Origin of the sequence: Psychrobium sp. MM17-31, from assembly GCF_022347785.1 — a bacterium.
Lineage (GTDB): Bacteria > Pseudomonadota > Gammaproteobacteria > Enterobacterales > Psychrobiaceae > Psychrobium.
In genome coordinates, this window is the sequence record NZ_JAKRGA010000001.1 from 519,042 (window position 1) to 749,727 (window position 230,686).

The 230,686-nt window shown below is 43.1% G+C and carries 195 protein-coding genes and 11 tRNA genes (2 of these 206 only partly in view); 65 read left to right on the forward strand and 141 right to left on the reverse strand.

All coding sequences use genetic code 11. From position 1 onward, the window contains the following. On the reverse strand, window positions 1-400 hold the 5' end (the start) of the coding sequence (gene thrS / locus MHM98_RS02265; RefSeq protein ID WP_239437608.1) for a threonine--tRNA ligase. The gene continues 1,535 nt to the left of window position 1, outside the view; 400 of the gene's 1,935 nt are visible here — the first part of the coding sequence; its start codon is at window positions 398-400; the stop codon falls past the left edge of the window. A gap of 236 nt (window positions 401-636) precedes the next feature. Next, complete coding sequence (locus MHM98_RS02270; RefSeq protein WP_239437609.1) at window positions 637-2,496, reverse strand: DEAD/DEAH box helicase; 1,860 nt, start codon at window positions 2,494-2,496, stop codon at window positions 637-639. Between the two features lie 312 nt (window positions 2,497-2,808). Between MHM98_RS02270 and MHM98_RS02275 the strand changes: the two genes are divergently transcribed. Then, window positions 2,809-4,464 carry a FapA family protein gene (locus MHM98_RS02275; RefSeq protein WP_239437610.1) on the forward strand — a complete coding sequence of 552 codons (1,656 nt, stop codon included), beginning with the start codon at window positions 2,809-2,811 and terminating at the stop codon, window positions 4,462-4,464. 17 nt (window positions 4,465-4,481) lie between these two features. Here MHM98_RS02275 and MHM98_RS02280 read toward each other — a convergent pair whose 3' ends face one another. The 11 genes from MHM98_RS02280 to gltX form a co-directional block, all read right to left on the reverse strand. Beyond that, window positions 4,482-6,440: a TonB-dependent receptor gene (locus MHM98_RS02280; RefSeq protein ID WP_239437611.1), complete on the reverse strand. Its 1,959-nt coding sequence runs from the start codon at window positions 6,438-6,440 to the stop codon at window positions 4,482-4,484. Between the two features lie 9 nt (window positions 6,441-6,449). Then, window positions 6,450-7,691, reverse strand: a complete 1,242-nt coding sequence (locus tag MHM98_RS02285) for a sensor domain-containing diguanylate cyclase (protein ID WP_239437612.1) — start codon at window positions 7,689-7,691, stop codon at window positions 6,450-6,452. Then, the gene (locus MHM98_RS02290) at window positions 7,688-8,224 is read right to left on the reverse strand and encodes a YfiR family protein (RefSeq protein WP_239437613.1); all 537 of its coding nucleotides are present in this window, start codon (window positions 8,222-8,224) and stop codon (window positions 7,688-7,690) included. The genes MHM98_RS02285 and MHM98_RS02290 overlap by 4 nt, the downstream gene beginning before the upstream one ends. A gap of 353 nt (window positions 8,225-8,577) precedes the next feature. Next, a tRNA-Glu gene (locus tag MHM98_RS02295) sits at window positions 8,578-8,653 on the reverse strand. Window positions 8,654-8,683: 30 nt separating this feature from the next. Continuing rightward, window positions 8,684-8,759, reverse strand: a tRNA-Glu gene (locus MHM98_RS02300). A 40-nt stretch (window positions 8,760-8,799) separates the two neighbouring features. Further along, window positions 8,800-8,875, reverse strand: a tRNA-Glu gene (locus MHM98_RS02305). A 44-nt stretch (window positions 8,876-8,919) separates the two neighbouring features. Continuing rightward, window positions 8,920-8,995, reverse strand: a tRNA-Glu gene (locus MHM98_RS02310). Window positions 8,996-9,046: 51 nt separating this feature from the next. Beyond that, a tRNA-Glu gene (locus tag MHM98_RS02315) sits at window positions 9,047-9,122 on the reverse strand. A gap of 30 nt (window positions 9,123-9,152) precedes the next feature. After that, window positions 9,153-9,228, reverse strand: a tRNA-Glu gene (locus MHM98_RS02320). Between the two features lie 20 nt (window positions 9,229-9,248). Further along, window positions 9,249-9,324 (reverse strand) — tRNA-Ala (locus tag MHM98_RS02325). A 238-nt stretch (window positions 9,325-9,562) separates the two neighbouring features. Next, complete coding sequence (gene gltX / locus MHM98_RS02330; protein ID WP_239437614.1) at window positions 9,563-10,972, reverse strand: glutamate--tRNA ligase; 1,410 nt, start codon at window positions 10,970-10,972, stop codon at window positions 9,563-9,565. Window positions 10,973-11,321: 349 nt separating this feature from the next. On the opposite strand from gltX, the gene MHM98_RS02335 reads away from it, so the two are divergent. From MHM98_RS02335 to MHM98_RS02355, 5 genes are all read left to right on the forward strand, one after another. After that, a tRNA-Val gene (locus MHM98_RS02335) sits at window positions 11,322-11,397 on the forward strand. A 40-nt stretch (window positions 11,398-11,437) separates the two neighbouring features. After that, window positions 11,438-11,513, forward strand: a tRNA-Val gene (locus tag MHM98_RS02340). A 58-nt stretch (window positions 11,514-11,571) separates the two neighbouring features. Continuing rightward, window positions 11,572-11,647: transfer RNA gene (locus tag MHM98_RS02345), tRNA-Val, on the forward strand. A gap of 120 nt (window positions 11,648-11,767) precedes the next feature. After that, window positions 11,768-11,843 (forward strand) — tRNA-Val (locus MHM98_RS02350). 776 nt (window positions 11,844-12,619) lie between these two features. Beyond that, on the forward strand, window positions 12,620-13,117 hold the full coding sequence (locus MHM98_RS02355; RefSeq protein ID WP_239437615.1) for a hypothetical protein: 498 nt from the start codon (window positions 12,620-12,622) through the stop codon (window positions 13,115-13,117). A 131-nt stretch (window positions 13,118-13,248) separates the two neighbouring features. On the opposite strand, the gene MHM98_RS02360 is transcribed toward MHM98_RS02355, so the two are convergent. Next, window positions 13,249-13,863, reverse strand: coding sequence for a DUF3365 domain-containing protein (locus MHM98_RS02360; RefSeq protein ID WP_239437616.1), 615 nt, complete (start codon window positions 13,861-13,863; stop codon window positions 13,249-13,251). An 85-nt stretch (window positions 13,864-13,948) separates the two neighbouring features. After that, entirely contained in the window at window positions 13,949-14,410 is a 462-nt protein-coding gene (locus MHM98_RS02365; RefSeq protein ID WP_239437617.1) for a hotdog fold domain-containing protein, read from the reverse strand. 98 nt (window positions 14,411-14,508) lie between these two features. Here MHM98_RS02365 and MHM98_RS02370 point away from each other — a divergent pair, with 98 nt between their 5' ends. Next, the gene (locus tag MHM98_RS02370; RefSeq protein WP_239437618.1) at window positions 14,509-15,705 is read left to right on the forward strand and encodes a hypothetical protein; all 1,197 of its coding nucleotides are present in this window, start codon (window positions 14,509-14,511) and stop codon (window positions 15,703-15,705) included. Window positions 15,706-15,769: 64 nt separating this feature from the next. Here the strand turns inward: MHM98_RS02370 and MHM98_RS02375 are convergent, their stop codons facing one another. Genes MHM98_RS02375 through MHM98_RS02390 form a run of 4 tightly spaced genes read right to left on the reverse strand, consistent with a single transcriptional unit; the run spans window position 15,770 to window position 17,249 of the window. Then, window positions 15,770-16,057 carry a S24/S26 family peptidase gene (locus tag MHM98_RS02375; RefSeq protein WP_275441370.1) on the reverse strand — a complete coding sequence of 96 codons (288 nt, stop codon included), beginning with the start codon at window positions 16,055-16,057 and terminating at the stop codon, window positions 15,770-15,772. Between the two features lie 6 nt (window positions 16,058-16,063). Further along, window positions 16,064-16,564: a superoxide dismutase, Ni gene (gene sodN, locus MHM98_RS02380; RefSeq protein WP_239437620.1), complete on the reverse strand. Its 501-nt coding sequence runs from the start codon at window positions 16,562-16,564 to the stop codon at window positions 16,064-16,066. 8 nt (window positions 16,565-16,572) lie between these two features. Then, entirely contained in the window at window positions 16,573-16,782 is a 210-nt protein-coding gene (locus tag MHM98_RS02385; protein WP_239437621.1) for a hypothetical protein, read from the reverse strand. 38 nt (window positions 16,783-16,820) lie between these two features. Continuing rightward, window positions 16,821-17,249: a hypothetical protein gene (locus tag MHM98_RS02390; protein ID WP_239437622.1), complete on the reverse strand. Its 429-nt coding sequence runs from the start codon at window positions 17,247-17,249 to the stop codon at window positions 16,821-16,823. A 183-nt stretch (window positions 17,250-17,432) separates the two neighbouring features. On the opposite strand from MHM98_RS02390, the gene MHM98_RS02395 reads away from it, so the two are divergent. After that, window positions 17,433-18,200: a hypothetical protein gene (locus MHM98_RS02395; protein ID WP_239437623.1), complete on the forward strand. Its 768-nt coding sequence runs from the start codon at window positions 17,433-17,435 to the stop codon at window positions 18,198-18,200. 78 nt (window positions 18,201-18,278) lie between these two features. On the opposite strand, the gene thrC is transcribed toward MHM98_RS02395, so the two are convergent. The 3 genes from thrC to thrA are packed head-to-tail and all read right to left on the reverse strand — an operon-like array spanning window position 18,279 to window position 22,997. Beyond that, window positions 18,279-19,556 carry a threonine synthase gene (gene thrC / locus MHM98_RS02400; protein WP_239437624.1) on the reverse strand — a complete coding sequence of 426 codons (1,278 nt, stop codon included), beginning with the start codon at window positions 19,554-19,556 and terminating at the stop codon, window positions 18,279-18,281. After that, window positions 19,543-20,514, reverse strand: coding sequence for a homoserine kinase (gene thrB, locus MHM98_RS02405; RefSeq protein WP_239437625.1), 972 nt, complete (start codon window positions 20,512-20,514; stop codon window positions 19,543-19,545). The genes thrC and thrB overlap by 14 nt, the downstream gene beginning before the upstream one ends. 11 nt (window positions 20,515-20,525) lie before the next feature. Beyond that, entirely contained in the window at window positions 20,526-22,997 is a 2,472-nt protein-coding gene (gene thrA, locus MHM98_RS02410) for a bifunctional aspartate kinase/homoserine dehydrogenase I (RefSeq protein ID WP_239437627.1), read from the reverse strand. Window positions 22,998-23,557: 560 nt separating this feature from the next. Here thrA and aceK point away from each other — a divergent pair. Both aceK and MHM98_RS02420 read left to right on the forward strand, forming a co-directional pair. Beyond that, window positions 23,558-25,300, forward strand: coding sequence for a bifunctional isocitrate dehydrogenase kinase/phosphatase (aceK, locus tag MHM98_RS02415; RefSeq protein WP_239437628.1), 1,743 nt, complete (start codon window positions 23,558-23,560; stop codon window positions 25,298-25,300). A 58-nt stretch (window positions 25,301-25,358) separates the two neighbouring features. Beyond that, the gene (locus MHM98_RS02420; RefSeq protein ID WP_239437629.1) at window positions 25,359-25,871 is read left to right on the forward strand and encodes a peptidylprolyl isomerase; all 513 of its coding nucleotides are present in this window, start codon (window positions 25,359-25,361) and stop codon (window positions 25,869-25,871) included. A 125-nt stretch (window positions 25,872-25,996) separates the two neighbouring features. On the opposite strand, the gene MHM98_RS02425 is transcribed toward MHM98_RS02420, so the two are convergent. After that, window positions 25,997-30,037: a rhombosortase-dependent M36 family metallopeptidase gene (locus tag MHM98_RS02425; RefSeq protein WP_239437630.1), complete on the reverse strand. Its 4,041-nt coding sequence runs from the start codon at window positions 30,035-30,037 to the stop codon at window positions 25,997-25,999. 188 nt (window positions 30,038-30,225) lie between these two features. Here MHM98_RS02425 and MHM98_RS02430 point away from each other — a divergent pair, with 188 nt between their 5' ends. After that, on the forward strand, window positions 30,226-30,702 hold the full coding sequence (locus tag MHM98_RS02430) for a hypothetical protein (protein WP_239437631.1): 477 nt from the start codon (window positions 30,226-30,228) through the stop codon (window positions 30,700-30,702). A 26-nt stretch (window positions 30,703-30,728) separates the two neighbouring features. Here MHM98_RS02430 and MHM98_RS02435 read toward each other — a convergent pair whose 3' ends face one another. From MHM98_RS02435 to MHM98_RS02450, 4 genes are all read right to left on the reverse strand, one after another. Continuing rightward, window positions 30,729-31,292: a DUF4136 domain-containing protein gene (locus MHM98_RS02435; RefSeq protein WP_239437632.1), complete on the reverse strand. Its 564-nt coding sequence runs from the start codon at window positions 31,290-31,292 to the stop codon at window positions 30,729-30,731. Window positions 31,293-31,362: 70 nt separating this feature from the next. Beyond that, window positions 31,363-31,689 (reverse strand): hypothetical protein, encoded by a 327-nt coding sequence (locus MHM98_RS02440; RefSeq protein ID WP_239437633.1) that lies wholly within the window; start codon window positions 31,687-31,689, stop codon window positions 31,363-31,365. 47 nt (window positions 31,690-31,736) lie between these two features. Continuing rightward, entirely contained in the window at window positions 31,737-32,123 is a 387-nt protein-coding gene (locus MHM98_RS02445) for a GFA family protein (RefSeq protein WP_239437634.1), read from the reverse strand. 32 nt (window positions 32,124-32,155) lie between these two features. Beyond that, window positions 32,156-32,464: a hypothetical protein gene (locus MHM98_RS02450; RefSeq protein ID WP_239437635.1), complete on the reverse strand. Its 309-nt coding sequence runs from the start codon at window positions 32,462-32,464 to the stop codon at window positions 32,156-32,158. A 198-nt stretch (window positions 32,465-32,662) separates the two neighbouring features. Between MHM98_RS02450 and MHM98_RS02455 the strand changes: the two genes are divergently transcribed. The 5 genes from MHM98_RS02455 (at window position 32,663) to MHM98_RS02475 (ending at window position 40,160) form a co-directional block, all read left to right on the forward strand. Continuing rightward, window positions 32,663-35,725 (forward strand): amidohydrolase family protein, encoded by a 3,063-nt coding sequence (locus MHM98_RS02455; RefSeq protein ID WP_239437637.1) that lies wholly within the window; start codon window positions 32,663-32,665, stop codon window positions 35,723-35,725. Window positions 35,726-35,727: 2 nt separating this feature from the next. Next, window positions 35,728-37,035 carry an amidohydrolase family protein gene (locus tag MHM98_RS02460; protein ID WP_239437638.1) on the forward strand — a complete coding sequence of 436 codons (1,308 nt, stop codon included), beginning with the start codon at window positions 35,728-35,730 and terminating at the stop codon, window positions 37,033-37,035. Window positions 37,036-37,361: 326 nt separating this feature from the next. Continuing rightward, entirely contained in the window at window positions 37,362-37,568 is a 207-nt protein-coding gene (locus MHM98_RS02465) for a cold-shock protein (protein ID WP_239437639.1), read from the forward strand. Between the two features lie 99 nt (window positions 37,569-37,667). Further along, complete coding sequence (gene tsaA / locus MHM98_RS02470) at window positions 37,668-38,369, forward strand: tRNA (N6-threonylcarbamoyladenosine(37)-N6)-methyltransferase TrmO (RefSeq protein ID WP_239437640.1); 702 nt, start codon at window positions 37,668-37,670, stop codon at window positions 38,367-38,369. Window positions 38,370-38,441: 72 nt separating this feature from the next. Further along, window positions 38,442-40,160, forward strand: a complete 1,719-nt coding sequence (locus tag MHM98_RS02475) for a proline--tRNA ligase (RefSeq protein WP_239437641.1) — start codon at window positions 38,442-38,444, stop codon at window positions 40,158-40,160. Between the two features lie 57 nt (window positions 40,161-40,217). Here the strand turns inward: MHM98_RS02475 and MHM98_RS02480 are convergent, their stop codons facing one another. Then, complete coding sequence (locus MHM98_RS02480; RefSeq protein ID WP_239437642.1) at window positions 40,218-40,793, reverse strand: hypothetical protein; 576 nt, start codon at window positions 40,791-40,793, stop codon at window positions 40,218-40,220. A 39-nt stretch (window positions 40,794-40,832) separates the two neighbouring features. Continuing rightward, entirely contained in the window at window positions 40,833-41,549 is a 717-nt protein-coding gene (locus MHM98_RS02485) for a helix-turn-helix transcriptional regulator (protein ID WP_239437643.1), read from the reverse strand. 123 nt (window positions 41,550-41,672) lie between these two features. Here MHM98_RS02485 and MHM98_RS02490 point away from each other — a divergent pair, with 123 nt between their 5' ends. Beyond that, a complete protein-coding gene (locus MHM98_RS02490) occupies window positions 41,673-42,881 on the forward strand; it encodes a patatin-like phospholipase family protein (RefSeq protein ID WP_239437644.1) in 1,209 nt (402 codons plus the stop codon). Here MHM98_RS02490 and MHM98_RS02495 read toward each other — a convergent pair. After that, window positions 42,878-44,824 carry a monovalent cation:proton antiporter family protein gene (locus MHM98_RS02495; protein ID WP_239437645.1) on the reverse strand — a complete coding sequence of 649 codons (1,947 nt, stop codon included), beginning with the start codon at window positions 44,822-44,824 and terminating at the stop codon, window positions 42,878-42,880. The two genes, MHM98_RS02490 and MHM98_RS02495, sit on opposite strands and share 4 nt — an antisense overlap. Window positions 44,825-45,049: 225 nt before the next feature. On the opposite strand from MHM98_RS02495, the gene MHM98_RS02500 reads away from it, so the two are divergent. Then, window positions 45,050-45,958 carry a GGDEF domain-containing protein gene (locus tag MHM98_RS02500; RefSeq protein WP_239437647.1) on the forward strand — a complete coding sequence of 303 codons (909 nt, stop codon included), beginning with the start codon at window positions 45,050-45,052 and terminating at the stop codon, window positions 45,956-45,958. 45 nt (window positions 45,959-46,003) lie between these two features. Here the strand turns inward: MHM98_RS02500 and tilS are convergent, their stop codons facing one another. The 18 genes from tilS to rpsB form a co-directional block, all read right to left on the reverse strand. Then, window positions 46,004-47,326 carry a tRNA lysidine(34) synthetase TilS gene (gene tilS, locus MHM98_RS02505; RefSeq protein WP_239437649.1) on the reverse strand — a complete coding sequence of 441 codons (1,323 nt, stop codon included), beginning with the start codon at window positions 47,324-47,326 and terminating at the stop codon, window positions 46,004-46,006. A gap of 106 nt (window positions 47,327-47,432) precedes the next feature. After that, on the reverse strand, window positions 47,433-48,389 hold the full coding sequence (accA, locus tag MHM98_RS02510; RefSeq protein WP_239437650.1) for an acetyl-CoA carboxylase carboxyl transferase subunit alpha: 957 nt from the start codon (window positions 48,387-48,389) through the stop codon (window positions 47,433-47,435). Between the two features lie 352 nt (window positions 48,390-48,741). After that, the gene (gene dnaE / locus MHM98_RS02515; RefSeq protein ID WP_239437651.1) at window positions 48,742-52,218 is read right to left on the reverse strand and encodes a DNA polymerase III subunit alpha; all 3,477 of its coding nucleotides are present in this window, start codon (window positions 52,216-52,218) and stop codon (window positions 48,742-48,744) included. Window positions 52,219-52,246: 28 nt separating this feature from the next. Further along, window positions 52,247-52,846, reverse strand: coding sequence for a ribonuclease HII (rnhB, locus tag MHM98_RS02520; protein WP_239437652.1), 600 nt, complete (start codon window positions 52,844-52,846; stop codon window positions 52,247-52,249). A gap of 19 nt (window positions 52,847-52,865) precedes the next feature. Beyond that, window positions 52,866-54,038 carry a lipid-A-disaccharide synthase gene (gene lpxB / locus MHM98_RS02525; RefSeq protein ID WP_239437653.1) on the reverse strand — a complete coding sequence of 391 codons (1,173 nt, stop codon included), beginning with the start codon at window positions 54,036-54,038 and terminating at the stop codon, window positions 52,866-52,868. Between the two features lie 21 nt (window positions 54,039-54,059). Next, window positions 54,060-54,824 carry an acyl-ACP--UDP-N-acetylglucosamine O-acyltransferase gene (lpxA, locus tag MHM98_RS02530; RefSeq protein WP_239437654.1) on the reverse strand — a complete coding sequence of 255 codons (765 nt, stop codon included), beginning with the start codon at window positions 54,822-54,824 and terminating at the stop codon, window positions 54,060-54,062. A 3-nt stretch (window positions 54,825-54,827) separates the two neighbouring features. After that, a complete protein-coding gene (gene fabZ, locus MHM98_RS02535) occupies window positions 54,828-55,274 on the reverse strand; it encodes a 3-hydroxyacyl-ACP dehydratase FabZ (protein ID WP_239437655.1) in 447 nt (148 codons plus the stop codon). 27 nt (window positions 55,275-55,301) lie between these two features. Beyond that, window positions 55,302-56,324: a UDP-3-O-(3-hydroxymyristoyl)glucosamine N-acyltransferase gene (gene lpxD / locus MHM98_RS02540; RefSeq protein ID WP_239437656.1), complete on the reverse strand. Its 1,023-nt coding sequence runs from the start codon at window positions 56,322-56,324 to the stop codon at window positions 55,302-55,304. 1 nt (window position 56,325) lies between these two features. Beyond that, window positions 56,326-56,844, reverse strand: coding sequence for an OmpH family outer membrane protein (locus MHM98_RS02545; RefSeq protein WP_239437657.1), 519 nt, complete (start codon window positions 56,842-56,844; stop codon window positions 56,326-56,328). Between the two features lie 49 nt (window positions 56,845-56,893). Continuing rightward, window positions 56,894-59,398 (reverse strand): outer membrane protein assembly factor BamA, encoded by a 2,505-nt coding sequence (bamA, locus tag MHM98_RS02550; RefSeq protein ID WP_239437659.1) that lies wholly within the window; start codon window positions 59,396-59,398, stop codon window positions 56,894-56,896. Window positions 59,399-59,433: 35 nt separating this feature from the next. Beyond that, complete coding sequence (rseP, locus tag MHM98_RS02555) at window positions 59,434-60,789, reverse strand: sigma E protease regulator RseP (RefSeq protein WP_239437661.1); 1,356 nt, start codon at window positions 60,787-60,789, stop codon at window positions 59,434-59,436. Then, window positions 60,786-61,976: a 1-deoxy-D-xylulose-5-phosphate reductoisomerase gene (ispC, locus tag MHM98_RS02560; protein ID WP_239437662.1), complete on the reverse strand. Its 1,191-nt coding sequence runs from the start codon at window positions 61,974-61,976 to the stop codon at window positions 60,786-60,788. The genes rseP and ispC overlap by 4 nt, the downstream gene beginning before the upstream one ends. Then, the gene (locus MHM98_RS02565; RefSeq protein ID WP_239437663.1) at window positions 61,976-62,845 is read right to left on the reverse strand and encodes a phosphatidate cytidylyltransferase; all 870 of its coding nucleotides are present in this window, start codon (window positions 62,843-62,845) and stop codon (window positions 61,976-61,978) included. Before MHM98_RS02565 ends, ispC begins: the two co-directional genes overlap by 1 nt. A gap of 13 nt (window positions 62,846-62,858) precedes the next feature. Beyond that, the gene (gene uppS / locus MHM98_RS02570) at window positions 62,859-63,623 is read right to left on the reverse strand and encodes a polyprenyl diphosphate synthase (protein ID WP_239437664.1); all 765 of its coding nucleotides are present in this window, start codon (window positions 63,621-63,623) and stop codon (window positions 62,859-62,861) included. A gap of 126 nt (window positions 63,624-63,749) precedes the next feature. Further along, a complete protein-coding gene (gene frr, locus MHM98_RS02575) occupies window positions 63,750-64,307 on the reverse strand; it encodes a ribosome recycling factor (RefSeq protein WP_239437665.1) in 558 nt (185 codons plus the stop codon). Between the two features lie 26 nt (window positions 64,308-64,333). Continuing rightward, window positions 64,334-65,074 (reverse strand): UMP kinase, encoded by a 741-nt coding sequence (gene pyrH, locus MHM98_RS02580; protein ID WP_239437666.1) that lies wholly within the window; start codon window positions 65,072-65,074, stop codon window positions 64,334-64,336. Window positions 65,075-65,257: 183 nt separating this feature from the next. Beyond that, window positions 65,258-66,106 (reverse strand): translation elongation factor Ts, encoded by an 849-nt coding sequence (tsf, locus tag MHM98_RS02585; RefSeq protein WP_239437667.1) that lies wholly within the window; start codon window positions 66,104-66,106, stop codon window positions 65,258-65,260. An 82-nt stretch (window positions 66,107-66,188) separates the two neighbouring features. Continuing rightward, entirely contained in the window at window positions 66,189-66,917 is a 729-nt protein-coding gene (gene rpsB, locus MHM98_RS02590; RefSeq protein ID WP_239437668.1) for a 30S ribosomal protein S2, read from the reverse strand. Window positions 66,918-67,194: 277 nt separating this feature from the next. On the opposite strand from rpsB, the gene map reads away from it, so the two are divergent. The 4 genes from map to MHM98_RS02610 all read left to right on the forward strand — a co-directional run bounded on the left by map (window position 67,195) and on the right by MHM98_RS02610 (window position 71,772). Further along, on the forward strand, window positions 67,195-67,986 hold the full coding sequence (map, locus tag MHM98_RS02595) for a type I methionyl aminopeptidase (protein ID WP_239438052.1): 792 nt from the start codon (window positions 67,195-67,197) through the stop codon (window positions 67,984-67,986). 15 nt (window positions 67,987-68,001) lie between these two features. Continuing rightward, window positions 68,002-70,629: a [protein-PII] uridylyltransferase gene (glnD, locus tag MHM98_RS02600; RefSeq protein ID WP_239437669.1), complete on the forward strand. Its 2,628-nt coding sequence runs from the start codon at window positions 68,002-68,004 to the stop codon at window positions 70,627-70,629. Between the two features lie 24 nt (window positions 70,630-70,653). After that, window positions 70,654-71,478: a 2,3,4,5-tetrahydropyridine-2,6-dicarboxylate N-succinyltransferase gene (dapD, locus tag MHM98_RS02605; RefSeq protein ID WP_239437670.1), complete on the forward strand. Its 825-nt coding sequence runs from the start codon at window positions 70,654-70,656 to the stop codon at window positions 71,476-71,478. 114 nt (window positions 71,479-71,592) lie between these two features. Further along, the gene (locus tag MHM98_RS02610) at window positions 71,593-71,772 is read left to right on the forward strand and encodes a hypothetical protein (RefSeq protein ID WP_239437672.1); all 180 of its coding nucleotides are present in this window, start codon (window positions 71,593-71,595) and stop codon (window positions 71,770-71,772) included. Between the two features lie 145 nt (window positions 71,773-71,917). Here MHM98_RS02610 and MHM98_RS02615 read toward each other — a convergent pair whose 3' ends face one another. Together MHM98_RS02615 and MHM98_RS02620 are read right to left on the reverse strand one after the other, a co-directional pair. Continuing rightward, window positions 71,918-74,077 carry a malate synthase G gene (locus MHM98_RS02615; protein ID WP_239437673.1) on the reverse strand — a complete coding sequence of 720 codons (2,160 nt, stop codon included), beginning with the start codon at window positions 74,075-74,077 and terminating at the stop codon, window positions 71,918-71,920. Window positions 74,078-74,346: 269 nt separating this feature from the next. Then, window positions 74,347-74,988 (reverse strand): hypothetical protein, encoded by a 642-nt coding sequence (locus MHM98_RS02620; protein ID WP_239437674.1) that lies wholly within the window; start codon window positions 74,986-74,988, stop codon window positions 74,347-74,349. Between the two features lie 408 nt (window positions 74,989-75,396). Between MHM98_RS02620 and MHM98_RS02625 the strand changes: the two genes are divergently transcribed. Continuing rightward, on the forward strand, window positions 75,397-76,002 hold the full coding sequence (locus MHM98_RS02625; RefSeq protein ID WP_239437675.1) for a superinfection exclusion B family protein: 606 nt from the start codon (window positions 75,397-75,399) through the stop codon (window positions 76,000-76,002). A gap of 81 nt (window positions 76,003-76,083) precedes the next feature. On the opposite strand, the gene MHM98_RS02630 is transcribed toward MHM98_RS02625, so the two are convergent. Next, window positions 76,084-77,526: an ATP-binding protein gene (locus MHM98_RS02630; RefSeq protein ID WP_239437676.1), complete on the reverse strand. Its 1,443-nt coding sequence runs from the start codon at window positions 77,524-77,526 to the stop codon at window positions 76,084-76,086. Between the two features lie 225 nt (window positions 77,527-77,751). Here MHM98_RS02630 and MHM98_RS02635 point away from each other — a divergent pair, with 225 nt between their 5' ends. Both MHM98_RS02635 and MHM98_RS02640 read left to right on the forward strand, forming a co-directional pair. Further along, window positions 77,752-78,720 (forward strand): class 1 fructose-bisphosphatase, encoded by a 969-nt coding sequence (locus MHM98_RS02635; RefSeq protein WP_239437677.1) that lies wholly within the window; start codon window positions 77,752-77,754, stop codon window positions 78,718-78,720. Between the two features lie 105 nt (window positions 78,721-78,825). After that, window positions 78,826-79,743, forward strand: a complete 918-nt coding sequence (locus MHM98_RS02640; protein WP_239437678.1) for a manganese-dependent inorganic pyrophosphatase — start codon at window positions 78,826-78,828, stop codon at window positions 79,741-79,743. 69 nt (window positions 79,744-79,812) lie between these two features. On the opposite strand, the gene MHM98_RS02645 is transcribed toward MHM98_RS02640, so the two are convergent. Further along, entirely contained in the window at window positions 79,813-80,976 is a 1,164-nt protein-coding gene (locus MHM98_RS02645; protein WP_239437679.1) for a hypothetical protein, read from the reverse strand. A 203-nt stretch (window positions 80,977-81,179) separates the two neighbouring features. On the opposite strand from MHM98_RS02645, the gene MHM98_RS02650 reads away from it, so the two are divergent. After that, window positions 81,180-81,695 (forward strand): SRPBCC family protein, encoded by a 516-nt coding sequence (locus MHM98_RS02650; protein ID WP_239437680.1) that lies wholly within the window; start codon window positions 81,180-81,182, stop codon window positions 81,693-81,695. A gap of 67 nt (window positions 81,696-81,762) precedes the next feature. Here MHM98_RS02650 and cysQ read toward each other — a convergent pair whose 3' ends face one another. The 15 genes from cysQ to MHM98_RS02725 form a co-directional block, all read right to left on the reverse strand. Further along, window positions 81,763-82,548 carry a 3'(2'),5'-bisphosphate nucleotidase CysQ gene (cysQ, locus tag MHM98_RS02655; protein WP_239438053.1) on the reverse strand — a complete coding sequence of 262 codons (786 nt, stop codon included), beginning with the start codon at window positions 82,546-82,548 and terminating at the stop codon, window positions 81,763-81,765. After that, complete coding sequence (gene cysC, locus MHM98_RS02660) at window positions 82,535-83,137, reverse strand: adenylyl-sulfate kinase (protein ID WP_239437682.1); 603 nt, start codon at window positions 83,135-83,137, stop codon at window positions 82,535-82,537. Before cysC ends, cysQ begins: the two co-directional genes overlap by 14 nt. 15 nt (window positions 83,138-83,152) lie before the next feature. Further along, the gene (locus tag MHM98_RS02665) at window positions 83,153-84,883 is read right to left on the reverse strand and encodes an SLC13 family permease (protein WP_239437683.1); all 1,731 of its coding nucleotides are present in this window, start codon (window positions 84,881-84,883) and stop codon (window positions 83,153-83,155) included. Between the two features lie 4 nt (window positions 84,884-84,887). Then, on the reverse strand, window positions 84,888-86,309 hold the full coding sequence (gene cysN / locus MHM98_RS02670; RefSeq protein ID WP_239437684.1) for a sulfate adenylyltransferase subunit CysN: 1,422 nt from the start codon (window positions 86,307-86,309) through the stop codon (window positions 84,888-84,890). A 15-nt stretch (window positions 86,310-86,324) separates the two neighbouring features. Continuing rightward, complete coding sequence (cysD, locus tag MHM98_RS02675) at window positions 86,325-87,233, reverse strand: sulfate adenylyltransferase subunit CysD (protein ID WP_239437685.1); 909 nt, start codon at window positions 87,231-87,233, stop codon at window positions 86,325-86,327. 181 nt (window positions 87,234-87,414) lie between these two features. Next, the gene (locus MHM98_RS02680) at window positions 87,415-88,944 is read right to left on the reverse strand and encodes an HD domain-containing phosphohydrolase (protein WP_239437686.1); all 1,530 of its coding nucleotides are present in this window, start codon (window positions 88,942-88,944) and stop codon (window positions 87,415-87,417) included. A gap of 8 nt (window positions 88,945-88,952) precedes the next feature. Then, window positions 88,953-89,792: an HDOD domain-containing protein gene (locus MHM98_RS02685; RefSeq protein WP_239437687.1), complete on the reverse strand. Its 840-nt coding sequence runs from the start codon at window positions 89,790-89,792 to the stop codon at window positions 88,953-88,955. A gap of 177 nt (window positions 89,793-89,969) precedes the next feature. Continuing rightward, complete coding sequence (locus tag MHM98_RS02690) at window positions 89,970-90,719, reverse strand: phosphoadenylyl-sulfate reductase (protein WP_239437688.1); 750 nt, start codon at window positions 90,717-90,719, stop codon at window positions 89,970-89,972. Next, window positions 90,712-92,400 carry an assimilatory sulfite reductase (NADPH) hemoprotein subunit gene (cysI, locus tag MHM98_RS02695; protein ID WP_239437689.1) on the reverse strand — a complete coding sequence of 563 codons (1,689 nt, stop codon included), beginning with the start codon at window positions 92,398-92,400 and terminating at the stop codon, window positions 90,712-90,714. Before cysI ends, MHM98_RS02690 begins: the two co-directional genes overlap by 8 nt. Next, complete coding sequence (locus tag MHM98_RS02700; protein ID WP_239437690.1) at window positions 92,400-94,181, reverse strand: assimilatory sulfite reductase (NADPH) flavoprotein subunit; 1,782 nt, start codon at window positions 94,179-94,181, stop codon at window positions 92,400-92,402. Before MHM98_RS02700 ends, cysI begins: the two co-directional genes overlap by 1 nt. 187 nt (window positions 94,182-94,368) lie before the next feature. After that, a complete protein-coding gene (locus MHM98_RS02705) occupies window positions 94,369-95,118 on the reverse strand; it encodes a TIGR04219 family outer membrane beta-barrel protein (RefSeq protein WP_239437691.1) in 750 nt (249 codons plus the stop codon). A gap of 78 nt (window positions 95,119-95,196) precedes the next feature. Beyond that, entirely contained in the window at window positions 95,197-96,183 is a 987-nt protein-coding gene (locus MHM98_RS02710; RefSeq protein WP_239437692.1) for a DUF2333 family protein, read from the reverse strand. A gap of 122 nt (window positions 96,184-96,305) precedes the next feature. Then, the gene (locus MHM98_RS02715) at window positions 96,306-96,512 is read right to left on the reverse strand and encodes a PspC domain-containing protein (RefSeq protein ID WP_239437693.1); all 207 of its coding nucleotides are present in this window, start codon (window positions 96,510-96,512) and stop codon (window positions 96,306-96,308) included. A gap of 167 nt (window positions 96,513-96,679) precedes the next feature. Next, on the reverse strand, window positions 96,680-97,654 hold the full coding sequence (gene dusA / locus MHM98_RS02720; RefSeq protein ID WP_239437694.1) for a tRNA dihydrouridine(20/20a) synthase DusA: 975 nt from the start codon (window positions 97,652-97,654) through the stop codon (window positions 96,680-96,682). Window positions 97,655-97,849: 195 nt separating this feature from the next. Further along, a complete protein-coding gene (locus MHM98_RS02725) occupies window positions 97,850-100,948 on the reverse strand; it encodes a ligand-binding sensor domain-containing diguanylate cyclase (RefSeq protein WP_239437695.1) in 3,099 nt (1,032 codons plus the stop codon). Between the two features lie 321 nt (window positions 100,949-101,269). Between MHM98_RS02725 and MHM98_RS02730 the strand changes: the two genes are divergently transcribed. From MHM98_RS02730 to MHM98_RS02740, 3 genes are read left to right on the forward strand one after another with little or no spacing between them, the layout of a single operon-like run. Further along, window positions 101,270-101,917: a TetR/AcrR family transcriptional regulator gene (locus tag MHM98_RS02730; protein ID WP_239437696.1), complete on the forward strand. Its 648-nt coding sequence runs from the start codon at window positions 101,270-101,272 to the stop codon at window positions 101,915-101,917. A gap of 9 nt (window positions 101,918-101,926) precedes the next feature. Further along, the gene (locus MHM98_RS02735) at window positions 101,927-103,243 is read left to right on the forward strand and encodes a hypothetical protein (protein WP_239437697.1); all 1,317 of its coding nucleotides are present in this window, start codon (window positions 101,927-101,929) and stop codon (window positions 103,241-103,243) included. Between the two features lie 5 nt (window positions 103,244-103,248). Further along, window positions 103,249-106,362 carry an efflux RND transporter permease subunit gene (locus MHM98_RS02740; RefSeq protein ID WP_239437699.1) on the forward strand — a complete coding sequence of 1,038 codons (3,114 nt, stop codon included), beginning with the start codon at window positions 103,249-103,251 and terminating at the stop codon, window positions 106,360-106,362. Between the two features lie 57 nt (window positions 106,363-106,419). On the opposite strand, the gene MHM98_RS02745 is transcribed toward MHM98_RS02740, so the two are convergent. Next, a complete protein-coding gene (locus tag MHM98_RS02745; RefSeq protein ID WP_239437700.1) occupies window positions 106,420-106,983 on the reverse strand; it encodes a cysteine hydrolase family protein in 564 nt (187 codons plus the stop codon). Between the two features lie 98 nt (window positions 106,984-107,081). Here MHM98_RS02745 and MHM98_RS02750 point away from each other — a divergent pair, with 98 nt between their 5' ends. Continuing rightward, entirely contained in the window at window positions 107,082-108,005 is a 924-nt protein-coding gene (locus tag MHM98_RS02750; RefSeq protein WP_239437701.1) for a helix-turn-helix domain-containing protein, read from the forward strand. 22 nt (window positions 108,006-108,027) lie between these two features. On the opposite strand, the gene MHM98_RS02755 is transcribed toward MHM98_RS02750, so the two are convergent. The 6 genes from MHM98_RS02755 to MHM98_RS02780 form a co-directional block, all read right to left on the reverse strand. After that, the gene (locus MHM98_RS02755) at window positions 108,028-108,801 is read right to left on the reverse strand and encodes an isocitrate lyase/phosphoenolpyruvate mutase family protein (RefSeq protein WP_239437702.1); all 774 of its coding nucleotides are present in this window, start codon (window positions 108,799-108,801) and stop codon (window positions 108,028-108,030) included. A 78-nt stretch (window positions 108,802-108,879) separates the two neighbouring features. After that, the gene (locus MHM98_RS02760) at window positions 108,880-109,551 is read right to left on the reverse strand and encodes a permease prefix domain 2-containing transporter (protein WP_239437703.1); all 672 of its coding nucleotides are present in this window, start codon (window positions 109,549-109,551) and stop codon (window positions 108,880-108,882) included. Further along, window positions 109,544-109,885 carry a PadR family transcriptional regulator gene (locus tag MHM98_RS02765; RefSeq protein ID WP_239437704.1) on the reverse strand — a complete coding sequence of 114 codons (342 nt, stop codon included), beginning with the start codon at window positions 109,883-109,885 and terminating at the stop codon, window positions 109,544-109,546. Before MHM98_RS02765 ends, MHM98_RS02760 begins: the two co-directional genes overlap by 8 nt. Before the next feature lie 125 nt (window positions 109,886-110,010). Continuing rightward, window positions 110,011-110,550, reverse strand: coding sequence for a hydrolase (locus MHM98_RS02770; protein ID WP_239437705.1), 540 nt, complete (start codon window positions 110,548-110,550; stop codon window positions 110,011-110,013). An 83-nt stretch (window positions 110,551-110,633) separates the two neighbouring features. After that, a complete protein-coding gene (locus MHM98_RS02775) occupies window positions 110,634-111,944 on the reverse strand; it encodes a DUF4785 domain-containing protein (protein WP_239437706.1) in 1,311 nt (436 codons plus the stop codon). Window positions 111,945-111,954: 10 nt separating this feature from the next. Next, window positions 111,955-112,812: a hypothetical protein gene (locus tag MHM98_RS02780; RefSeq protein ID WP_239437707.1), complete on the reverse strand. Its 858-nt coding sequence runs from the start codon at window positions 112,810-112,812 to the stop codon at window positions 111,955-111,957. 376 nt (window positions 112,813-113,188) lie between these two features. On the opposite strand from MHM98_RS02780, the gene MHM98_RS02785 reads away from it, so the two are divergent. The 7 genes from MHM98_RS02785 (at window position 113,189) to MHM98_RS02815 (ending at window position 123,067) form a co-directional block, all read left to right on the forward strand. Next, window positions 113,189-113,632, forward strand: coding sequence for a transcriptional repressor (locus MHM98_RS02785; protein ID WP_239437708.1), 444 nt, complete (start codon window positions 113,189-113,191; stop codon window positions 113,630-113,632). Window positions 113,633-113,656: 24 nt separating this feature from the next. After that, window positions 113,657-114,121: a chemotaxis protein CheX gene (locus tag MHM98_RS02790; RefSeq protein WP_239437709.1), complete on the forward strand. Its 465-nt coding sequence runs from the start codon at window positions 113,657-113,659 to the stop codon at window positions 114,119-114,121. A 236-nt stretch (window positions 114,122-114,357) separates the two neighbouring features. Continuing rightward, entirely contained in the window at window positions 114,358-116,166 is a 1,809-nt protein-coding gene (locus MHM98_RS02795) for a DUF4856 domain-containing protein (protein WP_239437711.1), read from the forward strand. Between the two features lie 214 nt (window positions 116,167-116,380). Beyond that, window positions 116,381-117,655, forward strand: coding sequence for an imelysin family protein (locus MHM98_RS02800; RefSeq protein ID WP_239437712.1), 1,275 nt, complete (start codon window positions 116,381-116,383; stop codon window positions 117,653-117,655). Window positions 117,656-117,667: 12 nt separating this feature from the next. Continuing rightward, entirely contained in the window at window positions 117,668-119,872 is a 2,205-nt protein-coding gene (locus tag MHM98_RS02805) for a TonB-dependent receptor (protein WP_239437713.1), read from the forward strand. A 42-nt stretch (window positions 119,873-119,914) separates the two neighbouring features. Then, window positions 119,915-120,901 carry a sterol desaturase family protein gene (locus MHM98_RS02810; protein ID WP_239437714.1) on the forward strand — a complete coding sequence of 329 codons (987 nt, stop codon included), beginning with the start codon at window positions 119,915-119,917 and terminating at the stop codon, window positions 120,899-120,901. Window positions 120,902-121,045: 144 nt separating this feature from the next. Further along, complete coding sequence (locus MHM98_RS02815) at window positions 121,046-123,067, forward strand: methyl-accepting chemotaxis protein (protein ID WP_239437715.1); 2,022 nt, start codon at window positions 121,046-121,048, stop codon at window positions 123,065-123,067. Window positions 123,068-123,075: 8 nt separating this feature from the next. Here MHM98_RS02815 and panC read toward each other — a convergent pair whose 3' ends face one another. The 5 genes from panC to MHM98_RS02840 all read right to left on the reverse strand — a co-directional run bounded on the left by panC (window position 123,076) and on the right by MHM98_RS02840 (window position 128,005). Next, the gene (gene panC, locus MHM98_RS02820) at window positions 123,076-123,921 is read right to left on the reverse strand and encodes a pantoate--beta-alanine ligase (RefSeq protein ID WP_239437716.1); all 846 of its coding nucleotides are present in this window, start codon (window positions 123,919-123,921) and stop codon (window positions 123,076-123,078) included. Between the two features lie 396 nt (window positions 123,922-124,317). Then, a complete protein-coding gene (gene panB / locus MHM98_RS02825) occupies window positions 124,318-125,115 on the reverse strand; it encodes a 3-methyl-2-oxobutanoate hydroxymethyltransferase (RefSeq protein WP_239437717.1) in 798 nt (265 codons plus the stop codon). Window positions 125,116-125,125: 10 nt separating this feature from the next. Then, the gene (folK, locus tag MHM98_RS02830; RefSeq protein ID WP_239437718.1) at window positions 125,126-125,620 is read right to left on the reverse strand and encodes a 2-amino-4-hydroxy-6-hydroxymethyldihydropteridine diphosphokinase; all 495 of its coding nucleotides are present in this window, start codon (window positions 125,618-125,620) and stop codon (window positions 125,126-125,128) included. Further along, entirely contained in the window at window positions 125,620-126,963 is a 1,344-nt protein-coding gene (gene pcnB, locus MHM98_RS02835; protein ID WP_239438054.1) for a polynucleotide adenylyltransferase PcnB, read from the reverse strand. Before pcnB ends, folK begins: the two co-directional genes overlap by 1 nt. Window positions 126,964-127,126: 163 nt before the next feature. Further along, on the reverse strand, window positions 127,127-128,005 hold the full coding sequence (locus MHM98_RS02840; protein ID WP_239437719.1) for a LysR family transcriptional regulator: 879 nt from the start codon (window positions 128,003-128,005) through the stop codon (window positions 127,127-127,129). Between the two features lie 146 nt (window positions 128,006-128,151). Here MHM98_RS02840 and MHM98_RS02845 point away from each other — a divergent pair, with 146 nt between their 5' ends. After that, window positions 128,152-129,228, forward strand: a complete 1,077-nt coding sequence (locus MHM98_RS02845; protein WP_239437720.1) for an FAD-dependent oxidoreductase — start codon at window positions 128,152-128,154, stop codon at window positions 129,226-129,228. Window positions 129,229-129,293: 65 nt separating this feature from the next. Here the strand turns inward: MHM98_RS02845 and MHM98_RS02850 are convergent, their stop codons facing one another. From MHM98_RS02850 to MHM98_RS02880, 7 genes are all read right to left on the reverse strand, one after another. Continuing rightward, entirely contained in the window at window positions 129,294-129,926 is a 633-nt protein-coding gene (locus MHM98_RS02850) for an MBL fold metallo-hydrolase (RefSeq protein WP_239437721.1), read from the reverse strand. 77 nt (window positions 129,927-130,003) lie between these two features. After that, window positions 130,004-130,435, reverse strand: a complete 432-nt coding sequence (locus MHM98_RS02855) for a hypothetical protein (RefSeq protein WP_239437723.1) — start codon at window positions 130,433-130,435, stop codon at window positions 130,004-130,006. A 70-nt stretch (window positions 130,436-130,505) separates the two neighbouring features. Then, window positions 130,506-131,399 (reverse strand): tRNA glutamyl-Q(34) synthetase GluQRS, encoded by an 894-nt coding sequence (gene gluQRS, locus MHM98_RS02860; RefSeq protein ID WP_239437725.1) that lies wholly within the window; start codon window positions 131,397-131,399, stop codon window positions 130,506-130,508. Between the two features lie 72 nt (window positions 131,400-131,471). After that, window positions 131,472-131,918 (reverse strand): RNA polymerase-binding protein DksA, encoded by a 447-nt coding sequence (gene dksA, locus MHM98_RS02865; RefSeq protein ID WP_239437727.1) that lies wholly within the window; start codon window positions 131,916-131,918, stop codon window positions 131,472-131,474. A gap of 198 nt (window positions 131,919-132,116) precedes the next feature. After that, on the reverse strand, window positions 132,117-132,827 hold the full coding sequence (sfsA, locus tag MHM98_RS02870; protein ID WP_239437728.1) for a DNA/RNA nuclease SfsA: 711 nt from the start codon (window positions 132,825-132,827) through the stop codon (window positions 132,117-132,119). Between the two features lies 1 nt (window position 132,828). Continuing rightward, window positions 132,829-134,349, reverse strand: a complete 1,521-nt coding sequence (locus tag MHM98_RS02875; protein ID WP_239437729.1) for a PH domain-containing protein — start codon at window positions 134,347-134,349, stop codon at window positions 132,829-132,831. Beyond that, window positions 134,342-134,896: a PH domain-containing protein gene (locus MHM98_RS02880; RefSeq protein WP_239437730.1), complete on the reverse strand. Its 555-nt coding sequence runs from the start codon at window positions 134,894-134,896 to the stop codon at window positions 134,342-134,344. The genes MHM98_RS02875 and MHM98_RS02880 overlap by 8 nt, the downstream gene beginning before the upstream one ends. Before the next feature lie 74 nt (window positions 134,897-134,970). Here MHM98_RS02880 and pepB point away from each other — a divergent pair, with 74 nt between their 5' ends. Continuing rightward, complete coding sequence (gene pepB, locus MHM98_RS02885) at window positions 134,971-136,272, forward strand: aminopeptidase PepB (protein ID WP_239437731.1); 1,302 nt, start codon at window positions 134,971-134,973, stop codon at window positions 136,270-136,272. 242 nt (window positions 136,273-136,514) lie between these two features. Here pepB and MHM98_RS02890 read toward each other — a convergent pair whose 3' ends face one another. Genes MHM98_RS02890 through MHM98_RS02900 form a run of 3 tightly spaced genes read right to left on the reverse strand, consistent with a single transcriptional unit; the run spans window position 136,515 to window position 138,876 of the window. Further along, a complete protein-coding gene (locus tag MHM98_RS02890; protein WP_239437732.1) occupies window positions 136,515-137,177 on the reverse strand; it encodes an SAM-dependent methyltransferase in 663 nt (220 codons plus the stop codon). Between the two features lie 9 nt (window positions 137,178-137,186). Continuing rightward, window positions 137,187-137,954 (reverse strand): ABC transporter permease, encoded by a 768-nt coding sequence (locus MHM98_RS02895; protein ID WP_239437733.1) that lies wholly within the window; start codon window positions 137,952-137,954, stop codon window positions 137,187-137,189. A 10-nt stretch (window positions 137,955-137,964) separates the two neighbouring features. Continuing rightward, complete coding sequence (locus tag MHM98_RS02900; RefSeq protein ID WP_239437734.1) at window positions 137,965-138,876, reverse strand: ABC transporter ATP-binding protein; 912 nt, start codon at window positions 138,874-138,876, stop codon at window positions 137,965-137,967. A 269-nt stretch (window positions 138,877-139,145) separates the two neighbouring features. Between MHM98_RS02900 and MHM98_RS02905 the strand changes: the two genes are divergently transcribed. Continuing rightward, the gene (locus tag MHM98_RS02905) at window positions 139,146-139,889 is read left to right on the forward strand and encodes a hypothetical protein (RefSeq protein WP_239437735.1); all 744 of its coding nucleotides are present in this window, start codon (window positions 139,146-139,148) and stop codon (window positions 139,887-139,889) included. Here the strand turns inward: MHM98_RS02905 and hpt are convergent. From hpt to MHM98_RS02930, 5 genes are all read right to left on the reverse strand, one after another. Beyond that, window positions 139,886-140,422 (reverse strand): hypoxanthine phosphoribosyltransferase, encoded by a 537-nt coding sequence (hpt, locus tag MHM98_RS02910; RefSeq protein WP_275441372.1) that lies wholly within the window; start codon window positions 140,420-140,422, stop codon window positions 139,886-139,888. The genes MHM98_RS02905 and hpt overlap by 4 nt on opposite strands. A gap of 93 nt (window positions 140,423-140,515) precedes the next feature. Next, window positions 140,516-141,133: a flavin prenyltransferase UbiX gene (locus tag MHM98_RS02915; protein WP_239437736.1), complete on the reverse strand. Its 618-nt coding sequence runs from the start codon at window positions 141,131-141,133 to the stop codon at window positions 140,516-140,518. After that, window positions 141,133-142,500 carry a UDP-N-acetylmuramate:L-alanyl-gamma-D-glutamyl-meso-diaminopimelate ligase gene (mpl, locus tag MHM98_RS02920; protein WP_239437737.1) on the reverse strand — a complete coding sequence of 456 codons (1,368 nt, stop codon included), beginning with the start codon at window positions 142,498-142,500 and terminating at the stop codon, window positions 141,133-141,135. Before mpl ends, MHM98_RS02915 begins: the two co-directional genes overlap by 1 nt. Window positions 142,501-142,625: 125 nt before the next feature. Continuing rightward, window positions 142,626-143,873: an ammonium transporter gene (locus MHM98_RS02925; protein ID WP_239437738.1), complete on the reverse strand. Its 1,248-nt coding sequence runs from the start codon at window positions 143,871-143,873 to the stop codon at window positions 142,626-142,628. A 9-nt stretch (window positions 143,874-143,882) separates the two neighbouring features. Beyond that, window positions 143,883-144,221, reverse strand: a complete 339-nt coding sequence (locus tag MHM98_RS02930) for a P-II family nitrogen regulator (protein ID WP_239437739.1) — start codon at window positions 144,219-144,221, stop codon at window positions 143,883-143,885. Window positions 144,222-144,499: 278 nt separating this feature from the next. On the opposite strand from MHM98_RS02930, the gene MHM98_RS02935 reads away from it, so the two are divergent. Beyond that, window positions 144,500-146,842, forward strand: coding sequence for an alkaline phosphatase D family protein (locus MHM98_RS02935; RefSeq protein ID WP_239437740.1), 2,343 nt, complete (start codon window positions 144,500-144,502; stop codon window positions 146,840-146,842). Between the two features lie 87 nt (window positions 146,843-146,929). On the opposite strand, the gene MHM98_RS02940 is transcribed toward MHM98_RS02935, so the two are convergent. The 3 genes from MHM98_RS02940 to MHM98_RS02950 form a co-directional block, all read right to left on the reverse strand. Then, window positions 146,930-147,163 carry a hypothetical protein gene (locus tag MHM98_RS02940; protein WP_239437741.1) on the reverse strand — a complete coding sequence of 78 codons (234 nt, stop codon included), beginning with the start codon at window positions 147,161-147,163 and terminating at the stop codon, window positions 146,930-146,932. 74 nt (window positions 147,164-147,237) lie between these two features. Then, window positions 147,238-149,949, reverse strand: coding sequence for a preprotein translocase subunit SecA (gene secA, locus MHM98_RS02945; protein WP_239437742.1), 2,712 nt, complete (start codon window positions 149,947-149,949; stop codon window positions 147,238-147,240). Window positions 149,950-150,272: 323 nt separating this feature from the next. Beyond that, window positions 150,273-151,202: a M23 family metallopeptidase gene (locus tag MHM98_RS02950; RefSeq protein ID WP_239437743.1), complete on the reverse strand. Its 930-nt coding sequence runs from the start codon at window positions 151,200-151,202 to the stop codon at window positions 150,273-150,275. 27 nt (window positions 151,203-151,229) lie between these two features. Between MHM98_RS02950 and MHM98_RS02955 the strand changes: the two genes are divergently transcribed. After that, window positions 151,230-151,682: a DciA family protein gene (locus tag MHM98_RS02955; protein ID WP_239437744.1), complete on the forward strand. Its 453-nt coding sequence runs from the start codon at window positions 151,230-151,232 to the stop codon at window positions 151,680-151,682. 45 nt (window positions 151,683-151,727) lie between these two features. Here the strand turns inward: MHM98_RS02955 and lpxC are convergent, their stop codons facing one another. The 17 genes from lpxC to MHM98_RS03040 form a co-directional block, all read right to left on the reverse strand. Further along, window positions 151,728-152,645 (reverse strand): UDP-3-O-acyl-N-acetylglucosamine deacetylase, encoded by a 918-nt coding sequence (gene lpxC / locus MHM98_RS02960; RefSeq protein ID WP_239437745.1) that lies wholly within the window; start codon window positions 152,643-152,645, stop codon window positions 151,728-151,730. A gap of 155 nt (window positions 152,646-152,800) precedes the next feature. After that, window positions 152,801-153,955: a cell division protein FtsZ gene (gene ftsZ, locus MHM98_RS02965; protein ID WP_239437746.1), complete on the reverse strand. Its 1,155-nt coding sequence runs from the start codon at window positions 153,953-153,955 to the stop codon at window positions 152,801-152,803. 49 nt (window positions 153,956-154,004) lie between these two features. Beyond that, window positions 154,005-155,237, reverse strand: a complete 1,233-nt coding sequence (gene ftsA / locus MHM98_RS02970) for a cell division protein FtsA (RefSeq protein WP_239437747.1) — start codon at window positions 155,235-155,237, stop codon at window positions 154,005-154,007. Then, the gene (locus MHM98_RS02975; RefSeq protein ID WP_239437748.1) at window positions 155,224-156,009 is read right to left on the reverse strand and encodes a cell division protein FtsQ/DivIB; all 786 of its coding nucleotides are present in this window, start codon (window positions 156,007-156,009) and stop codon (window positions 155,224-155,226) included. Before MHM98_RS02975 ends, ftsA begins: the two co-directional genes overlap by 14 nt. 4 nt (window positions 156,010-156,013) lie before the next feature. Further along, window positions 156,014-156,931, reverse strand: a complete 918-nt coding sequence (locus MHM98_RS02980) for a D-alanine--D-alanine ligase (protein ID WP_239437749.1) — start codon at window positions 156,929-156,931, stop codon at window positions 156,014-156,016. After that, window positions 156,931-158,400 (reverse strand): UDP-N-acetylmuramate--L-alanine ligase, encoded by a 1,470-nt coding sequence (gene murC, locus MHM98_RS02985; protein ID WP_239437750.1) that lies wholly within the window; start codon window positions 158,398-158,400, stop codon window positions 156,931-156,933. The genes MHM98_RS02980 and murC overlap by 1 nt, the downstream gene beginning before the upstream one ends. Then, a complete protein-coding gene (gene murG / locus MHM98_RS02990; protein WP_239437751.1) occupies window positions 158,401-159,504 on the reverse strand; it encodes an undecaprenyldiphospho-muramoylpentapeptide beta-N-acetylglucosaminyltransferase in 1,104 nt (367 codons plus the stop codon). Beyond that, on the reverse strand, window positions 159,504-160,712 hold the full coding sequence (gene ftsW, locus MHM98_RS02995; protein WP_239437752.1) for a cell division protein FtsW: 1,209 nt from the start codon (window positions 160,710-160,712) through the stop codon (window positions 159,504-159,506). Before ftsW ends, murG begins: the two co-directional genes overlap by 1 nt. Further along, window positions 160,702-162,027, reverse strand: a complete 1,326-nt coding sequence (gene murD / locus MHM98_RS03000) for a UDP-N-acetylmuramoyl-L-alanine--D-glutamate ligase (RefSeq protein WP_239437753.1) — start codon at window positions 162,025-162,027, stop codon at window positions 160,702-160,704. Before murD ends, ftsW begins: the two co-directional genes overlap by 11 nt. Before the next feature lie 9 nt (window positions 162,028-162,036). Further along, window positions 162,037-163,116: a phospho-N-acetylmuramoyl-pentapeptide-transferase gene (gene mraY, locus MHM98_RS03005; protein WP_239437754.1), complete on the reverse strand. Its 1,080-nt coding sequence runs from the start codon at window positions 163,114-163,116 to the stop codon at window positions 162,037-162,039. Then, window positions 163,110-164,510 (reverse strand): UDP-N-acetylmuramoyl-tripeptide--D-alanyl-D-alanine ligase, encoded by a 1,401-nt coding sequence (murF, locus tag MHM98_RS03010; RefSeq protein ID WP_239437755.1) that lies wholly within the window; start codon window positions 164,508-164,510, stop codon window positions 163,110-163,112. The genes mraY and murF overlap by 7 nt, the downstream gene beginning before the upstream one ends. Beyond that, window positions 164,507-166,015 carry a UDP-N-acetylmuramoyl-L-alanyl-D-glutamate--2,6-diaminopimelate ligase gene (murE, locus tag MHM98_RS03015; RefSeq protein ID WP_239437756.1) on the reverse strand — a complete coding sequence of 503 codons (1,509 nt, stop codon included), beginning with the start codon at window positions 166,013-166,015 and terminating at the stop codon, window positions 164,507-164,509. Before murE ends, murF begins: the two co-directional genes overlap by 4 nt. Continuing rightward, on the reverse strand, window positions 166,005-167,768 hold the full coding sequence (locus MHM98_RS03020) for a penicillin-binding transpeptidase domain-containing protein (protein WP_239437757.1): 1,764 nt from the start codon (window positions 167,766-167,768) through the stop codon (window positions 166,005-166,007). Before MHM98_RS03020 ends, murE begins: the two co-directional genes overlap by 11 nt. Next, window positions 167,765-168,082, reverse strand: a complete 318-nt coding sequence (gene ftsL / locus MHM98_RS03025) for a cell division protein FtsL (RefSeq protein WP_239437758.1) — start codon at window positions 168,080-168,082, stop codon at window positions 167,765-167,767. Before ftsL ends, MHM98_RS03020 begins: the two co-directional genes overlap by 4 nt. 16 nt (window positions 168,083-168,098) lie before the next feature. Beyond that, window positions 168,099-169,037 carry a 16S rRNA (cytosine(1402)-N(4))-methyltransferase RsmH gene (gene rsmH, locus MHM98_RS03030; RefSeq protein WP_239437759.1) on the reverse strand — a complete coding sequence of 313 codons (939 nt, stop codon included), beginning with the start codon at window positions 169,035-169,037 and terminating at the stop codon, window positions 168,099-168,101. A gap of 3 nt (window positions 169,038-169,040) precedes the next feature. Beyond that, on the reverse strand, window positions 169,041-169,499 hold the full coding sequence (gene mraZ / locus MHM98_RS03035) for a division/cell wall cluster transcriptional repressor MraZ (RefSeq protein ID WP_239437760.1): 459 nt from the start codon (window positions 169,497-169,499) through the stop codon (window positions 169,041-169,043). 243 nt (window positions 169,500-169,742) lie between these two features. Next, window positions 169,743-175,025, reverse strand: coding sequence for a transporter substrate-binding domain-containing protein (locus tag MHM98_RS03040; RefSeq protein ID WP_239437761.1), 5,283 nt, complete (start codon window positions 175,023-175,025; stop codon window positions 169,743-169,745). Between the two features lie 171 nt (window positions 175,026-175,196). On the opposite strand from MHM98_RS03040, the gene MHM98_RS03045 reads away from it, so the two are divergent. Then, window positions 175,197-175,391 carry a hypothetical protein gene (locus MHM98_RS03045; protein WP_239437762.1) on the forward strand — a complete coding sequence of 65 codons (195 nt, stop codon included), beginning with the start codon at window positions 175,197-175,199 and terminating at the stop codon, window positions 175,389-175,391. A 91-nt stretch (window positions 175,392-175,482) separates the two neighbouring features. On the opposite strand, the gene MHM98_RS03050 is transcribed toward MHM98_RS03045, so the two are convergent. Both MHM98_RS03050 and MHM98_RS03055 read right to left on the reverse strand, forming a co-directional pair. Beyond that, entirely contained in the window at window positions 175,483-176,502 is a 1,020-nt protein-coding gene (locus MHM98_RS03050; RefSeq protein WP_239437763.1) for a GGDEF domain-containing protein, read from the reverse strand. A 110-nt stretch (window positions 176,503-176,612) separates the two neighbouring features. Then, complete coding sequence (locus MHM98_RS03055; RefSeq protein WP_239437764.1) at window positions 176,613-177,500, reverse strand: LysR family transcriptional regulator; 888 nt, start codon at window positions 177,498-177,500, stop codon at window positions 176,613-176,615. 133 nt (window positions 177,501-177,633) lie between these two features. Between MHM98_RS03055 and MHM98_RS03060 the strand changes: the two genes are divergently transcribed. Further along, entirely contained in the window at window positions 177,634-179,127 is a 1,494-nt protein-coding gene (locus tag MHM98_RS03060; protein WP_239438056.1) for a CoA-acylating methylmalonate-semialdehyde dehydrogenase, read from the forward strand. 70 nt (window positions 179,128-179,197) lie between these two features. Here the strand turns inward: MHM98_RS03060 and MHM98_RS03065 are convergent, their stop codons facing one another. After that, window positions 179,198-181,417, reverse strand: coding sequence for a S46 family peptidase (locus tag MHM98_RS03065; protein WP_239437765.1), 2,220 nt, complete (start codon window positions 181,415-181,417; stop codon window positions 179,198-179,200). A 176-nt stretch (window positions 181,418-181,593) separates the two neighbouring features. Between MHM98_RS03065 and MHM98_RS03070 the strand changes: the two genes are divergently transcribed. Beyond that, window positions 181,594-182,463 (forward strand): SPFH domain-containing protein, encoded by an 870-nt coding sequence (locus tag MHM98_RS03070; RefSeq protein ID WP_239437766.1) that lies wholly within the window; start codon window positions 181,594-181,596, stop codon window positions 182,461-182,463. Between the two features lie 13 nt (window positions 182,464-182,476). Continuing rightward, window positions 182,477-182,683 carry a hypothetical protein gene (locus MHM98_RS03075; protein WP_239437767.1) on the forward strand — a complete coding sequence of 69 codons (207 nt, stop codon included), beginning with the start codon at window positions 182,477-182,479 and terminating at the stop codon, window positions 182,681-182,683. Between the two features lie 63 nt (window positions 182,684-182,746). Here MHM98_RS03075 and MHM98_RS03080 read toward each other — a convergent pair whose 3' ends face one another. The 7 genes from MHM98_RS03080 to MHM98_RS03110 all read right to left on the reverse strand — a co-directional run bounded on the left by MHM98_RS03080 (window position 182,747) and on the right by MHM98_RS03110 (window position 188,490). Then, window positions 182,747-183,604, reverse strand: coding sequence for a TraB/GumN family protein (locus MHM98_RS03080; RefSeq protein ID WP_239437768.1), 858 nt, complete (start codon window positions 183,602-183,604; stop codon window positions 182,747-182,749). Window positions 183,605-183,710: 106 nt separating this feature from the next. Continuing rightward, complete coding sequence (locus MHM98_RS03085) at window positions 183,711-184,571, reverse strand: S1-like domain-containing RNA-binding protein (protein ID WP_239437769.1); 861 nt, start codon at window positions 184,569-184,571, stop codon at window positions 183,711-183,713. Continuing rightward, window positions 184,559-184,942 (reverse strand): glutaredoxin domain-containing protein, encoded by a 384-nt coding sequence (locus MHM98_RS03090; RefSeq protein ID WP_239437770.1) that lies wholly within the window; start codon window positions 184,940-184,942, stop codon window positions 184,559-184,561. Before MHM98_RS03090 ends, MHM98_RS03085 begins: the two co-directional genes overlap by 13 nt. A 66-nt stretch (window positions 184,943-185,008) precedes the next feature. Further along, the gene (locus MHM98_RS03095) at window positions 185,009-185,584 is read right to left on the reverse strand and encodes a PqiC family protein (RefSeq protein ID WP_239437771.1); all 576 of its coding nucleotides are present in this window, start codon (window positions 185,582-185,584) and stop codon (window positions 185,009-185,011) included. A 3-nt stretch (window positions 185,585-185,587) separates the two neighbouring features. Next, window positions 185,588-187,231 carry an intermembrane transport protein PqiB gene (pqiB, locus tag MHM98_RS03100; RefSeq protein WP_239437772.1) on the reverse strand — a complete coding sequence of 548 codons (1,644 nt, stop codon included), beginning with the start codon at window positions 187,229-187,231 and terminating at the stop codon, window positions 185,588-185,590. A gap of 24 nt (window positions 187,232-187,255) precedes the next feature. Continuing rightward, window positions 187,256-187,882: a paraquat-inducible protein A gene (locus MHM98_RS03105; RefSeq protein ID WP_239437773.1), complete on the reverse strand. Its 627-nt coding sequence runs from the start codon at window positions 187,880-187,882 to the stop codon at window positions 187,256-187,258. Next, window positions 187,879-188,490, reverse strand: coding sequence for a paraquat-inducible protein A (locus MHM98_RS03110; protein WP_239437774.1), 612 nt, complete (start codon window positions 188,488-188,490; stop codon window positions 187,879-187,881). The genes MHM98_RS03105 and MHM98_RS03110 overlap by 4 nt, the downstream gene beginning before the upstream one ends. A 284-nt stretch (window positions 188,491-188,774) precedes the next feature. Between MHM98_RS03110 and raiA the strand changes: the two genes are divergently transcribed. Continuing rightward, a complete protein-coding gene (raiA, locus tag MHM98_RS03115; RefSeq protein WP_239437775.1) occupies window positions 188,775-189,173 on the forward strand; it encodes a ribosome-associated translation inhibitor RaiA in 399 nt (132 codons plus the stop codon). A gap of 95 nt (window positions 189,174-189,268) precedes the next feature. Here the strand turns inward: raiA and MHM98_RS03120 are convergent, their stop codons facing one another. The 3 genes from MHM98_RS03120 to MHM98_RS03130 all read right to left on the reverse strand — a co-directional run bounded on the left by MHM98_RS03120 (window position 189,269) and on the right by MHM98_RS03130 (window position 191,588). Further along, the gene (locus MHM98_RS03120; RefSeq protein ID WP_239437776.1) at window positions 189,269-189,766 is read right to left on the reverse strand and encodes a hypothetical protein; all 498 of its coding nucleotides are present in this window, start codon (window positions 189,764-189,766) and stop codon (window positions 189,269-189,271) included. Between the two features lie 74 nt (window positions 189,767-189,840). Then, window positions 189,841-190,716, reverse strand: coding sequence for an HDOD domain-containing protein (locus MHM98_RS03125; RefSeq protein WP_239437777.1), 876 nt, complete (start codon window positions 190,714-190,716; stop codon window positions 189,841-189,843). 107 nt (window positions 190,717-190,823) lie between these two features. Further along, a complete protein-coding gene (locus MHM98_RS03130; RefSeq protein WP_239437778.1) occupies window positions 190,824-191,588 on the reverse strand; it encodes a tRNA isopentenyl-2-thiomethyl-A-37 hydroxylase MiaE in 765 nt (254 codons plus the stop codon). Between the two features lie 200 nt (window positions 191,589-191,788). Between MHM98_RS03130 and MHM98_RS03135 the strand changes: the two genes are divergently transcribed. The 3 genes from MHM98_RS03135 (at window position 191,789) to MHM98_RS03145 (ending at window position 194,733) form a co-directional block, all read left to right on the forward strand. Further along, window positions 191,789-192,211 carry a hypothetical protein gene (locus tag MHM98_RS03135; protein WP_239437779.1) on the forward strand — a complete coding sequence of 141 codons (423 nt, stop codon included), beginning with the start codon at window positions 191,789-191,791 and terminating at the stop codon, window positions 192,209-192,211. Window positions 192,212-192,298: 87 nt separating this feature from the next. Continuing rightward, entirely contained in the window at window positions 192,299-193,462 is a 1,164-nt protein-coding gene (locus MHM98_RS03140; protein WP_239437780.1) for a cystathionine beta-lyase, read from the forward strand. Between the two features lie 83 nt (window positions 193,463-193,545). Next, on the forward strand, window positions 193,546-194,733 hold the full coding sequence (locus tag MHM98_RS03145) for a multidrug effflux MFS transporter (RefSeq protein WP_239437781.1): 1,188 nt from the start codon (window positions 193,546-193,548) through the stop codon (window positions 194,731-194,733). Between the two features lie 21 nt (window positions 194,734-194,754). Here the strand turns inward: MHM98_RS03145 and MHM98_RS03150 are convergent, their stop codons facing one another. Then, window positions 194,755-195,393, reverse strand: a complete 639-nt coding sequence (locus MHM98_RS03150) for a DNA-J related domain-containing protein (protein WP_239437782.1) — start codon at window positions 195,391-195,393, stop codon at window positions 194,755-194,757. A 142-nt stretch (window positions 195,394-195,535) separates the two neighbouring features. Here MHM98_RS03150 and MHM98_RS03155 point away from each other — a divergent pair, with 142 nt between their 5' ends. After that, the gene (locus MHM98_RS03155; protein ID WP_239437783.1) at window positions 195,536-195,973 is read left to right on the forward strand and encodes a TerB family tellurite resistance protein; all 438 of its coding nucleotides are present in this window, start codon (window positions 195,536-195,538) and stop codon (window positions 195,971-195,973) included. A 51-nt stretch (window positions 195,974-196,024) separates the two neighbouring features. Then, complete coding sequence (locus tag MHM98_RS03160; RefSeq protein ID WP_239437784.1) at window positions 196,025-198,376, forward strand: DNA polymerase II; 2,352 nt, start codon at window positions 196,025-196,027, stop codon at window positions 198,374-198,376. Window positions 198,377-198,402: 26 nt separating this feature from the next. Here MHM98_RS03160 and MHM98_RS03165 read toward each other — a convergent pair whose 3' ends face one another. After that, the gene (locus MHM98_RS03165) at window positions 198,403-199,020 is read right to left on the reverse strand and encodes an XRE family transcriptional regulator (RefSeq protein ID WP_239437785.1); all 618 of its coding nucleotides are present in this window, start codon (window positions 199,018-199,020) and stop codon (window positions 198,403-198,405) included. A gap of 182 nt (window positions 199,021-199,202) precedes the next feature. On the opposite strand from MHM98_RS03165, the gene glyA reads away from it, so the two are divergent. Then, window positions 199,203-200,498 carry a serine hydroxymethyltransferase gene (gene glyA / locus MHM98_RS03170; RefSeq protein ID WP_275441375.1) on the forward strand — a complete coding sequence of 432 codons (1,296 nt, stop codon included), beginning with the start codon at window positions 199,203-199,205 and terminating at the stop codon, window positions 200,496-200,498. A 184-nt stretch (window positions 200,499-200,682) separates the two neighbouring features. Here the strand turns inward: glyA and MHM98_RS03175 are convergent, their stop codons facing one another. Further along, window positions 200,683-201,381, reverse strand: coding sequence for a hypothetical protein (locus MHM98_RS03175; RefSeq protein ID WP_239437786.1), 699 nt, complete (start codon window positions 201,379-201,381; stop codon window positions 200,683-200,685). A gap of 107 nt (window positions 201,382-201,488) precedes the next feature. On the opposite strand from MHM98_RS03175, the gene rlmF reads away from it, so the two are divergent. Further along, window positions 201,489-202,430: a 23S rRNA (adenine(1618)-N(6))-methyltransferase RlmF gene (rlmF, locus tag MHM98_RS03180; RefSeq protein WP_239437787.1), complete on the forward strand. Its 942-nt coding sequence runs from the start codon at window positions 201,489-201,491 to the stop codon at window positions 202,428-202,430. A 12-nt stretch (window positions 202,431-202,442) separates the two neighbouring features. Here the strand turns inward: rlmF and MHM98_RS03185 are convergent, their stop codons facing one another. The 4 genes from MHM98_RS03185 to MHM98_RS03200 all read right to left on the reverse strand — a co-directional run bounded on the left by MHM98_RS03185 (window position 202,443) and on the right by MHM98_RS03200 (window position 210,287). Next, entirely contained in the window at window positions 202,443-203,618 is a 1,176-nt protein-coding gene (locus MHM98_RS03185) for a cytochrome c peroxidase (RefSeq protein WP_239437788.1), read from the reverse strand. A gap of 70 nt (window positions 203,619-203,688) precedes the next feature. After that, complete coding sequence (locus MHM98_RS03190) at window positions 203,689-206,397, reverse strand: TonB-dependent receptor plug domain-containing protein (protein WP_239437789.1); 2,709 nt, start codon at window positions 206,395-206,397, stop codon at window positions 203,689-203,691. Window positions 206,398-206,403: 6 nt separating this feature from the next. Further along, window positions 206,404-209,202, reverse strand: a complete 2,799-nt coding sequence (locus MHM98_RS03195) for a cadherin-like domain-containing protein (protein ID WP_239437790.1) — start codon at window positions 209,200-209,202, stop codon at window positions 206,404-206,406. A gap of 284 nt (window positions 209,203-209,486) precedes the next feature. Then, entirely contained in the window at window positions 209,487-210,287 is an 801-nt protein-coding gene (locus tag MHM98_RS03200) for an HAD family acid phosphatase (RefSeq protein WP_239437791.1), read from the reverse strand. Between the two features lie 149 nt (window positions 210,288-210,436). Here MHM98_RS03200 and MHM98_RS03205 point away from each other — a divergent pair, with 149 nt between their 5' ends. The 4 genes from MHM98_RS03205 (at window position 210,437) to MHM98_RS03220 (ending at window position 217,585) form a co-directional block, all read left to right on the forward strand. Next, window positions 210,437-212,248 carry a hypothetical protein gene (locus MHM98_RS03205; protein ID WP_239437792.1) on the forward strand — a complete coding sequence of 604 codons (1,812 nt, stop codon included), beginning with the start codon at window positions 210,437-210,439 and terminating at the stop codon, window positions 212,246-212,248. Window positions 212,249-212,385: 137 nt separating this feature from the next. After that, window positions 212,386-213,858: a Gfo/Idh/MocA family oxidoreductase gene (locus MHM98_RS03210; RefSeq protein WP_239437793.1), complete on the forward strand. Its 1,473-nt coding sequence runs from the start codon at window positions 212,386-212,388 to the stop codon at window positions 213,856-213,858. 174 nt (window positions 213,859-214,032) lie between these two features. Next, a complete protein-coding gene (locus MHM98_RS03215; protein ID WP_239437794.1) occupies window positions 214,033-216,207 on the forward strand; it encodes a S9 family peptidase in 2,175 nt (724 codons plus the stop codon). 139 nt (window positions 216,208-216,346) lie between these two features. Further along, window positions 216,347-217,585: a DsbA family protein gene (locus MHM98_RS03220; RefSeq protein WP_239437795.1), complete on the forward strand. Its 1,239-nt coding sequence runs from the start codon at window positions 216,347-216,349 to the stop codon at window positions 217,583-217,585. Here the strand turns inward: MHM98_RS03220 and MHM98_RS03225 are convergent. Continuing rightward, on the reverse strand, window positions 217,582-218,334 hold the full coding sequence (locus MHM98_RS03225; protein ID WP_239437796.1) for a hypothetical protein: 753 nt from the start codon (window positions 218,332-218,334) through the stop codon (window positions 217,582-217,584). The two genes, MHM98_RS03220 and MHM98_RS03225, sit on opposite strands and share 4 nt — an antisense overlap. Window positions 218,335-218,459: 125 nt before the next feature. On the opposite strand from MHM98_RS03225, the gene MHM98_RS03230 reads away from it, so the two are divergent. After that, window positions 218,460-219,467 (forward strand): NAD(P)-binding domain-containing protein, encoded by a 1,008-nt coding sequence (locus MHM98_RS03230; RefSeq protein ID WP_239437798.1) that lies wholly within the window; start codon window positions 218,460-218,462, stop codon window positions 219,465-219,467. 14 nt (window positions 219,468-219,481) lie between these two features. Here the strand turns inward: MHM98_RS03230 and MHM98_RS03235 are convergent, their stop codons facing one another. Further along, on the reverse strand, window positions 219,482-219,934 hold the full coding sequence (locus MHM98_RS03235; RefSeq protein ID WP_239437799.1) for a nuclear transport factor 2 family protein: 453 nt from the start codon (window positions 219,932-219,934) through the stop codon (window positions 219,482-219,484). A 203-nt stretch (window positions 219,935-220,137) separates the two neighbouring features. Between MHM98_RS03235 and MHM98_RS03240 the strand changes: the two genes are divergently transcribed. The 3 genes from MHM98_RS03240 to MHM98_RS03250 all read left to right on the forward strand — a co-directional run bounded on the left by MHM98_RS03240 (window position 220,138) and on the right by MHM98_RS03250 (window position 222,372). Then, on the forward strand, window positions 220,138-220,521 hold the full coding sequence (locus tag MHM98_RS03240) for a VOC family protein (RefSeq protein ID WP_239437800.1): 384 nt from the start codon (window positions 220,138-220,140) through the stop codon (window positions 220,519-220,521). Window positions 220,522-220,587: 66 nt separating this feature from the next. After that, window positions 220,588-221,292: a YafY family protein gene (locus tag MHM98_RS03245; protein ID WP_239437801.1), complete on the forward strand. Its 705-nt coding sequence runs from the start codon at window positions 220,588-220,590 to the stop codon at window positions 221,290-221,292. 105 nt (window positions 221,293-221,397) lie between these two features. After that, window positions 221,398-222,372 carry a collagenase gene (locus MHM98_RS03250; protein WP_239437802.1) on the forward strand — a complete coding sequence of 325 codons (975 nt, stop codon included), beginning with the start codon at window positions 221,398-221,400 and terminating at the stop codon, window positions 222,370-222,372. A 104-nt stretch (window positions 222,373-222,476) separates the two neighbouring features. Here the strand turns inward: MHM98_RS03250 and MHM98_RS03255 are convergent, their stop codons facing one another. Both MHM98_RS03255 and MHM98_RS03260 read right to left on the reverse strand, forming a co-directional pair. Then, entirely contained in the window at window positions 222,477-223,196 is a 720-nt protein-coding gene (locus MHM98_RS03255; RefSeq protein ID WP_239437803.1) for an SDR family oxidoreductase, read from the reverse strand. A gap of 92 nt (window positions 223,197-223,288) precedes the next feature. Next, window positions 223,289-224,167, reverse strand: coding sequence for a LysR family transcriptional regulator (locus MHM98_RS03260; RefSeq protein WP_239437804.1), 879 nt, complete (start codon window positions 224,165-224,167; stop codon window positions 223,289-223,291). Between the two features lie 103 nt (window positions 224,168-224,270). On the opposite strand from MHM98_RS03260, the gene MHM98_RS03265 reads away from it, so the two are divergent. Beyond that, window positions 224,271-224,768, forward strand: a complete 498-nt coding sequence (locus MHM98_RS03265; protein WP_239437805.1) for a lactoylglutathione lyase family protein — start codon at window positions 224,271-224,273, stop codon at window positions 224,766-224,768. Between the two features lie 3 nt (window positions 224,769-224,771). On the opposite strand, the gene MHM98_RS03270 is transcribed toward MHM98_RS03265, so the two are convergent. The 3 genes from MHM98_RS03270 to MHM98_RS03280 form a co-directional block, all read right to left on the reverse strand. Beyond that, window positions 224,772-225,248, reverse strand: a complete 477-nt coding sequence (locus MHM98_RS03270; RefSeq protein ID WP_239437806.1) for a response regulator — start codon at window positions 225,246-225,248, stop codon at window positions 224,772-224,774. Window positions 225,249-225,357: 109 nt separating this feature from the next. After that, window positions 225,358-226,128 carry a DUF6503 family protein gene (locus MHM98_RS03275; protein WP_239437807.1) on the reverse strand — a complete coding sequence of 257 codons (771 nt, stop codon included), beginning with the start codon at window positions 226,126-226,128 and terminating at the stop codon, window positions 225,358-225,360. A 9-nt stretch (window positions 226,129-226,137) separates the two neighbouring features. Beyond that, a complete protein-coding gene (locus MHM98_RS03280; protein WP_239437809.1) occupies window positions 226,138-228,177 on the reverse strand; it encodes a winged helix-turn-helix domain-containing protein in 2,040 nt (679 codons plus the stop codon). Between the two features lie 211 nt (window positions 228,178-228,388). Between MHM98_RS03280 and MHM98_RS03285 the strand changes: the two genes are divergently transcribed. Next, window positions 228,389-229,363 carry an alpha/beta fold hydrolase gene (locus MHM98_RS03285; protein WP_239437811.1) on the forward strand — a complete coding sequence of 325 codons (975 nt, stop codon included), beginning with the start codon at window positions 228,389-228,391 and terminating at the stop codon, window positions 229,361-229,363. Window positions 229,364-229,562: 199 nt separating this feature from the next. Further along, window positions 229,563-230,686, forward strand: the beginning of a protein-coding gene (locus tag MHM98_RS03290; RefSeq protein WP_239437812.1) for a TonB-dependent receptor. It continues 1,228 nt past the right edge of the window; only the first 1,124 of its 2,352 coding nucleotides appear in the window; the start codon lies at window positions 229,563-229,565; its stop codon lies off the right edge, out of view.

Consider the following 230,686-nt stretch of genomic DNA (forward strand, 5'->3'; position numbering starts at 1 on the left):
TAGTCTTGGCCAGTTTTAGCATGTGCTTTTCAAGCTTGGCTAAATCTTCAACCGTTAATGAGTGCTCCATGTCGATATCGTAGTAAAAACCGTTATCAATGGTCGGACCGATGGCCATTTTGGCATCAGGCCATAGTTGTTTCACCGCGTGACCAATCAAGTGGGCACACGAGTGACGAATGATTTCTAGACCGTCTTCGTCTTTTGCGGTAATGATTTCAATGGCGCTATCTTCGGTGATTAGTTCACAAGCGTCTACGCGCTGACCATTGATGCGACCTGCAATACAAGCTTTCGCTAAGCCTGGGCCGATGTCCGCCGCCACATCCATAATAGATACGGCATTGTCGAAAGAACGTTGGCTGCCATCTGGCAGTGTAATTGTAACTGGAGTACTCATTAAGCTAATTCCTAACAGTGGTGACCTATACCAAAGATCACATGTCTTTTTTATTAAAAAGGTAGTGCCGATAATCATAAAATTACGTCGGCATAAAACGTTTTCCTTTTGTTCGCCAAACGTAGGCGGGAGCAAAAGGCGGCTAATTCTACCTTATTGCCTATATAACAACAATGATCAAAGGCTAAAAACAAAAAAGCCAGCATAATGCTGGCTTTCTATTACATCGCAATGACTTATTTGTCGCGACGGTTACCGCGATTATCGCTGCGATTGCCACGAGACTCGTTGCGCTGACCACGATGGCCTCTGTTATCGCGGTCACGGCGGTTGCCGTTATCACGACGATTACCATTGTCACGGCGGAAACCACCTTCGCGGTTGCCATCACGGTTACCACCGCGCTCACCACGACGTGGACGGTCATCCGGTAAGGTACCTGATTGCAGTTTGGTAAGCTTCATTGGCTTAGAGCACACAAATGACTTGTAAAGGTGATTTAGTGTCTCTTTAGGCATATCTGCTGGTAATTCAACAGTGGTGTAGCTATCGTGTAGACGAATGCCACCAATGAATTGGCTATCGATATTCGCTTCGTTGGCAATAGCACCAACCACGTTTTTAACCTGTACGCCATCTTCACGGCCAACTTCCATGCGGTAAGTATCCATGTTGATGTTTTGACGCGGCTGACGTGGTCCACGTTCACGACGGTTACCGCGATCTTCGCGGTCACGACCACGGTCATCACGATCACGACGTGCAGGACGTTTTGGCTCTGGCTCAAGTTGCAATGGCTTATCTTTTTGCGCCATAAATAACAAGGCAGCAGCAATTTCTTCAACTGTAGCTTCATCTTCTGCGGCAATTTCTTGGCTCAGTTTGCGGTAGAAATCTAAATCTTCAGTTTTAATTACGTTATCTAAGGTCTCACGGAAACTAACGATACGCTTAGCAGAGATATCATCGCGTGATGGTAAGTCCATCTCAGCGATCTTATGGCGTGTTAGCTTCTCGATAGTGTAAAGCATGCGCTTTTCACGTGGTGCTACGAATAAAATTGCGCTACCAGTACGACCAGCACGGCCAGTACGACCGATGCGGTGAACATAAGACTCGGCGTCATAAGGAATATCGTAGTTAATAACAAGATCTAAACGCGGAACATCAAGACCACGCGCCGCAACATCAGTTGCGATTAAGATATCAAGCTTGCCGTCTTTTAGGCGATTAATAGTGCGCTCACGCAATTGCTGAGTCATGTCACCATTGATAGCAGCAGCGCTGTAACCACGAGCTTCTAACTTCTCGGCGATTTCAACCGTCATAGTCTTAGTACGCGAGAAAATGATTACGCCATCGTAAGTCTCGGTTTCTAAGATACGCGTTAGCGCTTCCATCTTAGTGTTGCCGCGTACGAACCAGTAACGTTGGTCAATGTTTTCAACCGTTGCTGTTTTCGCTTCAATTTTCACGTGCGCCGGATCATTCATGTAGCTGTTACCAATGCGCTTGATGCTGTCAGGCATAGTTGCTGAGAACAATGCTGTTTGCTTGTCCTTTGGCGTCGCCTTCATCATAGTTTCAACGTCATCGATAAAGCCCATGCGTAGCATCTCATCAGCTTCGTCAAGTACTAGTGCCTTAATGCTATCAAGCTTAAGCGTGCCGCGATCTAAATGATCTAATAAACGACCTGGCGTACCAACAATAACTTGTGGACCGCGTTTAAGCGCTTTGATTTGCTGTGGGTAAGCTTGACCGCCGTAAATTGGTAAAACGTGGAAGCCTTTGATGTAACGTGAGTAAGCTTGGAAAGCTTCAGCCACTTGAATAGCTAGTTCGCGCGTTGGCGCCATCACTAGAATTTGTGGCTCGCTGCGTTCAACATCGATATTGGTTAATAACGGCAGAGCAAAAGCAGCGGTTTTACCGGTACCTGTTTGTGCTAATGCCATCACATCTTTGCCTTTTAGCATGTGCGGGATAGCCGCTTCTTGCACAGGCGAAGGACGCTCGTATCCAAGGTCTGCGAGTGCTTTGTGTAGAGGCTGAGCTAGCTCTAAATCGCTAAAAGTGAGAGTCGATTCTGACATATTTCGGGGTACCGGGCTAAAAAAAGGGCGCAAATTATAACGCTTAATGTGGTTATAGGATAGTCATTATTGGAATTAATTCCGATTTGGCGGGGATTTAGCGGCATTGATCACACGCTTTCTGGGCGGTTTTACAATTATTTGACAAAAATCATGCCAAAATCGTTAAACGTGAAATATTTCCCCTTTTACTAACAAATGAAATTGACAAATCGGTGGCAAATGATGCATCTTCCTACTTATCACCTAAATAGATTAGCTACACACATTTTGTAGCACTTAAGTACTAGAAAATAATGGATTGCTAATCCTATGCTCAGCAAAGATACCCTTGATATCTCTAACGACAAGATATCTATCAATATTGTCGCGCAAGAAAGCGAAATAAAAGCGATAGAGATTTGTCAGTTGTTACGGCGACTTAAAAACAATGATCTCATGGAGCTTGACGAAAACATCGCCCAAGCAGCGGACATGATCAATCAACTAACCCGTGACCATACCGCTAATGTCGTGAGTGATATCGTTATCGCCCAAGCCAAAGATGCTAGTTTAAGCGTTGAAATCATTAACGATGATATGAAAGCGATAGTGACAGTCAACGCGCCTTGGGGTGGCAAGCATGTACGCAAGAAAGATCTTGAACACTTTATTGTATTGCAAGGCATTACTTCAGGCATACAAACCGAGTATTTTGATGAACACTTAAAGGCAGCCGAGAAATTAAAACCCGGCCAAACCTATCAATTTGATGCAGCTATCGGTCAAGCCGCCATCGATGGCAATGACAGCGAGTTTAAAATTCTCGTTGGCACCATGGAAGATCGAGAGCTAAAACCGCAACAACGTGCTAATGGCAAAGTGGATATGCACGACTTGGGCGAAGTCACCACAGTTGCGGTAAATACGCCGCTGATTGAACGTATTCCACCAACCGAAGGTAAAGCAGGATTTACCGTCTTTGGTAAGGCGCTCGCGCCAACTCCCGGTGAAACTTTCGAATTTACTGTCAACGATGGTACACAAATATCGTCAGATAACAGTAATCTACTGGTAAGCGCAATTGAAGGTGTGCCGCGCCTTTATCAAGGTTCAATCGCCATCAACGATACCTTAAAGGTGAAAAACGTTGATATTGGTTTTGGCAATATTGATTACAAAGGCAACGTGGTGGTGCAAGGCGATGTCTGCGAAGGCATGACAGTAAAAACACAAGGGGATATTACCATTGGCGGCTGCGTTAATTCCGCCACCTTAATCGCTGGCGGTAATATTATTGTTGAGCAAGGTATTTTCGGCAAAAAGCGCCGTGAAGACGAATCCCTCACTTGTCATGTAGAAGCCGAGGGAAGTGTTAGCGCGCAATATATGCAGTATGCCGAGCTCTCAGCAGGCGTGAATGTTGAAGCGCAAACGCAGTTATTACATTGTCATGTCACTGCAGGCGATAGCGTGAAAGCCGCCAACAAAGGCGCGACCAAAGGGACGATATTCGGCGGCCATATTACGGCTAAAAATAAAGTGTCCTGTGTAGAGCTAGGCGGTAATGCCGGTAGTAAAACCGAACTAACCCTAACCGCAGAGCTTGGTAGCGTGCGTGAAAAACTCGATGCTCATCAGGAAACACTCAATAAAGAATTTAAAGTTTTACAACAACTTATAGCTGCTCACGACAAGGTCAAAGGCATTGATTCAAAACAAGAAAAAAAGCAGCTATTAAGCAAGCTAAAACGCAATATCGATAAGAAAGTGGCCATTATTGTTTCTGTTAAAAAAACCATGGCATCGCTAAATGAGCAGATTGCTCAAGCACGGGAATCTATGAGTATAGTTACTAAAAAAACCTTGTATGACGGCGTAAAAATCACCATGGATAATTGTGAGTCACAGACGCTTGAGCAATATAAAGCCATTAAAATCACACTGTCCGATGGCGCCATTACCATCGGTTCGTTGAAAGAAGACTGATCGCTCAAATAGACTCGTTAGAATTGGTACTTAAGGCTTAAATTGACCATACGCCCTAGTGCACTAGATGTAGTAAACAATTCAGAGTCGCGAGGAAATTCTACCAATTGATTATTAGTTAAGTTTTGCCCGACGATGCTCAAAATCAATTCATCTTGTAGGTGCCAGTTAATTGATAAATCTACCACCTCATATGCTGGTGTTTCGAACCAACTGTGCTTGCCAACGAATTTGGCGAGTAATTGCATTGAGACATCTTGATGCGGCGAGTACTGCACTCTGGCATAGAACTGCGTGTTGTCGTAATCCGATGACGTCACATTCACTTCTAAATGCGCTAAATCATCGAGTTCGTAATCAAGATAGGAGTAACCAATTAACGCATTAAGTTCAGGTGTAACTTGCCACCCCAATGCAACATCATAGCCATAGGTCGTTGCCGTGCCTTCATTGACCAAGGTGTTAACCACAGTAGGAACGCCGTTGATTAATTCACCGGTAATTCGACCGATAAATATTGAATCTAAATCTGTGTGAAATGCCGAGACATTGACATTAAAGTCTTCAGTTACATACCGATAGCCAAGTTCTTTACTCGTTGAGTAATCAATAGCATTTTTGCTACTTGCCCGTAAAATTAGTGCCGTTGAGTCCACGTCATTGGGAAATGGTGCACTAAAGCTGACATCTTGATCGGTATTGATCAACGTGCGATAACCTTTAGAGTAAGCCCCCCAAATGGAATGTTGAGGATTTATTTGATAATTAAAACGAGCACTTGGCGAATCTTCCCACTTCTCCATCAACGCCATATAGTCAAAGCGTGCACCAACAATTACCTTCAACCGTTCGTCAAAAAACTTTAATTCATCTTGAACGAAGGCTCCCCTATTTATTGAGCTAAGTCTAATAGCCAAGCTGTTGTCGGGAAAATCGCCTTCATTGGACACATAATCAGCGCCAAAAGACAACAGATGTTGTCCCATTTGATAATTCGCCGCGGTGTTAAAAGCAATCACTCTTTGCGAATTATCTGAACCATCAACGCCCCACTTCACTCGATTACCATAAAGCTGTGAATACCATTTTAAGCCATTGTCAAAAGTGTGGTCGACTCGAAAGTTATAATTGGTATGGCGCGAGTGACTTTCGCCATTTTGATAATACAGCCGATTTGTCGCAGGATTGGTTAAGCGCTCTACTATACCGTCGGTATTTTTACGCTGAAGAATTTGTGCTTTAAAAGAGCTTTTTTCACTGTATTGCAAGTCGTATTGTGCGCCAACGTGATGCCCTTTAGTGTAGTCATTAGGCAAGATATCAACGCCAAACTTTTGCTTAGTTTTAGATTCATTGCCGCGAATATAACCGCCAAATAGGCGAAAACTGCTGACATCATCAATTTGCGCGCCATAACGCAAATTCACCATTTGTTCGATTTCGTTGCCGACAGACGCACTCAGTGACACGCCTTGCGTATCAGCGGTATGACGCGAAATGATATTCAAAAGTCCGTTGTTTGAGCTGTTGCCCCATAGGCTACCGCTGGGACCACGTACCAACTCAATGCGTTCGATATCTTCGACTGGAAAATTTAAAGTTTCCCACGAAATACCATTAACGATAGGATCAGATACATTTTGCCCATCTATCATCACCAATACATTGCTGTTAAAGCGACTAGCAGCAGATCTTACCGAAATGGCCCACTGGTTATTATCAATACGTCTGGCATCGACGCCCAATAACAGTTTAAGTAACTGAGGTAAACGCGTATAACCAGAAAGCTCAATGTCGCGACGCTCAAGTACAAAGATACTGGCAGGTGTACCATCAATAGCCTGAGGACGTTTCATCGCCGAAGTTGTTTCAACTTCCAGTGACATCAATTTCATTAAATCATCGTCAATCGACAGGTTTTGAGCCTGTACCCCACCACTAATCACAGTCGCACCAATGAGCAGTCGCTTCAACATAAGAGTTCCTTACTGATATATCAAAAATTGATTTCGGCCTGACTGCTTCGCTTGATACATCGCAGCATCAGCGCGCGCTTTTAAGACATCGAAATCTTGACCATGAGTCGGATAAATAGCAACGCCTAAGCTCATGGTCATTAGCATAGGGCGATCCAAAATATTAAAAGGTACTTGGAATACATCGATAATTCGACGGGCTATTTCCGATGCGTCGTCACCGTCTTCGAGCATAAATAACATGGTAAATTCGTCGCCACCAATCCTAGCGACAGAATCCATTGCTCGACATTGTTTTTCTAATCGTTGGCCCACCTGACACAACAACTCATCGCCAGCAGCATGGCCATAGGTATCGTTAATGTCCTTAAATTTATCTAAGTCGATAAACATTAAGGCAACTTTAGTGTTATCGCGGTTTGCAGCAGCAATGGATTGTTTAAGGCGATCTTCATATAAAGCGCGGTTAGGAAGTTTGGTTAAATTATCGTAATAGGCCTGATTTTCCAATTGCTTGTTAAGCGCCTCAAGATCACGTGTACGCTCTGCGACTAAGGCTTCTAATGCCATTTCGCGATCATTAGTTTTTGCCAACATGTCGTTAAAAACATCCTGCAATAAAGCAATTTCGCCAGAGGCAACAGTTTGCGTTCGTTTGCTGTAATCGCCGCTGTCGGAAATCTCACTGGCCAAGGTCGCAAGCTCAATAATTGGCGTCGCAAAGCGCCGTTGTACCCACAATGACAACACAAATGAAAATACTAACGAGATAAAAATGACTGCAACCACAACGGTTAAATACACACGAATAGATTCTTTTATTTGCGTGTTGTTAACGACTAATATTAACTCTCCCGCTCGCTTGTCATCGATATAAAGCGGGGTCTTTATCGCGTAATACCCCATGTCGTCAACCACAGATTCATCGCTAAATTCACTGTTGCCGAAATCAACAAAGGATTGACCTAATTCATCAGTGACTTTGGCATATTCAACCATGTCATTTGTTTGCAGTGCATCCAATAGCGTTTGCGCTGACTGCGTATCGTTAAACACAACTGCGGCGGTAATATTGTCTGCTAACACGTCACTAATGACCGATATTTCTTTGGTCATTCGTTGCTGTGCGGCGCGATATTCATTGATGCTAAGACCGGCAATGGCAATTAATATTGAAACCATGCTTACCGAAACTATTAACGCAACGATTTTCTGACCCATTGAAAGCTTGAGAAGTAGCTTATTAATCACTGGCCACCTCCTTCGCTTTGAGTAATTCGGGCTAATCGCAGCAAACTAGCATTTATTGTTAAATTCGATGATGCGACTCTTGAGGGGTTGATTTCAAAACGGAGTTTATTGTCGGCAAGGAAGAAATTGATATGACTCATCGACTGACTCATTCCCCTACTCTCACTGACAATCAATAAATTATCAGTCGCTAAATCGTTATTATGGGCAAGCCATTGTGCAGCGGATGATTTGTCAATAAACAGCAAATCACAATCTTGAGCGTCGTATTTTTCAACAACACTAAAAGAAGGCTTTAAATCGAACCAGGTTTCATTGGCGAGTTTTGAGGAAAAAATATCGCTGATCTCGACATCGCTGACACAAAACCGAAAGCGTTTGCCAGCGAAATGATCCCAGCGGGTATAACGGACAAAATTGGCGATGAAGGCGGCTTTTATATGATATTCACGCTCGTTAACGCTAGCGGCAGGAGCCGCAAAAGAAAGGTTCTGTAAACAGAAATATAGAGCGAGAAGTAACAACAAACGCATCATAGATATCCGCAATTACAATATTAGCGAGCTGCGATCACAACGAAATTCACCGCACTATTCAAATTTTAACTCCTTGTCTTATTTTGATAGATACCAAGTAACGAAAGTTGAAAAAACACTATAGCTCAACGCCAAGTTAATAATATGAAGCTTGGTATTACATTTCATTTGAACTGCAAACTAATACATTTGTTATAGAAAGGTACAGTCAGTGGTACAAATGTTAGCACATAATAAAGTAATCGACAGACAAATGTCGTGATAAACGATTCTTTGCGTATGAATATTGATTTTTATAGGTTTATTTAGAAATTTTTAGATATTGAACTGCTAACGAATGCTAACAGAGTTGGCGTCCCCTAGGGGTTTCGAACCCCTGTTACCGCCGTGAAAGGGCGGTGTCCTAGGCCACTAGACGAAGGGGACCCATGGACTGTTTTATCGATTGTGCAATGTTGGCGTCCCCTAGGGGTTTCGAACCCCTGTTACCGCCGTGAAAGGGCGGTGTCCTAGGCCACTAGACGAAGGGGACACATTAATTGCATCGATAAATGCTTGCTTGAAATAAAGATTGGCGTCCCCTAGGGGTTTCGAACCCCTGTTACCGCCGTGAAAGGGCGGTGTCCTAGGCCACTAGACGAAGGGGACACAGTTTCTTTACTTAAAGCAAAATTGTCATTTGTATTATATGTTGGCGTCCCCTAGGGGTTTCGAACCCCTGTTACCGCCGTGAAAGGGCGGTGTCCTAGGCCACTAGACGAAGGGGACACAGAGCGCTTAGTTTTCAAGTAAGCATAATACTTTTGATGAGAATAATAGTGGCGTCCCCTAGGGGTTTCGAACCCCTGTTACCGCCGTGAAAGGGCGGTGTCCTAGGCCACTAGACGAAGGGGACACATATATTACTATCATCGGTGTTATTAATTGGCGTCCCCTAGGGGTTTCGAACCCCTGTTACCGCCGTGAAAGGGCGGTGTCCTAGGCCACTAGACGAAGGGGACGCATCTTAATAACTAGTTAGTGGTGGAGCTATGCGGGATCGAACCGCAGACCTCTTCGCTGCCAGCGAAGCGCTCTCCCAGCTGAGCTATAGCCCCTCTACTAACTACGTTGTTCAGGAGGATGACTCATCCCTGACAACGAGGCGCATTCTATGCACCTCTCGTAAAAGAGTCAACTCATTTTTTTTAAATTATTACTACTCGATAAAAAAATGCGCACTTCGTTGAATCTTTAAACGTAAACCCTTATTACACCCTGTATTTTGCGCATAAAAAAAGCATATCCGAAGATATGCTTTTATGCTGTTCTACTAAATAGTATTAATAGAAAGAATTAACCTTCCAAACGAGCACGACAAAACTCAACAGCTTTGGCAATGCGCGCAACACTGCGCTCTTTACCTACAAGTTGTAGTGTCACATCTAAAGATGGTGACTGCCCTGCCCCTGTTACGGCAACGCGAAGTGGCATCCCCACTTTACCCATACCAATTTCTAACTCTTTAGCCGTTTCATCAATTGCATTGTGTAAGTTTTCTAATGACCACTCTTCTAACGCAGCGAGTTTCTCACCAACTAATTGCAATGGCTCAAGCGCTACACCACGTAAATGCTTCTTCGCTGCTGCTGCATCGAACTCTTCAAAGTCTTCATAACAGTAACGCGACTGCGCTGCTAATTCTTTAAGGGTATTAACACGCTCGCCTAATGCCGAAACAATGGCTTCTAACGATGGACCATTCGACGTATCAATGTTTTGATCATCCATGTGCCAGCTTAAGTATTTAGCAACATGTGATGGCTCACTAGTTTTAATGTAGTGATTGTTTAACCACAATAACTTGTCAGTGTTAAAACCAGACGCTGCTTTATTAATAGCATCTAGTGAAAATAGCTCTTTCATTTCATCAACACTAAATACTTCTTGCTCACCGTGAGACCAACCTAAACGCACTAAGTAATTAAGTAGTGCTTCTGGCAGATAACCATCATCGCGATATTGCATAACACCTACAGCGCCGTGACGCTTAGATAGCTTCTTGCCATCGTCACCTAAGATCATAGATACGTGAGCGTATTCAGGAATCGGCGCGCCTAATGCTTTTAAGATATTAATTTGACGCGGTGTGTTATTGATATGGTCTTCACCACGCACAACATGAGTGATGCCCATATCCCAGTCATCAACAACTACACAGAAGTTATAAGTTGGGCTGCCGTCAGTACGTTGAATGATAAGATCGTCAAGCTCACTGTTAGCAATAGTAATGTTGTCACGCACGTGATCGTCAAATGATACTTCACCCTCCAATGGGTTTTTAAAGCGAATTACGTGAGGAACATCTGTTGGCTGCTCAGCCAAGTTACGACAGTGACCGTCATAACGTGGTTTTTCACCTGCCGCCATTTTCTCTTCGCGCAACTTATCTAAACGTTCGCTTGAACAGTAACAACGATACGCTTTGTCTTCTTCAATTAACTGAGCAATCAACTCTTTATAACGATCAAAACGCTTAGTTTGGTAGTAAGGACCTTCGTTCCATTCTAGACCTAACCATTCCATACCTTCCATAATGGCGTCGATAGCTTCTTGAGTTGAGCGTTCAATATCCGTATCTTCAATACGCAATACAAATTCGCCACCAAGTTTTTGTGCAACAAGCCAAGAATAAAGAGCAGTACGGGCACCACCAACGTGTAAATAACCAGTTGGACTCGGTGCGAAACGTGTTTTGATTGTCATAATCAACAGTAACCTTAATTAGTGCTATCTATAGCAAGCTATAAATAAAGCAGAAGAAAAATAATTGCGTTGCCATAACTACAATAATGATATGGCTGATATGGGGCAGCATTTTAGCAATTTACACCACAACTACAATCAAGTTTGCCTGTGAATGTGAAATATTCGATTGAAATTGTTCCAAAATGGAATTATTTTGTTCAACTTGATGCAAAAGTCACCGCTTGGTGGTAATTATCAAAAAAAGCGTTGACTCTAAATCGAGTCTCTCTATAATACGCTCCCGAAACGACGAGACAGCAAATGCTTTTTCATCACCTTCTAATTTATAGAAGTAAAACAAAGACCCGGACGATTAGCTCAGTTGGGAGAGCATCGCCCTTACAAGGCGAGGGTCACTGGTTCGAGCCCAGTATCGTCCACCATTCTTTTACTAAAGAATCAAAACATTAGTTATCAAGACCCGGACGATTAGCTCAGTTGGGAGAGCATCGCCCTTACAAGGCGAGGGTCACTGGTTCGAGCCCAGTATCGTCCACCATTCTTCTACTAAAGAATTAAAACATTAGTAACTTTGTTTAGTGTAAAACAAGACCCTTGGACGATTAGCTCAGTTGGGAGAGCATCGCCCTTACAAGGCGAGGGTCACTGGTTCGAGCCCAGTATCGTCCACCATTCTTTTACTAAAGAATTAAAACATTAGTTATCAAGACCTTGTACGATTAGTGCAGGTTAAGAGCGGAGAGCATCGCCCTCTTCTCACCTTCTAATTTATAGAAGTAAAACAAAAGACCCGGACGATTAGCTCAGTTGGGAGAGCATCGCCCTTACAAGGCGAGGGTCACTGGTTCGAGCCCAGTATCGTCCACCACTTCCCCTTTTCTTATTTTTCCAAGATTTAAACTAACTCTGATTCTAGAGTTATATCTCTTTTTAAGATTTGCGAGAGAGCATCTTCAACTCTTTACAACCCGAACCGAATCACTGGTTCGAGCCCAGTATCGTCCACCACTTCCCTTTTTCTTATTTTTCCAAGATTAAAACTCACTCTGATTCTATAGTTATATCTATTTATAAGATTTTCGAAAGAGCATCTTCAACTCTTTACAACCCGAACCAAATCACTGGTTCGAGCCCAGTATCGTCCACCACTTTCCTTTTTCTTATTTTTCCAAGATTAAAACTCACTTTGATTCTATAGTTATATCTATTTATATGATTTGCGAGAGAGCATCTTCCACTCTTTACAACCCGAACCGAATCACTGGTTCGAGCCCAGTATCGTCCACCATTCCCCTTTTTCTTATTTTTCCAAGATTAAAACTCACCTTTACTCTATAGTTATATCTATTTAGAAGATTTGCGAAAGAGCATCTTCAATTCTTTACAACCCAAACTGAATCGCCGAGCGGAGCTTCATCTACCACTCGTACTTTTCTCGTCATGTCAAAAATGGCTTGTATCGTCAAATCTTATCAAATGCTCTATTTCTAACACCAATGCATCATTTTCCACAGAATAATGCGAAATAACGTTGTTTTTATTGATAATTTCTTAGCGATAATTTGCTCTTTTACCGATGTAGACTAACCTTACATAATTGTATAAAAAACACACACGATGAATCGCTGTGTAAGGAAGACTAATATGTGTTTAACGACACCGCTCGTTAGCAATGCGCTATCACTTAACGCAGCACCTAAGCTAATGGAAATGATGAACTTAATGCCAAGCATTGGCCAAGGCGTAGATCATTGTATTAACGATTTAGTGCATGCGTTATGTGACTCAGCAAACCAAACAGCGGCCAATAAGCTAATTAATAATGATCTATGTATGTTCTGTGATGAAATATTTTCTATGGTTCGTTCTAGGATGCCGCAAGTGCTCGAAAAATACAGTGACGACATTGATGATCTTAGTGAGTCAGGAGAATTAGATAGAGCAAATGAGTTAGCAACAAATATCCACTTTCTCTTCCCATCACTAGCACCACTAAACAACGAGTTAACCAATCAACAAATATTAGCTTATTGTAATGTAATACGATGCGATAATTTATTAATCGATGAATATCTATCGATTTTCAAACCACTCTACGACAAAATTGAAGCTAGTAGGACTTATGCTAAAGCTGCAAATTAACTCCTATTAATATTAATTCAACTAAAATTTAATATCCTTAAAATCCGAAAATTCCCACAAAGAACATAAAATCACTACGATTATTATCCCATCATCAACTAAAACACTATATTGAACTGTCTCTAGTTAAACTACTCTAGGAAAGGCAAGGTCAAACTAAATGCACCGCGCAAATCGCCGGCATTAAAACCAATGGCTTTGTCTTGCGGATAGAGCAATCTTATTTGCTGCAACAACTGCGGTTTGATATTTGTTCCATGACAAGTTAAACAGGGTTTCTGCGCTGTCGGAATCGCTTTCATATAGCGTAAGTAACGCTTATTGCCCCGTTCAATTATCGCTGAAGCTTCTAACGCTTTTGGGTTAACACCTTGCTGTTTTTGCGACTCGAAATGTAAAAGTACCGACTTTTCCCAATCAGACGGCATATTCGCCTGACTGCGGGGCTTTAGACTGGTGCGACTAACTTGCCATTTACTTTGGTTATTCACCGCTTTAGTTATTGACGGCACCGATACATTGCATGCCTTTAATGCGCCGGCTGGACCAGAAGATTTTAATGCCGGTTTAAGGGTATTTTGCAGCGCGCTGGCATAAGATTTAGTGAGTGTTCTAGCTTGAGCAATCTGCGTGTTATACCCTTGAGCGACCTGCTCAACAGACGCCATATCTTGGGCATTAACGCCCATGACTGCCAAGCTACTAGTGGAGAATAACGCCATCAATTGACGAGATACAATAGCCATTATTATACATACCCAACCTTAAATTAGAAAAAACTAATATAACAATCACTGAGTAAAAGGCAAATAGACTTTAAGCTAAAAAGTTTTACTTCTTCTCGCTCACCCATAGCTTGATGTGACCATTAACCACTTCAACATCATTTGCATCGAAAGCAGTCACTTCCACCAATAAATCCCCCGGCTGCCACGCGTCTTCAGGGACTTTAGCAACACAACGAATATCGGTGCCAGCTTTAGCAACATAGTTAACGTCCATGCCTTTAGGAAGCCAACGCAAATGCTTGGGAATTGACGCTTCAGCCATCATGCCCATTGCTAGTTCTAATCCGTTACACACAGCAATGGCGTGAACTGTTTTTATGTGATTATGCACACTGCGCTTTTTCTTAATCACACACTCACAATGATTGGCTTTAAGGGTAATAATTCGCGAATCAATGCTATTAAAATACGGCGCTTTAAAACCGATCATTCGAGAAAATAACCATTGTCCCGCTGGCCAATTTGAAACACGTTCATAAAGTTTTAGAATTTTGTTTTTATTCATAAGTTTTTATCTATAACCTTTTTATTTTTAAATAGTTTTCATTGCGATTTTATCACTACAGACTATCATTAGAGCTAAGGTATTTAACAGAGTAAATTATGACAAAGGCAGTCATTCCCAAGGATTGGTGTGAAGAAGCTCACCAACATTGGCTTAATGAAGATAAGGGTCAATGCATCAAACTCACCATTGAAGCACTCAATCAGCATGGCGTTGTTAAGCCCAAAGGCTTATACGAACAGATTTCCTATTACTTATACCTATCAGATGATTTTAAATCTGCGGCCTTTTTTATCGAACAAGGCTTAACGCATTACCCAGACGACAAGCAAATGGGTAGCAATTTAGTCAGTATTTATAGTCAGCTAAAGCGCCATCAAGAGGCCATTGAGGTGGCTGAAAAACTACTCCGTAGTGGTGTTGAAGACAGTAACCTGCTAGATGCCTTGTGCTCGTCCCTCTATCAGTCTAAACACTATCAACGTGCTACTGAAATAGGCACAAAGTCGCTGACTTTAAAAGATAAGCGCTATAGCCAGAACCCGCCCCAGCTCAAGTTAAACTTAGATATCTGCTACAGCTCAGTAGCTCAAAAAAACAAAGTCATCGCGTATTCGCTGTGGGGCAACAATCCGCGATACATCAATGGCACACTGCGCAACCTTATCTTAGCGAAAGATATCTATCCTGACTGGCAGGTTTGGCTCTATTTAGATAACTCAGTCGATGAAGCACATATCGAAGCGTTTAAACAGCTTGGCGCCATTATCCATCGTCAGCCCGAAAATCAGAGTATTAAGCAAAAATTGTGTTGGCGTTTTCTCGTTGCAAGTGATCGCCGCGTTGGCTATTTCATGGTGCGCGATGCCGATTCAGTCATTAACCCTCGAGAATTCCAAGCGGTTGAGCATTGGCTAATCTCACAAAAACCTTTTCATATTTTGCGCGACTGGTGGTCCCACACAGATTTAATACTCGCAGGAATGTGGGGAGGTATTAGCGGTGTCTTACCGCCCATGGCGCCGATGATCGAGTCATTCCAAAGTGGCAAAATGATGACGCCACATATTGACCAGTGGTTTTTAGGTCAAGTGTTGTGGCCTACGATTAAAGATCACAGCCTCATTCACGATCGATGTTTTAAGCATGCGCTCTCAACACCGATGCCAGGGATAAATCCAGGCGATATTCGCCATATTGGTAGCTGTGAATACACCCAAGACAGCGCGAAACAGGAAGCTTATTTAGCCCCTTGGAAACAAATGCTCTACGCAGGAACTAACACCGAAAAATAATCAAAAAAATAGCCAATTAACTTGGCTATTTTTGTTTATTATTCTCGAACAATTTGAATTGCCGTTAAGTTGGATTAACTATCCAGCGCACTTTTCCGAGTATTTGGGTGGGTTTAATACAGCCCATTTGTTCAACTGACAAACTGGCATGACTGTCACCTGCCAAATAGAAACCACTAATATTATCACCCCAGATAATACGTTTAACGATGGGGCCATAATAAGGATGCTCTACCTGAACCACATCGTTAACTTGATACAAAGGAGCAGGTTTTACAAACAAATAAGCACCATGCTTAATCGCCGGCAACATACTGCGTCCTGCTGCTTTTATAATCTGGTACCCGAACATCGTAAATTAGTTAAGTTTTGGGTAAACCAGCTCTTGTGCTGGCGGATAAGGTGATACCGCGCGAAATACTTCAACGCCCTTGGTTGCCCAGAAAATCTCAGCAAAGCGGTTAACCAGCTCCAGTAACTCCAATGTTACCGCTCTATCGATATGCTGCTTGGCCGCTGATGTTTTTAGCATAATAGAATGAACTAGTTGGTGAATTTCTGGAAATGCATCTAGCTGAGGCTGCTTAATATAATCCCCCCAAATTACCCGAACCTCTTCTTTAACTTTATGCCCATGCGTTTCTTTTTCGCTGACTAAACGCGAAAATTGCGCCTTATCATTAGCAGTCCAATCGGACTTTTGATTGAGCTCTTCAAGAAGGTCAACCATACGGATCATTGTTAAAACCGCTAGCTGCGCTGAAATTGGATCGTAAATCTTACAGGGAATATCGCAGTGAGCTGATACGCGCTCAAAACCCATTTTTGCATCTAGCTTGTTGAGTAACTTAAATAACATATCGCCTCCTAGCCGTTGTCTTTATTGCGTTTTTCAAGCTGCTTCTTACGCAATTTGTAGCTGATGACAGCTCCTACAATAAGAACTGGCGCAGCCCATAATAGATGAATTAATCCTGCACTCGGATGACTGTGATCATGGCCTTCGTGTGCCATGCTAGCGAAAGAGACTAATGTAAATGAAAGTGCGACTAACGCATAAAAAGCTCGGTTAAGCATGAAGTTCCCCTAATAATAATTGAGCATAATTAATTAAGTTAATGAAATTGATGAGCAGGCGTCGATAGCCATTCTTTATTGAGATTAAGTGTGTTAATACAACCATCGCACATTGGATTGCGCTGCCCGTATTCCAATAATGGCTGCAACGTAATTTTAGCTGTCAACATCAATTGCTGATGGAAGCGCTGAGAGCATGCGCCTTGTTGAATCAGCTCCAACACTCGTCGGTGCGGAATCGTTAAATAACGCAACGCTTCGCACTCAAGTCCCTGCTTTTCAAATAACGACGATAGATTGTGCTGGCCAGCAATCCACGCTTGCAGCAACTCAATATTCTCTGCGTCGTCATTCCATAAGTCTTCGATGATATCTACCGCTTGATAATAAGATTGTTCAGCATCGAGCCACGATTGCTCGTGAAAACTATCGTTTCCTAGCGCCATCATCATTTTCCACTGATCCATAAAACACCCTTAATGAAAATAATTATCATTTGTAACTGATAATTATTCCCGTGTAAAGAGAAACTTTCGATCAATTTAGTGGTCAATGGTCAGTGTGGCGCTTACAAAGCCTTACGTAACAAAAAGTTCAGATAGATATTATTGAAACCAATTCCGTTAATATTTAAGCTGGCAGAAAGATTTATGAATACTATCCCCAACCAATCTTCAATTCCTATGACAGTAACCAATAACAATCAGCAACCTACGTCATCGTTTGAGAAAGCGTCAATCTCGCCAGATAAGCTATCGGTGCAGCTTTCAGATCTTGGAAAAATCAGTCAAGAAATCGATATGACCGCCAACACTATTGATTCGATATTGATGAGTAATATGTCAGATAGCGATAGAAAAGAAGTTGAGCAAGTTTTTGCGAAACTCGATGGAATATTCGATGAGAGCAAGAGACAAGATTCAACTTCAGAACACGCTGATAAGTTAATGGCCCGAGCCGATGAGCTAATGGGAAAAGCATTTGACTCGCTGTCAGATGATAAGAAACAGCAGGTGTTGGATCTTTCTGCCAGAGTTGAACAACTAGAGATGAATATTGCTCAAGCGGAGTATAACAACACATATTCTAAACAAGAAATGATGGCGAATTCACAAACGATGGGGATGTCTTCTCCGCAAAACAATCAAGCTGAACTTGTAAACAACGCCTCATCGGCAAGCAAATCTGATAGTCAATCTGGGGATAAAACACTATCGGCGGCGGCACTTAATAATCTATCAGCAAACGAATTAAAGAAACTACCGCTTAGCGAACTCAAAAAGTTAAATGCAGCTCAGCTCAATAAACTTTCAACCGCTCAACTCAATATGCTTGAGTTACCACAGTTAAAACAACTATCAAGCGCCGCTAGAGCGAAGCTCAATGATGCTCAGCTTGCAAAACTTGGCAACCTATAAGCAGGAGCCATTGCCATAAAAAAGCCGGTACTCTTTTAAGAGCACCGGCTTTATCATTCATCATCCAGTCGGATTGATTTAGATCGCCATCAAGTGACCGCGCAGCTCACTAAAATCAATCTCGATATCTTTTGATAAGATTTCTTTATCTGCCACATCAGCCAAGGCTTTTGGTAAGGTGATATGAATATCTAGCACCTCTTCCACCGACTCTTGGAATTTAGACGGATGCGCCGTACACAAGAACACACCTGTCTCACCAGCTTGCAGCGAATTATTAAGTGCATATGAAGCAATTGCGCCATGTGGCTCACATAAATAATCGATAGCGTATAAGTCTTTTAAGCCAGCTTCTGTCTGCGCTTCATCTACCTTAACGCCAGTGATCAGGGATTTATCCCAGAATTTAACCTTGAGCAATTCTTCGATGCGCGGCCAGTTATTTGGCGCCGATACATCCATTGCATTAGAGCGCGTTGCAACAGTTGGCTCTGGTGACCATTCGCCTGTTGCTAGATAACGTGGCACCGTGTCATTGAGGTTAGTTGCAGCAATAAAGCGCTTAATAGGTAAGCCCATTGCTTTAGCTAGCATCCCCGCCGTCAAATCACCAAAGTTACCTGATGGGACACTTACTACGACTTCTTTGCGCTCAGCTGCTGGAATTTTTGCAACCGCTTCAAAAAAGTAACAAATCTGCGCCAAAAGACGAGCGATATTTATAGAGTTTGCAGAGTTTAAGCTAATTGCCTGTTTTAGCTCTAAATCATCAAAGGCGTCTTTCACTAGCTGCTGACAATCATCAAAGCGACCATTCACCGAATAGGTAGAGATGTTGCCGCCCAGAGTACAGAACAGTTTCTCCTGCAGCACACTGATTTTCCCTTTCGGATAAAGTACAGCAACATTAACATTATCAAGTCCATAAAAAGCGTGCGCTACTGCCGCGCCAGTGTCACCCGAAGTTGCCGTTAAAATTGTCGCTTTTTCATCTTTACACAAATGGTTAAGACACTGGGCTAAAAAACGCGCACCAAAGTCTTTAAACGCCAAGGTTGGGCCATGTGTTAGCTCTAATGCATAAACACCATCGCGTACTGGCTGAACCGCTAGTGGGAAATTAAAGGCATTGCGCACCATAGTCTCAACAGTGTCATTACCCAACTCGTCCCCTAACAGGGCAGTTAAGATATTAACGCTGCGGGTTACAAAATCTTGTTCAAGTAGTTCATCTACATTGCCTAGCTGTGGAATGTAAGATGGGAAAAACAGCCCTTGCTCATCACCTAATCCCAATTTTACCGCTTGAGCAAAAGATACTCGTTGCTCGTTTTTCTTTAAATTATACAGTTCCACGTTTTGCCTCCCTACGGGCACCTTGATTATCTAATTTACACACGTGGCTAAAGCCATCGTCGTTTTGAATATAGTTGTCGTTTAAATACTGCGCGAGCTGCTCAGCCTTGGTGAGATTATCCGTCACCGCAAATAGTGTCGGACCACTGCCACTGATACCGCTAGCTAATGCGCCCATATCGAGCATCGCTGCTTTATTCTCTAAAAATTTAGGAATGATCGGCCCGCGCAATGGCTCGGCAATCACATCCACTAGCAGCTTAGCGGCAAGTTCGTCGTCACGGCGATGACAGGCATCAACAAAGGCGCTGAGGTTTTTACCGAACAGCAACGCCGTTTTTAGATCCACCTGCTTAGGCATAATTTCACGCGCTTCACTGGTTGATACTTTGACACCTGAATACGCCACCACCCAATACCACTCATCAAAGGTCGGTAACGACGAGCACAATGTCTCTCCTTCTTCCACCATCAACTGCAGGCCACCCAAATAACTTGGTGCAACATTGTCATAATGCACGCTGCCGCTAATTTGTCCTTCCAGTTCCCCCATCATGATAAGAAGCTGGCGCTGATTAAAGGCATTGTCGTAAAACTCATTGAGGGCATAAAAGGCAGCAACCACTGATGCAGCGCTAGAGCCTAAACCGCTGCCCACAGGAAGCTCTTTTTCGAGCACCATTTCAATAGTTTTGGCACTTTGCCCCTTATTGCGCAATGCCTTGTGATAATGCACAGCGCAGTCATACAAAATATTTTGCTTAGGATCGCTCGGCAGTTTATGCGCGAATTTTCCTACGGTATTTACTACAATATCGCCTTGCCCGCCGTTTGTTTCAGAGATAGTGACAAAATCCCCTAACAAACAGCCATCAACTGGTGCAAGCGCGCCGCCGAGCACGTCAAAACCAACACTGACATTGCCCATAGATGCTGGCGCAAAAACTCTAATACTCATTAATAACCTCGTTAAACTTCACGCTGCCACGCAAGCGTTCTTAGCATATCGGCAAAAACACCCGCCGCTGTCACTTCATTACCAGCACCGTAGCCACGTAACACTAGTGGAATTGGTTGATAATAACGCGAAGTAAAGGCTAATGCATTCTCACCGCCTTTGACGCCATAAAGTGGCTGATCAGCAGCAAACTCCTTGATCTGAACCTTACATACTCGCTCATCACCTTCGCCTTCAATGATACCAACATAGCGTAAAACCTTACCTTCGCTGTTGGCTTTGGCAACACGCTCGGCAATTGCCGCATCAGCTTTTGGCAAATTAGCCATAAACTCTTCAACCGTGCCAGACGCATCAAAGTCAGCAGGCAACACAGAGTCGACTTCAATATCATCAAGCTCTAATTCCATGCCTGTTTCACGAGCAAGAATCAATACTTTACGCGCCACATCCATTCCACTTAAATCGTCGCGAGGATCAGGCTCAGTAAAGCACTTATCTTTAGCCACTTGCGTCGCTTGTGACAATGTCATTCCTTCGTCAAGTTGACCGAAGATAAACGAAAGGGAGCCCGATAATACGCCGCTAAACTCAACGAGTTCATCACCAGCGCTTAACAACTTTTGTAAGTTATCCATCACAGGTAAACCAGCACCAACAGTGGTTTCATACAAGAAGCGGCGACGCTTTAACAATGCTGCTTGGCGCAGTTTAGCGTAATAATCTTGCGATGATGTATTAGCCTTTTTATTAGGTGTTACAACGTGGAAACCAGCTTCGAGTAACGACACATACTGATCGGCAATAAATTGGCTCGACGTACAATCAACCACTAGTGGATTGAGCAAGTGATTATCTTTGGCAAAAGCGATCAAGCGAGCGACATCGTAACCTTCTTGAGCAACAGCGAGAGCCTCACGCCACTGCGACAAATCAATGCCCTCAGTCGTTAATAACATTTGCTTAGAATTGGAGATACCACAGACGCGAATTGCCGTATTCCGTTTGGCCAAATAAGCCTGCTGCTGACTGATTTGATTGAGTAGTTCAGCACCGACATTTCCAGCACCTACTAAGAATAAATCAATATATTGCATCGAATTAAAAAAGCGCTGATGACAAGCTTTGATAGCGCGTGAACAGCGATGCTGGTCGACAACGGTTGATATCGAGCGTTCTGAACTCCCTTGAGCAATCGCCACGACATTGACCCGCGCTTGGGTTAGTGCTTGGAAAAATTTCGCCGCCACACCTTGTACCGTTTTCATGCGATCACCAATCACCGAGACAATGGCCAATTGATGACGAATTTCTAACGGCTCTAACAAATCGTTTTTAAGTTCAAGTTCAAACTCTGCTTCAAGTGCAGCCTTAGCCACCAGATGATCACTTGATGGCACACAGAAACTGATGCTGTATTCACTAGAAGATTGGGTGATCAAGCTGATTGACACACCTGCCAGCGAGATAGACTCAAAAATGCGTGATGCCATACCCACCATGCCTTTCATGCCAGGGCCAGAAACACTGATCATCGAGATATCATCGAGATTTGAGATGGCCTTAACTTGATTCTCATCGTCTTGACGGTCGCTAGACACTAAGGACCCCGGCGCATTTGGATTAAAGCTATTTTTGATCAAACAAGGAATGTGATATTGGGCGATTGGCGTGATGGTTTTCGGATGCAATACTTTAGCGCCAAAGTACGATAATTCCATCGCCTCTTGATAGCTTAGCTGCTCAATGAGTTGTGCATCACTGACAAGACGTGGATCGGCGTTGTACACACCATCAACGTCAGTCCAAATTTCACAACAATCTGCGCGTAAACACGCCGCTAAACAGGCCGCCGAATAATCTGAACCATTGCGGCCAAGCGTGACAATTTCACCATCGCTATTTACTGCCGTGAACCCTGGCATTAACCACACACGTGCCGCAGATAAATCTTTGCTTTCAACTTTTGAGCGCGATAATTCAATATCCACCTGCGCTTCTAAATAATCACTATTGGCCATCATAAACTCTCGCGGATCGAGAATATCGACACTCAGACCGCGGGCCGCTAGCAGCTGACGCATAATAGCGATAGATAGGCGCTCGCCAACAACGAGTAATTGCGCGCGAATATTATCAGGACACTGAGCCAGTAATTTAACACCGTTTAACGTGCGACTGACTAAATCGTATTCAGCGTCCCACACTGCGTCAACTTGTTTCTTATCAAACGCTGGGTACTTAGCCGCTAAGCCATCAACAATTTGACGAAAAGTTGTTTTTACGCGCTGCAACGCATCTGCGTCGCTCGCGCCGCTGCTATTGCAATCAACGGCTTCAACAATGTTGTTGGTGGTTTTACCCGGCGCAGAAAGCACCACGGCCAATTGCCCTTTACCACTTCGTTCAACCAATATATCGGCAACTCGTTCTACTCGCTCCAAATCGGCTAACGAGGAACCACCAAACTTCATTACGCGCATTTCTTTACTCCACTCTTCCTAAATCTAATTTAAATAATTTCTTATCGCTTTTCACATGCTCTAAAACGAAAAAACCCGCGTCGGTTACGGCGCGGGTTTTTGCTAAAATCTGTTTTCTCTTACAGCGCAAACACCCCTCCGGAAATAATACCGGTGGTAATAATAATGTGGGTGTTAGTCAGTGTGATCATTTCGATTTATGCTCGTTGTTCGCTGCGTTTAATCGCTGTGCTTAATAATTGCCCTTTAGAATGACAGATAAAAAACGTCTGTCAATCACAAATTATTAACAACACAGAAGACTTTAGTCGACCCCAACAAAAAGCTTGATTGATAATTTCAAAAACGTATCTCTTTATTCGATTAAACACGCTATAAGCTATATCTCATGGCTTTTTGGTATATACAATCAGTATCGATTTAAGTCTAGCTCACGTCATTATCAAGCAATAGAAATCTTATCTATAGTCAACATTTGTAAATTCGTTGTTATTGCGGTTGCATCTAACGCCCAAGTTACATTAAATTTAAACGCACGTTTGCATTTGGAAGTACGATTCTTGTCTAGACTGACTCACGCGATTAAACAACCGCCGTTAACGCCATCCTCGTTAGCTGTGAATATTCTAAAAGGCTTTGAAAAAAGCTATCGGCAATTTTGTGCAATTACTCAAGACTCTAAAGCCCGCTTTGAAAATCGCGATTGGGCGGGCGTGCAATTAGCCACTAAAGAGCGCCTGCAAAGCTACGAGCGCATGATAAACATGCTTTCATCTAAACTCTACAGCCAGCTAGAAACGCCGCAAATATCGACAGAGTTATGGCAACAAACCAAAGATTATTACAGCAGGTTACTCATTGGCCATCCGCAGGCTAAACAAGCGGAAACATTTTTTAATTCAACGTTTTCAAGGTTGTTTCGTCGTCAAGGTATTAGCCCACAACACATCTATATCCAATCCCAATCTGACACACAGATTAGTTATCAGAACGAAGATTTATGCCAAGATTTTACCATCGGCGGGATTGTTTCAACCACAATAGAAAGACTTCTAAACTTCTATAAGTTTAACAATGCATGGCGGGATTTCGGCGGCGATGTTACCGCCATTAGAATGCAACTCACGCCGCTGATCAAAAAGCACTGTTTTCGTCATATTGAATTAATAAAGCACGTCTTTTATCGCAACAAAGGCGCTTACCTGATTGGACGCTTGAAAGGTAAGAAACATCAACTACCTATTGTTTTTGCAATCTTAAACGATGACAACGGGCAGCTTTACGTTGATGCAGTGCTCACTCAACGGGATGATTTAAGCATCTTGTTTGGCTTTGCCCGCGCTTACTTTATGGTTGATGGCAGAGCCACCAGCCAAATCATTGCTTATTTACAAGAGTTAATGCCAAGCAAGCCAAACTATGAATTGTGGTCGGCGCTTGGCTTAGTGAAGCACAGTAAAACAGAGTTTTATCGCCAACACCTTGAGCAATTAGCCCACAGTGACGACTATTTTGAAGTTGCAGAGGGAATAAAAGGCATGGTGATGACGGTGTTTACCTTACCGTCCAGTGATATCGTTTTTAAAATTATTAAAGATGAGTTTGCGCCTCCTAAACAAGTTACTCACGCCATCGTTAAAGAAAAATATCAACTCGTGAAAGAGCACGACCGCGTTGGCCGTATGGCTGATACACAAGAGTTTTCTAACTTTCATTTTCCTCGCCACCGCATGTCGCAAGCATTAATCGAAGAGCTTCAAAAAGTCGCGCCATCACAATTAGTGTTTAGTGATGATGAAGTCATCATCAAACACCTTTACACCGAGCGACGAATGATTCCCCTCAACATATTTTTGCGCAGCGCCAACCCAACGCAAGTTGACAATGCGATTGATGAATATGGCAATGCCATAAAACAGCTGGCTGCAGCCAACATATTTCCTGGCGATATGTTGTTTAAAAACTTTGGCGTAACCCGCCATGGCCGCGTTATTTTTTACGATTACGATGAAATTTGGTATATGCAGCAATGTAAATTTAGAGAATTGCCGCAACCGCAAACTTATGAACAAATGATTGCCAGTGAACCTTGGTATAGCGTGGGCAAATATGATGTATTTCCCGAGGAGTTTGCGCACTTTATGCTGGGACAGCCGCGGGTCAAACGCAGCTTTATGAAATTGCATCCCGAATTGCTCAGCGCGCAATATTGGCGCCAATTGCAAGACAATTTCAAGCGCGGGATTTATCCCGATGTCTATCCCTATCGCAAACACAAACAATTATCATACAAACCTCTTTAAAGCACATGCGCAAGGGAGTAGACTAGCCGTTTATTTATCATGAACGAGCAAATTTACTATGCATATCGAAAAAGACATTGTCGTAAGTCTTCACTACCGCCTAACTGACGATCAACATCAAGAGATCGAAAACTCATTCGGCGACGTGCCAATGTCATACCTTCACGGCCACAATACAATGATCCCAGGTTTAGAAGCTGCTGTTGAAGGCAAGCAAGCTGGTGACCGTTTAGACGTGACCATTACTCCTGAAAATGGTTACGGCGAATACATCGACGCTCGCAAACAAGACGTACCAGCATCTGCGTTTGAAGGCTTAGATCCTCAACCTGGTATGCAATTTACAGCCGATACTGATCAAGGCCCAATGCCAGTAACAGTTGTTGAAGTAACAGACGAATTTGTGACTGTTGATGGCAACCACCCATTTGCAGGTCAAACACTGCACTTTGAAATTGAAATCGTTGAGCTGCGTGATGCAACACCAACTGAAATCGAACACGGTCATCTTCACGGTCAAGGCGGCTGTGGCCATGACCACGATGAAGGCGAGAGCTGCTGCAATCACTAGCCTACAGCAAGCCATAAAAATGCCGCTGTTTAAGCGGCATTTTTGTAGGTATAACAGTTCATATTTTTCTCAATTAGGCTACCAATTTTACAATTGATAACCTTTTATTGAGTTGCGACAACAAACTATTTGATTAAGTTACGACGACGTAACCAAATTAATGGTGCTAATAGTAATGCACTAAAACCTAGCGAACCACTGCTACTATTTTTCTTAGTTTCAGGTAGCTCAGGAGCTTTATCTGCAACTTCAGTAACCATTACAGTTACTTGCTTAGCAACTGTAACTGTGCCGTCAGATACAGCAACTTCAAACACTAATTCAGTATCCGCTGATACTTGCGGGGCAGTATAAACAGCAGTAGCACTGTTAACATTATTCAGTGCAGCATCAGGGCCTGAAATTTGAGTCCAAGTATAAGTTAACTCATTCTCATCAACATCAGAAGCAGTTACGGTCAACTCGCCTGTATTGAAAGCACCACCAGCACTAACACGTTCAGCAACACTTTCACCAGTTACTTCAGCAATCATCGGTGCTCGATTATTACACGCGTATATATCACCAGCAATAACATCATGGAACACACCCGACTCAATGTTATTAAATCGAATATTATCAATGTACCAACCATCTTCGTTGGCAAATGCATCAGAGCCTAGGCGGAAACGGAATCGAACTTTGTTGCCATTAAGCGCACTACCGAAATTAACCGATTCATTACCGAAAGCAAAACCTGTAAACGTTTCTCTTTCTGATAAAACTTGGTCTTCATTCTCCTCTAATGCTCCAGTATAACCAGTAGCAAAAGTACCGCCCATTTTGGTAACATCAGCCCAGTCACCGCCATTAACGCTAACTTCAACTACGCCGCCATCCCAATCTTCTTCAAGATCAAAGTAATGCCACCAGCTAACAGAGAAGTCGCCATTGTATCCAACTTCAAATTCTTTAGTTTCAAAAGAGACATCTGACTTAAAACCATTATTCGTCATACCTAACATTTGGGTGCCAGTGTCCAATCCAAATGAGTCAAAAATTGCTGCTGAGGCTTGATCTAAAAATGCAGTACCTTTTGCATCATCACCACCAACTTGAACATTTTCAGTCCAGTTAGCAAAACCAGCGACGCTCTCTACATCATCGAAGTCACTGTTCGCTTTTGGCGTTCTTAACTCAAAATCATAGTTAACAGTAGCAGTAATTGTTTCTTCAACTGCCTCTACGATATCATCACCTTCTACTAACTCTGGGAAAGTGACTTTAAATCGCAGTTGGTCCGCAATTGCAGCGCCAGCTAGTGTTATTTCAATAGGTGAAGAAGTTGCGGTAGAGTACGGGGCAAGCGTATCAAATATATACTCACCATCATTAGCGAAAGTAACGTCTTGTTCAGTTTCCATCACAAGCTTCACTTTTACATTGTTAAGAACTTTATTACCTGAATTAGCTATTTTAACAGTAACAGTACCTGTTTCACCGTTATCTAAAACGCTGTCATTAGAGCAGTATCCTAAATTACCTTTACGGTAGTCTGTTTCAATTTTAGTGTCTACTAATGAATATGTTGCTAAATCGGTTTTAAATGACTCTACAACACCAGAATGAGTATCGTCGAATCTCTCTGGAGATACAGCACCTAAACCCAAGCCACGTTTAGCGAATGCACCTAACATAACTTTATAATCTTCAACATCTCTCGCATATGCAACAGATAAGATAGCATCACGAGCTTCTGTATAAGTTGGTGCAATAGGAGTCATCTTATAACCCGCAACAAGATAGTCCATCATCAAGCTTTGAGCTTCTTTGAAGGTGTAACGTTCATCGTTAATTAATGCAACATAAACTTCCCATAAAGTTAATGCCCAAATTTCACCTGAAGCATGTACCTGCGCATTATTTGAACCGACACGTACACCTTCAGGTAAATCAACACCTTGTTCGATATGTTTGAAAGTTAATGGGTTGATATCCATTTGCGTTGAGTAAGGCGCACGACGAATACCAAAGTAGAAGTTATCTGTATAACCTGAGCCTGTGTAGGCTGCTTGGAATAATTCATTACCTTCGATCTTCGCATCATCTTCACGAACCATTAGTAATAAAGCATGGAAATCCCCCCAGCCTTCACCCATAGCACGGCCTTGGTTGTTCACTAAACCAGAAGAGTTACCTACTAAACGGTTAGAGATGTAATGCCCCCATTCATGAGCAACAGTACCATTGTCAAATGTTCCGTCACGATAAGGCGTGTCATTAAACATCGAAATTTTCGAATTACCAGCTTCAATTGCATCGTAAATAGCTTGGCCGTCTGTAGAGGAAAGTCCCATATTAGGAATTTTTACTGTATCGTCATCGCCGCCCATAGGAGCAGGTGTTTTACCATCAGGATCACGAGATGGAGTATTTGCGACTAAAGCACCGATAGCACCCGCGTCTTGAGCAAATTTAACTTTAACAGTGAAGTTACAACCACCACGATCGATAATTGCAATCTTGCCAGCTAAATCAGCAGCGTTGGTAGGAGCCTGACAGCCATCATAAACACTTCCACCGTCGGCATCATCACCATCAATCATTCGCACAACATCACCAACAACAGGCGCAGAAAAACGACGTGCACCAAAATTAGAAACTTGTGTAGATTCTAATAATGTGTCTGAATCACCAACAATAGAGACACCGTAATCTTCGCCAATTTCTGAAATGAAGTCATCATACAAATACATTTGCATACGAGGTGATGCACCATCAGCAGGAGTTGCCATATTAGCGTTATTAAAGCCTGAATTATCTTGTGCTTCGGCTTGAATCGGATCACCTTCTACACCACCACGCCCATAGTTAACTTTCTGAGCATTACCAGCTTTCTCGTCAAAACCATGATCATAAAATTGATCATGTAAATAGTTATTAACGTAGAATAAATTAGTAATAGCTGCTTTACGATTATCTACCGAATAATGCTTTTGGTCAGGTTTTAGCGGATAATCAAACGTGGCATCACTAGTTGTTTCAGCATAGTAATCACCGTTACTAAAACCCGATGGTGCTACAGCATCAACATAGGCTACAACATTATTACCGGATGTTGTCGTAGCATCATCAGCAAGCCATGGATCATTGGTGCTAATAGGACCAGCAACTAAAGATACAAGTTTTGCTTCAGTGATCTCTGTCGGATGATCTTTATTTTCTGATTTAGCCACAGGCCAAGGTGACACATCACCAAATGGGCCATCATGTGGAATATTCCCTAACGTAGTATCAGCATACACTCGATAGTTAAACGCCTTCTCTGAATTTACCAAATTCTTTTTATACAATACTCGTCCACTATCTGCTGCGATAACATACGCGTAATAATCCGAAGAAAGCTCATCCGCTTTTCCTGCCTCAATTTCAACATAATGAGCAGCAATTAGCTTACCGTCTAGCTCATACATTACACGTTTGGCACGTGGTTGATTTAATACTTGATAAGCTTCACCTTTGGCATCAACAGAGAAACGTTGATATTTCTTATCTAGTGTATCATCAGCTTTAATCTTAAAGTGCTGCTCTTCGCCGCCCATCGCTCTAAATGCACTTTTAAGCGCTTGCTCCGCGGTTCCAAAGTTAACAGCAGCGTTTGTTGAGTCGATAGAGCGTCTTTCCGCTAAGAAGCCAGATGCAGCAACCAATTCACGTTCAGCTGTCATCATAATGTTAAATTCACGATTGAAAACTTCAACGCCATAGACTTCTTGTTTGTATTTAGCAACTAAACTACCGCTTTTCTGACGTTGTAGATTACTTAATACTGCCTTATTTTTGAAAGAGCGTTCAGTCGAAACACCAGTTAAGTTGCCTAAATAAAACTCAGCCGCAACTCTATCTCTACTCTCTGGTTCAACTCCCTCAAACGAAGGCATAGCTTGGCTTTTAGATGCCCAAATAAACGTAGGACGATTCAAAGAATCATCGAATTGACTTCTCATTCCACTCACGGTGATTTGTCTATCTAAATCAGCTTTTTTAAGGCCTTGATACAAACCAAATTGTGCGCTCTGAGGTTTTAATGATGCATCGAAAAAGTTAGTGTTCTCTCCAGCATTTGCCATGCTTGCAAGAGAAGAGCACACAACTAACGAAATCATTGAAGGTTTAAAAAATTTCATCCAATATATCCTTATGAAATTGTTATTATTATTTTGATTTTTATTACTTTTACGAATCTTAAGTCTAACAATCTGAAAAATTCGAATAGCACTTATAATCCTTTAGACCTATAATTACAACAAAAACAATCAATTCTAATTACATTTATTTAACACCGATCACCAATTAATTACTTTGAGGTTATAGTTTGAAATTATCTTCAATTGCAGCTTTTACATCTATTGCATTACTTACTGCGTGCGATTCTACGAATAACAAAGAATCTACGAATAAGACTTCTCCAACATCTATTCAACCCCTAGAGAAGGAAATCAAGAACATTAACCCGTTTGAATTAAAAAAAACGAGATTATTAACGATTAATAATCAAAAATTTGAATTTAATGGAAAAAAACTCACGACAAGTAGCAAGATAAGAAGCATTAGAACATCACAAATAGGTAGTATTTCAGGGAGCTTTATTATTCTATCCAAAGAACGACCAACACCTGCTGTCTTAGGCTTACCAATTAATGATGATGCCAGTCTTGTTTCACCCAATACTTGGCGTTTTACCGCAAATCGTGGCACTGACTTTTTAGCCTTATACAAACAGCTTAAGAGCAAGTATAAAAAAGTAGAAATGTCTATAAAATATGGTGGAATTGATAGAGAAGAACAGTGATTTATTCTTCTCTAGAGATCATTAATTTATTGTGGTGGAAAGTTCTCAAGAATTTCCGCCACTGCAAGATTAACTTTTTTACTGCGTTTTTCTGGCGTCGATTTAGCACTTAATCGAGTTTCGAAAGAGCCGCGCCATACTAGTTCTTTATTCGGCGTAACAAAATCAACAATCAAAGAGCCTTCTTTGTATTCTCGCTGCAGGCTATTGAGATTCATATGTACGCCCCAACGTGAGCCGTAATATCCGCGGCCAAAGCTCCAATAATATGGATGAGTATTTGCAACGTCGCGTTCACGTTTCTTGCTAATAGCGGTGTGAAAATTAACTAATACAGATGCTTCGTTTGGCGCCACTTTACGCAGGCCTTTAGCGGCTAATTGCTCTTCAATTGCACTGATAATGCGCTTGTTATTAATATCACTATTGAAATATTCTTTATCACTGCCAGCCGGCTTAGACTCTACTACCCAAGCATAGGTTTTAAGCTGGGAGAAGTTCACCGTCGTGTCATAATCATAGTTCGGTGTTGTTTTACATCCTGTGATTAACACTGCCAAACCAATCAGTGGGGCAATTGCTATTTTCATATAAGACTCCTTAAATTCGAATACAGACGAGTGTATCACCTACCGTATTAAACATCGTAATTAATTGTTATTAAACATCAGCCTTTCGCGGGCGAACGCTAAAGTAGATAATCACTCGCGCTAACGCATATCCCATCCCTAAAAATAACAATAAATCCTCAAAGCCAATTAACCACCCAAAGGCTACATAGGCATAAAAGACATATAACTCCCACGGAAAGGCGCTTAGATATTCTTCGCGATATAGCAACAGCTCAGTCCATGGAAAAATAAAGCCGCACAGCATCATTATAAACTTTGCATCGATGAACTCACCGACCATTATATAGCACAGTGCAAACGAACCAATGGCGACTAAGCGTTTCGATTGATAGCGAGAATTATCGTCATCAAACATCAATATAATCCCTTTGTTGTGAACCTAAAGTGAATAGCAAATGAATACTAATCATCTTCGATGATACAAGGTGTGTCTAACCAAGGTGCAGCTGATTGTCGGTGCAAGACTTTTATAGAAGAAGCAAGCCTTTGATTGTCTAGCAAGGGCAGCGCTATTGCGACTGATTCAAGCGAGTAGTTAGGCATGGTCCATTCGATGTTACTGCCACACTTTGCGCAAAACTTGCGTTTAACGCCGGCGCTGGAATCGTAACAAGTGAGTAATTCTTCGCCTTTGAGGTATATTATATCGCGACGCAAAAATCTCGCATAAGTAGCAAAGGCGGCGCCGTGTTGTTTCTGACACATAGTGCAATGACAATGAGAAACTTTTAGCGCGTCGCCTTTAACCGAAAAAGCAATCTCGCCGCATAAACAACTTCCGTGATTCATGTCCTTTTACTCCCTAGTTAAGTTTTAAGGCATTAGCTCTTGAAATAAGTCGCCTTATCGATATCAACAACTTCAACGGTTACCACAGTATCTTCTAGCTCTGATTTTAACGCACTTCCAACTGCTTGCGATAACGCCAGCTTTTGCGCTACTGTCCTGCCCTGCCAAATTCGCGCTTGTACATGTACAAATTTAGCTGGGATTGAATTTTCATATGACGTCGCTCTAACTTGAATATCCGGTCCAGTAAATAATCCGGATTGACGCGCGGCATTGTCAATAAACGGCAGTAAATCACAAGCCTTAATATTGGCACTGTGTTCAACAATAAAATGAGGCATATTTCTATCTTATCAGGCATTAACGACAAGCAACTTTATCGCTGCATTTGGCTGCTGTCATCATTTTTAAAAATGTTACATTTACTTACACTTGAATAACAATCCTCGTCTGTTTTATATGACATCCCCTTCCCCATAATTTAAAGTATGCTCAGCAGTTTTTCTCACTGTTTAAAATAACAACGATAAGAGATAATTATGATAAAAAAAGCACTCAGCAGTGCCGTTATCGCGGGTCTCGTCAGCCAAAGTGCAATGGCTGATCAAACATCCCCGGTGTTAGGCATGCATCACAAAACGCCTGATTTAATGGCGTTTACCAACGCCACTATTTATACATCCCCGAATGTCAAACTAACTAACGCGACCTTGGTCATCGAAAATGGTCATGTTAAATCAGTATCAAAAAACGCTAAGTTGCCAAAAGGCGCGAGTGTTATCGATGCTAAAGGCATGACGATTTACCCAGGATTTATCGACGTTTACTCAGAGTACGGCATCGACTACAGCTACCCTAAATCAAAAACACGTGGCCCGGTTTATCGCATTGACCGCATTGGTGGCAATGCAGCCAATGGCGCCATTCACGCCCAAATGAACTGGAGTGATTATTTCGCGCCAGATGAAAAAGCCGCTAGCAACTACATTAAAAATGGTTTTACAGCCGTACAAACGGCCAAACACGACGGTATTTTACGTGGTCGTGGCGTAACTGTTTCACTAGCTAATGGCATTGCGAATGATTTGGTCTACAACGCGCAATCACAACACTTTGCATCGTTTAATAAGGGCAGCTCGGCGCAAAATTATCCAAGTTCATTAATGGGAAGTATTGCCCTGTTGCGCCAAACATTTTCAGATGCCAATTGGTATCAAAAGGCGCAAGGTAAATCAGTGACCTTCGACGGTGATAACATCGAATACAATGCCGCGCTTAACGCCATTGCCAATATCGAAAAGCAAGGTGTTTTCTTCGCCACTCAAAACGAACAATCGCTGTTACGTGCCGCCGAACTCCTGAAAAAATTTGATATCAACGCCACTTTCCTTGGCAGTGGTTTTGAATACGCTCGCCTCGATGAAATTGGCAAACTAAACGCCAATCTTGTTATGCCAATGAGTTTTGCTGACAAGCCAACACTGGGCACAACGCAAGGATACGATATTTCACTGGCTGATTTACGCCATTGGGAGCGTAGCCCTGGTAACCTAGCAGCGCTTGAAGATACTAAACTGACGTTAGCCCTAACAAGTCACGGAACTAAAGGCAGTGAGTTTTTAACCAACCTTCGCACCGCCGTGAAACACGGTTTAAGTGAGAAGGCAGCATTAGCGGCACTCACCACTAACCCTGCGAAAATCGCTGGCATCGCCAATGAAGCAGGCCAATTAAAAGCCGGCTATAACGCTGACTTTATTATTGCTAAAGGCGATATTTTTAAAGACGGAAAAATTGTTTCTGTGTGGACTCAAGGCCAAGCACATCAACTTGTTGAGCCGAACCATCTTGCGATGAACGGCCAGTACACTGTAAATAGCAAATATAGCAACGAGCCATTAGCGCTGACGTTAGATATTGCAGGCAAAAAAGCGAAAGTTACTGTCAAGCAAGGCGACAAAACCTTAAAAGCGACTAACGTTGAGAAAACCAGCGACAGTGTGAGTTTTGTCGTTACAGAGAATGGCCAAGCTATTCGCTACCGCTTATGGCAAGGGGATAATGCGAAACAACTAGAAGGCCGTCAGATCGACGCCGAGCAGCAATCGCAACTTATCACTGCAGTCGCTAAAGCAGCTACAGATAAAGCAGCGAAAAAAGCAGATGGCGAAGCTATTGAATACGTGGGGCAGCTAACATGGCCAAATCGTGCATTCGGTCAAAGCACCCTGCCAAAATCGCAAAAACTGCATCTTAAAAACGCCACTGTATGGACCAGTGAAAAAGACGGTATCTTAGAGAATACCGACGTTATCGTTGCCAATGGCAAGTTCGTTAAAATTGGCAAAAACCTAAAAACGCCATCGGGATATGAGGCTATCGACGCCACAGGTAAACACATTACCGCAGGTATTATCGATGAGCATTCACATATCGCCATTTCGCGCGGTGTCAATGAAGGTACTGAAGCGATCACCGCAGAAGTACGTATCGGTGATGTAGTCAATCCAGATGACATTCAGATTTATCGCTCGCTTGCTGGTGGTACCACTACTGCACAACTTCTTCACGGCAGTGCCAACCCTATTGGCGGTCAAGCGCAAATCATCCAACTAAAATGGGGTGAGTCGGCGCAAAACATGAAGATGAAAAACGTACCAGGTTCGATTAAATTCGCCCTTGGTGAAAACGTGAAACAAAGCAACTGGGGCTCAGACTATCGCAGTCGTTACCCGCAAACACGTATGGGTGTTGAAGCGGTAATGAAAGATGCTTTCGTGCGCACAAACGAGTACAAAGCAGCACAGCGTGCTTACGATAAGTTAAGCCGCAGCGAAAAGCGCAAAACAGCGCCTATCCGCACCGACTACCGTTTAGAAACCATTGACGAGATCTTACAATCTCAGCGTCACGTGCACATTCACTCGTACGTTCAATCTGAAATCTTAATGTTCTTACGCTTAGCGGAAAAATTTGATTTCACGGTAACAACCTTCACCCATATTTTAGAAGGCTACAAACTAGCCGACGAAATGGCCAAACACGGCGCGGGTGGTTCAACCTTTGCTGACTGGTGGGGTTATAAGTTTGAGGTTTATGATGCCATCCCACAAAACGCCTGTTTAATGAATCAACGTGGCGTATTGACCAGTATCAACTCTGACAGTCCAGATCTACAACGTCGTCTGAACCAAGAGGCAGCTAAGTCAATTACTTACTGTGACATGTCACAAGAAGATGCATGGAACATGGTGACATTAAATCCAGCTAAGCAGCTAAAAATCGACAACCGCGTTGGTTCTATTAAAGCAGGTAAACAAGCTGACTTCGTGATCTGGGATCACAATCCACTGTCAGTTTACGCTCGTGCAGAGCAAACGTGGATCGACGGTCGTAAATACTTTGACCTAACCACTGATATGGCAGCGCGTAAGGCACAGCGCATTGAGAAATCGCAATTAATCAACAAGCTCATTGCCGATAAATCAGCTAAAACCAGCTCAACAGCACTCAGTGCAACCGAAAAAATGATTCAACCTGTTTGGCATTGTGACGATCAGCATGACACATGGCAACAACACATCGACCATGGAGTACACTAGTGATGACAGCTCGAATTTCTAAATTACAACAGTGGATGCTAGGCGCTGCCTGCGCGCTAACCATGGGCGGCGCAGCTGCCCACGATATGGTGCCGGGCAAACCACAAAGTGCGCCAATTTTAATTAAAGGTGCCACACTACACACCGTTAGCAATGGTGTATTAAACAACAGCGATATTCTGCTTAAAGACGGAAAAATTGCTGCCATTGGCCAGCAGCTAGCACAGCCTGCAAACGCGCAAGTTATTGATGGCAACGGCAAACACGTCTACCCGGGATTAATTTCTACTGTGAGCCAACTTGGTCTACGTGAAATTGAAGCGGTACGCGCAACAGTCGATATTACAGAAGTCGGTGAAGACAACCCACATCTGCTTGCAGAAGTTGCCTATAATCCTGATTCTGAAATCATTCCAACGATTCGCGCTAACGGTATTACCCACGTGCAAGTGACGCCAAGCGGCTATATGCTGGGCGGCCAATCATCGGTGATCAACCTCGATGCATGGAATGTTGACGATGGCGTTGTGAAATCAGCAGTAGGTGTTCACCTATTTTGGCCGTCTAAGCCAGGCTATTGGGTGTCGAAAGAGCGTATGCCAAAGGCACTTAAATCCTATCACAAGCGTTTAGATCGTTTGCAAGATTACTTCGCTCAATCAAAGCGCTACGCCACTGCCTACAAAGCCGATAAATCAATCGAGCAAGATATCCGTTGGCATGCAATGTTAGGGTTGTGGAACAAAGAGAAAATCTTATTTGTTCACGCCGATGCCATCAATGAAATCGAGCAAGCGTTGCGTTTCGAGCGCAGCCACGATCTCAACATGGTAATCGTTGGCGGCCGCGATGCATGGCTAGCTAAAGAGCAAATCGCAGCGCAAAAAGTGCCAGTGATTTATACGCATGCCTTTGGTATTCCAGCACGTGGTGATGAAGACATCGACCAAGCCTTTAAAACACCAAGCGAGTTAAAAGAAGCTGGAGTGACTGTTGTTATCGGTTACGAAAGCGCATGGGACAGCCGTTCACTTGCATTTGCAGCAGGCATGGCCGCTAAATACGGTCTAGGTAAAGAAGCAGCGCTAGAAGCCATTACGCTAACGCCTGCTAAATTACTTGGTGTCGATAACAAACTTGGCTCACTAGAGGTTGGTAAATCAGCGTCTATCATCATTACCAATGGTGATGTGATGGACTATCAAACCCATCGCGTTGGCCAGATGTTTATCGATGGGCGCAAGGTTGATCTTAACAACCGTCACCGTCAACTTTACGACAAATACCAACAAAAAGTTGCAAAAAAGTAAAAGCTATTACTATTAAGTAATTAGCCCACAAAGCCACTTTATTATTTTTAAACAAATATTTAGTGGCTTTTTTAATGCCTAACTCTCGAATGTTAAGCCTAGGTTAAAAAAAGACTATTTTTTAGGCCGATAATAATTGACTCACCTACTTTCGTCGATATAATAATTTTCAGCTTGTTAGTAAATCTGATATTTATGCTCAACCTCGATGTTCTACCTCTGGCTTAGATCTCGCCTTGTTTCTCATAAGTAATAGCAACGCTTACAACGCTTAACCGATAGAAATAATCGGTACAAAATACTAATGAAATTTATAGGATATAACTATGTCTAAAACGACTGGCACCGTAAAATGGTTCAACGAATCTAAAGGCTTCGGCTTCATTTCTCAAGAATCAGGTCCAGATGTGTTCGCACATTTTAGCGCAATCAACGCCGAGGGTTTTAAAACTCTTGCTGAAGGCCAAACTGTAGAGTTCACTGTAACTCAAGGTCAAAAAGGTCCTCAAGCTGAGAACATCACTGTAGTTTAATTACTGCATCTTGATGAATTTAAAAAAGGGTAAGCATGCTTACCCTTTTTTGTTGCCTCAATCAAAGCTACACTAACTACTTTTTCAAGCGCTACTATTATGCTCGGATCCACAACCATAGAACCAATTGGCATCTTATCTTCACCTTTTAAACAAAAGTTTTCTATTCCGCGTCAGCCTAATTTGGCTCCAGCAGCCAAGGGGACTATCACTTTGTGTGACGGTTATAATTCACCGGAAATGGTACGCGACTTAGAAACATTTTCTCACTTGTGGCTACTTTTTGGTTTTCACGAAAACGCGAGTAAGGGTTGGCAGCCACTAGTGAGACCGCCGCGGTTAGGCGGCAATAAAAAGACTGGCGTACTTGCGACTCGCTCCACGTTTCGTCCCAACGGACTTGGTATGTCAGTTGTAAAACTAGAGCGCGTTATCACAGATAACAATAACGTATGCATTGCAATTAGCGGCATGGACTTACTTGACGGTACGCCAATATTCGATATTAAGCCCTATATTAGCTATAGCGACGCAATTGAAGCAGATTGTGGCTTCGCGCCTGATGCTCCCAACTTAAAAGCCGTAGCCTTTTCATCTGCGGCATCTGATTTTATCAATAACAACACACTACCTGACGAATTTGAGAGTCTGGTGATACAAATTCTGGCGCAAGATCCTCGTCCCGCGTATAAACAGCAAAAAGACGACGATAAAACCTATAGTGTGCATCTTTACGACTACGATATTCACTGGCGGGTTATCGGTGACAAAATCAATGTCATAAATATTGAAGCTATCTAGTTACACTGCCCTTTTCACCTGTTACAATCCGCCTTTAATTTTTTGTTTAATCACTTTTTAAAGGCGTTCACAATGCGTACGACTAGCTACTTATTAGCCACTCAAAAAGAAACTCCAAACGATGCTGAAATCGTCAGCCACCAATTAATGATCCGCGCCGGCATGGTTCGCCGCCTTGCTTCAGGATTGTACACGTGGCTACCCTCGGGTTTGCGAGTGATGAAGAAAGTGGAAACTATCGTTCGCGAAGAAATGGAACGCGCTGGTAGCGTTGAAGTATTAATGTCAATGGTTCAACCTGCTGACTTATGGGCGGAAACCGGCCGTATCGAACAATTTGGTCCAGAGCTACTTCGCTTAAAAGACCGTCACGAGCGTGACTTTGTATTAGGCCCAACTCACGAAGAAGTCATTACGGATATGGTTCGCAACCAGCTTAAAAGCTACAAGCAATTGCCAATGAATCTGTTCCAAATTCAAACTAAATTCCGTGACGAGGTTCGTCCACGCTTTGGTGTAATGCGCTCACGTGAATTCTTAATGAAAGATGCCTATTCTTTCCATCTTTCAGACGAGTGTATGGAAAAAACCTATAACGTAATGTTTGATGCCTACTGCCGCATCTTCGACCGTTTAGGCTTAAAATACCGCCCTGTATTAGCAGACAGCGGCAGCATCGGCGGCGCGTTATCTCACGAATTCCATGTATTAGCGGATTCTGGCGAAGATGCCATCGTATTCTCTGACGGCTCAGACTACGCTGCGAACATAGAAAAAGCCGAAGCATTAGCGCCAGAAGGTGAGCGTGCAGCGCCATCTCAAGAGCTTGCAAAAGTAGATACGCCAAATGCTCGTTCTATCGAAGATGTTGCCAAACTATTAGATATCGACGCGACAACTACAGTGAAAACACTGCTCGTGAAAGGCGACAGCGAAGAAGCGCCAGTGATTGCATTAGTACTACGTGGCGATCACGAACTAAACGATGTTAAAGCTGAGAAAGTTGACGGTGTTGCAGCGCCATTTGAATTTGCCACTGACGAGCAAGTGAAAGAAGCCGCTAAAGCAAGCCCAGGTTCTATTGGCCCTATTGGCTTAAACATTCCAGTATTTGTTGATCGTTCAGCTGCTCACTTAAGTGACTTTGTCTGTGGTGCCAACGAAAATGGCGTTCACTTTACTGGCGCTAACTGGGTTCGCGATGTTGCCTTAGAAGATGCGCAAATCGTTGATATCCGCAACGTTGAAGTTGGCGATCCTAGCCCATGTGGTCAAGGTAAACTAGACATCGCTCGTGGTATCGAAGTAGGTCATATCTTCCAACTTGGCGACAAATACGCGCAAGCCATGGGCGCTGGTGTGTTAAACGAGCAAGGTAAACAGCAGATCCTTAACATGGGTTGTTACGGCGTTGGTGTTTCACGTATTGTGGCTGCAGCAATCGAGCAAAACCACGACAAACACGGCATTATCTGGCCACAAGAAATTGCTCCATTTAAAGTGGTTATTGTGCCAATGAACATGCACAAATCAGAAACGATTAGCGATGCAGCGCACAAGCTATACAGCGATTTACAAGGCGCTGGTATCGAAGTGTTATTTGACGATCGTAAAGAGCGCGCTGGTGTTATGTTTGCCGATATGGAATTAGTGGGTATTCCACATACTATCGTTATCGGTCAAAAGAGCTTAGACAACGGCGTGTTTGAATATAAATCACGTCGCGATGGCGAAAAGCAAGAAGTAGCGATTGGCGAAATCGTTGATTTCTTAAAGCAGCAACTTGCTTAATTAAGTCATAAACGAACAAAAGGCAGCTACTGAGCTGCCTTTTTTATTTCCTCAACACTATATTTTCTCGACACTTACTTCCCCAACACTTATTTCCTTAACATAGTGCCAATATGCAGCTTCATCAAACACCGACAATTGGCGATTCATAAATCCATGCGCTAACGGCAGCTGACGAGCAGAAACCATCTCTTTATTCGACACCTTTTCAATCACAGGTGCTAAATCAAAATGCGCTTCTTTGGCGGGAAAAACTATCGTTAGCGGCTTAAGCGGCACTAACCCCTGATAGTGGCGGATCCGCCCCGGATAAAAACACAGAGCCTTTTCGACATGTGCAGCCGATGAGTCATTTGCTAATACACGCCAGATGGCGCTTGCTCCAGCGCTAAAACCAATTAATCGACACGGCTCTGTTTGATTAACAAGTATTTGAGATAAAGACGCGATATAAGCGTCTAGGCCACCGTTGTCGATAAAACACTGATAGGCTTGTTCTTGACTGGCAAACTGATGTTCGATACCTAGATAAGGGTCGACAATTAATGTGTCAGCAGGTAACTGACAGTCTTGAATAAACTGAAGAAGAAATTGATTACGGCCAAAAATGTCCGTAGCTATAATGGTGCGCATAATGAGAACTCACAAAAATCGATTATACCGCGAATGTTGTTATTTATGCGCTTGTTTTTGCATTAATTTAAATGCCTTAGGTGTAAAGCCAAAACACTCTTTAAACGTACGGCTGTAATGTGCGCTGTCGGCGAACCCGTAATCATGCGCGACGATTGTTATCGAGTTCGAAAGCAATAGATCATCGATAGACGCCATTAGCTTTAACCACAGTTGATAACGTCGATAACTGATGGCCATTTGTGCTTTAAACAAATGTAAAAAGCGCGATGGTGACAAACCAACTTGCTCTGCAATTTCACTAGCGCTCGTGACTTGCAATGACTTTTCCTCAAGTAATCTCATCGCCTGCTCAATTCTTGGCTCCATCGTCACCACAGAGCAGGAATCGCAATAATGCTGGATAATATTTTCGATTAAGGTAAGCAAAGAGCGATTCATTTCATTATGCGGGCTAAAAAGTGACGCGATCGTGATACAACAAGCTTCTAGTGAAGAATCGTCAGTGCGACATCGCAACCATCGTGCAAATGATGATGCTGGATTGATTAGCAAAATAACAACGTCAGACGTTGCTGTTAAACGGTGCTCCTGCATCACTGGCAAGATGTGATACATATCCTTAATAACTTGCTTATCAACTTCAAAGGCTTCGTCTAAACGAATAGTAAGTTGAATCGCATAATGGCGATGGCTCCTGTTGTCATTAACACTGCCCTTGATTAACGCACACTGAGAATTACGCGCAAAAAACATCGATTAAAGCCTTTCTTTTAACCTTTCACTATTAAAACTGGTTTAACACAATAAATCATTATCTCTATAGATTATTTTTTGATATCTTCAAAGATAACTCGCTGATTTTGGAAAATTATTATCATGAACGCCGCCCATAAATCTCTACACAACAGCAAGCACAAAATAGGCTTATTGCTCAGTGGCGGCGGCGCGCGCGGTGCCTATCAAGTTGGGGTGTTAAAAGCGATTGCCACCTTTTATCCTCGTAACCACAGCATCCCCTTTCCCGTTTTATGCGGCACATCCGCAGGCGCCATTAACAGCACGGCATTAGGTTGTTACGCGTCTAGTTTTCACCTTGGGGTCAAGAAACTCGATTGGATTTGGCGCAATATGCGCACTCATCACATTTATCGTAGTGACTTGGGACGGGTGTCTCATCACATGTTTAATAATGTCACCAAATGGATGCGTAGTGATTTATATCGCAACAGGCCAACGTCCCTGTTGGACAATTCACCACTGCGAGAGCTAATTAATCAAATGGTGCCCTTTGAGCGTCTTGAACGTAACATTGCCAATGGTTATCTGCATGCGCTTGCAGTGACAGCATCGAGTTACGAAACCGGAAATTCGGTGTCATTTTACCAAGGACACCCTTCGATAGAAGACTGGAAACGCTCTAAACGCGAAAGCTTACGCGGTGTGCTGCACGCCGATCACCTAATGGCGTCATCAGCACTGCCGTTGGTTTTTCCAGCCATTGAGGTAAGGCAATCATTCTACGGTGATGGCTCTATCCACCAGCTATCTCCTTTGAGTCCGCCGATTCATTTAGGTGCTGAGAAAATTCTTTGTATTGGTTTAGATTCGCCACATGATAAGCCAGCTCACGGTATGATGCGTCATCCGAGCGCCTCTTCCATCGCTGGTCATCTACTCGATAGTGTGTTTAGTGATACGCTGGATTCAGATATCGAACGTGCACAGCGAGTTAATGCAACGTTGGAACTAATTCCGAAAGAAAAATTAGAACAACATGATTTACGCCGCATAGATACGTTTTTAATCAATCCAAGTATCGATATCAATAAAATCGCCCATCGCCACTTTGACGAGGTTCCTTGGGCCATTCGCAGGTTAATGGCAACAATTGGCGTGACTAGACAAAGTGAATCGAGTTTAATCAGCTACTTATTATTCGAAAAGGATTACTGCAAAGAACTTATTGAAGCAGGTTTTAATGATGGCATGGCGCAAGCTAAAGAGCTGAAAGAATTTTTAGATATCAGTGATGTAAAAGTGCGCGCTAAACACGCACAATATGACGAGCTTGCCAATCAACATTAGCCACCGTTAAGTAAATAGCGCTCTGCCCGCTCCACGCGGCGTGGCTTGCCACACAAAATGAGCACATCATCCTCAGCAATAACAAAGTTATGCTCGGGTTCGCTGATCTCTTGGTGATTGCGACGAATACCCCGCAATGTAATGCGCAAGCGCTCTAGCGGCAGCTCACCAATGCTATTACCAATAACATGGGCGTCAAATGGTAAAGCCACAGCATGGAGCTGCTCTAAATCCAGCTCCATACTATGGGAAGACTCATCACCGTGGAAATAACCATGCATAAACTTGTACTGATTTTTACGTTCAATTTGAATGCGCTTAAGTACTCGGCTCATGGGTACACCAGATAAGAACAATACTTGCGACACTAACATTAAACTGCCCTCCAAGGCTTCTGGCACCACTGTTTGTGCCCCAGCCTCTTTAAGCTTTGCCATATCGGTATCATCTCGCGTTCTGATCATTACTTTAATGTCTTGCCCCATTTCCTTACAGGCGCTAAGAACCTGCATTACGGAATGATTATCATCGAAAGTTATAACAACAAGTTTTGCTTTGTCGACATGACAACTCTTTAGAATATCGCGATGACGACTGTCACCAAAGAGCACGTTTTCACCACCTACTAAGGCTTCTTGAATACGAACAGGATCTTGATCCATCGCGATATAAGATATGGCTTCTTTTTTAAGGAAACGAGCAATGGTTTGTCCTACGCGACCAAAGCCACAGATTACCACGTGATCTTTCATTAACTCACACGTTGTTGGGATAGGCAGCGGCTGCTCGAGCAACGTTTGTGACTTGATAAGTTTCTTAGCTAGTTTATCTGCTCGATGCATCAAGATTGGCGTTAATGCCATGCTCAGAACACCAAGCGCAATAATAAAGGAAACGGTGCTATCCGACAGCAAACTATTCTTCTGCGCTAGCGCAAGCACCACAAAACCAAATTCGCCAACTTGTGCCAAATAAATACCGCTCTTTAACGCACTGCGACGCTTGGCGCGCCGATTGAGGTAAAACGCCGTGATAATGAGCGATTTTGTCAGAATCAATAAGGGTAAGCACAACAACAATAACGGCCACTGCTGAGCCACTAAGGATAAATTGAGCATCATACCGATGGACACGAAAAATAGTCCCATCAAGATATCTTTAAAAGGTCTAATATCCGCATCGAGTTGATGACGATACTTACTTTCACCAAGCATCATCCCTGATAGAAATGCGCCGAGAGCAGCAGATAATCCCAATGAATAAGTCAGTGCTCCCGTTAACACCACAACCATTATCGCCGTTAATACAAACAATTCATCTGAGCGCGCCCTAGCGATTTCATCAAACAGTTTAGGCAGTATTAACTTACCGGCGAGAAAAATAATGACGAAAGCCCCAACCCCTTTACCGAGAGCGAGTAACAGAGATAAGCCAAAGTCAGAATCGGTACCGAGCATGGGAATCAAAATAAGAATAGGCACCACCGCGATATCTTGAAATAGCAATACCGATATCGCCATCTGTCCACTGCCGCTGTTAGTCTGGCGCATTTCTGATAGTTGCTTTATCACAATCGCCGTCGAAGACAACGCAACAACAGCGCCAACAATTAGCGCTTGCTCTAGATCTAAACCAACTAAGAGACACACGGCGGCTATCACCCCCGTGGTCACTGAGAGTTGCGCGCTGCCCAAACCAAATACTAAGCCTTTCATCGACATCAATTTAGGTAGTGAAAACTCAAGACCAAGAGAAAACAACAAGAAAACGACGCCAAGCTCCGCCAGAAAGTGCATTTGCTCGGAATCCGCTAACAGCTCAAACACGCTAGGGCCAACTAAAATGCCTGTCACCAAATAGCCCAAAACAGGTGGGATCCTCATGCGCCTAAAGACCAGCAACACTAAAATAACCAACAGTAATGAGATCAATACAGACAGCATAGACGATGGGATCCTTGTGGCATTTCCTAAACAATGTCTTCTACTGTAGCGCAACAAGTGGCTATTTTAAAAGCACTCTTTAGTGGGATAACAAATTTGATCCTTTTTGGCACACCCTTTGCTTTGTTACTAGTAAATAACGCTGTGTCAATTTTTTGAACAGCACGAGAAAGTTTCCGAGCAAGGATGTAGTGCCGGTTATCACACAATAGAGTGAGAATTAAAATGCAACGTCTAAACTTAACTATCAATGAACTAGAGAGCATTGAATTTACTTCAATCGCCAAAGAATTCAGTGACAACGCCAATGCGCCAGTACGCAGAGCGTTAGATAAACTTGATTTTTTACAAAAACTTAGTGTTGCTATCGAACTTCAACCACTATTAGCAATATACGCTAGAGAAGTGAGTATGCGCCTGCAAATCACAGGCCTTGAGTTTGAATATCAAGATCAAGTATTTCAGCCTAAATACTCACAAGGTAGTTGTTGTGTATTGAGTAGCCAATTGTTTCTACACGACAAATCGTTAGGCACAATGCGCTACTTATCAACTAAACCGTTGGCACAGCCGCAGCGGCAGTTAATTGCCTCTTTAGAGCAGCAATTATTGCAACCGTTAAACAATGTACTTATTTTCGAGCACAACCGTCGTTTAAGCCTACGTGATCATTTAACTGGTTTAGGTAATCGCAGCTATTTCGATGAGACGCTAAGCTCAATGAAGGCGACTGCACAGCGCGAAGATCGTCCGTTTAGTCTGTTGATGTTAGATCTCGATAACTTTAAGCAGGTCAATGATCAACACGGCCATGCTGAAGGCGATGCGGTACTTAAGCAGTTTGCGAAGATTTTACGCGAAGCATTACGCTCGAATGATTATGTGTTTAGGTTTGGTGGTGACGAGTTTGTATTATTACTCGCCCATAGTGATTCGTTAAACCCGGGGTTAGTTGCGCAACGCATTATCGATAATGTGTGTAACGATGCGCTCTTAAACGGTCATCATGTAACAACCTCTATCGGTTTTACTAATTGGCAGCAAGGTGACTGCAGCGCCTCAATGGTTGAGCGTGCAGACAAGGCTTTATATCAAGCTAAAGGCGACGGTAAAAACAACTACCGCAGCCTATGATGTAAACCTTTAAATTCAGGTCTTAATACTAAATGGCAAAGACGATTAACCGCGTCTTTGCCATTTTATGTTTATAGCATCATCATCTTCAACAGCACACCAATCTTTTTCAACCCAATAACCAATCGCCGCGACTAATTCACCATCAGCGCACAAACAAGGTACTAGCCCTCGTTCCCAGGGGGGCACCCTATGCTCTTGCCACAGTTTTTTTAACGTTCTGCGCTTATCTCGAGTGCTCGGCCACGATTTTATTGATCCAGCCAAGCCGTATTCAATAGTGACTTTGCAATGTTGATTTGGCTGCTTAATAGCAATATCACCTTCGTTATCATTTAACATGACTTTCCCAAGCGGCGTCGTGATAACGTCTGACTGATTAATATCTTTGATCGCTATGGTGGCAGGCATTTCTTCATTAGTTGTCTCCACGATATATAAGCGCTGCTGAAAACGCCTAATAACAGCTTCGCCTAATTCTATTTTTACCTGAGCATCGTCTTTGCTTTGTGTTTGCTTGATAAGCTGAGCGAGTTGTTTTTGTGACGGTAAACTGACACTGTTTATTCGCAGCCAATAACGCATAAGGTTATTGCGCCTTGCTGGCGAGAGTTCATCAAGTAGTGAAAGCGCTAGCTGCTGATTAGAACAGTCCTGACGCGCTAAATCACTACTTGCCACTTCATCAGCAAGCTCCATTTGCTCTTGGCATAATTGTGCTGTGCGTGCGACATTACGGCTAAATGACGGCCAACGCTGATTGAGCTCTTTTATAACGCTGTGACGCAGATAATTACGATCAAATTGCTCGTCAGTGTTACTTTCGTCTTCCACCCATTCAAGCTTATTTTGCGCAGCCCAGGCTTCAATGTCAGCTTGCGAAATATCGAGTAATGGTCTGGCGTGTAAGCCATCACTAAAAGGCGTGTCAGGCATCATACCTGCAAGGCCCAATACGCCGCTGCCACGCTTTAACGCTAATAATAACGTCTCTGCTTGATCGTCAAGGTGCTGCGCCGTGACTAAAACGCAATCACTATTTACATGCGACGATAAAGCGTTATAGCGCAAACGCCTTGCCTCACCTTCAATCCCTAATTTACCCGAAGTCACTTGAACCTTTTCAGCGCGAAAGCTAACGCCATAGTCTTTGCATAGAGAGTGACAAAACAGCTGCCAATCATCAGCTTGTTGGCTAAGACTGTGATTTACATGCACCGCCTTTAAGTTGCGCAGTGGAATATCAGATTTAACCAATAAATCCAGTAATACAACAGAATCTATGCCACCACTTAAACCAATCACGAACTGCTTGTTCGCGAGCTGATGGGTTGCAATAAATTGATTAACCTTAGCAATGAGGTTCATAGCGCTCTAACGGAAATAAAAAGTTATTAGGAGTATATATCACTCCCCAAAAAACAAAAACGCCGTTAAAGTTTCCTTTAACGGCGTTTTACGTCAGTAATTACTATTATGCGTAACCGAACGACATTAAGCGCTTGTAACGGTTATCAAGCATAGTATCTAGATCTAATGCTTTTAGAACAGCGATTTGATCAACAAGCGTTGTTTTGATGTTATTAGCCATTGCATCGAAATCGCGATGTGCGCCGCCTAATGGCTCTTCGATGATGTTATCGATTAAATCTAAATCTAATAAACGATCTGAAGTAATACCCATAGCTTCAGCCGCTAGTGATGCTTTTTCAGCACTCTTCCACAAAATTGAAGCACAACCTTCTGGAGAAATTACTGAATAGGTACTGTATTGCAGCATGTTAACCGTATCACCAACACCGATAGCCAATGCGCCACCAGAACCACCTTCGCCGATAACGGTACAAACTACAGGTACCTTAAGACCAGCCATCACTTTTAAGTTACGTGCGATAGCTTCTGATTGTCCGCGCTCTTCAGCACCAACACCTGGGTAAGCTCCCGGAGTATCAATTAGTGTAACGATAGGCATGTTAAAACGTTCTGCCATTTCCATTAAACGCAAGGCTTTGCGGTAACCTTCTGGACGCGGCATACCAAAGTTACGCTTTACTTTCTCTTTAGTGCTGCGGCCTTTTTGATGGCCAATGACCATCACAGGCATACCATTTAAACGAGCTGTACCGCCGATAATCGCTTTGTCATCAGCATAGGCACGATCACCACAGATTTCATCGAAGTCTTCAAAAACGCGCTCAATGTAATCATAAGTATATGGACGCTCTGGATGACGAGCGATTTGGCTTACTTGCCACGGACCTAGATCTGAGAAAATCTTTTGCGCCATTGAAACACTTTTTTCTTCTAGTGTTGCAATCTCTTGGGCTAAATCGATGTTAAGTGAACTATTGCTGCTTACGTTACGCAATTCATCAATTTGCGCGTGTAGTTCGGCAATTGGTTTTTCAAACTCTAAAAAATTCTGACTCATTAACTCATCTCTATTAAATTGTGGTGTTCGCCCAGATACAATCCTAGTGGATTATAGCCCAAACGACTAAAATATCTCAGGGGCTGTTTGCCTTTGTTGAAGTTTTTTGCAGCGAATTGTTCGGGTTTTATACAAGGCAGAGCCTGCGACGCTTAGTGGGCTAAGCTAGCAGGCGATAACGCCGTAGAAATCACGAACAAGCGCTGTCCTTCGGATGCAATGACAAGACATTTTCACCGCATTATTCGTCGCTCGCCTAGGTAAACTAGGTGTCGCTCCTCATGCCTTGCGAAACAGCCTTGTCAATTGCACAAAATTCATCTTCAAGGGTAAACAGGCCCTCTTTAGGTCTTTAGAACTTCAATCGCACATGCCGCTTACCAAGTAGCATTCGCAAGTTGTCCAACAGTTCATCATCTGGCGTTACCCGCCATTGAATCCCCAACTCGAGTTTGGCAGTGGCTTCAGCACGTGAATAAAAAATATTAACCGGCAATGCACCGTATTGAAATGGTGCTAAAGCTTGGTTAAATCGTGTAAAAAAGTGCTTATCGATCTGTTGTTGTTCAACCTTGAGTTCCAACGCTGTAGCAAAGCGCTCACGGGCATTTGCGACGTCATAGACCTCTTTGACCGACATTCTATTACCACCGGAAAAATCATCAAAGCTGACCTCTCCCTCTAATATCAATATTTTGTCTTTTTGCAGTAATTCTTCGTACTTTTCCAAGACTTCGGCATATAAAGTTGCCTCTAAACGACCACTTTTATCATCGATGGTTAAAATCCCCATCTTAGATCCGCGCTTAGTGATCATCACACGCGAGGCGATAACTAAACCAGCTGCTTTAACTTGTTGGCCGCGCTCCGTCGGCGCAATGTCTTTTAAACGACAACGAGTATAGTGTTTAAGTTCAGGTAAATACTGATTTATTGGGTGACCTGTCAGGTAAAGACCAAGGGTCTCTCGCTCGCCTTCTAGCCAGATTTTATCGGGCCACGGCATCACATCGGCAAACTCGTGTGTCACGTCTTCATCGTGACTCGCCAACAGGCCAAATAAATCGTGCTGACCAACGGCTCTGTCTTTGGCATGTTGCTCAGATGCTTTTATAGCTTCAGGTAATGACGCCATCATAGCCGCACGATGTGGCCCTAGCTTGTCTAGTGCCCCTGCTTTAATCAGCTTTTCGAAGGTGCGCTTATTAACGCGTTTAGTATCGACACGACCACAAAAATCAAACAGATCTTTGAAAGGACCACCTTCGGCGCGCGCTTCTAAAATCGCATCCACAGGGCCTTCACCCACACCTTTGATAGCGCCGATGCCATAAACAATCTCTTCGTCTTCGTTAACACTGAACATGTATTGGCCAGAGTTTACATCTGGCGGATGCAGCACTAACTTCATGCGATCACATTCATCCACCAAGGTCACGATCTTATCGGTGTTATCCATATCCGCCGACATTACCGCCGCCATGAAATAGGCAGGATAGTGACACTTCATCCACAGCGTTTGATAAGAAACCAGTGCGTAGGCTGCCGAGTGAGATTTATTAAATCCGTAACCCGCGAATTTCTCTACCAAGTCGAAGATTTTCATGGCGAGTTCGCCATCGATGCCATTTTTTATTGCACCTTCTTCGAACGTCGAGCGCTGCTTAGCCATTTCCTCTGGTTTTTTCTTACCCATCGCACGACGCAACATATCCGCGCCACCAAGGGTATAACCCGAAAGTACCTGCGCAATCTGCATTACCTGCTCTTGATACAAGATAATGCCATAGGTTGGCTCAAGTACGTCTTTTAGCGATTCGTGCTGCCATTGTTGGTCAGGGTAAGAGACTTCCTCGCGGCCGTGTTTACGGTCGATAAAGTTATCTACCATGCCCGACTGTAGCGGCCCCGGTCTAAACAGGGCTACTAGTGCGACGATATCTTCAAAACAGTCAGGTAAAAGACGGCTAATAAGCTCTTTCATACCCCGAGATTCCAACTGGAATACGGCGGTGGTTTCACTGCGCTTGAGCATATCAAATGACGGTTTATCATCGAGGGGAATCGATTCGATCATCACAGGCTCTAGGCCTTTATCCTTACGTGCTGCGTTAAGTGGATCTAACGCCCATTTCAAGATGGTCAGCGTACGCAGACCTAAGAAGTCAAACTTTACCAGTCCCGCTGTTTCAACGTCATTTTTATCAAACTGAGTAACAGGATTTTTACCTTCATCGTCACACAGCAGCGGCGCAAAATCGGTAATGGTGGTTGGCGAGATAACAACACCACCGGCGTGTTTACCGGCATTACGCGTTGTACCTTCAAGGCGGCGCGCCATATCGATAAGCTCGCGCACGTCTTCGTCTGCTTGATAAAGCTGATCGAGCTGCGGTTCAACATCCCATGCTTTAGCCAGCGACATCCCCGGCTCTGCGGGAATCAATTTTGTTAAACGGTCAACGAAACCATAAGGCTGCCCCATCACACGGCCTACGTCGCGTACAACAGCCTTTGCCGCCATGGTACCAAAGGTAATGATCTGGGATACCGCATCACGGCCATACAATTCAGCTACGTGATCGATTACTCTATCGCGACCTTCCATACAAAAATCGACGTCGAAATCCGGCATCGAAACACGTTCAGGGTTTAGGAAGCGCTCAAATAGCAAATCGTATTCAAGAGGATCGAGATCGGTAATTTTTAGCGCATAAGCCACTAATGAACCAGCACCAGAACCACGCCCAGGGCCCACAGGTACATCGTTATCTTTACTCCACTGGATAAACTCCATTACGATAAGGAAGTAACCGGGGAATCCCATTTGGTTAACAACGTCGAGCTCGACTTTTAAGCGATCATCATACTCAGGGCGACGTCTGCTGCGCTCTTCTTCATCAGGAAATAAGAATTCTAAACGTTCTTCAAGACCTTCTTCAGATACCTTAACTAAGAAGTCTTCAATTTCTAAATCACCTGTTGGGTAATCAGGCAGCACGTATTCATCGAGTACAACGGTAACATTACAGCGTTTAGCAATCTCGACGCTGTTTTCTAATGCCGATGGAATATCGCTAAACAGCTCGCACATCTCTTCTTCGGTGCGCAGGTATTGTTCTTCGCTGTATCGTTTTGGGCGCCTAGGATCAGCTAACGCATAACCATCGTGAATCGCCACGCGCACTTCATGGGCATCGAAATCGTCACTATTTAAGAATACAACTTCGTTTGTGGCAACTACAGGAACGTTAGTCTGGCTAGCAAGCTGACAGGCAGCGTGTAAATACTCTTCTTCGTTAACGCGGCCTGTGCGCAATAGTTCTAAATAATAGCTATCTGGAAAATGCTCTTGGTAGAAAGCCAAACACTGGCGAGCGAGTTTTTCGTTGCCCTTTAACAGCGCCATGCCTACATCGCCTTCACGACCACCAGAGAGAATGATCAGGCCTTCGTTATATTTTGCTAGCCATTTTTTGTCGATAACGGCTTTATCTTGAATCTTACCGCGTAAATAGGCTTCGGAAATCAATAAGGTGAGATTGTTGTAACCCTTGTTATCTTTACAGAGAATGGTAATACGCCATGGCTCTTCATCGAACTCATCGCTTTGCACCCACATATCTGCGCCAATAATTGGCTTGATGCCAGCACCGTGCGTGCCGCGATAAAACTTCACCAGGCCACACATGTTAACCAGATCGGTAATAGCCATTGCAGGCATTTTTAACTCATCGACTTTGCCAACAATCTTACCAACTTTGGCAACACCATCGGCCATCGAGAAATCAGAGTGGATTCTCAGGTGAACAAATTTAGGATCGGTCACAACAATTCCTTGCTAAAAAGCAGCTTAGTTATTTTATTTCTAGTGCCGCTTTTACAGGTTTAAAACTACGTCGATGATAAGGGGTTACGCCAAATTGCTCAATCATTTCCATGTGCAATTTCGTCGGGTAACCTTTGTGTTTAGCAAAGCCAAACTGCGGAAACTCTTTGTCCAGCGCTTCCATTTCGCGATCACGGGTTACTTTGGCGATAATAGAGGCAGCACTTATTTCTTCAACGCGAGCATCCCCTTTTACCACAGACTGCGATGAAATCGGCAGCTCAGGACAACGATTACCATCAATCAGTACATGTTGCGGCGTTACAGGCAGGCCAGCGACTGCTCGCTGCATCGCCAGCATAGTCGCGTGAAGAATATTCAATTCATCAATTTCTTGTGGGCTAGCACGGCCGACACAATAGGCCAGCGCATTTTCAATAATAATATCGTACAGGGCATCGCGCTTTTTATCAGAAAGCTTTTTAGAATCCGCTAAGCCTTCGATTGGTTTATTGGGATCTAAAATAACCGCGGCGGTGACCACGTCACCGACTAATGGGCCGCGGCCAACTTCATCGACGCCAGCGACGATGAGATCAGGAAAAATAAATTCTGGTTCTGTCGGCATACTATTATTCTTATTGTTTTTATTTCTGTTTGATTAGGCCAAGGACACTGTCGGCAGCACGCTCACTAGCATCACACTTAAGTAATTGCTGTAACTTACTAAATTCACCCAACATCGCTTGGTTATCACTATCGAGTAATTTCGACGCTTCAGTGACTATATTATCGATAGTCGCGTCATCTTGAATCAGCTCGACAATCAGCTCCTTTTTAGCGAGTAGATTAGGTAATGAGTAATGCTCAACTTTCATCATCGGCTTAAAGATTTTATAGGTTAGCCAATGAATCTTATGCACAACCACCATAGGACGGTTAACGAGCAAGCCCTCTAAAGTCGCGGTGCCAGAAGCAAGCATGATAACATCACTTGCCGCCATCACATCGCGTGACTGGCCATCGATAATGGCGATATCAAGATTTGGTGCAAGCTCCGCTTTCGCGGCAAGAAATTGCGCCTTGCGTTGCTCATTTACTAATGGAATAACAAAACGTAATTCAGGGTATTTTTCTTTTAACCGCAACGCCGCTTCAAGATACATTTGACTATTGTATTTAAGCTCACTGCCACGACTTCCTGGCATTAGTGCGAGATATTTAGCGTCTAGTTCAAGGCCTAGTTTATCTCTGGCATCTTGTTTAGACATATCTGGCGCGATTTGATCCGCCAAAGTATGACCGACAAAATCACAGGGAAAATCGTATTTATCGTAAAATTCTTTTTCAAACGGCAGCAAAGCTAGTACTAGGTTAGTAGCCTTGGCAACTTTAAAAATGCGCTTTTGACGCCATGCCCAAATCGATGGACTCACGTATTGCACGGTTTTAATACCCGCTTCTTTCAATTGGAGCTCTAAGCGCAGATTAAAATCAGGTGCGTCGATACCAACAAAGACATCAGGTGGATTCGCCGTAAAGTGCTCGAACAAAGCGCGCTTAACAGCAAACAGGCGGCGCAGGCGGCTAAATACTTCAACGAGTCCCATCACCGACAGCTCTTCCATATCAAACAGACTGTGACAGCCTTGTTCAATCATTTGCGGGCCACCAATGCCTTCGAAGACGGCGTTAGGGTAACGTTTTTTTATAGACTTGATAAAACTCGCACCAAGAATATCGCCGGAGATTTCTCCGGCGACAATACCGATGCGAATTGGAATGAGATCAACGTCTGTAGTAGGGGTTATCTGGCTCACGCCAACTCCTTAAGTCGTTGGTTAGCGAATGATTCCGCGGGTAGATTTGTTAATGAAATCAACAAAGAGTGCAACGTTTTCATCGTCTGAACTATTTAATTCAGTAACAGCATCTTCAAGCGACAATTGCTGCTTGTAAAGTGTTTTAAAGCCTCGGCGAATCGCCAAGATTGAAGCTTTACTAAAATCACGACGCTTCAATCCTTCACTGTTAATACCCCGTGGCACACAAGGTTGCCCAGAACAAATCACAAACGGCGGTACATCTTGATTGACCCAAGAAGTCGCACCAACAAAACAGTGAGCACCAATTTTCACAAATTGATGTACGCCTGTCATGCCGCCGATAATTGCAAAGTCATCAACATGAACATGGCCAGCAAGATTAACGCTGTTAGCTAAAATACAGTTGTTGCCAATCATACAGTCATGAGCAACATGTACATAAGCCATCAGCAGGTTATCACTGCCGATTTGTGTAATTCCTTTATCTTGTACTGTTCCACGATGAATTGTCACGCCTTCACGCACGACATTGCGATCCCCCATGATTAATTGGGTATCTTCACCGGCAAATTTCTTGTCCTGACATTGCTCACCCACCGAAGAAAATTGGAAAAAATGATTTTCTTTACCAATCTTCGATGGACCTTTAATGACCACATGAGATTCGACAATACAACCGTCGCCTAGTGTCACATCGGCACCGATATAACTCCACGGTCCTACGCTAACGTTCTTGCCTAGGGTTGCATTGGGATGTACAAATGCTAAGGGATCTATCACAATTTAGTCCTTACGAGCACACATAAGATCTGCACTACAAACAACCTTGCCATCAACTTTGGCTTCACAATAAAACTTACCAATACCGCGACGTTCTTTTAAATATTCAACATGAATATGAACAACATCACCTGGCACAACTGGTTGCTTGAATCGCGCGTTATCAATTGCTGCAAAGTAGTAAAGAGTATCGTCTGACTTTTCAATCGTTTTAAAACCAAGAACACCGGTTGCCTGAGCCATTGCTTCTAACAACAACACACCTGGCATAATAGGTTTGATTGGAAAGTGACCTTGGAAAAACGGCTCGTTAATAGTTACGTTTTTAACGGCGTGCAATGATTTACCCACCTCGAAGTCAATAACCTTATCGATTAATAAAAAAGGGTAACGATGAGGCAAAAGCTCCATGATTTCATTGATTTCAAGTGGTGATAATTCGTTAGACAAAACAATTCTTCCTGAGTAAAAGTTTTCTTAAGCTTGATTAAGTCGTTTTTCAACGGCTTTGAGTCGTTTGGCCATATCGTCGAGCTGACGATAACGCGCGCCATTTTTGCGCCATTCACGGTTAGTTTGAGAAGGCATACCCGAAGAGTATACACCAGCTTCAGAAATATCTTTAATAACCATGCTCATCCCTGTGATCGTGACCCCGTCACAAATAGAGAGATGACCATTGATGGCACATGCACCACCGATGATACAGTTATTGCCAATATTGACACTACCCGCCACACAGGTATTCGCCGCCATAGCACAAAAATCGCCAAGGATTACATTGTGGCCAAGGTGAACTTGATCATCAATAATACAACCTTTACCGACAACAGTGGCATCTAACGCGCCGCGATCTATTGTTGTACCAGCACCAACTTCTGTACCAGCACCAATTTTAACACCACCAAGCTGTGGGATTTTATGCCATTGCCCGTTATGTGGTGCAAACCCAAAACCATCGGCGCCGATAACCGCGCTAGAATGAATCAAACAGTTAGCACCGAGCTTAACGTTGTGATATATCACAACGTTTGCCCACAGTTTAACACCGTCACCTAATGACGTGTTCTCACCAACGAAACAATTAGCGCCAATCACGCAGTTGTCGCCAACAATAGCACCAGCTTCTATAACGCTGTTAGCCCCAATGGCTACGTTTTCTCCGATAGTCGCCTGCGCAGATATTTTTGCCATCGGGCTAATGCCAACAGCCGGGGCAGGCGTCGAGTCCATAATATTGGCTAGCATAGCGTAACCAACATAAGGCTCATCCAAAATCAGAGCATTACCATCAAAATCAGCGGCATCAACTTCACGCATAATAATCGCGCTTGCTTGTGACTCAAAGATTTGCTCTTTATATTTCGGGTTAGACAAAAAAGAAATCTGCCCAGATTGAGCAGATTTCAAAGTCGCGATGCTAGAGACGACTACACTGTCGTCCCCTTTCACTAATGCATTTAGCTCTTTCGCTAATTGAGCGAGAGTAAATTTTGCCATATTACTTAGACTTAGCTACTTTCTTTGCAACCAATTGAGAAATGTCATTCTCTTTATTGATATAAGCTACAGCGTTCGATTGCAGAATTACATCGTATTTCTTTTCTTTTGCAACTTCGTTAACCGCTTTTTGAACCTGCAATAACAATTTGTTTTGCTCTTCAGCACCACGACGACGCATATCTTCTTCTAATGCTTTACCTTTTAATTGGTAATCGCTTTTTAGAGATTCCATTTCGCGCTGCATATCTAGTTTTTGTTGCTGAGTTAATAACGCAGCATCGCGCTTACTTTTCTCAGATAGATCTTGCATTTTCTTAACGATAGCTTGCACCGCTTCACGACGTTCTTTGAACTCTGATTCTAGATTCTGGCTTAACTGTTCACGTTGTGGCAGGTTCTGAAAAATAGTTCCCATATCGATTACGCCAATCTTTTGCTCGAAAGCGTAACTCGCACTGCTAAATGAAGTGCCTACTAATAATGCTGCTGCAGTAACTGCTGTTGCTAACTTGTTCAAAATTTTCTCCTTTAAATACTGTTTTTACTAAACAGTGAATTCTTTATAATTAAAATGTTGTTCCGATATTAAACGAAAATACTTCTAAACGATCACCTTCCACTTCGCGAATTGGTCTCGCCAAACTAAATACCAATGGTCCCATTGGTGATAACCATTGGAAAGATACACCGTATGACGCTCTAAACTCACTAGGATCTGAGAAATCATAAATTTTATCAAACTCAGATGCGGAAAACTGACGATAGCGGTCATAATCAAATTCCGTATCCCATACATTGCCGCCTTCAACAAATAGACTTGTTCGAACAGAGCTCGACGCTCCCTCATCAACAAATGGCGTCGGTACGAAAAGTTCAAGTGTTGCTAATGCTTGAGCATTACCACCAATCGCGAAACCGCGCTTGGGGTTATTTTGAATACCGTACTGGCTATATGAAATAGTTGTAGGGTCACCATAAATCAAGTTTGATTGATCAGTAATGATATCAATTGGGCTACCAGAACCTTGTTCCCTATTACCTAATAAGTATATTGCTTTAGGGCCGACTGTATTGGCTTCAAAGCCACGCAGAGAGCCTGGACCACCAGCACGGAAGTTTTCATTAAACGCGTATAAATGATCATTGCCATCAACTTTACCATAGCCATTGCCATAGCCAAGTTTAATCTTTCCCATCAATGAATAACGATGATCACGCGTTAATGGGAAATAATGTCTCGACTCTAGCGCTAGACGGAAATACTGAATCTCACTACCAGGAACTGTCATTTTACCATTGAAAGTAGTATTAGACCCAGCTGATGGAAAGCGAGCACGATTTAAGGTATTTCTGCTCCATCCAGCGGATATTTCGAAGTTGTCAAAAGCAATATCACCGTTACTAGCGCCACCGTATACAGCATAAAATGGTTTAACCTGCTCGTACTGATTTAGTTCAGAAATATCATTATGTCTAAAAGCAATACCTAAATTTATTCGGCTTACAGGATTAATTGGAAAACCTAAATCAAAACCAATGCCATATGATTTGTTGTTATAACGCGCTAAATTTGCATTACCCGCATCATATTCAGACCAATAAATATTTGCTCCGCCACTAATCCCATCATGTGTTAAATATGGATCGCGATAAGACAAATTAACGTTTTTTTGATACTTATTGGTATTAAAATTAATACCTACGCGGTTACCTGTCCCCAACCAATTATTCTGAGTAACGCCTAATTGTAGACTTAGGCCGCCATAGCTACCGTAACCAACACCAGCATTAAATGACCCTGATGCAGTTTCTTTAACTTTAACTTCAACGTCGACTCTGTCGTCATGTCCAGCCACCGGAACTACTTCAGTTTCTACATCCTCAAAGAAACCTAAACGATTTAAATAATTCTTTGATCCTTCAAGTTTACTATTATTGAGCCAAGTACCTTCTAATTGGAGCATTTCACGGCGTAAAACTTCGTCTTTGGTATTATAATTCCCGACAAATCGAATATCATTGACATAAACACGAGCACCAGGCTCTATATTCATGTTTAAAGTTACTTCTTTTGTCTCATCATCTATTTCTGGATAGGTTGTTACTTTTGGAAAAGCAAATCCATAATTGCCAAGAAAACGAGACAATCTTTCTTCAGTAAAAGTAACCTCTGCGCCGTTATAAGTATCACCCTCTTGCATAGGAATTAAGCGCTCAAGAATAGTTCGATATTTCTCTATATCACCAATTAAGTTAACTTTCTTGATTTTATAAATCTCACCTTCATCAAGATTAAGTGAAATATATAAACTCTTCTTGTCTGGCGTCATTGATACCTGAGTGCTGTCAACTTTAAACCGAATATAACCGCGATCTTTGTAAAAAGATTCCAATGTCTCTATATCACCCTGCAGCTTTTGTTTTTGGTACTTTCGTTCACCGAAAACATTCCACCACGCGGTATAATCTGTTAATTCAAAACCTTCTTTTAATTCTTCATCACTAAAGACAGTATTACCAACTAAATTAATCTGCTCGATACTTGCGGCATCACCTTCTTTAAAGTTGAAATTAAGTTCAATACGGTTACGTGCCAAAGGCGTAACGCTGGCTTCAACCTTTGCAGAATATTTACCGACACTATAGTAAAAATCTTCAAGTCCTTTTTCGATTTCCGTAAGCAGCGTTCTGTCCAAGGGTTCACCAACCTTGATGCCAGAACCACCGAGACTTTCAGCCAACTGCTCATCCTTGAGGTCTTTATTGCCTTCATAGTTAATCGCAGAAATCGTCGGACGCTCTTTGACCTTAATAATTAATAAACCTTCATCGCGGAAGACTTGAATATCTTCGAAGTTTGTTGACTTATAAAGGGTCTTAATAATACGAGCAATGTCAGCGTCTGTTACTACATCGCCAACTTTAACCGGGGTATTTAATAATGCTGCACCTAGTGCAACGCGTTGTAAGCCTTGAATTCGAATATCAGTTACTGTAAACGGTTCAGCTGCTAGGGAACTAAAACTTGTTCCTAATAAGGCGATTGGCGCCAAAAGCTTTGGAAACTTCATAATGCTGTTTTTATAATCCTAATTTCTCGTCTTGCTTACAAGCGGGTAAAATCGTTAAAAATTGCAATGCTCATCAGCATTAACAACAGTGCGCCGCCAATTCTAAAACCGACGTCTTGTATTTTTTCTGGCACAGGCTTGCCAGTTAAAAGCTCAATAAAGTAATACATCAAATGGCCACCATCAAGCACTGGTAATGGCAATAGATTAAATATTCCCAAATTGACACTTATCAAAGCTAAAAAGCTCAAAAAAGCAACTATTCCATAGGCTGCACTTTGGCCTGCACCTTGCGCAATAGAGATTGGCCCGCTGAGATTTTTTACCGATAGATCACCAGTAATCAACTTACCAATCATGTTGAAACTTAACAGGGTTAAATCCCACGTTTTTTGCGCACCGACAACAATTGCATCAATAGGTCCATATTCTAGAGTCAATTGATAGTCTTTTGGTATCGGCTCACCATAAGGAGCAATGCCAGCAAAACCAATTTTGTTACCCTCACTATCTTCCTTAAGGCGCGGAAATAATGCGGTGGTATGCTGCTTTGTGTTTCTTTGATAGAGCAAGTCGATGGAAGTTCCATGACTTTGTTGAATTAATATTGCGAAGCTTTGCCAACTGTTGATTTTCTCGCCATTTGCGGCGATTAAGACATCACCCTGTTGCAATCCAGCTTCTTTCGCTGCTGAACCTTCGGTCACCTGAGCAACTGTCAGCGTTGCCTTTGAGCGATAAGGAACAATTCCCCAAGAATTTAAGGAACTTTGTTTTTGCGGATCGAATTGCCAATTGGCCAAATCAATGGATTTAGTTTTCATAACCTCACTGCCAACCGGACCATAACCAATCGTAGCAGTATTACTTCCAATCAATCCAACAATGGCGTGATTAACATCTTGCCAATGGGCAACAGTTTTACCGTTGATTGACTTGATTTGATCACCAGCGGCTAAGTTGACTTGAGCGGCGATTGAGTCCTTTTTAACCTCACCCACAATTGGCTTAATGGTGCTCACACCAATCATATACATCAACGCCAGCGCAAATATAGCAAAAATGAAGTTAGCAAGTGGGCCAGCTGCGACTATGGCAATTCGCGCTAATACTGGTTTGCGATTAAAAGCACCGTGGGCAAGATTTTCTGGTACGTCTTCAACACGCTCATCGAGCATTTTGACGTATCCCCCCAACGGAATAGCACAAATGACATATTCACAGCCATCTTTGCCCACCCGTCGCCATAGCACTTTACCAAAACCAATAGCAAAACGCTGGACGATAACACCACATTTTCGCGCTACCCAAAAATGGCCAAACTCATGAAAGGCTACCAAGACACTCAGGGCAACGATGAAAAATGTAATGTTGCGCAATAACTCAATCACACTACAGCTCCTTGTCTAAGAAACTCGGTGGCTAAGCTGCGTGCTCGACTATCGACATTGAGAATTGACTCTACACAATCGGCGCGCTCTGTAGCTAACGCATCTAGCGCGCGCTCATTAAGTTGAGCAATCTGCGTAAACTTGATCTGCTGATTTAGAAATGCAGCAACACTAATCTCATTGGCAGCATTCAATGCAGTTGTAGCCCCTTGTCCCATATAACAAGCGTCAATTGCCAGTTTTAAACATGGAAAGCGAGTAAAGTCAGGCGCGTGAAAGGTAAAGTCTTTCATCGCAGTAAAATCTAACGGAGCCACACCAGCGTCAATTCGCTCGGGATAAGACATCGCGTAAGCGATTGGCGTTCGCATGTCAGGATTTCCCATCTGAGCAATCACTGAGCCATCGTTATATTGCACCATCGAATGGATAACGCTTTGGGGGTGAATAACGACCTCTATTTGATCGCGGTTTGTATCAAACAACCAACGAGCTTCAATATATTCAAGCCCTTTATTCATCATGGTTGCTGAATCAACGGAAATCTTCTGCCCCATCGACCAATTAGGATGTGCGCAAGCTTGCACTGGCGTCATTTGAGATAAAGAAGCCAGTGGTGATGTTAAGAAAGGACCGCCAGAGCCAGTAAGGAGTAATTTTTCAACCCCTAGCTCATTTAAACCACAATAACCAAGTTTCTGCTGTGCCTGTGTTGGCAGCGCCTGAAAGATAGCATTGTGCTCACTATCAACAGGCAATAACGATGCTTTAGATTTTCTAAGTTCATCAATAAAAAGCTGACCAGACATTACCAAAGACTCTTTATTGGCTAGTAATACTCGTTTATCAGACTTTATTGCAGCAAGCGTAGGTAACAGCCCAGCCGCGCCGACAATTGCAGACATTACGACATCAACGTCGCTATCACTGGCAATATCACATAGCGCATCGCTTCCAGAAAGAACCACAGTATCGTTATTTAAACGCCCTTTGAGCTCTGCAGCTGCTTGCTCGTTAACAAGCACGGCATAGTTTGGATTAAACTCCAAACATTGCTCAAATAATTTATCGACGTTACTTTGTGCCGCTAACGCGAATACCGAGAATTTATCTCGGTTTCGTCTCACTACATCTAAGGTTGATTCTCCAATAGAACCTGTCGCACCAAGAATGGTAAGTTTTTGCATTAGGCCACCAAGAACAAGTAACCAAGTGCAAATACTGGGATCGCCGCCGTCAAACTATCGATGCGATCTAGCACACCACCGTGTCCCGGTAAAATCGTTCCACTGTCTTTTATATTGCTATTGCGCTTAAGCATACTCTCACTTAAATCACCAAAAGCAGATACTAAGGCGGTGATAAAGACCAACACCAATAAAGGTAATAGCTCGATGTTATAGAAATAAGACTTGGTAATAAAAATGGCTAACATCGCAGTGATTAAGCCGCCAAGCATACCTTCTAATGTTTTACCCGGACTTACATTTGGCATTAACTTGCGCTTTCCGATACTTCGACCAACAAAATAAGCGCCAACATCAGCGCCCCATACAATCAGAAATACACTAACAATTAACATGCCGCCAAGCATAGGATCATTGGCATAACCATAGCTTCGCAGCGCGATTAAACCAATCCAGAATGGGATCAAGGTTAGCTGACCAAATAAGCCTTTATAAAACTCACTCTCTCCCCAAAAACCAGTCGCTCGCGGGTAAATAAATACCAGCAGCATGCTTATTAACCACCACATGGCACCAATAAATAGCGCGGCTTGGTAAATAGGATGTAATTGCCCAGCATTCCAAATATGACTAATTGGCACTAAGACCAAAAAAGCAGACATTAAAATTGCCAAAGAAATGGTAAATACAATGCGGTGAAGTTTGGTTTGTGGCATCGTTTTACTTGGTAAAAATGCCCCCCACTCCCAAGCTCCTAATAAGGTAACGGCAGCGGCAAAAAAAGGAAATAATGACAGGGGAAGATAAAATACACTACCTAGTGCTAATGGCGCTAACACTAGCGCGGTAATAATTCGTTGTTTTAACAAAGCTGTTTCCTATTTATTCTTGTAATGATGCAGAAACCTGCTCACTGGTGCAGCCAAAACGGCGCTCCACATTGGCAAAGTTTGCCAAAATATCTAAATATTCGGTCTCACCGAAATCTGGCCACAGTGTGGCGGAAAAATGTAACTCACTATAGGCTGCTTGCCACAATAAAAAGTTACTAATGCGGCAATCGCCACCGGTGCGAATCATCAAATCTAATGCTGGTAACTGCGCTGTGCAAATGTGTTGCTCGATAGCCTCTTCAGAAATATCGGTCGCTGACATTTCACCTGCAGCCACTTTTGCTGCTAATTGCTGACAAGCCTGAGTAATATCCCAACGGCCACCGTAATTTGCAGCTACATTTAATATCAAGCCTGAATTATCTTTTGTTTTATCTTCGGCTTTTGCTATTTTTTGCTGCAATTTATCACTGAATCGACTGGTATCGCCAATCACTTTCAGCTTGACATTGTTACGATGTAATTTGCTAACTTCACGGGATAATACCGTAAAGAACAATTCCATGAGCAATGAGACTTCATCTGCTGGTCGTTGCCAATTCTCGCTACTAAACGCAAATAAAGTTAACGATTCGATGCCTAACTCACGGCTTACTTTTACCGCTTCGCGCACGCGATCTACACCAGCTTTATGGCCCATCACACGACGTTTACCTTGTCGCTGTGCCCAACGTCCATTGCCATCCATAATCATAGCAACATGACGAGGCAACTTATTAGATGCCATCAATTGGGTTTTCAACTGGTCGCTCATTAACACTCCATAAGCTCACTAAACTAAAATTTCGTGCCTACAATAACACAAACGCTGCGTAGTATAACTAACACAGCGTTTAAATCATAGCGTATCACTCCGCCATTTATGGCAGGTGAATAAAGCTTAAACTTCTAGTAGCTCTTGCTCTTTTTCTGCTAACAAGGCGTCCATTTCTTTAATGTACTTGTTTGTTAACTCTTGGATTTGCTCTTCGCCTTTACGCGCTTCGTCTTCACCCACTTCTTTTTCTTTCTCAAGTGCTTTGATATCGCTGTTAGCGTCACGACGAATGTTACGAACAGCAACACGACCTTTTTCAGCTTCGCCACGAACAACCTTAATTAGGTCTTTACGACGTTCTTCAGTCAATGGCGGCAATGGGATGCGAATTAGGTTACCCGCTGAGTTAGGGTTTAAACCTAGATCAGACGTCATAATCGCTTTTTCAACAGCAGCGATCATCGTCGTGTCGAATACAGTAATAGTCAGTGTACGCGCATCACCAATACCAACGTTACCCACTTGGTTTAACGGTGTTTCAGCACCGTAATAAGGTACAGTGATCGAATCTAATAAACTTGGGTGTGCACGACCAGTACGCACTTTTTGCATTTGAACTTTTAGTGCTTCTACACTTTTCCCCATACGGGTTGCAGCATCATCTTTAATTTCGTTAATCACGTTAATATCCTAATTATAAGAGTTCGTTAAATTTTAGTCGTTCCGGCGTGGATTAAGGTACCAGTGCCTTCACCCATAATTACGCTGCGCAGCGCACCAGGCTTATTCATATTGAACACGCGAATTGGCATGTCATGGTCACGAGCTAGCGTGAATGCCGCTAAATCCATCACCTTAAGTTCTTTTTCTAATACCGTGGCGTAATCAAGTTCAGCGTACATTTCAGCGTCAGGGTTCTTTACAGGATCATCAGAATAAACGCCGTCCACTTTAGTACCCTTTAACACAACATCAGCTTCAATTTCGATACCGCGTAAACATGCTGCTGAATCTGTTGTAAAGAATGGGTTACCAGTACCAGCAGAAAAAATCACTACGCGGCCTTCTTTAAGCATGCTAATAGCTTCTGCCCAGTTGTATGAATCACACACACCTTTTAAATCAACTGCTGACATGAGTCGCGCGTTAACATAGGCACGGTGTAGTGCATCACGCATCGCAAGGCCATTCATTACCGTTGCAAGCATACCCATTTGGTCACCAACAACACGATTCATGCCCGCTTCAGCTAAGCTTTCACCGCGGTAGATATTACCACCGCCTAATACGATACCTACTTGAACACCTAACTCAACCAATTCTTTGATTTCCTGAGCCATGCGATCAAGTACCTTAGGGTCAATCCCAAATCCTTGCTCACCTACTAGTGCTTCACCACTTAGTTTCAATAAAATTCGACGGTAAGTCGGTTTTGGATTTGCAGTCATTCTAATTACCTTTGCCTGATTTATAGCGAATGTGGTTAACACCACTTAGTTTATGATTGCACTCTTTATCGTAATTTTAAAAGTACAGATTAAAAGTCCAATCATAAATTAAGCATTCAAAAAGACCGCAGCTAGGCCACGGTCTTTTTTTAACAACAAAAATGTTGTTATTTACTCAATCGATTACTGTTTTGCAGCAGCGATTTGAGCTTCAACTTCTGCAGCGAAGTCTTCTTCTTTCTTCTCGATACCTTCACCAACTTCTAGGCGAATGAATGAAGAAACTGAAGCGTTCTTAGCTTTAAGAATTTGACCAACAGTTTGCTTAGGTTCCATGATGAACGCTTGACCAGTAAGAGAAACCTCACCAGTGAATTTCTTCATGCGACCAGCAACCATTTTCTCAGCGATTTCAGCAGGCTTGCCTTCGTTCATCGCGATTTCGATTTGTAGTTTACGCTCGCGCTCAACTACTTCAGCAGGTACGTCTTCTGGGTTAACGAACTCTGGACGAGAAGCAGCAACGTGCATAGCAACGTGCTTAAGTGTTTCTTCGTCAGCTTCACCAGCAACAACAACACCAATGCGCTCACCGTGACGGTAAGAAGCAAGAGAACCACCTTTCACGTACTCAACGCGACGGATGTTCATGTTCTCACCGATTTTAGCAACTAAAGCGATACGCGTTTCTTCGAATTTCGCTTGTAGCTCTTCAGAAGTTAGTTCTTCAGCGATAGCTGCATCAGCAACTTCGTTAGCGAACGCTAAGAAACCAGCATCTTTAGCAACGAAGTCAGTTTGACAGTTAACTTCAACTAGCGCAGCAACGCCTTCTTTTTGCTTAACGATGATAGTACCTTCAGCAGCGATGTTACCCGCTTTCTTAGCAGCTTTAGCTTGACCGTTTTTACGCATTTGGTCGATTGCCGCTTCGATGTCACCATTAGTTTCAGTTAATGCTTTTTTACAGTCCATCATGCCCGCGCCAGTGCGGTCACGAAGTTCTTTTACTAACTTAGCAGTAATTGCCATTTTATATTCCTCTGTATTTCAAAAAGGCACCAAGGATTACTCCTTGCTGCCTACTTAAATGTGTGATTTAGAAAGCTCTAAATTACTCAGCTTCAACGAAACCGTCAGTTTCAGCTTGTGCAGCAACAGTGTTGTTACGACCTTCGTTAACAGCAGTTGCAGCAGCTTTAGTGTAAAGCTGGATAGCGCGGATCGCGTCATCGTTACCAGGAACGATGTAGTCGATACCATCTGGGTTAGAGTTAGTATCAACGATAGCAACAACAGGAATACCTAGGTTGTTAGCTTCTTTAACAGCAATGTGCTCGTGGTCAGCATCAATTACAAAAATCACGTCTGGTAGACCGTTCATGTTTTTGATACCGCCTAGAGATTTCTCTAGTTTTTCCATTTCACGAGTACGCATTAACGCTTCTTTCTTAACTAGCTTAGCGAAAGTACCGTCTTGTGATTGTTGCTCAAGGTCTTTTAGACGCTTGATTGATTGACGAACTGTTTTCCAGTTAGTCAACATACCACCTAACCAACGGTGGTTTACGTAGAATTGGTCACACTCTAGTGCCGCTTCTTTGATAGCATCGCCAGCAGCGCGCTTAGTACCAACGAAAAGGATTTTACCTTTCTTAGATGCAACGTTGCTTAATACAGCAAGTGCTTCGTTGAACATTGGTGCAGTTTGCTCTAAGTTGATGATATGAACCTTGTTACGAGCACCGAAGATGAATGGCTTCATCTTTGGATTCCAGTAACGAGTTTGGTGACCGAAGTGAACACCAGCTTGCAGCATATCGCGCATTGAAACAGTAGCCATAATAAATTTCCTCTTGGGGTTAGGCCTCCACGCATCCCAAATTTCGAACTTTTCGTCAATTTGACGATAAAGCACCCCGAAATCGGTTAAAAATACGTGTGTGATTTAAGATAAATGTAATTTTTAGTGGTTCTTTATAGACAAGATCATTAAAATCAGCGTAAAACCGACTTTAGATGAAAGTTGAATATATTCCCCGGCGCGCTTTATACCAAAAACACGCGGAGAAAACAAGTTTTAGCCAAGATTAATGGCAATTAAAAATAGAGATACCACCATGGCAATAACCATCAAAACTGCAGAAGAAATTGAAAAAATGCGCGTTGCAGGGCGCTTAGCGGCAGAAGTATTAGAAATGATCGGTCCTTTTGTAAAAAAAGGCGTAACAACTGACGAATTAAACGACATTTGCCACCGCTATATTGTCGAAGAGCAAGACGCAATTCCTGCACCGCTCAATTATCATGGATTTCCAAAGTCGATTTGTACTTCTGTTAACCATGTCATCTGTCACGGTATCCCAAGCGATAAAAAACTAAAAGACGGCGACATTATTAACGTCGATGTAACTGTCATCAAAGATGGCTACCACGGCGATACTAGTAAAATGTTTATCGTAGGCAAAGGCAGCATTTTAGCCAACCGCTTAGTTAAGACGACACAAGAGAGTCTTTACAAAGCAATTAGAATGGTAAAACCAGGTGTCCAGCTTGGTGATATCGGCCACGCTATCCAAACATACTGTGAAGGTATGAACTACTCAATCGTGCGCGAATACTGTGGTCACGGCATTGGTGCAGAGTTTCACGAAGACCCACAAGTTGTGCACTACGGCCGACCAGGTACAGGTGAAACGCTACAAGCTGGCATGTGTTTAACTATCGAGCCAATGGTTAATGCGGGTAAGCGTCACAGTAAAATGGCCAACAATGACGGTTGGACTGTTGTAACAAAAGATCGCTCGCTTTCGGCGCAATGGGAACATACGCTACTTGTAACCGACAACGGCGTAGAAATTCTAACACTGCGTAGCGATGAAGAAATAGAACGCGTCATCGAGCACGCTTAATCAGTAAGGAAAAATATGTCGCCACCACCAGCACCGTTAACTATTGACAATACCGAGCCAAGAAACCTCATTAGCACCTGTAAGCAGGCTAGTATTGATTTTTCTCATTGGCTAAATGAGCAATTTAACAATGGTGGCGCAATTCGTGAGCTCCTTCATCAACGCTGTAATTTCGTCGATGACATGTTGCGTCAACTATGGCAACACTTTGATCTACACCAAGAGCAAGTTGCCCTGATAGCCGTTGGTGGCTATGGTCGCGGCGAATTACACCCTCACTCCGACGTCGATCTATTATTGCTCTCAGCAAAATCACTATCAAATGAACAAACTGAAAAAATTGGTCAGTTCATTACTATGATGTGGGATGTAAAATTTGACGTTGGACACAGCGTTCGAACGCTAAAAGAAACCCTCAACATCGGACAAGCTGATATTACTGTCGCGACAAATCTCATGGAAAGCCGTTTACTGGCGGGCCCAGAAGATTTATATCAGCAATTACAAGATGCCATCGAACAACCTGACTTTTGGCCAAGTAGCGAATTTTATCTCGCTAAACGCGATGAACAAATTGCCAGACACGAAGCCAATAATGCTTTTGATTTAGAACCCAATATAAAAACCTGTCCAGGTGGATTGCGCGATATTCAAACCGTTGGTTGGATTGCCAAGCGCCATTTTAAGACCACCATTGTCGAACATCTAGTTCAACACGGTTTTTTATCACAAGATGAGTTAGAGCAATTACTGCGCTGTCAGGATTTTTTGTGGCGCATGCGGTTTGCCTTGCATCAAACTGCGGGTCGTGGCGAAGACAAACTATTATTTAATCATCAGCACGATGTAGCAATTGCCATGGGCTACAGCGACAGCGAACAACTTGCTGTTGAATGTATGATGAAGCATTACTATCAGGTTGTTCGCGAAGTTGCAGAGCTTTGTGAGATGCTACTTCAATTATTCAAACGCGAGTTTTTGGGCCGTATCAAATCACTAGATGTTTGTATTATTGATGACAATTACCAACGCCGTGGTCACTTTTTAGAAACCAGCAATGACAACTTGTTTGCAGATCCATCTCACATTATTTCACTGTTTCTCAACGTAGCCAAAGACAAAGAAATCACCGGCATTTACGCTCCGACCTTGCGTCAATTGCGGATTGCCCGTGATGGTTTGCGTGAGCCTCTGTGCGATGATGAGAAATGCCGCACCGCATTTATGAGTATCATCAAGCACCCCGACGGAATTCGCGCGTTATCGATGATGCACAAACACGGCATCTTAGGCAGTTACCTGCCTGCATGGCAACAAATAAGCGGACAAATGCAGTTCGACTTATTTCACGCTTATACAGTTGATGAGCACACACATCGCCTATTAAAGAATATCGACCGCTTTTCACAAGCAAAATACAAAGATGAATTCCCACTGTGCAGTGTCTTGATCCACACACTCGCTAAAAAAGGGTTATTGGTGTTAGCGGCAATATTTCACGATATTGGCAAAGGACGCGGTGGTGATCACAGCGAACTAGGCGCATTAGACGCTCTAGAGTTTGGTCGCCAGCACAAACTCAATGAACACGATACGCGCCTCATTGCATGGCTGGTTGAAAATCACCTTGTGATGTCAGTAACGGCCCAACGCCGTGATATTCATGATCCCGATGTCATCAACACTTTCGCCAATATAGTGCAAGATGAAACTCGCCTTGCCTACCTTTACTGTCTAACGGTGGCAGATATTTGCGCAACAAATAACAAACTGTGGAACAACTGGAAAGGCTCTTTATTACGCGAATTATATTTCTATACGTTGCGCGCGCTGCGCCGCGGCGCACAAGGCGATGTAGACGCCGAGGAACGTATTATCGAATACAAAGCTAAGGCACTGCATCAGTTAACTAGTATTGAAGCACCATATAGCAGCGATGAGGTTGAACGCCTGTGGGGCAGCTTTCAGCCTGATTACTTCCTGCGACATACGCCAGTTGCTATTGCCCAACACAGCGATTTAATTTTACGCAGTAAAAAGCCTAACAAACCGATTATTTCTATCTTCCACAGTAAAGACAACACGGTGAGTGAGCTCTTTGTTTACACGCAGGACATGAGTAACTTATTTGCCAAAGTAATGCGTGTGCTGGGCAGCAAAAACGTGCAAATTAACGATGCTCACGTGATGGCAACGACAGATGGCTGGGCGTTAGACACCTTTAATATTACTGAACATACTGGCGATGCTATAATCGACGCACCGCGCGTTAAGTCTATAGTTCAGGCGTTGACTAAATCGCTAACGCAGAAAAACTTTAGACCCCACAGTAATCGCAGAATATCGCGCCAAACTAAACAGTTTAACGTACCAACTCAAGTCGCTTTTATTAATAGCGATCACGAACAACACACGCTATTTGAATTGGTCGCACTAGACATGCCCGGTCTGTTAGCCACCGTTGGTGATGTTTTTACAAAACACAAAATAACCCTACACAATGCAAAGATCACCACTATTGGTGAACGCGTAGAAGACTTTTTTATTATCGCTAATCAAGAAGGGCTTCCCCTTTGTTCTGATCAGCAATCGACATTACAACAATCACTTATCAAAGCGATTGAGAAATTAAATCAACATTAAAAATTTAAATAATAGGAATTAGTCATGAGTGACTTACAACAAATTATTGAACACGCTTTTGAAACCCGCGATTCATACACGGCGCAAACAGCAACTGATGAAGTAAAAAACGCCGTTGCTCAAGCCATTGCAATGCTAGATAGCGGTGAGGCACGCGTTGCTGAAAAAATCAGTGGTGAGTGGGTTGTGCACCAATGGCTAAAGAAAGCCGTACTTTTATTCTTCAAGTTACACGATAACGAAATTATCGACGGTGGTGATACCCAATACTTCGATAAAGTACCACAAAAGTTCGCCAACTACACCGAGCAGCAATTTAAAGATGAAGGCATGCGCGTTGTGCCACCAGCAACCGTTCGTCAAGGCTGTTACATTGCTAAAAACGTGGTGCTAATGCCGTCATACACCAACATCGGCGCCTATGTTGATGAAGGTACAATGGTTGATACTTGGGCAACCGTTGGTTCATGTGCGCAAATTGGTAAAAACGTTCATTTATCTGGCGGCGTAGGTATCGGTGGCGTATTAGAGCCATTACAAGCGAATCCAACCATTATCGAAGATAACTGTTTTATCGGCGCGCGCTCTGAAATCGTTGAAGGTGTGGTAGTCGAAGAAGGTAGCGTTATCTCAATGGGTGTATACATCAGTCAAAGTACCCGTATCTATGACCGCGAAACAGGCACTATCCATTACGGCCGCGTTCCGGCTGGCTCAGTTGTTGTTTCTGGGACGTTGCCATCAAAGTGCGGGACTCACAACCTATATGCAGCAATTATCGTTAAGAAAGTTGACGCAAAAACCCGTGCTAAAGTTGGTGTAAACGCCCTATTACGCGGCGTGGAATAACTTCTATAACTACAGCTACAATGCTTGTAGCTATACAAAATTGCTATCCGCGTCACAGAAAAGTCATATTAGTTTGATAGACTGAAGATTAGTAATAATTTCAGGAGCATACATATGACTCACTTAGATCAATTGCAAACATTGAAAATTGTTTGCCCTAACTGCGGACAGAAACATTTAAAAACTGTTGGCTGGCTAGCAGAGCACCAAACTATCGATTGTAATTGCGGCGTAGAAACTAGCTGCACTGATATTCAATCACTAGTAAATCAAGCTATCGAGGAACTGAAATAATTTCCTCTTTGGCTTGTGCCAAACCGCTTTTCCCTGCAAAAATTCAATTTCCCTATCGACACTAATCGCGCTTATTTAACCAGAGCTCAGGTTAATTAAAAAAGCCGATGACATGCACCGGCTTAGATCTAATTTATTTATCGAACTATTGCGCTTTCAACGCTAAACGTCGCTTGTGTAACACGGGTTCAGTATAACCGCTAGGCTGTGCGCAACCTTCAAATACTAACTCACAAGCTGCTTGGAATGCGATACTGTTATCAAAATCAGCTGCCATTGGTTGGTATGTTGGATCATTGGCATTTTGCTCATCCACCACCACGGCCATTTTCTTAAGCACCGCCATCACCTGCTCTTCACTGCAGATATCATGACGCAACCAGTTCGCCATGTGTTGCGATGAAATACGCAAGGTTGCGCGATCTTCCATTAAGCCAACATTGTTGATATCAGGTACTTTTGAACAGCCGATGCCCGCATCAACCCAACGCACAACATAGCCCAATAGTCCTTGTGCATTATTCTCAAGCTCTTCTTCAATTTCAGCGGCGCTCCAATTTGGATTTTGCGCAGCTGGAATAGTTAGAATATCGTCAATATTGGCTATCGCGCGCTGTTTAATTTCAGCTTGGCGCGCAAATACGTCAACTTGATGATAGTGAAGCGCATGCAGCGTTGCTGCTGTTGGTGACGGTACCCACGCAGTATTAGCACCAGATTGCGGATGGGCGATCTTCGTTTTGAGCATATTATCCATTTGATCTGGAATTGCCCACATACCTTTACCAATCTGAGCGCGACCACTTAGTCCGCAAGCTAAGCCGATATCGACATTCCAATTCTCATAAGCACCAATCCACGCTGCTGACTTCATATCGCCTTTGCGGATCATAGGCCCGGCTTCCATTGAGGTATGAATTTCATCACCAGTGCGATCTAAAAATCCGGTATTAATAAATACAACACGTTCTTTCGCGGCATAAATACACTGCTTTAGATTTACCGTTGTGCGGCGCTCTTCATCCATAATGCCCATTTTTACAGTATGGCGAGCCAAACCAAGCATATCTTCAATGGCGTTAAATAAATCATTGGCAAATGTAACTTCTTCTGGGCCGTGCATTTTCGGCTTCACGATATAGATTGAGCCAGTCTTAGAGTTACTAAATTCACTGTTGCCTTGCAAATCGTGCAATGAAATTAGTGACGTGATAATCCCATCTAAAATACCTTCAGGTACTTCGTTATTGTCACTATCCAACACCGCTGGATTAGTCATTAAGTGGCCAACATTACGCACAAACATCAAACTGCGACCTTTAAGCGAAAATGGCTGACCCTTGGTATCTAAATATTGGCGGTCGGCATTGAGTGAGCGAGTAAAGGTTTTACCACCTTTAGTTATTTCCTCGCTTAAGTCCCCTTGCATCAAACCAAGCCAGTTTTTATAAACAACAACTTTATCTTCAGCATCAACGGCAGCCACTGAATCTTCACAATCCATAATTGTCGTCAATGCCGACTCTAAAATAATGTCACTTACGCCCGCAGCATCACTTGCGCCAATTTGGCTAGTCGCATCGATAACAACCTCAATATGCATGCCGTTGTTTTTCAGCAACACCGCACTTGGCGATTGAGCGTCACCATTAAAACCAATCAGTTTGGATGGATTGGCAAGTCTTGTTTGCTCGCCGCTTTGCAAGGTTGCAACTAAAGCGCCATCGATAATTTGATAACGACTCACATCACTGTGACTTGCATCGGCTAACTCACAAGCACTGTCTAAGAACTCACGTCCTTTAGCAATCACCAAATCTCCACGTACCTTATTGTAGCTTGTTCCAGCTTCTGCGCCATTGTCAGAACTGATAGCATCGGTACCATACAGCGCGTCATAGAGAGAGCCCCAGCGCGCATTTGCAGCATTAAGGGCAAAGCGAGAATTCATTACAGGCACTACCAACTGTGGGCCAGCCATAGTCGCCATTTCTTCATCGACATTTGCGGTAGAAACACTAAAGTCTTCACACGGTGGCAACAGATAATCTATATCCTGCAAAAACGCTTTGTAGTTAGCAAAGTCATAATCATTATTGGCGTGCCATTCATCAATTTGCTGTTGAATCGATTCACGTTTTTCTAACAACGCCTTGTTGCGGGGTGCAAATTCATTGACGATAGATTCAAACCCTTGCCAAAACTCTGCTTGTTTAATATTGGTTTTAGGAAGCGCTTGTTGATTAATAAAATCGTAAAGAAGTTGGGATACTTGTAATCCCCCAACAGAAAAGCGTTGCGTCATAATAGCCTCATGAATAACGATAAAGTGCTAAAAAATATAACACCTCAATAGTTCAGATGCGATCTATCTTAGCGCAGCAACAAAATTGACACAAGTGACAACAAAACCCCTATACAATTGTTTTAAAATGGAAATGATTTTTCATTATTTAACGCCATAATGACAAGTATTCAAGGCGTGAATGAAAGGTGAACAAGAAATTAATCAAATGAATAAAAAAAGACCAGCACAGATGGCTGGTCAATGAGAGATAAATGCAGTGGTAATTTCTATTTCAGTTTAATTGATGCATCCCCAACACCAACTTCTACTTTAATCGCGTAGTCTCCTTGACCGCTCCAACTAACGCTTTCGCTAACCATGGCACGATTTTGATCTTTTTGACCGCTATTGCTGTAAACATTGGCAGCGCCAACACCTGATTCTGCTTTTACACTATTATATGAGTCAGCCATGCTGTAAACACTAACTTCACCAACGCCTACATCTACTGACATATTCGCTTGTAATCCCTTGATGGTCATTTCGCCCACGCCTAAATCTGCGTCGATTGTTTCCATTTGCGGCACTTCAATACGCCATTCTTCGCCAAAGTCATCTTCGTTGAGAGAAATTACTATACGATTTCCACTATTGTTAATCTTTAACTCTGCATCTTCAGGACTGGCCTTAAACATGCTCCAACCGTCTTTTTCAGTGACCTTAACGTAAATATGAATTTGATTATCATTTGACGGCGATAACTTAACCGTGCCCACATGCGCATCAATCACGAATTCTTTAATATCATCAACGGCAATTTTCTTAGTCAGAACTTTGTCTTCTGCTGCATAAGCCGCACCTGATGCAGCTACTAGTGCGATACCTGTCACTGTACTAACAAGTGCTAAACGGCGATTAAGTAATTTCATGTTGTATTCCTTGCTTGTGCTAATTGGGTTTAAACAAACGATAATGTGTTTTGTGACTGACTAACTGCCAATTTGGTGCCAAAAATACATTTATCAATATTTTCAAAAGCTTAAATACAAAACCCACAACTACCTGATATTGTTTTTAACACTTTATTTGTCAATCACACTAATTAACGGTGAAGTTCACACTCAATTGAAATTATATAAAGCGGCAATGTTTCACCCATTCAGTGAGCGCATAAATTCAAACGAAATTTCTTTTCAGATATAACTAAGACTAAAAAACAATCACTTAAACTGATTTTATTGCCATTTTTAAATTTAGGTACGCTAATTGCTTTTTGATTCGATGTAGCCAACTAACTATCAGTTTTTTGGCAATCATATTGTCAGTAAGGAGTTTTTATGTGGAAAGATGAATCGCAGCAATCTCATGCACACTACCTGTTTCAGTGCATGCTGTGGGTTGCTTTAGCCTGCGCGGTATTACTATTTATGCCGTCAAAACTAGCGTCACTCACTCAAGTAGACAAGTTTTTGACAGAGTATGCACACTTCGTTGGTATCGCATTTATTGTTAGTAGCGCCTATCTCGTTTTAGATTTAAGTAAGCACATTATTAACAACCTAAAACAAAAGAAACGTCAGCAGCAATTGGCAGAAGACATTCAATCACGCATGCAAACACTAAGCAGTGGCGAACGAGCAATTTTGCGCGAATTCTACTTACGTCGTCAAACCTCACTGTGGTTGCCGCATCAAGAAGCTGATGTGAAGAGCTTACGTAGCTCAGGCATTCTGATCCCTGTCGATTTCTATAGTTCAACCAAAACCAATGGCCAAGGTGTTAAAGAAATCGAATTAATGATCTCACATATCGCGCGTCCATTCTTAACTAAAACGCGTCTAAAACTGCCACAGGGCAAGCCAAGTTTCGAAGACATTAGCTACTTAAAGCAAGCCAGACCAAGCTACTTAGAGCCGCTAACCACCTTAAAAAAGAGTGCTTAACGCTCACCCCTTTCATTGATAGATTAGTATGATCAAAAAAGGCTTGTGTATTCTCTACACAAGCCTTTTTATTTATGCATCTCAAGTCACTGGGAAGGTGATGATAAAGCAGCCGCCCTTTTTATAATCTTCATTGACAATAATGTCCCCATCATTGCTATTAACTAGTGTTTTAGCGATACATAAGCCAACACCGAGTCCTTTGTCTCTGGTACTAAAAAACGGCTGGAATATTTTATCAATAATCAAATCGCTTAAGCCGGGGCCATTGTCTTCAATACGAACAACAACTTGTTCGCCAAATACTGTCGCTGAAACTTCAATACTGCGGTTATCTGATTGATGAGAGCTCAGTGCTTCAATTGAATTACGCATGACATTTAACATTACTTGCTCAATTTGTAATTCATCTGCACAAATCATCACATCTTCGTCTGGTGCGTGATGATGCACAGCAATGCCATTACTCTCTATCTCTTGAGCTAGCAAAAACATAGCTTTCGCGACTAACGCGTTCACGTTTATTAACTCTTTTTGCGGCTCATTGCGCTGCATGATTTCTTTAGTGCGATTAACGATATCTAATGCATGACAACTATTTTCGATAATTTTATCTACCGCTAGCTCTAGCCGTTTAGGCTCAATTGACGGTTGTTGCATTTGCTCCAAGGTAAGCTTACAAAAAGCCTTGATGTTAATGAGAGGAACATTTAATTCATTCGCCAAACTACGCACTATCTCTGAAATAGACACTTTATGCTCTAGCTTAAGTAGCTTCTCTTTTTGCTCACCAATTTGTAGTTGAATGTCTTCTTTTTGCTTGATCTCACTAACCGCCTTGCTACGTTCGAAATAAATGCGTTGCTGCATATTATTAATGCTGTCGACAAGATGATCTATTTCGTCGTTCTCATCGTGATATTTACGATCAAGCACTATGGGCGTTGGTTTATCAACTTCGCTAAATTCTGACAATTTTCCGCTAATTTGCATTAAATGTCGGCCAATGAGTTTGTCCGACAAGTAGAGCATAAAAATCACCACCAATGCCGTTTTAAAGAAATTTGAAAACAGCATCACGCCGCCAAAGGCAATAAGGTGGTTGTAGGTGCTATCCATCTCGCTATAAATCGTTAAATCCCCCATTTTACGCGGGATCCCCGATTGGTTATATTGCACATCGAACTGCTGAGTAATGATACTACTTGCGGTAATTTCACCAATGTTAAACTCAACGTTTTCAGGTAGGTTTAACACCGCCCTTTCAATATTTGGAATATTGACGATCCCCTGCAGTTGCAAATAAATTTGTGCATCGTCATAGGTCCAAATACTTTTACTCAGACTGTCGAGTAAACTGTCTTCAATAATTTGATTGAACAAGGCTCGTTGATCCAATTGCTTGTTGTATTCAGCACTTAACTGCACCACAGTAAATAACAAGGTAATAATCGAGCTAAAAAGTACTGTAAACAGCACAAATCTGCGGCCGACCAAACTGTGACGATAGGTAAAATTAAACATAGTTAGCTATTGAATATAAAAAGAGTTGTTTATCTAATAAACCGCATCATACTTTATTTGATTGCAAATACAAAAAACTGACTATTATTCAGACATTAAAACTGCTACACCAACTACAGCCGCCTCAAATGAAAAACTGTGATAAACCTCAAAGTATCCATGCACTTTGCCTTGATTTAGTTTATTATACGCGGGCAAAAATCTAACCCAACTTAGGACTTATCCATGCAACGCTTTGTGCCTGTACTTCGTCGCGACAATGTCGATCCAGAACTTATTTCTCTTATCAATACCTTAATGGCAGCTTGTAAAGAAATTTCATTTCGCCTTCATCAGGGTGAACTAGCGGGCATCCTAGGTTCTACGCTAGATGAAAACATTCAGGGTGAAACCCAAAAGAAGCTCGATATTATTTCTAATCAATTAATCAAAGATATTCTATTAGAGTCTGGATTAGTTCGAGCTATCGCATCAGAGGAAGAAGACACAATAGTAGCAGGCTCAGAAAATGGTCGTTACCTTGTGTGTTTCGATCCACTCGATGGCTCATCAAATATCGATATCAACAGCTTAGTCGGTACTATCTTCTCCATTATGGAAGTGCCAAAAGGTCAAACTGGTGCTAACGAAGAGATGTTCCTGCAACCTGGTACTGCGCAAGTGGCGGCAGGTTACGTGCTTTACGGTGCATCAACGCAACTAGCCTTAACCACAGGTAATGGCGTACGTTTGTTTACGCTAGATAACACCATTGGCGAATTCTTATTAACCCAAGAAAAGATGACCATCACGCCAGATACCGCAGAATTTGCCATTAATATGTCAAACCAGCGTTTCTGGGAGCCAGCAATGCAAAACTACATTGGTGATTTACTCGACGGCACCACAGGTACCCGCGATAAAAACTTCAACATGCGTTGGATTGCCGCAATGGTTGGTGATGTTCATCGCGTTTTATGTCGCGGCGGTATCTTCACCTACCCTACCGACAACAAGAACCCGGCCAAGCCATACAAATTGCGTTTAATGTATGAAGCCAATCCAATGAGTTTCTTAGTTGAACAAGCAGGCGGTGTTTCTTCAACAGGTTACGAGCGCATCATGGATATTCAACCACAAGAAATCCATCAACGCGTTGCCGTGATTTTAGGCTCTAAAAACGAAGTCGAAACTTGTTTGAGTTACCATAAATAATCACTTAACGTGCCCAAAGCATGATTTAGCCAAAAATCGCATAGCAATTTTTGGCTAACTCGATAAAATAGCCGCTAATTTCCGATTATTTAAAAGAGAAAAATTATGGCTGTATACGCAGTTGGGCACAAAGTTCCAGATTCAGATTCTATCGTTGGTGCAATCGCACTAGCCTACCTAAAAAACCAAATTGGCGAGGAAGTAATTCCAACCCGTCTTGGTGAACCGTCTCCTGAAACACAATTCATCTTAGATAAGTTCGGTTATGAAGCACCAGAACTTAAGATGAGCTACGCAGGCGATAGCCTATACATCGTTGATCACTCTGACGTTGCACTAGCACCAGATGACGTTGACCAAGCGACACTACTTGGCATTGTCGATCACCACAAACTAGGCGACTTAACCTCAGACACGCCATTAGAGTGTTGGATCCGCCCAGTTGGTTGTAGTAATACCGTTATCAAAATGATGTACGATTTCCACAATGTTGAAATCCCAAAAGACATCGCAGGTATGATGATGTGTGCGATTCTTTCTGACACTGTTGTATTCAAGTCACCAACCTGTACTACTGCTGATATCCGTTGTGTTGAAATCCTAGCTGAAATTGCTGGCATCGAAGACTACAAAGCACTAGGCATGGAAATGTTTGAAGTAAAATCAGCAGTACTAGGCACGCCAATGCGTGATCTTGTAATGCGCGATTTTAAAAACTTCAACATGAATGGTACTAAAATTGGTATCGGTCAATTAGAAGTTTTAGATCTTGCTATCTTCGATGAAATGAAGCCAGATCTAGAAGCTGAAATAGCTAAACTACGCGACGAAGAAGGTCAACACGCTGTACTGTTACTGCTAACAGACATCATGAAAGAAGGCTCTGAGCTATTAATCGTTGGTGACGATGCCCTAGCTGAGAAAGCTTTTGGTCAAGCATCTGTTGAAGGCAAAGTATGGCTAGACGGCGTACTTAGCCGTAAAAAGCAAGTTGTACCGCCACTTGAGCAAGCATTCGCTTAATCAATACTTTATAAAGCAATCATTAAAAAGCCATCTTCACGATGGCTTTTTTATTATTGAGCGCCCGCCCTACATGGCAGCAAGAATATCTAACTTGTTGCTATAGCGAATACGCTCTTCCAACGTCGAGCTTTTCTTCTTCGCTAATTTTAAGTTTTTAAGGGCTAACTTATCCTTATCTAGTGCCGAATAACCTTTAAATAGGCCGAAATAGAACTGATCAACGTGGGGTGATAGTTTTATGGCTTTTTTATAGAGCTTCACCGCAGCTTCGTATTTACGATTACTCATTGCCACTTCCGCTTGATCAAAATAGCGATAAGGATTGCGCATTTCTGCCAGATTGATTTGACGTTGGTACTCAAATAGCTCCTGATAGCGTCCTTGAGAGCTCAATAAGATGGCTAAATTAGTAATAACATTGGTATCCTCTGGATCTAGTGCAAGCGCATATTTATATAGCCGCTCTGCGAGATCTTCCCGCTTGTTGTATCGATACAGCACTGCTAACGAATTCCATGCCGCAGCGTGCTCAGATGCATAACTTAACGACTCTTTGATGAGCCAATAAGCTCTGTCCCAATCGCGCTTAACCATGGCGTCAGCCGCCAAATTGGTAAAATACATCGCGGCCAGCTGCTGCTCGGTAATTTGCTCTTTTGCAAGACTACGGCGAGTCTCTCGTGGTAAAAAATCCAAAGTAACAAATCTACTTTGCATAAATTCATACACGGAATGCTTGGTATCATAGTTGGTATTTTGCAATTGAATATTAACGTGGCCATTAACCAAGAACAGTCCGCCATTGCGATCCCAAATTGGCGCAGTTTTAACATCGTATATTTTGTATTTAAGATCGAAGTGTTTTGCCATAGCCACGCTTAAAATCACCATCGATAGACAATTTCCTTGCTTAGACTCAAGGGTTTGAGATGCAGTGCGGGTATAGCTATTGTCATAGTCAAATCCACGATAATCTTTTTGTAATAAATTGTCGACGATTTGCTGAGTGAAAGATTGGCGGACCGAAGGCTTAATGGTGCGACTTAGCATTGCTTTTTGTACGGGCGTTAAATAATAGATATCGGTGATTTGACTAAAATCATCCGGTTTGGCGAAGTCAGAGTCGATAAAAAAAGACTGAGTATTCACATCCTCAATATCACTTTTCGTAGTAGCACAACTGGTAATAAAAAATACACAACTAATGCTAATCAATAACTTAAGTGTCATATTAACCTCCTGCGTTTGTATTTAACGAGAAGTACACCAAATTTAATTATGCATCATTAAACAGGTGCATTAGTTTAATAATAGACAGCTTATTGACCAAATTGCCAGCCTCAAGTTGTAAATGAATTTGACAAATGGCCTCCATCAACTGCACATTAACTATAAGTCTCCACCATAATTCAAACAAAAAATAGGAGTGACTAATGAAAGTATTACGCGTCGTATTTTGGATCTTTGTCGCTATGTTTATTCTTGGCGTATTTATGCCCCAGGATTATAAAATTAACCGTTCAATCGAGATAAATAGCTCCCTAGATAAGGCATTTACCTTGTCTAACGATCTCAATGAATGGAAACGTTGGAGCCCTTGGGCCCAGCTTGACGATTCGGTAAAAGTCGAAGTCGGTGAAATCAGCAGCGGCGTAGGTGCCAGCCAAAGCTGGCGTGACGATAGCGGCGGCGGCCGTTTAACCTTTATCGAAAGTGTACCCAATCAGCGTATCAGCTATAACATTTGGTTTGGGGATGCTAAACACCCTGCAATTTCAAGTATGACTTTTGAGCAAGTGACAGCCAATACTATTCGAGTTCACTGGACTATTGAAGGCGATATGCAAATGCACGTTATTGGTCCTTGGTTCGCCCTATTGATGGATACATTAGTCGGGCCTGCATTTGAATTAGGACTAGAGAATTTGAAAACTGAAGCGGAAAAATAACCTTTTATAGACCGAATGAACAAAACGCCGTGAATTAAAAACTCACGGCGTTTTTCTGTCTATGGTATTAATTCCATTCTATTAACGGATGACTCACCACAAAAAACTCATTGAGTAATGACTCTCGTTGATTATATAGCAGTTCACTACCATCAAGCTTGGTGACGACAGCGCCAGCGAGTAATGCGATACAATGCCCAGCTCCTGTGTCCCACTCCATCGTTGGTCCTAATCGCGGATAAATGTCAGCACGCCCCTGCGCCACTAAACAAAACTTCAGCGAGCTTCCTGTTGGAACAATTTCGTGTAATTCAAACTGCTCAACAAATGTCGCCATTTCCGCGCTAGGATGAGAGCGACTACCAACTACTCGGAGTTTTGTCTCGGGTTGAGTAACCGTTAAATCGAGTTTTATTGGCGCTTGTTGGCCCTCACTAAAAAAACTGCCGTTTTCTTTATCTGCCCAGAACATTTGGTCAAGTGCAGGTGCATAAACTGTAGCCATGATCGGTGTGCCATTATCTACTAACGCAATGTTGACGGTAAATTCGCCATTGCGTTTAATAAACTCCTTGGTGCCATCAAGCGGATCAACTAGCCAATATCGCTGCCACTGTTTACGCTCATCCCAGGTAATATTGGCGGACTCTTCCGATAACACAGGGATATCTGGGGTCAACTGAGCAAGCCCATCAACAATAATATGATGAGCAGCAAGATCAGCTTCCGTTATTGGGCTATCATCTTTTTTAGTCCAAGTTTGGGTTTCACCGCGGCGATAAAATTCCATAATCTTATCGCCAGCTTGTCGCGTAATAGTGATTAATTCATTGAGAATGTTAGACATTAATATATCCATGCTCGATTAAATAGTTTGTTAACTGCTCGACGCTTTGTTCGATACTTTGCTCATCGGTGTGCAGCGCAATCTCGGGATCGCTGGGGGCCTGATAGTCTGACGAAATCCCAGTAAAATTGGCAATTTCTCCAGCGCGTGCTTTTTTATAAAGCCCTTTTGGATCTCGACTTTCACATACCGCCAATGACGTTGCGACATGTACTTCAACAAACTCATCGTCATTGAGCAATGCACGCACGCTGTCGCGCTCTTTAGTAAACGGAGAAATAAATGCTGTGAGTACGATGAGCCCTGCATCACACATCAGTTTTGCCGTTTCGCCAACGCGACGAATGTTTTCAATGCGATCTTCATAGCTAAATCCTAGGTCACCACACAGGCCATGGCGCACATTGTCACCATCGAGTAGATAGGTGTGTTGACCGCGCGCATGCAGAGCACTCTCCAGTGCCCCAGCAATGGTTGATTTCCCTGAGCCACTTAAGCCAGTAAACCACAATACACAAGGCTTTTGCCGTTTTTTCTCTGCTCTTGCAGCTTTGTTGACTTGGTGTTGATGCCACACCACATTTTCATCTTTCATAAAACTCTACGCTTCCTAAATCGCTACAAATGGAAAAACCATTGGGATCATAAATAACACCACCAGCGAATACACTAAAGACAATGGAATACCAACGCGTAAATAATCGCTAAATTGATAGTTGCCCGCACTGTACACCATTAAATTGGTTTGATAACCATAGGGAGAAATAAAACTAGCACTCGCCCCAAAAATCACCGCCATAATAAACGGCCGCGGATCGATGCCGTAACCAATAGCAATGCTATAAGCAATGGGAAACGCCAAAGCCGCCGCCGCATTATTAGTGATAAGCTCAGTAAGCAATAACGTAAAAAGATAGACTGCGATAAAAGCGCCTAAAATGCCCCAGTCGCCAAAAAGAGCAAGCAGATACTCTCCCAACATTTGAGCAACACCATTATCTACCATAATATTGGCAAGCCCCAACGCAGAGCCAACAATCAGCGTTAACTCGATGGGAAATCGGCGCTTTATTTCATCAAGCGACAATACACCGCTTGCAACAAACAATACCAACAGCGCTAGCAAGCCCTTGGTTAAATCAACGGTGTTAGTAAACGCCAGCGCTAACGTGCCAATAAAGCTAGCAAGCACTAGCTTAGATTGACGGCTATCTAACTGTGCACTGACTTCACTATCGCTAATCATCACAAATTCTCGCAGATTTTTGCGATGCTGCTCAAAGCCCTTACCCGGTACTAACATCAAGGTATCGCCAGCGTGCAAGGTAATTTGCCCTAGCCCACCACTGAGCTGCTCATTGCCGCGGCGGATCGCCACGACTGCGGCGTCAAATTTTTCGCGAAAAGCACACTCTTTTAACGTTTTGCCTTTAATCGATGCAGAGTGACTAATAACGACCTCAACTAGCGCTTGGCCTTTTAAATGCGCCTTAGCGAACCATTCAAGTCCTTGCATTTCTTGCAAGATATGTAAGCTCTGAGTATCGCCAGCAAACACTAAACGATCGCCCGCTTCTAGCACCTGTGTTGGACACACTGGACGAATAAGTTCACCATTGCGCTCAATTTCCACTAAATACAGCCGTTGCAAAGCGCGTAATCGATTCTCCTCAACGGACTTACCAATCATCACAGAATCTTCACTAACCATAGCTTCAAGCATATAGGGAAGATCGGCATTACTACTATCAAAGCGATCTGGTAATCGATAGCCGCCAATAATAAGTACGATTAAGCCACACAGCACCACAGCTATACCAATTAAGGTGAAATCAAAGAAACCTATGGGCTGTAGCCCAGCATCAACGACAAAGCTATTTACAATGAGATTGGTTGATGTACCAATTAAGGTCAATGTACCGCCAAGAATCGCGGCATAAGACAGCGGTAGTAGTAACTTTGATGGTGAGTGGAAATGGTTACGCTTTAATACGCCAATCATCGACGCCACTACCGCGGAATTATTGGTAATCGATGACAAAAACGCCGTTGTCACGCCGAGTTTAGTGATTACCCAACTAAAATTTGCGTGATTAAGATGGCGTCCGACCGATTGTAATAACGAGGTTTTTTCTACTGCCAAAGAAACGACAAGCAGCAGTATTAAAGTAAAGAGCGAAGAATTGGTGAAGTTCCCCATCATTCGCTCAAAGCTAATCCAGCCAAGTAAATAACTTAAAGCTATCGCCCCAACAAATAAAATAGCGGGACGAATTTTATTAGTTAGCAGCAAGGCTACTAACGCCGTTAGCATACAAATAACGGCAGTTGCTTGGCTCATGCGCTTACTTACTCTTTAGCGCACTAATATCGAGTGCTTGCCAGTGTGGGAAGTGTTTACGCACTAAGGCGTTAAATTCAAGCTCAAACTCTGAAAACTCATGAGTTTGACTGTTTGATTCTAGCGCTTGTTCAATCATACCCGCAGCGACCGTCACATTAGTCAGGCGATCAATTAAGATAAAGCCACCGGTATCGCGCACGTCTTGATAAAGATCGAATGCAATTTTCTCAGCAAAGTTTAAATCTACTAACGCCACTTCATTAAGTGCTACTTCATCGCTCGCTTCTTGCGCTAATGTGTTTACATTAATAAGGTGTTTAATCTCGCTGATAGACACCTGCGTCTTCTTGCTGGCAATCTTTAAGTCATATTGGCGATTAATACTAAGTGGCTGCTCTCCCATCCATACCAGTTTTGCTTGTGCGCTCTGGCTAACAAACGGCAGCTGACCAGTCACCAGCATATCACCGCGACTCACATCCACTTCATCGTTAAGTGTTAAAGTGATTGCTTGCCCTTGGCTTGCAGTCTCTAACTCGCCTTCGAAAGTGACAATAGACTTCACAGTGCTTTGCTTGCCCGATGGCAATACAGTCACTTCGTCGCCAACAGCGATAGTCCCTGCAGCTAACGTGCCGCAGAAACCGCGAAAATCGAGATGGGGACGGTTAACGTATTGCACAGGTAGGCGCGCACCAACATCACTCACATCCTGCGATACTTGCACATTTTCAAGACGCACCAACAGTGAATCTTCTTGATACCACGGCATATTTTGACTTTGATTAACCACGTTATCGCCATTGAGTGCAGATAACGGCACAAACTGCACATCACGCTCACCAAGGCCCGCCACAAATTCTTGATAGTCACTGACGATTTGATCGTAAGTTTGTTGGCTAAAGTCTACTAAATCCATCTTGTTAACAGCAACGATGAAATGCTTAATACCTAGTAGTGATGCAATAAAACTGTGACGTTTTGTTTGCACCTGCACGCCGTATCGGGCGTCAATTAAGATAACAGCAACATCACAGGTGGAAGCACCTGTCGCCATGTTACGTGTGTATTGCTCGTGTCCAGGGGTATCGGCAATAATAAACTTACGCTTTTCCGTCGAAAAGTAACGATAAGCGACATCAATAGTGATCCCTTGCTCACGCTCCGCCGCTAAACCATCTACGAGTAACGCAAGATCGACAGCATCACCAGTCGTTCCCATTTTTTGGCTATCTGATTTTAGCGCCGCTAATTGATCTTCGTAAATTTGTGCACTGTCATGTAATAGACGGCCAATTAAGGTACTTTTACCATCGTCAACACTGCCACACGTCAGCAGACGTAACAAACTTTTATGCTGCTGCTTAGTTAAGTAACCTTCTACGCCAAGGTCTTTAATTTGCTGGGAAATATTTGCATTCATAATCTTATCTCAACCTTAGAAGTAACCTTGACGTTTTTTCTGTTCCATTGATGCCGACGAATCGTTATCAATAACGCGTCCTTGACGCTCTGATGAGCGAGCTAATAGCATCTCTTCAATGATCTTTGGCAAGGTATCGGCGTCTGAATCGATAGCGCCAGTTAGCGGATAACAACCAAGCGTTCTAAAACGTACTAGCTCTTGTTTGATTTCTTCGCCGTCTTCAATTGGCATGCGATCGTCATCGACCATAATCTTTACGCCATCACGCATCACAACCGGACGCTCTGCTGCGTAATACAAAGGAACGATATCGATGTTTTCTAAGAAAATGTATTGCCAGATATCGAGCTCAGTCCAGTTCGATAGTGGGAATACACGAATGCTCTCGCCTTTATTCACTTGACCATTGTAGGTATGCCATAGCTCTGGACGTTGGTTCTTAGGATCCCAGCGGTGCTGACTATCACGGAATGAATACACACGCTCTTTGGCACGTGATTTTTCTTCATCACGACGCGCACCACCAAATGCCGCATCAAAACCGTATTTATCCAATGCTTGTTTAAGACCGTCTGTCTTCATGATATCGGTGTGCTTGGCACTGCCATGGGTAAATGGATTAATCCCCATCGCCAACCCTTCAGGGTTCTTATGAACCAGTAAATCGAAACCGTGTTTCTTTGCCTGCTCATCGCGAAATGCGATCATTTCCTTAAATTTCCAATCAGTATCTACGTGAAGTAGTGGAAATGGTAATTTAGCAGGAGCAAACGCTTTACGTGCAAGGTGAAGCATAACGGCACTGTCTTTACCGACAGAATAAAGCATTACAGGATTATCAAACTCAGCGGCAACTTCACGAATAATGTGAATGCTCTCAGCTTCGAGTTGCTGTAAATGCGTTAGATTTACTTGGGTCATCGTATTTACCATCTAAGGACTTTAAATTTATAGGGTAAATATACCCTGAACCCGATATGACCTAAAATAATAGATAATTAGTTTTTATAACCGTATGGAATAGAAATTTAATTATTTATAGCAAAAACAAAAAAAGACCGAATAATCGGTCTTTTCTTAAACACTGCGCCTTTAAAGCGCTCTAATCTTGGTAACGATCTCTGATTTCCAAGAATCTATCGAGATTATCCATCATCAAATCGATTAGGCGCGGATCGAAATGTTTGCCCCGCTCTTCTCTAAACAAATTGAGGATTTTTTCCAGCGGCCATGCTTTTTTATAGCAACGATCGCTACCCAAAGCATCAAACACATCGGCAATGGCAGTAATGCGTCCATAAAGATGTATTTCATCTTTAGCGAGACCTCTTGGATAACCACTGCCGTCCCATTTTTCGTGATGGGTCAGCGCAATCGTGGCGGCAATATCTAACAATACCAGCCCGGCTCCATTTAACACGTTGTAACCTTTCAGGGCATGGGTCTTCATGATTTCCCACTCTTCGCCTTCGAGTTTTCCCGGCTTATTTAATACCGCGTCAGGAATCGCGATCTTACCAACATCGTGCAAAGGTGAAGCGCTTTTAATTAACTCTACTTCATCTTCTGGTAAGCCAACTAACTCCGCCAGCAGAGCGGAATAATACGCAACGCGTTTTACGTGGTAACCAGTTTCATTAGAGCGTGATTCAACAACCTCACCTAAGCGATAAATGATTTCTTTTTGCGATGAATCAATAATTTCGTGTAGATAAATATTTTCGATAATCGAGATAAGATTCTCGGTAAAGATGTTCAGAATATTGCGATCAATACTAGAAATTCGATTGCCTACCTTGCCGTAGAAAATCAAACTAGCCCGCTGTCCTTTACAAAACATCACAAAATATTGATCGCGATATATATTGCCTTGCTCAGCAATAGCTTGCTCGATTAAATCGCGCTTACTAGGCTCTAACGTTTCCAACGAAATAGCTTCTTCGAATTCGTCAGAGTCATGCAGTAAAAATCGAGAGAACTCGCCAGTCTCATTATTGATAGCATAGGCACCGGACTCATCGCCATAAACCTTATCGTCAGGAATATGCAATAACTCTTTGAGTTGCGTTAGCGTTAGACTCACGAATGATTTAAGTCCATGCATCGATGAAATACCACGCGATGCAATAATCAATCGCTCAAGCGCAGCTTTCGAGCGAATAACTGCATTGATGTCTTTATAAGAACGTAGATTTGAATAGAGAATGGTGTAAAGCTTAGCTGACGTTAATTCTGTTTTATTCTTGTAATCATTAATGTCGTAATCGCGAATCACCTGATGCTCCGGTGCTTGACCCGGTTGGCCAGTTCGCAGAACAATACGCACGGAGTGGTTATTGAGCTCACGCCTAATATATGCAGCTAACTCAAGACCCGCTTGATCGGTTTCCATTACAACATCAAGCAGAATAAGTGCAATATCGTCTTCATCAGCAAGAATGTCTTTGGCTTGACGAGCACTATAGGCATGATGCAATTCAAGCTCTCGCTCTTGAAACTCAAATGACCCCAAGGCTAACGTTGTTACCGCATGAACATCCTTTTCATCATCAACCACCAATACTTTCCATGGTGGCCTAGAAGCAGTGACAGTTTGAACGTCTTCTTCTGAAAATAAAAACATATCGTCCATAATCACTCCTAACCTTGAATAATCTTAACGATGTTATGGACATTTTCCACAGACCGATCTATTACGGCACTCAATGCGTCTGCGTCCAAATCTAACTGGTAATCATCTGAAATATGCTGAATCAATGACATTGACTTAATTTGACTCGTTTCAAAAATCTGATCGCTAATATCAATTGCAGCATTTAAACAACTACATTTCAATTGATTATTTTCACTGCTATGAGCACTAAACTGATTGGTTACCAAATCTATCAAATCATCACCAAGTTGCCACTTCTTTAACAGCTCACTAGAAATATCGACAAATGTAAAGCCTAAGGTTTCTTTTTCAAAACCGCGTTCTTTATGTTCTTCGCCAACAACATCAGCAAGCTTAACCATATAGTATGGTAAACGTTCTAGCACTATTAGAAAACCAATATTGTGAAGTAGTCCGGCGACAAACATTGCACCTTCTTTGCGCTGAGATTTCAACTGATAAAGCTCTCGCGCAATAATGGCAGTAAACACACTATGCTGCCAATAATCCTTGAGGTTGATTTTATTGCGGCCCGCGCCTTTAAAGACAAGAGCTGCTGACGTTGCAATTGCAATATTACACAACTCATCAGTGCCAATTTTTTGAATGGCTTCGTCTATGGTAGAAATGTTTCCCTTTCTGCTATAAAGGGCGCTATTAGCCAATTTTAATACTCGAAAAGTCAAGGCAGGGTCGTGACTAACTAAACAAGCAATGTCGTCAACAGAACTATTTTTACTGTTAACTAAACTATTCAATTGCAGGCAGATGTCTGGCAATGTGTATAGTTTATTTGCTTTAGTCACAAATTCGGAAAGCTCAAGCATAAAAGATGACAACTCCTTTTCGACAACTTAATTTAGGGAAGACGCATTTTGCTAATAAAAAAAGTGTAGCAGAGAGATATCGCATTGCTAATTTAATACGTGATCTTATTCAATAAAAAAGCCGAAGAGAACTTCGGCTTTTTAGTAATTAAGTTTTAGAAAGACGTTTTATCGAATTTAAATCTCGAAATGCAAACCGCATTCTCGCTTTAAGCCATTGAATCTAGTCTCTTCTTCCGTCATTCCCGCTTCGAGTTTACGGGTGGAATGAACATCCCCTAAGCTGACATAACCTTCTTCCCACAATGGGTGATATGGCAAATCAAATTGCGTGAGATATTCATGTACCTGTTTATTGTGTAAATCAATAATAGGTAAAAACTTATAGCGCGTACCACGAATTTCGACAAACGGCAGCCCTTCGCGGGAGCTTGCTTGCTGTGAGCGCAGACCAGAGAACCAAGTGCCAATCTCTAAATCTTCTAATGCACGCTGCATCGGCTCAACTTTATTACGCTTATTATAAGCATCTAAACCATCGAGGCCTTGCTCCCACTCTTTACCATAACGCGCTTGTTGCCACGCAGGGCTTAGTTCGCTCTGATAAACCTTCAAGTTAAGTGACAAACGATTCGTTAGCTTGTCAATAAACTGATAGGTCTCAGGAAACAAATGGCCGGTGTCGGTTAAGATCACCGGAATATCCGCTTGCTCTTGCGTAAGAAGATGAAGCATTAACGCTGATTGAATACCGAAACTCGACGACAAGCCATGAGTGCCCGGCAAGTTAGCAAGTGCCCATTGTACGCGCTCTTGAGGCGTCAACTCAGCTAAGGCTTTATTGACCTTAGCTAGAATCGCGTGCTGATCGGATTCTGGCGCCGATAACAGCGCCACAAAGTCGATATCATCGAACAATTTAGTCATGAAAGTCTCCCGCGCTAGTTAGCACGGCTTTAACTTCTTGAGTGCGAACTAGGAAATCGCCAAAATATTCACCGTCAGTGCGCTCATTAGCAAAACGCGCGATACGGCCATCAAGATCGGCTAAGATCTCTTCTTCGTTACCATTCTCTAGTACCATCTTACTGATACGTGTGCCGTCAAAAGCGGCGCCCAAGTACAGGTTATAACGACCAGGTCCTTTACCAACCAAACCAATTTCAGCAGCATAAGGACGCGCACAACCATTTGGACAACCAGTCATACGCATCACAATTGGCTGATCGCCAACGCCGTGTTTTTCAAGCAGTGCATCAATCTTGTCGGTAAACTCAGGGAAGTAACGCTCAGCTTCTGCCATACCTAGGGCACAAGTCGGCAGTGATACACAGGCAATAGAATGTTTACGTAGCGGCGTTAAACGCTCACCTAAAATGCCATATTGACGAGCAAGCGCTTCGATTTGCGCTTTATCTTCTTCGGCAACATTGGCAACTATCATGTTTTGGTTTGAAGTCATTCTAAAGTCGCCTTTGTGCACCTTAGCAATCTCTCTGAAACCTGTTTGAATCTCTTTACCCGGTACGTCTTTAATACGACCACATTCGATGTACAGCGTTAGATGCCATTTGCCATCAGTGCCTTTAACCCAACCAAAGCGATCGCCACGCGTAGTAAATTCAACTTGCTTTGGCGGCTGAATATCAACGCCAGAGCGCTTAGCAACTTCGGCTCTAAAGGCTTCGATACCGTGCTTCTGTACTGTGTACTTAAGACGTGCGTATTTACGGTCGGTACGATTACCCCAATCGCGCTGAGTCGTAATCACCGCTTTGGCAATTTCAATGGTATCTTCTAGGGCAATAAAACCTAAGTCATCAGCTAGGCGCGGGAAAGTTGTCTTATCGCCATGAGTCGCCCCCATGCCGCCGCCAACAGTCACGTTGAAACCAATAAGCTTGCCATTGTCGCTAACAGCGATAAAGCCAAGACAGTTGGTGTACACATCAACATCATTGTGCGGCGGTACAGCAACGGCAATTTTAAATTTACGCGGTAGGTAAGTCTCACCGTACATAGGCTCAGTTTCATTGCTAGTAACCTTTTCGCCATCAAGCCAGATTTCAGCATAAGCGTTAGTACGTGGTAATAACTTTTCAGAAAGTGCCACAGACCACTCATACGCTTGTTGATGAAGCTCAGACTCAACAGGGTTTGGGTTACACATCACGTTGCGGTTTACATCGCCACAGGCAGCAATAGAATCAAGTGATGAGGTATCAAGCGCTTGAATCAGCGGCTTTAAGTTGCGCTTTAAAATACCGTGGTACTGAAACGTTTGACGCGTGGTTAAACGAATACTTTGGCTCATGGTAAGTTCGCTAGCGATCTTATCTACGTCTAGCCATTGCTGTGGTGTGCATACACCGCCAGGTACACGGGCACGTAGCATAAAGCTATGTAGCGGCTCTAGCTTTTGAGCTTGACGCTCAGCGCGTAAATCGCGGTCGTCTTGCTGATAAAAGCCGTGGAATTTTGACAGCTGTGTGTCATCAACATACAGCGCGCCAGTAATATTGTTTTGCAAACCTTCTTCGATAGTACCGCGCAGAAGGTTACTATCAGCTTTGATATATTCGTTAGCTGCTAATTTAGTATCGCTCATTAGTAAACATCCTTCTGATAGCGCTTGCTATCACGTAAGTTAATTAGGTATTCGTTAGCTTCTTCAATCGTTTTATTACCGTATTCGCTGATCACATCAACTAGTGCTTGATGCACGTCTTTCGCCATGTAGTTGGCATCGCCACAAATGTACAGTGACGCGCCATTTTCTAGCCACTGGAAGATATCTTTGCCCTGCTCAACAATGCGGTGCTGAACGTAAACTTTTTCTTCTTGATCACGAGAGAACGCTAAATCGATGCGGTTTAACACGCCGCGCTCTTTAAAGTCTTGTAGCTCAACTTGGTATAAGAAATCATCGGTAAAGTGTTGGTTACCGAAGAATAACCAGTTTTCACCACTCGCTTCTGTGTTATCACGCTCTTGTAAGAAGGCGCGGAATGGCGCAATCCCCGTACCTGGACCAATCATAATGGCAGACTTATCTTGTGCCGGTAGACGGAAGTTATCGTTGTGCTCAACAAATACACGTACTTGCGAGTCTTCTTGCAGACGGTGCGCTAGGAAGCTTGAAGCCGCGCCCTGATGGGCGTGACCATGAGCGTCGTATTCAACCACAGCAACAGTTAGGTGAACTTCTTCTTCAACTTCACTCATTGCAGAGGCAATAGAATAGAGACGTGGTGTTAGCTTGCGCAATGCAGCAACAAGCTGCTCGGTGCTAATTGCCGCAGGATAGTCACGTACAACATCAATCACTTGGCGCTGGGTAATATAAGCACGAGTTGCGTCTTTGTCTTCGCTTAGCTTAACTAATTCACTGATATTAGCTGCTTCACCATAAGCGCTAATAAAACCAGGATGAAGCTGAGTTAACTCATAGTTTTCAATGAGTGCTTGTTCGATAGTTAATGTCTCGCCACCAACATCAACTGTTGCGGCAGCATCGATATTTAATAGCGTCAGTAAGTCACTCACTAGCTTAGGATCGTTATCGAACCATACGCCTAATGCATCACCAGGCTGGTAAGTAATACCTGAGTCTTCTAATGAAATCTCGATGTGTCTAACGTCTTTATTAGCACTGCGCGCAGTAATCTTAGGATTCGCTAATAAAGTTGCTTTATACGGATTTTTCTTGGTGTACTGACTTTTGCCACTACCAAATGCTGGTGCACTGGCAGCTGCCACTGGAGCCGCCGCAGTTAACGTTTCTTGAACAATGCTAAGAGCCCCAGCCGCCCACGCAGCTGCGTCCTCTTCATAATCGACATCACAATCTTTACGTTCAAGTACAGATTGCGCGCCTAACGCTGCTAAACGCTCATCAAAATCAATGGCTGTTTGACAGAAAAATTCGTAACTAGAATCACCTAGACCTAATACTGAATATTTAAGGCCGTCTAACTTTGGTGCGCGCTTTGAGGCTAAGAATTCGTGTAATTGAATGGCATCATCAGGCGGCTCGCCTTCACCATTGGTACTGACAACAATTAATAGGTGGCTTTCATTTTTAAGCTGCTTCGCCTTGTAATTGCCCATCGACACTAACTCAACGTTAATGCCCATAGCCTTCGCTTGCTCAGCTACTTCACCAGCAACCCCTTTCGAGTTACCCGTTTGCGAGCCGTACATTACGGTTAATTTACCGGCAGGCACATCGGCGACAGGAGCTACAGCCCCACCTTGACTAATACCAGCGAGATAACCGCTGACCCATGAGAGTTCCACTGCCGACATTGAAGCCGTCAGCTGTTTTAATGAGTCGATCTGCTGCTGTGACAGCGGACTGCTCAATGAATTTAATTGTTGTAGTGACATGTCAATTACCTGAAAGACGCCCTATTGCTAATAGCAAGCATACTAACGCGCGCTTCAAATAACCCAAAAGAATAAAAATTGATTTTTTATTTCTTTTTTGAATAAAAAGAAAGGAAGGATATAGGAATAAGATAGAAGAAAATGAAATGCCCCACGAAACGTGAGGCATTAGGCAGGTATTAGCAGATTAGAAGTGAACTTCTAAACCAGCAAAGAAACCTGAAAACTCGAGATCGGCATTGATGTCATCAACATCATCAAGCTCAATCACAACTTCGCGATAACCGGCAGTTAAGGCCACATCAACGGCAATATTATCTATAAGATCGTAACCTAGGCCCACTTCGTAATCGTGAACTTTACTGCCATCGTATGACACAAAGTTAGCGTCGCCGTATACGTATAATCCCGCAAAAGGAATACGTACTTTTGCAGCAGCATAACCCATAGGTAACCATACTGAAACTTCTTCCATACTTGATTGCGTGCCGTCTTCAACTAGGAAATCACCTTTAATGTTCTTGGCGGTTAAACCAAAATCAAAAGCAACTAAATCGTTGTCTAATAACTCCCAGTATAAAGTTGCATCGTTATTAGTGAAATCCAACGTCGTATCGATATTCTCGTTAACGCGATAGGTCTTTCCACCAAAAGTGAAAGCCGCATTAAGGTCAGCGCTACCGTTAGTTTCTAATTTACCAACACGAATACGAGCATTCGGCACTAATGGTACTGGATGTTCGAATTTCAAATACAGGTTAGTATTGGTTTTTTCTTCGAAAGCAAAGTCAACAAGATTAGCGTTTTGTGAGAAGCCACCACTGGCTTCGTTTTGCCAACCTTGAGCACCAACATAAACGCCTAACACATCAGCTTTAGCTGGCAGTGCAAATGCAGTAACAAGTGCAGATGCAAGGGCAAGTTTTTTAAAAGTCATTTCAAATCCTTGATTTTAAAATATTTATAAATTTAATCTGCGGCAAATTCTTCGTGACCACTGCCACTACTTTGCTCTTTATCCTTGCTGTAACAAGGTGTTAAGGTCGATTATCGCAGCATTAGCGCGAGAAATATAGTTAGCCATGACTAAAGAATGATTGGCCATAGGTCCAAAACCACTACCATTTAAGATCATTGGCGACCAAATCGTGTCTTGTGTTTGCTCTAGCTCGCGAATAATTTGTCGCAAACTCACCAAGGCATTTTTCTTCTCCAGCACCGCGTGAAAATCAATTTCAATGGCTTTTAAGAAATGAATTAACGCCCAGCTAGAGCCGCGTGCTTCATAAAATACATCGTCAAGTTGCCACCAACTGGTTTTTACTAATTGATTACTCGCCGTGCCAGTTGATTGAGTGGCAGCACTATCACCCGCTAAATCTGTGTTTAAGCGCTCTTGCCCCACACTGGCGCTTAGGCGTTGTGACAAGCTACCAAGACGCTTTTCAACTTCTTTTAACCACTCAGTTAAATTATCGGCACGGGCGTAGAACTGTGCATCGGATGCTGGATTCGCTAAGCGAGTACGATATAACTCGAAATGTTTAAGAGCTTTTTTGTACTCACTTTCAGTACTTGGGAAAATCCAGCGGTTGTTGTCAAAATTGAGACTAGGCTGCGCCTTGACCAAATCAGGATCTTCAACCGATTGCGATTGAGAACGAGATAAATCGTTGCGCAGCACTAACGCCAAATCACGCACTTGCTGCAGCGCGCCGTATTCAAAAGCAGGCATATTATCCATTAGTACCGACGGATACATTTTATCGTTAGTTAAATAGCCACCCGGCTTATTAAGCAAGGTATCAGTTACCGAAATAACCGCGGTCATGGTGGCAAAACCAGTAACAGGATCGACACCCAAGGTTTGGGCTTGCTCAACACTTAGCTGCTTAATATCAGCAACGTCAGGCTCAATATCCCACCAAATAGACAACACGCCACCAACGGCTACAACGCCAGCAACGATGCCCGCCACAATATTCTTGTTAAACTTAATCATAATAACGCCCTCATTGGCTTAATTCTATCTGCCTGCAACATAGCAAAAATTATTGATAATACAAAGAATAAAACGCGATTGAGAGCACTCAATCGCGTATTTAAAATAGGAGTTTAGAACTATTAGTCTAGCCAGCGATTCTTCGGCGGTAAAGTCACCGCCAAAATCACATAGATAATCAGAGTAGGAACAGAGAAGAGTAATAACGAAACTAATGCTGCAATACGCACCCATTTACGTTCAACGTTAAGACCACGGGCGATACCAGCACAAATACCAGCAACCAAACCATTGGTTGTATCTTTTCTAAAACGGTGTAATAAGCTCATATAACATTCCCTAATCATTTCATAAATCAATTACGCTGATTTAATCAAGGTATGTGCCATATAAATAACCTATTGTTATATATAAGGTAAGTTAACTTAAACAATATTTAAAAAAGCTAAAAATACTAGTTTTTCGCTATTTTGACCATTCAAAAAGTATAGTTCAATTAAACTGCTGGCTCACTCACTAACGACAGCGCTTGTTCAATCACTTCTATGCCAGCGCCTTTCTTAGTGGCGTTTTCACTGATATAACGACGCCATTGTTTAGCCCCCGTCATCCCCATAAAGAGCGTTAGCATATGACGGGAAATATGATTTAACTTACCGCCATTTTGCAGGTGTTTATCGATGTATGGCAGCATGTGTTCTACTACCTGATGACGTGACAGAATTTCACGATCATCGCCAAATATCTCGCTATCAACACCCGCTAACACATATGGATTCTGATAGGCTTCGCGACCAATCATTACGCCATCAACATGTTCTAAATGTTCTTTAGTTTGCTCTAGGCTAGTAATACCTCCGTTAATAGAGATAATTAAATCGCTAAAATCGCGCTTTAGTTGATAAACACATTCATAGTTTAGTGGCGGAATTTCACGATTCTGCTTCGGACTTAAGCCACTAAGCCATGCTTTACGGGCATGAACAATAAAGGTTTCACAGCCAGCTTCACTTACTTCACCAACAAAATCAGTTAAAAACTGGTAACTATCTAACTCATCGATACCGATGCGATGTTTTACTGTTACAGGAATATCAACTACTGCTCGCATCGCATCAACGCATTCAGCCACCAGCTTAGGTTCAGCCATTAGACACGCGCCGAAACGACCGTTTTGCACGCGATCCGACGGACAGCCCACATTGAGGTTCACTTCATCATAGCCATATTCTTGCGCGCGTTTAGCACAAACAGCCAAATCAGCAGGATTACTCCCCCCAAGCTGCAATGCCAATGGATGCTCTTCATCGTTATAAGATAAGTAATCCCCTTTACCATGAATAATCGCGCCAGTGGTTACCATCTCCGTATAAAGCAATTGATGCTTACTAATCAAGCGAACCATGTAACGATAGTGCCTATCTGTCCAGTCCAACATAGGCGCAATGGAAAGGCGATGTGAATTATTCATGAGTAACTTTTACCGTAAAAACAACTGTGGAATTTAGTGGCGGCAATTGTAATGGAAAGGCGGTTTAGGCACAAAGTTAATATTGAAATTTGAGATACTAAGCTTGATATCAAACGGGCATGGCGAAAAAATTAATGAATACCTTCTTCTTATTCATTAAGTTAATTTGCCTAAAAAAGATATCATTGGACTCGATCAGAATTTCCATTGCGATTCAACATAAGAAATAGAGGCTGAGCTCTCTAAACAGATTTGCGATTGATTGAGTTTCTCTAAGCTATCTGCAATTTCATCACCTAAGATAAGCTCATTTTCTTTAACACTAACCCATGTATCACGACCTGAGTTTTTAGCGCAGTAAAGGGCTTTATCTGCCAAGTTAATGCATTCGGACCAGCTGAGGTTTTCAGGTTTTCTCGCAAAAAATGGATAGCCACATAAACCAATGGAGCAGGTCATGTTAATTTCAATATCACCTTCTATTTTTATCGAAGTTTGTTTAATTTTTTGGCGCAGGCGTTCGGCGATGGATTCTGCACGTTCGCTAGAAGATTCTTTAACGATCAGTAAAAACTCTTCGCCACCCCACCTCACTAAATGATCGCTATCTCTGGCGATTAAACGAATACGCTTGGTAATTTCAATCAACACCGCATCACCACTTTGATGGCCGTATTTGTCATTGACGCGTTTAAAGTGATCGACATCAATCAGGATGAATACGACATCGCCACCATCAACTCGTTTATCTGTGCGCTGCTCATCGCTATATTTTTCAAGCACATTAGCCGCTTCGACTTGCATTGCTTGTTCTAGATAACGACGGTTTTTAAGGTCAGTTAACGGATCTGTCATGCTCATAGTGGCTAATTCATCTGTCAATTGTTGCAAAGACAGCGTCCGCTTTTGTACTTCACTTTCTAAATAATCTTGCCGCTTCTGCAGTCTCGCAGTTCGATATCTGACAAAACAATAAACAAATAAAGCCAATAGAATAATTCCGCCAATCTTCGCCGCTATAGTTTGATACCAAAACGGTAAAACTTTAACGTGCATAACATGAAGATCTGGGTTCCACTGTTCCAATCGATTGCTATTTTGGATCTCCAATTGATAGTCACCCGGCGGCAAGGTTGTAAAAACCGCAACCCGATTATCAGCTGCGCGCTCATGCCATTGCTCGTTCAAACCAATTAAGCGATAACGGTATTTTATGTTCGATGCTAAAAAGTCTAGTGACGAGAAATTTACAGTCAGTTCATTGCTATTCGGCTCAATAACAATAGGCTGTTTAGCCACGGTTCCAACCTTAGGAGCATAGCTAGTAAAATCACCCGAACTAGCAGAGGTTACGACAAGCTTAGGAAATCCCGAGCTAACCTGCCAAAGCTCAGGCTTAATTAGCGTCATGCCGCCTCTGCCGCCAAATAACAATTCACCGTGCGAAGTTTTTAATAGCGACTGACGATAATAAGGCGCAAACAGCACACCGTCTTGAGATGATAATTGCTGCACTGCGAGAGTGTTACTGTTAATAGCGTCAATACCTAAACTGCCACCGCTCCAGATATTTCCAAACTCGTCAAATTCCATCGAGCGAATAACATTACTTGATAGTCCTTGCTCTTTGGTCATTTGAGTAAAATGATTTGGATGCAACCCTGGCTCACCGACAAAAATGCCATTGCCCTCGGTGCTGATCCAAAGTCGCTGCTGTTTATCAAGCAAGATTGCAGAGATGAAGCTCGTCGCTAACAAATTGTTTTGCGCTGTGATGTCATGAGTCTTCTCACCTTGACTATTTATCCAAACAGGCCCTTGCCAGGTACCGACAACATACTCATTTTTCGAAAGCGGTGTGATAGCCGTTGTGCGAATATCCTCAAACTCGCGCGATAGATTGATCGCCAACGCGCTTGGCTTTTCATGCTTATCAAGCTTCCACAAACCATCTGTGCCACCAGCAAAGATGTCATCATCAATAACTTCAACAATACCGCTATACGCGTTTGCTGTACGCCTAGAAAACTCCAACCTATTTAATTCGGACTCGCTATGGGTATAAACTCCCCAATTGCTACCAATGATGACCTTATCTGACTCGGTCTTAGCTAAAGATTCAATCGCCCCAGCAGGTAATGAATTTTGCGGATTATTGGCATTGATGGCTAAGTGATTTACTCTGCCTTGTTGTGGATTTAGGATATCGATTCCCTTCTGGCGCAATCCTAACCAAATCTGGCCATTGCCATTTTCAAGAATCGAATTAACGTTAGTGTCTGAAATACCATTAGTGCGAGACGTATCACCAAAGAAGCTCAACACCGATGTCTGCGAAGCATCAAATAGGCTTAAGCCTAAACTACTGCCCACCAATACAAGTCCATTGTTCTCGGCATAGAGATCCCAAATCTCGTTATTGAGAATACTATGTTGATTTAAACGATCACTTTCTATTCTGTTGCTGCTATCAATTCCACTCTTTTTAGCGCCACCACGTACCATTTCAATAATGCCGTGACCATAACTACCAAGCCACACAACGCCAGGCGCAATTTCCGTCATCGCGTAAATCCATTCTTTATTAAAGTTTGGAATTGGCGGCTGACTTACATTTTTTTCAGCATCAATTATCAATACACCATTGGCTGGCGTGCCAATCCATATATCGCCAAAACTATCTTGTAGTAATGCAGAAATTCGATTGTTCGACGCTAACTCATCAGATAAATCAAAACGGGAAAATTCATGCGCTGCCTCTTCTTTGTAAAAAAGCCCTTGATTAGTGGCTAGCCAAACCGTTTTATCATTGGCCTGTAAAAGATCGAAAGTACGCCATGGTGCACCAGTTGGCGATAATTCATAGGATTGTAAGGCAGCTGATTGAGTATTGTATTTGAAAACCGCTTGGTTAGTCGTCAACCATATAACCGACGAATCTGCACCGGTGCCAATTGAAAGATCAGTAATTGATGTGACTTTGCCCGGTAATAAATCGTGTTGCACAAAATTACGCGTAGCGGGATCAAATTCAATCAGTCCTCTACTGGTTCCCAGCCATAGTTTTCCATTCACACAGAGCTTTATTGCATTGACACTGTTTGCCGTTAACAGTGGCGAAGCAACTCTTTCAAAGTTATGGCCATCAAATCGCGCTAATCCTTCACTAGTCCACAACCAAATAAAGCCCGCAGAATCTTTAGCTATCGCACTTACTGCGCCATGCGGTAAGCCATCTTTAACCGTATAATTTTTGAAAACGCGGTCATGCCAGCCCCACCGCTGCGATGCCATAACCTGAGTGCTCACCAATAAAAACAATATGAGCAGAAGAGAAATATACCTTTTGATAGCTGTCATTCCATAGCTAGGGTGAAGATAATCAAGAGTTATCACCCTAATAAATCTAGCCAAGTGACGCAATAACTAATCTCAATAAAACATGCATATAAACTCTATTTTAATGAGCACGAAATAATCACTTACACCGAATTAATCAAAAGCCCAATTACGATTAATTAATCTACTGGCTAATTTTTCTTCCCTCGTTATCATTTAATCGTGCGATTAATTAATCACACGATTAACTAGTTCCCATTTAATAGCGAGTTGTTTATGAGCACCTTAGGTCGTCCTGATAATAATGCTGGTGATGCCCGTCAATTATTGATTGATGCGGCGCGTGCCAAATTCATCCACAAAGCCTATGACAAGGTTAGTATTCGCGAATTAGCTCAACACGCTGGCGTTAATTCGGCGATGATCAAATATTACTTCGTCAATAAAGAAGGCTTGTACAAGGCAATGATTACCGAAGTAACGGGACAGATCGTCGATAAAATCAATCAACATCTTAACGACAAGAACTTAGACAACTTACAAGACTTTTTTAAAAGCTTCTTCGACGTTATTAAAGAATCCCCCGATTTTCCGCTACTTATGCTGCGCGAAGTGATGCTCAATCAGGGGGTATGCCGCGACTATTTTCTTGAAAACCTCGGAACCAAACATATCAAGGCCTTCGATGGTGTTTATAAACGCTTTAATGACGCCGGAAAACTGCGCCCTGGCATCGATCCCAAACTATTTAGACTATCGCTAATGAGCCTCACGCTATATCCGTGGTACATCCGTGAGGTGGCGTTCATTATTGATGGTATCGAATATGACGAAGCTTTTTTACAGCGCCTCATCGATCACAACTGTCTGCTATTACAAAACGGATTTTTTGTAACTGAGACTCCCCCACAAGATCCGATTTAGGAGACAATCATGCTTAACAAACTTTTTGGTCAAGGCAACCGCCGTTGGCTAGCGATTCTTCCTGCGCTAGGCATAGTAATTTTAGTACTATTGGTCAAGTTAAGACCTGCGCCAGCGCTTAAAGATAATGTCGCATCGACCCCTTTAGTAAGCACAACAGAGGCGAAAATAATTCCGCTCTCTATGGCGGTGAAAGGCTATGGCCGCGCTAAACCGAAAGAAACATGGCATGCGGTATCTGAAGTTTCTGGCCGCGTTACTTACCGTCACGACGATCTAAAAAAAGGTCGTCTATTACCCGCTGGCACTGTAGTACTGCGTATCGATCCTGTGGATTATCAATTAAAACTGGCGCAAGCAAAGTCAGATCTCAATTCAGCTAAAGCCGATGCCGCGCGTATCGATCTTAACGAAGAAAAACAGAAACTATCCTTGGCATTTGAAAAGAATCGCCTAGCGATTTTAGAGAAAGAACTTAAACGCAAAAAGAACTTGTTGCGTAAAGGCTCTATCTCCCGTTCATCGGTGGACAAAGAGCAAAGCAATGTTCTAGCGCAACAAGAGAAAGTGCTTAATTTAGAAACCAACGTCAAATTGATCCCTAACGATATTGAAGTGGCACAGGCGCGTATTCAAGTGAACGAGTCACGTGTTAAGGAAGCCGAGCGCAGACTAGAAAAAACCGTAGTAACACTGCCGTTTGATGCACGCATTACCCAAGTCGATGCAGCGCTGGATCAAGTGGTTAATCAGCAATCTATTTTGTTTAAAGCCAATCAAATCGGCACCATGGAAATCAATGCACAGTTCTCGATTGAAGATATGAAAGAGTTTCTTCGTCAGTCTATCGATAACGGCTTGACCAATGATAGCGGCTTACCTGATGTCAAACGCCTTGGCTTACAGGCCAGTATCACACTGTACTCTGGTGAAAGCAGCCAACAATGGACAGGCAGCGTAACAGGAGTTTCTGACAGCATAGATCCACAAGGTAATACGGTAGGTATGATCGTGGAAGTAACGAATAATTGGAAAAACTTCGATCCTATCAATAGCACGCCGGTGATGAGCGATATGTTCTTAGAGGTACAAATTATCTCGCCTGCACATCAAATTCTTGCGGTGCCAAGTAAAGCGATTCACGGCAATAAAGTTTATGTTGTGCAAGACAATACGCTGCAAATAAAAGCGGTACAGGTGCTGTTTGAGAATCAAAGCATGAGCGCTATCGCCGCCAACAAAGGTATTAATCCAGGCGATGAAATTATTACCACAGACTTATTGCCCGCTATCGATGGCATGACAGTTAGAACACAACCGGAGTAACGCGCATGATTGGCTTTTTTGCAAAGCATCCAACAGCCGCTAACCTGTTGATGCTCATTATAATTGTGGCGGGTATTACCAGCTTGCCCAACTTAAAACGCGAAACCTATCCTCAGATAGATACCAATAAGATCCAAGCTTCTATTGTCTACCCAGGCGCAAGTACGCAAGATATTGAGCAAGCTTTGTGTATCCCAATGGAAGACGCGGTAGATGGCTTAAGCGATATTGAGAGAGTCAGCTGTGAAGCTCGTGAAGGTATAGCTAATCTCACTATCGATATCGTTGAAGGCGGGAATGTCCGTCAAGTGCTCACCGATGTAAAAACCGAAATCGATGCCATCGATAGTTTTCCAGATCTCGCTGAAAAACCAGTGGTGCGAGAGCTAGGCCAAAATCAGCATCTAATTTCACTGGCGATTACCGCCGATATGCCCGATTTTGAACTTAAAGCCTACGCTGAAAGCATCAAGCGCAAGCTCAAGCGTGAGCCGGGTATTTCTATTGTTGATGTAAAGGGGTTTTCCGATCACCAGTTAAAAATCGAATTATCTCAATACAAGCTGCGCCAATATGGTCTCTCGCCCAATGATGTTGCTCGTCTAATTAAACGTCAAAACGTCAAATTACCCGGCGGTGATATCTCATCGAAAGATAAGACTATTTTAATTCGCTTTGATCAGCAGCAACTCGATGCTAAGTCTATCGGCGAGCTAGTGATCAAAAGCACCGCTTCTGGCGCGCAGCTAAAACTTAAAGAGCTTGCTCACATCAGCGAAGGCTTTGAATTAGATGAAGAAAAAATCCTGTTTGATGGTCAGCGCGCTGCCATTATCAATATTGAAAAAGCCAAAAGTCAGGACTCAATTAACTTAGTTGCAGTCGTCAATAAGTTCACCGAAAAAGAGCAAGCATTAGCCCCTGAAGGTGTAACCCTAACCCTCACCCAAGACAGTGCGAAAATTGTAAAAGATCGCCTAAGCATGCTACTTAACAACGGCTGGCAAGGTTTTGTCTTAGTGTTGGTTGTGATGTGGTTATTCTTCTCGATGCGCTATTCATTCTGGGTATCTATGGGTCTACCAGTATCCTTCCTTGGCGCCTTTGCCCTGATGTCATTAATGGGCGTGAGTATCAATATGATTTCCATGGTGGCGCTGCTAATGGCCATTGGTATCTTGATGGATGATGCAATAGTTATTGCCGAGAGTATTGCTGCTCATGTTGAGCGTGGCGGCAACATCAACGAAGGCGCAGTCGAAGGCGTACAACGTGTCGCTGGCGGTGTATTCTCGTCTTTCCTCACTACTTTTGTAGTGTTTGCTGGACTCGCCTTTATTAGTGGCGATATCGGTCAGGTGCTACGCGATATTCCACTGGTGCTGATTGCCACGATTTTTGTCAGTGTGATTGAAGCCTTCTTTATCTTGCCAAATCACCTGATTCATTCGCTACATCACGGTAAAAACAAGCCTGAAAAAGAGTACGCCATTAAGCAAAAGTTTAATGAGAAATTTCAATATTTCCGCTCAACTGTGTTGGTGAAATGGTGTGAGCTGGCCATTACACATCGCTATAAAACTGTCGGCGGTGTGTTTGCTATCTTCTTTGTGTCTGTCGCCTTGATGGCAGGTGGCCTATTAAAATTTAAAGCCTTTCCAAATATCGAAGGCGATACCGTTGAACTCAAGCTGCTATTACCACCGAGTACGCCGCTACACGAAACTGAGCGCGTGGTGGCGAAATATATCGCCCAACTTAACAAGGTCAACGAAGCGCTAACGCCGCTTCAACCTGAGCAACAGGCGCTAGTGCAACACACAACTATTGAGTACAACCGCAACGCAGATGCCTATGAGCAAGGGGCTCACCTAGCAACGGTTCGCGTCGACTTGCTTACGGCTGAAACCCGTCGTACTAAAATGGTGGACTTTATTGACGCTTGGCGTAGTGGCGTTAACGAAATTCCGGGGATTATCTCGGCATCGTTTGACGAACCTTCGGTAGGCCCAGCAGGCAAAGCCATCGACATTCGTCTGCACAGCGCCAATATTGAATCGTTATTTGCAGCGTCTGCCATTCTCAAGCCTGAAATCGCCAAGTTTGATGGTGTATCTAATACCATGGATGACTTGCGCTCAGGTAAAGAAGAGTGGGTGATTCAATTACACCCAGGTGCCCTATCACTTGGCGTGGATGGCACCGCGGTGATCAGCCAATTACGCGCAGCTTTCTTTGGTGAAAAAGCCGAAGAAGTGCAGCGTGGCAGCGATAATATCGAGATCTATGTCCAGCTCCAAAAACAGGATAAAACCTCGTTTGACGATCTCAAAAATTATCCAATTACCTTAAGTGATGGTAGCCAACGTCCATTGTCATCGCTGGCGCAATTTAGCCTGCAACGAGGCCTAACTCGTATTAATCGCATCGATGGCGAACGTACAGTTACCCTAACGGCTAGTGTCGATCCACTCAAGGCCAATACCACCGAGATTGTGGTACAACTGCAAAACACGGTCATTAAAGAGATTTTAGAAACTTACCCTGATATTTCAGTGACCTATGAAGGCGAAATTAAAAACGGCGCAGAAACAGGAAAATCGATGGCGCAGAAGTTTCTCTTTGGCTTAATTGGCGTGTTTATTATCTTAAGCTTCCAATTTAGAAGTTACTTCGAGCCAGTGATGGTCATGTTAGCCATTCCGCTAGCGCTAATCGGCGTACTGTGGGGACACTTATTACTTGGCTATGACATGACAATGCCGTCGATGATTGGCTTTATCTCACTAGCAGGCATTGTGGTAAATGACTCCATCTTATTAGTCGCTTACATCAAAAAGCATCAAATAGAAGGCATGGACAAACACCTTGCTGCGGTATCGGCATCGAAAGAGCGCTTTAGAGCTATCTTTATCACATCAGCAACCACCATTGCAGGCACGGTGCCACTGCTGTTTGAGACTAGTCTCCAAGCTCAAGTTGTACAGCCACTTATCGTGAGTATTATCTTTGGTATGTCAGTATCGACGCTATTGATCCTTATCGTGCTACCGACTATTTACGTGCTACTGGAAGACTTTGGTTTAACCTCTAAGCACCATTTAGAGGATAGCCATTAACTATCAATCTAAATCGTCATGTTAACGCATCTATTCACGTTAACATGACGTCATTTATTACCAGGCTAATGTCAGTAGGTTATCTGTAGTATCAACATTACAATAACCAAAACTCAGCGCCGCCATAAAGGCATTATGCACTTGCTCAGCTGGCACAACCTGACCATTAAATTCTAAATCCAGTGTTGCACAGGCATCATGCGCGACGTGACACTCAAAACCAAAATCAACAGCAGCACGCACACCTGCATCAACACACATGTGGCTCATCGCCCCCACAATTACTAGTTTTTCAACCTTCAACTCATCTAAAATTTGCTTGAGGTTAGTATCGCGAAAGCTATTAATTTGTGATTTCAAAACCACAGGCTCGTTATCAAGCGCAGCGACGCTTTGATGAATATGAGCACCCGTTGAATTTGGCAGAAAAAACGGCGCTTCATCGGTTGGAAATTCATGGCGAACATGAACAACAGGCAGTCCCTGTTCACGAAATTTTGCGAATAATTTAGCAGCATTTTCCGATGCTTGTTCGGTGCCCGATAATGGCCATTTAGCGCCATCGAATGTTGAGTAGTAATCGTTTTGTAAATCGATAAGTAATAATGCAGTGTTAGACATAATAAGCTCTCGTTATTGTTTCAGTGATTTGATGAGGCTATTATGCAAAATACTCTTTTCTCGTGCCTATGGCGTAACTGCCATAAAACAGTTCAAAAATGACAAATCGAATTTCCATTGTAATAATTGATTACCCGCATGCCATGCAAAGTGCTGTTCAAGGACTAAAAGAGCTCTTTATGATGGCCAATAATATTACGAGTAATCATCAATTCGACGCCCAGTTTGCAGTGAGTATTGCGACACCAGATGAGATAACTTCAACTCAAGACACAGGTGATGTCATCATATTGCCACCAGCTATTAGCGGTGACTATTACAAAACGCCAACGGCATCGCTATTAAGCTATCTCACCACTGCCCATCAACAGGGCAGTATTTTGTGCTCCGCCTGTGCTGGCGCGTTCATCTTAGCCAATACCAGACTGTTAGATCACCGCGCTGCCACCACTCACTGGCAACTTGCTGACGATTTTACTGAGCAATTTCACACGGTAAATTTAACCATTGAGAGCTTATTGATTAACGACGGCGATGTCATTACCGCAGGCGGCATTATGTCATGGATTGATCTCGGGCTAGAGCTGGTTGCTCAATTTACCCGGCCACAAATCATGCGCGCGTTAGGCAAGTTCTTGATTGTCGATACTGGCAAACGAGAGCAGCGTTACTACGGCAGTTTTACGCCAAGGTTTAATCACGGCAATACCTCCATTTTGCAAGTTCAGCACTATATTCAAAAACATTTTGACGAGCCATTGTGCATTAAAAAACTAGCCGAGTTAGCTCACATGAGTGAACGCACATTCTTACGGCAATTTAGCAGTGCCACCCATTTTAAACCGGTGCAATATATTCAGCGTATTCGCGTTCAAAAAGCCTGTGATTTGCTCGAATCGACAACGCAAAGCTTCGAACATATCGCACTTGGTCTTGGCTATGAAGATGCCAATAGCTTTCGCAAAGTATTTATTAAAACGATGGGATTAAGTCCATCGGCATTTAGAGCAAGATTCGTCTAACGGCAATGCCATTTTATGTTTTTCAAGCATCGCTAAACACTGATGTAAAGGATTGCTGTTCTAGAACCGTTTTAAAATGATGATGACATTCTTTAGCTAACTTCTCGTGCAAGAAACTCCCCATGCTAATGCGCTTAACCCCAAGCGCCGATAAGGTTTCAAAGTCTACTAATTGCGGCATGCACATCACGTTGATGGGTAATGAAGTACTGGCAACACATGCTGAGATATCACTTTGCTCGGTGATACAGGGAATGAAAATACCATTAGCACCCGCCGCCTGATAACGCACTAGTCGAGACAGTGTTTCTTCGAGTGCATTATCAAGATTGAGTAAAAAGGGATCGGTACGGACATTAATAAAGACATCAACGCCCTGCTCTTTTAACAGCATACTAATGTGCTCAAGGCGCTGCGCAAACAGCTCACTGTCCACTAGGCTTCGCGTATTAGTGCTATGAGTAACAACGCTATCTTCGATATTAACGCCCACTACGCCAAGCTCGACCAAGGTTTTGATGTGCTGCACAACCACCAACGGATTTTCGCTAAATCCCGCTTCGATATCGACACTTAATGGTAATGATGTGTTATTCGCGATGCGCTCGACCATAAATCGCAAAGTAGCAAAGTCCATTGCTTCGCCATCTTGATAACCTAAGCTCGTGGCTATAGCAGCGCTTGAGGTGCCAATGGCTTTAAAGCCTAATGCCTGTGCTTGCTTTGCGCTGGTAACATCCCACACATTACAAAGTAATAAGGCATCATCTTGTTGGTGTAATTGCTTGAAGTTCATAATATTCTCCCGTTATTGATAACTGGAGAATATCGATTTAAATGAGGTGCCAGCTACCGAAAACTGGACGAGCATTTTTTATTGTTCAAGTGCCATGGCTAAGTTTTTCATCTTTTGCTCAGCAATGTACGATTGAAGCTTGACCGCTAATCCGTAGATTACGCATATTCCAGCAACGGATGCCGCTGTACCAAAGTGCTCCATGTCGCCCATCACGGCTCCCATTGAAATAAAACCAATTAATATCATAAAAAATCCCAGCATCAGTCCACTATTACCTAATACCCTGAACACCTGCTGTGATTGCCGGCATATTTTAAGATCGTAGTCATCACTAGCGTTGATTAGCATCCCAAAGGCCGTTTTTACCTGACGATAAGATGTTGCCCCACAAGTAAAAATGAGCGCAGGCGGAATAACGAGTAAAAAGCTTGGTACATCAATGAATACATAGATACTCGACGCCATTGCCATCGCCATTAATACCATCGATAGAAAGAAAAGCATTGCAAAAATAAACATAATCACACTCCCTTGAGTTTTAAACATAAACGCAGAGCCACTTAACAGTGCTTGGCGGATATACCATAGGTTGGCACTAAACGCGCCCTGCTGTTGTAACTTGACGGAAAAAGCTTCTTCGAGATCGCCGAGTACTGGCTCTTTAATCTCAGACGGAAGCGCCCATGACAGGAAACCGCACGCGAATACTGGTGGACGAATATAAGTAGATTTGGATTCATTACTCATAACTGTGCCCCGCCTGTAGCGCCACATCTTGCCACATCACTTGTAATGCCTGCTTAGAGCGCTTTAGCGCATGTTCGCCGAGAGCTGAAACTCGAAAGTACTTTTTAGCGCGGCCACCACGTTCACTTGTCGCCTCTCCCATTTTACTGGTAACAAAGCCTTTCTTTTCTAGCCTATCGAGTGTGGTATAAAGCGCTCCTATAGTGACATCCCGCTCGATTTTATCGGCGAGCAACTGACGGATAGTGGTGCCATACGCTTCATCGCCCAATTTAAGAATCGACAGCAGTAAAAACTGTTCGAATTCTCCTAAAAACTTATCTTTAGTTGTCATTATCCTCTCCCTTTACATCTACAATGTAGAAGATATAAAAAGAAGTCAAGAAATATATTCTATATTGTAGATTAAATAAGTAAGCTACATGCCCTATGACGTTGATTAACTAACCCAAACTCAGGTTACTTAATCAACGGAAGAATCTTTTTGAAGGTATCAGTACCCGCTTTTTTAAGCAGCTCGTAAACCGCCATCTCAACGCTTGTTTGCTTGGCACCAAGTTGAGACATCTTCGAGAGTGCTAATTCACGATTACTGTTTTTTCGCGAAGAAACGCCATCACTAACAACTTCAACGTGATAGTTTTCAGCGAGTAGCGATGAAACCGTTTGATAAACACAAATATGGGCTTCTATACCCGTCACTAACCATTGCTGGCGATTAGTATTCGCAATGGCTTCAACAATATCTGACTCTGCCATAGCATTAAAATGTGACTTTTCAAAACGTGGAATTCCATCCAAAAACTCACTGATTTCTTCGACTGTCGCGCCAAGGCCTTGCGGGTATTGCTCTAGCCAGATTATCGGTAAATCAAGAATGCGCGCACATTGAACTAAGCGGGCAATATTGGCTATCACCTCATCACTCGCGATAACTTTTCGAGCGAGAGTCCCTTGTACATCCACAATCATCAAACCGCAGTTTTCACGTTCTAGCATCTTAATCCCCTAATCAATAATAAAAAGCCTGCTTGAGATCTATAACTCAAGCAGGCCCACGATTCAATTAGACAAGAGCTCAGTTAGTCGCGACGCATTCTCGAAGCACGACTCACACCAATCAGCCCCATTAAACCCATTAAACTCAATAACGAAACACTACCACTAGAAACTTGTTGCTCTACTTTCGGCGTTGCTAATACGGTTTGTTGTTGCGCAGACTGACGCTGCACGACTGCCACGCGGCTCTGATCCATCAACTTAACATCGCGCAATACAAATGGCTGCACTAAATTTGATTTGTCGAGAATACCCTTATCAAATCGCAGTTCAATGCTCTGCTTGCCAGGTGTTAAGTAATATGCAGAGCTACTTTCCATCATAGATACATATTTATTTGATTGGTCTTTACCATAAACAATACCGCTGACGGCATATCGACCTTCACTCCCCACATTTAAATCAACTTTGGCGGCATTCAAGGTTGCGCTATCAATCGTCATATTGGCAGTTGGCTGTGCGACAGCAAAACCAATCTTTCCGTGACGTAGCACCTCGCGATTATCCATAACAGCTTTGGACTGCACGTGAAGCTCAACTAACTGGCCTCGACTATTTTCTGGCAACGATTGCGGCAATTTGAAGCTAAAGCCATCATCACGCTTCTCAATCGAGACAGGCGTTAAATCACCACTAGGCGCTTTAATAAAAGCGGTGTGAACAGCGTCAGCTAACTCAGTCTGTTTAGAAAATACCGTCGCGTTGAAACTTGCTTGCTGCCCAGTTAAATAGGCCTGTTGTGAAGTAGAAAGCTGCTGCTCTATCGCACTGCCTTTTTCTTTTACATTGACGATATATTGCTGCTCAGGTGCTAACTCTTGACCGACTCGCAATTGAAAGTGTCCTGTGCCAGCGCTTGGAGAAACACGCACTGCACTGGAATTAGCAAGGATACTCGCTGTCGCTAGCTGCTCCTGTGTTACTCGCTGTGTAAATGCTTTTTCCACCAGCTTGCTGTCTTTGCGAAGTTCAAGCGTTTGTGGATCGATGGCGTGATCAGCTGGCAGTGTATTAACGCCAGTTTGCTTGGCGGACAAGCGAATAATCGCCTCAGGCTGGTTGATTGACAACTCAACGCCTTTATTCAATGTGCGGCCATCTATTTCTAACCAGTATTCATCGCTTACCGAGCGATAACCAATATCTCCTGCCGTTAGCTGATGAGCCGTCAACGGGCGGCTAAAATGCACTGCTTGTTTTTCAATTGTCGCCTCGGGTGCAGGCAACTGAACTAACTGCGCCTTAGTCGGTGCTAATTTAGCGCTTTGCTGTGCTGATGCAGGCAGCGTTACTAATGAGGTGAAGATCACCAGTGATAATGTCGATAATTTCATGGTGCTCTCCTTAAATATCGTTGCGTAAAATTACGTCGAGATTAAAACAATCGCGGCGACTTTGTTGATGGCTTAAAGGCTCGCGACCTCTAGTGCGCTGTTTATCGGTGAACCATACTGTTCCTGCGCCAGCTTGCGACGAACAGTTTAAAAAGCCATCAGAGCATGAATCTAACCAGTTTTGGGTTGTCTCAAGTGCAACCTGATATTGATAACCTGCACAATAGCTATCGCCATCCCAAAACGCAGAATCAACATCAGAGCCAACCACTGCTTTAAATGGCTTAGCCAAAGCCGGACGACCAGCAGTGCCATTTAAGAAGTTTTGATTGTAATAATGCATCCAACTAACTTGTTGTTGTTTTACAGCATCAGAGCCATAACCCAATAGCCAACCCAGACTACTTTCAAACACATTCCCTTGGTGCACCGCATCGGCTAACGGCGTTCCAAGACTCGACGGTGCTAATGCAATAACTTTCGATGTTGCATTGATGATTGCTGGATAGCGACTATCAAAAGTTGGATTTGACATAATCCAGCGAATGACATTGCCACCGTTAGAGTGCGTGATAACTATCATCTCAGAGATATTTTTGTCGTTGATAAAACTGGAAAGCTGTTCGGCTAAACAACCTGCCGCTTTTTGATCCCACATAAATTGGTCAAAATCACAATTAATGACGGTGTACATTGATGAGTCATTGAGCCCTTGGCTGACAGAATGGACAAAATCTCCAGTCCAGTAATCATTGTAGGCATCTGTTTGCATACCAGTACCATGCACAAAGGCAATACCTTTGTTTGCCAAGGCTGGTGTACTAATAAGCCCCAACGCTATCCACCAACTTGTGAGTAGTTTTTTCATGTTGCTTCCTCTTGTTATTATTGTTTTAGGAGGTCTAACCAGACCGATTGCAACATTTTTTTAACATTGGTTTTTTAGCAATGCAAGCGCATGATTTTGCGAAACAAAAGCAATTTAAAACATTTGTTTCGCACTAACGTATAAAGTATTTACTCCAAACATGCGTTGTAAAACCGATAAGTCTAGAAATTAACTCAAAGTGAATTAGTTGGAGTTTGTTTAGATAACTGTTCAACCAGTGGCAAAAATATTTTTTAAGCAGTAATAAAAGTGTGACGAATATAAAAAAAGCGATTAAGATTAGGAATTCAAGCAATGACTTATCAAGGGTAGCTCGCCGTGATAAGGTTAAAAAAATAAATAAAAGAAGCGATTAATGAATAAAGATATTTCTGCCCTGTTAGAGCAAGCACAAGCAATATGTATAGAACGCGGTGCGCGTTTTACCAATGCCCGTAAAAAAGTTCTCGAACTCATGTTAATTCACGGCGGTGCAGTTAGCGCATACGACTTATTAGATGATTTACGTGAAACTGACAGTGGCGCCAAGCCACCGACTATCTACCGTGCATTAGATTTCCTGTTAGAACAGCACTTTATCCACCGCGTAGAATCGCAAAATGCGTTTATCGCCTGTAATCACTTTACCGATGATCATCAGCTGCAATTACTCATTTGCGAAGGCTGTAATGACGTCCAAGAGTTGCACTCGCCACAGATCCAGCAATCGCTAAATGAGCAAGCGAGATTGAACGATTTTTTAATTCACAGTCAAACTGTGGAAGCACGTGGCCTTTGCCACAACTGCCGAGAAGATTAATTTTTAAAAGGAAGAATTGAAAAGATGAATGTTGATTTTATCAATCCGTTTTTAGACTCCCTCCTCAATGTTCTAAAAACTATGGCCAGTACAGAACTTAAACCCGGTAAGCCAGCACTAAAGAAAAATGCCATTGCCCATGGCGATGTATCAGGTCTTATTGGCATGGTGGGACCAACCACCAAAGGTTCCCTTTCAATTTCTTTTGAAGAATCACTTGCTCTAAAAGTCATGCATCGCATGTTAGGTGAAGCACCAGATACCATTAACGAAGAAGTAACTGATATGGTAGGTGAAATCACGAACATGGTAACTGGCGGCGCCAAAAACTTGCTAGGTGAGAAAGGCTATGAGTTTGATATGGCGACCCCGATCATCGTATCTGGTAAAAATCACGCTATTACTCATTTATGTGACGGCACAAAAATTATGATTCCATTTACCTCTGAAGACGGTAATGCAGTAATCGAGATTTGTTTCGACCAATAAATCCATATACTAAATATGGCTATTAAAGGCGAGCAGCGATGCTCGCCTTTTTTGTTTCAAGATATTGCAAAAAAGTGAAAAAAATGTCTCATTCTTTTTCTTTTATTAATCCATAACTTAGAACAAATCCAGCTAACACGGGCGCTAACGAACAAGGTAATGATATTGATTATCATTAGTTTAAATGTAAACTAGCGTAAATTTTTCGTATTAATCATTGTTAATGGATGTTCAACATGTTGAAAACAAAACCTAGTATTATCGCTTCTGCAGTTTTACTTTCTCTTGGCCTTTCTGCTTGTGGTGGCAGCTCAAACAGCTCAACGCCAGCACCAACTCCTACGCCAACTAACTCAGCGCCTACTGCAATCGCATTATCTGCAACTGAAGTTGCTGAAAATGCTGTAGCAGCAACTGTCGGTACATTGAGTACTACTGATGCCGATTCAGGCGATACCTTCACATATACAGTTGATGACGAACGTTTCGAAATCTCAGGTAGCGAATTGAAGCTAAAAGCCGATACATCATTTAACTATGAAATGGTGCGTAGCGTTCCTGTTAAAGTTACTGTAAAAGACAGTGGTAACGCAGAGTTTACTCAAGACTTTACTATCACTATTACTGACAGCATGGGTGTTCAATCTGTATTAGACGCCTTAGATGTTAAAGACGAAGACACTTATGCGTTCGAAAGTAAGTTCGAAGCTGGCGAAAGTGCAGTAAGTCACACTGGTCAAGCAGCGCGTCAAATCCTAATTCTTGAATTAAACAACTACATCGGTAACGGTTTACAAGCTGACGTAGATGCAGACAAATTTGCTGATGCAGCTGCTGTAAAAGCTAAATTGATGTCTTTCTACGCCAAATCAGCTGAAGACTGGCAATCAGATATCGATAACGGTACAGAACTTGTAATTAGCGCAGTATCAATCGAAGCGCCACTAACCGCTAAGCAAGTTAAAATTACTGATGTAAGTTCTTCTCACAAGAATCTACAAGGTAAAATTGCAGGTAATGATAAAACTGGCCAACACAAAGACTGGGAAACTGATCTAGTAGGTTGGAACGACAAAGGTTCTGTATCACCAAATGGTGTTGTTGAAGCACTATTTGATCAACTTGCTGCTAACGTTCAAAAGTCAATTGACGGTGAAGTACGTAAAGACATCGCTGGTAACAACATTACAAAACTGTACGTTAATGAAGACGGTACTGACATTAAGCAACTGGTACAAAAATTCTTACTAGGCGCAGTTAATTTTTCTCAAGGTACTGATGATTACCTAGACAACGATGTTGACGGTAAAGGCTTAAAATCTTCACACGAACAAGACGGCACTAAGACTTACACGAAAGTTGAGCACCAGTTCGATGAAGGCTTCGGTTACTTCGGTGCAGCTCACAACTACAACGAATACACAGATCTTGAAATTCGCGCTAAAAGCGGCCGTGATGGTTGGAGCAAAGGCTACAACGATATTAACGCTGATGGCAAAATCGATTTAGCACGTGAAATCAACTTCTCAAACTCTGTTAATGCCGCAAAACGCGATGTTGGTTCAGATGGTAACACTAACGCTACTAACCTTACTAAAGAAGCATTCGATGCATTTGTTAAAGGTCGTAAGATTTTAAATGTTGCTGCTGGCCGTGAATTAACTGCCGACGAAATGTCGACGCTTCTTGAGCAACGTGACAGTGCAGTTCTAGCTTGGGAAAAAGCAATCTCTGCAACTGTTATCCACTACATCAACGATACTAAAGGTGACTTAGATAAAATTGGCACTGACGGTTACTCAGCTGACGATTTCGCAAACCTAGCTAAGCACTGGTCTGAATTAAAAGGTTTCTCACTAAACCTACAATTTAACCCGTTTAGCCCAGTAACAGACGAGCAGTTTGCGATGATGCAAGAAAAGATCGGCATGAAGCCAGTTGTTGCAGCTGACGAAATTGCTGCTTACAAAACTAAGCTAGACGAAGTTCGTACTATGTTACAAAACGCCTACCACTTCGATGCTGAAAACGTAGAAAAATGGTAATCGTTTTATAAAGATAACCAATCTTTATAATTGATAACGAAAAGGCCTGTATTAGTAATAATACAGGCCTTTTTTATACTAAAAACTTAACTAAAAACAATGATAATTCTTTTCATTTGTGCTTAAATAACGCCCGTCTTGAGTAGCTTTTTCTTTCGCTCAATCAAAAAATTGAAAACTACTTAAATCTCAAATGCATGACTCTGGGAATACTATGAATCGACGTAATAATTCAATGCGCCAACTCGCTGTAGTTGCTGCCTTAACTTCTCTAGTAGCCTGTTCTGAAAGCTCAAGCAGCAAAGCTGGCTCAGAATTTGGTGGTGGCACAACTCCAACGCCACCACCGACGCCACCAACCAATACCTTTAATCAACAAGCGCTATTGGCCAATATCGTCGATAATATTATTACCCCAACCTATCAAGCATTTGAAACTCAAGCTGTTGCGCAGCAGCAAGCGATTAGTGACTATTGTGGTTTAGAAAAAGACTTTACGACTGGCGATGACCGTCAGCCTGTTACCAATTCACTCACTGCAGCACAAGCGCAATGGCTAACGACTATTAATCAATGGCAACTTGCCGAGGTAATGCAAATTGGCCCATTGACGGTTAACTCTTCAACGTTGCGCAATAACATTTATTCATGGCCTGTTGTAAGTACTTGTGGCGTCGACCAAGATGTGATGTTTTACCGTGCAGGTAATATCAACTCAACACCTTATGAAATCACTAATCGTACAGCGACGCGTCGCGGTTTAGATGCTGTTGAATACCTTATTTACAACGAATCACTAGGGGTGAGTTGTACGACTGACAAACCTATTTTAGCCACTTGGCCTGATTTATCAGACCAAGATAAACGCATTGCCCGTTGTAACTTTGCCACCGAAGTGGCTAGCGATATTGTTAACAGCGCAAAAACACTAAATCAACAATGGAGCGCTTACGGTGCTACATTAAAAGCAGCAGGTGAAGCAGGTAATGAATTTGCCGACGTTCACGATGGTGTTAATGCAGTTAGTGACGCACTGTTTTATGTCGATAAAATGGTGAAAGATACAAAAATCGCTACACCTCTAGGTCTCTTTAGCAACGAATGTGGCGGTGTAGGCAGTGTTTGTGCTACAGAAGTTGAATCTCAGCTCAGCGCAAAATCAGTGAGCCATTTGATTCAAAACCTCAAAGCTTTCCAGCAGATCTTTACAGGTCAAGGTAGCGATAGTGCAAATACCATTGGCTTTGATGATTACCTAATCGATGTGAACGACAAAGCCACTAGTGATGCCATCATCGCTGCAACAGCTCAGGCCATTAGCGACCTAGAAGCATATCAAATAAGCCTTGGTGAGCAGTTGACTCAAGATCCTAACGTCGTTGAAAATACCCACGGCAAAGTTAAAGCGGTTTCAGATCAGCTTAAAACGGATTTCATCAATTCACTTGCCCTAAAACTTCCAGCAACATCTGCTGGCGATAACGATTAATAAGAGACAAGCATGAACAAATTATTATTAAGCACTATTATCGCCTCTATCGTTAGCGGCCAAGCTATCGCGCAAGATGATGCAGATAAAAAGAAGAAAACCGCCAGTGAAAAACACGTTGAAAATATTCGTATTCTAGGTTCGAGCGAAGGATTGAGAACCGACGCTGGTTCTGCAACCTTCATCGACGAAGCTGAGCTTGCAAAATTTGAATATGACGACATTAACCGCGTGTTAGCAAAAGTACCTGGCGTTAACATTCGTCAAGAAGACGGCTATGGCCTGCGCCCTAATATTGGTTTTCGCGGGGCGACACCTGAGCGTAGTAAGAAAATCGCTTTAATGGAAGATGGTATTTTAATTGCGCCAGCGCCATACTCAGCCTCTGCAGCCTATTACTTCCCGCAAGTTAGCCGCATGACAGGTGTTGAAGTATTTAAGGGCCCAGCGTCTATTAAATATGGCCCTAATACCGTAGCAGGTGCGCTTAACTTAACCACGCGTGCAATTCCTACAGCTAGTGAAGGTGCATTAGATGTTGCCTTTGGCAGTGACGGTTACACCAAAGCCCACGTTCATTATGGTAATACCAACGGCGACTTTGGTTACCTCATCGAAGCACTAAATATCAGTGCAGATGGTTTCAAAGAGTTAGACAACGATGGTGAAACAGGCTTTGATAAAAACTCATTCATGGCTAAGTTTAATTACGATTTATCAAGCGATGAGTACAATCAAATTATCGAATTAAAACTCGGTTACGATGATGAAACATCACATGAGACTTATGTTGGTCTTACTGATGAAGACTTTGCAAAAACGCCATTTCGCCGTTATGCAGGATCGCAAAACGATTTAATGGATTGGGAACACAGCAATGCGTTGTTTACCCACTTCATCGACAACGAGGAGTTTTCACTTACCACCCGTGCCTATTACAACAAGTTTGAGCGCTCATGGAACAAACTCAATGGCTTTAACTTTAACAATCGTTTAGAAGATATTATTGCCGATCCAACCAATACTATTTACGCCGATTTCGTTGAAGTTCTTAAAGGCGAACGTGACAGTGAAGGCAGTCGTGAAAACCTAGTATTGGGCGATAACGCGCGTGAGTACTACTCATGGGGTTTACAATCAGACCTAACCAAAACCATTAAATTGGCTGGTATTGAGCATGAGCTAGAAGTGGGTATTCGTTATCACGTCGATGAAATCGAGCGTAAACACACCGAAGACATTTTCATGATGCGCGGTGGTAAATTAGTTGCCGATGACGAGCCATTTAAGCAAACGACTTTTAACACCGAAAAATCAAAAGCCTTATCTGTTTATATCCAAGATACCATCACCTTAGATAATCTAACGCTAACGGCTGGTGTACGTGGTGAATCAATTGACGCCACTTACCAAAATACCTTTAACGCCAATGACTGGCTAACCAAGAAGAGTCGAATTTGGCTACCAGGTGTCAGTGCCTTCTACCAATTTAGTCAAGAGCTTGGCTTTCTTGCCGGTGTAAACCAAGGTTATGTGCCAACGAGCCCACAACAAGATCCACAAACCAAGCCTGAAGAAAGCGTTAACTACGAGTTAGGTCTGCGCTACAACGACAGCATCACTAACGCTGAGTTTGTTGCCTTCTTTAACGACTACAGCAACCTTAAAGAAAGTTGTACCTTCTCAGCATCGGCTAACTGTACCGTTGTTGATACTGAGTACAACGCTGGTGAAGTTGATATTTATGGTTTAGAAGCCAACATCAATCACACCATTACCTTAACAGAAAGCTTAGATATGCCACTAAGCGCAGTGTATACCTATAGTAAATCAGAATTCAAAGAAAGCTTTGTTTCTGATTTCCCATTGTGGGGTAACGTAACAGCTGGTGATGAAGTGCCTTATTTACCAGAGCATCAATTAACAGTTACTGTAGAGCTCACCAATAACAATTGGCAAGCTGCGTTACTGGCTAAATACATCGGTGAAATGCGTGAAGCCGCAGGTACAGGTGTTAACTTTGCAGGTGTAAATACTGAGGCGTTAACTGTTGTCGATTTCTCTGGCAGCTATGACATTAACGGCGGCGAGCACGGCAGTGTTTACCTGAAAGTTGATAACATCTTCGACAAAGTCGAATCTATCAGTCACCGTCCATACGGCGCGCGTCCTAGCAAGCCACACCAAGCGGTAATCGGCTATAAATTCGCATTTTAAGCGGTATAATAGGCTCTGAAATTATCAGAGCCTTTTTTCTTTATGTTAGATGCCATAGCCACTCCTTTACTTGCAACCTTCGAACTGATTGCCGGCTATTTTACTGATGCTAACCAACGTATCTATTGGTTATACAGCGCAGTAGCAATAGCAATGGCTATAGCCGTATTTCTATTTAAGAGACTCCCTCTCACAGCGCTTATTTCTCGCGACATTTGGTGGCATCCTTCTGCTCGTCAAGATTATGTCATTTTCTTTTTTAATCGACTGCTCAAGATGCTGGGAGCAATTCCAGTGCTATTAGTCATGGCGCCTATGGCCATCGCACTGTCAGGTTGGTTAGAAACGACCTTTGGCCACCGAGAGTTTATTGTCTTAGCCAATTGGCAAATCATCGCCCTATTTACTGCATTACTGTTTTTAGTAGACGATTTCACACGATTTTTACTTCATTACTTGCTGCACAAAGTGCCGTTATTATGGGAGTTTCACAAGGTTCACCACAGCGCTAAGGTACTAACGCCAATAACTATCTACCGCTCCCATCCCGTCGAGAGTTTTCTCTATGGCATGCGAATGATCTTAAGCCAAGCGATTGCCGTTGGTGTTTGTTACTATTTTTTCGGTCCAACGCTGTCCATGTTCGATATTCTTGGCGCTAATGTTTTTGTGTTCGCATTTAATGTCATGGGCTCAAACCTGCGGCACTCTCACGTTTGGCTCAGCTGGGGCAATGTGTTAGAACACATCTTTATTAGTCCGGCGCAGCACCAAATTCATCACAGTGATAAGCGCATTCACATCGACTGTAATTTCGGCTCAGCATTAGCAATATGGGACAAGGCTTTTAGATGTTTAGTGTTAGCCAGCACAGTGAAACACCCAAAAGACATTACCTTTGGCCTAGGTAAAAGCTTTGTCGAGCATGACTCGTTGCCAGCAATTTATTACATGCCGCTAGTTAACGCTTTTAAAAAGCTAAATCCACTCACTTATAAAAGAAAAAAGACACTTCCTGAACAACGTTAGTAATAACACCAAGGTATATATTGACTAATAAATGTACACCAAGGTAAGCTGAATCAGAATAACGGCTGATATTCTTTTTCACAGTAATAAGAAACTATAGAGTATCTGTGTAAATGGATTGCATTATGTTGCCATGGAGTGCTTATGAAACTTACCCTAAAAAGAAAACTCATTCTTTCCTTCTCTTGTATTGTTGTCGTCATATTAGGCACTGCGCTATACAGTTTGTATGCAGTACAAAAAGTCACAGACGCTAGGCACCGCATTACCGACTATCGCATTGAAACAGTCAATGCCGAAAAAGAAATAAAAAATGGTATTAATCAATCACTAGCTGCTTTGCGGGGTTATATGATCTTGGGCAGTGATCCCGCCAAAGCCAAAGCAATGAAGGAAAGTCGTCAACAAGCATGGCAAAACATCAACAATGGCATGGTTATTCTAAAAGCAGATGCCGACCATCTATCTTTAGAAGATCAAGAACAACTCAAACAACTGGAAGTCATACTTGCAGAGTTTAAGCAGGCACAACAAAGCGTAGAGGATATAGCTCAATCGCCAGCTAACATTCCTGCATATCAGCTATTACTCGACAAAGCAGTGCCAACGGGAAATCTCCTACTGCAAGCAATTACCAATATCATCAATATCGAAGCTACCTTACCTGCTACGTCAGAGCGCAAAGCGCTACTAAAGCTTTTTGCAGACTCACGCGGCTCACTCGCCACAGGGCTCGCCAGTATTCGCGCCTATCTATTGTCAGGTGACGAATCCTTTAAACATCAATTTGATCAAAAGTGGATTATAAACAGCCAGCGATTCAATCAAATTAATGGCAAATTCAAAAATATTTTGACCCCAGAACAAGCAACTCACTGGCAAGCCTATAGCGAGGCGAGAGATGTTTTTGAATTCCTGCCATCACAGATGTTTGACCTGAGAAGTAGCGTTGAATGGAATCAAGCCAACTTTTTACTAGGTACCGAAGCCGCCCCAAGAGCACAACGCGCACTGACTATTCTAAAAAATATTGAAGCTCATGAATCAGCATCTCTTTCCGCCGATATTGCCGAACTCAACGAAATATCAGATGGGCAAAACGGCATCATCATCATTGGCAGTATTTTATCGATTGCAATGTGTCTTGGTGTTGCACTCAGCATGAATAAAGACTTTTTAATGCGTGTGATGCCTATTCTTGAGAAAGCCAAAGCTATAACTAATAACAACCTTGCCGCGCCGCCACTTGAAATCAGCGGTAACGATGAACTGACCGAGCTAACTCAAGCGGTGAATGCAATGAATGAATCGCTTACCAGTACCATTCAATTGACCGCCACCACAATGCAAGACACCTCTGAGCAAGCGGATAGTATTTACAACGCCAACGCGAATATGTCTTCTAATATCACGGCACAAACAGATCAAATGAGCTTAATAGCGTCAGCGGTAGAAGAATTATCGGCATCCGCTAATGAAGTTTCCACCACCAGCAGTGAAGCAGCGGACACCGCTAAAACATCTTATGATACAGCTGTGAATGGCGGAAAGATCGTTGAACAATCGCTCGCGCAAATGAATCAAATTAGCGCCGCCTTTGACGATAGCGCTAATTCCATTTCATCTTTGAGCCAACAAAGCCAGCAAATTGGTGAAATACTTAGCGTGATACACGGCATTGCCGAGCAAACAAACCTGCTAGCATTGAATGCTGCGATCGAAGCGGCTCGCGCTGGTGAACAAGGCCGCGGCTTTGCCGTCGTCGCCGATGAAGTACGACAGCTCGCTAGTCGCACGACGCAAGCAACTTCAGATGTTGAAGACGCCATCGAAAAAATCAGACACCATACTCAACTTGCTGTTTCTAGTATGGATGTCGGGCGCGAACGCGTTAGCAAAGGTATTGAAGAATCGAATAGTGTCGCGGATATCTTGACTCAAATTATCGAGCAAGCAAGTGATGTATCTCATCGTATTGAAAGTATCGCTGCTACCGCTAAGCAACAGTCAACGGTAACTCACGAGATAGCCAGCAACTCTGATGAGGCCTCTCGTATGTCACAACAAGTTAGTCAAAGTATAAGCGAAGTGGTAAGCCTATCAGAGACAGTGTCAAAAGCAACGCAACAAAATGCGCTGCAATTGACGGAGATGGTTAGAGGATAAGACTTTAATTACCGCGTGAAGACTAAGTTATCAATCAGCCGTGCAAAACCTAGTTGTGCGGCGGCTAAGATGACCAACTCTTTATCATCATCGCTCGGATCAGACAAGTTATCGGCGCGCTGAACATGGAAGTAATCAGTACTAAATAATGACTCATTTAGCGTTGATGTCGCTTTAGCAACCGCATCACTAATCGCCATACCGCCTATAATGTCTTGTGCTAGCTGCTGCATTGTTTGATAAAGCAATGGCGCGACTTCTAACTCTTGTGGCGTTAAATAGCCGTTACGAGAGCTCTTAGCCAGGCCTTGTTCGGTGCGTACCGTATCACAACCAATGATCTTAATATCTAGCGATAAGTCTTCTACCATCAGGCGAATCACTTGCAGCTGCTGATAATCTTTACTTCCAAAACAAGCAACATCAGGCGTTACTAAATTAAAGAGTTTGTTAACGATAGTGGCAACACCGCGAAAATGCCCTGGACGCGACGCGCCGCAAAACACATCACTAATTCCCGGCACTTCAACAAAGGTCTGCGCGTCTAAGCCTTTTGGATACATAATCTCGGGCGTTGGCGTAAACAGCATGTCCACGCCCTCAGCAATCAACTGCTCGCTATCTTCTTCCAAGGTACGCGGGTAATTAGATAAATCATCAGGGTTATTAAATTGCATCGGGTTAACGAAAATGCTCACCACCACTTTAGAGGCGTGTTTTTTCGCTTCGGTAACCAAACTAATATGCCCAGAATGCAGATTGCCCATGGTAGGAACAAAGGCAATAGTCTCCCCTGCTTGTTTCCACGCTTTAATTTGTGTTCGCAATTCTGCTTTTGATGATACGACTATCATTTTTGTCTCTAACTTACTTAAATTTTATAGGTAACATGAGGATGGTAATTAGTCGACGTCTCATGAATCAGTGACGTTTTTTGGTGTGCTATTTAGCCCAGAGAAAATAAAGACTACTGCGTAAGCACACCAGTCACTTTTCTTTGCGTCGCCAAAGAAAAGTAACCAAAAGAAAGGCGACCCGCAATTTTATCGCAGATCTTAAATAATGAATTGGCTTTTCAATACCGTATTTGATCCGCATCTCGGCAACTGCTCCTGCGTTACTCTACTTCCTGCATCCATGCAGTCACCTGCGGCAAATACTCAAAAATCGTCCCTGATTTTTGCATTGGCCAATTAATGATTTAAGGCGATAAAAGGCGGGAACGTCCTCTCTTCAACTACTGTGCTTGCCTAATCAAAGCTGTGCTCTGGCGCTGGAAAACTCCCATTGCCAACTTCTTCCACATAAGCTGCGATGGCTTTGTGAATATCTCCAGTCTGCACCATGTAGTTTTTAGAAAACTTCGGAATATATCCCGAAGAAATTCCTAATAAATCGTGCATCACTAAGATTTGACCATCACATTCAACACCAGCGCCGATACCAATCACTGGAATTATTAAGGCTTCACTTAAACGCTTAGACAATGCTGTTGGAATACACTCAACTACTAATAATTGTGCGCCAGCCGCTTGTACTGCCAGGGCTTCTTCAACAATTAAATCAGCTTGTGCATCTTCACGGCCTTGGACTTTATAGCCGCCAAAGACGTTTACCGACTGTGGTGTTAAGCCAAGGTGAGCACATACTGGGATACCGCGCTCTGTCAGGCCAGCAATAGTTTCTAATAACCATTTACCACCTTCGAGCTTCACCATGTTAGCGCCAGCTTTCATGATTTTAGCGGCATTATCCCACGCTTGCTCTTTGGTGGAGTAACTCATAAATGGCATATCGCCAATAATCAATGAGCCTTTATTGCCCGCATTAACACAGCGGGTGTGATAACAAATATCATCAACGGTAACCGGAATGGTAGAGTCACTGCCTTGCAGTACCATGCCTAGTGAATCGCCAACTAAGATAACATCAACGCCGTTTTCGCTAATTACGCCAGCAAAGCTAGCATCGTAAGCGGTTAGCGCAGAAATCTTAATACCGTCACTTTTCATCTTCGCCAACTTGGCGCCTGTGGTATTCTTTTTCATCCTATCCTCTTTACGCTAAGCGTTTTTCAACTATCTCAAGTCCGTTACGCGGACATTCTGTGGTTAACTGCTCAAGAGCAGTTCCGTCTGGTAATACTAACTTCGGCGCGATTTCCAACAGTGGATACAGCACAAACTCGCGCTCACGCATGCCATAATGTGGCACAGTTAAACGCGGTTGTTCAATAGTCAAATCGCTTATAAGCAATATATCGAGATCTAATGTGCGTGGTCCCCAACGCTCCGCTTTGCGAACGCGGCCTTGGGTTTGTTCGATGTGCTGTAATGCATCCAGCAGCGCTAAAGGCTCAAGGCTCGTTTCAAGCATGGCTACTGCATTGACATAATCAGGTTGGTCACTCGGTCCCATCGGCTTAGAGGCATACAATGAAGACACGCTCACTAAACGAGAATCAGAGATATCTTTAAGCGCAGTAACCGCTTGTTTCGCTTGCGCAATGGGATCGCCTAAGTTACTACCTATTCCGATATAACAAGTATTCATTACTCAGGCTTTTTGTGCGATTTCTTTGGGCTGCGACGACGGCGTTTTGGGCCGTTTAACTTGCGCACCATATCGCGCTGTACCGCTTCGGTAGCGTGTTGGAACGTCGTCCACCACTGCGCCAGCTCAGCCGTTTTACCGCCTTCAATTTCGCCGCGAACTAATAATAAGTCATAACCAGCGCGGAATTTAGGGTGAGTTAACAGCTTAAAGGCACGTGCACCAGTGCGGCGTGGTAAGCGCAGCTGCAAGCTCCACATATCACGGGCCATCGCTGAGAAGCGTTTAGGAATAGAGACACTCTTACAGTGCAAATCACACACTTCGTTCATGGCCACCATCATGGCATCGTAATAATCAAGGCCAGACTCTGTCATCACGGTTTGCGCGGCACGCTCGATTGGATACCACAAGAACGCCGCAATAATAAAGGCAGGCGTCACGCGCTGGTCGTTAGCAATACGTTTATCGGTATTACTACATACTAACTGCATTAATTGATCTTCTTTGCCGCCTTCATTGCCTTCTAGTAATTCCGCCGCTAATGGGAATAACGACTCAAATAGCTGATATTCGTTAAGCATCTTGTAGTTAGCAAGGGCTTTACCCGATAAAAACAGCTTTTGATATTCTTCAAACAAACGCGCCGCGGGAATTGAGCGCATCAATCCAGACATCTCTTTAATTGGCGCACGTGTTTCTTCGCTAATAGTCATGTTGAGCTTGGTAGCAAAGCGCACTGCACGTAGCATACGTACAGGATCTTCTTGATAGCGCACACGAGGGTCGCCAATCATGCGCAGCGTTGCAGTTTCTAAATCTTGCAAACCTCCGCCATAGGCTCGAATCGAGAAGTCAGAAATATCGTAATACAGCGCATTGACAGTAAAGTCACGGCGCTCAGCATCTTCATCGATAGTGCCGTAAACGTTATCGCGCACTAACATGCCCTTATCGTTTTGCTTGGCTTTAGTATCTTGCTCGGTATTTTCGTGATGACCACGCAGGGTCGCCACTTCAATAATTTCACGGCCAAATAAGATATGTGCGAGACGGAAACGACGGCCGATAAGACGACAGTTTTTAAATAACTCTTTAACCTGCTCAGGGGTCGCATTAGTAGCAATATCAAAATCTTTTGGGTGGTGACCAAGCAGTAAATCGCGCACACCGCCACCTACCAAATACGCTTGGTAACCGTGCTTGTGTAAACGATTAAGGACTTTAATGGCATTGACGCTCATGTGTGAGCGCGACACGTTGTGATCATCACGTGTGATAATCTCAAGTGCTAAGCCTTGGCCTGTTACATCAGTTGTTGGCTGATGTGGTTGTGAGCCCATCACTTTACGGCACAACCCAATCACCTTAGAAAAAATATCTCACCCCAAATTTATGCGAAAAAAATTGGGAGCATCATACCCTACCCACTGGCTAATGATAAGCCCTGATCGATGGATAATTTTCCGACTTCATCACCGAATTAAAAATCCCTCAAGCAATTGTTTAATTCATTAGAAAATCCCAGTGCTGCTGCGACTGTAAAATATCTAAAAACTTACGAATTTTCGGTAAGTGAATCATATCTCGATGAACTAGCGTCCACACTGCAACTTGCCACGATTCTCCTGTCTCAATCACCTGCATTTCAGGATTTAACTCAACACTATCTCTTGCCAAAAAGCCAATGCCACCACCTTGCAGAATGACATCATTTAACACCTGATAATTAGAGCCTTTAATAGCGATATTTTGCGCAGGAATATGTTCATGGAACCACTTATCCCAAGGAAGGTGCTCAACGCGCTCATGCAAGGCAACAAAACGGTGTTCTAGTAAATTATCTTTTGTCGGCAGTCCATATTGCTCGATATACGATTGATGGACACACATCACCACATCGACATTCAACAAGGGAATGACTATGTTATCTAAAGTCGTTGGCTTGGGGCCAGCGCGAATAGCCAAATCGGCCTCGCCATATTCCAGATTGAAATTACGTAAGTCGCCAATAATATCTACGCACATCAAAGGATAGTTATGCTGATACTCCCTAATAGCAGGCATTAATAAGCGCGTCATCTCACTAACACAAGTAATGCTAATAGTGCCGCTGAGTTTTTGCTCTTGATGGGCTAAACGCGCTTGCAACTGAGAAAACTGATCGTCCGTCACTTCACCGATACGCATTAGCTCTATACCAGCTTCGGTGGCGATATAGCCGCGATCGTTACGCTGAAATAGTTTGGCCTTGAGATGCTCTTCTAACACATCGATATGACGCATCACTGTTGAACGATGTACCCCAAGCGCCTGAGCCGTTGCACTTAAGGTACCTAACTTTGCCAGCTTGTACGCCGTACGCAGCTCTGTCCATTTATCCATCGTCTTGTTGCCTTTACTCAATCGCTAACACCAATTGCAAACATCTACGTGTGCATATACGCACACCACGATTGAATATTCGCTCATTTACCGCAAAAACACAACAAAGTAGGCTAATGCCTAACACCCTATAGCGAGATTTAGAGATGAACCAAACGACACAAGTTTTAATTATTGGCGGCGGTTTCGCCGGCGTAAGTACAGCGCAAGCACTAGCAAACAAAGGCATTGATACACTGCTGGTCGATAAAAAGGATTATTTTGAAGTGACCTTCGCAACACTGCGCAATATCGCCGCGCCTCATAAAACTAACAATAGTCCTCGCAAAACTTATCAAAGTTTTCTCAAGGGCAATTTTATTCAAGCGGCAGTAACGTATTTGGATACGAATTCGGCGCAATTGGATAATGGCACCACGATAACTTTTGACAAAGTTGTGATAGCTAGCGGTACTCGCTACCCGACACTTTCCGCCGCAAAATCTAACAATGCGCTGGCTATCGAACAACGTAATCAAGAAATGCTTAGTTATCACCAGAAATTACAACAGGCCAATAGCATATTGATTATCGGCGGCGGTATCGTGGGTGTCGAACTAGCAGGCGAAATTGCCGATTCCATGCCTAACAAAAAAGTCACCCTCGCTCATAATAGCGATGCGCTATTAGATGGCTTCAAACCCAAAGCACAGCAAAAGGCGCTTAGCCAGCTGCAAGACTTGGGCGTCAATGTATTGCTATCACGACGCATCGAGCAGCAAGGGGAGCAATACATCGACAATCAAACCCAGCAGGAAATAGATACCGACTTTGTTTTAAGCGCGGTTGGCGTAGTGCCCAACAATGATTTTCTAAAGGCAAACTTACCTTATATTCTCAATGAACAAGGCTTTGTAAAGGTCGATGCTAACCTGCAAGTGACAGGGCGAGACAACTTTTATGCCCTTGGTGATATTGCCGATGTCGGCGAAGCCAAACTGGGGTATCTAGCACAGCAACAAGGCGATTATTTAGCGAAAGTCATTCTAAAAAGTTTTAGCAATAAATCCCATAAGCCATATAAGCGTAACCCTTTGATGGCACTGATTCCTACAGGCCAACGTTCTGGTGTAGTGCAGCTGCCATTTATGGTAACTACATGGAATGGCTTGGTGAACATCAAACAAAAAGATTTATTCGTATCTAAGATGTACAAAGCCTTTGGCACCACACCAAACGCTTAGCTTCAACCCTTAGCAATTTAACATGACCTTGAAGCGTGATCTTGTATCATGCTCCAAGAGACTGATTAAGCACGCAGCTTGGCAATGCAGCCATCGATGGCATCGAGCCATTCGCTAACAGTCACTTCACGATAAGCAGTTTCTCCTACAAAGCCGCTGCACAAGACGACGTCAGGCGTTAATTCACGCAGTTTTTGTAAGCTCTCTATCATGTCTTTATTGGTGCCACCAAAACTATTTAATACAAAAGTTGAAAACTCATCATGAGTAAAAGCCAGTGTATCTCCCGTAAATAAATAGGATTTACCATGCGGTGGATTATAGAAATAACACACGCTGCCATCGGTATGTCCTGGTGTGTGTATGACTTGAATATCTTCTAATGATTCATCTAATGGCGTGAATGCGACATCGACTTCACTATGCTGCGCCGCATAGGGCGCTTCAATTTCGCTAGTGGCCAGCTTATTATCAAATAACGAACGAATACGCGCCTGTGAAGCACCAACTTCATCGCGGTGCGTAATAAGCTGCCACGCAACACCGCCCAGAGATTCGATGTGCAGTAAGTCTTCCGCCGCACCTGTATTGTAAAAAAGAATATTGCCATTTTTGCGCTGAAGAAGATAAGCATGAGTATTTAACATACCCGAAGAATAGCGCGTTGATTGCCATAGATTGTCGTAAAGTTTGTGCATTGCCACCTCAAGAAAGTTAATGATGCGGCGAGCTTAAGACCTCAACCATAGTTAAGGTCAACACTAGATTTTAAGTTCTATGAGGTAAGTTTATTTAAACCATTAATGGTCAGTGGCAACCAGTTTTCTTGCCAGCGCTGGGCTTTGTCTTGCGGGGCTAATAGTTTAGGAGATACCGTCAACGGCGATGCTAATCGCTCACGCTCAGCTAACATTTGACTATTTAGCGCGCCAATTAAGCCTTGCGATGTTTCAAGGGCGACGGTCACTACGGTGTCACAACTGCTACAGGTAATAAATTGCGCTTGGCCACTGCCCTGTTGCTGCACAAGGTAATCACCACCCACCGACAGCGCTAATTGACCTGCAGGCTCTGATAAATAAGTTAGTTGACGGCTCGTGCAAAAATCGCAATCACATCGCCTAGGCGCATATACATCAAGTGGTTTTGGTAGGCTAATACTAAGGCTGATGTCGCCACATTGGCAATGTCCGTGATAACTGTGCATAACTACCTCCTGTTAAATGCGGTACTTAAATATTAATAGTCGCTATAAAAATCGTTAACAAAACGACTAATTAATAATTAAATACCTGAGCTTCTTTTGGTATCGAATGAATATTCCATTGTGTGGTTGCTAATTGCAACAGCTGCTGCAACGACATATCTCGATAATCATCTTCCACTCGCTGATCTAAAAAGGCTAGCGCTTTAAGCATCAGTGATTTTCGCTCATCTAAATCAAGCGCCTTGGCATGATTTTGTTTACTAAGTTTCAGCCCGTTATCGGTAATGGCTAGTGGCAGGTGCAGATAATTAATCGGCTCCGCTTTTAATTGTCCTTTTTGCAAATGATTGAACAAGGTCATTTGTCTTGTGGTCACTTCCAGTAAATCACTACCCCGCACCACATCGGTAATGCCCTGCTCCATATCGTCCAGCACAACCACCAGCTGATAGGCATACAAACCGTCTTTACGCTTTAAGATAAAATCTTCGTTAGCAAACTCACCTTCTACCGAAATTTTACCGAGCAGACGATCTTCAAAACTACTGACGCCATTGTTATTAACAAAGCGTAGTGAATGAGGCGTAGCTAACTCACTTTTTGATTTATGCTGACAGGTACCTTGATACAAACCTCCACCACTCATAATCATCTTGCGAGTGCAGTCACAGCCGTAACAGAAACCATCTTGTATTAGCCTATCGAGATGATGTTGATAAAAATCATGACGCTGACTCTGATAGGCAACCTCACCATCCCAATGCAACTCGAAGGCTTCGAGTGTACGCAAGATAGCCTCAGCCGCACCAGCCACTTCACGCGGCGGATCAATATCTTCCATTCGCACTAACCATTGTCCATGGTTTGCCTTGGCATCGAGATAACTACCAAGCGCAGCCACTAACGAGCCAAAATGTAAGTCGCCGGATGGGGATGGCGCGAAGCGTCCACGGTATTGAGTCATAACTGAGTTGTTAAATGGGATTTAAAATGAAGAGACAAAAAACGGTGCCTAAGCACCGTTTTGTTTGAAAGTTTAGCCCGCCATTTGGCGTTCTTTAATTTCCGAGAGTGTTTTACAATCGATACACTGATCTGCCGTTGGACGCGCCTCAAGACGGCGAATACCAATTTCGATACCACAGGTTTTACAGAAACCGAAATCGTCTTCTTCGATAAGGGCTAATGTCTTCTCGATTTTCTTAATCAGTTTACGCTCACGGTCACGAGTACGAAGCTCTAATGCGAATTCTTCTTCTTGTGCTGCGCGATCCACTGGATCTGGGAAATTTGCCGCTTCGTCTTGCATGTGATGTACAGTGCGGTCAACTTCTTCGCGTAACTGTGTACGCCAAGCTTCTAGAATCTTTTTGAAATGCTCTAATTGGTCTTCACTCATGTACTCCTCACCAGGTTTTTCCTGATAAGGTTCTAGTCCTGCTAGCGCCATGAAGCCTATTTTTTTAGCTTTATCTGTAGGCATTTTCTCTCTCCTGTCCTAGCCAATATTCGCTATTTCGAGTCCCTAAGTTTTTAGGGTCGCTATGTATAGCAAATTAATTTTGCTATGGCAATCACTAGTTAACATCTCTACTAACTGCCCAAATTTTCTGGCTAATAAAATGGGGATGAATAATTTAATTTCAAGCCCTAAAAAATATAAAATAAAAAATCAGTAAGATTATTCAATCGTAAATGGCAATTGCTTATCTAATACCAATCCATGGTTGGAAATTGTGCAGCCATAAACTAACACTTCGACCCCACTTTCAATTGCTTGTTCCAACAACTGTGCATATTTAGGGTCAATATCTCCGGCACAAGAAACCGATTCGATACCACTGTGTAAAACCACAAACAACAATACTGCTCTATTGCCTGCCGCCTTAATCGACATCAGCTCTCGCAAATGCTTTTGTCCTCGCGTTGTTACTGCATCAGGAAAAGCACCTTGGCCATCACCTCTGTATAAAGTAACGCTTTTTACCTCAACAAAGCAATCTACCTTATTGTTATCGCTCAATAAAACATCAATCTTGCTATTTTCTTCACCGTATTTTACTTCGCGAGTGAGGGTTTGATAATCGCTTAGTTCACTAATTACCCCAGCATTAATTCCTTCTTCCGCTAAGGAATTAGCGCGAATAGTATTAACACATATAAAATGACCTGCTTGTGTTTGGGTTAATTCCCAACTAAAAGGATATTTGCGCTTCGGATTGGGAGAAGTGCTATACCACACCCAATCATTAGGCTCAGCGCAACCAGTCATCGCACCTGTATTAGCCACATGCATGGTGGTTTCGCTGTCATCTTCTAAAATAACATCAGCGAGAAAGCGCTTATAACGCTTGATGAGTTTTGCCTTTTTTAATGGCTGTTCAAACTGCATATTACATCCAATTCTTTTTAAGTGATTCAACTTGATAAAGGCTCTTGGCCATCATATTCCAGCCTGTATCTTGAGGTATAAATGGAATGGTTAAAGAACTCGCGGCGGTTACAAAGTTAACGTGACACAAGGTATGACGGCGTAAAAATACGCTCTGTTTAAACTTAACCATTTGCGTTTTTTCGATGGTAAAACAGTAATAGTTAACCCCAAGTAGCCCCTTGCGCACATAGACATATTCATCATCCATCGCATAACCCCAGCGCTTCCAACGACACCAAGTCAGTACGCTAGCCACACTAAAAAAGATCGCCGCAAGTGACAACAACGGCCACACATCGTTAACAATCGCGATAGTGCTTATAGCAAGAGTTACAGGTGCAACAAATAAGGCCATGGTACGGAAAATAAAACGACGACTTATGGACTGATAAGAGATATCCATCACTTTATTACTCGGCCACATTTCGTCAGTAAGCTCACGACACTCATGCTCTTTAATTGATGGCACCATCAATTTATTTCGCAGGTTATTCTGTCCTTGACGCTCTAAACCACCAATTTGTTCAAACTTGAGATTAATGCGTTTAATGAGTACATCGAGCCAATCTTGCTGACGCACTATCATCTGTAAACGCGGCTTTTTCATCACAACTTCGTGAATAGATAGCAATCCGCTGCGCTGAATATAGTTATTCTCGCGTTTGGTCAACTTATAACCATAAAACGCGATTATCGCGCCGATGATCGATAACAGCATCACCAACATATACGCCAAAATAAACGAGGCTATAAAATACAATGACAGTTGCCACCACGGATGTTCGGCGTTCAAGAATGCATCGAGATCAAAACCAACGCTGAGCAGTAATTGACTAGCGTATTCAAAAATGGTTTCCGCCATTGGCGCTAGCATCGCCAAGAAAATCAGCACTCGATTATTGGTTAAGCCATGAATAACTAAATCCATCAATGAGCGCTCATTAAGCAAGACTTCGTCACCTGCTACCACAGGCTCTTTTGCCACTTTGCTGTCTTCTACAACTTCTTCAGTCTCAGCAGCATGAGTCGCCTGATAGGCCAAAATTTGCTGCTTTAGTGCATTAGCTTTAACCATGGGCACTGCAACAATCTTTGCTTCATTTTTAGCACTACCTGCGGTATCTAACTCCATGGTGGTGTAGTCAAACGGTCTGAAATAGACGGGAGTAATTAACTTGACGTTTTGAATGCGTGTGAATGGTAAATCCAAGTGTTTCTTAAAAATAACACCTGAGTAGATTTCAATATTGTTACCTTTCAGGCGGTATTTGAAAAAGTAATACTGTAGGCAAGCCGCTACGACGAGTAAGGTTAGGATCCCAACAACACCTAACGCAACCCAGTCAAGGTTTTCGCTAAGCGTACTCTTAGACGCAAAGACAACAGGTATCGCATAAATTGACGCCGACACTAATTGGATCAGATTTTTGACAAAAAAATCGACAATAGATACTTTGGAAACGCGTTGCCAGTTATCCATGACTCGTCATATCCTTATGCTCTAAAATGTATTGACGCATTTTCAGTGCCGTGTCGTGAGTCAGCCCCGGTAGCTCAAAGGTATGCATCGCGCCGCCTGCACTAAACACTTGAATAGTGGCTAAATCCAACTTGCGCTCAATTGGACCGCGCTTTAACTCCACGTGTTGAATACGTAGAAACGGCTGGATAGTTACCTTCTTGAAAATCACCCCTGAATAGCGGCTAATGTCGTGCTCTCGCAGGGTGTAAGCCATATTAATGTCATATAAATACCCCATGACAATGGCTAGGACACTGATACCGCCAACTACTGCCAAAATTATGCTAAACACCTGTGATGCATTTTGCGATAACGGCGAGAATGTTTGCCATTTGATTACCGCCACAATTAACATCACCAAACCAAAAAACGCAACTCTTAAAATATTATTCGCCTTAATATGCGCAGGCTCTAACGCGATTTTTTCTTGCGCGTGATACGGCGTTAATTGACTGCTATCTAACACTTCATTAGAAAAATTAGATTGCTGAGTAACTTGTTCCATGGTTAAACCTTGTAATTGGGAGATTCGCCCACACTATAAAGGATAATTCCACCAAATTCAGCAGGATATATTCCATGAGTGCGACACTCTCTATTTTACTTTCAAATACTGCCGCCAATGCCAAATGGGGCGCTAATGCCCTATTAACGAGTGATGGCGATGCAATGACTATTCACGCAATTGGCGATGACGCAAATCAACTAGAGCTAATTCAACGCGCTGCGCGCCGCCTGCAAACACAAGGTATTAATGACGTTGCATTAACTGGCGATAACTGGACGCTACCTCAGCAGTGGGCTTTTGCCAAAGGATTTAGTGTTTCAAAAGGTGAATCTGCACTGCAATGGGCAACCAACACACCTGAAAGCGAATTAACTATTCTACAAGCGCGCTCGGCTTCTCGCGACTGGGCAGTAGCCGCCATCAATGGCGCGCCGGAAGATATTTACCCAGAGTCATTAATTGATAGCGCCATCGCTGAAATCAAACGTGTTGGCGGTGATAAAGTCACAGCACAAGTTATCAAAGGCGATGAACTATTAGAACAAGGCTGGATTGGCGTTCACACCGTTGGTCGTGCCAGCAAACGTGTTCCAGCAATGCTGATACTCGATTACAACCCAACCAATGATGTCAATGCGCCAGTTGCCGCAGCGCTAGTGGGTAAAGGCATTACCTTTGACAGCGGTGGTTACACCATCAAAAGTGGCCCAGGCATGATGACCATGAAGTGTGATATGGGCGGTGCGGCAACAGTGACAGGCGCTCTATCATTGGCCATTAGCCAAGGCTTGAACAAGCGCGTGCAACTAATCCTGTGTTGTGCAGAAAACCTTATCAACGGTGAAGCCTACAAACTTGGCGACATTCTTACCTACAAAAACGGCACTACCGTTGAAATTTTAAATACCGACGCCGAAGGCCGTCTAGTACTAGCCGATGGCTTAATGGTGGCAGGCGAAAGTGGCGCACCACTGATTATTGACGCAGCAACCCTAACGGGCGCGGCATTAACGGCCGTCGGTACGCAATACAACGCGGTATTTTCTATGGACGATGCACTCGCCAACCGCGCGTTAGCTCACGGCGATAGCGTTGGTGAAATGAACTGGCGTCTGCCATTAGCGCCGTTTCATATGCATGAGTGCCCTTCTCACTATGCTGATACCGCTAATACAGGCGCGAGTAAAATGGGCGTACCAGGCGCAAGTAATGCCGCAGGTTTTTTAGCGCGCTTTGTGCCAAACAACGGCCGTGGCTGGCTCCACTTTGATTTAGCCGCTTGTTTCCAAGACAACGGCAACGCTAAATGGTCACCGGGTGCAACGGGCTTAGGCATCGAAACCATCGCTAAAGTATTGCTAGAAGAAGCCTAAGTGCTCTTAACCCTCGGCTGAATTGTTTTAACGTTTAGCGCTAAAACGCGATAGATGTTGATGTATGTGGAGCAAATATTATTTTTCAAGGATGAAAAATTGAGCCAACAAGGATGTTTTCACGGCGGATTTGCGTAAGATGCATCGACATCTAAATTATAATGCTCGTGCCGTGGCTATAAACAAAAAACCTCATTAACACGCTGGTGTTATTGAGGTTTTTTATTGACTATAGTTCGCTGCTACAAACTGGCGGTTAAGCGATAAAGCGCCTGACCACTGGCCTGATATTTTCGTTCAAATGGCGTGATGCTCGGTTGTGGTGAAAACTCATTCACGGTTGCTGATTTACCAGCAATACTCAGCGCTTGAGCAAACTCGTCTAGATACAAGCGCCAGTTACTGCGCATTTCAAGCTCACCGCCTAACGCGACAATTGCCGGAAACACAGCACTACCATGCCAACGGCGCTGAATATGCTTCGCCTTTGGCCACGGGTTTGGATAGAGAATAAAGTGCTTAACAATCTCTAACTGAGCATCAACGGCTAAGCGCCAGAAATCATTAAGATCCGTACGTAGCAACATAAAGTTATCTACCCCGTGTTGCTCATAGGCTTCATTTTTACTTAGCCGATGGCCTGATTTATCCATTCCAATAACAAAGTGATCGGGATGTGATTTAGCAATATTTATAGTGCTATCACCAACGCCGCAACACGAATCAAAAATCACCGGTTTTCCAGCCGCGCTAATCGCTTGCTCTACCTGTTTAAAGCCTTCGATAGAACGCGGATGATAAGGTTTTTTAAATTCGTGCTTAATGTGCTTATTAACGATTTCCGTCAGGTTTTCATTAAGCCCATCTTGATTGGTGACGATTTCATGAGAATTTGCAAATGACATATCAATTCCCTACGAACGCAGACCGTAGCCACGTGAAATCATCCAGTAAGCAATAGAAAACAACACGGCAACAAAAGCGAAAATAATAGAAAATGAATACAACAGCGGAATATCAGTAACGCCTAAGAATCCATAACGGAAGGTGTTAATCATGTACACAATTGGGTTCGCTTTAGATACGCCTTGCCAAAATTCTGGTAATAACGTCAATGAGTAGAATACACCACCCAAGTAGGTCAAAGGTGTTAATACAAAGTTGGGAATAATGCTGATATCGTCATAGCTCTTGGCCATAATAGCGTTAATTAAACCACCTAGTGAAAACAAGATTGAGGTGAATAATACACTCACCACCAGCACACCAAAGTTAGCGATGTTTAGGTCGACAAAGTACAGCGACAATACAGTGACAATACAGCCAACCAAAAGACCACGTGCGACACCACCGCCAACATAACCGGCAATAATAATCCACGTTGGCACAGGTGACACTAATAACTCTTCGACATTACGTTGGAATTTAGAGCTGAAAAATGACGAGGCGACATTGGAATATGAGTTGGTAATAACCGACATCATAATAAGGCCCGGCACAATAAATTCCATATAACTAAAGCCTGACATAGTGCCGATACGCTCACCGATAAGCGTTCCAAAAATCACAAAATACAGGCTCATAGTAATCGCTGGCGGCACTAGCGTTTGCAGCCAAATGCGAGTAAAGCGATTAGTTTCTTTGCGCAGTAAACTTGAAAGCGCGATAAAATTAGCAGACACGTTAAAACTCCTAGCGCGTTTGGTTAACTAAACGAAGAAATAGCTCTTCGAGACGGTTAGCTTTGTTGCGCATACTCAGCACACTGATGTTGGCGCTAGATAGTTTGGCAAATAAAGAATTAAGCTCATGGCCTTGCTCAACATCCACCTCAAGGGTGTGATCATCAAGCAAACGAGTTTCAAAGCCTTCAATATTCACCTCACCGTCAATCTGCTTGATATCAAGAACGAAGGTTTCGATATTGAGCTGTGATAACAAGGCCTTCATTGTCGTATTCTGTACTATGGTGCCGTGATCGATAATACCGATGTTACGACATAATGATTCCGCTTCTTCGAGATAGTGGGTGGTTAGAATAATAGTCACACCATCGCGATTGAGCTTTTGCAAAAAGTCCCACATCGAACGTCTTAACTCAATATCAACCCCAGCGGTTGGCTCATCTAAAATAAGTAAACGCGGCTCATGCATTAACGCACGGGCAATCATTAAACGGCGCTTCATACCACCAGACAATTCACGAGAGCGCGCATTGCGCTTTTCCCATAAATCTAATTCAGTTAAGTATTTTTCAGCGCGTTCAAGCGCCAATTTTCGTGTCACACCATAATACCCCGCTTGATTCATCACCACCTGTAAAACGGTTTCAAACTGGTTAAAGTTAAACTCTTGGGGTACCAAACCGATCTGCTGTTTAGCTTTTACTAACTCTGTTTCGAGATTGTGGCCAAATACTTCTACTTCACCGTCAGTTTTATTAACCAGCGATGAAATGATGCCAATAGTCGTTGATTTTCCCGCGCCATTTGGCCCTAGCAAGGCATAAAAATCCCCCTGCTCTACCGTTAAATCAATACCTTTTAGCGCCTGCACACCACCGCGATAGGTTTTAGTGAGGCCTTTTATTCGTAATGCGCTCATGAATGTCCTGTTGAGGTACTCTAATTGAGAAGCCCTATTATTTATGAAATAGGGATTGAAATTTGGCGACATTATACGTGAAAGCAACAGTAAATGATCAGGTAAAAATCACAAAGGCACTAACAAAGAGCGCAAAGGGTTTTATGACATTTTTATTACAATCGTAGAAAAGTCGATGTGAAACATTTTTTTTCTGTCATCATTTGTCTAAAATAAAGCTCTTGGATTGAAGTCGCGTCTTAAAATGACGAGCATTGGAGCAATATTGAATGAAATTAATCTACGTGTTTGTATTGATTAGCAGTCTTTTCATTCAATCGAGTTTTGCCTTCACTTCCTCACCAAATCATATCATTGCAAGTAAGGTTCAATCGCCAGCTATTCCCCAAAAGATCGTGCTTGGGCAAATCAAAACCAGTGAAATTCAACAACACGTATTTAATTTTCTGTCACCGATTTATCGAGAATTAGGCATCGAGTTATCAGTAACCAGCTTACCGTCAAAGCGCTCATTAACCTTTAGTAATCAAGGCCAACTAGACGGTGAACTGTTACGTGTGGAAGGAATAGAAGAAAATTACGACAATTTAATCCCCATTCCAATAACCCTGTATCAAATGTCAGCCTACGCTTACACCATTGAGGGCAAAACTGACTTTAAACACCCGGCAGATATCTTGCGGTTTACGGTAGGCATGCATCGCGGAGTGCAATGGGAAGAGAAATTTGTCAGTCAGTTTCCCCGTTATGTGTCACGCGTTGGCGGCACAGAAAAGAAATTCAAACTACTAACATTAGGACGAGTGGATTATGTGATTAGTACCGAGGAACGGGCTAATGAAATAATCGCCAAGCATTTTAAAGATACAAAAATAAAACGCGTATCTCCGATGCTGAAACATATCAACTTGATACATTACCTACACAAGAAACACGCGCATTTAATTCCACAAATTACCGCGGCTATCGAAAAGCGGTCAATGGCGCTGCCATTAACCCACCAGCATCACTAGTCTTCTAATGGAATAACCTTGGCAACGTGTGGTAAGTTACGGTATTTTTCAGCGTAATCAATACCATAACCAACCACGAATTCATCAGGAATGCTAAAGCCAATCCAATCGACGTCTACTTCAACTTCACGGCGTGATGGCTTATCAAGTAAAGTACATAAAGTTAGTGATTTAGGCTCACGAAGCGTTAAAATTTCCACGACCTTAGACAGCGTGTTACCCGTATCAATAATATCTTCAACGATAATAACGTCACGGCCTTTAATGCTTTCAGTCAAATCTTTTAAGATCTTCACATCACGCGTACTTTCCATGCTAGAGCCATAGCTCGACACCGTCATGAAATCCATTGATAACGGTAAATCAACAGCACGACTCAAGTCAGCTAAAAACACCACTGAACCGCGTAATAAGGCTACCATTAATAGGTTTTCAGAATCTTTATAGTGAGCTTCGATTTGCTTGCCAAGCTGTGCAACTTTATCAGCAATTTCTTCTTTAGAGATCATCACTTCGGTAGTGTGTTTAATCATCATGGTTCCTAGGGAGTTTTAGACAAGGCGATCCTAGCTATTAACGTCTGACAACGCTAATAGCCAACACACAGTTGTGATCGTGATCACACTCTATTTTTCGTGCATCCACGGCAATACTAATGTCTGCTCGATATTAAGATGATCGAGAATGCGCGCCACCATAAAATCGATAATCTCTTCTAGTGTCTGCGGCTTATGATAGAAACCGGGAGCAAGTGGCATCAAGGTAACGCCAAGGCGGGATAAGCTCACCATGTTTTCTAAATGCAATGTCGATAGTGGGCTTTCGCGCCAAGCAATCAACAGCTGACCACGCTCTTTCATTACCACATCGGCGGCACGTTCAATTAAATTATTGCTCGCACCGTGGCTAATCGCCGACAGCGTCCCCATCGAACACGGGCAAATCACCATTTGTTTTGGCGATGATGAACCTGACGCTGGCGCGCTAAACCAATCGCTTTTTTCAAGCAACTGTATTTGTGAATCTTTGGCAGCAAAATGCTGATTTAAAAAGTCTTGCGCTGCTTTATGCTCTTGTGGAATGGCTAAGTCTGCTTCGGTAGCCAACACAATTTTCGCCGCATCAGACAATAATAAATACACCTGACTATTGGCTGCTAACAACTGCTGCAGCAAGCGCAAACCATAAGGCGCGCCCGATGCACCTGTGAGGGCGAGAGTAATTCGGCGGTCAAAGTTTGCCATTAGACAGTCTCCTTGAGGGCAAGTCTATCGAGTAGTTTTTGATGAATGCCACCAAAGCCACCATTACTCATCACAAGTAAATGGTCATTTGGCTCAGCAAGCTCAACAATACGCTCGACCAATTTCTCAAGATCACTCTCAATAACTGTCATTGGCGCGTTGTCAGTGACCATATCGCGCATATCCCACCCAATATCACTTGGCTGATATAAGAAAATTGCATCTGCTTCGCTCATGGAATTAAACAAGGTATCTTGATGAACGCCCTGCTTCATTGTATTTGAGCGAGGCTCTAAAATCGCAATAATTCGCTGCTGTCCAACCTTGGCACGCAAACCTTCCAGCGTGGTGTGAATAGCCGTTGGGTGATGAGCAAAATCATCATAAACCGTCACCTTATTAACCACACCGCGTGTTTCAAGACGACGTTTAGCATTAACAAAGCGTGACAGTGAATCAATCGCCTGCCCAGTACTCATCCCAACATGACGCGCAGCGGCAATCGCCATCATCGCATTTTGGACGTTGTGCTTACCAATGAGATCCCAGTCAAGCTGACCAACAAATTTTCCTTGATAGCACACTTTAAAACTTGAACCATCAGAGTTAAGTAGTTCATAAGACCAGTCACCATTGTGTCCCATGGTTTGAGTTTCACTCCAACAGCCCATGGCGAGTACTTCTTCAGATGATTTTGTCTCCGTTGGCGAAATCACCAAGCCATTGGAAGGCACCATGCGAATCAAATGATGGAACTGACGCTGGATCGCCGCTAAATCAGGGAAGATATCGGCGTGATCAAATTCTAAATTGTTAATCACCAGCGTACGGGGACGATAGTGAACAAACTTAGAGCGCTTATCGAAAAACGCGCTATCGTATTCATCAGCTTCAACCACAAAAAATGGCGCTTCGCCAAGTTTCGCTGACACGCCTAGACACTGCGGCACACCACCGATCAGAAAACCAGGGCGTTGATCGTTATCTTCTAAAATCCATGCCACCATACTGGCGGTCGTCGTTTTGCCATGGGTGCCAGAAAGCGCAATCACCCAGCGATCTTTTAATAGGTTTTCAAGTAACCATTGTGGTCCCGACGTATAAGGAATGTTGCGATCGAGCATAAACTCAACACAAGGGTTGCCGCGACTCATGGCATTGCCAACCACAACTAGATCAGGAGCAGGCTCTAACTGACTAGGATCATAACCTTCAATTAATTCAATACCGCTTTGCTCAAGCTGAGTGCTCATTGGTGGATAAACGTTGGCGTCACTACCTGTGACTTTAAAGCCCAATTCACGGGCTAAAATAGCAATGCCGCCCATAAAGGTGCCGCAAATACCTAAAATGTGGATGTGTTTCATAGAAATTTAATCATAACAATCATTAAGGCGCATCATAACAAGGGAGCGTTTGATAATCAGCAAAAATAAAAAAGCCCGCATCAAATGCGGGCTTCATATCTTATAGGTAGTGACTGAATAAGAAGTTAACTTCCTTTAACAGTCACAAACTCTGGATAGGCATCGATGCCACAATCGGCCACGTCCATGCCTAAATACTCTTCTTCTTCACTAACTCGAATACCCATGGTTTTCTTAAGTACTAACCACACTACAAAACTGGTGCTAAATACCCAAGCGAAGATAATCGCGGCGCCTAACAATTGGCCGCTAAAGGTTGCATCACTGTTGCTAAATGGCACTAACATTAAGCCAAACAAACCAGCAACACCGTGGACAGAGACAGCACCAACAGGGTCATCGAAACAAATTTTGTCGAGCATTACGATTGAGAACACCACTAAGCCACCAGCAAGTAAGCCAATCAATGCTGCAACAGGTAATGAAGGAGATAGCGGATCAGCCGTAATAGCCACCAGACCGGCTAATGCGCCATTGAGGATCATGGTTAAATCAGCCTTGCCCCATAAAATACGACACACGATTAATGCACTGATTGCGCCTAACGCTGCCGCGCTATTCGTGTTAACGAAGATCTTCGCTACAGATGACGCATTTTCCGCATCCGAGACTAATAATTGAGAGCCACCGTTAAAACCGAACCAGCCCATCCATAAGATAAAGGTACCAAGAGTAGCCATTGGTAAGTTAGAACCAGGGATCGGGTTTACTTGGCCGTTTGGACCATACTTACCTTTACGAGCGCCGAGTAATAACACACCAGCTACAGCGGCAGCTGCACCAGCCATGTGGACAATACCTGAGCCAGCAAAATCAACGAAGCCAAGTTTAGACACGAAACCACCACCCCAAGTCCAGAAGCCTTCTACTGGGTAGATAAAGCCTGTCAGTACCACAGTGAAAATTAAAAATGCCCACAACTTCATACGCTCAGCCACCGCGCCAGAAACAATCGACATTGCCGTTGCCACAAAAACAACTTGGAAAAAGAAGTCTGACTCTAGTGCGTGATCCGCGCCATCAGCCTGCGTGCCAATAAACGTAGATAATGTTGGTAGCCAGCCACCTTCAGCATTATCAACGTACATAATGTTGTAACCCACCAATAGAAACATGGTACAAGCAATGGCATATAAACAAATGTTTTTGGTTAAAATCTCTGTGGTATTTTTAGAGCGCACTAAGCCTGCTTCTAGCATGGCAAAACCCGCAGCCATCCACATGACTAACACCCCCGAGATTAAGAAATAAAATGTATCTAATGCGAAGCGCAATTCGGTAACCGTTGCACCCATTTTTGTTAACTCTTCCATCATGACTCCTTACAGCGCGTCTACGCCAGTTTCACTGGTTCTAATACGGATTGATTGTTCGAGGTTGGTGACAAAGATTTTGCCGTCGCCGATTTTTCCGGTATGTGCAGCACTGCAAATGGCTTCAACTACACGATCAACATCGTTGTCATCGCAGCCAATTTCTAGCTTCATTTTCGGGAGGAAATCTACTTGGTATTCCGCGCCGCGATATAATTCGGTATGTCCTTTCTGGCGACCAAAGCCCCTTACTTCAGACACCGTTAATCCCTCGATGCCCGCTTCGCTAATCGCGTTTCTCACATCATCTAGCTTAAATGGCTTAATGATGGCAGTTATCAGTTTCATAGTTAGCCCTTATAGTTTTAAAAATAAATTGTTTAGCTAACCAACGAATAACAAGAGCCGTACCAAGTTAGTAACTTGTTGTTACCAAAGATAATTAACCAAGATTAACTCATAATAGCCCTTAACTTTCGCACCAAATTGGTGCGTTGATTTTACCTTTTGCGCCAAATTCGAACTTTGTCTTAATATCTTCAAAAATCCCTTTTAAAGTGCTAAACCAAGACATAAACTCGATTGAACAATTTAAACAAAAATAATAAAGACAAAGGATTTTAGTAATGAGTTATACACGCCGTAAATTCCTGTCCACCATTGTGGTCAGTGCTTCTGCAGTTGCTCTAGGTGGTCTTGCTGGTTGTGGCGGTTCGTCAAACACCTCAGTGACACCAACGCCAGCACCAACTCCGACACCAACGCCAAAACCAACAGGCCTACAACCTAGCGCGAAATTTTTCCCGCAATCATTAATGTCGGGGGATCCTAAACCTAGCAGTGTGATTTTATGGACACGCGTAGAAGACAGCGCAGCAGATGACATAAAAGTGCAATTGCAAGTTGCCACTGACAAAGAGTTTACCGACGTGCGCGTCGATGAAATGCTTAACGCGTACAAAGACAATGACCATTGTTTGAAAGTACGTGTCACAGATTTAGACCCATACACCACGTATTACTACCGCTTCGTGTACATTAATGACGATATTCAATACGTGACTAACGTTGGCCGCACTAAAACCGCGCCTGAAGCCAGCGCCGATCAAGCGGTTAAATTTGCCTTCGTAAGTTGTCAAGACTATGTAGGCCGTTACTACAATGCCTACCTATCTATTCTCAACCAGCCAGAGCTAGATTTCATCGTTCACTTAGGTGACTACATTTACGAAACAACTGGCGATCCTGAATTCCAAAATGTCGATGGTCGCTCAGTGTCATTCACCGATACCGACGGCGCAATTAAGATTGGTCAGGGTGATAAAGCCTATTACTCAGCGCAAAGCATTTCGAATTATCGTGAACTATACAAAACTTATCGCAGCGATGAAGTACTACGTGAAGTACACGAAAACTTCCCAATGATTGCCATTTGGGATGATCACGAATTTAGTGACGATAGCTGGCAAAATGTTGCAACGTCATTAGATGGCGCAGCTGATGAGAAAAACTTAGTTCGCAAACAAAATTCAGAGCGCGTTTACTTTGAATACATGCCAATTGATCATGAGCACGCCAGCGATAAGAGCATCGATTTAGGCAACGGCGAATTAGCAATTAGCGAAGACCACCTATTCCCGAATACAACCATTTACCGCGACTTTGAATTTGGTAAACACGTAAAACTGTTAATGACCGACTTTAGAACTCATCGCCCAGATCACCTGATCCCTGAAGACGCTTTCCCAGGCACTGTGGTTATGGATGAAGCGACAACATCGGCGGTCATTGCCCAAGCGAAAAGCATTCCATTAGCAAACGCTAACGCATTTGTTAAAGCCACTTTTATGGCTTATGTTGATATCGATGCACCAGAGCATAATGTCCTTAAGAACGTGCTTACCGATGTTGTTGCTGGATTATATAAAGCTGATTACATGTCAATTGTTGGCGATGATGAGCAAACAGCCGCAACTAAAGGCGCTGCAATGGCCAGCAAAGTAGTTACTGGTAAGTTAGTCGTTGATTACCTCAATGAAATCATTAAACAACTTCCTGCATCACTCAAAGCGATTTACAACATCGATGTGTTAAGTAGTGATGGTTTAGAGCGCGGTATTGCCTACATGACCTTAGGTAAAGCATCGCTGTTCTCAAAACTAGGCAGCCGCTACATGGTCATCAAAGACGTGTTTGATCTGTACGCGGGCTACAAAGCTTCACTTGATCCAGCATCGCAAAATGCTTTCGGTGACAAGCAAACTGCATGGTTAAGTCAGGAAGTAATGACGTCGACGGCAACATGGAAAATTATGGGCAGCTCAGTATCATTTGCACCACTGATTTTCGATTTAAGTAGTGATCGCGTGTCAACAGGCGTTCCTCAGCTTGAAGGCATGTTCGACTCAGATGCAATCCCAGATCTATTCAAAAATCGTTTCTACGTAAACGTCGATCATTGGGACGGCTTCCCGCAGGCGAAAGCCAAGCTTATTAATGATCTTCTAAGTGCAGCAGGCGTGATTACGCTGTCTGGGGATGTGCACGCTAGTTTCGTCGCAACTCAAGCCCCGAGCAGTGTCACAGGGCTACGAGGCACTAACTACACAGCATCTTCCATCTCATCAGGCACTCAGGGTAGCTTTATCGCAGATGCGTTAGCGGGATTAGCGACTTCATTATCGCCTGAATCAGCGGAAACCTTTGCGGCATTAAATCCGTTCTTTAATCTATTAACCAAAACAGCTACGACGCGTGATGACGTTCCGACAACCATATCGTCATCAGAGCTGTGGAAACACGGTGTTGGAATCGTTACAGCGACAAGTGATACCTTTACAGTAGATTTACACCAATTCCCGACACAGGACGGCGATACTAACTACATCACCACAAGCTTCTACGATAATCGCGAAACATTTTTAGAGGCAGTTGAAGTAGAAAGTACTGTCACTAAAAATCCAGTTTAGTTAAAGTAAACTGACCTAAATTAAAAAACGCGCTGATAGCGCGTTTTTTTATGGGCAAAGTTCACAAGCTAGCCACGTTGAATATAGTCAAGCATCAACAAACTGTTGTGGTATTTCTCGCTGATAGCAGTCAATGGCATACTGCACAACGTTTAATAGCACCTCTTTTCTATGCAAAGTAACCTCATGGGTTTGCTTGCAATCGTCTCTAAAAATCTCCTCCAATAGCAACTCACCTAAATAATAGAACTCTATTCCTATTCCGTCTCTGCCAGCAGAAATGTCACTAGCAATTATTATTTTTAAGTCCTTTAACTTCATCGCTTATTTCCATAAAAAATGCCAACGAGCAAAGCTGGTTGGCATTTTTATTATTGCGTTATTAAACCGATAATTTAGGTTAACTTACCACAACACTGCTTGTATTTCTTACCTGAACCACAAGGACAAGGTTCGTTACGACCAACCTTATCAGTCTCGCGAATCACAGTCTGCTGGGCGTGTTGACCGTGGCTCTCGTCTTCTTCATGCGCGCTTGGGTGTTGGTATTCAAGCTCTGTCGCTTCTTGCTGACGACGCTGCTCTTCAACCGCATCTACATCTTCTTGTGTTTGCACCTGAATCTTAGATAACAACACAATAACGTCGGTTTTTAGCGACTCTAGTAGATCTTGGAATAACTCAAATGACTCGCGTTTAAACTCTTGCTTAGGATTCTTTTGCGCGTAACCACGTAAGTGAATACCTTGACGCAAGTGATCCATCGCTGCAAGGTGATCTTTCCATAAACCGTCTAGGGTTTGTAGCATTACAGCTTTTTCAAACTGACGTAATACATCGCTACCAACCATTTGCTCTTTTAACTCGTAAGCTTGAGCGACAGTTTCTTGGATTTTCTCTACCAAGTTTTCTTCGTGCAGCTTATCGTCATCTTTTAGCATTTGGCCAATAGGCATTTCGATGAGGAAGTCTTCTTTAAGACGCTCTTCTAAGCCTTCAACATCCCATTGCTCTTCCAATGATTGGAAAGGAATGTATTGACGAATGGTCTTTTCAACAACATCACCGCGGATGTTATTGATTGTTGCAGACACATCAGCTTCATCCATTAACTCGTTGCGTTGCTCGTAAATTACCTTGCGTTGGTCATTGGCAACATCATCGTACTCAAGTAACTGCTTACGCATATCGAAGTTACGGCCTTCAACTTTGCGTTGTGCATTTTCAATAGCGCGGTTAACCCATGGATGCTCGATCGACTCACCGTATTCCATGCCAAGCTTTTTCATCATGCCTGTCATACGTTCAGAGGCGAAGATACGCATTAAGCTATCTTCCATCGATAGGTAGAAACGCGATGCACCAGCATCACCTTGACGACCCGCACGACCACGTAATTGGTTATCGATACGACGAGACTCATGACGCTCTGTACCAAGAATGTATAAACCACCAGCTTCTAGCACTTTGTCGTGCTGGATTTGCCATTGCTCTTTAATGTGAGCGATTTGCTTTTCAGTTGGCTCTTTCATGGCGTCAACTTGTGCTTGCCAGTTACCACCAAGCACGATATCAGTACCACGACCCGCCATGTTAGTTGCGATTGTTACGCGACCTGGCTCACCCGCTTTAGCGATGATTTCAGCTTCTTGTTGGTGGAACTTCGCATTAAGTACGCTATGTTCAATTTTTTCTTTCTTAAGTAAATCTGATAAATACTCTGACGATTCAATCGAAATCGTACCAACGAGCGACGGCTGGCCGCGCTCCTGACACGCTTTGATATCAACGATAATGGCTTCGTATTTTTCTTTAGCCGACATGAAAATCAAGTCAGCCATATCATTACGTACCATAGGACGGTTTGTTGGAATAACAACCGTATCTAAACCGTAAATGTGTTGGAACTCGAACGCTTCAGTATCAGCAGTACCCGTCATACCAGATAACTTCTCGTACAGACGGAAGTAGTTTTGGAAGGTAATAGATGCCAGCGTTTGGTTCTCGTTTTGAATCTCAACACCTTCAAGTGCTTCAACGGCTTGATGCAGACCTTCAGACCAACGACGACCTTCCATCGTACGACCTGTGTGCTCATCAACGATAATAACTTCGCCGTTTTTAACGATGTAATCAACGTCGCGCTCAAATAACACGTGGGCACGTAATGCTGCATTAACATGGTGTAATAAGCTGATGTTTGCTGCCGAGAATAATGAATCGAACTCGCCCATTAGGCCGTGCTCTTGTAGCATTTCTTCAACGAAAACTTGACCAGTTTCAGTTAGATGAACTTGCTTAGATTTTTCGTCAACCGTGTAGTGACCGTCACCGGTGTACTCTTCGGTATCTTCTTTATCTTGCTTAGTTAGCTTAGGAATAAGCTCATTGATTTGACGGTATAGCTCAGAGCTATCTTCCGCGGCACCAGAAATGATTAGCGGTGTACGTGCTTCATCGATAAGAATTGAGTCAACCTCATCGATGATGGCGTAATGCAGTGGACGCTGTACGCGCTCTTGCGGTGAAAACGCCATGTTGTCACGTAAGTAATCGAAACCAAACTCGTTGTTTGTACCGTAGGTAATATCACAAGCATACGCCGCTTGTTTCTCTTCGTGCCCCATACCAGCAACACAAATACCCACTGACATGCCTAAGAATTCAAATAACGGGCGGTTGTTGTTTGCATCACGTGCCGCTAGGTAATCATTGACGGTAATTACGTGAACACCTTTACCAGTTAAACCGTTAAGGTAAGCCGCAAGAGTTGCAGTTAATGTTTTACCTTCACCAGTACGCATCTCAGCGATACGACCTGATTGCAGTACCATACCACCGATAAGCTGAACGTCGAAGTGGCGCATTTCAAATACACGCTTACTCGCTTCACGTACCACAGCAAAGGCTTCAGGTAGAATATCATCTAGGGTTTTACCCGCTTCTAGTTGCTCTTTGAAATAAGCAGTTTTTTGTTTTAGCTCGTCATCTGACAGAGCTTCAATTTCTTTTTCTAGTTCATTGACTAAGGCAACAACTTTACGCAACTTCTTGAGCGTACGGTCATTTTTGCTACCAAATACCGAAGTAAAAATCTTTGTTAACATCTAATTGGCCATTTATTTTTATTGATTGGCGATTGACGTGCACTGCCAATCTTTTTCTTGAAAATTTCGCCGCTTATTATTATTGATTTCAGCAAGATAAGATAGCCCTATTTACCCTCTGATAAGGGAAATTTTGGCTTATTTCCGATCCGTCGAAATTAAATCAATTTAACAGCACCTGTGTACAAGACATGGGGACGATAGTTTAAAGTTCAATCCCTAGTGAAAATAAAGATCCTCACTTGTAATAAACACTGAGTTTTAGCTTTGCCATAAACGCAAAAAAGCCGCTGTTGCAGCGGCTTTATGGGAGTATTTCAGCTTTATCGATAAATATATTTTCGCGGATTAACCTGTTTATCTTTACTGAGCACTTCATAGTGAACATGAGCGCCTGTAGAACGGCCAGTATTGCCCATCAGTGCAATGATCTCTCCTTTAGATACCACATCACCAACGTTTACTTTGAGCTCTTTAGCGTGGGCGTAGCGCGTTTTGAGGCCAGCGCCGTGATCGATTTCAACGAGTAGCCCGTAACCGTAACGCTTGCCAGACCAAGTAACTACGCCAGCGCCTGTCGCCATCACATCATCGCCATCTTTCCCAGCAAAATCGACGCCCTTGTGCATCGCTAACTTGCCGTTAAATGGATCGTTTCGCATGCCGTATAACGATGACATCCAGCCGCGTTTAATTGGACGACCTGATATGCGACTGTCTTCGTGGATTTCGTGATTAAGCATCACAGTTTCAAGCAAATCCAATTGCTCTTGCTGCGAATCTAAATGGCCAACCATCGCATCCATTTGCATCAACAATGCAGAAAGCTCGCTACTTTGCTCAACCCCAGAATACTGTTCAGGACCACCAACAGCAGGTAACTGTGCAAAATTAAACTCACTGTAATCTGCTGACTTTGCCAAGCGCTCCCCCAGCGCATCGATGCGATTCATACGTGCAGTGAGTGTTCCCATGCGCTGAGCAAGAACTGATAATTGCGCCGTCGTTTGTGATTTCAAGGTTTCTACTTGCGCTTGTTGCATCGCAAGATGCTCACTTTTGTCTTTAATCGCTTGGCTGGTTAGCGTCGGAGTTACATAGTGTTGATAAGTAAAGTATGCAGAAGCGCCAATAACTCCCAATTGCAAAACAGCGAAGGCCATTATTTTTTTCGGGCTAAAAAACGTTTTAGAATTAGAAGAACTCGCCATTGAATTAGTTTGGTTGGACGAATCAAAACTTGTTACACTCATACTTACTCTCTTTAGTTCTAAGCGCTTATGAAATCACGCCATACTCCAGACTCACTACAAGATGTTTTGACAGCTAAGTCGGGTAAGCTGGCAAAAATACAACAAAAAGCAGGTCAATTACAAGTTATTAACCAATTTTTAACAACCGAGCTAATTCCCGGCAGTGAAGAATATTGCCGTGTCGCTAATTTACGCCAAGGCGTATTAGTGATTGAGGTTGCATCCGGCGTTTGGAAAACACGCCTGATGCAATTGAGTCAATCGATTTTAATGCAAATGCAGCAAAGCATATCGCCTGCATTACACTCGGTTGAATTAGTGGTAAATCCCGAGTTATTCAACGACAAACCAGCCGAGCCAAAACCAAACTCTCGCAAGATATCTGCTGAAACAGCAGAGCACCTTACTGCGTTAGCGCAAAGTGCTCCACCTGAGCTCGCAGCGACGCTAACAAGGTTGGCTAAACTTTCAAAGCGCTAAAACAAAAATGACCGCCTAAGCGGTCATTTTTTTAATTTCAATAAGTTAGGCAGTAACTAAATTCGTCTCGCCATAACAAATTGGTGACGTTTCTTCTTCTTCGAAGGTTACCATTTCAAAACAATCTTGCTGAGCTAACATTTCGCGCACCAACATGTTGTTAATGGCATGCCCTGCTTTGAAAGCACGGAACTCACCAATGATACTGTAACCCGCTAAATAAAGATCGCCGATTGCATCTAACACCTTGTGTTTCACAAACTCATCATCGACACGTAAACCATCAGGGTTTAATACGCGATATTCATCAAGTACTACTGCGTTTTCCATGCTGCCACCTAGCGCTAGGTTGTTAGCACGCAATAACTCGATATCACTCATAAAACCGAAGGTACGAGCACGAGAGATTTCACGAACGAATGATGCTTTAGTGAAATCCATTGTTAGATGTTGCTTAGTATTGCTGATCTCAGGATGTGCAAAATCGATAGCGTAGTCGACTTTAAATCCGTCATAAGGAACGAATTCTGCCCACTTGTCGCCATCTTCAATTCGAATCGGTTTCTTAATTCGAATAAAGCGCTTAGGAGAGTTTTGCTCTTGCACACCAGCTGATTGCAATAAGAATACAAACGGACTCGCACTGCCATCCATAATTGGAATTTCAGGTGCATCTACCTCGATGATTGCATTGTCGATACCAAAAGCAGCCAGCGCTGAAGAGATATGCTCTACAGTCGAAATCTTATGGCCAGCATCGTCAATTAGACAGGTACACAGGGTAGTTTCACGCACTAACATGCCATCACCTGGAATGTCGACGTGTGGTGTTAAATCGGTGCGACGATAAATAATACCCGTATTTACCGGAGCAGGTTTAATCACTAGAGAAACTTTTTCGCCAGAGTGTAAGCCTACGCCAACGGCGTCGATTTCTTTACCTAATGTTCTTTGCTTAATCATAAATTAGCAACCCCTATCTGATGTCAATCATCTACAACGGCGGGCATTCTATCATGAAACAAGCCATTCAAACAATTGTGTGAATTTAGCAATGTTTCAGACAGTGAGCTCACCGACAGTTTTCGTACTATCGCGATCTTTAACTTAACGACAGATTAATCAGCTTGTTTACGTAAAAACGCTGGAATATCTAAGTACTCTAATCCACCGTTATTAGTGCTTTGTGGTTGACTGTTAACGGCCGCAGCCATGCTGTCTTCTTCTGCCGCAGGTTCGATTGTCGCCGTTTTTGGCGCAGCTGGGTTAACCATAGTCGTTTCTTCTGGCTTCACTAGCTTAATATCAGGCTGAGCTTCAGCGCCGATCCCCGTTGCAACAACAGTTACACGTAGCTCGTCTGTCATATCAGGGTCAATTACCGCACCAACAACAACAGTAGCGTTTTCTGATGCGAAGCCTTTAACCGCGTTACCAACAGTTTCAAACTCATCAATGCTAATATCCATACCCGCAGTGATATTAACAAGAATACCGCGCGCGCCAGCAAGGTCGATGTCTTCAAGAAGTGGACTAGAAATCGCAAGCTCAGCCGCTTCATCAGCACGCTCGTCACCACTAGCAATACCAGTACCCATCATCGCAGTACCCATTTCCGCCATAACTGTTTTAACGTCGGCGAAATCCACGTTGATTAAACCAGAACGGGTAATTAGCTCTGCAATACCTTGTACCGCACCTAGTAATACGTTATTTGCTTCTTCAAACGCTTGTAGTAGACCTGTGCCTTTACCTAAAACTTTCAGTAGCTTGTCGTTTGGAATAGTGATTAACGAATCAACGCTCTCGCTTAGCATAGTGATACCTTGCTCGGCGTAGTTAAGACGTTTTTTACCTTCGAAGTTAAACGGCTTAGTAACAACAGCAACAGTTAAGATGCCCATCTCTTTCGCTACTTCAGCAACGATAGGCGCAGCACCTGTACCTGTACCACCGCCCATACCAGCAGCGATAAATACCATGTCAGCACCTTCAAGCGCTGCCATGATGGCTTCTTTATCTTCGATAGCAGCTTCACGACCAACCTGTGGGTTAGCGCCAGCACCAAGACCTTTAGTGGTACCTTTACCAATTTGAATGGTGCTTTCAGCAGACGAGTTACGCAATGCTTGAGCATCGGTATTCGCTACAATAAACTCTACACCTTCAATAGTTTTCTTCACCATGTGCTCGATAGCGTTACCGCCACCACCGCCAACACCGATGACCTTTATGACCGCTTCTTCAGCGTGATCTGACATTAATTCAAACATAATTTCTCTCCGTTGCGCTTAATGAACAAACTCTAATAACGGGTAACTATTAGAACTCGCCTTTTATCCAATTTTTAATGCGGCTGATAAAACTAACTCCGCTATTTTGTGTCTCTTCGTTACGTGCGCTTTCACGCATGATGCTGCCAAACTTCAATAAACCGACGCCGGCGGCATAACTCGGATCTTGCACGTAATCACTTAATCCTTTGACAGGAGTCGGGCTTGCTAGTCTTACCGGCATACCAAAACAGGCCTCAGCAAACTCAACTGCTCCCTCAATTTTCGCAGCTGCGCCTGTTAGGACGATACCTGCGGCAATCTGGTCACTAAAACCAGCTTGCGTTAATTCATTTAATATAAGCTCATAAAGCTCTTGATAACGCGGCTCTACAACTTCTGCCAAGGTATGACGCGACATAGTGCGCGTTGGACGACCGCCAACCGATGGCACTTCGATATTGTCTTCTTGCCCTACCATTTGACTTAGCGCACAGGCGTGACCAATTTTGATATCTTCAGCATGTGACAGCGGCGTTCTAAAAATCTTGGCGATATCAGAGGTTACTTGTGAACCAGCCACTGGAATAACCGCGCTATGGCGCAGTGAGCCATTGGTATATACCGCAATATCCATAGTGCCGCCGCCCATATCGACTAAACAAACACCTAAATCTTTTTCATCTTCGGTTAACACGCTATAACTCGAGGCGATGGCTGAAAACACTAGTTCATCAACTTTTAAACCACAGCGCTGCACACATTTCTCAATGTTCTTCGCCATATCGCTAGCACAAGTAACCATGTGCACCTGGGCTTCCATACGCATGCCCGACATGCCAATTGGCGATTTAATGCCTTCTTGCACGTCAATGGCGTATTCGGTTGGCATCACATGAAGAATACGGCGATCATCCGAAATCTTCACCGAACGCGCAGTGTGAATAACACTATCCACGTCGTATTGGGTAACTTCTTCATCGTTAATCGACACCATGCCCTTTTCATTTTGACAGGCGATGTGTTTACCAGAAATACTCAAGTTAACCGATGTGACTTGGCAATCAGCCATCAGCTCAGCTTCGTCAAGTGCGCGTTGCACCGCTTTAACAACAGAATCGAGATCATTTACGCCAGCCTTCTCCATCCCTTTGGATTTTTGGCTACCAATACCAACAATACTAAGATCGCCATCGGCTAAAATTTCTCCGATAATCACCGCGACTTTTGATGTTCCGATATCTAATCCAACGATTAGATCTCTTTCATTAGCCTTGCTCATTGTTGGCTGTATCTCCTAGCTGTTTTTTCCAATTGACGGCAAATCCCGCGTCATAACGCAAATCGACATAATCGATATCTTTACCGTGAGGTAAAACGTGTTTATAAACTTTTAAAAAACGTTCCATTCTTACGTTTCTTATTACATCGTTGCCGCGCCCTAGTACCAGTACACTACCGTTACCTAACGTGACGCTCCACGATTGACGAGGGGTAAGTGCAATATCACTTAGCGTTAATCCCTCGCCGTCTAACAACGGCCACAGTGCGCGATAACCCGTTAACACTTGCTTTGACGTATCATCTGGGCCCGAAAAATGCGGTAACCACTGGTTAATGCGGTCAACAGGTGCGCTAAACACTTCACCCTTGTCATTTAATAATTGTTCGTCGTTCCAATAGGCTACTGGCACTTGATCAGTTACATGAATAATCAAGCCGTTTGGCCACTGGCGACGCACTGCAACACGTTTTATCCAAGGTATTTCTTGGAGCCGTTGCTGTACATCTTTTACGTTAAGAGAGAAAAAACTTTCGCTTTCGCTTAGCTCCCATAACGCCTGATGAATTTCTAGGTCGCTACTATACGGCCTTGTCCCTATAATTTGTAGTGTTGATACGGGCATATCTTGCGCATTCATCATTTTCTCGGTCATTTTATGACCCAAATAGACGATAAAGCCGATAACTAACACAAAAAACAACACCCCACTCCAATAGGCGTGATCGAGTTGCTTAAATTTTTGCCAGCGTGTTAGTTGCCCTTTACTCACAACGTTACTTCACCAGTGTCTGTTTTAAAATTTCCATCACGAGCTCATTAAAGCTAAATCCAGCAACCTTAGCCGCTTTAGGTACCAAGCTCGAAGTCGTCATGCCTGGAACAGTATTGACTTCCAGCAAATACCATTGACCATCACTGCCACGCATAAAATCAACGCGTCCCCAGCCTTTTGTATTTACACTGTTAAAGGCTCTTAAAGCGATTTGACCAAGTTCAGCTTCTTCCTCTTGAGATAAACCACAAGGACAATGATACTCAGTAGTGCTCGACTGATATTTCGCTTGATAGTCGTAAAAATCGTTCGGCGTCGTCATGTGAATCGCTGGTAGTGCTTTATCACCTAAAATTGCGACTGTGTATTCACCACCGTCAATCCATTGTTCAATTAAAATCTCGCGATCAAATTCACTAGCGGCGTCAATCGCGCTTTTTAAATCCTCAGCGTTATCGACTTTCGCCATGCCGATGCTCGAACCTTCATTAGCAGGTTTAACCATCACCACGCCACCGAGTTCATTAAGAACCGCCTGATAATCAGTTGATTGAGTTGACTCCACTACCGCAAACTTCGCGGTTGGCAAACCAAGCGAACACCAAATCTGCTTAGTTTTAATTTTATCCATCGCCAGTGCGGCACCCAATACACCAGAGCCTGTGTAAGGAATGTCTAAAAATTCTAGCGCCCCTTGCAACGTACCATCTTCGCCACCACGGCCGTGCAACACATTAAACACACGCTCGAAGCCCTGCGTTTTTAATTCACTCAATGGGGTATCTTTTGGATCAAACGCATGTGCATCTACCCCGTTGGCTAACAGGCCGTCTAGTACTGCCTGCCCTGACATAAGCGAGATTTCACGCTCTGCGCTATTGCCACCAAACATAACGGCTACTTTACCAAACTCAGCCATTACTCTTGTCCTCTTTCATTCATTGCATCGATATCCAATGCCATTGCACTTAAATTTTTTGCTAAAATACCAACGTTACCGGCACCTTGGGTCATCACTAAATCGCCATCTTTCATCAATTGCGCCAGACGTGGCGGCAACTGTTCGATGCTAGGGACGTAAATTGGTTCAAACGAGCTATGGGCTCTAATACTGCGGCACAATGCGCGGCTATCGGCGCCAACAATTGGCTCTTCACCGGCGCTGTATACTTCTAGTAATATCAGCTCATCAACTTGCGATAATACGTCGACGAAATCTTCGTAAAGGTCGCGCGTTCGCGTATAGCGATGCGGCTGGTAAATCATCACCAGACGCTTATCAGGCCAGCCTTGACGCGCCGCTTTAATCGTTGCTGCAACTTCACTCGGATGATGACCATAATCATCAACCAGCATCACTTCGCCTTTAGCGGTGTCAAAATTACCTAACTGCTCAAAACGTCGACCAATACCTTGGAACTCCGCCAACGCCGCAACGATATGCTCGTCGCCAATCTCACTGTCCATGGCAACGGCAATAGCCGCCATCGCGTTAAGCACGTTGTGACGCCCCGGAAGATTAAGGGTCAATTCAAGCGGCTTATGGCCATTGCGGTGAAGAACAAAGCTACTACTATTAGCGTTCTGAACAAAATCCGTCGCACGAAGATCGGCGTCTTCACTAAAGCCATAAGTCGTCACATGGCGTGAAATACGCGGCAATAGTTGGCGATTGACTTCATCGTCGATACACAGCACAGCCAACCCGTAAAACGGTAGGTTATGCATAAACTCAATAAAGGTATCTTCGAGCTTACTAAAATCACCTTGATAGGTGTCCATATGATCCGCTTCAATATTGGTCACTATGGTTACCATTGGCTGCAAATGAAGAAAAGATGCATCACTTTCATCTGCTTCGGCGATTAAATACTCGCTACACCCCAGCTTGGCGTTTGTGCCAGAGCTATTGAGTAAGCCACCGATAACATAGGTCGGATCAAGTTCAGCCTTGGCAAAAATACTCGCGGTTAAACTAGTGGTTGTGGTTTTACCGTGAGTGCCAGCCACAGCAATACCGTGTCTAAAACGCATGAGTTCAGCCAGCATTTGCGCGCGCTGCACAATAGGAATACGCAGCTCTTTAGCACGAATAATCTCAGGGTTTAACTCATCAATCGCAGTGGAAACCACAACCACACAAGCACCTTCTACTTGTGCCGCTTGATGGCCGAGATAAACAGTTGCGCCTAAGTCGGTTAAGCGCTCTGTCACACGATTAGTCGCCTGATCTGAACCCGTTACCTGATAACCTTCGTTGGCTAACACCTCAGCAATTCCGCCCATGCCTGCACCGCCTATTCCAATGAAATGGATACGATTAACGCGGCGCATTTGCGGAACGCGTTGGCGAAGTTGGCTAAGCTTATCGCTGCAAATTTTTGTCATCTAACTACTTCCGTCTTTCACTGCGACAAAGTCTTGCTGTGCAAGCTCGCAAATGACCTTAGCCACCTGCTCTGTCGCATCTGTTATCGCCAGCGTTTGACTGGCGTTATGCATTTGTTCTAACTGAGTGCGAACACTCATTTGTTTAATTTTCTCGCTCAAACTTTGCGGCGTCATTTGTGACTGTTGCATCACAAAGGCAGCACCTTTATCACTCAGCGCTTGCGCATTTTTAGTTTGATGGTCATCCACGGCATAAGGCAAAGGTACGAAAACAGCTGGCAAGCCTACCGCTGCAACCTCTGAAACCGTCAAGGCGCCAGCGCGGCAAATAATCATATCTGCCCATTGATAAGCACTGGCCATATCATCGATAAAATCGGTTGCTTGGACGTAATCAGCACAATCAGCAACCTGTGCTTGATAAGCCGCTAATACACCCTGACCGTTATTCTTGCCTGCTTGATGTTTAATAGTGACATCGAGTTCACTAAGTAGTGGCAGCGTTTGTGGCAACATCTCATTTAGTGCTTTAGCTCCTAAGCTACCGCCAATCAATAAAATATTGAGTTTGTCACCTAGTGCTGGTGTTAAACGTCCCAAATCAACAATATCTTTGCGTACGGGATTACCGACAACCTGAGGTTGATGCTCCGATAGCGCCCCGTCAAAGGCAACCATCACGCGAGTTGCCATATTGGCTAAATAGCGATTGGTCATGCCAGCGACCGCATTTTGCTCATGCAAGACCAATGGAATACCAGCTAATTTCGCTGCAATACCGCCAGGTCCACTAGCAAAGCCCCCCATGCCCAAGATAACGTCAGGCTTAAATGACTTAATAACTTTTTTGGCCTGCCATACCGAGCGCATTAATTTAAACGGCGCTTTTAATAAGCGAACAATGCCGTTGCCACGCACACCTTCAACATCAATGTAAGAAATATCTATATTGTGCTTGGGTACTAAATCAGCTTCCATACGCGTTGCACAGCCTAACCAATGAATCTCCCAACCTTGGTCACGCAGCATGTTCGCCACAGCAAGCCCAGGAAATACATGGCCGCCAGTGCCACCAGCCATCACTAATAATCGTTTAGCCATTATGACGCTCCTCGGTGCGTTGCTTGAACACAATCGAGTCGGCGTTCGTGATCAATTCTCAATAAAATAACTATCGCTAGCGTCATCACCCACAAGCTACTACCACCGTAACTTACCAGCGGTAAGGTTAATCCTTTAGTTGGCAAGATACCACTAGCAGCACCTGTGTTTACCGCCGCTTGAAAACTGAGCCATAAGCCGATACCCATTGCCAAGTATCCGGTAAAGTGATGATCAGCAAGTAAGGCCTTACGTCCGATATTTAGGGCGCGCAATGCTAATACTAATTGCAGTAATAATAAAGTGCAGACGCCTATCAGACCGGTTTCTTCCGCCCAAATGGCAAAAATAAAGTCGGTATGCGCTTCAGGCAGATACTCTAGCTTTTGAATTGAATTGCCCAAGCCTTGCCCCAACCAATCACCGCGACCAAAGGCCATTAGCGATTGCGTCAATTGATAACCTTTACCGAAAGGATCTTGCCAAGGATCTAAAAAGGAAGTGACACGAGCCATTCGATAGGGCTCGAAAATAATCAGCCCCACCACCAAGGTGACACCAACGATAATCAAGGCAAAGAAGTCGCGAATTTTTGCGCCCGCCAAAAACAACATGCCCACGGTAGTCACAAACATTACCACAACGGTGCCTAAATCAGGCTGCTTTAAAATAAGCGCCGCAATAATGACAAATACCGCAAGCGGCTTATAGAAGCCTTTAGCGCGCTCTGTCACTTCTTCATGCCGGCGCACAATATAAGCCGCGAGATAACAAAAGAAGGTCAATTTAGCAATTTCAGATACCTGAATGTTAATAGGACCTGCCGACAGCCAACGCTGACTACCGTTTACCGTTTTACCAGCCACCAACACTAAAATCAGCGCCATTATTGAAATAAGTAAGATCCAGCCACTGTATTTTTGCCACACTTTCATGGGAACTTGCAGGCCTACAATCATAATAATAATTGAGCCGATAACATAAACCACGTGACGCTGAATAAAGTGGAACGGATTACCCGTTAATCGCTGCCCTTCAGGCATTGATGCTGAGGCGACAATTACAAATCCAATCAAAATAAGGCTAGACACCAACACAAAAAGCGTTCTGTCGTAGAGAGGCACGTGTTTAGCACGGCGCTCGCCTTTGATTTCTTTAAAAATCGACGTGAAAGACGCTGGGAAGAAGTTCATTTGCTTAGTGCTCATGCAAGCCTCCCACCGCAGTCATGAACTGCTGGCCGCGTTCCATGTAATTACTAAACATATCGATGCTAGCGCAAGCTGGTGACAGTAATACAATATCACCGCGATTTGCTAAAGACGCCGCAAGAGAAACCGCCTCTTGCATGTTATTTACTTCACGCACATTGTCAGATAGCGATTTAAATAAGTGAGCATCTTTGCCCATCACGATAATGTCACTGACTTGCTCATTAAACGGCTTAAGCAGCGGTGATAAATCACCACCTTTGGCATCACCACCAGCAATTAGCACTAGATTACCATCGTGAGACTTGAGTCCTTCAAGTGCTGCTAGTGTCGCGCCCACGTTAGTAGCCTTAGAATCGTTAAGCCATAAAATACCGTCATTGGAGGCTACTTTTTGACAACGGTGCTCTAACCCAGTGAAGGACTTGAGGGTTGCAATCATCGCATCAAGGCTAAAGCCCACCTGCAAGCCAAGCGCAATGGCCGCTTGGGCGTTAAGTTGGTTATGCACTCCCACCATCGCCATATCATTAACAGACATTAACGGGGTATCACCACGCATTAAACTACCGTTTTTAAGGCCAAATTCATTGTCGTTAGCTGGAGCGTCGAGACCAAAAGACTGACCACGTCCATCAAGCATATGAGTACGAGCATCTTGACGATTAACAATCGGCATCTGACAATTGCGGTAAATGCGCTGTTTAGCCTGCGCGTAATCATCTAACCCGTCGTATCGGTCCATATGATCGTCGCTAATATTCAATACAGTTGCGGCTTTAAGGCATAAGTTATCGGTAGTTTCTAACTGGAAGCTCGATAATTCAAGAATGAAAAGCTCAATGGATTTATCATCCACTACATCAAGTACGGGAACGCCAATATTTCCGGCAGCAATTGCATTAACACCATTTTCTTTGGCCATAGCCTCAAGCAGCGATGTCACTGTTGTTTTACCGTTTGAGCCTGTAATAGCTAACACGGGAACAGAGACCGCATTTGCAAAAAGCTCAATATCACCAGCGACAATACAGCCTTGTGCTTTGGCTTTTTCGAACGCTGGTTGACGGATACTAATCCCAGGGCTTACCACTAATAGTTGATACTCAGCAAAATCGATATTATCGAGATCACCAAGCGCCAATTCACACTGAGCAAAAGGTTCAGGTAACAGTGATCTATCTAAATTCTCGCGCGTATCAACTAATAACGGTAGAAGACCTTGTTTGATCAAATAAGACGCGCAAGAGCGTCCAGTCATACCCAAACCAATGACTGCAACTTTTGTGATCTCTTGCCCGTTAAAATTCATGAGTTGTCCTTACCTAATTTTCAAGGTAGCTAAGCCAACGAGTACCATTACCAGCGAGATAATCCAGAAACGCACGATAACGCGAGGCTCTGGCCAACCTTTTAATTCGTAGTGATGATGAATTGGTGCCATGCGGAAAATGCGTTGGCCACGCAGTTTGTAACTGCCCACCTGAAGAATTACCGACAGCGTTTCCATCACGAACACGCCCCCCATAATCACTAATAAAATTTCTTGGCGCACCAATACGGCAATAATGCCTAAACACGCACCTAGCGCTAATGAGCCCACATCTCCCATAAACACTTGCGCTGGATAAGTGTTAAACCATAGGAAGCCCAAGCCTGCACCGAAAATAGCAAGACAGACAACAGTCAATTCACTCGCCAATGGCAGGTGTGGTAAATGCAGATAAGCTGAGAAATTAACGTTACCGCTGATATAAGCAATCAAGCCTAATGCACCCGCCACCATAATGGTTGGTACTATCGCCAGACCGTCTAAGCCATCGGTTAGATTTACCGCGTTGGATGAACCCACCACCGTAAAATAAACCAGTGCGATGTAGAGTAAACCGAGTTGCGGTAATACATCTTTAAAGAAAGGAACCACTAGCACTGTTTCATTTGGCTGTGACACAGCATACAAATAAAACGCGACCCCTAATGCAATGGCCGATTGCCAAAAATACTTCCAACGCGCTATTAGTCCGGCTGAGTCTTTGCGGATAACCTTGCGATAATCATCAACAAAGCCCACTAAACCAAAGCTCAATAACACAAAGAGCGTCACTAATACGTAGTGATTAGAAAGATCTGCCCATAGCAGTGTGCTTAGTGCGATAGAAGCCAAAATCAGGATACCGCCCATGGTTGGTGTACCGGATTTGCTTAAGTGAGACTGCGGGCCATCGTCGCGCACCGTCTGTCCAATCTGCATATTTTGCAGATAGCGAATCAGTTTTGGTCCCATCCACAGCGAGAACATTAACGAGGTGAGGATCGCTAAAATACTTCTAAAGGTCAGGTATGAAAAAATGTTAAAACCACTGACATATTGCGTCAGGTAGTCGGTTAACCAAACTAGCATTGCGCTGGTACTCCAATATTTTTATTATTCTTAATAAACTCCACCACGGTTTCCATCGTGGCACTGCGCGATCCCTTCACCAACACGGTAATGCGCTGGTTTTCTTGGCTTACAATATCTTGTTCAAGCGCTTGATAGAGCGCCTCTTTATTATCAAAATGCTGATGCTGACCACTGTATTGGTGGCCATAATGCTGGCTTAGCGCGCCAATCGTCATCAAGCAATCGATGTTATTTTTTTCAATCACTGGGCCGAGTGACTGATGGCATTCAACGGCATAATCACCTAGCTCGCCCATTTCTCCTAACACAAGAATCTTACGTCCTTGAGTGTTTGCCAATACTTCAATTGCAGCCTTAATAGAGTTTGCGTTGGCATTATACGTATCATCGATCACAGATAATTGTGGCGATATCACATTTACGTTTAATCGGCCTTTAACATTGGCCATTGACGCCAAGCCAATCGCGATATCATTAAGACTAGCGCCGACGGCAATAGTCGCTGCCGCTGCTGCCAAAGCGTTTTTTACATTGTGTAAGCCAGGAACTGACAGAGTGATCTGCTGACGGTCAGTCTGCGTGTTTAACACAAACTCCGCGCAGCCATTAGCTAATACATTAATCTCTGTTGCCCATACATCATCTTGGTTATTAAGCGCGCTTTGGTCACTAAAACAAGCAACGCGTTTATCGCTGTTTTTCGCTCGCCACTTATCGGCGTATTGAATATCAGCATCGAAGATCGCAGTGCCATTGGTCGCTAAATGATTGTAAATCTCGCTTTTTGCGGTCACCACACCATCGATAGAGCCAAAACCTTCAAGGTGGGCGGCACCAATATTGGTAATTACACTGACATCAGGTTTAGTTAAACCGCTGGTAAAATCGATCTCACCAATGTGATTAGCACCAAGTTCAATCACTGCATATTGATGCTCGCGCGCTAATCGAAGCAGCGTTAGCGGCGCGCCGATTTCGTTGTTGAAATTACCCAGTGTTGCCAGCACTTCGCCTTTTAACGACAAAATAGCGCTGATCATTTCTTTAACTGTAGTTTTGCCACAACTGCCTGTTATTGCGATAGTTTTAACATCGGCTAACGATTTGTTCAGCGCTGCTAATTGGGCGAGTGCTAATCTGGTATCTTCAACCACGAGCTGAGGTACAGGGCAATCTTGTTGTACTTTACTGACAATCAGCGAGGTTGCGCCAGCCGCAATGACTTGATCGATGAAGGCATGAGCATCAAAGTTATCGCCGTAAAGCGCGATAAAACAATCGCCCTTATCGACTTGGCGTGAATCTGTAGACAAAGACGCTAGGGGTTGATCTTCGCCTATCAGGCGCCAACCTAGTGTCTGTGCTATGTATGAAAGGGAGAGTGAAATCATAGTAACTCTTCAACCGTTTTCTGTGCTAATGCGCGCTCGTCGTAATCGACACGGCCACATTGCAAAATCTGATAATCTTCATGTCCCTTGCCAGCCAGTAACACAATATCGCCAACTTTCGCGCGTTCGATGGTGCTTTTAACGGCAAACGTGCGCTCGTGCTCAACAACCACATCTTCTTTTCTTTCGATACCTTCAAGCATATCGGCGAAAATCAACGACGGTGATTCGCTGCGTGAGTTATCTTGAGTAATCACTAATCGATCGGCGTACTGCTCGGCGATACTTGCCATCAATGGGCGCTTTGTTGCATCGCGATCACCACCACAACCAAAGACTACCCAGAGTTCACCATTGCAATGTACTCGCAACGCTTTAAGCGCTTGCTTTAAGGCATCTGGCGTATGAGCATAATCAACAACAACGCTTGGCGTTTTATCATTACCAAATACTTCCATGCGACCGGCAACAGGGCTTAGCGTAGAAACATGTTCCAATAGCTGCTCGGCCTTAAAACCAGCAGCTAACAAGCAACTAAAAGCGGTTAAAATGTTATCGAGATTAAACGCCCCTAGCAGCTTAGAGCGCAGGTTATAGGAGTTATCATTAACACTTAATGAAGCGCTGATGCCACAATGGTCAAATACCACGTTATCAGCAATAATATTGTTGATCGCCAAATCGCTAGTTTGGTTAAAACAAGTAAGCTCAACTAAGCGATTATCGGCGCGCCAACGTTCTATCCACTGCTGAGCTGTCTCATCGGCATTATTTAGCACAACCTTTTTAGAATATGCGTCGGTAAATAACGCGTATTTTGCCTCGCCATACGCCTGCATGGTGCCGTGTAAATCTAAATGGTCTTGGGTCAGATTGGTAAAGGCTGCAACATCAAAATGAAGGGCTTTTACACGGCCAAGCTCTAAACCATGGGATGAAACTTCCATCACCACATGGCTCGCACCAAGTTGTTTTGCGCGGTGTAAATGGGCAATTAAATCAACGGCATTAAGAGTTGTGTTAGGGCTATAGGCTAAGTCGTTATATAAACCGTTCCCCAAGGTCCCCATGCAATATGCTGTTTTTCCTAACAAGGTTAACCATTGGCCAACGAGTTGGCTTACTGTGGTTTTGCCATTAGTACCAGTAATACCAATTAGAGATAAGTCGTTCTGCGGATAATCATAGAATCGCGATGCAATCTCACTCAGTTGCATCTCTAATTCACCTATCGCGATAACTGGCACTGAATACGCCTTAATATCGAAAGTATCGAAGTCCTTATCGCTACTATCAACCAGCACAGCGACAGCGCCGAGCTCAATAGCTTTGTTGATATACAAACGACCATCAGTTTGCGCGCCATTAAGCGCGACAAATAAACCATTGGTGGTAATGAGACGTGAATCGATGCCAATGTTACTAATATCAATCGCCGCTAAGGCTGCTAATTGCTCGTTAGTTACATATCCCTCTAGCAGGTGACTAAGCGCTTTATTGCTCATGCACACCTCCTACTAACGGACTTTGCCCTTGGTTAGTTGCAGCGATTTTAACGGGTAACTCAACGGTTTTACTCGGCGCGACATTAAGTAGCTGCAACGCGCCAGTAGTGACTTTAGCAAATACTGGTGCCGCGACATCACCGCCGTAATATTTATCGCCCTTAGGCTCATTGATAATAACAACAGTCACCAAGCGCGGGTTGTCAATGGGGGCGATCCCTGCAAATGACACTATGTAATCTTCGCCATAACCGCCAGCTGTTGCCTTACGCGCAGTACCTGTTTTGCCCGCTACGCGATAGCCACCAATACGCGCCTTTACCGCGGTACCGCCATCTTTGGTTACACCTTCCATCATTTGCAACATCGCATTGGCAACTCGAGGTTCAATAACCTGCTCTGCTTGTGGTGGCTGTTCCAGCTTTAAAATAGAAATTGGATTGAGTTTTCCTTCATTGGCGATCACGGAATAAGCGCGCGCTAATTGCAATGGCGTCACCGCTAGGCCATAACCAAACGACAAGGTTGCGATTTCAAAGTCTGACCAACGGCTGCGTTCACTCAATACCCCAGGGCTTTCCGCTGGCAGCGTGATGTGTGTTGCAGAGCCAAAACCTAAGTTAAAATAACTATTAAGTAAATGCTCTTTCGGCACAGATAGCGCCATGCGACTGACGCCAACATTGGAAGATTTTGCAATAACAGTATTAATATCGATTTTGCCGTAATTGCGTGAATCACGAACAGTATTGGCACCTAAACGATAAAAACCAGGGCTTGTATCAATCTCAGAATCTAAGTCATATTTGCCATAATCGAGCGCCATCATTGCAGCCAACGGCTTAATCGTGGAACCTGGCTCATACATATCGGCAATTGCGCGGTTGCGCATTCGATAAGGCTTCATGGTACGGCGATTATTCGGATTGTAAGACGGTGTATTAGCCATGGCCAATACTTCGCCTGTTTGAACGTCTAATACAATTACCGAGCCCGAGGTAGCGCGATATTTTTCAGTGGCGGTTTTTAGCTCTTTGTAAGCAATCGCTTGAATACGTTGATCGATACTTGTGACAACATCGTTGGCGTTTTCACCTTCTTCAACGGTATTTAAACGCTCAACGACCATGCCATCGCGGGCGCGGCGAACCTTGCGTTTAATTGGCGCACCAGTGAGCCAATCGTCATAGGTTTTCTCAATGCCGTTTTTACCTTCATCGTCAATATTGGTAAAACCAACAACGTGCGAAGTCACTTCCCCTGTTGGGTAGTAACGACGTGACGATGGTTTAAGGTAAATACCGGGAATTTTTAATTGCTTAATGTAGTCTGCTTGCGCTGGTGAGACTTGGCGTTTGAGATAAACAAAGCGTCTCTTGGGATCTTCCACCGCTTTTAGTAGCTTTTCCACTGGGCGCTCTAACACGCCAGCAAGGGCTTCCCAGCGTCTGCGATCTTCGAGTCCATTGTTCTTGTGAATAACATTTGGCTCAGCCCACACCACTTCCACTGGCACACTCACGGCCAACGCCGTGCCATGGCGATCAAAAATATTACCGCGATGCGACTGTGACACTATGGTGCGTTTAGAGCGTAAATCCCCTTGATGGCGCAGCTTTTCTGAGTCAATAACTTGCAAAAAAGCGGCACGCGCCGCTATACCGATAAATACCAGAATAATAAGGGAAACCACCACATAGAGCCGCCATGTGATCAAGCTAGGTTTCTTTTTTGCTTTAGCTTGTTTGGTCATTTTGCTGACACCGCTATTTCTTTTTCGGTTGCAGGACGTTTCATTCCCAGTTTTTGCGTCGCTAATTCTTCAATTCTGCTGTGCTCTGCGAGTGCCATTTCTTCGAGTAACAAATGACGAGCTTCCAGCTTTAATTTATCGCGCTCTTCTCTTAGCTCTTCCCAATGGCCGATTAACAGCCTGTTTTGATGGGAGCTATAAATCACAGCGATTGCCGATGCTAAAACACTGACCACAAGCAGCACTAACCAAAGATGCGAGGTTAGATCTCGCCATATCACCTTGGTTAAATTAACTTGCCGCTCATTAGCCATCTATAACACCAGCCCTTTAGAGTCGCTCTGCGATACGCAAAACAGAACTGCGTGAGCGTGGATTTTCGGCAATTTCATCTTTCGATGGTTTAATTGCTTTACCAATCGCCTTATAGGTGCGCGATTTATTGAGCTCTTCTTCCGTCACAGGTAAACCAAATGGCACCTCTTCGCCTTTGCTTTGTTTACGAATGAAACGCTTAACAATGCGATCTTCAAGCGAATGGAAGCTAATAACCGATAAACGCCCTTGTGGCTTTAACACATCAATAGAAGCAAGCAGTGCTTGCTCAACTTCTTCCAATTCGCTGTTGATATAAATGCGAATTGCTTGGAATGTTCGTGTCGCCGGATGTTTGTTTTTATCTTTAACAGGGACAACGCGAGCAATAAAATCTGCTAACTGCTTAGTGGTTTCAAATGGCGTTGCCGTGCGATCTTTAACGATGGCGCGAGCAATGTGAACAGCCCAGTTCTCTTCACCAAAGTTTTTGATCACCCAGCTAATTTCATCAACGTCGGCTTGTGCTAACCATTGTGCCGCGCTGCGACCAGACGTTGGATCCATACGCATATCCAAGGGGCCATCACGCATAAAACTAAAGCCGCGTTCAGCATCATCAAGCTGTGGTGACGACACACCTAGATCCATCAAAACACCGTCAATTTTTCCAGTGAGCTCTAGTTCTTCAACATATTGTGCTAAGCCGGAAAAAGGACCAGGAATAATTTTAAAACGGCTATCTTCTTGCTCTAATTCTTTAGCCACAGCGATGGCTGTTGGATCGCGGTCAATCGCGTACAAGGTGCCAGTTTCATCTAATTGAGATAACAAGTGACGGCTGTGACCACCACGACCAAAGGTCGCGTCGATATAAATTCCACCGGGTTTAAGGGCAAGTCCCTCTACCGCTTCGTTTAACAGCACAGTAATGTGGGAAAATTGTTGAGTCATAAGTTACAGTGCCAGTTCCTTTAATCGGGAAGACTGTGAAAAATCGATTGATTTAGCCAAGGCCAAATCAGCCTGAACCTGTGCGTCCCAATTATCTTGTGACCACAATTCAAATTTATTCACTTTCCCTATTAACATTAATTTTTTTTCTAAGTTGGCGTGGGTTCTCAATGGCGCAGGCAATAAAATTCTGCCGTTTTTATCCATTTCACAGTCGTTAGCGTTACCTAAAATCAAGTTCTTGATAGTCGCTTCTTGCGGATCAAAATCCGATAAGTGAGAGAGTTTATCTTCGATTGGTTTCCATTGAGCCAGAGGGTAAAGCATTAAACATGAACGTTTTATATCGATAGTGACCACCAACTTACTTTCACCATCGACAGTAACGAGTTCACGATAGCTCATTGGCATCGTGAGGCGTCCTTTTGCGTCGAGGTTAATTGCGGTTGTGCCACGTAACATAAATGTTCGTTTTCCTAAATAATCCCTAAAAATCCACTTTGTGACACTATATGCCACAAAAACTTATTCTATGGATTAGCTCAACGATCGTCAAGGCGCAAAAGCCTTAATTCCTGTGAATTTAAGCAAGCGTATGAAGTTAATAGGAAAGTATTTTTTGATGGGTAAATAATTGATAAAAAACGTAAGAATTATAGCACAAGCACAACACCAGAAATAAGTACTAACTTGCGCTAAAATTGCTTATTTTACGGGCTCTACTGGATAAGAAATAAAAAAGGTAACCCCCTCTCCCTCTGTGGATTCACATCTGATGCTACCGCTCAATTGGCTGGTAATAATATTGTAGATAATATTAAGCCCGAGACCACTGCCGCCATTCTCGCGATTGGTGGTATAAAAGGGATCGAAGATCTTAGGCAAACTCTTCTTTGAAATCCCTTTACCATCATCTTTATATACAACAGACAAGGTATTACCACGCAATTTAATATCAACGGTTATAACCCCAGATTCTTTATCAGGGTAGCCATGAATGTTTGAATTAATGATCAAATTAGAAATGATTTGCGCAAAGGACCCTGGGTAACTATAGATCAATAAATTGTCATCACAGTTAACCTGTATATCTAAATTGGTGTGCTTTAGAATATTACTCAAGCTAATCAAGATCTCTTCAATGTATTCCTTCATGTTGAACTGGCGCATTTCTTCGCTGGTTTGATCGACAGAGACTTGCTTGAAGCTGGATACCAATTGCGCGGTGCGCTCTAAATTTCTCAATACCAAATTAGCGACACTGCTAGCTTGTTCTAGATACTTTTCAAAATCCTTTTTCGACATTTTTTGCTGATTATAACGACTATTAATGTCCTCTGTAATGCTGCAAAAATGCGAGATCCCTGTCATGCCAATACCAACAGGTGTGTTAATTTCATGGGCCACACCAGCAACGAGTTCACCCAAGCTGGCGAGTTTTTCAGATTCAATAAGCTGACGCTGGGCGGTATTAAGATCGGCGAGAGATTTCTCCAACTCTTTATTGGTCGATTGTAATGCAAGGTTATGATTTAAAATTTCTTGTTCGAGAGCTTTACGATCACTTATATCACTAACAACCACGTGCACTACATCAGAGTTGTTCATTTTCATTCGCGTAAGTACAACGTTACACCACACCTCTTTTTTGGCTTTAGTCAGTAACAACCACTCGAATGACATAGTCCCCGTTGTTAAGCACTGTTTAATATAATGAATCACTTGCTTAGTCGAGTTAACGCCATTTGGCTGTTCTTTAGGAGAAAAGTCATCAATAGATAGGAAGAGTAAATCGTTCTTGTCTTGATATCCCAGCAAACCGATTAATGCATTGTTACAGTCAACGATACGACCTGACTGAATGAGTAGCGAACCCAAGGTAGCGTCACTGAACAATGATTCAAAGTTTTCTTTTTGCTCCTGCAATGCCTTAGTTTTCACAGTCAGTGCTTGTTGCATATGGGTTAAATCATCGATTGTAGAGCTCAGACGCTGATTAGTTTTTTCAATCAGCGTATTTTTCATCATTAGCTTACGAGTGAAGAAGTAGCCTATTAGCAATAGAAAACTAAAACCAAATACTATCTTGATAATGAGTTCGTAGTCGGTTTTCGCCACCTGCTGCTTATCTATCCACTTATTTCGGATCAGTGCCGTCTCGTCATAATCTAAATCTGCAACAGCTTTTGATAAAATATCGTACAAAAGCTGATTATCTGCTTGAACCATCATGCGATGGGCATAATGATTTTCAGTAATGCCAACCACAGTTAGATGAGCAAACTGCTCCACAATGTGATGCCAAGCAACAGCCGCGTGACCAACAAAAGCATCAGCTTCTCCACGGCTTACCATAGACAAAGCTTCAGTGGCTGATTTTGCTAACACAAGCTCGATATGGGGATACTGATTTTTAATCAACGAAGCGGGGGTAAATCCTTCTATTGCCACGACTCGGTCGTTCTCAATATCCTGAATACTACCGATATAACCACTGGATTTTCGTTTAACTACTGCAAAGTTGAACTTGGCATAGGGCTTAGTTTGCAAGCCAATAGTATTTTCATCATCACCCGTCGATGGCAATAAATCGACTACGCCATAGCCAAATAATTGCTTGGCCTCATCCCATGTTGATGATGGTACGTATTCAAATGTCAGCCCTGTTTTTCGCGAAATTAACGCCAGATAGTCGATAACGATTCCGCTAATAACACCGTTATTTTCAAATATTAAAGGACGCCAGTTAGTATCGGTATATTTGATAGCAGGCGCTTGTGCAATAAACGCCAGCTCTTGCTCAGTAAAGCGAATATTTTGCTTTGCATAGCCCAAACGACGATACACAGCTTGATAGAACGAATAGTCTTTTAAGTGGCGGTATTTACTTAGGTGGGGAATCACATGGCCGTTGGCCATTGCCAATGACAATTTTCGCGGCGCAAACCATACTTCAACTTCTCCAACCAATTCAGTCACATTATTGTCTAAAAATACGACACGACTCAATTGATGTTGCGCAGTGTTATTACGTTGACCAAATTTATATTTACGACCATCGTTGTCGGTTACTGTTAGCTCCTCAATAAAATCAAGATTAATAAAGGACTTTCCCAATAGCTCAATGGTTACATCATCATCTTCTTTTAGGGACTTTGACAGCATATTAGCAATGAGATCGGTGAGCTTGAGTTGAGTTCTAATAGCTCCTTGGGTATAGCGTCTAATTACGGTTTGATACTTTCCTGAATCTTTGAATACTTTTAGTTTGGCATTAAAACGATCTCGCAGCGATTTATCTTTAAAAGCCATGTAACGCGGTACGTCTCTGCTAATGATGTGCTCAATCGCCAACTCACTCACGATGTTTGGATCTATTTGATTGATATACCAGCGTAAAATAGTTTGATCAATTACTATTGCGTCCACTTTATTGGCAATTAATAACTCCAATTGCTGACGCTGATCTTCCAGTTCACGGTAGTTATCAGGGCGATTAGCTGATGAATACATTCTTCGATATTCATCTTCTAGCGCTTTATGGGCACCTTGCCAAGCAATAACTGATTTTCCATTTAGATCACTGAGACTCTGGATCAAATAATTACGCTCAGCTTTAGTAACTACAACGTCAGAATATCTAATGACAGGATCCGAATAAAAGTATCCGTCGTCCTTAATATCAACCATCGCCATCGCGTCAAACTGGGGACTATTCTCAAATTCCTCTCTTACGTTATAGTCAGCCATTTTATAATTATCGACGCCAATATCAGCACTATTAAGAACACTCTGAATCAAGTCGTGACTAATCCCCTTTACAATATCATTGGCCATATAAAATGGAGTTGGTTCTTTCCTAGCAATCACACTTATTTTTTCTAAGTATGATTGAGAAACTCCTTCCACAGGACGTTTAATGTAGCCGAGGCTCTTTTGTAGTATTGATTGCAAGGAAGAATTTGAAATATTAGTGTGCAAAGAAAAATTTAACGCTGGCCAATCTGGCACACTACTTTGCCTAAGCGCGCTAAATGACGAGCGCTGAGATTCTGGAATAAGTGCAGGACTTGTTAAGATTGCGTCAACATGACCTTGCTCCAACGCCTTTATAGCCTGCTCATGATTCATTATCGTCCATTGTATCTGTGTTTGCTCAATCGACGATGTCAACACTCGATAAAGCAGTTCATCCACTGCAATAGCTAACTGCTTTGGTGCCAATAGTATTTCGTCTGCTAATGGGGCTTTCGAATACAAAGAAAGTAAAAGAGTCAAATATGGTTGAGATATTAAATCTGTCGTACCTGCTATTGTATTATCGAGATTTACAGCAATGGATAAATCCATGTGATTTTCAGTAACTGCTTTAACTAAGTTAGCGCGTTCATCATGAATTAATACTAACTCAATCCCCGTCATACTAGCGATAGCATTTAGAATCGTTGCCGAGGCGCCAGTAAAGCTGCCGTTTTTTTGCCCCACGAGTTGCGGCCACATTTCACTACCAATAACCAAGCTTGGATTTTGTCGAATAAAAGACATTTCTTGTTGATTAAATAAAGCGTGCATCGGAGGTTCGGCTAACCAATTGTCAAAAAGCGCCTTGCGCTGTTTTTGCGTCAGAGAAGCTACTCCCTTACGCATTATCGAAGACACCGTTGCTTTCGACTTGGTCGTCGCTATCGCGAACTCGCCTCCAGAAACGGAAATCTGCTCTAGAATTTTTAGCTCATTGTGAAAATTATTGGCAACGCTTTCACTAACCATGATTCCAGCATCAGCTTTACCATCTAATACTGCTGCTGTTACTTCTTCATCATTTTTAACAAACAATAACTTGGCTTCAGGAAAGCGTTTTTTAACGTATCCTAGCAATGCATCGCCGGCTAAAACGGCTATCGTGCGCCGACTTATATCGTCAACAGTGGCAATATTTTCGTTATTTCGGTGAGTGAATATCTCTGCCGGCCGATATAGATAGACGTCAGAAAAGTTAAACATACTATCTCGCTGCGCTGTAGGTGTTACCCCCATTAAGCTGTCGATTTCACCACGAGCAACTTGCTCTAATGCATCTTGCCAATTGTTATAGGTTTTTAGGTCAAATTGTATGCCCATGTTGTCGCTAATATAATCGAGCATCTCGGTGTGATAACCGATAATCTTTTTCTGTCTCGTAAAAAAGCTATAGGGATACCAATGCTCACTCACCACCACACTGATTTTATTGTTATCTAACCAATGACGTTCTGTTGGTGTCAATGATGTCAGCTCCTCCAAATTTCGATAGCGTTGAAAAAGCTGCTGACGTGAATCTTCGTCAATATCTACGTAGTCAAACGGAGACTCCATCGAAGCATCAATCACTCCCATATAAAGCTCATTGGCAACATCAAAAGAAATAGCATCTTCAATCAAATATGTGCTGTTGAGTTCATCGGCATAATTAATGCGAAGCGAATCCGCGTAAATAGCATCAACATCATACTCCTGAGCCGCTTGTAATAGATCTGCTACCGATTGATAAGTCAACACGTTTTCATAGTGTTGAGGTAATGATGTAATTTGCGCTTTGCCAAAAGAATCTGCAGCTATACCAATTGTCTGGTGAGTAGATTGTTTGCTGTAATTTCGCACTCTATATAGCTGTATATTGCGCATGAACGGTTTGAACAAAGTCTGACGTTGGGCAACTGGAATTGCGTTAACCAGTTGACCAGTAACTATATCGACTTCGTTTTTGGAGAGTTGTTTAAGTTCTGCAACAGAATTTAACGCGATAAAATTAACACTGTGTTGATTATCCTGCTGCCATAAACGCCAATAATCGACGATTAACCCTTGAGGATTTCCTGCATCATCGATGAATGAATACGGCGCAAAATTGGCATCAATCGCCACAGAAATTTTCTCTTGCTGCGCCGATGCAGCTCCATTAATCAAAAACGATAAAAAAGTAAAAGTGATGACAAGAAATTTAAGCAAGACATTAACCTATGTCAGTGATGATGCCCTATAAAGAGTAGAATAAAAGTCTAATTATTCAACCGAGGTAGGTATTATTTGTGGGAAGTAAAAATAGGATAAAAAAATGCTAAAGTATTTAAAACTTCGGCCGATAGTAAGATACTCACTCAACTAATTTTAGGGGTTGTTATGGACGGAATTTCATCAGGAAAATACACACAAGGCGCAGAATTACTCAGTGCGTCTATGAGCAAGAGCCAGCAACAACAAGAAGGTAAAATGGCGCTAGCTCTAATTGAAGCAGCGGCTAGCTCCAGCCCAGCGCAGTCAAACCTGCCTTCACCAACCGCGACTATGGGGAATCACATTAATATCAAGGTGTAGCCCTCACTGCGATTAAAAGAGTCCCATCAAAAAAGGCGATTGCGCTATTACAAGTAGCTCAATCGCCTTTTTAATTGCCATCGCTGTTAGCCTATAACGGCATAACGCGATTTCGTCCTTGCTCTTTCGCTTTGTATAAATAATCATCCGCTCGCGCGATAAAGCTGGTTAGATTGTCCCCAGCAACAAACTCAGAGACGCCAAAAGAGGCACTAATATGATCGATGAGCTTGGTAGTTCGCTTATCTCGCAAAGTAAGTTTATCCACTAGTTTGCGCAAGGTTTCTGCATATTGTCTTGCTTGTCGTAAACCACTATTAGGAATAAGGATGGCAAACTCTTCGCCGCCAAATCGAAATGCCATAGCACCATCGCGCGTTGCATCGAGTAAACGACGCCCTACTGCCTTTAATACCTGATCACCTAATAAATGACCGTAATCATCATTGAATTTCTTGAAATGATCGATATCGGCAAGAATTAGACATAGCCCTTTATTGTCACTTTTAAGTAACGATGATAATTCAGTATCAAATGAATGACGATTGAGTAAACCGGTGAGTGAATCGTATAACGCTAGCTTTTGACTCTGTTGCAACTGCGCCTTAAGCGACTCAATCTCTTCTTTCGCTTTATCTAAACTATTGCTAAAAAACTGCGTTGCATTACGTATGGCCTTTGAATCGCCATCTAACTCACGGATAAGTCCCATAACCTCTTCAATCGACCAGCCTTCATCTTCGACGCGATGAAGATTAGAAAAGGTTTTATCAATGGTGGTTTGGAATTTACTCGCATCAGTTGAAGTATCTTTTATCGATTGACCAAGTTCTAATAACATGGCCTCAACACTCTCGCGCATCTTCCAGGTACCAGATTCAATTTCATCGGCAACGAATCGGCGATATAGGGTTTGTGCTTGCACCTGCGGGAAAATAGGATAGTTCTTTAACAACTCATCAAGCTCAGAAGTTAATTGCTGATCATCATTGCCAACGTAGGAATACCACAAGGCATAATTCATTGGCGTTGTCGCCACATGATGTTTCATCATCAAGGGAACAACTTTCTTTAGCCGTTTGGTGGATTCGGCAAAAATATCATCACTCATAATTAACTCTCTGTAAAAAACAGTCGCCTGCGACAGCAACTGTCAAAGAAAACAACGCTCTGCGAAAACTATAGCCCTATCATAGCGTAATTAAATCTTGCACACCCAATTTATTCAATGAGTTGTGAGACAGATTGATCTGTTTTCTGTTGTAGATAGTGCCACAGCGTCTTAACTCGTAATAACTCCATTCTGTCACGCGGCGCTGCTATCCAAAATTGACGCATTATATCCAAAGTATTTGGTAAAACTTCGACCAGTCCTTGTTTTCGATTAGCGAGGAAGCACGGCAAAATTGCAATGCCCATACCGCTTTCTACCGCTGTTGCCTGTGCAATAACACTAGTGCTTCTAAAACGCGGCGTAATATGAGGTAAAAACTGCTCCAAGTAACACAGCTGACGGCTAAAAATAAGATCGTCGACATAACCTATCATGTCGTGATTAACCAGTGATTCCATATTGTTGACTGCGCCGCGACGAGTGAGGTAATTCTCACTGGCGTAGAGTTTTAAACGATAATCACACAGTTTAGCAACGACTAAAGATTCACTGGTCGGCTTATCGATAGTAATCGCAATGTCTGCTTCGTGATGCGCCAGTTTAACGGAGCGCTGCAGTGGCAAAAGCTCAATATTGATTTGCTGATGCTCATCCATAAATTCAGGCAACTGACTGGCAATAAAATAGTTACCAAAGGCATCTGTGGTTCCTAAACGGATATCACCATATTGCTGTAAATTCTTGCCTTGCAATAATTCAATGGCACTTTGGGTTTTTTGCTCCATTTCGAGGGCGGTTTGCAATAATTTGCTACCGTGTTGCGTCAATTTATGACCTTGATTTTCTCGGGTGAACAACTGAGTTCCCAAGGCTGACTCCAACTTATGAAGGCGACGGGAAACCGTAGAAGAGTCAATTCCAAGGCGCTTTGATGCGCCTGTGAGCGTTTCACTTTTCGCCACTTCCAAAAATATTTTTAAGTCTTCCCAATTCATTATTGCTACTAACGTATTAACCATTGCATATTTGCAAGACTGCCTTGCATCAACATCTATTGTCAAGGATTAAACTGCTAGCTATGCTGGCTAGATACTTACAAATATAACTATAGGAAGATCCTCCATGACTATTCGCCGCATCCCGATGCTTATTAATGGTGAGCACGTTCAATCAACCACAGATCGTTGGTTAGATGTTTTAAATCCAGCTAATCAAGAAGTGGTAGCACAAGTGCCACTAGCAACATTAGAAGAAGTTGACGGTGCCATTGAAAATGCTCACGCCGCATTCCAGTCGTGGAAAAAAGTCTCTCTGGGTCAGCGCATGCGTATCATGCTTAAACTTCAGCAACTCATTCGCGAGAACACGTCAAAGCTTGCTGAGTTAATTACTTTAGAGCACGGTAAAACGCTGCCAGATGCCGAAGGTGAAGTAGCGCGCGGTTTAGAAGTTGTTGAACACGCTTGTTCAATAACCTCTCTAGCGCTTGGCGAAATGGCCAACAATGTTGCAGGTCACATTGACGTTCACACCTTGAAAAAGCCACTAGGTGTTGGCGCAGGTATCACCGCATTTAACTTCCCAGTAATGCTACCTTGTTTTATGTTCCCACTAGCACTAGCGACTGGTAACACCTTCGTTTTAAAACCGTCTGAACAAGATCCTTCATCGTCGCTATTCCTTGCAGAGCTTGCACTGGAAGCTGGTATCCCAGCTGGTGTCCTTAATGTTGTGCACGGCGGGCCAGAAGTTGCTGATCGTTTGTGTTCTCACCCACTAATTAAAGCGGTTTCATTTATCGGTTCGAGCCATGTCGGTAAACACATTTACGAACGCGCAAGCCATTACGACAAACGCGCACAATGTATGATGGGAGCGAAAAACCACTGTATCATCATGCCTGATTGTGACAAAGAACAAGCGATTAACAACATTCTAGGCGCAGCCTATGGCGCAGCTGGCCAGCGTTGTATGGCAAACTCAGTTGTTATTTTAGTGGGTAAAACACAAGAATGGCTTGAAGAAATTGCCCAGCGCAGTCACGAAATGAAAGTTGGCCCTGGTAGCGATCGCAGTGCAGATTTAGGTCCTGTTATTACGCCTGCCGCGAAAAACCGTATTACCGGCCTCATCACTAGCGGTGTCGATCAAGGTGCAACCTTAATGGTTGATGGCCGTGATTGCGTGGTAGACGGCTACGAAAGCGGCAACTTCGTTGGCCCAACCATGTTTAGTGATGTTAAAACTGACATGGATATTTACACTCAAGAGATTTTCGGCCCAGTATTATTAGTACTTAATGCCGATACTTTTGAAGAGGCAATTGAGATCCTAAACGCTAATCCAAACGGAAACGGTGCATCAATCTTTACTAACTCAGGTTACTACGCGCAGCGTTTTGAAAACGAAGCCGATGCCGGTCAACTTGGTATTAATATTCCAATTCCAGTACCAGTAGCTTACTTTAGCTTTACTGGCTCACGCGCCTCTAAACTTGGTGATTTAGGACCAAATGGTAAACAAGCAATTGCGTTCTGGACCCAAACCAAAACAGTATCTACTCGCTGGTTTGCCCCGGGTGAAGATGCTGGTGAAGTTAACACGACAATTACCATGAAGTAATAACTTAGTCCAATCAATAAAAAGGCCCGCTAATCATATGATTAGCGGGCCTTTGTTTTGAAATGAACGATTACTTCACAATCTTCATTTCTTCAATCAGATTATCAGCACCGTATTGCTCCATTAACCACAACATGTAACGCACATCAACATGAATAGCGCGAGTAATACGTGGGTTAAAGTACCAATCTTTAGTGATTGACTCATATGTTGAATCGAAGTTTAAGCCAACTAATTCACCGCGAGCATTCATAACTGGCGAGCCAGAGTTACCACCTGTAGTATCAGCGCTTGATAAGAAGTTAACTGGTACAGAGTTAAACTCGTTTAAGATCTTCTCGTGACAACCAAACAGCTTACAATGCCACTTCGATGGGAATTGTTTCTCCACATACTTTTGTGCGTAACTGCCGTAGTCGCGATCATTAATCGCTTTAACGATTGTCTCAGGGGCATCAAACGGGAATACACCTGTTGCTTTAGCCGCTAACCCTTCAAGTGACGTAAATGGTGTTTTGTATACGCCGTCTACCGCTGGGTAACCGTCGACTGTGCCGAACGTTACACGCAGGGTGCCGTTCGCATCTGGGTATACAGGCTTACCAAGGCTACGATTGAATGCAATAATCGCTTTCATGTACTCAGGACGTACTTGCGCTAATTGACCAGCCATTTCTTTATCTTGTGCTTCGCGTTTCATGTTTGAGTCGTAAAGCGCTACGGCTAGCTTAATAAAGGCATCGTCGGAGTTTTCAAAATCAGCCACCGATTTGCCAACCCACGCTAAGCGCGTGTCGTAATCAGCCAGTGAAGACTTAGCGTAGATTGCTGCCAATTTATCGTGAATTTGTGCATCAGTCATATCCGCAGTCAAACCTAGGGCTTTATTAAATGCTTCAATTGTTACTGCGTCACCTTGCTTGAGGTATTCGCTGATGTACATCGTCCACAATGCTAGATCAACATTGGCATCGAAACGCGTTTTAAGACGTTTAAGGCCAGATTTAATGCGATTGATATCGCGCGCTTGATACCCTGCCTCACGCTCGCTATCTGGTTTTTGGCTTTCTTTGGCTAAACGATAAAGCGTATTTGCACTGCGCAATAAGCTAGAGCTTGCAGCATATCTAGCATAGAAGGCGCGCTTCGCATTAGCTTGGTTTTGCTCGATTAACTTAGATAGCTCACCGTGGGTGAGTGAATATTGCTGACGTGATTTATCTTGAGCAATCCAATTTAATAGATCTTGCTCTTGCTTAAGCTTGATACCGTGAATGTCAGTCACTTTAAAACCATCCATTAATCCCATGCGTTTTTTCATGCGATTGTTGATGCTTTTAACAGTTGAAGAATATTTCACTTCAAGTGCTGGATTGCCTTTAGTGGCATCGGCAATGGTAGCAAGGGTTTTGTTGTACATATCAACTTGGGCAGGATAGCTCCAGCTACCGGCAAAATCGATTTCACTAGCCAGCTTATAACGGCTAGTGCTGCCTGGGTAACCCGCTAAAATAATACCGTCACCTTTCTTAACACCATCGCGGTTTACCGTAAGGTATGACTTTGGCTTAAATGGCACATTGTCTTTGCTGTAGTTGGCGCTTTTACCATCTTTATCAACATATGCACGCAAGAACGTAAAATCAGCAGTATGACGTGGGTATTCGAAATTATCGATATCGCCACCGAAGTTACCTAATGAATCAGGTGGCGCGTAGACTAGACGCACATCTTTGATCATAAGCTGTTTTAACAAGAAATATTCCATGCCGTGATGGAATGAACGTACGCTACAGCGATAGTCATCACTGGTCTCACAAGCTTTAACTAGTGCTTTGCGTTTGCTAGCAATGGCATCAAATCGCGCTTTCCCCGTTAGTTCACCTAAATCGCCAACCACTTTATCGGTAACATCGGTCACTTCTTCGGTGATGTAAACGCGTTGACGCGGGCCGCCTGATAATTCTTCAGCCATTGATTTGGCCAAAAACCCCTTCTTGATTAGGTTATTTTCTGGCGTTGAGTTATTAGCGATAGCGCCATAAGCACAGTGATGGTTAGTCACTACCAAACCATTTGGCGATACGAAAGAAGCAGAACAACCGCCTAAACCAACAACGGCATTGAGCGGATATTGATCAAGTGAAGACACTTGCTCGGCCGATAATTCCATACCGATGCGATCAAATTCGCTTTGCAGTTTTTTAATTTGATGAGGTTGCCATTGACCTTCATCAGCGATGGCACCAAACGCAGTAAGCGCGGCGGCCAGTGAGATAATTTTTTTCATTATTGTTATCCAAGCTTATTTGAAATGAGCGGGCGCTATTCTACGACAAACCAAAATAAAATACTCCAAACTCGAATTGTAAATTGTATAAAAAGATTGCAAAGATCATTTTTTAGATCTAAAGTGATATCAAAATGACATCACATACAAATTACTTTATAAGACGGAGGTGGATTATGAAAACACATACCACGGAAAAAGCAGGCTGGAGCATGAGCGGTTATCCAATTGTTGGATTACTAGTTCTTAATATTGCAATCTTCTTAACGGCGATGATTAATATCGACGGAGAGCAAAAACTTTTCTTTATTGCGCTGCTCCCGTTAAGCATCTTTATCGGTGTTGGCTTCTATATGGTTCATCCAAAGCAAGCCCGCGTGCAGCTGCTATTCGGTAAATACCAAGGCACAGATACCAATACCGGACTGCGTTGGTCGAATCCTTTGTATATCAAAGACAAAGTTTCCCTGCGTGTGCGTAACTTTGAAAGTGATAAACTCAAAGTTAACGATCAGCTCGGTAACCCAATTCAAATTGCCTCGGTCGTAGTGTGGGAAGTGGTTGATAGCGCAGAAGCGTTATTTGAAGTAGACGATTACGAAAGCTTTGTTAGCATTCAGTCTGAAGCGGCGTTGCGTAATCTAGCAACCAACTACCCTTATGATCAGCACGACGGTGAAGAGCAAGTATCATTGCGCTCGCACGCTAATCTAGTTGCAGGCGCACTAAAAGAAGAGATTCAATCTCGCTTAGCAAAAGCCGGTGTAAAAGTTATTGAAGCGCGTATTAGTCACCTCGCCTATGCGCCAGAGATTGCCAGCGCGATGTTGCAACGCCAACAAGCAGCTGCGATAATCGCCGCCCGCGAACGCATCGTAGAAGGTGCAGTAGGCATGGTTGAACTAGCGTTAAACCGCTTAAGCGAGAAAGAGCTGGTTGAGCTAGACGAAGAACGCAAAGCAGCCATGGTCAGTAATTTATTAGTGGTGTTGTGTTCAGACAAGAATACGCAACCTGTTGTGAACACTGGCTCACTATATAACTAATTAGGAACTAATCATGACCAAACGCAAAGCCTATCCCCTGCGTATCAACGAGGATATCTTAGCGGCAGTGCAGCGTTGGGCTGATGATGAACTTCGCAGTGCTAATGCACAGATAGAATATATTTTACGCCAAGCGTTAGTGAAAAGCGGCCGGGTAAAATTAGTTGATAAGGTAATTACTGAAGTTGTTGATACAACAGAGCAAAATAAAGAGAAGTAATACCATGCAAACAAAAAACCACTGCCTAGGCAGTGGTTTTTCTTATCAAATGTTTAGCGACTGCTATTGAATTCGAGTCACCTTATAACCCGCTTTTTTGAGCAAGGTCGGCATACCAAATTCGCCAGCCATATGGGCGGCGCCCACTACAACAAAAGTTTGTGTTTTACCATCAAAGATTTTGCTCAATGGTGCCACCCAGTTTTTGTTGCGTTTAACTAACATTTCATCAAATTGTTTCGGCGTCATTTGCTCCGCCATCAATTTATCTAAACCAGCCATGTCGCCCTTTTTCCAAAAATCGATCAGCTTTAGCGCTTCACTATCAGGCAGCTCAAGCAACTCTAATAGCATTTTCTCATCATTGAAAGTACGTGCCAGCATATCGACCTGAAACTGCATGGTTTCAAGTTCAATCAGTGGCATATTTTTCATTTTAGCGCGGGCAATAAACAGTGGATCAACGCCATATTGTGGTGCAAGCTGCGCTTTCAAATACGGCAGTAAGCTAATAATAGTAGATGCGGCCCACGGTTTCATTGGCTCAATAGATGCCATAGGCATACCATTTTTGGCGAAATAGGCCGATAGCTTTTCATAAGTGGCAGGCGATAAGGTTGTTTTTAACGTTTGCCCCTTTGGCAACATCATTTGCTGTTGCATCGCCATCGCTTTAACAGGATCGGTGGCATCAACTTCAATCACTAGCTGCTTTGATTGGGCAAAGCCATCCATAATTTCTTTTGATAACGGGTACCATTTACTGTCGCCAATATGAATAGAGCCAAGCATATAGCTGGTTGTGCCATTGTGTTCAACTTTCCAAAATGCTGGTTTTGCACCATTTGCTAATGTGGCTAATGAGAAGGTCGCGAGAATTAACACGACAAATGTTTGTTTAATCAGTTTGCTAAACAACATACTTATTCCTTGTATAAAAAATTGAAGTGCCACTGTAAAGCATCCATAAAAAAAGCACCATCACTAAAGTGTGATGATGCTTTTAAATACGAAATTTTCAATTTAGCTATTTCAAGCGGATACCGTCTTTTTCGACGCTTATCGCCCCAGCTTTTAGCAAATTACCGATAGATTGCTTAAATTTCTTTTTACTTACTCCGAATAAACGGGAAATAATTTCGGGTGAACTCTTATCACTAACATGGCTAAAGCCATCGTTTTGCTTTAAGAATTTAATGATTTTATTCGCCAATTCATCGTTGTGAGAGTAACCAGGCTTTTCTAGAAGCAGGTCAATTTTGTCATCCTCGCGCACACGATTGATATAGGCTTTGGTTTTATAACCAACGCGTAACTCTTTAAATACTTCATTGCGATACAACACGCCCCAATGTGCGCCATTGATGGCCGCTTTATAACCAATGTCGGTGTGATCGACAATGACAATATCCACTTGTTGATGTGGTTTGTAATTAACTGGCTCACGATGTAAACGCTTGTCGAGCTTAGTTGAAGCAACAATGCGATTACTAACATCAACATACAGCAGCACGAGGTATGATTTACCCTCTTCCATGCGCTCTGTTTGCTCAGCAAATGGCACTAATAGCTCTTTCTCTAAGCCCCAATCAAGGAAGGCACCAATACTAGTAACGGCACTTGCCTTAAGGCTAGCGATTTCACCAACCTGCGCTTTAGGTGTTTTTAAGGTGGCAATTAATCGATCTTCAGAATCTTTATAGATAAAGGCATCAACTTCATCATCAACAGCTAACAAAGATTCTACCGCGCTATTTGGCAGTAAGATTTCACCGAGATCTTGACCATCGAGGTAGTAACCAAACTCAACTTCTTTGACAACCGTTAACGTATTAATGCGCCCCAGTTTAACTAAACCGCGTAGACGTGAGCCTCTTAACCTTGACATGCTTGCTCCTGCGGTACAAAACGCTCGCTTAAATAAGCGTTAATATCAGATGATTCATACATCCACTGCACTTCGCCATTGTCTTTTTCAATGCGTAGGCAAGGTACTTTTGGTGAACCACCTTCGCTAAGTAATTCTTCTTTAAAAGGTGATGTTTTAGCGTCACGTAACTCAACGTTTAACGACAATCGCTTCATTTGACGACGTACTTTGACACAAAATGGACATGCAGCAAATTGATACAGCGTCATTGATTTGGTTTGTGCATCAACGTTAGCCTGTGTATCAGCGTCGCGCTTTAAACCACGTGGAGAGAAAATAAAGTTAAGCAGCAAGATGATGCGGCCCAAGATCCAACGAACAATAAACATGTCTAAACCTCAAGAGTAAAATTGGCGGCGATGATAACACACTCACCGCTGGATCTCACTGGCAGTTTACGGGAGTTGTGACACTTGTTTTACGATAGACTGCCCGAGTTGAGAAACCAGTTTATCTAAGGTCGCAACGGCATGGCTGTAACCATCTTCATTGAGATCTTTTTGCAAACTAAAATCGTGCTGTGAAATTACCTTATCGTCGTGATAAAGCTTGTATTTACCGGCAAATTTCACCGTAGAATCAAAACTTGGATAAAACTTCTCAACATAAATTTCCACACTGTAGCATTTGGCTTGTTCACGGCAACGGGTAAAGTAATGGTCGTCGGCGCGGATCTCACTCTGCGCGTTATTAATATCATTGATTAAACTGCGACTAATACCTTTATCAATTGGCTCCGCCCACAACTGATAACGAGTAGCGATAAGCTCGCCCCCTTCACCTTCAAACACAATATTTGACTGCTTGAGATAATCGACGACCGCAACGCGCTTAATGAGTAATTGTTTGGCATCGAAATTAACTTCCGCGCTTTGCGGGCCACTTGAGAGCTGAAAAATGTTGACTGATTGCGTCACCGATTGACAGCCAACAAGTAACACGACTCCTAAACTAACTAGGATTTTTTTCATGGTTTATTTTCCTTTTGGCTGTGGATCTGACGCCATCTGACCTTTAAAGATCAGCGAATTCGGCTTATTGTTGAGCTCTTTAATCAGCGGCTGAATATCACGCATTAATTGCTGGAATTGCGACAAGCTCTGCTCTAACTCGCCGTATACCGGCGCCTGCTGGTTATAACTTTCAAGCGTTTTACTCAGCTGTTCCAATGTTTGGTTAACCGACTGTGGAATTGCCTGTGTCTCTTGGGCGCTGATTAGCTTCTTAACCTCGGCTACCGCCTCATTCAGACCTGCCATAGTGTCATTGGCACTGGCTAACATCTCGTTTATGTTATCAACCGTCACCTCGATTGGCATTGATGAGAACTTATCGAGGATCGCAAAGACTTTCTCTTCAATCTGTGCCAAAGAGCCTGCCATTGATGGCATAACAGGCCACGACTGATAAGTCTCTTCGCGATAACTGTTGCTATCAAGCACGTAATAATCGAGATCGACAAATAAACTGCCCGTCAGCAAGGAACCTGATTTTAGAGTGGCTCGCAGTCCCTGTTTAGTCCACTTATCAATGTATGATGAAATCAACTCGATAGAGTTTTCGTCATCAGGAAGGCCTAAGCGCGCAGGTTCAAACTTAATTAGTACAGGAATACGGCGCTCATTGCTGGCCAAAATATCCATGGTCAGGGTGCTATCAATTTTAGCCACAGTGCCGACGCGAATGCCGCGATATTCTACAGGAGCACCAACGTCCAATCCGCGAATAGAGTCCTCAAACATCACTACAAACTCTTTGGCTTGATATTGTCGACTCTCATACACACTGTCTGCATCGGGGTATAAAACATGTGGCTTATCGAGATTGATACTATCGCCAAGCGGTAAATCTACCGGAACGTCGAAAGTTACACCGCCACTAATGATAGATTCAAGCGAGCCTAAATTAACTTTAATTCCCTGTGTTGTCGCATTAAAATCAACGCCACTGCTATTCCAGAAATAGGTATTTTCCGTTAGCAATTCGTTATAAGGCGCCTTAACAAAAATCTGATAATGTACTTTGCGATTTTTGATATCGAAGGTTGATTTTTCAACTCGTCCCACCTCAAAACCGCGATATAGCACCGGCTCACCGATGGATAATGAATCCCCTTGCTCACTCACTAAATCAAGTCGCGTTCCAGGAATACCAATAGCGGTAATAGGCTCTTGTTCCAAGCCAACAAATTCATCGGCAAGTACTTCACTCTCGCCAGGTACAAACTCAATATAGGAGCCCGACATCAAGGTGCTCAATCCAGAAACACCACCATTACCAATGCGCGGCTTAACGACCCAAAAATTCGCATCCTCGGTCAGCATATCTGCCACTTGTTGGTCGAGCTGAATATGCGCAATAACGCCGCTGTCGTGGAGCCTAACCGCTTTGACAAAACCAATATCGACATTGAGAGTTTTAACGCGAGTTTTCCCAGCTTCCAGCCCCTCAGCGTTGGCGAACGTAATAGTTATCGCCGGACCGCGATTAACATAGGTATCAATAACCATCCACGAAGCAATGGCGATGGCTAAAAATGGAATAAGCCATACCTTAGAAATGCGATTATGGGTCTTAATTTCTGCCATCATCGGCGGTGATGATTGTGTTTCACTCATTGATAAGTCTCATCGTTAATTGGCCTATTGTTGGCATTTTCTATCGTAATCATCCCACAATACACGTGGGTCGAAAGATTTGGCGGCTATCATGGTTAATATTACCGAGCCCGCAAAGGCAATGGTCCCCGTGCCCGGCTGTACATTGAGTAAGTGATCGAGCTGTATTAAAGCAACTAAAATTGCTACAACAAAAATATCCACCATCGACCAGCGTCCGATTAGCTCAGTCATTCGATACAACTTTAATCGTTTAGCAGGGCAAAGCATGCCAGAGAAATATACCGAAAAACACAACAGAAACAAAATGATAAATTTAATTATCGGTACTAATACACTGGCGACAAAGACCACAATAGCAATGGGCTCAGAACCGTCTTTCCACAGCACAATAATGCCACCAACTATTGTATTGTGCTCAACTTGCCCTAGCTTCTCAGTCACCATCATCGGCCACAAATTTGCTGGAATATATAGTAGTAATGCCGTAACTAAATACGCCAAAGTCACCTGTAAATTATTGGGCTTACGCAAATGCAATTCGGTTTGACAACGGGGGCAAGTTCCCAGTTCAACGGGCGAGACCAAACTGCATGAGTGACAATTTGCTAAGCCTTGGCTAGCTGCCGATTGACGACAATAATCTTTCATCGATGCGCCTCATCTATCCAATGCCAAAATTGATAGCGGTCTACCAAACTAAGGACCTTGGCATAACAAAAACAAAACACTGCATAGGCCCAAAACGACCAGCCTAAATCCATTTGCGCAATGGTCACCAACTTAACCAAGCTAACCAAAATGCCCACTAAAAACACTTCTACCATCGCCCACGGCATCATCACAAAAATCAATCTCAACATCGATGTTTGCGCCCAGCAGCCAATGCCCGTTTTCACCGAGCCGATAAATAACACAATCAGCAGCAAAATAAGCGCAGGAAGAACGAAGATAAAAAACAATACTAAAACGGCCAGCACTTTGTAGTCGTCAAAATACATATTTATGGCGCTTTGCCATAAATCAATCTGACTGACATTGCCACCGAGGTTAAAAGTCATCAAGCTAAACTGGGTAGTCAAAAATAGTAGAATGAGTCCCGTAATTGCAAAGGAAAACAACTGATTAATATTACTGTGATGAAGACGGGTGATCTTATGATTGCAACGAGGACACAGCGCGCACTCTCCTTCTTTAACTTGAGGAGGCGCCATTAATAAATCACAGTGGTGACAAGCGATAACTTGTTCTGAAGACATTCAATTCCCGCGTCGTATTATCGAAAAGTAAAGATTCAAAAGAAATTCAATAAACTCAACCTGCCACTATGCCAGCTAAACGCTGTCGTGTAACTGAATTTTTTGCCTAAATTGACTTAAATCATTACCACAAATTTAGTGCGAATAATAAATCGCCAATCAGCAAAAATGGCTATTGACACTATGGAACTAACGTGACAATTATAGAGTCACACTTCAAGACAAACCACACAGGAGATATCCAGTTAGTTCTCGTTTTTAAACCACAAAAGGAATATCAATATATGTACAAAGTAAACATCAGTGGTCAACATGTTACAGTTTCAGACGAAGTAGCCAGTTACGTAAAAGATTCAATTTCAAGCTTAGAAAGATTTAGCGATCAAATCACTAGCGTGAATGTTAATTTCACAACCGAAAAACACGACACACATAAAATTATTGCCGAAGCGCAAATTCATATTCCAGGTGCCGATATTTTTGCAACATCAACAGCAGACCGTAGCATGTCAAGTGCCGTAGACGGCATGATGAGCAAACTAGAAAATCAAATGCGCAAACACAAAAGCAAAATGCTAGACAAAGCTCATTCAGGCAACAAGTCATTTGTTGAAACCGATGAAGAGCGCGCAAAACAAGACGAGTTTAATGCCTTGGCAGACCGAGGTGTAGTAACTGAATAAGTGAAGGGATAAATTCACTAGCAAAAACTAAAAAGGCTGACTTATTTATTAAGTCAGCCTTTTTGCTTTTTGGTGCAAGTTAATCGGAATTAGTATTACTGCTTGTAACGACCGATGCGCTCAAAATCAAACTTCATTTTCAGCTCTTTGATTTTTAACCCTTTACGCGCTCCTGTTATCACCATGCCGCGAGGCGTATCTTTAGCAAGGAGTAAATACTCTTTCTTTATCTCAAAGAACATTTGGTCTTTGTTTTGACGCCAATCGGTAGGATAAAGCCATAGACGGTCACAATCTTCATGCCACTCAACTTCTACATAAGCTGGTGTTTCATTTTCCACATCTTCGAGTACTTTAAACACCAAGCCGTTATAGGCACAAATTTCGCCATCACATTTTTCGTTGTAATAGGTAAACAATTTACCGCGAAAAACGTATTCAGCTTCAAACATCGCCTCTAAAAACATAGCATCTAGCGCTTGTTCACTTGGCGCGATTTCTGGCATCGGGCAGAAATTTTTCTTATCTTCAGCAAAGCTGCTCGCAGACAATGTCATCATTAGCAAGCACATCGATTTGATTAGTTTTTTCAATGGAAAAGTCCAATTCAATTAACACTTGAGCAATTATAAACTATTGCAGGGAGAAACTTCATAAAGAATTATGATTAGCTAACACTACTTAAATCGGGGATTAACGAGGACAACACACCTTCTAATTGTCCCAAGCCTTCTTCCGTTGCCATTTCAATTTCTTCCGGTGACAGACTCAGCTCGGTGTGAATTTCGTCGATAGCACTTTGGTTTTTTACCACGGCATTAAAGGAACCTAACGACGTAAGTCCCGGAAAGTGTTGACCCGCAATTTTATTGGCCAGACAAATAACTCTCGCCTCTTGCACAAAATGTTCGCTTTTCTCAGGCTCGTGATGATGGGCAACGATTTGTGTTAGCCACTGCGGTAAGTTCCACGCTTTACACAGTGCTTCACCCACTTGGTGGTTGTCAAAACCAAGCACTTTGCGCTCAGCCACATGTGGCTCAACCCCCAATTTAGACACCAATTCACAGATTTTCATTGCTTTAGTGCCAAGCAAATTGAAGTAAATTAACTGCCCGACGTCATGTAATAACCCAGCAATATGTAAGCGCTCACTGTTTGGCAAATAACAATAGAGTCCAATTCTTCGCGCCAGCAAGCCAGTTAATACGCTGTGGCGCCAGAAGGCTTCCATATTGATTTCACCGCCGGCTAGCTTTGACATCGCCTCAACCACAGCGGCGGTTAAGATAAGATCGCGGAACTTATTTTGGCCAATAATAGAAATGGCGTGATCTAAACGTTCAATTTTACGCGGTAAGCTATAAAACGCGCTATTTACTAGACGTAACACCGCCATCGTCATCCCAGGATCCGTACTGACCACCTTCGCCAAAGCAGCCGAGTCTGTCACTTCCTGCTCTAATAGATGGCAACACTTATGGTATGCCTGAGGTAGAGATGGCAGCGAATTAACTTTATCGACGAGTAAATTAAAGTCCATTTATATGATCTATCGGTACTTAGTAGGATGTTTGTATTAAAAATGGTAACACAACAATTCGTTAAAATTAAAACCTGAGCCTGTTAATTGGATCTAACTTATTCAAATTAAGAAGAAAGTGGTATGCCACTGTGAAACTTAAAATCTGGATCTGCGCTTAAAATTAGCTCAGCCTCCACTTCACCAAAAAAGCGAATACGTTCACTAATATCTTTGCCTGCCACCATTTCAGCTAAAGCTAAATAATCTTGGTAATGGCGCGCTTCACTGCGTAATAACGAGGTATAGAATTTATTAAGATCATCATCGAGTAGCGGTGCTATCTTGGCAAACCGCTCACATGAGCGTGCTTCGATATAAGCCCCGATAATAAGCTTATCGATAAGCGTATTCGGCTCGTGAGTTATAACGTGCTTCATCATGCCTTTGGCGTAGCGACCTGCGCGAATATTGCGATACTCAATACCACGCTGTTCCATAATTTCTAACACTTGATAAAAGTGATGTAACTCTTCTTTAATGAGAAGCATCATTTTGTCCACCAGAGATTGCGCAAATGGATCGTCGCTATTGGCCACCACTTTTTTTAGTGGCGGGTTGTACTTAGCCAACTCCTCCATAGACCCCACTTTTTTATAGACATACTGTTCGTAAGGTTCGAACCACTTCATCACCACATCACAGCTCGATTTATCAAGCGCATATTTACGCATCAAAAACATCGCTGTTTGACCTGCTTTTAATTCACACATCAAATGATCCAGCAACAGCTCTGGTAAATTTTCCGGCTTAACGGCTTCTTGTACCCATTCATCGGGAGTTTGACAGTGTAAAAAGTTTAAAATTGGCGCAAGTAATTGTTGATTCGACACTTTGACCTCAAGCGGCTAAAAATTTTGGGCGCATAGTATCACGCCACGTTGAGTTATTCATTGATCTAAATAGCTGTCTTAACCAAAAGTAGATAGGCAATTACTAGTAATTGCCCCATTCCTTTAATACAATCGGCAAGCTAGTTGATTAAGTCACCTATTTAGCTATTCCTGAACTGCCGATTGATTGGAGCCGAGAAATGCCAAAACATTTGCGTCATGGGAGCTATCGTATAAAAGTCGTCGATCGCGTAATAATTAGCGAATCTTTCGGTAGCTGGAACGATATCACCATTAAACACTTTGTCGCCGAATACAAACAAAAAGCGGCGCCACTGTTAGATGCTCCGTGGGCGGGTCTTGTAGACGTTAGTCAATGGCAATTAGCCACGCAAGAAGCAGAAGTCTTTGCCAAAGAATTCGAGCAATGGTGTAAAACCAATCACCGCACTCACATTGCCATTGTTGGCAGCAATGCCATGGTCGATTTTCAACTTAACCGCTCAGGCTTAAAAGCCATGCCAAATCAAATTACCGTTAATCACTTTAACAACCAAGCACAGGCGCTAGACTGGCTAGCTGACTCCGGTTTCTTATTAGAAGATACTCGCTCAACGATATAATCAAATAAACTAAACAATTTTGATGCATCCTTACTCACTTTGATGTTTAATAGACGGCCAGACGTCTGTAACTTGTAAGGAAAGAGCATGAAACCTGATACTCGTTTAATTGATAGCGGTCGCGAACAAAAGTGGACCCAAGGCGGTGTTAACCCCGTTCTACAACGCGCTTCAACCGTTGTGTTTGACAGTGTGAAAGACATGAAACACGCCACAGCTAAGCGAGCTGGCGATACGCTGTTTTACGGACGTCGCGGCACTACAACTACCTTTGCCCTTTCCCAAGCGATGACAGAGCTTGAAGGCGGCGCGGGGTGTGCTCTTTATCCTTGTGGCACAGCGGCGATTACCAGTGCATTACTATCTTTTTTAAAGCAAGGCGATCACCTATTAATGGTAGATACCGCATATGAACCTACACGGGCGTTTTGCGACAACATGCTCAAAAACCTTGGCATTGAAACGACCTATTACGATCCACTGATTGGCAGCGACATTAAAACCCTCATCCAGCCCAATACCAAGGTCTTGTTCTTGGAATCGCCTGGCTCAAATACCATGGAAATTCAAGACGTACCAACGTTATCTAAGATCGCTCACCAACACGATATCACGGTTATTCTCGACAATACTTGGGGCAGTGGTTTACTGTTTAAGCCGTTTGATTACGGTGTAGATATCTCTGTACAAGCCGCCACCAAATACATCGTTGGCCATTCCGATGCCATGCTTGGCACAGCAACCGCCAACGAAAAACACTGGCCGACGTTACGTGAAAATAGCTACTTGTTAGGTCAATGCGCTGCGCCAGATGATTGCTACATGGCACTACGCGGTATTCGCACGTTGTCCGTGCGCATGAAACAGCATCAGGATAGCGCGCTAAAAGTCGCTCACTGGCTTAAAGAACAAGCCATAGTTAAAACCGTATTCCACCCAGCATTTGAAGAATGTCCGGGGCACGAGTTCTATAAACGCGATTTCAGTGGTTCAAATGGCTTATTCTCCTTTGTTGTAAATTGTGATGACGAAGCGAAAATTGTCGCCATGTTAGATAGCATGCAACACTTTAAAATGGGCTTTAGCTGGGGTGGATTTGAAAGTTTGATCCTACCGGTTAACGGTTTGGACAGATTGCGAACGGCTAAGCCTTGGACGGAATCAAATCGACTGATTCGCGTGCATATTGGGCTTGAAGATGTTGATGATCTCATCAGTGATCTTGCGCAAGGTTTGGCCAAGCTCGCATAATTGCCAAGCTGCCAAAACATTCCCTATCCAAAGGCGTAGAACTCATCTAAACTACGCCTTTTTTATGACTGAACCTCTTCAATATGGCAACAACTGAGGGCGCTAAACAGCCTTTTTTCATTCTTATCTTACTCGTAATCTTTAGCCCAATTGCCATTGATATTTATTTGCCAGCACTGCCGCAAATAGCCAGCGATTTAGTCATTAGCAATGCGCTAGCGCAAGACACCATAACCTGGTTTATTTTTAGTCTTGGTTTAGGACAACTCTTTGCTGGGCCATTAGCGGATCGCTATGGCCGTAGACCCGTCGCACTTACTGGCATCGCCATCTACATTAGCTGTTCAGTCATTGCCTACCTAGCACAGAGCATCGATTTATTGCTACTTACAAGACTGTGCCAAGGATTCGGAGCCTGCGCTACCTCAGTCGCTGCTTTTGCTTGTGTTCGCGATAGCTTTGGCCCTGAGCGCAGTGGCAGAATGATCAGCTATCTCAATGGCGCTATCTGTTTTATTCCAGCCCTCGCGCCTATTCTAGGTAGCTGGCTTACTAGTGAATTTGGCTGGCGCAGCAACTTTAGCTTTATGGTGATTTTCGGGATAATCAGCTTGTTGTTGATCGGGTTCAACATGAAAGAAACTCGCCCTAGCGATACGCATGTCAGTAAAAACCTACTTAGTTGGCAGCGTTATAAAAGCGTACTTTATCATCCAACCTTTCTGTTCCACGCCATTATGTGCCTGCTGGCGATGGCGGTGATTTTGGCTTATGTAACATCCGCCCCAGTTTATCTTATGGATCAACTTGGTTTAACCATGGCGCAATTTACGTGGTGGTTTGGCATTAACGCCGTATTTAACATTGCCGCCAGTCTACTAGCACCAAAGCTGATGGATAAAATTGGTACTTTTAAAGCGCTTGCACTAGGGCTTTTCAGCTTAGTCTTTGCCGGACTATTAATGATAGGCCTGCAAAGCTTTAACACCGCTTGGGCGTTTATGATTCCGATTATTGGCTCATCGATTGGTTTTGCGCTGGTATTGGGGGCAAGTGCTGGTAAAGCTCTAGCACCATTTGGCGATCGCGCAGGCACGGCAGCGGCATTACTTGGCTTAATTCAAATGAGTGGTGCGGGATTACTGGTGGGCTTAATGCAGCGCAGCCCGCTCAATGATGTGGACTTACTTAGCGTGCACATGCTGTTATTGCTGCCGTGTTTATTCTTGCTTTACAGCAAACTCGGCAAGGCATGGCATTTTATTAAATAGCCAGAGCTCGGTTAAATAACGCTATTCCACACGCAGGGTTTGCCATGCGCGGCAAGCTTGTTTGAACTTTGCTGCGTCGCCACCAGCGCGATCGGGGTGATGTTGCAACGCCAGTTTGCGCCAGCGCTTGCGAATATCTCGCGGCGTAGCATCACTTTCTAAACCAAAAACCTGCAACGCTTGTTCGCGCCCGACTGCTGGTGATGTCTCGCCAATATAGTTATTATATTTGTGCCAAAATGATTTGAGCATTTCCCTAATCAAATCGCCGCTGGTGTCGTAATTTTCCCAGTCCAGATAATAGTCCCGCAATGCCGCATCGTGTTGTAACTCTAATTCAACGTGAGACGGCACAGAGCGCGATAGAAAAATATCCATTGCTTGAACTTGCAACCATTGATTAGGTAATAACATCAATTGCAATTGATAAAGAGCATTCATGGTAAGGAAATTGCGCTTAAACAAATCTTTGTTTTCATCTTCGTCAAGCGATTGCAACAGCCCCTTCTCTCGCAAAGCCGTTACTAAATAGTGCACTTTCCAGTGCTGCGGCTGTTCTTCCAATAGGCTTAAAAGAGGCCAAGTTAGCGGATTATCGTGGCTGTTTGCCTTGAGTAAGAGCTCGGTAATAGGTGAGTGTTTAGCGATGTCCATATTCATAAAAAATCTAACCGAGTTCCTGATTACTAAGTAAACTAATCCTAATCAATTGTGACCGATAACACAATTGATTACAAAGAGGCTATTGGCATTATTTACTATCAGAGTAGACTCATTCAAAACAACCTAAAATGAGAACACTATGTTTAAATCCCTTGCCCAGCTCTTTTCTCATGTTAACCAGCAGGCGCCAGCTCCCGTGGTTGGTTTAGAATTAGCGATGGCTGTATTACTCTATGAAGTAGCTGCCGCTGACGATTGCATAAAACCTGCCGAAGAAAATGCAATGCTCGCGTTGTTCAAAACCAGTTTTTCACTTGACGAATACGCCGCACAAGCCATGTTAGATGAGGCCAAAACTCATCAACACAACGCCGTATCACTACAAGAATTCACTCATATTCTGCGCCAACACCTTGATCGCCCACAGCGCGTTCACTTTTTGTATGAACTATGGCAAGTGGCCAATTCAGATGATGATATCGATGTTAACGAAGAGCACATCATTCGCCGCATCAGCGATTTGCTCTATTTAAATCACAGTGATTTTATTCAGGCCAAATTAAAAGTTATCGAATAGTCATAACTCTCCACGTATAATTGGCGCCATTGAAGATCAACGACTTAGTTTATGACTGCCGCTAGCCAACACGGATTTTTACTCACTCAGCAAGCCTTAGATATCGGCGGCAAGCCCGTCATATCATGCTGGCTTGCCACGCCGAGCGGCCCAATAAAATTAACTATCGACGGGCAGCAACCCGTCTTTTTCATTGCCACCAATCAAGTAGCAAACGCACAACAAGCATTGCGCGACGAAGGGATCGACGTTCAATTCAAATCCCTCACCATGCAAACCTTCGATTTACAGCCCGTTACGGCGTTGTATTTCAACAATATTAGCGATTCACGCAGTGCCAGCTATTTACTAAAACAAGCACTAATAATGACCTATGAGAGCGATTTCCGCCTCGATCAGCGCTATTTAATGGAACGCTTTATTTGCGGCGGCATTGAGTTTCAAGGCCAACCGATTAGCCACCCCGAATACACCGAATATCGCAACGTTAAGATCCGTCCAAGTCAATACAAGCCGACGTTATCGGTGCTGTCATTAGATATCGAATGTAGTGAAAAAGGTGTGCTTTATTCCATTGGTCTTCACGCGCCAAGCTATCAAAAGGTCATTATGGTCGGTGAGCCACAACAGAGCCATGATTACATTGAGTGGGTAGAAAACGAAGCTGCTCTGCTCGAAGCCCTCGAAATCGCTATTAACAAGCAAGATCCCGATATTATCATCGGCTGGAACGTCATTAATTTCGATTTTAGGTTACTGATCAAACGCGCCCAATACCACGGCAAAAAACTCCGTCTTGGTCGCGGTCAAAGCTTTGCGTTGTGGCGAGAATCTAACACCGACAACAACGGTTATATCACCCTACCCGGCCGCGTGGTCATTGACGGCATTGACGCCCTTAAAACTGCCACCTATCAATTTGCCAGTTTCAGTTTAGATTTTGTGGCCAATGAATTATTAAACCGAGGTAAACTGGTTGAAAACGTCCATGATCGAATGGCGGAAATTAATCATAACTTTAAGCATGACAAACCAGCGCTTGCCGCCTATAACCTTGAAGATTGCGCCTTAGTAAACGAAATTTTCGCCCACACTGGCTTACTTGAATTTCTCATTTTCCGCAGCCAATTGACCGGATTATTACTCGATCGCGTCGGCGGCTCGGTGGCTGCTTTTACCAACCTCTATTTGCCCAAATTACATCGCGCAGGGTACATTGCGCCTAACTTGCCGCCCGATGGAGGCCTTGCCAGCCCCGGTGGCTATGTCATGGATTCGGTGCCGGGTCTGTACGACAACGTATTGGTGTTGGATTTTAAGAGTCTATATCCGTCAATCATTCGCACATTTAAAGTTGATCCCATGGGCATGGTAGAAGGCCTTAACAATCCCGAAGTTGCTATCGATGGCTTTAAAAAAGCCAAGTTCTCACGCGATAAACACTTTCTACCGCAAATCATCACCGATTTATGGCAACAACGAGATCAAGCCAAAAAAGACAACGACAACCCGCGCTCACAAGCCATTAAGATTCTAATGAGTTCGTTTTACGGCGTATTAGGCTCTGGCGGCTGCCGCTTCTACGATACGCGCCTTGCTAGCTCGATAACGATGCGCGGTCACCAGATTATTCAGCAAACAGCACAGTGGATAGAAGAAAAGCATCAAGTGATCTACGGCGATACCGATTCTGTTTTTGTGTTGGTTGGCGAAGGCTACACCAGTGAACAAGCCAATCAAATCGGCATTGATTTAGCGCGCGATATCAACCAGCGCTGGATCGATAAACTGCGCAGTGATTTCGACATCGATTGCCACATGGAGTTAGAGTTTGAAACCCTGTATCAGCGCTTTGTGATGCCGACGATCCGCGGCTCAGAACAAGGCAGTAAAAAACGCTACGCGGGCATGCTGTATACATCGCAAGGCAATAAGCTGGTGTTTAAAGGATTGGAAAGTGTGCGCTCTGATTGGACACAGCTTGCCCGCGATGTCCAACAAGCGGTTTATCAATTAGTGTTTGATGGCGAAGATCCTAAAGATTACATCTTAAATATCATCGAACAAGTTAAACAAGGTCAACACGACGACAAACTCGTCTACACCAAACGTCTACGCCGTGAATTAGCGCAATACGTTAAAAACGTGCCACCGCAAGTAAAAGCCGCCCGCCTTGCCGACGAGAAAAACAAAGCGCTGGGTAGACCACTGCAATATCAGCGCAAAGGAAGCATTAGTTATTTGATAACGTTAAATGGGCCTGAGCCCGTGGATTATTTGGAAACTACTATCGATTATGAGCATTACATCGAAAAACAAATTGCGCCAATAGTGGATGGGATCTTACCCTTTATTGGCACAAGCTACGCACAAATTACCGATGTGCAGATGGGACTATTTTAGCATAGAGCAGATCTAAAATAGGGTAACTAGCTCGTCGTTACCCATAAAATCAGCGCGTCTTCTTTCGAGGTAGAAATCAAACAATGCCCCATCATGGCATCGTAATAAGCACTATCACCAACGCCTAACTTAGTTGGCTCATAAAACTCGGTGTACAGCTCCACCTCACCTTCAATCACCAATAAAAATTCTTCGCCTTCGTGACGTACCCAATCTCCGTAATCGTCGAATGAGCGTGCATGAACGCGTGAGCGATAAGGCATCATCTTCTTTTGGCTTAATTGTGTCGATAACAATTCGTGTTCATATGTCGGCGTTAAATGCGGCACACCTTGCCCCGACTTTGTAATATCGCGACGTCCCGTTGCTTGAGCTTTCTCTGGTTTGGTAAATAGCTGCGGAATATCGATGTTCAAACCCGCTGCTAACTTCTGCATAACAGCAAAGGTCGGCGAAATCTGCTCATTTTCAATTTTAGACAGCGTTGAACGCGCGAGTCCTGTTAGTTTTCCTGCTTCTTCTAACGTCAAATTGTTTTGCTTACGGATGGCTTTGACTTGCTTACCCAATTGCATCTTTTCTACCGGACGCTCTTTTTGTTCATTATCGGCAACAGTCATCGAAGGGTAAATATCAGTAGTCATTAATTGTATTCCATACATAGTGCAGCTCAGAGATGGCCTCAATTGTTACATAAAAATTTCATTCTAGAAACACCCCATTAAAAGTTTACTGGAGTACAAATTTTTAACAAATTACAAACAAAGGTTTCCAATTGGAAACTTTTAATCTATTATGTGGAAAACAACCTAATAAGAGAACGATTATGAAAAGTAATTACAGCTCATTCGAACTAGAACATTTCTTTGCCTCAGGTTTGGCAGCAACCGATGGCGCAGTACAAATGGCTATCGATTTAGAAAATAAACGTCAAGAGCAACAAATTGAACTGATCGCTTCTGAAAACATCGTTTCAAAAGCTGTTATGCAAGCGCAAGGCAGCGCCCTAACCAATAAATATGCAGAAGGCTACCCTGGTCGTCGTTACTACGGCGGTTGTGAATACGTAGATATCGTAGAGCAACTAGCAATCGATCGCGCCAAGCAAATCTTCGGCTGTGAATACGTTAACGTACAACCACACTCGGGTGCACAAGCAAACGGTTCAGTATTTCAAGCACTACTAACCCCAGGTGATACTATTTTAGGTATGTCACTGGACGCAGGTGGTCACCTTACCCACGGCGCTCGTCCAGCCCAGTCTGGTAAATGGTTTAACGCCATTCAATACGGCGTACGTGAATCAGATCTAGCCATTGATTTCGACCAAGTATTAGAACTTGCACGCGAACACAAACCAAAGCTAATTATTGCCGGCGGTTCAGCAATCCCTCGTGAAATAGACTTTAAACGCTTCCGTGAGATCGCAGATGAAGTGGGTGCTTACCTAATGGTAGATATGGCTCACATCGCAGGTCTAATTGCGACTAACCATCATCAAAACCCACTGCCATACGCAGACGTTGTAACGACAACGACTCACAAAACACTGCGCGGCCCACGTGGCGGCATGATCTTAACCAACAGCGAAGAAATCGCCAAAAAAGTTAACTCAGCAGTATTCCCAGGTCTGCAAGGTGGTCCATTAATGCACGTAATCGCTGGTAAAGCGGTTGCCCTTGGTGAAGCACTAGAGCCAGAATTCCATTCTTACATTTCACAAGTCATTACCAATGCTAAAGCACTAGCTAACACGCTAATCTCTCGCGGCTGTGACATAGTGACTGGCGGTACAGACACGCATTTAATGCTTGTTGACTTACGTCCAAAAGGCCTCAAAGGTAATGCGGCAGAGCAAAGTCTAGAGCGTGCAGGTATCACTTGTAACAAAAACGGTATTCCGTTTGACCCAGAAAAACCAATGATCACCTCAGGTATTCGTCTTGGTACTCCAGCTGGTACCAGCCGTGGTTTCACCGAAGAAGACTTCATCCAAATTGGTCACTGGATTGGTGATGTATTAGACGGGTTAGTAAGTAACCCAGAAGACAACAGCGCCGAAGAACAACGCGTATTAGGCCTTGTGCAAGAGCTTTGCAACAAGTACCCACTATACCGTTAAGATTTGCGGATATAGCTTCCTAGTGATAGCAAAACCGTAAACCTAACATCCCCAAGTTGCATCGAGGAACTTGGGGATTATTTATCGCTAACGCGATCCCCCTCCTCGATCGTTTTGTTATTCCTTTAGTTAGTTTGTTCAGCGGCTCTTCGGAGCCGTTTTTTTTCTTTTGAGAGAGAGAAAGCTAGCTAGCGAAATCTAAATAACGATTTACAAAGGGATTAGACAATCGCTGTGGAGAGATTTTTTCGATAATTTCTAACGCAGCACTGGTGCTTTTAACCGCCTGCTGATAGCCACTACCTAATTTAGAGAATGATTCACTATTGGCCAGTTTAGTAAGCTCTGATTGCGCATGATTGATATCTTGCTTAAAGGTATCTGAGGTTTTAGCCTTTTCCACATCGGATAAGATAGTCATCGCTTTTTCTAATCCAGACGACAGCGCAATATTCTTGGCCGACGGATTAGCGCCGTCTTCAGATTTATCAACTGCCTTTTTGATATCCCTAAGGTAATCCACCAAGCTTGTCGGTTTTTCATCTTCTTTCTGCTGAGAAAATTTCGATTTAAACAGCGAGCTTCCCGTTAGGGATTGATACTCACCATCGGAAATCAACCCGTATTCGTGCACCTTTTCAATCAGCGCCTTGGTGTCGATTTGAGTAAAATTACCATGCGAGAAAAACTGCTCACTGATGGCGTGTAATTTTTGCGAGCGGCTAGAAAGCTTAAGTTTCTCCCCAGCCCCTTCGTCGGACACCTTGTCTTTAGAGACATCTTTAAGCGGCGTAACCTTGTCAGCCTTTTCTACTTGAGCGTCGGTTTGATTACCCAAATAATTGGTACTAACTAAGCTGTTATAAAGTCCGATTGAGTTCATTGATGGCTCACAAAATTTTGACGGTTTGGGATAAATAACCCAATAAAGCAAATGCTGCGCCAAACTGACGTGTTAATATAGGGCTATTACCGTTAACTAGAACTACCATGAATACCAAGCACAAACTGCATCCCCGTAACAAACATCGCGGCCAATACGATTTTGCCAAGCTAGCAAAGACAGAGCCGTTGTTAGCACCTCATATTATCAGCAATAAACTGGGTAAACCGTCGATTAACTTTGCCAATAGCGATGCGGTAAAGTTGCTTAATCGCGCGATTTTAAAGGTGGATTATCAAGTAAGTGATTGGGACATTCCCAAGGGGTTCTTATGTCCGCCAATTCCGGGGCGTGTTGATTACATTCATTATTTAAGTGATTTGTTGGCAACTACCTATCAAACTAAGCAACGGAAAAAACCAGCGCTACGAGGACTTGATATCGGCACAGGCGCAGGCTGTATTTATCCGCTGCTCGGCAGGCAGGTTTATCAATGGCAGTTTGTGGCGAGTGATATTGACAGTAAATCGATAAAGTCGAGCCAAGCTATTTTAGATGCCAATCCAACGCTAAATAATGCAATTACACTACGTCTACAAAATGACAATAATCGCATTTTTCACGGCATTATCAACGATGGCGAACTGTTTGATTTTACCCTGTGTAACCCACCTTTTCATGAATCACTTAACCAAGCCAATGCGGGAAGCGAGCGTAAACGCCGCAATTTAGGCACCAATAAACGCGGTGACAGTAAGCTCAATTTCGGTGGTCAAAATGCGGAGTTATGGTGCAAAGGCGGCGAAAAAGCCTTTGTTGGCAAAATGATTAGCGAAAGTGTCGATTTTTCGCAGCAGGTGTTGTGGTTTAGCTCGCTAATATCCAATAAAGACAATTTGCGCCCACTGAAGAAGAAGTTAGAAAAAATCGGCGCAATCGAGATCAAAGTAGTGAATATGGCACAAGGCCAAAAGGTAAGCCGCTTTTTAGCGTGGACATTTTTGACACCACAACAGCAGCAGCTGTGGTGCCAATCAAAGCCTAGTTAATCTAAACTTAAGTTATTCTCTCGCAAATTTATAATGTGGGCCACGTGCAGGATGCGCTGTTATCGCATGCATAAACTCCTCTAAATCTTTCAATTCTTGCTGATTGAGATTAAGTGGCTTAAGCAGATGTGAGGTCTTTGGCGATAGCGGATCATCTTTATCGACGCGCTGCGGAATTCCACCCGCATTGTAGATATTCATAATGCCGTCCATTGCCGCGAAAAACCCGTTGTGCATCCAAGGTTTGTTGTTCATCACGCCACGAAGACTTGGCGTTTTAAATTTACCAACATCCTCAGGATTTTTGGTCACTTTGTAACGCCCCAAATCTTCAAATTTTCGTTTGTAATAGGTTAAACCGATATTGTGAAACTGCTCATCGGAAAACGTTGGACCATTGTGACAGTTAAGACAGCCAGCTTTGGTGCGAAAGAGGTGCAAACCGTTTAACGCACTATCATTCAAACTCGCTAACAACGCATCGCGACGGCGTCCCGGTTTTTCTTCAATCGCCATTAAGAAACGATCAAAGTTAGAAGTGCGTGATAGTAGCGTGCGTTCATAGGTCGCAATCGCCTGACCGATGAGCTTAGCGGTGATCTGCTCTTGGCCAAAAACAGCCTTAAATTGCTGCTTATATTCTTCATTCGCATTTAGGCGCTGCTCCAACTCGGGTAGCGTAAAGTTCATTTCTACTTTATCGACTATCGGCATTAGCGCTTGCTGTTCAAGAGTTGCGGCGCGGCCATCCCAGAATAATGTTTGACGGAACGCGGCGTTTTCAATGCCCGGCGAGTTGCGCGCTCCTGTTTGCCTGTCATGACCAAAGGATTTTTCACGGCCATCGCCCCAACCTAAATCGCGATCATGACAACTGGCGCAAGCAATCTGCCCTGAGCGCGACAGTTTAGGATCGTGAAACAGCTTTTCGCCAAGGCGCATTTTAGCGACGGAAAATGGATTGGTCGTAGGAAATGTCGGCATAGGCACTCGTCCTAGTGGACGATGCTCAATGCCTTCGCGAAGTTGTGGTTTGGGCCATTGATTTATAGGCTTGCTATATAATTTGCGTAACTGCTCTATGGTCAGCGGTACAGCAGTTTGCTGTGCGCTAGCCGCCTGAGATACTGAAAAAGATAAAATCGATGCACTGACTAATGCTATCGATAGTTTATTAATAAAATTCACGGAATTGCCTTGCTATTTTTTGCTAAAAACAAAAAGGCTCCTAATGAATCTAGGAGCCAGTGTTTTAGTATTAATGCTTGTAACTGATGCCTAACCAAAAGCGACGCCCCAACTCTAAACCGGTTGTTTTGGGTGCTATTTGATAGGTACGTTTGTTGAGTAGGTTCTCGCCGTCAAATGACAGCACTACTTTGTCTTTGCCAAATATATCGAATGAATATTTTATGCTGCCGCTGAGGAGCCAAAACGCAGGTCGTTCACCAGCAATATACAGCGGATATTCACGTTTGGATGGCGCACACCCGTTACAAATTGTGGTTGCCTCTGTGTATGACTCAAACTGATTAGTGGCGTAAATAATATCTTGTTTACCATTATAACGCGCCGCAGCCGACAAGCGCCAAGCGCCCCACTCACCGCCCCAGCCTAAGTTAGCTACTATTGGACGATTAAAATCACGACGTTCAAGGCCAAGATCATTGCGGGTTATTAGCGCATCCCTGTTGTTCCCGTCTGCGGTAAGGGTGCGCAAAAATACGAGTTCACTATCGTCGTAATCGAAGTTAAGAGTACTTCTTGAACCGTCAAAGTTGATCGTTTGTGTCTTGCCATCAAAGGTAGCAGCGTCTACTTTACTCACAGCATGTGACAAATTAAATTGCACGTGCTGATTATCAAAGTTTGCCATCCAGCTCAAAGAGATACGCTCATATTCGCTACTGCCATCGTTACCGCCAAAGAGCACTGATTGACCGGTTTCGTTAAAACCTTTGACACGATTAATACTGTCTTTACTTTTACGATTGAGCCACTTTGCCTCTAAGGTCCCACCTAGCAGTTGAGCTCGATACGCTAGCGTAATCTCATCACTATAGGGGGTTTTAGTATCTTTGTACTCGTAACCATAACCGGAGGTTAACTTAGCTGCTTCCCACTGTCCGGGGCGATTATTGAGGACTTTACGCACTTCTTCACGCATCGGAGTCATCGCTTCATTAAGCTTATAACTAGCAACATCGCCTTGATAATAACGATTAATACCTAAGGTAATAGCTTGTGTAGCATCTTCAGTAAGGTCGAATTTTAATCGAGCTCGCGGTGACAGTGTATGATTCTTAAAGAAATCGTTGTATTCATAGCGTAAGCCAACGACAGCGGTTAAACGTTCCCAATCTATCTCATCTTCGATATACAGCGATAAATAGTTAACCTTAGCCTCGGCATTGCTTTGTGGTGATACTTGACGACGTTGGAAATATTGACCTGTTTGGGCAATATTTTGATCAAACAGCAACACATCTTCTGCATTGGTAAAGTCAAATGGACGCCCCAATTCGGCTTCTAATTCGGCAATTGGACGATGATATCGAGTTTCAACACAATCGACTGTATAGCCATTACAGTTAATATCAGGCGAAATAACAACGCCATTGTAAATCACTGAATCTTCCAATCGATTGAACTGGGTGTGCTGATGCTCGAGTTTATAACCGACATTAAACTGTTGGTAACCCCAACGATGACGGATTGCATTAAGTACAAAATCTTGAGAGAAAGCTATAGTATCTTGAATTTTCTCAATATCACCGTAACCACCTTCAGCACTGACCGAGCTATCAGTATATTCGCCCCAGTTTCTGCCTTCAGCTTTAGCCCACAACAGGCGTTGTGATGAGGTTTCTTTGTTGTTGGTACTATTGCGCCAAGACAACGTACTATCAAAATCGCCCCAATCGCGATTTGCTTCCCACTGCCCTGTTACAACAAGTCCACCACCTGTCGTATTGTAATCACTATTGAGTGCATTGGTATCAAAATAATCGGCATCAAATGGTGCATACAATAGACTCGTCGTAAGCAAATCATTAGCTGTTAAATGGTTGTGGTATTTAACCATCGCATTATAGTTCTTCTGTACTTGCTGACGATAGGTACCTAATTGGTCAAAAGACTCTTTTGATTCAAGCATTTGCAATTGAGTACTAATGCCGCTTTGCTCATTGAGCGGTGTCGAATAATAAGCACTAAAATCACGTTTGCTAAAATCTGGAATTGGTAGGGTATCATCACCACTAAATGTTGGCGCATAAAAACGTTGATACTCAACAAAACTACCTGCAGTTTGGCGATAGCTAAATCCATATTGCGTTTTTTGCTCTGCATTCTTGGTTTTGGCTAACACTAAACCGCCAGAAAACTGGCCGTATTTAGCCGGAATGTTACTGTCGTAAACGGTCACTTCATCAAGTAATTGCAGGTTGATAAAAACTTCTTGGCTATGACCAACGACATCTTGCAACAAGTTGCGATCGGCAGTGGCATTACTGGTATTAAGCTTCGAATTGTTGTTTATGCCATCAATACTGTAACCAGATTGTTGACCATAACTTCCCGCGATTGAAACCTCTGGCGGTTTAATGTTAGAAACTTGTCCTGATTGATAGGCTGACTCACCATATTGCACACCTGGCAACACGCCTAGTAAATCATTGAGATTACCATTACCAAAGTTATAGTCTTCTATTAGTTTTTGATCGAGAGTATAGGAACCTTCACTCGATTGAGAAATTGGGTTAATGCGCTGGCCGACGACCTTAATTCGTTCGATTGGCTTTAAACACTGCTTATCATCCTTGGCACACTGTTTGTTCGACACTGAATTTTTCTGTTGTTGCTCACTGGCTTTTTCCTCAACCACAGGAGTCGCAACTTTCTCTTCGCCAAACGCAACAGCAGCTAGCACAATGCTAGCTGCTGGTAACATGTGTAAAAACTTCATAGAGCTTTACTGTTTAGTGCTATCTAACGGGAAGCCATCCACGTCGTCATTCACACCGTCGTTATCACTGTCTTCATCAAGCGTTAAGCCCGACGCGTCAATCATTGCTTGTGTTGCAAAGGCCGCAAAGAAGTTTGGTTTACCATCTTTGTCAGTATCTACACTTGCAATGTTTGTGCGAGTAAAATCATCCCACGTACTCATTGCCGAAGCAGTAGCTGCATTGATTGCATCTTTTTCAACAGTACCAAGCGCTTCATTGCTAGCAATAGCGAAGGCATCGTCAAACTTGCCTAGGCTAGTAAGCTGTGCAGCGTATTTAGGTAAGAAATTTAGTTTAAACTGCAGCGCTGAATCTTCTAAATCCGTCATGTTTACTTTAATAAAGTCATGCCATGTTTTTGTTGCAGCAGCTAATGCAGCGGGCGCATCAGGGTTAACCCCCATTTCGCGTCTAATCGCATTAACAAAACCTAAGTAATTAGTAGAAACGGATCCTGAGTTAAAGTACTTAGCAGTCACAGTACCTTTGTCTTGCTCAGCAGCGTTAGTTTCAACTTTACGAACTAGCTCAAGCGCGCGGTTGTACATCCCTTGTGCTTTTACATAATCTTTAGCTTTATAGTAACTTTCGCCAACTTTAGTAAATAAAATAGCATCGCTTTCAATCTCTCTAGCTTTTTGAAAGTTTTCTTCAATAACAGCAACGTGTTTTGCGATAGCTTCTTTGTCATTTAGCGTTTGAGCGAAATACAGCATGGTTGCTTGTGCGTATATTGCGTCACTAACTTCGATATCTGTATCGTTGATACCGTTGTTATATTTCGTTAGAGCAATATTGCTACAAGTTGTAAACGATGCTTGCATTGCGTCAATATGTGCCTGTGATTGAGTGCGGCTTGTAATTAATTCATACTCTTCTAACACCATTTGACAGCCAGTAGAACCAGTCACGAATTGCTGTTCGACATTCTGCGCTAGGTATGCGTCAGAGCCAATAATCTCAATCCCTTTCCCCAGCATGAATACAGCATTGTCATATTGCTGCTTTTCTCTGTAAAGAATAGCCGCACCTTTAGTACCAACACGACTAAATGCCACGGTGGAGGTGAAGTGCGCACGAAGATTTTCTTCATTTTTCGCAGCTTCCAGTAATGCCAGTGCGTCTTCTTTTGTTGCAGCGTTGGAAACATTAGCTAAAAGTTTTGTCTCATTAGCGTCGTCAGTAATCCATTCTTTATAAAAATCAGTCGCCGCTTTATCTGTTAATAGCTTAATATCAAAATCAGGATATAAATGCACAATGTCATCTGCAACACTAACCATGCCGTAAGGATATTCAACCGCAGTCACAGGCGCAGAATCAGCAGCAGTGCGAGGGTATTCGCTGTCATAATTAACCACACCGTAAAGTGCTAATGCATCTGCAAGCGCCGTCTTGGCTTTTTCGTTTTCACCTAGCACGCGGTACGATTCAACAACTGCTTCTAGTGCTGTATTACGTACACTGTGATAAATTTTACCCAGGTTACCATTGCGGTCATTGCTTACTAAACGGTGACCAACTTGATTAGCATAGCCATGCAGACGATCAACATGTCTAACTGCTAGGTTGTAATTTTCGTCAGTCGGATTATTTTGCCATTGTTCGATAGCATCATTGATTATCCCGCGATAGCCAAAGTAAGCTTGCAAAACATGTGTTTCATAAGGTTTGTCTGCACCGTTTTCGAATAAAACATCTAGTACACTAAAAGCATTTGTAGCTTTCTCAGCATTACCAGCTTTAAAATAAGAATCAGAGATATCGTTGTAAAAGCTAACATCATCACGATTGAACGACGATGTACCTTTTGTTGCTACATATTCCCCATAGAGTGCTAATGCTTGATCGCGCAACTCAGCAGCTTTAGCTTGTTTAGCTTCATCTTGCCCCTGATAGTTATTCGCAACTCCAACATAGGCCCCCGCACGCTGTTCATCACGAACAATTTTTTCATCGCTAGTTAAACGGTCAACTTCTTTTGAAAGACCAGCTGCAGCATAACCATTAGCTAACGCCGTAAATACATCACCTTGGTTTAAGTCATCTTCCAGTGCAGTGACTACTGTTTCTGCACGCTCTAATCGAGAACTATCATCTGCATAGTAGTAATAAGCACGGTCGGCATTGCTGGCTGCGCTAGATGAAAGTGCAAGCGTTTCGGTAACTTCACCGCCATTGCCATCGCTAACTTTAACTTCGACTGAGTCATTCACAACGCTTAATTCGTTAGGCGTGTAAGTAATTGCACCTGTTGCGCTGTCTAGAGTCAATGTTCCTTTGGTTGGCTCTGTAACTACGCTATAAGTTAAGGTATCACCATCAATATCTTGTGCATCTACCGTTGCTGTTTTCGTTTCGCCGCCAGTTAATACAAGCTTTTCAGAGTCAATGGTTGGTGCATCATTTACATTTTCAACCGTCACCGTCACCTGAGCGCTTACCGTGGCTTTTCCATCAGAAACAGAAACACTAAAGGTATCTTGACCGTTAAAGTTTGCGTCAGGTGTGTAGGTTAATTCGCCATTAGCAGCTACTTCTACTGTACCATTGGCAGGTGCATTTCCTAATGAATATGACAATACATCACTGTTATTAGCATCCGTTGCTGTTGCTGTTAATTTGCCGCTCGCATCCTCTTGAACCGACAACGTATAACTAGATTGAGAGAACTCAGGAACTGAATTGCTAGAACTCCCGCCACAAGCGGTTAACGTAGCAACTGCAGCAGCTACGGGTAATAGTTTAAATGTATTTTTCATAACACCTCCGATAAGAAAGGTACGCGATCTTAATGCAAACCATTCTCAATTTCAATGTGATTTTCGTATAAAGTTATAAAAAATAACTAGATGATATCAACGGCAAAATTAGGACGAATAAAGGTAGATAAATAAATAGTTAGAGCAAGTGCAAACACTGAGTTTAAACAAGTGATTAATCTTTGCAGAAGCTACTCATTTGAATATTGAAAAGAAAGGAAGAATAGCAATGATGACGAAAACGCGAGGAAAACATCCTTGTTTCCCTAAGAAAAATTGCAGGGTTAATGGCCCCAAGAACCATACATGGCGTTTGGTAAGATCAAAATGTCTTGTGCTTGACGTTGTAAAAGCTTAGAAATATCAGCATTTTTTTGCGTTGTTTGTGCGATATCTTCGATATTATCGCCCACTTGCATTACCAAGGTAAAATCGCGATTCCACAGAGTTTTTAACGCTTTGTCTTGTGCCCAACACTGAGTTGCTTTACCTGAAGTAAACTCATTACGGCGTAGATCTTTGTCATTGATAATAGTTTTATGATCGATGGCTTTTTTGTCTTGTGGACGCTTGCCCGTTAAACAGGTATTTTTGGCATCGATAGGAAAGCCAACACTCACTAAGTTTTGCCAAGTATCACCATCGTCTAAATGATTGCGATTGGTCACAAAGGCTAATTGTCCGCCTAATTCAATTACCGTTTTCACAAATTCAATGGCTCCTGGAATGGCGGTAGCGTTTTTCTCTTGTACCCAAGCACGCCAGCTATCACTGGTGTAACTGCCGCCAGTTAAGTCCAAACGTTTGTTGTAATCGCTGTTATTTAGCAGTGTTTCATCCACATCCATAATCACTAACCAAGGTGTTTTAGGTAATTGACGTTCTTTTAAACTTTGCGTTGCTTGTTGATAAAGGTAGCTAGTGATTAGTGGAAACTCTTTACTTTGCTGTGTCCATTTTACCCCAGTGCTTAGTCCGAGTTTCTTAGCGGCTGTAGATTTATTATTGGTGGGATTAGCCTGAAGTTGGCCAACGCTTGCTAAGCACAAGCTCGCCGCTAATACACTTGAGATGACTTTGTTCATATTGATTTACTCAGTTGTATGACTTGAAATTTTAGTAACTCAATAATGATACTTTATAACAATAGAATGCTTTGTGATCTAACTCGCATTTGAAAACACGGCAAGTTTTAAGCTACATTGAATCCACAGCAGTCAAGTTATGGAAAATTATGAATAAAACCAATCTCGTTATTGCCATCATCCTCAGCGTTTTATTAGTAATTTCCATTCAGGTTTATCGTCTTTTTTCAGAGCTACCTAACCAAGCTGCCACACAACAATCATCGATGGTTGAGGACGTTCAACCACAAAGTAATTCATTTTCCCCTAATCATCCTGAGAGCACGCCGACGATGGCGACAGTGCTCAAGTCTATATCGACACAATTAGTTTGTGAAGATTTTGAGCGCACTGCCAAAAGCTTTGATCGTTCAAGGCAAAGGTTTATTGCAAAGGTGGCTGCAAATAGTTTTTATGATGGTGTCGATAAGATGGTTATCTTAGATACCTTAATGGCGGAGTATGGCGTTGAATCCACAGTAAACTTTGTTCGCGATATCAGTAGTGTGTCGATAGCGCATGAAGACTTCAAGCAACACAAAAAGAAACTTGTTGAATTAGCGAGTAACGGAAAAGAGTCTGAAGGCAAGCCGACTTTACCAATGAATATTGGCTGGTGGAATACATATCTATCCATTGACGCCACGCTTATCGAGCGAGCTAATTACACTATTAGTAATCTACCCGGTGTTGAAAGAGAAGTTTGGACGCGCGTGGTGGAAGATGCCATAACAGAAAATGATTTCTCGACACTACAACACAGCATTTTGCAATTAGCTAAACAAGATTATCACCCCATTGAAAATGCAATGTTAATACTCGACATCACACAAGCTCTGATTCGCGCGCCTTTTAGCACGGTACAAAAGCAGCGTATTATCGACGATCTCAGCGCCATCAATAGTGCGACGTTTTTCGTTTTAGCGAGAGAAAATAAAGAAGTGAGAGTTGGTCTTGAATTAAAAAACTTAAGTCGCTTTGGCATCGATTTTCGCGCCGTAAACTTCGTTAACATAGCAACACTAACGCCGCAGAGTAACGAACAGCTGTTACAACAATGGCAAAAAAGTCTTACCCAATATGACAAACATAATCAGCGCCCTGTGGCCGAGACATGGTGTAAGGAAAATAAACCTGAAAAGCCTGTGTATTCGATCTCTCGCGTTAGCTTAACGTCTATCATCAACCAAGGCGATTACACGGCACTTAGCGAGTTTATCAACGGTTGCTTTGTCATCGATAGTATTATCGAAACAGACTATTTTCTTACATCTCAAGGTTGGGACAGAGGAAAAATATTTAGCATTGATGCCATGAAAAAAGATGACTTTAAGGAGAAAGCTAAACTCATTAAACAGGGTTTACCAAACACCTATCATCATATTTTTAGTTTTACGTCGGGTGACTCCACAGGGCATCGAAACAATCGATTAGAGCAATTGTCATTGCTGATAGAACACGGCCTTTATCCCAAAGATCCCAACTTAGCCTTCGCGCTGCGCAGAATAAACGTTGAAGATAGCCTGTCAATCATTAAACAGGCTGGCGATATTGCTACCACCAATCAACATGGCGCGAGCTTAGTATTCAATACGATGTTAATGGGCAAGGATGATTTAGCCAAAACGTTAATAAGAAAAGGTTATCCACTAACGACTTCCGTTAATGCGCCCGATCCGCTAATCGCTTATCTAATGCGGCTGCGTAGTAATAAACGTGAATACGATATGGAATTTCTTGAACTACTCATGGCAAACACGCCACAAATTAACCGTTGGCACATTAATGCAGTACATCATTTAAAATTGCGAGGATTTGAACATATTGACGCTATCATAGAGGCCTTCCCAGAACTTTATCCAGAGCCACCAGAAAGCTTGATAGAAATAGATTGTGACGGACACTTCATTGAATTTGGCTAGTTGGAATTATTGTCGCGAGAAAAACCGATAAATAGAAATTCCTATGCAATCAAATTGCTGCTAGGTCGCATTGAAATTGTATCCAATATGCCTTAAAACTAGTGCCGATAAAAAATACAATAACTTCTGGGATCACTATGAAAAAAGTTAATCGCCGCGATTTTCTTAAAACCGCTGTCGGCACAGCGGCATTAGCCAGCGCTACTGGTGCGCTTTCTGGCTGTCAAACCACCACTAGCTCAAAAACGTCACCGCCACCATTACAGCAAGGTAAAAGTGTTATGGGACTGGTTGTTGATAAAATGGATGTCGTACGCGTTGGCTTTATCGGTGTTGGGCAACGCGGTATTGGCCATGTTAAACATTATTGCGTACTCGATGGTGTCGAAGTCAAAGCTATCTGTGATACCCACCAAGAAGTGTTAGATCGCGCCGTCAATCACGTGGTTGAGCAGGGGCGAGAAAAACCAACCGCCTACACTGGCAGCGAGCACGCCTATCGCGACATGCTAGCGCGTGATGATATCGACATTGTCATCATTTCCACGCCTTGGGCATGGCACACACCGATGTGTGTCGAAACCATGGAAAGTGGCAAGCATGCCTTTGTAGAAGTACCCGCAGCAACGACACTTGAAGAGTGTTGGCAACTAGTAGATACCGCAGAGCGCACGCAGAAAAACTGCATGATGATGGAAAACGTTAACTACGGCCGCGATGAATTAATGGTGCTCAACATGGTGCGCCAAGGCTTGTTTGGAGACTTGGTTCACGGCGAAGCCGCTTACATTCATGATTTGCGCTGGCAAATGAAAGAAATTGAGCACAAGACCGGTTCATGGCGCACCTATTGGCATACTAAAACCAACGGCAATCTTTATCCAACCCATGGTTTGGGGCCTGTTTCGCAATACATGAATATTAACCGTGGCGATCGCTTTGACTATGTTACATCAATGAGCTCCCCTGCTCTTGGCCGCGCAGCTTATGCCAAGAAAGAATTCGCCACCGATCACGAACGCAACCAGCTCGATTATATCGCTGGCGATATTAATACCAGTATCATTAAAACGGTTAACGGCAGAACGATTATGGTGCAGCACGACACCACTAGTCCGCGTCCCTACACCAGACATAACCTTATTCAAGGCACTAACGGTACCTTCGCTGGTTTCCCAAATCGCATCGCCGTTGAAACACCGCCACCAGCCATTAAAGCGATTTATGAAGCAGAGCATCAAAAAGCCCTACAAGCGTGGAAAGACGGTGGCGAACAAGGCCGTAAACCTTACCCACCAAGTTTCCACGGTTGGGATCGCGATATGGAAAAATGGCGTAAGCAATACGATCACCCGCTATACACACGCATGGGGGAAGAAGCCAAGCGCAACGGCGGACACGGCGGCATGGATTTCTTAATGAACTATCGCATTATTTATTGTCTGCGCAATGGTGAACCTCTCGATCAAGACGTTTATGATGCAGCAGCTTGGTCGTCAATTTTCCCACTAAGCGTGGCATCGGTAGCAGATCGCAGTAATTCGAAAGACATTCCAGACTTTACCCGTGGCGCATGGAAAACAGGTAAACCATTACCGATAGTTTCGTAGGAGTTTCCCTCGCAGGCGCAGTGCGAAAGATTTAGTTACATCTTTGTACTGCGCAAAAGTCATTACTCCCTGTTCTTTTGTTATGTTATCGCATTTTTTCGGGTACACTCGAAGGCGATAAAAATAGATGTATCGGCAAATTAAGGCGGTACATACAACAACACAGGGATTTCCATGAAAACCAAATTAACCACTCTTAGCCTACTTTTGGCACCAACGCTTATTTTAAGCGGCTGTGATAGTTCACAGCAGACAACCTCACCAGAAGCATCAGCGCCAGCATCTAAACAAGCGGCTCCAGAAGTCAAAGCGCCTGTTGCTAAAAAAGTGCCTCATGTCATTGAAACACACGGTCATAAACGTACCGATAACTACTACTGGATGCGCGATGACGAGCGTAAAGATCCAGAGATCCTAGCGCATCTAGAGGCTGAAAATGCCTACACCAAAGCGAAGCTTGCGCATACCGAAGACATGCAAAAAGTGTTATTCGATGAAATCAAGGGCCGTATTGTTAAAGACGACAACTCGGTACCAGTGCAAGACGGCGCATACTACTATTCAAGCGAAACCACAGGTGACAATGAATATCCTGTTCACGTGCGCGCAAAAGATTTTAACGGCACCGACAAGCAAGTATTGCTTGATGTTAATGAATTAGCCAAAGCACACGATTACTATGCGGTATCAGGTTTATCAGTTAGCCCGAACGACAAAATTTTAGCGTATGGCGAAGATACAGTAAGTCGCCGCATTTACACCATTCGCTTTAAAGATCTTGCTACAGGCAAGATGCTACCAGATAGCCTTGAGGGCACTAGTGGCGGCGCAGTTTGGGGGAACGACAACAAAACCGTTTACTACATAAAGAAAGATCTGCAAACCCTACTTGGCTTCCAAGTTTACCGTCACACGCTAGGTCAACCACAAAGCAGCGACGAGTTAGTGTATGAAGAGCAAGATAAGTCTTACTACACCTACGTGTGGAAGTCGAAAGACGGTTCGACCATCTACATTAGCCACGATAGCACCGAAGCTAGCGGCGTATCGCTTATCGATGCTAACGACCCTAAAGCAAAACCGATGCGCGTTATTCCTCGCCGCAAGGGTCACGAATATTCAGTGGCTAAAAAAGGCGACGATTTCTATATCAATACGAACTGGAACGCCACCAACTTCCGTTTAATGAAAGCCTCTAAAGCCGATTTAAACGATCAAAGCAAATGGGTTGATGTTATTCCAGCTAACGACAATGTAAAACTCAACGGTTTCTCACTATTTGATAACCACCTTGTTTACAACCAGCGTGACAACGGCTTAACAAAAATCACTGTGCGTGATTTAACCACGGGTAAAGAGCGCGAGCTTGAGTTTAACGATCCTGCTTATCGCGTGAGTCTATACGGCAACAACAATCTAAACAGCGATAAAATTCGTTTGTACTATTCAAGCATGACAACGCCGGGATCTCACTACGATTACTCATTAACAGGCGATGCTAAAAAGCTCCTTAAGCAATCGAAAGTGTTAGGTGATTTCAACGCTAATAACTACAAATCAGAGCGCATCATGATTACCGCACGCGACGGTAAAAAAGTGCCTGTGTCACTGGTTTATCGCAAAGATAAATTCAAGAAAGACGGCACAAACCCACTGCTACAATACGGCTACGGTTCGTACGGTTCAACCATGGATCCATCGTTCTCTATCACGCGTTTAAGCCTATTAGATCGCGGTTTTGTTTACGCTATCGCCCATATTCGCGGTTCACAAATGCTTGGTCGTCCTTGGTATGAAGATGGTAAAAAGCTGACCAAAATGAATACCTTCACCGACTTTATCGACGTGACCAAAGGTCTGGTTGAGCAAAAATACGGTAACAAAGACAACATTTTTGCGGCTGGCGGCAGTGCTGGCGGCCTATTAATGGGCGCAGTGATGAACATGGAACCGTCTCTCTACAACGGTATGGCTGCGGCAGTACCTTTTGTTGACGTGGTAACAACCATGCTTGATGAGAGCATTCCATTAACCACCAATGAGTTTGATGAGTGGGGTAACCCGAAAAACAAAGAGTACTACGACTACATGTTATCGTACTCGCCATACGATCAGGTTAAGGCGCAAGACTACCCGAATATCTTAGTAACTACGGGTCTACATGACTCACAAGTACAATACTTCGAACCAATGAAGTGGGTTGCTAAATTGCGTGAATACAAAACAGGTGACAACCTATTAGTATTCAAAACCGATATGGAATCGGGTCACGGTGGTGCATCTGGTCGCTTTAAGCGCATTAACCAATCGGCACTGCAATACGCGTTCTTCTTAGACTTAGTTAAATAAGACCGCATAAAATTTACTTAATTTAGGATTTCCTAACCGCCCGCTTAAAAATTTAAGCGGGCTTTTTTGTACCATCAATACTATTGTCAATTTTGCGCAAGGTGATAAGCTGAATTTAAAATCAACTGCTTAATTTACTATGCCAACTAACTTTGCGAAGCCATGGATTGCCGCCTTGTTAACCAGTCGCTGGTTATTACAACTCAAACGATTTAGCTATGAATGCTATCGCAAAGTCTTTGTGCGCCGTCATCCTGTCACCTTTTATTACAGCTGTTACGATCCCTATTCCCATCTTACTGCGCAAGTGCTTGCAGAGCTGGTGATGTTTTTTGACGTAAAATTAAAAATAATAATTGTCGGCGCGATTAACCAAATCGATGAACCAGCCCATATCAATTATGCGCTGCGCGATTGTCAACAGCTTAGTAAGCGTTATCAGCTTAGCGACTTTTCCAATAGTGCTATTCCCTCACAAGCAGCCTTTAACGCAGCAAATAACTTGTTATTATCGGGTGAATTGACCTTGGAGCGACTCATTGCCGTAGGCCAGCAGTTATGGTGTCAACCTGAGCTGTTAAATATGAAACAGCATCCGGCACTTACGAGTCATTTAGCACAAAAACTTAAAAAAAATACTGCCAAAGTACTGGCCAAAGGGCATTTTCAAAGTGCTGTACTCCACTATGGCCGAGAATGGTATTGGGGATTAGATCGCCTGAGTTTTCTCACTCAGCGTTTAAAAGAGCTTGGTGCCTGTAAGATGGACAATCGACTGCTCAATTTTGATAGGCCAAGCTCGCAATCTATCGACTATCCTCAAGAACCAAAATCAATAGATGTATATCTCTCTTTTCGTAGCCCCTATTCTTACATCGCTTTATGTAGGTTAGCGAAACAGCCAGATATAGCTATCAATTTAAAACCTGTTTTGCCGATGGTTATGCGCGGTATGGAACTATCCAAAACAAAGAAGATGTGTATTTTATTAGACGCAGCGAGAGTTGCGCATGCGTCGGATATCCCATTTGGAAAAATCTGTGACCCGCTCGGCAAGGGAATTCACGATTGTATTAACTTATTTTATTTCGCCAACACTCAGGGTAAATCATTAGAAATGATAACTGAGCTGATGACTGGCATTTGGTCACAAGGTCTCGATGTCAACGATCGCAATTCTCTCCAGTCCATTGTCGAGCGCTTAGATCTCGATTGGCAGCAAGCGTTAGATGCAATGAGGGCAAACCACGGCGTCCATCAAGCCCATGTTAATAGCGATGATTTAGCTAAACTCGGCCTATGGGGAGTACCGAGTTTCAAAGTGGGCCAAATGACATATTGGGGCCAAGATAGATTATATGATGTCCTTTCGTCTTAATTAATCGCTAATTCAGAAAGGTTATATTGCTCTAAAATTGTATTCCATTGCTCAATAACTTCTGGTTGTTGCAATATCTTATTGACGTCCTGTTTCAATTTTACATGTAATTTGTTGTACAACATGCGTCTTGTATAGCGCTCTGCGGTTACTGGTTCAAAATGCAAAGCGTGGGCAAAATCACTGTGGGACTGATAGTGATGAGCAACGAGCCCCGGCACTATCGAAAAATCTCCGCGTTTCTTGGCAATTAAATTTAATAAATTTGGCACTGACGATGTGTCTATTCGTGTTACTTGCCCCGACTTTAATTCAGACCTAATCATTGGATACTGATGACCAGTAACGCCAATAAAAGACCTTTGACTCGGCGTTTTAGCAACAAGACTCTGTACTGGTTTTGCAATAGGAGAGACGATTACATCGTAACCTGTCAACAATGGCTCGGATGCAACTAGTGTGTTAGGAAACCAATGTGGATTGACTAAAGTTACCATACCTAACTGAGATGACTTTAGCTTCATATCAACGCGCTTGCGCGGTAAGTATTCAACTACGAAATGATAGTGACCTTTACTATGGCGAGTTAGCAGCTGTGCAATATCATCGACTAAGCCACGTTGGGTATTTTCATTGAAAAACGGGCTTAAGTCATAATACGTCCACATGGTCACAGTTTTGATCCGCGATTCACCCACAGTGCTGACACTAAAGAAAAATAGCATTATGAATGCACAGATAAATCTCACAATATAGTCCTAGTTACAATGACTTCAAAAAGATAGTTTAAGTTTTCGCAGCTAGCCATTTTATTCAATTTTTTATTCAGCTAGGTCGCTATTCTAGCGCTATGAATTAGCGATGAGAACAACAGATGAACAACAGCCATCACACTATTGTAATTGGAGCTGGCCACGCAGGATTGGCGGCTGGATATTATTTAAAGCAACATAATGTGGATTATATGATCGTCGATACCAATCAACGCGTGGGCGATCAATGGCGAAATAGATTCGCAGGTTTGACGTTATTTACACCCAACGCGCTAAATTGTTTGCCGAGATATCAGGCTCCGAGATCACAAGGGCGCTATCAAACTAAAGATGAATTCGCAGACTACTTGGAGCAATACAGTATTCATCATCAATTACCCATGCTATTAGGCCAAGAAGTAAAACAGATAACACGTCTGCGCAATGGCCAATATTGCATCGAATTGCCTCATCAACCCCTAATTGCGAATCATATTATCCTAGCGACAGGAGCGTTTAAGGATATTGCTATTCCACAATTTTCCAGTGAATTTACAGGCGTGCAATTAACCATCAATCAACTAGCCCGATGCGAGCTAATAAATCAACGCGTTCTTGTCGTTGGTGACGGCGCATCAGGCAGACAAGTTGCTACAACACTAAGTGAAAATAATATTGTCGCATTGGCCCAAGGTAAAAAGCGTAATCTGATCCCCGAGTCTATATTGGGAATTAGCAGTTTTCGCTGGCTAAAATGGTTGGGGATTTTACGGTTGCCAAAGACTTGGGCTGTTGCCAAATGGTTAAAGCAGCGCGACCCTTTTCCTGACACGCAAATTAATGACAAAGCTTTGCGCCTGTGTGGTATTGAGCTCATGCCTAAACTTACCGCTTTTGACCCAGAGGCTATATTTGCTAACGACGAGAAACGCTCGTTTGACGCTATTGTTTGGGCAACGGGTTATCGCAATAAAGCGATACCAATAATCGATGAGAAAAATGACAGTGACAGTCTAAACGACAACATCTGGCCACTGGGACAAGCGTGGCAGTTTAATCGCGCTAGCGGGCTGATTTATGGCGCCCAATTCGACGCCAAAATCATTGTTGATAAGATATTAAAACGATAACTACTTTTTAGTCGCTACTTCTTAGTGGCAACAAAGGTTTTATTAACAATGCGCCACTGACCATTGCGTTTATACATCACTAAATAGTCAACATAATGGGTCTTTGGCGTATCAAAATCTAGCTTCACCATCGCCATTTTGTCATCAACGATGTCAACACTTAACACCTTCGCCTGCCATAAATCAGGCGTTGCCTTTTTAAACACCTTGGCAAATTGCGCTAGAGGTACTGTGCGCACAATATCATTACCGGTTTCTTTATCCACCATTGGCATTTTTATATCACCAAAATCCGTATCAAAAGCCTCATTAAGCAGCGCTTGGTCACCATTGGCCGCCCCATTAAAATATTTATAAGCCGTTGCAACTACCGCTTCATATTCATTACTTGTTTTTGCCTTAGCAAAGCTCTGACCGCTAATACTACTCACAAGTAGCGCAACAATCACAATCATCGATTTATACATTGTTAATTCCTTCTCTCAAGGTGATGAATTCGTCGATTCATTTGACCTAGTTTGGCGCCGTTTGTACATCGGCAAAATGTAATAATTCATGTCGATTAAACACTACTGACAGAATGCTGTCAGTAGGCCAGTGCTATTGTATTTCCATCGCAGCAACAAGTGCTACGACAACAAAAATAAATTACAAATCAAAGGAATACACAATGTTAGATCACACACCTCTCGTTTGGGCAGAAATTTCAGTTAACGACATGAGTCGCGCACAAGCTTTTTACAAGGAGCACTTTGGCCTGACCTTTAAATACGAAGAAATGAATGACATGGAAATGGCTATTGTCGAAACTAAAGATGAATCAGTCACCAATCTTGCGCTTGTTAAACACGATATGATGAAACCAAGTTTAGAGGGTTCAACTATCTATTTGCATCTTGGTGACTCATTACAAGCACAAGTGAACGCGCTAAAAGAAGCTGGTGTTGAAATCTTGTTGCCAGCCATGCCAATTAAAGACGGCAGCTGTGGCAGTATCGCTATCTTTGTAGATTGTGAAGGCAATAAAATTGGTTTATGGTCTCAAAATATGTAGGCTCTATAGCCATAGGTGCTCAGCGTTTTGAGCACCGTTTTATGAGCATCTTATCGAGAAAATACTATGCGCCGCGCCGACCGACTGTTTCAGATAATTCAGCTACTTAAAAATCGTCGTTTAACGACCGCGCAACTGCTGAGCGAAGTGCTCGAAGTATCGACTCGCACCATTTATCGTGACATTCAAGATCTCATTGTCAGCGGAATTCCCATTGAGGGCGAAGCTGGCGTTGGCTATATGCTGCGCAAAGAAGTCGATGTGCCGCCGCTAATGTTTAGCGAAACCGAGTTAGAAGCCATTCAAGTTGGCATGCGGATGGTTCAGGCATGGGGCGGTCACGAACTGTCGAAAGCAGCTAAGCAAGCCATGATAAAGGTTTCTGCGGTGCTGCCAGAACGCTTGCAGTCATTTAATGCGTTAATGTTCGCCCCCAACTTTTACGATCAAGCGCCTGAGTTTCAACACATAGATACCCTGCGCAATGCCGCTCGTACAAGGCAAGTTCTGCGCTTTGATTATTTAGATGCCAATCAGAACCCAACACTACGCCAAGTGCGCCCGTTGGCCATTTATTTATGGAAAGCGAAATGGACGGTCTTAACATGGTGTGAACTAAGAGCTGATTTTCGCAACTTTCGCATCGACCGCATTCAAACAATAACCTATATCGGTAAATCATTTGAGCCGCAAGTTGGCCAACGACTGGAAGACTTCCTCGAACAAATCTATCGCGAATACGATGTAACACCAGACAATTCAACAATATGATCTAATAAGCCTAGCTGGGTTCAGAGTGCGCCATAAAAAAGAAGTGATTTAATCAACATCACATGTATAATGTATACAATATAACAACAATATGTGGATCCCCTCATGCAAAAATCACTGCTAACAGGCCTACTAGCGCTTGGGTTAATTACGGGCTGTCAAACGACTGAGCCTGCTCCAGAAAAAGTCGATTACAGCAAGATGAAACTCGCTTACGGCAACGTCGTTAAAGACGGCGAAGTCTACGTGCCATCGTGGGTTATCAATGAAGAAAAAATCAATAAAGTGCTAGCTTTTGAGCATAAATGTGCCGAAAACCTAGTATTGCGCTACCAAAAAATGTCACAAGCCGATGTCGAAAAGTCGTGTAAGTTACTACTAGACACCGAATCTCGATTCCACAAGCTATTCGGTACCCAAGGCAAGCCATTGTTGCACGATAACAACGATGTATTGCGTGCCAATATTTACGCGGGTCGTGATGATTACGTGAAATACGTAACCGAGCATTTTGACGTACCATCGAACAACGGCGGCATGTATTTAGAAGGCTTGCCACATATGGAAAACAACAGCGCAGAATACGTTGCTTATCTGCGTAATGGCCAAGTGTGGAACCTAAACCACGAGTTTGTTCACTACCTCGATGGTCGTTTTAACACCTACGGTGATTACTGTTCACCACCACACGACAACCATTACGGTCCAGAATATTGTCCAAAGCCAGCGCCAGAGCCGCCATACTTAATTTGGTGGGGTGAAGGTTTAGGCGAATACGTTGCTCACATGAACAACAATAAACGCGCGCTGCAATTAGCTGGTGATAAGACTTATCAATTAAGCGAATTGTTCTACAACAACTCAGCCAACTGGAATACCGATCGCATCTACCGCTGGGGCTATTTAGCCGTGCGCTACATGATGGAAAAACAGCGCGATAAAGTAGACGAGATGCTATTTCACGTGCGCCGTGGCGATTACCCACGTTACCAAAAAATCGTTAAAGATTGGGGCACAAGTATGGATGCAGACTTCCACGCTTGGTTAGATACTGTGGCGATAGCTAAAGACAAAAAGTAACGTCAATCAGTAATTTTCGTCGATGATTTTCGGCGAGGTGGCCACTCACCTCGCCTTTTTTATGCCTGCGTTTTTGCATGCAAACTATCATTAAATAACTAGATTTATGGTTGCTGCTTAGTCGCCGTTAATACAATTTCACGTAAACATACATTTTGTGGCTGACCGTAGGCGTAGCTAATAGCGTTGGCGACATCAACAGGTGCTAACACGCCATCCATGCTGTCTTTCCACGCTTGATAACCATCGATAATTTCTTGCGATGTGGTGTGCGATAACAATTCAGTTTCCACGGCACCCGGCGCAATAGTGATTACGCGAACATTGCTATCGGCCACTTCTTCACGCACGTTTTCAGAAATGGCGTGTACCGCAAATTTAGTACCACAGTAGGCTGCGTGATTACCAAAGGTCTTGCGACCAGCTACTGAACTGATATTAACGATAGTTCCAGTGTTACGCGCTTTCATGTCACTTAGTACCGCTTGCATGCCGTTCAGTAAGCCAAATACATTAACATCTAGCATGGTTTTCCACTCACTAGCGTCTTGCACGTCCACTTGACCAAGCAGCATCACGCCCGCATTGTTAACCATTAAATCAACAGGGCCAAATTGGGCAACAGCCTGTTCTACCGCGGCGTTAAATGCTGATTTATCAGTCACATCAACCTTGGCACAAATAGTATTTGGCAAGCCAAATGCCTCTAGTTTTTCTACGCGACGTGCAATAAGTAGCAGCGGATGGCCTTGCTCACTCATCTGTTTTGCTAAAGCTTCACCAATACCTGAACTTGCGCCTGTAATCACTACTAATTTTTTCATTGCTTGACTCCTATGAGTTGTCATCTAAATCTTGATGAGCATTTTAAAGCGCCAAGCAATAAGGATATATAAGGCAAGTGTCACATCATTGTTTACTCACAGTTAACAATGCGCCTTATCTCTTCACCAATAAACTGCCCTCGAGCAGATTGTGGCGACTTATTATTGTAAGCAATATACAAAGATTCGTGCACAGCATGAGTAAGATAATGAATCTTAATATGAGATTGCTTGGCAAAGGCCAGCGCTGCATTTAATGGCAATACTGTAAAACCAAACCCCATACTCACCGGCTGGCAAATAAGACTAATTTGATTGGAAAAACCGTGCAGCTCAAATTGCTCTATTGACTCAAAACGAGGAAAGTTCTTCTCAAGCAGCAGCTGCGCGTGATACCGCGCGTCCGGATGGCCGATAAACCCAAGCTTAAGTAATTGTGACCAATCTATGTCGGTCACAACCGCAGGAGTAATCAATACTAAAGGCTCACTGGCAATTTCACGACAGGAGATATGCCGATGACGACTAGGCGCTGTCATCAAACCAATATCGCAATCCCCAGCAATCAGCTTAGCCTCGATGTCTTCATTAGGCGCAAAACGATAATCGATAATAAGCGCTGGATATTGCTGCTGAATATTAAGTAGCTGCGGATATAGCTTCAAGCCGATACTACCCGGTGAAGCAATGCTTACCTTGCCACTATACTTATCATCGCTGCTCACCTGCTGCGCCAGCGCTTGCCAATTGCCGAGCAGTTTGTCTCCTTCTTCATAAAGCATTTTTCCCTGCGCCGTTAACGAAAAACGCTTACCCTCACGGCGCAGTAATTCACAATCTAAATATTGCTCTAGCTTCTTAATATGCTGACTAACCCCAGATTGCGTCATAAAGAGTTTATCGGCGGTGCGAGTAAAATGGCCTTCTTCTACCAAGATACAAAAAGTTTTAAGCCACAATGGATTAATCATTACAAAATATACTCATATAGATAATAAATGATAATTTTTTATACTTTATTATATTCTCTATACTGATGCCATCACCTAAACAAAGGCACAGAGGAACACAGTTTTGAGTAATTATCCACGCAGCTTTTCCCACATCGGCATTTCGGTACCCAACGTCGAAGAAGCCGCTAAGTTCTACACCGAAGTTCTTGGCTGGTATTTAATTATGGCGCCAACCGAGATTGTTGAAGATGACAGTCCTATCGGCGAGATGTGTACCGATGTCTTCGGCGCTAACTGGAAAAAGTTCAAAATTGCGCATCTATCGACAGGCGATCGTATTGGCGTTGAATTGTTTGAGTTTGCCAATCAGCAAAACCCTGACGATAACTTTGAGTATTGGAAAACTGGCGTCTTTCACTTCTGTGTCCAAGATCCAAACCTTGAAGAATTAGCCGAGAAAATCGTAGCTGCAGGCGGTAAAAAACGCATGGCAAAGCCGCGTTACTACTACCCGGGAGAAAAGCCTTATCGCATGATTTACATGGAAGATCCTTTCGGCAATATTCTAGAAATTTATAGTCATTCTTATGAACTAACTTACAGTGCAGGTGCTTACTAGGCCCTAAGCTTGTTCTTGCTTATCTAAAGCTTCAACAACCTTTTCATTGAGAATACCCAAGGTTCGGTGATGTAATACGACATCATCGAACAAATCTGCAAGCTGTTGTTCCATTTTCTCTAGCTCGAAAGGTTTAAGTAAGAAACCAGATACACCAGTGGCAATGCACTCTTTGACATCATCGAGTTTTTGATTACTGGTTACCATGATAAAAGGCAGGGTTTTGGTATCGTGAGAAAAGCGGATCATTCGCAATAATGAAATGCCATTAACTTTGGGCATATGCCAGTCGCACAGCACCAAACTAAAGGGATTATTTTGAATGAGCTGATGGGCTTTTTCACCATCATCAGCTTCGGTGACATTGGTAATGCCTAGGCGGGACAACATATCGATGATAATAGCGCGCATATACACCACATCATCAATGACCAAGACTTTCATTTCCTTTTTAAGATCTTCATCGTAATTATCTAGCATGACTCCCTCCCTGACAGTTAATACCAAAGTACCACAAACTAGACAAAAGTAAAATTGACATTCATCAAGCTTAATTTGCCTAGCTTTCTTTGATGATTCTAAATTTACATTATTTAATTAAGGCGCCTTTTATTATCTCGCCTTGGTTATCTTTAGCGGCTTGTGGCGAGGTGAAAATCGTTTGCGGTAGTTCATCAAACACGCTGATAGGCGTCATACCGCTTTTGCCGCGATTATCAGCCAGTTTTATTGTGCCGTATTGCTGCCAATTAGCCCAAGGCAGTCGAAATCTAGGTTTGTTGGTATTAACCGTCGGATAAAAGGCAAACTCTTTAATCAAATGGGTTTGTTTATCGAAAAACACTTCGTATTTATTATCAGGAGTGACCCCAACATCGTTAAATGTCATGGTAAGAACATCGACATCTTGACCGTCTAAACTCTTGTCTTGACGGGTATAAGCGAGATTTACGCCATCATCGTGTAATTTAAACGGCATCACTACCCAATAGGAATCGTTAATCCAAACCTCATAGCCCCAATTCATTTTCTCGGCGAGCATTTTCTCGTCTTTAAGCTCTTTACCTTGCTCCCACACACGGCCCTTCTTAGTATGAATATTCATCAGCAATACATTGCCTTTGTCATACTCGATACGAATATCGCCGGTAAACTTGTCCCATACATGAAATCGCGAGCCAAAGAAAAGCCACGAGATATAACGGGTATTATTGTAATTATCTCGCCCGCCCATCGCAGCCACACTGGCATTGGCAATTTCCTGCGCTTTTTTATCTACCGAAGACACAACGGGTTGCGCTTTTACCGGAAAATGAACAGACGCAGTGATAAATAACAACAGTGCTATAAAATTTCTCATAAATACCTTCTATTTAGTGCGGTGCAGTTCTGTTGATTCATTAGCTAAATGACTAAAAATTATCGCGTTATTGCTAACATCAAAACCATAACTATCACCAATTTCAATGTGCTCTACCAATTTATTCGGCTTAGTTATCGCACTTACCTGCAGGCGAGTATCATAGCTTGGAATGTGGTAAAGCTTACCATTACTAATAACCGTATCGCGATTAACGCCAATCGCCAGTTTAGCGATAGCATCAGCTGGTAACCTCTGGGCTAAAATATCCTCAATAGAACTGCGATACAATTTGTTCTCTCTATCTAACAAGTACACACCGGCCAATGAGTTTGAGTCAGGTTCAGCATCCACCAGCAAACGTTGCCAATTTGTCGTCAGAGGCAAAATTTTCTTCGTTTTAATGTCTAACAGCACAATGCGTTGATATTGGCCATCGGCCAAATGCACAGCAACCAACGCCTGATTTAACCAAGAAACGTGATTCACTCTATCATCGAATGTGCGGCTAAATACCAGCGCCCGCTTTTCAACATCAAACAAGTGTACGCGATTAGCTTCACCTGCAACCAAATGTACATCGTCAATACTCACCTCGACATTGCTAAATACCTTGTATTTAGCGAAGTTTGACAGCGCCATTGCGCCGCCGCTATCGCGCTGAACATAAACCTGCGCTGCGCCATCGCGTTTGGAAATAAACGCCACGCCGTTTGAACGATGAAACAAGCTTGGCAGCATATCGTAAATGGTAGAATTGCTCACCGCGAACTTAGCATCGTTTAACCACTTAAAATCGTAATTGCGAATGTTGGTGCGATATACGATGTCATGCCCATTTTCGATCAATGCCATATCGCAACATAGATATTCACTGGAGCTGGCAACAACACGAGGCTGTTCACTATCTGGTGAATCTAACGCTAATACTTTTTGCGCTGGCGGCATCGCGGTAAATAAAATCCCTTGGCCATTGTGTTGCCAAATCGCATTGCGAACTATGCCATCGAAAGTGTGATACTGACGTAGCGCTCGATTAGCAATGTTCATTTGATAAACAGTGGTTGAATTGTCGAGATTGCGAGAAAGAATTAACAACCTATCGCCAGCCGAATTCACATCGATTCGCGTCATCCTACTCTTGTCAGGCATGTCTAACGTAATATGCTCAATATCTGGATTAAAAAAATCAAACTGATACAACGTAGCTTGATGGTGCTGTGGCGACTTAGCAATCATCGCAAACTGATTATCGGCGATATGGGCGATATCAATGACCCACCATTTAGCGATATTAATCGCCGATATTCCCAAGACTTGTAGTTTATTGTTAATCACTTGACCGCGAATCAGCTTCTTTATACCTTTGTCACGTACTAGCAATACAATCTCACCATTATCTCGCCACTGCACAATATTAAACATTCGATCGAATTCATGTGTTACAGCCGTTAATTTCGGCGTCGATAGCCTCTTTTGCCACAATGTATCTCGGCCATTTTCGTGGCCGATAAATACCAATGATTTACCATTATCAGATACCTGTGGTGAATACTTATCACCAGCGATCCGCGTTAACGTTTCAATATCATTACTCTCGTTAACTAGCTGGTGTGAATTTGGCAATAACAAATAAGCAAGACAGCAAATACTCACCAATATCACCAAGTATAACGGCCAAAATGTTCGCTTAGTGTCGATATCTGTTTTAGGTAAAAAGTCAGTCAGTTCATGGGAGGCTTCTGTTTTAACATCACATATAAACCGATAACCGAGCTTAGGCACTGTTTGAATATAAAGGGGGGACTTTGCATTATCACCTAATAACTTTCGCAATGAAGCAATTAGCCTATTAAGCGTATTATCGCTAACTACCGTCGTCGGCCAAATTTGTGATAGCAGCTCTTCGCGAGAAATAACCCGTTGGGTGTTTTGGCAAAAAAATAACAATAAGTCATAGATTTTGGGATCTATGCTAATTGATTCTTCGCCTTTGAATAACTCAGCGGTTTTTATCGATAAAACAAATTCATCAAAATGATATTGCATGACTCACGGTAGATTAATTTTGCCAAAGAACAGCTAAACAAGAATATTTAGCAAATAGTAATGAATGTCATCTTTGCTATTTTTTCTTTAAAAATCAAGCTAAATAGCTCATCCCACATTTTTATCACCTTTTTATCACCCCCTCGTCATTCTTTTGTTGGTAGTCGAATCTAATCTAGGTTTTCCACCTAACTATAAATGGAACTACAACGTGAAAAATATTCTAATTGTCTCGCTAGTAACCTTACTCCTTAGCATCCCTAACTACACATTTGCCAATGAGAAAAAGCCACCCTATGGTGATGGCGAAATCTTTAAAGGCCAATATGGCAACCTCTATTTTGAAAGCGAAGGTCGCGGCACACCTGTTGTTATTATTAACGGTGGCCCAGGTGCTGGCCATAGTGTTTTCTTAGGATGGTTTGAATTTCTAACGAAACAACATTATCAAGTGGTGTATTTTGACGAAACAGGCCGTGGCCGCGCCACACGTAAAGTGGCAAACAAACCTTTGTCGCCACAAATGGGCGTTAACGATTTAGAAAGCCTAAGGAAGCATCTCAAGGCGGATAAAATCATTATCATAGCCCACTCTTATGGCGGTATCCAAGGAATGCAATATGCGCTGCAACACCCTCAACATGTCGAAAAACTCATTATGGTCAATGCTTCTTACGACGCTCAGAGTCAACAAATGAATATCGACAACGTCAAACGCGTTACCCAGCATCAATATCCTCAGCGCTGGCAACAAGTACTAAAACTTCGCCAACAAGGGATAAAGTCTAGCGATGAGCGTTACTACGATCTCCTCTCAACAGGTCCAGATATGTACTGGTATAACACCGAAAATCGCAAAAATCTTCGCCTTGTGCGTACCAATGACAAACGCGATCGTTTTAACATGCAAGCCTATTTTGACATCGTTGGTGATGACCCAGAATGGACGGTAAACGGTACTTTAAAAGGAATTACTGTTGAAGAAGAGCTTAAGGGATTTACTATCCCAACGTTATTAATCGCAGGGCGCTTCGATAAAATTACTTCACCGAAAATGGTTCACCGCCTCGCCCAAATGATGAATAGTTCAACCACACAGCAAGTCATGTTCGAAAAGAGTGGTCATTGGCCATGGGTAGAAGAAAACGAAAAATTTGAAAAAGTCATTAGCGAGTTTCTTAAATAACTTCTCAAGCTTGGCAATACCACATGGTATTGCCACGATACAAACGCTAATTTTTTACAACCAGATAACCGAAGTTAAAGACATTTATTTCAATTATCATAAAAAATTATTACAAATAACAACAATTCTCATTTTAATTTATAATTAGATCACGTATCATAGCGCGCAAAATAACCTATCGCCTATGGAAAGCGTTACCATGAGAAAAACTACCCTAGCAAAATCAATTAGTTTTGCACTATTAGCGTCAGCTGCTGCCGTATCAACCACAGCTATCGCCGATGATAATACTGAGATTGAAAAGATCGTTGTTAAAGGTCAGAAAATCGATCGCAGCCTCCAAGAAACCCCAACTAGTGTTGCTGTACTTACGGCAGACGACATCGAAACTAACAGCATCGCTAATATCAGCGAAGTATTCGCTATGATGCCAAATGTTGCCGGCGACTTCCGCGAAGGCTTTAATATTCGTGGCGTTGACGCATTTTCGGTTTCAGGCGGCGGTAACAGCTTTTTAGCGACTATTTACGTTGATGGTGCTCCACTACCATTTCGTATGGCCAAAAGCGGTGGTTTATCAACATGGGATATTAATCAAGTAGAAGTATTCCGTGGCCCACAATCAACACTCCAAGGCCGTAATGCCCTTGCAGGTGCTATTGTCTTGCGTTCAGAAGATCCTACATACGAAACAAACGGTAAATTCAAAATCACCGCTGGCACAGACGGTCAGCGCGAATACGCGTTTGCAGGTGGCACATCACTGATTGATGACGTGTTAGCTATCCGCATAAGCTACGAAGATACAGCGTTTGACGGTGATATCGAAAACATCACGCGTAAAGAAAGCTCTAACTTCGAAGATAATGAAACACTGCGCGCTAAAGTATTATTCGAACCGACAGATGATATTGACGCACTATTTACTTACACGCGCAACGAAAACATGTACGGTCCTCGCTGGTCTAAGTTCTACCACGGTGAGTCTGCATTCGATCGCACTGTTGATACCAATACCTATATCTGGGAAAAAACTGAAACAGATATCTACAATTTAGAAGTCACTTGGGATATCAATGATCAATTGAGCTTCCACTCGATTACTACCTACAACGATTCTGAATACGGCTACAACTGGGATGGCGATATGCAGCCAACGCAGATTGTTGTTGATACGCAAGATGTTCGCGTGGATAAAACATTCAGCCAAGAATTCCGCTTAGCCTATGACGGCGATAATGTTAAAGCCGTTGCTGGTTTCTACACCTCTAAAGTGGATGTTGAAGACCAAGCTGTTGGTGAACGTTTTTACCCACTGCAAAG

Coding starts and splice junctions, on each gene's coding strand:
- MHM98_RS02620 (WP_239437674.1), bottom strand. CDS start 74,988: ATGAAATTACTTAATCGCCGTTTAGCACTTGTTAGTACAGTGACAGGT.
- MHM98_RS02840 (WP_239437719.1), bottom strand. CDS start 128,005: ATGGATAAATGGACAGAGCTGCGTACGGCGTACAAGCTGGCAAAGTTA.
- MHM98_RS02735 (WP_239437697.1), top strand. CDS start 101,927: ATGCTTAACAAACTTTTTGGTCAAGGCAACCGCCGTTGGCTAGCGATT.
- MHM98_RS02700 (WP_239437690.1), bottom strand. CDS start 94,181: ATGTCACTACAACAATTAAATTCATTGAGCAGTCCGCTGTCACAGCAG.
- MHM98_RS02440 (WP_239437633.1), bottom strand. CDS start 31,689: ATGTTTGATGACGATAATTCTCGCTATCAATCGAAACGCTTAGTCGCC.
- rlmF (WP_239437787.1), top strand. CDS start 201,489: ATGAATACCAAGCACAAACTGCATCCCCGTAACAAACATCGCGGCCAA.
- MHM98_RS02740 (WP_239437699.1), top strand. CDS start 103,249: ATGATTGGCTTTTTTGCAAAGCATCCAACAGCCGCTAACCTGTTGATG.
- mraZ (WP_239437760.1), bottom strand. CDS start 169,499: ATGTTACGTGGCACAACCGCAATTAACCTCGACGCAAAAGGACGCCTC.
- MHM98_RS02890 (WP_239437732.1), bottom strand. CDS start 137,177: ATGTCATTTGCAAATTCTCATGAAATCGTCACCAATCAAGATGGGCTT.
- rpsB (WP_239437668.1), bottom strand. CDS start 66,917: ATGGCTACTGTTTCAATGCGCGATATGCTGCAAGCTGGTGTTCACTTC.
- MHM98_RS03050 (WP_239437763.1), bottom strand. CDS start 176,502: ATGAGTGATGATATTTTTGCCGAATCCACCAAACGGCTAAAGAAAGTT.
- MHM98_RS02690 (WP_239437688.1), bottom strand. CDS start 90,719: ATGACTAAATTGTTCGATGATATCGACTTTGTGGCGCTGTTATCGGCG.
- mpl (WP_239437737.1), bottom strand. CDS start 142,500: ATGAAACACATCCACATTTTAGGTATTTGCGGCACCTTTATGGGCGGC.
- MHM98_RS03075 (WP_239437767.1), top strand. CDS start 182,477: ATGACCAAACGCAAAGCCTATCCCCTGCGTATCAACGAGGATATCTTA.
- MHM98_RS02275 (WP_239437610.1), top strand. CDS start 2,809: ATGCTCAGCAAAGATACCCTTGATATCTCTAACGACAAGATATCTATC.
- murF (WP_239437755.1), bottom strand. CDS start 164,510: ATGATTTCACTCTCCCTTTCATACATAGCACAGACACTAGGTTGGCGC.
- MHM98_RS02650 (WP_239437680.1), top strand. CDS start 81,180: ATGAAAGTATTACGCGTCGTATTTTGGATCTTTGTCGCTATGTTTATT.
- hpt (WP_275441372.1), bottom strand. CDS start 140,422: ATGATTAAACACACTACCGAAGTGATGATCTCTAAAGAAGAAATTGCT.
- MHM98_RS02490 (WP_239437644.1), top strand. CDS start 41,673: ATGAACGCCGCCCATAAATCTCTACACAACAGCAAGCACAAAATAGGC.
- MHM98_RS03235 (WP_239437799.1), bottom strand. CDS start 219,934: ATGTATAAATCGATGATTGTGATTGTTGCGCTACTTGTGAGTAGTATT.
- MHM98_RS02475 (WP_239437641.1), top strand. CDS start 38,442: ATGCGTACGACTAGCTACTTATTAGCCACTCAAAAAGAAACTCCAAAC.
- MHM98_RS02355 (WP_239437615.1), top strand. CDS start 12,620: ATGTGTTTAACGACACCGCTCGTTAGCAATGCGCTATCACTTAACGCA.
- ftsZ (WP_239437746.1), bottom strand. CDS start 153,955: ATGTTTGAATTAATGTCAGATCACGCTGAAGAAGCGGTCATAAAGGTC.
- MHM98_RS02610 (WP_239437672.1), top strand. CDS start 71,593: ATGACTCACTTAGATCAATTGCAAACATTGAAAATTGTTTGCCCTAAC.
- murD (WP_239437753.1), bottom strand. CDS start 162,027: ATGAATTTTAACGGGCAAGAGATCACAAAAGTTGCAGTCATTGGTTTG.
- MHM98_RS03240 (WP_239437800.1), top strand. CDS start 220,138: ATGTTAGATCACACACCTCTCGTTTGGGCAGAAATTTCAGTTAACGAC.
- rnhB (WP_239437652.1), bottom strand. CDS start 52,846: ATGCCGACAGAACCAGAATTTATTTTTCCTGATCTCATCGTCGCTGGC.
- cysN (WP_239437684.1), bottom strand. CDS start 86,309: ATGAATGCAAATATTTCCCAGCAAATTAAAGACCTTGGCGTAGAAGGT.
- MHM98_RS02685 (WP_239437687.1), bottom strand. CDS start 89,792: ATGCTTGAGCTTTCCGAATTTGTGACTAAAGCAAATAAACTATACACA.
- MHM98_RS03055 (WP_239437764.1), bottom strand. CDS start 177,500: ATGAATTGGGAAGACTTAAAAATATTTTTGGAAGTGGCGAAAAGTGAA.
- MHM98_RS03230 (WP_239437798.1), top strand. CDS start 218,460: ATGAACAACAGCCATCACACTATTGTAATTGGAGCTGGCCACGCAGGA.
- cysD (WP_239437685.1), bottom strand. CDS start 87,233: ATGACCCAAGTAAATCTAACGCATTTACAGCAACTCGAAGCTGAGAGC.
- MHM98_RS02375 (WP_275441370.1), bottom strand. CDS start 16,057: ATGTTCGGGTACCAGATTATAAAAGCAGCAGGACGCAGTATGTTGCCG.
- MHM98_RS02790 (WP_239437709.1), top strand. CDS start 113,657: ATGAATGTTGATTTTATCAATCCGTTTTTAGACTCCCTCCTCAATGTT.
- MHM98_RS02500 (WP_239437647.1), top strand. CDS start 45,050: ATGCAACGTCTAAACTTAACTATCAATGAACTAGAGAGCATTGAATTT.
- MHM98_RS03105 (WP_239437773.1), bottom strand. CDS start 187,882: ATGAAAGATTATTGTCGTCAATCGGCAGCTAGCCAAGGCTTAGCAAAT.
- sodN (WP_239437620.1), bottom strand. CDS start 16,564: ATGTTATTTAAGTTACTCAACAAGCTAGATGCAAAAATGGGTTTTGAG.
- MHM98_RS02940 (WP_239437741.1), bottom strand. CDS start 147,163: ATGAAGTTAAAGGACTTAAAAATAATAATTGCTAGTGACATTTCTGCT.
- MHM98_RS02875 (WP_239437729.1), bottom strand. CDS start 134,349: ATGGATAACTGGCAACGCGTTTCCAAAGTATCTATTGTCGATTTTTTT.
- MHM98_RS03020 (WP_239437757.1), bottom strand. CDS start 167,768: ATGACCAAACAAGCTAAAGCAAAAAAGAAACCTAGCTTGATCACATGG.
- MHM98_RS02480 (WP_239437642.1), bottom strand. CDS start 40,793: ATGCGCACCATTATAGCTACGGACATTTTTGGCCGTAATCAATTTCTT.
- MHM98_RS03135 (WP_239437779.1), top strand. CDS start 191,789: ATGCCAAAACATTTGCGTCATGGGAGCTATCGTATAAAAGTCGTCGAT.
- MHM98_RS02795 (WP_239437711.1), top strand. CDS start 114,358: ATGTTGAAAACAAAACCTAGTATTATCGCTTCTGCAGTTTTACTTTCT.
- MHM98_RS03045 (WP_239437762.1), top strand. CDS start 175,197: ATGGACGGAATTTCATCAGGAAAATACACACAAGGCGCAGAATTACTC.
- accA (WP_239437650.1), bottom strand. CDS start 48,389: ATGAGTCAGAATTTTTTAGAGTTTGAAAAACCAATTGCCGAACTACAC.
- MHM98_RS02455 (WP_239437637.1), top strand. CDS start 32,663: ATGATAAAAAAAGCACTCAGCAGTGCCGTTATCGCGGGTCTCGTCAGC.
- MHM98_RS02495 (WP_239437645.1), bottom strand. CDS start 44,824: ATGCTGTCTGTATTGATCTCATTACTGTTGGTTATTTTAGTGTTGCTG.
- MHM98_RS03250 (WP_239437802.1), top strand. CDS start 221,398: ATGCAAAAATCACTGCTAACAGGCCTACTAGCGCTTGGGTTAATTACG.
- MHM98_RS02780 (WP_239437707.1), bottom strand. CDS start 112,812: ATGAAAAAACTACTCACAAGTTGGTGGATAGCGTTGGGGCTTATTAGT.
- ispC (WP_239437662.1), bottom strand. CDS start 61,976: ATGCAAAAACTTACCATTCTTGGTGCGACAGGTTCTATTGGAGAATCA.
- dusA (WP_239437694.1), bottom strand. CDS start 97,654: ATGAATAATTCACATCGCCTTTCCATTGCGCCTATGTTGGACTGGACA.
- MHM98_RS02955 (WP_239437744.1), top strand. CDS start 151,230: ATGAAATCACGCCATACTCCAGACTCACTACAAGATGTTTTGACAGCT.
- rsmH (WP_239437759.1), bottom strand. CDS start 169,037: ATGACTCAACAATTTTCCCACATTACTGTGCTGTTAAACGAAGCGGTA.
- MHM98_RS02850 (WP_239437721.1), bottom strand. CDS start 129,926: ATGCACAAACTTTACGACAATCTATGGCAATCAACGCGCTATTCTTCG.
- MHM98_RS02365 (WP_239437617.1), bottom strand. CDS start 14,410: ATGAATAAAAACAAAATTCTAAAACTTTATGAACGTGTTTCAAATTGG.
- MHM98_RS02615 (WP_239437673.1), bottom strand. CDS start 74,077: ATGACGCAACGCTTTTCTGTTGGGGGATTACAAGTATCCCAACTTCTT.
- MHM98_RS02810 (WP_239437714.1), top strand. CDS start 119,915: ATGTTAGATGCCATAGCCACTCCTTTACTTGCAACCTTCGAACTGATT.
- bamA (WP_239437659.1), bottom strand. CDS start 59,398: ATGAAGTTTCCAAAGCTTTTGGCGCCAATCGCCTTATTAGGAACAAGT.
- dapD (WP_239437670.1), top strand. CDS start 70,654: ATGAGTGACTTACAACAAATTATTGAACACGCTTTTGAAACCCGCGAT.
- MHM98_RS03200 (WP_239437791.1), bottom strand. CDS start 210,287: ATGAACAAAGTCATCTCAAGTGTATTAGCGGCGAGCTTGTGCTTAGCA.
- glyA (WP_275441375.1), top strand. CDS start 199,203: ATGAAAAGTAATTACAGCTCATTCGAACTAGAACATTTCTTTGCCTCA.
- map (WP_239438052.1), top strand. CDS start 67,195: ATGGCAATAACCATCAAAACTGCAGAAGAAATTGAAAAAATGCGCGTT.
- thrA (WP_239437627.1), bottom strand. CDS start 22,997: ATGCGCGTAATGAAGTTTGGTGGTTCCTCGTTAGCCGATTTGGAGCGA.
- lpxD (WP_239437656.1), bottom strand. CDS start 56,324: ATGGCAAAATTTACTCTCGCTCAATTAGCGAAAGAGCTAAATGCATTA.
- MHM98_RS03175 (WP_239437786.1), bottom strand. CDS start 201,381: ATGAACTCAATCGGACTTTATAACAGCTTAGTTAGTACCAATTATTTG.
- MHM98_RS02725 (WP_239437695.1), bottom strand. CDS start 100,948: ATGGCATCGCAGCGGTGGGGCTGGCATGACCGCGTTTTCAAAAATTAT.
- MHM98_RS02805 (WP_239437713.1), top strand. CDS start 117,668: ATGAACAAATTATTATTAAGCACTATTATCGCCTCTATCGTTAGCGGC.
- MHM98_RS03080 (WP_239437768.1), bottom strand. CDS start 183,604: ATGTTGTTTAGCAAACTGATTAAACAAACATTTGTCGTGTTAATTCTC.
- MHM98_RS02815 (WP_239437715.1), top strand. CDS start 121,046: ATGAAACTTACCCTAAAAAGAAAACTCATTCTTTCCTTCTCTTGTATT.
- MHM98_RS03195 (WP_239437790.1), bottom strand. CDS start 209,202: ATGAAAAATACATTTAAACTATTACCCGTAGCTGCTGCAGTTGCTACG.
- MHM98_RS03215 (WP_239437794.1), top strand. CDS start 214,033: ATGAAAACCAAATTAACCACTCTTAGCCTACTTTTGGCACCAACGCTT.
- MHM98_RS03155 (WP_239437783.1), top strand. CDS start 195,536: ATGTTTAAATCCCTTGCCCAGCTCTTTTCTCATGTTAACCAGCAGGCG.
- panC (WP_239437716.1), bottom strand. CDS start 123,921: ATGATAGTCGTATCATCAAAAGCAGAATTGCGAACACAAATTAAAGCG.
- MHM98_RS03110 (WP_239437774.1), bottom strand. CDS start 188,490: ATGTCTTCAGAACAAGTTATCGCTTGTCACCACTGTGATTTATTAATG.
- pepB (WP_239437731.1), top strand. CDS start 134,971: ATGAGTGCGACACTCTCTATTTTACTTTCAAATACTGCCGCCAATGCC.
- tsf (WP_239437667.1), bottom strand. CDS start 66,106: ATGGCAATTACTGCTAAGTTAGTAAAAGAACTTCGTGACCGCACTGGC.
- MHM98_RS02460 (WP_239437638.1), top strand. CDS start 35,728: ATGACAGCTCGAATTTCTAAATTACAACAGTGGATGCTAGGCGCTGCC.
- MHM98_RS02680 (WP_239437686.1), bottom strand. CDS start 88,944: ATGGACGATATGTTTTTATTTTCAGAAGAAGACGTTCAAACTGTCACT.
- MHM98_RS03245 (WP_239437801.1), top strand. CDS start 220,588: ATGCGCCGCGCCGACCGACTGTTTCAGATAATTCAGCTACTTAAAAAT.
- MHM98_RS03150 (WP_239437782.1), bottom strand. CDS start 195,393: ATGAATATGGACATCGCTAAACACTCACCTATTACCGAGCTCTTACTC.
- ftsA (WP_239437747.1), bottom strand. CDS start 155,237: ATGAGCAAGGCTAATGAAAGAGATCTAATCGTTGGATTAGATATCGGA.
- MHM98_RS02775 (WP_239437706.1), bottom strand. CDS start 111,944: ATGAAATTATCGACATTATCACTGGTGATCTTCACCTCATTAGTAACG.
- MHM98_RS02880 (WP_239437730.1), bottom strand. CDS start 134,896: ATGGAACAAGTTACTCAGCAATCTAATTTTTCTAATGAAGTGTTAGAT.
- murE (WP_239437756.1), bottom strand. CDS start 166,015: ATGAGCAATAAAGCGCTTAGTCACCTGCTAGAGGGATATGTAACTAAC.
- MHM98_RS02485 (WP_239437643.1), bottom strand. CDS start 41,549: ATGTTTTTTGCGCGTAATTCTCAGTGTGCGTTAATCAAGGGCAGTGTT.
- MHM98_RS02465 (WP_239437639.1), top strand. CDS start 37,362: ATGTCTAAAACGACTGGCACCGTAAAATGGTTCAACGAATCTAAAGGC.
- MHM98_RS02715 (WP_239437693.1), bottom strand. CDS start 96,512: ATGAGCTTATTACACCGTTTTAGAAAAGATACAACCAATGGTTTGGTT.
- MHM98_RS03095 (WP_239437771.1), bottom strand. CDS start 185,584: ATGAAAAAAATCCTAGTTAGTTTAGGAGTCGTGTTACTTGTTGGCTGT.
- secA (WP_239437742.1), bottom strand. CDS start 149,949: ATGTTAACAAAGATTTTTACTTCGGTATTTGGTAGCAAAAATGACCGT.
- MHM98_RS02760 (WP_239437703.1), bottom strand. CDS start 109,551: ATGAGTAATGAATCCAAATCTACTTATATTCGTCCACCAGTATTCGCG.
- MHM98_RS02395 (WP_239437623.1), top strand. CDS start 17,433: ATGAATACTATCCCCAACCAATCTTCAATTCCTATGACAGTAACCAAT.
- MHM98_RS02800 (WP_239437712.1), top strand. CDS start 116,381: ATGAATCGACGTAATAATTCAATGCGCCAACTCGCTGTAGTTGCTGCC.
- MHM98_RS02705 (WP_239437691.1), bottom strand. CDS start 95,118: ATGACTTTTAAAAAACTTGCCCTTGCATCTGCACTTGTTACTGCATTT.
- MHM98_RS02290 (WP_239437613.1), bottom strand. CDS start 8,224: ATGCGTTTGTTGTTACTTCTCGCTCTATATTTCTGTTTACAGAACCTT.
- MHM98_RS03205 (WP_239437792.1), top strand. CDS start 210,437: ATGAATAAAACCAATCTCGTTATTGCCATCATCCTCAGCGTTTTATTA.
- cysC (WP_239437682.1), bottom strand. CDS start 83,137: ATGAAAGATGAAAATGTGGTGTGGCATCAACACCAAGTCAACAAAGCT.
- MHM98_RS03220 (WP_239437795.1), top strand. CDS start 216,347: ATGCCAACTAACTTTGCGAAGCCATGGATTGCCGCCTTGTTAACCAGT.
- uppS (WP_239437664.1), bottom strand. CDS start 63,623: ATGAGCGACCAGTTGAAAACCCAATTGATGGCATCTAATAAGTTGCCT.
- MHM98_RS02905 (WP_239437735.1), top strand. CDS start 139,146: ATGAAATTAATCTACGTGTTTGTATTGATTAGCAGTCTTTTCATTCAA.
- MHM98_RS02845 (WP_239437720.1), top strand. CDS start 128,152: ATGAACCAAACGACACAAGTTTTAATTATTGGCGGCGGTTTCGCCGGC.
- MHM98_RS03260 (WP_239437804.1), bottom strand. CDS start 224,167: ATGATTAATCCATTGTGGCTTAAAACTTTTTGTATCTTGGTAGAAGAA.
- pyrH (WP_239437666.1), bottom strand. CDS start 65,074: ATGACTGCAAATCCAAAACCGACTTACCGTCGAATTTTATTGAAACTA.
- MHM98_RS02980 (WP_239437749.1), bottom strand. CDS start 156,931: ATGGCTGAGTTTGGTAAAGTAGCCGTTATGTTTGGTGGCAATAGCGCA.
- sfsA (WP_239437728.1), bottom strand. CDS start 132,827: ATGCAGTTTGAACAGCCATTAAAAAAGGCAAAACTCATCAAGCGTTAT.
- MHM98_RS02435 (WP_239437632.1), bottom strand. CDS start 31,292: ATGAAAATAGCAATTGCCCCACTGATTGGTTTGGCAGTGTTAATCACA.
- pqiB (WP_239437772.1), bottom strand. CDS start 187,231: ATGAGTGAAACACAATCATCACCGCCGATGATGGCAGAAATTAAGACC.
- ftsL (WP_239437758.1), bottom strand. CDS start 168,082: ATGGCTAATGAGCGGCAAGTTAATTTAACCAAGGTGATATGGCGAGAT.
- MHM98_RS02730 (WP_239437696.1), top strand. CDS start 101,270: ATGAGCACCTTAGGTCGTCCTGATAATAATGCTGGTGATGCCCGTCAA.
- MHM98_RS02270 (WP_239437609.1), bottom strand. CDS start 2,496: ATGTCAGAATCGACTCTCACTTTTAGCGATTTAGAGCTAGCTCAGCCT.
- MHM98_RS02785 (WP_239437708.1), top strand. CDS start 113,189: ATGAATAAAGATATTTCTGCCCTGTTAGAGCAAGCACAAGCAATATGT.
- cysI (WP_239437689.1), bottom strand. CDS start 92,400: ATGAGCGATACTAAATTAGCAGCTAACGAATATATCAAAGCTGATAGT.
- MHM98_RS02915 (WP_239437736.1), bottom strand. CDS start 141,133: ATGGCAAACTTTGACCGCCGAATTACTCTCGCCCTCACAGGTGCATCG.
- MHM98_RS03210 (WP_239437793.1), top strand. CDS start 212,386: ATGAAAAAAGTTAATCGCCGCGATTTTCTTAAAACCGCTGTCGGCACA.
- MHM98_RS02645 (WP_239437679.1), bottom strand. CDS start 80,976: ATGACACTTAAGTTATTGATTAGCATTAGTTGTGTATTTTTTATTACC.
- MHM98_RS02770 (WP_239437705.1), bottom strand. CDS start 110,550: ATGCTAGAACGTGAAAACTGCGGTTTGATGATTGTGGATGTACAAGGG.
- MHM98_RS02640 (WP_239437678.1), top strand. CDS start 78,826: ATGGCTGTATACGCAGTTGGGCACAAAGTTCCAGATTCAGATTCTATC.
- MHM98_RS02630 (WP_239437676.1), bottom strand. CDS start 77,526: ATGTTTAATTTTACCTATCGTCACAGTTTGGTCGGCCGCAGATTTGTG.
- MHM98_RS02755 (WP_239437702.1), bottom strand. CDS start 108,801: ATGAACTTCAAGCAATTACACCAACAAGATGATGCCTTATTACTTTGT.
- MHM98_RS02665 (WP_239437683.1), bottom strand. CDS start 84,883: ATGAGCCAAGCAACTGCCGTTATTTGTATGCTAACGGCGTTAGTAGCC.
- MHM98_RS03065 (WP_239437765.1), bottom strand. CDS start 181,417: ATGAAAAAAATTATCTCACTGGCCGCCGCGCTTACTGCGTTTGGTGCC.
- panB (WP_239437717.1), bottom strand. CDS start 125,115: ATGAAAAAGAATACCACAGGCGCCAAGTTGGCGAAGATGAAAAGTGAC.
- raiA (WP_239437775.1), top strand. CDS start 188,775: ATGTACAAAGTAAACATCAGTGGTCAACATGTTACAGTTTCAGACGAA.
- tsaA (WP_239437640.1), top strand. CDS start 37,668: ATGCTCGGATCCACAACCATAGAACCAATTGGCATCTTATCTTCACCT.
- MHM98_RS03070 (WP_239437766.1), top strand. CDS start 181,594: ATGAAAACACATACCACGGAAAAAGCAGGCTGGAGCATGAGCGGTTAT.
- MHM98_RS03275 (WP_239437807.1), bottom strand. CDS start 226,128: ATGAGAAATTTTATAGCACTGTTGTTATTTATCACTGCGTCTGTTCAT.
- thrB (WP_239437625.1), bottom strand. CDS start 20,514: ATGAGTATTAGAGTTTTTGCGCCAGCATCTATGGGCAATGTCAGTGTT.
- lpxC (WP_239437745.1), bottom strand. CDS start 152,645: ATGATTAAGCAAAGAACATTAGGTAAAGAAATCGACGCCGTTGGCGTA.
- MHM98_RS02625 (WP_239437675.1), top strand. CDS start 75,397: ATGTGGAAAGATGAATCGCAGCAATCTCATGCACACTACCTGTTTCAG.
- MHM98_RS02420 (WP_239437629.1), top strand. CDS start 25,359: ATGCATATCGAAAAAGACATTGTCGTAAGTCTTCACTACCGCCTAACT.
- MHM98_RS03090 (WP_239437770.1), bottom strand. CDS start 184,942: ATGTTTATTGTTCGTTGGATCTTGGGCCGCATCATCTTGCTGCTTAAC.
- pcnB (WP_239438054.1), bottom strand. CDS start 126,963: ATGGGCTCACAACCACATCAGCCAACAACTGATGTAACAGGCCAAGGC.
- glnD (WP_239437669.1), top strand. CDS start 68,002: ATGTCGCCACCACCAGCACCGTTAACTATTGACAATACCGAGCCAAGA.
- MHM98_RS03160 (WP_239437784.1), top strand. CDS start 196,025: ATGACTGCCGCTAGCCAACACGGATTTTTACTCACTCAGCAAGCCTTA.
- MHM98_RS03190 (WP_239437789.1), bottom strand. CDS start 206,397: ATGAAGTTTTTACACATGTTACCAGCAGCTAGCATTGTGCTAGCTGCT.
- MHM98_RS02385 (WP_239437621.1), bottom strand. CDS start 16,782: ATGCTTAACCGAGCTTTTTATGCGTTAGTCGCACTTTCATTTACATTA.
- MHM98_RS02370 (WP_239437618.1), top strand. CDS start 14,509: ATGACAAAGGCAGTCATTCCCAAGGATTGGTGTGAAGAAGCTCACCAA.
- MHM98_RS02450 (WP_239437635.1), bottom strand. CDS start 32,464: ATGCCTCATTTTATTGTTGAACACAGTGCCAATATTAAGGCTTGTGAT.
- murG (WP_239437751.1), bottom strand. CDS start 159,504: ATGGCTAAACGATTATTAGTGATGGCTGGTGGCACTGGCGGCCATGTA.
- MHM98_RS02925 (WP_239437738.1), bottom strand. CDS start 143,873: ATGGAAGAGTTAACAAAAATGGGTGCAACGGTTACCGAATTGCGCTTC.
- dksA (WP_239437727.1), bottom strand. CDS start 131,918: ATGCCTACAGATAAAGCTAAAAAAATAGGCTTCATGGCGCTAGCAGGA.
- MHM98_RS03280 (WP_239437809.1), bottom strand. CDS start 228,177: ATGCAATATCATTTTGATGAATTTGTTTTATCGATAAAAACCGCTGAG.
- gltX (WP_239437614.1), bottom strand. CDS start 10,972: ATGACAATCAAAACACGTTTCGCACCGAGTCCAACTGGTTATTTACAC.
- MHM98_RS03255 (WP_239437803.1), bottom strand. CDS start 223,196: ATGAAAAAATTAGTAGTGATTACAGGCGCAAGTTCAGGTATTGGTGAA.
- tilS (WP_239437649.1), bottom strand. CDS start 47,326: ATGAACCTCATTGCTAAGGTTAATCAATTTATTGCAACCCATCAGCTC.
- folK (WP_239437718.1), bottom strand. CDS start 125,620: ATGAATACTTGTTATATCGGAATAGGTAGTAACTTAGGCGATCCCATT.
- MHM98_RS02445 (WP_239437634.1), bottom strand. CDS start 32,123: ATGAATCACGGAAGTTGTTTATGCGGCGAGATTGCTTTTTCGGTTAAA.
- MHM98_RS02425 (WP_239437630.1), bottom strand. CDS start 30,037: ATGAAATTTTTTAAACCTTCAATGATTTCGTTAGTTGTGTGCTCTTCT.
- MHM98_RS02360 (WP_239437616.1), bottom strand. CDS start 13,863: ATGGCTATTGTATCTCGTCAATTGATGGCGTTATTCTCCACTAGTAGC.
- MHM98_RS02635 (WP_239437677.1), top strand. CDS start 77,752: ATGCAACGCTTTGTGCCTGTACTTCGTCGCGACAATGTCGATCCAGAA.
- MHM98_RS02935 (WP_239437740.1), top strand. CDS start 144,500: ATGAGTTATACACGCCGTAAATTCCTGTCCACCATTGTGGTCAGTGCT.
- MHM98_RS02745 (WP_239437700.1), bottom strand. CDS start 106,983: ATGTCTAACACTGCATTATTACTTATCGATTTACAAAACGATTACTAC.
- MHM98_RS03085 (WP_239437769.1), bottom strand. CDS start 184,571: ATGTCAAGGTTAAGAGGCTCACGTCTACGCGGTTTAGTTAAACTGGGG.
- MHM98_RS02710 (WP_239437692.1), bottom strand. CDS start 96,183: ATGATTAAGTTTAACAAGAATATTGTGGCGGGCATCGTTGCTGGCGTT.
- murC (WP_239437750.1), bottom strand. CDS start 158,400: ATGACAAAAATTTGCAGCGATAAGCTTAGCCAACTTCGCCAACGCGTT.
- MHM98_RS03145 (WP_239437781.1), top strand. CDS start 193,546: ATGGCAACAACTGAGGGCGCTAAACAGCCTTTTTTCATTCTTATCTTA.
- MHM98_RS02390 (WP_239437622.1), bottom strand. CDS start 17,249: ATGGATCAGTGGAAAATGATGATGGCGCTAGGAAACGATAGTTTTCAC.
- MHM98_RS03270 (WP_239437806.1), bottom strand. CDS start 225,248: ATGCTAGATAATTACGATGAAGATCTTAAAAAGGAAATGAAAGTCTTG.
- MHM98_RS03165 (WP_239437785.1), bottom strand. CDS start 199,020: ATGACTACTGATATTTACCCTTCGATGACTGTTGCCGATAATGAACAA.
- MHM98_RS02930 (WP_239437739.1), bottom strand. CDS start 144,221: ATGAAACTGATAACTGCCATCATTAAGCCATTTAAGCTAGATGATGTG.
- MHM98_RS02280 (WP_239437611.1), bottom strand. CDS start 6,440: ATGTTGAAGCGACTGCTCATTGGTGCGACTGTGATTAGTGGTGGGGTA.
- MHM98_RS03125 (WP_239437777.1), bottom strand. CDS start 190,716: ATGGACTTTAATTTACTCGTCGATAAAGTTAATTCGCTGCCATCTCTA.
- MHM98_RS02765 (WP_239437704.1), bottom strand. CDS start 109,885: ATGACAACTAAAGATAAGTTTTTAGGAGAATTCGAACAGTTTTTACTG.
- MHM98_RS03140 (WP_239437780.1), top strand. CDS start 192,299: ATGAAACCTGATACTCGTTTAATTGATAGCGGTCGCGAACAAAAGTGG.
- gluQRS (WP_239437725.1), bottom strand. CDS start 131,399: ATGACTCAATACCGTGGACGCTTCGCGCCATCCCCATCCGGCGACTTA.
- MHM98_RS02950 (WP_239437743.1), bottom strand. CDS start 151,202: ATGAGTGTAACAAGTTTTGATTCGTCCAACCAAACTAATTCAATGGCG.
- MHM98_RS02855 (WP_239437723.1), bottom strand. CDS start 130,435: ATGCACAGTTATCACGGACATTGCCAATGTGGCGACATCAGCCTTAGT.
- mraY (WP_239437754.1), bottom strand. CDS start 163,116: ATGCTAGTTTGGTTAACCGACTACCTGACGCAATATGTCAGTGGTTTT.
- MHM98_RS02750 (WP_239437701.1), top strand. CDS start 107,082: ATGACAAATCGAATTTCCATTGTAATAATTGATTACCCGCATGCCATG.
- MHM98_RS02900 (WP_239437734.1), bottom strand. CDS start 138,876: ATGAGCGCATTACGAATAAAAGGCCTCACTAAAACCTATCGCGGTGGT.
- ftsW (WP_239437752.1), bottom strand. CDS start 160,712: ATGAGCACTAAGCAAATGAACTTCTTCCCAGCGTCTTTCACGTCGATT.